Here is a 219,908-nt window from a genome sequence, read left to right as displayed (position 1 = left end):
CTGCCAGATGGCGTGCCGCAGGCAAAACGAAAAGCCCCCCGGCGTTGATCCCTGTCGGGCGCCGGGGGGTTGTTTTGGGCAGTCTCGGCCAAGCGGGGCAGGCCCGGCCTTGGTTGCGGCTTCTTGCGGGCGGACCTTTGAGCGGGGGGCAACGCGAGGTCCGCCGAAGCCACGGTGAAATCCTAACGCCACGGTTTCGATCGATGATAGTTACATGGCGTTCAGCGCGTTGACAGTTGCGTGAGAGCAACGCCCATTCAGCGGCGGTCGCGGACGAAGGCGCCGCCGGCCTCGGGAATGCGGAAGAGGTTTCGCGAGAGCTTGCCGCCGGTCTCGACGCCCTCGAGCGAGACGACGGTGACGCCGCCGCGAGGATCGAAGACGGCCCAGCGCGACAGGGTCAGGTCGTCGCCGTCCACGGCGAAGACGAGGGCGACCTCGCCCGTCAGCTCGTCGTCCGCCGCCTCCAAGGTCAGGCTGACCTCGTCCGGCGTCCGGCGCACGGCGAGGAGCTGCGCGCCTTCGGTGTCGATCCGCTTGGACAGAAGAAAGCGCAGCGGGGTCTTCGAGACGGGGTAGCTGTCCGTCGTCTCTAGGTCCGCGTCGTGGACGTAGACGAGCCCGCCGGTCGCCACGACCTCCTGCGCGCTCGGCTCGTCGTAGTCGAAGCGCAAGCGGCCCGGCCGATCGAGGTAGACCTCGCCCGAGGAGACGCTGCCCGATGGCGCGGTCTGGACGAAGCGGGCCTGAAGCGTATCGACCGCCTCGAGCGCGGCCGCGGCACGGGCGTAGACCTCCTCGTCGGACAGGCCGCCCAGCGCGAGGGGCGCCTCGGGCAGATCCAAGGGCGCGGCCTCTGCCGATGCGAGTTCGGGCTCGGACGGGGCGGGCGAGGCGGCCTGGCTCGCGAGCAGGACGAGAAGCGGAATGATCATGCGCGTTCCTCCATCCTCGAACCTAAGGGGCGGGAGGCACGCCCGGTAGTCACGCGAGGTTACCGTTTGGAGGGCGCTTGCCCCGGGGCGCGAGCGCTGCCAAAGGCGCGGCGCCTACGGTGCCGCAGCGATGCGGCGAAGAGGGAAGTCCGGTGAGCCGCCTGCTGGCGGCGAGTCCGGGGCCGTGCCCGCGACCGTGAGCGGCGAGGACGCCTCATTGCCACTGGCGAGAGCTGGGAAGGCGGGGCGGCCATCTGAGCCGTGAGCCGGGAGACCTGCCGTGAGCGAGGCGTGCGAAGCGTCCGTCCGGGGTCAGGCGGAGGCGCGGGTTCTCCGTTCGAGCAGCCGATGCGGCCCCGGCCCCGGGGGCGATCGCTCATGCTCGCGCGCGGGGCCCGCGCGGGGACGGAACACGCCCATGCTTACGAGCCTTCTGGCCTTCGCCCTTCAATCCGCCGCCCTCCCCCCGGAGGACGTCATCACCGTGACCGGCCGCGTGCCCGTCGCGGAGGCGCCCGCCTCGGTCGACCGTCTCGACGCGGCCGCCCTCGCCAAGGAGCAGGCGATCCTCAGCCTCGGCGAGGCGCTGAGCCTCGTCCCCGGCGTTCAGATCGTCCGCACCGGCCCCTTGGGCGCGCAGGCGAGCGTCTTCGTCCGCGGCACCGATTCCGACCACGTGCTCTCCGCCTATGACGGCATCCGCCTGAACAGCCCCGCGACGCCGAACGGGGCCTACGCCTTCGGAAGCGACCTCCTGTCGGGCGGAACGAGCGTCGAGGTCCTGCGCGGGCCCGCCTCCGCCACCTACGGCTCGGACGCGATCGGCGGCGTCGTGAACGTCGTTCCCCTCGCGCGGGAAGGCGGCGAGGTCGCGGGCGCGATCGGCGAGCTCGGCACCTATGAGGGAACAGGCTGGACGGCGGGCCAGGTGGGCGCGCTCACCTACAATTTCGGCGGTGCCTACGCCGAGACGGCGGGCTGGGACGCCCTGCCCGGCCGGATCGTGGCCGAGGAGAGGAACGGCGAGCGCGACGGTTCGGACGCCTACGCGCTGAACGCGGATCTGTCCTACGCGCTCGCGGCGGACTGGTCCGTGGGCCTCACCGCCCTCGCCCGCGAAGCGAGGGCCGAGTTCGACACGTTCTCGGGCGGACCCAGCGGCTTTCAGCGGGCCGAGGACGGCGACCTGCGTTCGACCGACGAGCTTCGCGTCCTGAGGATCGGCGTCACGCACCGCCCGGCGGACGCGCTGTCCCTGACACTTCAGGGGGGCGGCGTCGATGCGGACTTCGAGGAGCGCGACGGCGACGCCGTCACCGGGGCGGTGCATGGCGAGCGGCGCTTCGTAGAAGGGCTCGCGCGCTACGAGACCGACCCTCTCACGCTCAGCGGGGGCGTCACCTTCGAGCGCGAGCGCGCCGAGGTACCCGTCAGCTTCTCCGATCCTTTGAGCCGGAAGGAAGACCATCTCGGCGCCTTCCTGTTCGCCCAAGGCAGACCGACGGATCGGCTCGTCCTGTCGGGCGCCATCCGCGCCGACGACTACGAAGGCTTCGGCGTGCCCGTGACGTGGAACGCGGGCGCGCTCTTCACGCTCGCCGAAGGGTGGCGGGTGCGCGGCAGCGTCGGAACCGCCTACAACATTCCCTCGCTGTCCGAGCGCTACGCGACGAGCGCCTTCGCCGCGCCGAACCCGGCCCTTCAGGAGGAGACGGCGTTCAGCGCGGAAGCCGGGATCGTCCGCGAGCAAACCTTGGGAACCGGTCGGCTGAGCTTGGAGGCGGTCCTCTTCCGCACGGACACGGACGACCTGATCGAGTACGACTTCCTGACGCTGCAGAACGTCAACGTCGGCGATGCGCGGGCGCAGGGCGCGGAGCTTTCCGCCCGTTGGGCGGGACCACGTCTGAGCGCGCGCGTGGCCTATACCTACACTGACGCGGAGAACCGGGACACGGCCGAAGCGCTCCTCAGGCGGCCCGAGCACGCGCTGAGCGCGATCGCCGACTTCGCCGTCACGAGCCGCCTCTCGATCGCGGCGCGCTACGTGCGGACAGGGGAACGGCCGGACGTCACCTATGACGATTTCGGCTTCTACCTCGGCAATGACGAGGTCGCAGGCTTCGACGAGGTCGCGCTGACGGGGCGCTACGCGTTGACGGAGACGCTGACCGGGTTCGTCTCGGTCACGAACCTCCTCTCCGAAACCTACGAGCAACCTTCGGGCTTCGGCAGCGCGCCGAGGCTGGTGAAGGCGGGCCTGCGGGCGGGTTGGTAGCGGTCTGCCGCGACGCTTCCTATCTCATCTGTAAGCTGGGAGAGGAATGGACGGTGACGATCAAGGAGAAATCTCTGATCGATGCCGTCTCGAACCTAGGGCCCCTGCCCGACTTCTTCGTCGAAGGCGCGTTTCGAGCCGGGGCGACCTGCATCTTCATGTGTGGTGTTTTTGGAGGCGTCGTAGCGGTCTTCAACGTGATGGGTCGCGGCCTGACCGAAGCGCTCGTGGTACTCGCTGCCGTCCGTTTCGCAGCCTTCGCCGGCATGGGCGCCGGCATGGTCATCGCCACCGGCGCCTTGATCGGCATGGACGATGAGGAGGACGATGTCGGCCGCCCCTTCTTCTTCGGCGGCCTGACCTGCCTGGCAGCCTTGGCCTTCCTCGCCCTCATCACGGCAGCCCCGCTTCGAGCTTGGCTAGAGGACGCTGGATCGCTTCAGTGATGCAGGCACAGCCGCGATTTCTCCTACCCCGGACGCCCGGCCCGTAAGATCGTCGCTTAGCGGACGCTTCGACGTGCCTAAGGGTTGTCGGCCACGCCCGCGCTGACGCAGAGGCCGAAGGCCCGTGCCGTCAGCCCGCGCTCAAGTAGGCCCGCAGGCCGGTAGCGCCACTAAGAGAGACTGTTCAGCCGCAGCTCGCGGGCCCGCGTCAGGATCGCGTTCTCGAGCTCGGCGGCGGTCGCCGGGTTCACCGGGGCGTCGGTCCAGCTGAGGCGGCCCTGATCGTCGCGAAGGGGCTGGCCGGTCTCGTCGAGGAGGAGCTGTTGGCGGAAGACCGAGACCCGCAGCGCGTCGGCACGCAACGCCGTGTCGAGAATGAAGACGTTGGCCTTGAACCGTTCGGTCGGCACCTGCGGGTTCGCGTACCAGTCGGTGAGGATCACGCCGGCGACGGGATCGACGCTGAAGAGCGGCATGAAGTCCATCGTCTCGAGGCTGGCGGTCCACAAGTAGCGGTTGACCCCGCCCGTCGTGCCGCCGTCCGCGCGGGAGGCCGTGCCCGAGCCGCCGGAGGCACAGGCCGCCAGGACCGCGGCGCTGAGCGCGACCGCAAGAAGCTTGAAGCGGCGAAGGGTCTGAGGCGACATGCAGGCATCCTGAGTTGCGGGCGTCCCGCGCGACGACGGGCGAGGGCGGGCGCACACTAAGGCGCGCGCCGAAGCGGTCAATGGGAGCGGGAAACGGGTTCCAGGAGGTTAACGAACGAGCCCGTTAACCTAGCCCCGTGTCTTTCCCGTCACGATCACGCTTTTCAGGGCCGTTCTCGTCACGGAACCTTTGAACGATGCGGCTATGCGCGCAATATCGCACTGAGAGAGCCGTAAAGGCCGCTTCGGGAAGGACATTCGTCGTGCGCCACGCCGCGCCAGTCACATCGCGCTCCGCTTTGCTTCGCCTCGCCGCGGGCACCCTCGCTTTGTTCGCAGGACTCGGCGTGCAGGCGCAGGACAGCCGCATCGAGGTGACCGGTGAAGTAAGCGCGGCGCCCGGCGTCGTGGACGGTGACGTCAAGGCGGACGCCGACGCGCTGATCCGGGCGGAGGGGACGACCGTGACGGGCTCCGGGCTCGAACTGGGCGCGGGCGCGGCGCTGCGGGCCGACAGCGACATGCCCGAGCATCGCTACGCGGGCGGCCGCTACTCCTCTTTGACGGCGGGCGGTCCGCGCGGGCTCGGCCTCTCCTCCGGCGACGTCTTCGTCGAAGGGGCCTACCTCTTCGCGCGCGGGGGCTTCGGCTCTCTCTATGTCGGCCGTGACGACGGCGTCGCCTCGCGCTTGGCCGTGACCTCGCCCAGCATCTTCCGCGCCGTGCGCGTCGGCGACTGGCGCTCGGACCTGACCGGCCTCAACGACGTGCACGTCCTCAACGACTTTTCGGGGTCCGCGACCAAGCTCACCTACATGCCGCCGCCGGGCCTCCTCGGCGGCATCATCGGTCAGGTGCAGATGGGCGTCTCCTACGCGCCGCGCCTCGGCGATTGCGGCAGCGACGCCTGCGCCCCAGTGAACGGATACGTCCCGCTGGAGACCGGCGAGGGCAGCGTCCTCGTCTCGCCGGAGCAGTCCTGGCGCGACGTGGTCGAGGCGGCGATCTACTACCAGAAGGGGATCGAGGTCTCGGGTGAGCCGCTGCAGCTCGGCCTCGGGGCGTCCTACGTCAGCGCGCAGGAGGACGAGGCGCTCGTCTTCCCCGGGCTCGACCTCCTCGGCGACTACCGCGCCTACGCCTTCGGCATGAACGTCGCCTATGGCGGGCTGACCGTGGGCGGCTCGGTCAAGTCGACCAATGCGGGCCTTCGCGACACGGACGACGAGGACTACCTCGCCTTCGACGCGGGCGTGACCTACGAGGCCGGCGACTGGAACTTCATGCTGGGCTACGGCGCGGCCGATGCCGGCCGCGACGCCGGCCTCCTCGTCGGCCCCGTCCAGAACCCCATCCCCTACGCGCTCGACCGCCGGACCCAGACCGCCCAAGCCGGGGTCTCCAAGGTGCTCGGCCAGGGCGTCTCGCTCGGCGTCGCGGCGCAGTATGTGGACGCCGACAAGCCCGACGCGCTGGGCGGCCCGGAGAACGCCGCCGCGATCGTGCTGGAATCCTCGATCAAGTTCTAAAGGCGCCGAGCGCGGCGATGCCTTGGAACGGCGTGCCGATCAGACGCCGGGCCGAGGCCGCGTCGACTCCGCCGAGCGCGAAGCCCGGATAGGACAGCGTCCTCGCGATCGCTGCGGCGCGGGCGGGTTCGAGCGACGAGGCGTCCGGATGGCTGCGCGTCGCGAAGACCGGCGAGACCAAGCCGAGATGCGGACGGAGCGACCGCTTGACGACGCCCTCCCGGACACTGTGCACCGACACGCTTCGCAGGCCGGGCGCGAACGCGTTGTGCCCGCCATGACCCCCGCCTCCGGCTGCGACCAGAAGGTGTCCCTGCTGCCTAGCGGCATCGTAGGCTCGGGCGAGCAGGCAAGCACGCCGCTCCGCCCCGAGCCCGTAGTGGCGGAACACGATCAGGATCGGCGGCGCCTTCGGCAGACGTTCGAGGAGCGAAACGAGATCCGGGTGCGCGCGCTCATCCGTCATCATGACGAGCGCGAACGGCAAGGCGCAAGGCACCCCGCTCGCGCGGCGCACCGCCCAGGCGGCCCGCTGCAGCCGCATGACACGGGCGGAAAGATCGTCCATGCGGGCGGCATGACACAGACCGACGTGACCGAGAACTACGAGGACGTGCTTCGCCGCATCGCGCGCGCGGCGACCGAAGCCGGACGCCGGCCCGAGGACGTGACGCTGACGGCGGTGACGAAGACGCACGAGGGGGCGGCGATCCTGCCGCTGCTCGAAGCGGGCCATCGCGACTTCGGCGAGAACCGCGTGCAGGAGGCGCAGGCAAAGTGGCCCGCCCTGCGCGAGCGGTTCGCGGGCGTGACGCTGCGCCTCATCGGTCCGCTTCAATCGAACAAGGCGTCCGACGCCGTTGCGCTGTTCGACGTGATCGAGAGCGTCGACCGCGAGAAGATCGCCCGCGTCCTGGGCGCGGAGATGGAGAAGCAGGCCCGTCGCCTGCCCGTCTACGTCCAGGTCAACACCGGTGAGGAGCCGCAGAAGGCGGGCGTCGCGCCCGAGGACGCCGTCGCCTTCGCCGCCCGCGCGCGGGACGAGCACGGTTTGGACGTCGTCGGCCTGATGTGCATCCCGCCGCAGGACCAGCCGCCCGCCCCGCACTTCGCGCTTCTGTGGGAGCTCGCGCAGGAAGCGCGCCTACGCGAGGTCTCGATGGGCATGTCCGGCGACTACGAAGCGGCGGTCAGCCTCGGCGCGACCTCGGTCCGTGTCGGCTCCGGCCTCTTCGGCGCGCGCCCGACAGGCGAGGGCTAGCCTCGGCTGGTCCGAACGAGGCTAGACTGACGGTCCGCGGGACGGAGGGACGGAGATGGCCGGTATCTACGAGGGGCGGACCGCCCTCGTCACAGGAGCGTCCTCCGGGCTCGGCGCGGCTTATGCCCGGGGGCTCGCGGCGCGAGGCGCCGACCTCGTCCTCGTCGCGCGGCGTCAGGAACGGCTCGACGCCCTCGCCGAGGCGCTTCGCGCGCGCGGCGGCAAGGCCGAAGTCGTGACTGCCGACCTCGCGCAGCCGGACGCGGCAAAGGGCGTGATGGCGACGCTCGACGCGCCGCCGGACATCCTCGTCAACAATGCGGGCTTCGGCCTGCCGGGCGCCTACGCCGCCACGCCCTGGGAGGCGCAGCGGGACTTCATCCAGCTGATGGTCACCGCCTACGCGCAGCTCGCCCACATCGCGAATGCGAGCATGCACGAGCGGGGGTGGGGGCGGATCGTCAACGTGGCGAGCGTCGCCGGCCTCGTTCCCGGCAGCGCCGGCCACACGCTCTACGGCGCGTCCAAGGCCTTCCTCGTCGGCTTCAGCCAGTCGCTGGCGGCGGAGGGAGCGGCCGCGGGCGTCCGCGCGCAGGCCTGCTGCCCCGGCTTCACCCATACGGAGTTTCACGATGCGAACGGGACGCGCGAGCGGATGAACGCCCTGCCCGGATGGATGTGGATGGAGGCGGCCGACGTGGTCGAAGGCTCGCTGGACGCCCTTGAGGACGGGCCGGTCGTCTACGTCCCCGGCGGCGTCAACAAGGCGCTCGCCCGCTTCTCCCGGCTCATTCCGAGGGCGGCGGCGGAGCGCCTGATGAACCGTCAGTCCGCGACGTTCCGACGGACGGACGCGGGCGCGCCGTCCTCTTCGGGGTCGGGATCGGGCGCTTCTTCGGGCAGCACGACGACGAGGTAGCCTTCTGCGACGTGCAGTTCGGGCACGTCTTCCTTGGTGAACGGCAGAAGCACGGACCCGCGCCGTCCAGGCACGCCGGTCAGCTCGACGACGTCGCCGGCCCCGAAGTCCGTCACGGCACGGACACGGCCGGCGGGCGCGCCCTCGGGCGTGCGCGCCTCGAGCCCCTCGAGGTCTTCGAGGTAGAACTCGTCCTCGTCCTCCGGCGCGGGCAGCGCCGAGCGGAGGACCGTCAGCTCGGCGCCCGAGAACGCCTCGCAGTCCTCACGGGCGGCGATCTCCTTCGCCTTGGCGACGAAGAGGCCGGGCTTCACCTCGCGCAGGAGGCGAACGGTCAGGGTCCGTCCATCGCCGGTGCGCAAGGAGCCGTAGGCCGCGACGTCCGCGGGATCGGACGTGAAGCTGCGCAACTTGAACTCGCCGCGCACGCCGTGGGCGCCTGCGAACTGTCCGAGGACGATGCGTTTGCCGTCCGCCTTACCGTTCGCAGGCAAGCCCGTTTACTCCGCCGTCTCTTCGGCGGCTTCTTCGGCCGGGGCGTTCGCGGCTTCTTCCGCGGCACGGGCGCGCTCGGCCCGTTCCTCGGCGCGTTCCTGCGCCTTCTTGCCCGGCTTGCCCTTGTTCGGGTTCTCGCCGTGCTTCCAGTTCATGAGACCGGCGGTGCCGAGGAAGCGGGCGACCCGCTCGGTCGGCTGCGCGCCGCGCTCGAGCCAGTGCTTGGCGCGGTCGGTGTCGATCTTGATCCGGTTCTCGTCGTCCTTGGCGAGGAGCGGGTTGTAGGTGCCGAGCTTCTCGATGAAGCGGCCGTCACGCGGCATGCGGGCGTCAGCGACGACTACGGAGTAGAAGGGGCGCTTCTTGGAGCCGCCGCGGGAGAGCCTGATCTTGAGGGACATGGTTTGGTTCCTTCGTTCTAAAGGTTCGGTTTTCGGTTCGGGGTTCACTCGGCTTCGATGACGACGCCTGCGTCGTCACCGTAGGTTCGTCCGTCCTCGGTGCAGGCCCGGTAGATGGCCTCGTCCGCGGTCTCGACCGCGAACTGGGCCTCTCGCCGCTCCAAGGGGGATGGGTCTTCAGACAGGCGGGTGAAGGCGCTGACCTCCCCCGTGCCGTCCCGGTTCGTTCGGATGATCACGTCAACCGGCAGGTCGTCGTTGAAGAGCGCGGTGAAGCGCTCGGCGTCGCCGTCGCGCCGCAAGCCGCCGCGAACCGCGAAGCCCTCCGCAGCCAGCACCGCGTCGCGGGCGCAGGACGCCTCGATCGGCGCCAGGAGGTAGTTCATGGCGCTGACGGTGTCGTCGTCGGAACCCGAACAGCCGATCAGCGCGGCGAGGAGGGGCACGCAGCGGATCACTTCTTCTTCGGCCCGCCAAGGCCGGGCAGACCGAGCGAGGAGAGGTCGGGCGCCTGTCCCCCGCCGGGGCCGCCGAGGCCCGGAAGCCCCCCGCCTCCGCCAAGACCCCCCATGCCGCCGCCGGGCATCCCACCGGGGCCGCCCATCGCGCCCAGGGCCTGCGCCATCTGCTGGGCCATGCCGCGCTTTCCGCCCTTGCCCATCTTCTTCATCAGGGTGGACATGCCCTGATGCGCCTTGAGAAGCTTGTTCACGTCCTGGACGGAGGTGCCGGAGCCCGCCGCGACGCGCTTCTTGCGGCTCGCGTTCATGACCTTGGGGTTCTTGCGCTCCTTGCTCGTCATGGAGCTGATGATCGCTTCCTGCCGCCGGATCTCGCCGTCGCCGAAGCCGCCCGCCTGGTCGACCGCGCCCTTGAGCTTGCCCATGCCCGGCATCATGCCGAGGATCGAGTTCATGCCGCCGAGCTTTCGCATCTGCGCGAACTGCTCGGCGAGGTCGTCGAGGTCGAACTCGCCCTTGGCCATCTTCTTGGCCTGCTGGCGCGCCTTCTTCTCGTCGATCTCCTGGCTCGCCCGCTCGACGAGGCCGACGATGTCGCCCATGCCGAGGATGCGGCCCGCCATGCGTTCGGGGTCGAAGGCGTCGAGGGCGTCGAGCTTCTCGCCCATGCCCGCGAACTTGATCGGCGCGCCCGTGACTTCGCGCATGGAGAGCGCGGCGCCGCCGCGCGCATCGCCGTCGAGGCGGGTGAGGACGACGCCGCTGACCGGCACGCGCGCCTTGAAGCGCGAAGCGGTCTCGACCGCGTCCTGACCGGTCAGCGCGTCGAGGACCAAGAGGGTCTCGGCCGGGTTCGACGCGCCGTGCACGTCCGCGACCTCGGCCATCAGCTGCTCGTCGATCGACAGGCGGCCCGCCGTGTCGAGGATCACGACGTCGAAGCCGCCGAGCCGGGCCGCCTCCATCGCGCGCTTGGCGATCTGGACCGGCGTCTGGCCCTGCATGATCGGCAGGGTCTTCACCTTCGCCTGCTCGCCGAGCACGGCGAGCTGCTCCATCGCGGCCGGGCGCCGCGTGTCGAGCGAGGCCATGAGGACGCGCTTCTTGTCGCGCTCCTGCAGACGCTTGGCGATCTTCGCCGTCGTCGTCGTCTTGCCCGACCCTTGAAGGCCGACCATCAGGATGGGGACGGGCGGCGCCTTTGCGAGGTTGAGCGCATGGTCGCCCTCGGCGCCGCCCAGCGTCTCGACGAGGACGTCGTGGACGATCTTGACGACCTGCTGGCCCGGCTTGATCGAGCGGAGGACCTCCTGGCCGACCGCCCGCTCCCTCACCTTCGCGACGAAGCCGCGGGCGACGGGCAGCGCGACGTCGGCCCCGAGGAGGGCGACGCGCACCTCGCGCATGGCGGCGTCCACATCCTTCTCGCTGAGGGCGCCTCTGCCCGTCAGCTGTTCGAAGGTGGCGCTCAGTCGTTCGGACAGGCTGTCGAACATTTAGGTCTCCTTCTCGCCAAACGCGAAGCACCGCCGCGAGGGCGTTACCCCGGCGGCGGGACATCCCCGGCCCCGTCTTCCCACTTGGGGTGCGAAGGGTCGTGCCGGTAGACGCGCGTGTTCACGCTTGGTCCGATGTGGCCGCGGGCGTTAGCCGAGGGGCCGCCCCCCGTCAACGTGCCCTCAGACGAGGAGCCAGCGCGGCACCTTCGCCGCGTAGTCGTCATAGTCGGGCCCGAAGAGCGAACGGAGCGCCTTCTCTTCGGGCCGGATCTGCCAGGCGGTCAGCGCGGCGATGAAGCCGAGCGTCAGGAAGAGGCCGAGCACCGTGCCGAGCGCCAGCGCCAAGCCGAAGAGGCAGAGCGCCATGCCGACGTAGATCGGGTTGCGCGTCAGGCGGAAGACGCCGCGCGTCAGGAGCGCCGTCGCCCGCCCCGGCGCCCTCGGATCGACCGTGGTCTTGCGGCGCTGGAAGTCCGCGACCGCGCCGCCAGCGAGGCCGAGCCCGAGGATCGCGAAGGTGAGCCCGAACCAGGGCAGCGGGGCGAGTTGCAGGCCCGGCACGAGGGCGGAGACGGCGATCAGGCCGCCGAAGAGAACGAACCAGACGAGCGGGGGGACGCGGAGCCTCATGCGTCGAACCTTCCGAGCTTCTCGTCCTTCTGGACGTCCTTCGCGGCGAAGACGCGGCCGTTCATCACGGCGAAGACGCCCGGCGGCAGGGTCTGGGCCGCGATCACCGCGCCGCCGAGGTTGAAGGCCGCGTCCGAGACGAAGAGGGAGTAGGGCCGCATGGCGCCCGTCAGGACGACGGTCTTCTCCGGCGCCTTCCCGTCCAGGAAGCGCGCGGTCACGTCCATGGTGCTCGTTCCGTGCGTCACGACGATCGCGTCCTCGGGCGCGGACGCGACGTGCTGCGCGAGGAGGGCGCGGTGCGTGTCCGTCATCTCCAGGCTGTCGATCTGGAAGAGCTGCTCGGTGACGGGGTGCGTGCAGCGGCCGTGCTCGAGCACTTCGGGCACCTGGCTTCGCCCGGCGCCCGCGAAGGCCAGCCCCTCGGTGCGCCAGTCATGGACCTTGTCGAAGGTCCCGCCCGTGGTGAGGATCCTTACCGCCTTCACTGCGCGTGGCCCGAGCGGAACACGTCCTCGTCGAGCTCGCCCTCCCACTTGCCGACGGTGCAGGCGACGGCGGCGTCTCCGGTGACGTTGGTCATGGTCCGCATCATGTCGAGAAGGCGGTCGAAGGGAAAGACGAGCGCGATCACGGCGACGGCCTGCTCGGTCGTCACGCCGAAGGTCTGAAGGACGGCGACCGCGAGGAAGAGGCTGGCCGAGGGGATGCCCGCCGCGCCGACCGAGGTCGCGGTCGCGGTCACCGCGATCGCGACGTACTGACCCAAGGAGAGGTCGATCCCCAGCATCTGCGCCGCGAAGACCGCGACGAGGCCCAGATAGATCGAGGTGCCGTCCATGTTGATGGTCGCCCCGAGCGGCAGGACCGAGCCCGCCACCGATCTGTGCACGCCGAGGTTCTTGCTGACATTGGCGATCGTCACCGGCAGCGTCGCGGAGCTCGACGCCGTCGAGTAGGCCGTGCTCATCGCATCGAGGATGCCGCGCAGGAAGTGCACGAAGGGCAGACGCAGCACGCCCTTGATCAAGAAGCCGTAGACGAGCGCGATCTGCAGCGCGCAGGCGAGGTAGAGCGCGATCGTCAGCTTGCCGAGGCTGAGGAGCACCGACAGTCCCTGCGTTCCCATCACCCAGGCCATGAGCGCGAAGACGCCGTAGGGGGCGAGCGCCATGACGAAGCCCGTGAGCTTCAAGATCGCCTCCGCCGCGCTCTCCATGCCGCGGCCGATGGGCCGGCCCGCCTCCCCCGCCGTCAGGATCGCGACGCCGAAGAGGATCGAGAAGAAGATGATGGCGAGGATGTCGCCCTCGACCATCGCCGCCACGGGGTTCGCGGGGATGATGTCGAGGAGTTGCTGGACGACGGTGCGCTCGGCGGCGGCCGCATCCCGCAGCCGGTCCGTCACGTCGGAGGCCGCGCCCGCCTGGACCGAGGCGAGGTCGAGGCCGACGCCCGGGCGGAAGATCGCCGCCATGAGGAGGCCGAGCACGACCGCGACGATCGTCGTCAGCATGTAGAGGCCGAGGGTCTTCGCGCCGAGCGAACCGAGCTTCTTGGGGTCGCCCATCGCGATGACGCCCGTCGTCAGCGTCGTGAAGACGAGCGGCACGATGAGCATCCGGATCAGCTGGACGAAGGCGTCGCCGATCGGCTTCGCGCTCGCCGCCGCCTCTCCGAAGAGAAGGCCGAGAACGCCGCCGCCGACGAGGCCGATCAGCACGCGCGCCCAGAGCGGCAGGCCTCGGCGGCCGAGGACGAAGAGCCCCGCGAAGGCGGCCAGCGTCAGAACCCAGAAGGCGAGCGTTCCCGCCAAGCTTCCCGTCATGCCCCTGCCCTCGCGATGCCAACCGGCACTGTAGCGGGACCCGTCCGCCCTGTCAGGAGACGAGGGTGCGGCGGACCGCGTCCTGCCAACGGGCCCGGCGCGCCTTGCGGGCGTGGGCCGCGATCTTCGGCTCGAAGCGCTTCTCGGCCCGCCAGAGCGAGGCGGCTTCGTCCAGGCTGGCGAAGAGGCCCGCTTGCACCCCGGCCAGCATCGCCGCGCCCATCGCGGTGGTCTCCGTCATCACCGGGCGTTCGGTCGGCAGGCCGGTGACGTCCGAGAGGTCCTGGCAGAACCAGTCATTCGCGACCATGCCGCCGTCGATCCGAAGGCTCTCGATCACGCCGCCATCCGCCCGCATGGCCGCGACGAGGTCGTCGGTCTGGTGCGCGACCGCGTCCAGGGCGGCCCGCGCCAGCTCGGCGGGGCCCGTGTCGCGTGTGAGGCCGAAGATCGCGCCGCGCGCCTCGGCATCCCAGTGCGGCGCGCCCAGGCCCGTGAAGGCCGGCACCATGACGACGCGGCTGTCGGCCTTGGCCTGCGCCGCCAGCGCCTCGGTCTCGGCCGCATGGTCGAGGACGCCGAGCCCGTCGCGGAGCCATTGGACCGCCGCGCCCGCGACGAAGATCGAGCCCTCGACCGCGAAGGTCGGCTTCCCGCCCAGGCGGTAAGCGACGGTCGTCAGGAGGCGGTGGCCCGACCGTACCGGACTGCCGCCCGTGTTCAGGACGACGAAGCATCCCGTGCCGTAGGTCGACTTGATCATGCCCGGGGCGAGGCAGGCCTGACCGATCAGCGCGGCCTGCTGATCGCCGGCGATGCCGCCGACGGGCAGGCCTACGCCAAGGGCTTCCCTCGTCGTGGTGCCGAAGTCCGAGGCGCAGTCGCGCACGTCGGGCAGCAGGGCGCGCGGCACGCGGAAGAGGTCGAGAAGCTCGTCGTCCCAGTCCTGTGCGTCGAGCCCGAAGAGGCTCGTCCGGCAGGCATTGGTCGCGTCGGTCGCGTGGACCGCGCCGCCGGTGAGGCGCCAGAGGAGGAAGCTGTCGATCGTTCCGGCTGCGAGTTCGCCGGCTTCCGCCCTGGCCCTCGCGCCCTCCGTGTGGTCGAGGAGCCAGGCCAGCTTGGTCGCGGAGAAGTAAGGGTCGATGAGGAGGCCCGTGCGCTCGGCGATCAGCGCGTCGTGCCCGGCCTCGCGCAGGCGGCGGCACTCGAGGGCGGTCCGGCGGTCCTGCCAGACGATGGCGGGCGCGATGGGGGCGCCGGTCTTCCGGTCCCAGACCACCACCGTCTCGCGCTGATTGGTGATGCCGAGCGCGGCGGGCGTCTCCTCCGCCCTTTCGAGGACCGCCCGCGCGGTGCGGACCTGGCTGTCCCAGATCGCCTCGGGGTCGTGCTCGACCCAGCCGTCGCGTGGGTAGCGTTGCGGAAACTCCTCCTGCGCGCTGTCGAGCACGCGCCCATCGGCGCCGATCAGGAGCGCGCGGCTGGAGGTCGTGCCCTGGTCGAGGGCGAGGATCGTCGGCATGGGGCCTCCCGTTTTGGCAGGAGGCTAGGCCGAAGCCGGGCCCGGTACGATGCCGGGCCGCAGCCTCAGGCCTCGAAGTTCAGCCGGTAGCCGCCCGAATCCGTCATCAGAAGCGTGGTCTTGCCGGCCTCCGGCTCGATCTTCTGACGCAGGCGGTAGACGTGGGTTTCCAGCGTGTGGGTCGTGACACCCGAGTTGTAGCCCCAGACCTCGTCGAGCAGCGTATCGCGGCTGACCGGCTGGCCGCCCGCGCGGTAGAGGTACTTCAGGATCGAAGCCTCCTTCTCGGTCAGCTTGATCCGCCGGTCGCCGGCCGCGACGAGCATCTTCACCGCGGGCTTGAACTCGTAAGGGCCGATCTTGAAGACCGCGTCCTCGGACTGCTCGTGGCTGCGCAGGTGGGCGCGGAGCCGCGCGAGGAGGACGGCGAACTTGAAGGGCTTGGTGACGTAGTCGTTGGCGCCCGCGTCGAGGCCGGTGACCACGTCCTTCTCGTCGTCGGCGCCGGTCAGCATGATGATCGGCGACTTGAAGCCGCTCTCGCGCAGGCGTTTGCAGGCGTCGCGGCCGTCCATGTCGGGCAGGCCGACATCGAGGAGAACGAGGTCGATATGCCCCTCGGCGCGGAGCTTCTTGAGCGCCTCGCCGCCGGTCGAGACGGTCTCGACGTCGAACTCCCGGTGCTCGGCGAACTGGTCGGTCAGCGTCGCTGCCAACAGTTCGTCGTCTTCCACCAGGAGAACCCGCGCAGCGCGTGCCATAACTTTACTTTCCCTGTGCCACCCGACCCGGCCGTATCCCTGGACCGGGTTTATCAAACCTTGCGAGGAGGCAACACCACGAAATGGGCTTCGTTCTGACGACAACTCACGAAGATGGGACATTCGGCTTCCTACGTGGCGGGAATGCCACGTTTCCGTGTGCTTTCGGTCGTGCCGGCGTCACCGATCGAAAGCGCGAAGGCGACGGCGCGACGCCGCTCGGCCGCTTCCGCCTCCGAAGCTGCTACTGGCGGCCCGATCGGGGGGCCCGGCCGTCCACCGGGCTGCCGACGATCCCCATCCGCAAGGATCTCGGCTGGTGCGACGACCCGGACTCCGCTCTCTACAACCGCCCGGTCCGCCTGCCCTTCGCCGGCCGGCACGAACGGATGTGGCGTGAAGATCGGGCCTACGACCTCGTCGTCGTCCTCGACCAGAACATCGAACCCGCCCGCCCGGGCGGCGGCTCGGCCGTGTTCTGGCACCTGACGAAGTCCGACGCGGCGATGACCCAGACCGAGGGCTGCGTGGCCGTCGCGCCGGACGCGATGCGGACGCTCCTCGCGCGGTGCGACCCGGCGACGGTGATGGAGATCAGGTCCGCATGAAGGGACGCGTGACGCGAATGCCGCCGCGGCTAGCCGCCTGACGCCGGGCCGGTTATGCCCTCTTATGGCCGAGGACACGACGACCCGCTTCACCGATCAGGAAGCCTTGAGCTTTCACAGCCGGGGCAAGCCCGGCAAGCTCGAGGTCACGCCGACCAAGCCGATGGCGACGCAGCGCGACCTGTCGCTCGCCTACTCGCCCGGGGTCGCCGTTCCCGTCCTGAAGATCGCCGAGGACCCGAACGCCGCCTACGATCTTACGACCAAGGGCAACATGGTCGCGGTGATCTCGAACGGCACCGCGATCTTGGGGCTCGGCAATCTGGGCGCCCTCGCCTCGAAGCCCGTGATGGAAGGCAAGTCCGTCCTCTTCAAGCGCTTCGCGGACATCGACTCGATCGACCTCGAGGTGGACACGTCCGACCCCGACGCCTTCATCGACGCCGTGCGCTACCTCGGCCCCTCCTTCGGCGGCATCAACCTCGAGGACATCCAGGCGCCCGACAGCTTCTACATCGAGGAACGCCTCAAGGAGCTGATGGACATCCCGGTCTTCCACGACGACCAGCACGGGACCGCCATCATCGCCGCCGCGGGGCTCCTCAACGCCCTCGACATCGCGGGCAAGCCGATAAGGGACGTGCGGGTCGCGGTCTCCGGCGCCGGCTCGTCCGCGCTCTCCGTCGTCAGCCTGATCAAATCGCTCGGCGTGCGTCCCGAGAACGTCCTCGTCTCGGACAGGACGGGCGTCCTCCACCGGGGACGCCAGGACCTCAACCAGTGGCAGTCCGCCCACGCCGTGGACACGGACAAGCGCACGCTCGCGGAGGCGATGGACGGCGCGGACGTCGCGATCGGCCTGTCGGCGGGCGGCGCGTTCACCCAGGAGATGGTCCGGTCGATGGCGAAGAGCCCGATCATCTTCGCCATGGCGAACCCGATGCCGGAGATCACGCCCGAAGCCGTCGCCGCCGTGCGGTCCGACGCGATCATGGCGACGGGGCGCTCGGACTATCCAAACCAGGTCAACAACGTCCTCGGCTTCCCCTACATCTTCCGCGGCGCGCTCGACGTCAGGGCCCGGACGATCAACGAGGAGATGAAGGCCGCCTGCGCGCGCGCCCTCGCAGGCCTCGCCCGCGAAGACGTCCCCGACGAGGTCGCCGTCGCCTACGGCAAGCGGCTTCAATACGGCCCCGGCTACATCATTCCGACCCCGTTCGATCCCCGCCTGATCAGCGCCATCCCTCCGGCCGTCGCCCGGGCGGCCTGCGAGACCGGCGTCGCGCGCAAGCCGATCGTCGAGGCCGAGATGCCGGCCTACGCCGAGAAGCTCGCCACCCGGCTCGATCCCTCCGCGGGCTTCCTTCAGACGATCTACGCGTCCGTGCGTTCGAACGATCCGAAGAAGCGCATCGTCTTCGCCGAGGGGGAGGAGGAGGTCGTGGTCCGGGCCGCCTACCAGTTCCAGAACCAGGGCCTCGGTCAGGCGATCCTCATCGGGCGCGAGGATACGGTGCGCGGCACGGTCGAGCGCCTCGGCCTCGAGCGGGAGCACGGCATCGAGATCTGGAACGCGCGCGAGAGCACCAAGAACGAAGCGTACACAGACTACCTCTACGGACGCCTCCAGCGGCGCGGCTACCTCGAGCGGGACTGCCGGCGCCTCGTCAACCGGGACAGGAACGTCTTCGCCGCCTGCATGCTGGCGCATGACGACGCCGACGGCATGGTGACGGGGGTGACCCGGCACTACAACGCCGCGCTCTCGATGATCCAGCTGGCCCTCGACCCCCGGCCGGGCGAGCGGACGATCGGCATGTCGGCCATCTTGGCGCGTGGGCGGACGGTCTTCATGGCCGACACGACCATCGCGGAGCTGCCCTCCTCCGAAGAGCTCGCCGACATCGCGGTCCAGACCGCCCACGCGGTCAAGGCGCTCGGCTTCACGCCTCGCGTCGCCTTCGTCAGCCATTCGAACTTCGGCAACCCCGACAGCCCGCACATGCACCGCGTCTCGGGCGCGGTGAAGGCGCTCGACGCACGGGCCGACGTCGACTTCGAGTACGAAGGCGAGATGACGCCGCGCATGGCGCTCAACGAGAAGGTCCGCGCGATCTACCCCTTCGCGCGGCTGACCGGCCCGGCGAACGTGCTGATCACGCCCGGTCTCCATTCGGGCGGCATCTCGACGAAGCTCCTCGCCGAGATCGGCGGCGCGACGGTGATCGGCCCCGTTCTCCTCGGGCCCTCGAAGCCCGTGCAGATCGTGCAGACCGGCCCGAGCGCAGGCGACGTCCTGACGCTCGCGGCGATGGCCGCCTACGACCTCGACCGCGAGCACCGCGACTGGGCCGACGGCCGCCGCTGAGCGGGAAGGGTGGAGCGGGCGGGCGGCATCGCCTAGCTTGCGTCCCGCAAAAGCAGGAACGCGCCCATGTCCGGCCCTTCGCGACCGACCGTCCTGACCCCGCCCGGCCCCGGCCGCCTCGCCGCGCCCGAGCGGTCGGAGAAGCCCGCCCCCGCCGGCACGGCGGCGATGGCCGCGCGGCACGTACGGGCGCTACGCGAAGACATGCTCGCCTTGACCGGTACGGTGGAGAGCCTGGTGAGAGAGGTCGCCGCGCTCCGTCAGGACGTGGCCCGCCTCGGCGCGCAGGCGCCAACCCGGGCCGAACCCCAGGCGCCCGCCCCGTCCGAACTCGCGGTCCGGGTCGGCAAGGTCGAGCGGCGCCTCGCCAAGCTCCGCCGGCGGGTCGACTGGCTCTCCTAAGGCCGTGTGGCCCCCGCCTTGCAGCGGGGCGGCGGCCGTTCCAAGGACGGGCTCCGGCCGAGGGCCCCCGCGAAGGAAAGAGTACGCATGGCTGACACGAGAGGCGCCCTCGACGACCGCGACGCGGCGGCGGGCGCGCAGACAGACCCGCTGGCCTCCCCCGTCTTCGTCCTCGGCATGGGCCGCTCGGGCACGACGTTGCTCGCGAGGCTTCTGTCGGGCACGGCCGCGCTGGACCTCATGCCGGAGGAGCGGCACTTCTTCGCCATGGCCGAGCGCCATCCGTCGAACGCGAACGGCACGCTCGACGTCGGGGCGTTCTGGCGCGACTACACCCGCTCCGTGCGCTTCGCCGACGCGGGCGTCGATGCGAGCGCCTGCTACGCCCGTGCGGTCGCGGCGGACGACGTCACCCTGACCGGCCTCTTCCGCGCCATGCTGGCCGAGCACGCGGACCGGACCGGCGCGGCGCGGGTCGGCGAGAAGACGACCGACGACGCCGCTCACGTCGACACGCTCCTCGGCGCCTTCCCCGACGCGCGGTTCATCCTGGTCGAGCGCGACCCCCGCGCCGCCATCGCCTCCCAGCTCAAGGCGCCTTGGAACGACGTCTTCGTGCGCCATGCCGACGGGACGCCCTCGCCCGGGGGCCGTCTCGGCAAGGTCGCCCGCTACGCCATGATCTGGCGGCAGTTCAGCAAGCTCGCCGAGGCGAAGGCGGGCGCGCCCTACCTCACCGTTCTGCGCTACGAAGACCTCGTCGCGCGCGAGGCGGAGACGATGGAGCGGGTCTGGCGGTTCTTGGGCGAGGACGGCATTCCGCCCGCCCGGGACGACGCCGCCTACAACGAGGACGTCGTCGAGCTCGGCAACCCGAAGTGGAACCGCTGGCGCACCCAGCACTTCGAGAAGAGCCAGGGGGCGGTGAACGAGGCGTCGCTCGCCAAGTGGCGCAAGCAGCTCACCAAGCTCGAGGTCGCGGTGATCGAAGGGGTGTGCGGAGCGTCCCTCGCCGCGTCGGGCTACGAACGCACGACCTCCGCCGCGCAGCGGGCCGCGGGGCGGCTGGTCGCGCAGGCTATCGACCGGTTCGGCCTCTTCTTGAACCCGGTCCGCGAGGACGACATGAAGTTCGAGCGCTGACGGACGACGGACGATGACGGCAGGACCGAAAGACCGCCCGACGCTGAGCGTCCTTCTGCCTTGCTACAATGCGGGCGCCTACCTCGCCGAAGCCCTCGACAGCCTCTTCGCGCAGACCCGCCCCGCCGACGAGATCGTCGCCCTCGACGACGGCTCGACGGACGGCACGGCCGAGGTCCTCGACGCCTACGCCGCGCGGCACCCGGCGCTCCGGATCGTCAGGGACGGGAAGAACCTCGGCATCGTCGCCCGCCTCAACCAGGGCCTCGATCTTGCGACCGGCGGCTTCATCGCGCGGATGGATGCGGACGACGTCTGCGAGCCCGAGCGCTTCGAGCGCCAGCTCGCGGCGATGGCGTCCGATCCGGACCTCGTCCTTCTCGGCACGCGCGTCCTCATCGTCGATCCCGAGGGCGCGCCGCTCTACGCGCCGGACCTTCCGCTCGGCCACGAAGAGCTCGACGCCGCGCTCCTCGCGGGCGGAAAGCAGCTCGTCTTCCATCCGAGCGTGATGATGCGCGCCGACGCGCTACGCGCGGTCGGCGGCTACTCGGACGAGTACCCTTACGTCGAGGATCTCGACCTGTTCCTCCGCCTCGGCGAGGCCGGACGGATCGGTCAGCTCGGCGACGTCCTCTTGCGCTACCGGCACCACTTCGCCTCGACCGGCTACACCAAGGCCGAGACCCAGGCGGCGGCGGTCGCCGCGTGCCTCGGCGATGCCCGCGCCAGGCGTGGCGCGGCGCCCGGCGAAGGGGGCGCCCCGCCGCCTTTGAACCTGGCCGTCCGCAGCCGGGGGCAGACCCATCGCAAGTGGGCCTGGTGGGCGCTCGGCGACGGCCACGTCGCGTCGGCCCGCAAGCATGCGTTCAGGGCGTTGCGCGCCGAACCCTTCGCCCCGGACAACGTCAAGCTGCTCGCCTGCGCCCTGCGCGGGCACTGACCTCACATCGGCGCGCGCTTGGCGAGGATGCGCTGCAACGTCCGGCGGTGCATGCCCAGGCGGCGGGCCGTCTCCGAGACGTTGTGTCCACACAGCTCGTAGACCCGCTGGATGTGCTCCCACCGGACGCGGTCGGCCGACATCGGGTTGTCCGGCGGCTCGGGTAGCTGGCCGCCCTTGGCGAGCAGCGCCTTCTGCACGTCGTCCGCGTCGGCCGGCTTGGCGAGGTAGTCGATCGCGCCCGCCTTCACGGCGGCGACGGCCGTCGTGATGTTGCCGTAGCCCGTCAGGATCACCGCCTTGGCGTCGGGCCTACGCGCGTGCAGGGCGTCGACGACCTCGATCCCGTCGCCGTCGTCCAACCGCAGATCGACCACCGCGAAGGCGGGGGGGTCTTGCGAGATCAGTCGCTTCGCTTCCAAAACGGTCTCGGCCAGGACGGGCGTGAAGCCCCGCTTCTCCATCGCGCGGCCAAGCCGCGTGCGGAAGGGCATGTCGTCGTCGAGGATCAAGCAGCTCGCGTCCTCTGGCAGGTCGGTCTCGGTCTCGCTCATCCCGTCTCTCCTCAGCGTCGCCCCGTCGCCGGGGTCCTAGAACTGGGCGGCCTCGATCGGCCGCGTCTCGCCCCGGGACGTAGGACGCATGACGAGGTTCGCCAGCGGCCAGACCACACGCACCCGCGCGCCGCCGCCCTCGCCCGCTGGCCTGTTGTCGTGCGTGAGGCTCGCCCCGGTCCGCTCGAGCAGGGTCTTGGCGATGAAGAAGCCGAGGCCGAGGCCGGCCTTGTCCGCGCCCGCCCGCTCCGTGCGCAGGCGGGGCGCGTCGGCGCGGGGGTAGGGTTCGCCGAGGCGCGAGAGCATGCCGTCCGGAAAGCCCGGCCCGTCATCGGTCACCGTGACGGTCAGGAAGCGGTCCGACCAGGACGCCTCGACCGTCACCGTCCCGCGCGCGAACTTGACCGCGTTCTCCAGGATGTTGCGCAGCCCGTAGATCACCTCGGGCCGCCGCCGCAGGCGCTCCGGCAAGGGCGCGCCCGAGTCCGGATCGAGGCGGAAGTCGATGCGCGGGCCCGGCGCGTCGAGGAAGGGCGCCGCCGCCTCCCGCAGCAGCGCGTCGAGCGACAGGACGCTGTGGACGGCGTCCCCCGTCGTCCCGGCGCTCGACAGGCGGCGCAGGATCGTCTGGCACCGCTGGGTCTGGGAGATGAGGAGCGCCGCGTCCTCCTTGAGGTCGCCTTCGAGTTCGCGCTCCATCTCGCGCGCGGTGACCTGGATCGTGCCGAGCGGCGTGCCGAGCTCGTGCGCCGCGGCCGCGGCGAGCCCGTCGAGGGCGGCGAGGCGCTCTTCGCGGGCAAGGGAGGTCTGCATGGTGGCGAGGGCCGCCGCGAGCTTGGCCTGCTCGCGCGCGACGCCGTGGGCATAGGAGGCGGTGAAGCCAACCGCCATCGTCAGCGCGAACCATAGCCCGAGCCGGTAGACGGGCGGCAGGGCGAAGCCCTCCGCCGTCCGCCAGGGCAACGGGTAGTGCAACAGCGCGAGGACGGTGAGGCAGGCGATCACGAGCCCGACCGTCACCGCCGCGCGCGCGCGGGGCAGCGAGCTCGCCGCCAGCATGGCCGGCATGATCAGCCAGACCGCGAAGGGGTTCTGGATGCCGCCCGTGAGGAACAGGACGGACGAGATCTGCAAGGTGTCGATGCCAAGGTGGAGGAGGATGCCCCCCTCGGTCAGCGGCGTGCCGGGCTTGCGCGTGAACTGCGTGTAGAGGTTCACCCACACCCCGACCGCGATCACCGCGAGCAGAGGACCGAGCGGCAGCGGATAGCCGAAGCCGAAGGCGACGAGCGCGACGACGAGTACCTGCCCGATCGACGCGAACCAGCGCATGCCGATCAGGGTGCGCAGCCGGAAGGCCGGCAATGGGCGCATCGTCGCGGCTTCGGGGAAGAGGGTGAAGAACATCGGCTCTTCCTATAGCAAGGAACCCAGCAAGAAGGCGCGACGGATGGCAGCGAGCAGACCCACAATCCTCTCGATCCTACTCCTGACGGCGCTTAGCGCATGCGGCGGCAGCGATCGGCCGGAACCCGGCGAGATCGCGCTGACCGACCTCTTCACCGCCGACTTCGCATTGACGGACATGACGGGCGAGCCTGCGACGGACGAACGTTTCGAGGGCGAACCTATGTTCATCTACTATGGGTTCACCACCTGTCCCGAGGTCTGCCCCACGGCGCTCGCCACCATGTCCGCGAGCCTCGACGCGCTCGGCCGGGACGCCGGCCGCATCCAGCCGCTCTTCATCACCGTCGATCCCGAGCGGGACACGGCCGAGAAGCTCTCCGCCTACTTGGCCTTCGACGACCGTATCCTCGGGCTGACGGGGACCCCCGAGGCGGTCGACGCCGCGCGGGAGAGCCTCAAGGTCTTCGCCGCCAAGGTGCCGCTCGAGGACAGCGCGATGGTCTATACGATGGACCACCAGTCCATGTTCTACGTCACCGACGCGGCCGGGAAGCCGCTCTACGCCCTCGACGACGGCATGCCGCCCGAGTCGATCGCGCGGGTGATCGAACGGGCGCTGCGGGCGAGCGGACGCGGCTAATCGCCCGTTAACGCTCGCCGCGGAAGGATTTCCGCCTTATCTTGGCCTCGTTGCTGCATCGCAGCAGCCTCAGCATCGTCCGAAAGGCCTTCCATGCTCTACGCCGCCTACGAACTCGCCCATCAGGCTCTGGTGCCGCTGCGCGCCTTCGGCCGGGCGGCGAGCGAGGTGATCGAAAGCCCCGCCAACCCCTATCGCGACAGCGTCGGCGCCCGGGCCGCTCAGGCGAGCTACAGCGTCTTCGAGCAGGCGACGCGCCGCTACCGCAAGCCCACCTGGAACCTGCCCGAGACCGAAGTGAACGGGAACCGCGTGCCGGTCAGCGTCGAGAGGGTGGTGGAGCGGCCCTTCGGCAGCCTGATCCGCTTCCGCCGCAGCGAGGTCGCGCTGCGCGCGGCGGGCCGCACGGCGCCGGACCCCCGCGTCCTGATCGTCGCGCCGATGTCCGGCCACTACGCCACCCTCCTGCGCGGTACGGTCCAGGCCATGCTGCCGGACCACGAGGTCTTCATCACCGACTGGGCGGACGCGCGGAAGGTGCCGGTCCTTCAAGGCGGCTTCGACTTCAACGACTACGTCGACTACCTGATCTCGTTCCTTCAGGCGATCGGTCCCGGCGCGCACACGGTCGCGGTCTGCCAGCCCGGCCCCGCTCTCGTCGCGGCCGCGGCCGTCATGGCGCGGAAGAGCGACCCGTGCGGCCCCCGCTCGATGACCATCATGGGCAGCCCGATCGACGCGCGGCAGAGCCCGACGGTGACGAACCTGCTCGCCGAGCAGCGCAGCTTCGAATGGTTCGAGCGCAACATGATCCAGACCGTCCCCCTGCCCCATGCGGGCGCGGGCCGGCGCGTCTATCCGGGCTTCCTGCAGCTCGCGAGCTTCATGTCGATGAACGCCGAGCGTCACGCCGAGGCGCAGTGGGACTACTTCGAGAACCTGATCCACGGCGACGAGGACGCGGCCGAGAAGCACGTGCGCTTCTACGACGAGTACCTGTCGGTCTGCGACATGACGGCGGAGTTCTACCTGCAGACGATCCGCGACGTGTTCCAGGAGTACCTCCTGCCGCGCGGCCTCCTCACCCATAGGGGCGAGGTCGTGGACCCGGGCCTGATCACCGATTGCGGCCTGATGACGGTCGAGGGCGAGCTCGACGACATCTCCGGCATCGGCCAGACCGTCGCCGCGCACGACCTCTGCTCGGGCCTCAAGGCGGCCGACAAGATCGACTACGTCCAGAAGGGCGCCGGGCACTACGGCGTCTTCAACGGCTCGAAGTGGCGCACCGAGATCCAGCCGAAGATCGCGGCCTTCATCCGCGAGCGTTTCGACGTCGACGAGGAGCGCGGCTTCCTGTCGGGAATGAGCCTGGCGGCGGAATGACCTAGGCGCGCGGCGGCGGGGGCGCTACCTGCCCACCATGCCTCAGACCTCTCCCCTCGGTCCCGAAAGCCGCCTCTACCTCGTCGACGGCTCGGCCTACATCTTCCGCGCCTATCACGGCATGAGCGCCGCGCAGACCTTGACCCGCAAGTCCGACGGCCTGCCCGTCGGCGCGATCTCGGTCTTCTGCAACATGCTGTGGAAGCTGCTCGCCGACGCGCAGAACGAGGCGGTCGAGCATATGGGGACGCCGACCCACTTCGCGGTCGTCTTCGACAAGTCGTCCTACACGTTCCGCAACGACCTCTACCCCGACTACAAGGCGAACAGGTCCGAGACCCCGTCCGACCTCCTTCTTCAGGTCCCCTACATCAAGGAGGCGACCCGCGCCTTCGGGCTGCCCTGCCTGGAGCAAGAGGGCTACGAGGCGGACGACATCATGGCGACGCATTCGCGGCTGGCGGAGGAGCGCGGGGCGGAGACGATCATCGTCTCCTCCGACAAGGACCTGACCCAGCTCGTCACGCCCCTGACGGTCATGTACGACCCGATGAAGGACAAGCTGATCGGCGAGGCCGAGGTCCGTGAGCGCTACGGCGTCGAGCCCTCGCAGATGATCGAGCTTCAGGCGCTGATGGGCGACACGTCGGACAACGTGCCCGGCGTGCCCGGCATCGGACCCAAGACCGCGGCGCAGCTCTTGGCCGAGTTCGGCACGCTCGACGCGCTCTTGGAGCGCACCTCGGAGATCAAGCAGAACAAGCGTCGCGAGACGCTCGAGACCCATGCGAGCGACGCGCGCCTCAGCCGCGACCTCGTCACTCTCAAGCGCGACGTCCCCGTCCCCGAGCATCCCGACGAGTTCGGCCTCGAACCCTTCGACCATTCGAAGCTCGTCGCCTTCCTCGAAGAGATGGAGTTCAACACCCTGACCCGCCGCGTGCGGGACAAGGGCGGGCTCGCCGCGCCTGCGCCCAAGGCGGCCACTGCCGAAGACACCGAGATCAAGACCGACGCCTACGAGACCATCACGACGATGGCGGCGCTCGAAGCGATCATCGCGGAGGCCGTCGAGTCCGGCGTCCTCGCCGTCGACACCGAGACCGACAGCCTCAACGCCATGCGCGCCCGCCTCGTCGGCGTCTGCCTCTCCCCGCGCCCCGGGCGCGCCGCCTACGTGCCGCTCCTTCACGGCGGGGGCGGCCTCGACCTCGCGGGCGAGGCGGAGGTGACGCAGCTGAAGACGGACGACGTGCTGGACGCGCTGCGCCCGGTCCTGACCGACCCTTCGGTCCTGAAGATCGGGCAGAACCTCAAATACGACCTCGTCGTCCTCTCCGCCCACGACGTCGAGGTCACCCCCTACGACGACACCATGTTGATGTCCTACGTGGCCGAGTGCGGCCTCGGCGGGCACGGCATGGACGAGCTGTCCGAGCGTCACCTCGGTCACAAGACGATCCCCTTCTCCGAAGTCGCGGGCACCGGCCGGAACAAGCGCACCTTCGACGAGGTACCGATCAAGGAGGCGACGGCCTACGCGGCCGAAGACGCCGACGTGACGCTGCGCCTCCATCAGAACCTCAAGAGGCGCCTCGTCCAGGACGGCCTCGTCACCGTCTACGAGACGATCGAGCGGCCGCTCGTCCCCGTCATCCGCGACATGGAGACGGCGGGCGTGAAGGTGGACAGAGCCGCCCTCTCCCGCCTGTCGGGCGACTTCGCCCAGCGCATGGCCCAACACGAGGAGGCCGCCTACGAGGCGGCGGGGGAGCGCTTCAACATCGGCTCGCCGAAGCAGATCGGCGACATCCTCTTCGGCAAGATGGGCCTGCCCGGCGGCAAGAAGACCAAGACCGGCGCGTGGCAGACGGGCGCGGACCTATTGGATGAACTCGCCGCGCAAGGGGTCACCGTCGCGGCCGAGATCCTGACCTGGCGGCAGCTCTCCAAGCTCAAATCGACCTACACCGACGCCCTCGTCGCCGCGATCCATCCTGACACGGGACGCGTCCATACGAGCTTCTCGCTCGCCCAGACGCTGACCGGCCGGCTCTCTTCCTCCGACCCCAACCTTCAGAACATCCCGATCAGGACCGAGGAGGGCCGCAAGATCAGGAACGCCTTCGTCGCGGAGGAAGGCAACGTCATCCTCGCGGCCGACTACTCCCAGATCGAGCTGCGGCTGCTGGCGCACATCGCGGACATTCCGGAGCTGAAACGAGCGTTCAAGGAGGGAACGGACGTCCATGCCCTGACCGCGTCCGAGATGTTCGAGACGCCGATCGACCAGGTCTCGGGCGATCAGCGGCGCTCGGCCAAGATGATCAACTTCGGCATCATCTACGGCATCTCGGCCTTCGGCCTGTCGAACCGCCTCGGCATCGAACGGGAGCGCGCGGCCGAGTACATCAAGGGCTACTTCGCGAAGTTCCCCGGCATCCGCGCCTACATGGACGAGACGCTGCGGGGCGCGCGCGAGAAGGGCTACGTTACGACCCTGTTCGGCCGGCGCAGCCACATGCCCAACATCAACTCCAAGCAGCAGAACTTCCGCGCCTTCGCCGAACGCCAGGCGATCAACGCGCCGATCCAGGGCACCGCGGCCGACGTCGTTAAGCGCGCCATGATCCGGATGCCGGAAGCGCTGCGCAAGGAGGGCCTTCGCGCCAAGATGCTGCTTCAGGTCCATGACGAGCTCGTCTTCGAGTGCCCGGCCGAGGAGGCCGACAGGACCGCCGAGATCGTGCGCCAGGTGATGGAGGGCGCCCCCCTGCCCGTCATGCAGCTCGCCGTCCCGCTCCTCGTCGAGGCGAACGCGGCGGACAATTGGGAGGCGGCGCACTGAGCCGATTGGACTTCCCCGCCCCGGGCTCAAAGTGGACTGACTGACACCATTCCTTCCGGGACGGGGCGCGGGCGCGCTAGTCTCGGCGAAAGAACCACGGAGATTCGTGCATGTCCGACATCATCGGCCGCTTTCTGACCTTCGAGGAGACGCTCGGGCGCGGGCTCGTCAAGTTCGCCTACTTCGTCCTCCTCATCGTCGGCGCGATCGGCACGATCGTCACCATGATCGGCGGCGTCGTCCTGATGTTCGAGGACTTCGGCGCGGGCTTCTGGCAGTTCATCGCCGCGCCCTTCTGGTTCCTCATCGCCGTGATCCTGCTTCGGATCGGGGCGGAAGTCGTCAACGCCGTCCTGTCGATCGACGACAACCTGACACACGGCGCCCGCATCGACGGCCGGATGCCTGCCCGCCTGCCGGGCGTCAGCGAGAGCGGCACCCGCGCAGGCGTGACGCCCCCGCCGCCCGCGAGCGCTGCGACGGCGTCCTCCTCCAGCGCGGCCCACGCGGCGACCGGCGCGCCGAACGAGGTCGTCTCTCCGGCGAAGAAGGCGACGAAGAAGCGGACCAAGAAGAAGGCCGCCAAGAAGACGGCGCCGAGCGGGCCGGCATCCTCTTCGAGCGATGCGACCCGAGAGACCGTCGACGCCGCCAACGCCAGCGCCGGTTCCGCCCGCGCCGACGCGAGCGGCGCGACCGAGGCGTCGTCCCGAAACGGGACGCCTGCCGGGGAGAGCACGGCGCGCCCCGCAACGGACGAACCCAAGACGGACTGACGGGACGACCGAAGCGCAGAGGCGAAAGCGTCGCGGCGGGGTGCGCCAGGCGCTGCTTCGGCCTAGCTCTTACCGATGGAACAGGACACGCCAGACGACGCCGCGCTCACGACCGAGGACGGCATCCCCCTCTTCGCCAACGGTCAGCGCCTGAGCGACGCGCAGATCCAAGCGCTGCGCGAGGCGCGCGAGCGCCGGGCCGCGATCGACGCGGCTTCGGACCTGCCGCCCGAGCGCGGCGGGCCGAACCGGAAGGAAGAACCCACGCGCTACGGCGACTGGGAGAAGTCCGGCCGGGCCTACGACTTCAGCTGACGCGAGGTCGCTGCCCGTTCCCAAGACGCGTTGCCGAGCTTGGCCTTTCGCACGCCCTGGACCTTTCCGACGGCGTAGACGCCCGCGAAGACCGCGAAGCCGACAGGATCGCGCAGCGCGACCGCGCCGAACCCTTCATAGCGGTTGCCGCCGTCCTCATTGGCCAGGAGGTGTGGAAACTTCGCCGCTAGCTCCTCGTTCCCGCGAGCCCAGCGCGTCCTGACGGCCAGAAGTTCCGAAAGACCTTCGGGCATGGCGAACTCGTAGGACGCCTCGTGGCTGCGCACGCGCTCGTGCGGCGCGAAGTTCAGCCGCGCGAAGTGATCGTCGGCCACGATCTGGGGATAGGCCCCCCAGCGGGCGCGCCCGGCCTCGTTCACTGCGTAGAGCGCGATGCCGTGCGCGCGGTCCTTCAGCAGCGGCAGCTGCGCCCACATGCGGGCATAGGCGCGGGTCACCGCGCTCCTCGGAGGCCTGACCTTCAGGTCGAAGGAGACGAAACGCGGCGTCGGCGTGTCGAGGGCCCGAAGCGACGCGTCGATCAGGCCGTCCGAGACGAGCAGGTCCGAGTCGCAGTAGAGCCGCCTTCCGAAACGCGCCCGGGCGTCGCCCGCGTTGAGCGCGCCGATCTTGCCGGGCTCCGCCCGCTCCTCGACGTGCAGGCGCACGCCCCGGGCGGTGAAGGCCTCCGATCGGCTGCGCGCGATCGCCGCGGTGTCGTCCGAGCAGCCGTTCGGCACGACGACGACCTCGAAGGTTCGGCGCGTCGTCTGCGCGGCGAAACGGTCGAGCGCCGCGCCGATCACGGCGGCCTCGTTGTGGGCGGGCATGATCACGGAGATCATTCGAAGCCTCTCAGGGCAGCGTCGCGGAAAGCGCGGGACGGAGGCGAACGCTTTGCAAGGAGGCTGCCGCTAGGGCAAGCGTCGCCCAGAGGCCTCACCAGAATGACACGCACAGCCCCCCCCGCCCGTCACGACCCCTTCGACCGCGACGTGATCGCGCTCTTCGGCTTGCCCTTCGACCTCGGCGGCATCGAGGCGGCGGCGGCCCGCGTTACCGCGGCGGTCGCCGCGCAGGAACGTCTCTTCTTGTCGACGGTGAACCTCGACTGGTTGGTTCAGGCGCGGCGCGATGCGGACTTCCGCGCGAGCGCGCTCGCCAGCGACTGGGTGACGATGGACGGCGTCCCCGTCGTCGAGCTCGCACGGCTCGCAGGCGTCGAAGGACCCGAGAAGGTCGCGGGCTCGGACCTCTTCGACCGGCTCAAGTCGGAACGGCTCGGAGTCTTCTTCTTCGGCGGACGGACGGGGGCCGCAGAGGCCGCCGCCGCCGCGCTGAACGCCGCGGGCGGACCCATGCATGCGGTAGGCTGGCAAGACCCGGGTCATGGCGACGTCGCGTCGATGAGCACCGAGGCGCATTTGAGCCCGATCAGGGCGGCCGCCCCCGACCTCCTCGTCGTCTCGCTCGGCGCGCGGAAGGGTCAGGCCTGGCTGATGACGAACGCAGGCGAGCTTGCCGTGCCCGTCGTCTCTCACCTCGGCGCGGTGGTCGACTTCACCGCCGGCACGGTCTCTCGTGCGCCCCGCTTCATGCAGGTCGGCGGGTTCGAGTGGGCGTGGCGGATCGGCCAGGATCCCGCGCTTTGGCGCCGCTACAAGGACGACTTCGGCGCCTTGCCCGCCCTCGTCAGGGGCGCCGTCACTCTGCGCCGCCTCGTCGGCAAGCTCGCAGCCGATGCTGCCGAGGGGACGGTCGATGTCGAGCGGAACGGGACGCGAACGACTCTTCGCCTTCGCGGGCGGCTGACGGCCGAGGCGCTCCGGCCGATCCTTCGGCGGGCCGTCGCCGAGGCGGATCAGTGCCGGATCGTTCTAGAAAGGGGCGCGGCACCCGACCTGCGCGCCCTAGGACAACTCATGATTGCAGAATCGATCCGCGAGAGACGAGGAACCCCCTTCTCGATCGAGCCCGAAGCCCCTGATATCGTTAACCTTGTTTCCCTGACGCTTCGCACTTAGGCGCATCCGTTTCGAAGCAGGAACAAAGAATCTGCAATTTCCGGTCGTATTGTGGCCGAATTGTGTAGATTTCCAATCGTCCATCATGCCAGCCTCGACTCGTTCACAATGCGAGGAGAGGGGACATGGATAAGGAACTTAAGATCGAGAGCGGATCGCGGGCGATGACCCTCGGTCCTGTTCGTGTCGAGAACGTCCGCCGGGGGGACGCGATCGACAACCTGCTCGCTTCGGTCGTCGGGGGGATGACCTGCCGGGTCGCGTTCGCCAACGCGAACACGGTCACGACCGCGATGCGGGACGATTCCTACGCGGCGCTATTGCGGTCCTTCCTCGTCTTGCCCGACGGGCTGGGCGTCGACCTCGCCGCGAAGGCCGTTTACGGACGCCCGTTCCAGGAGAACCTGAACGGTACCGACTTCACGCCTGCCCTTCTCGAGGCGTTGCCGGCGGGAACGCGCGTCTTCCTCCTGGGGGCGCAACCGGGCGTCGCGAGCGAGGCATGCGAGGTGTGGCGCTCGCGCTTTCCCCAACTCAGCTTCGTCGGCGAACGCGACGGCTACTTCGCGCAGACACGCGAGGGCTACGCGAAGGTCGCGTCCCTCATCCGAGGAACGCGGGCGGACGTCGTCCTGGTCGGCATGGGCAACCCGCGACAAGAACAGGTCATCGCGGCGATCGCCGAGGCGTCTGGCGCCCGGCTTCTCCTCGGTGTCGGCGCGCTCTTTGACTTTGCCAGCGGATCGGTGCCGCGAGCACCCGGCTTCGTGCGGCGCGTGAGGGCAGAGTTCCTCTGGCGGCTCGCTCGCGAACCCCGCCGCCTCGGCAAACGCTACACTCTGGACGTCGGGCGGTTCGCCTTGGGCATTTGGCGGCAGCGCCAGGGGGCGGCTCGGCCCTTGCATCCGCTGCAGACCGCCTGAGCATCGGAAGGGGGCGGCGCCGTCCGCTCCCTTCAGCCGATGTTATGGGATGGGTTTGTAAGGCAGCGCCGAAGAGCTACACGAAGTTGCTCAAAACGGCACGCAACGGGTGAAGACAATGATGAACCGAACAACTCTCGGGCGAAGCCTTCTCTCGGGCGTCGCTGCCCTCGTCCTCCTCACCGCGTGCGAGAGCAAGGAAGAGCAGGCGATCAAGTTCGCGCAGAGCGGCCAGGAGTACCTCGCCGACGGCGACCTCGATCGCGCCGAGCTTCAGTTCAACAACGCGCTCTACAAGGACCCGATCAACCTCGACGCGCTTCGCGGCGCGGCCGAGGTCGCCAAGCAGAAGGACGAGCCGACGCGGCAGTCGCGCTTCCTCGCCCGTCTGCTGAACGAGGTGCCGGACGACGTCACCGCCAACCTCGCCTATGCCCGCCTCTCGATCCTCGGCGGGGCGCAGGACCAGGCGCTCGAACACGCCGAGCGCGTCCTCGAGCAGGACCCCAGCAATTCCGAGGCTTTGACCATCAAGGGCGCCGCGCTGGTCGTCTCGAACCGGCTCGACGAGGCGACCGAGGTGCTGAACCAGGCGCTCGAGCAGGATCCCGACAACGCGGAGATCTTCAACCTCCTCGCCGCCGGCGAGATCCGCTCCGACAACTACGAAGAAGCCCTCGCGACCGTGAACGAAGGCATCGCGCAGGCCGAGAACCCCGAGACGCTGCTGATCGTGAAGCTGGTCCTCGCCGAACAGGTGCTCGGCGAGGACGAGGTCATCCAGACCTTCGAGGACCTCATCGAGGCGGCGCCGGAGAACGGCCTCTACCGCCAGCGCTACGCCGACTACGTGCTCCTCAAGCAGCGCGACTACGCCAAGGCCCGCCAGCTTTACGCCGATGCCCTTCCCCACCTGACCGAGAAGACGCAGGCCTACACCCGCATCGTCTCGATAGACCGCCAGACCCAAGGCGACGCCGCGGCGGAGCAGACGCTTCTCGGTTTCGTCGAGCAGAACCCCGAAGACCTCGACCTGCGCTTCTCCGTCCCCGTCTTCTACTGCCAGACCGGTCAGCGCGCGAAGTGCGACGCCGCGTACAAATCGCTCGCCGAGGACGAGGCGCTCACCGACGAGGACCGCCTGCGCGCCCGGACCGGCATGGCGGACACGGCGATCGCGCAAGGAGAGCTCGATCGCGCCGAGCAGATCACGGATCAGATCCTGGCCGAGGACGACGCCAACGTCGCCGCCTTGACCAACAAGGCGCAGATCATGATGGCCCGCGGCGAGTCCGAGGCTGCGATCCCCCTCCTGCGGACTGCGCTCAACGGCGACCCGGACAATGCCGAAGCCCTGGTCTTCCTGGCCCTCGCCTACGAGCAGACCGACCAGATCCAGTTCGCGGACAGCCAGTTCGCGCGTGCCGTCGACGAGGTCGGCTACACCAAGCCCATCGTCGAGCAGTACCGCGCCTTCCTCCTTCGCCGCGGCGAGAACGGCCGAGCGCAGGACGTGCTCGAGCGCTACCTCGCCGCCAACCCGAGCGACCTCGACGCGGTGATCGCCAAGGCGCAGGGCGACGTTCAGGCGCAGGACTTCCGCACCGCGCTCGAAACGGCCGATCGCATCCTCGCCCGTGACCCCCAGAACGAACGTGCGAAGCGCCTCAAGCTCGCCGCCCTTGTCGGCGCGGAGCAGTGGCAGGATGCGCTCCCCCTCTCGGAGGAACTGGTGACGGCGAACCCGGCCGACCGCCGCCTCCTCTCGGCGCGCGCCCGCGTCCTCTCCAACACCGGTAGCGAAGACGAGGCGATGGAACTCCTCGACGCGCGCACGCGGGGCGAGGACACCGAGACCGCGGACTTCGTTCTCTTCGGCGAGGCGCTGTTGCGGAACGAGGATTACGACCGGGCCCGCGAGGTCGCCGAGCGCGGCCTGGCGCAGGACGCCGCGAGCGAAGACCTCTACATCATCGCCTACCTCGCGACGAAGCGCGGCGGCGACGAGGCGGGCTCCGCCGACATCCTCTACGAGGCCGCCGAGAAGGCGAGCCAGTCGCGCCGCGCTCGCACCCTCCTGTCCAACGACCTGATCGTGCAGGGGCGGATGGACGAAGCCGTGGCGGTTCTGCGCACGCTCGAGGCCGACAACATGCTCGAGCCCCTCACGGCGAACAACCTCGCCTCGCTCCTCCTGGAGCGGCCGGGCAACGAAGCCGAGGCGCTGCGCATCGCCGAGCGGTTCCGCGGGACGGACAATCCCTACTTCGCGGACACGCTCGCCTGGGCCTACTACAAGAACGACCGGATCCCGGACGCCTCGCGACTCAGCCGTCAGGCGGCCGACGGCGCACCGAACAGCGCGGACATCCTCTACCACCGCGGCGTGATCGCGGCGGCGGAAGGCGACCGGCCGAGCGCCGAGTCCGCGCTTCTCGCGGCCAAGCGCGCCCACGCGCAGGGCGCCCAGGTCTCGATGGCCGACATCGACGCCGCCCTGGAAGAGCTATAGGAAGATCGGCAGATCAATGATGGCGCGCGTCTTGCTGATGCGCGCCGGACTCAACTCAGTGCGCGCCAGCTTCCCGGCGCGGGCGCGACCCAAGGGACCTTATGTACGAAGCCCACTTCAATCTGGGCCGTAAGCCGTTCGCCACCTACCCCGAGCCCGACATGATGTACTGGGCCGAGGGGCACAAGATGGCGCGGACGATGCTCGTCTACGGCCTGACCGCGACCAACGGGATCGTCGTCATCACGGGCGAGATCGGGTCCGGCAAGACGACCCTCCTCTCCGACATCATCGAGCGCAACGAGAGCGGCCACATCCTCGGTCGCCTGAACGGGGCCATCGGCCTCGGCAACGACGTCGCCGCCTGGGTCCTCTACGGCTTCGGCATGGACACGGGCACGGTGTCCGCGACGACCTCGATGGGACGGCTTCAAGACTTCCTGCGGCAGGTCCAAGCCCGCGGACGGAAGGCCGTCCTCTTCATCGACGAGGCGCAGCTCCTGCCGGAGCACGTGATCGAGGAGCTGCGGCTCCTCTCCGACATGCAGATCGGGATGCAGCCCGTCCTCCAGCTCGTCCTGCTCGGCCAGCCCGAGCTCGCCAACAAGCTGAACTCGCCGAACCTTCTCCAGTTCCGCCAACGGATCGTCAGCCACTACCACCTCAAGGCCTTCGCGCCGAGCGAGACGCGGGAGTACGTGATCAGCCGCCTCCACAAGGCCGGTGGTACGGAGTCGCTCTTCACGCCCGAGGCGATGGAAGGCATTCACGCGCGCACCGACGGCATCCCGCGGCGCATCAACAAGCTCTGCGACACCGCCTTCGTCTACGCCTACGCGCAGGGGATGGACCGGATCTCCAAGGAGGTTCTGGACAAGGTCGTCTCGGACCGCAGCGACCACGGCCTTCTCGACATCAACTGAGGGCTCGTTCCGTCGGCGGTCACTCCGCCCAGACGGGAGCCTTCATCTCGGCGACGAAGGCGGCGTGCGCCGCTTTCTCCTCTTCGGTCAGAAGGACGGGACGCGGGCCGGGACGCTGCGGCGTCTCGACGCTGCGACGGGCGCCGCCCGCGCTTCTTCGCGAGGACTGCGCGGCGAGGTCGAGCCCGCCCTGGCGGCCGCCGGTCAGCTCGATCCAGACCTCGGCGAGGAGGCGGGAGTCGAGCAGCGCGCCGTGCCCGTCCCGCTCGCGCTGCGCCGTATCGATCCCGAATCGCGCGCAGAGCGCATCGAGCGACGCCGGCGAGCCCGGAAAGCGGCGGCGGGCCATCTGGACGGTGTCGATCACCTCGCCCGAAAGGCGCGGCAGGCCCGCAAGTTCGAACTCGTGGTTCAAGAAGCCCATGTCGAAGGGCGCGTTGTGGGCGACCAGAACCGCGTCGCCGACGAACTCGGCGAAGGCCCGGCCGACCGAAGGGTGCGCGAACTTCGGCTTTCCGCGCAGCATCGCTTCGGTGATGTTGTGGACCCGCGTCGCTTCGGCCGGAACGTCGCGTTCGGGATCGATGTAGACGTGAAAGGTCCGGCCGGTGAGGCCGCCATGCGCCATCTCGACGGCGCCGATCTCGATCACCCGGTGCCCGTCCTTCGGACTGAGGCCGGTGGTCTCGGTGTCGAAGATCACATGGCGCATTCGCGTCTCCCCGGGCGTCGAGGCCTCATTCTGCCTCAGCCTGTCCGTCCGGGACGGGCGAGTTTTCCGCAAGGGTCCGCAGGATCCGAGCCACCAGGTCGCGGGCCGCCTCTATCCCCTCATCCGTCTCGATGACGAAGTCGGCCCTTCTCGTCCTCTCCCTCTCGGGCAGCTGGCGGGCGAGGATCGCGTCGAGCTTCTCGTCCGACATGCCGGGACGCGCGAGGACACGGGCGCGGCGCGTGGCTGCGTCAGCGGTCACGACGACGACCGCGTCGAAGGCGGTCTCGCCGCCGATCTCGAACAGGAGCGGCACGTCCAGAACCGCGACCGCTTCGCCGCTCGCCACCGCCGCCGCGAGGAACGCCGCTCTGTCCGCCGCGACGAGCGGATGGATCGCCGCCTCGAGCCGCCGCAACTCATCCGGTTCGCTGAGTACGAGCCGAGAGAGGACGGCCCGGTCGACCGATCCGCCCTCCCCGATCGCTTCGGGAAAGAGCGCCGCCACCGCCTTGGTGCCGGACCCGCCGGGCGCGTAGAGCCGGTGGACGGCGGCGTCCGCGTCCCAGGTCGCACAGCCCGCCTCCGCGAACAGGCGGAGCGTCGTCGACTTGCCCATGCCGATGGATCCGGTCAGCCCGATCGTGATCATGCCGCGCTCCTCAACTGCGCTTCGGCCGCATCCGGATCGTCCGGCTCGACGCCGAACCAGCGGGCGAAGCCCGGTATGGCCTGATGGACGAGCATGGTCAGACCGTCCACGCCGGTCAGCCCCCTGCCCCGCGCCCGATCGATCAGCGCCGTGCCCTGCGGCGTGTAGACGGCGTCCATGACCACCGCATGCGCGGGTAGTCGGCCGAGGGAGACATCCAGCGGCGGCTTGCCGGGCAGTCCGAGCGCGGTCGCGTTGACGAGGATGTCTGTGTCCGCCGCCGCGTCTCGCGCCGCCCAGAGCACGGGTTCGAGCCCGAAGCGCTCCGCCAGCGCCGCTGCGGTCTCAGGGGTCCGGTTCGCGATCCGCAGTTTCTCGATGCCGAGCGCCTGAAGCGCGGCGACGGCAGCCGGTGCCACGCCCCCTGCCCCGAGGACGAGCGCCGTGCGGTGGCGGGCGTCCATATGGGGGCGAAGCGCTCGTTCCATACCGTACACGTCGGTGTTATCGGCGAGGATGCGCCCCCCCGCGAACACCAGCGTGTTCCCCGTGCCGAGGCGCGCTGCGAGCGGCGTCACCTCGTCGGCGAGGCGCACGGCCTCCGCCTTGAACGGCAGCGTGACGTTGCAGCCCGCGAAGCCGGCCTCCCGGAGCCGTTCGATCACGGCGCCGAAGTCGGTCCCACCGTCGATCGCCTCGTAGGAACCGTCGATGCCGTAGTTTTCGAGCCATCGGCCGTGAAGCCGCGGCGACAGGCTGTGGGCGATGGGATGACCGACGACGCCGGCGCGGATCACCATGGCAGCGCCTCCCGCCGGCGAAGTTCGGCGAGCAGCGGCAGGAGGTCGAGGCCCAGGATCGCGAAGTAGTCGCCCTCGACCCGCGCGAAGAGGCGCGCCCCGAGCGCCTCGAGTTCGTAGGCGCCGACGGTGCGCAGAACCCCCTCGCCCGCCTCGGTCAGGTAGTCCTCGACCTCGCGGCGGGTCATCGGCCGCATCGTCAGCATGGATGACGACGCGTGGCGCCATACGACCGCGCCGTCCAGCGCCAGGCAGAGGCCGGACCTCAGATAGTGCGTCCGCCCCGCCATGGCGCAAAGCCTGTCGGCCGCCTCTTCGCGCGAAGCGGGCTTGTCGTAGGCGCGGCCCTCGAACTCGAGCACCTGATCGCCGCCGACGACGAGCGCGCCCGGCGCCGGTAGGGCCAACGCCTTCATCTCGGCGAGCCGCAGAGCCAGGCTCGCGGGGTCGCCCTCGTGCCTCGCCTTCACCGCGGCTTCGTCCACGTGCGCGGCGCGGGCTTCGAAGGGAATGCCGGCACTCGTCAGGATGGCGCGGCGCGAGGCGCTTTGGGACGCGAGCAGGATCTTCATGCGGTCCCGCCCCGCCGCGCCGAGAGTAGCGTGAGGATCCGCGCCGCGGTCTCCTCGACCGACCGCCGCGTGACGTCGATCACTGGCCAGCCGTTCTGCGTGAAGAGCCGCTTCGCCCGGGTGACCTCGTCCCGCACGCTCGCTTCGTCCGTATAGCTCTCCGCGTCTTGGTGCGCGGCGAGCCCCATGAGACGCTTCGCCCGGATCGAGGCGAGCCGGTCGGGACTGGCGCTCAGGCCGATGACGAGCGGGTGGCGTACCGTGAAGAGTTCGCCCGGCGGTTCGCTTGTCGGCACGAGCGGAACGTTCGCCGCCTTGATGCCCCTGTTCGCGAGGTACATGCAGGTCGGCGTCTTCGAGGTCCGGCTGACCCCGACCAGCACGACGTCCGCGCTCTCGAGGTCCCAGGTCATCTGGCCGTCGTCATGAGCGAGCGTGTAGTCGATCGCCGCGATCCTGCGGAAGTAGTCCTCGTCGAGTTCGTACTGCCCCCCCGCCCGCATGGTCTGCTCCAGGCCGAGATAGTCCGCGAAGGCGTTGAGCAGCGGATCGAGTACCGAGATCGCCGGCACCTGCAGCTCCGCGCACTTCACCTCGAGCCGCCGCCGCATGCCGGCGTCGACGATCGTGTACATGACGAGGCCCGGCGCCTGCTCGATCCTGGAAAGCACCTTGTCGAGCTGGACGTGGCTGCGGACGAGGGAAGCAACGTGTTCGAGCGGCTTCGCCGTCTCGAACCGCGCCGTCGTCGCCTTGAGCAGCGTGTTCAGCGTCTCGCCGGTGGAGTCGGAGACGAGGTGGACGTGAAACCAGGTCGCGTGGCTGGTCGGGGGCAAGAGCGGCTCGTCCTCCTCGGGATCGGTGCGTTAAGAGGTTATTCACCCTTGGGGGACTAATGAGAACCCTGAAGGCGCCTATGCGTCCGAGCCCCCATTATGCGGACGCGCTCCCCAACGCCGTTCTGTAAAACCTTACCAAGACGTTAATCCTAACCGCTCTCCACATCCTGTGGAGAGGTAGGAGTACCGTCGGTCGGACCATAGGTCCTACCGGCTTCGTCTCGCCTTTCGAGTCCGCCCCCGATATGGGGAAGAGTCCCTGGACCGGCGGGGAGGGCGACGATGCCGTCGGTTTCCCCCACACCCCCCCGGCTTAGGACTCGGACTCAGATTTTGATTCTAAAGGATTAAGAGATGGCAGACGGCCAAGGGCGGTTCCTGGAGACGCTGTCCGGGCGGGCGGTGAAGACGCCACCCATCTGGTTCATGCGGCAGGCAGGGCGCTACCTGCCGGAGTACCGGGCCGTCCGGGCGAAGGCAGGCAGCTTCCTGGACCTCTGCTACGCGCCCGAACTCGCGGCCGAGGTCACGCTTCAGCCGATCAGGCGCTACGATCTGGATGCCGCCATCCTCTTCGCGGACATCCTTCTCATCCCGCAGGCCCTGGGTCAGGACGTCCGCTTCGAGAAGGGCGAGGGGCCCCGCCTGTCTCCTGCCTTCGCCACCGCGCCGGAAGCGCTACCGCGCTTCCTCGACGCGGCCGCGAAGGCGGACCTCTCACGGACCCTGTCCCCGGTCTACGAGACCGTGCGCCTCGTCCGGGCGGGCCTGGCGCGAGACAAGGCGCTGATCGGCTTCGCGGGCGCCCCTTGGACCGTCGCGACCTACATGCTGGCGGGCAGGGGGGTGAAGGATCCGTCGGCGCTGCGCCTCTTCGCCTACGAGAACGAGGATGACTTCGCGCGGCTGATGGAGCGCCTCACCAGCGCGACCGCGGACTACCTGATCGAGCAGGGCAGGGCGGGGGTCGACGCCGTTCAGCTCTTCGACTCCTGGGCGTCGGGCTTACCGGAGGACTTCTTCCGCCGCTGGTGCCTGGCGCCATGCGAGGCGATCGCCGAGCGGGTGAAGGCGGCACTGCCGGGCCTGCCGGTCATCGCCTTCCCCCGCGGGGCCGGCCCGCTTTACGAGGCGGCGGCGCGAAGCCCGCTCTTCGACGCCGTCGGCATCGACACGGGCGTCCCGCCGCTCTGGGCGGCCGAGCGCCTCAGTCCCCAGGCCGTCGTCCAGGGCAACCTCGACCCGCTTCTCGTCGTGCGGGGCGGCGCGCCGATGCTGCGGGCGGCGGACGCGATCCTGGACGCCTTCGAGGGCAAGCCGCACGTCTTCAACCTCGGCCACGGCTTCGTGCCCCAGACGCCGCCGGAACATGTCGCCGAACTCGTGGCGCATATCCGCGAACGGGGGTAGGGCGGGGGCATGCTCTACCTGACCGTCAAGGCGCTGCACGTCCTCTCGCTGATCGCGTGGATGGCCGCCATGCTCTACCTGCCCCGCCTCTTTATCTACCACATGCAGGCGGCGCCCGGCGGCGAGGCCGAAGGGACGTTCGCCGTGATGGAGCGCCGCCTCCTCAAGGGCATCATGACCCCGGCGATGATCGCGACCTGGGTCTTCGCCCTCGTTCTGCTTGCGCTGCCCGAAGGGCGGGGCTGGCTGAACGATGGATGGCTGCACGCCAAGATCCTGCTCGTCATCCTGATGTCGGGCCTGCACGGCTTCTACGCGGCCAGCCGGAAGAAGTTCGAGCGGGGCGAGCGGCCGAGAACGGAGCGCTTCTGGCGCCTGATCAACGAAGCGCCCTTCGTCCTGCTGATCGGAATCGTCTTCCTGGTCATCCTGAAGCCGTGGATGAACTAGGACGAACGGCTCGTTCCATACGCGCTGATGGCCGCGAGGAGCGCGCTCACCTGCCTGCGTTCGGTCTCCGACAAGGCGGGCTGCCAGACGTCGAAGAGAAGGACCAGCCGGTCAGAAGCGCTCCGGTTCCAGGCTTCGTGCTCGATCGTGTCGTCGAAGATCATCAGCTCGCCTTCGCGCCACTCCCTGACCTCGTTGCCGACGCGGAACGCGCATCCGGCCGGGACGACGAGCGGTAGGTGGCAGATCAGCCGCGTGTTCACGAAGCCTGTGTGAGGCGGGATGTGCGCGCCGGGCCGAAGGAGCGAGAACAGGACGCTGGGCAGGCGACCAGGGACCCGCGTCAGCGGGACGTCCCCAAGCGCCGCCATCGTCTCGGGACAGCGGGCCGCGTTCTCCTCGACGAGCTCGCCGTCACGCCAAAGGTAGAACGCGCCCCAATCCTCGTTCCCCGCCATCGCGTGGTGCTCGTTCTGCGCCCGCTCCGCCGTCGCGTTGAGGTAGGGCTCGAAGCTTCCTCTTCGCGACAGCGCCGCCAAGGCTTCGCGCCGGATCGCGTCCGTCCGCGCTTCGAGGGCTTGGGCCCAGGGGAACGCCGCGGCGTCGTAGAACTGCCGGGCGGGCATCTCGGGGTAGTAGAAGACGCGGGGTTCCTGGGGGTAGAGGCGCCTGCGCCCCGTAAGCACGTCCAACGCTTGAGCGAAACGGGAGCCCGGCGCCGGCGTCGCGCTTTCGGCGTCGAGGTACTCGGTCAGGAAGCGCTCATACCGCTCGGCATACTCGGCGCAACGCGCCCGGGCGGCGCGCAAGGGCGCGTGGAGGGAAGGCGGCACGACCCCCAACGTGCCTGCGAGGCGCAGAGCGGCCGTATAGAAGGAACTCGCCGCCTTGTCGTCGCCGCGCGCCGCGAAGTCGTCACCGCGGATGAGGAACTGCTTGAGTTGCGTCTCGGGATCGGGCGCCACGCCCTCACCATCGCAGATGGCGCGTCGCGAAGAAAGTGGCCCGATGATTGACGCCGCATCCGCCTGCGACTACGTAGCTACGGCATCGCAGGGCGTCCGCCCATGCGTCTCCCCAACTCCTATTCGCTGCAGCGACCCTCACCGCGCGCGTTTTCCTAGGACATCCCCCTATGCTGCCTGACCGCATCACGCTCGACGAGCTGAAGGAGAAGACCCCGCAGGAGCTCGTCAGCTTCGCCGAGGAGTGCGGCGTCGACAACGCCTCTGCCCTGCGCAAGCAGGACCTCCTCTTCGCGACCCTCCGCGAGCTCGCCGACGAGGACGTCGACATCAAGGGTTCGGGCGTGCTCGAGATCCTGCCCGACGGGTTCGGCTTCTTGCGTTCGGCCGATGCGAACTACCTCGCTGGGCCCGACGACATCTACGTCAGCCCGAAGATGATCCGGAAGTACACGCTCAAGACCGGCGACACGGTCTCCGGCGAGATCCGGTCGCCTCAGGCCGATGAGCGCTACTTCGCCCTGACCTCGCTCGACACGATCAACTTCGAGGACCCGGCCAAGGCCCGCCTCAAGGTCCACTTCGACAACCTCACGCCGCTCTACCCCGACCAGCGCCTCCAGATGGAGGTCATCACGCCGGAAGAGGCGCTCGAGCGCGGACCGAACGGCAAGGTCAAGAACACCAACAAGGACCTCTCCACCCGCGTCATCGACATCGTCGCGCCGATCGGGAAGGGTCAGCGCTCCTTGATCGTCGCGCCGCCGCGGACCGGTAAGACCGTCCTCCTTCAGAACATCGCGCATGCGATCACGAGCAACCACCCTGAGTGCTACCTCATCGTGCTCCTCATCGACGAGCGGCCCGAAGAGGTCACCGACATGCAGCGCTCGGTGAAGGGCGAGGTCGTCTCCTCGACCTTCGACGAGCCGGCGACGCGTCACGTGCAGGTCTCCGAGATGGTGATCGAAAAGGCGAAGCGCCTGGTCGAGCACGGCCGCGACGTGGTCATCCTCCTCGATTCCATCACCCGCCTTGGCCGGGCCTACAACGCGACCGTGCCGTCCTCCGGCAAGGTGCTGACGGGCGGCGTCGACGCGAACGCGCTCCAACGGCCCAAACGCTTCTTCGGCGCGGCACGGAACATCGAAGAAGGCGGCTCGCTGACGATCATCGCGACCGCTCTCATCGATACGGGTTCGCGTATGGACGAGGTCGTCTTCGAAGAGTTCAAGGGTACCGGCAACTCCGAGATCGTCCTCGATCGGAAGGTCGCCGACAAGCGCATCTTCCCCGCGATCGACGTCGCCAAGTCCGGCACGCGCAAAGAAGACCTGCTGGTCGAGAAGGGCGAGCTTTCGAAGATCTTCGTCCTGCGCCGAATCCTCTCGCCGATGAACGCGCAGGATGCGGTCGAGTTCCTGATCGACAAGCTGCGTCAGGTCCGAACGAACAAAGACTTCTTCGACTCGATGAACACCTAGGGAAGGGGGCAGGCGCCGTCCCCGGACCGCCCGCCCGCCCGCAGCGCTTCGGACGCTTCGACCGGCCGGTCGGTCGCGAGGATGTCGACCCCGTCCCGGCCGAGCGCTGCGTAGGTCTCGTCCTCGCCGCTCCGCGCGATCCTTTCGTCGAAGGAGTCCCGCCCGCCAAGCGTACCGAAGATCACCTCGACCCCCGCCTCGTCCAACGCTCGATAGAGATCGGGGTCGGGCGCATCGTTCCCGGTCCACGCGAGAAGGCGGGACTTCGGCACGCCCGCCGCGACGAGCGCTTCGAGGTCGTCCGTGCTGCGGATCGTCGCCGATATCATGCTGTCCGGAAACTTCGACGCCATCAGGCGGGCCTGCGCCAGGGTATAGGCGATGACGACCACTCGTCCGCCTGCTGACTTTTCTGCCAGGATCGCCGCGACGTCGTCGTAGCGGGTCCCCTGCTTGATATCGAGTTCCAGGATGGCGCGCCCTTCGGCCCAATCCAGAACCTCGTCCAGCCTCGCGATGCGTTGCGCCGTCACGCGCCCGGCAGCGTCTCTCAGCGAGAGTTCACGAAGTTCAGACCACGGAATGTCGGCCGGCCCGGTGCCCGTCGTCGTCCGGTCGAGCGTGTCGTCGTGGTGAAGGAACAAGACTCCGTCGCTGCTGGTCGCGACGTCGAGCTCGACGAGACCGTTCGTCGTTGCCGTGACCTGCCGTATCGACTCCAGTCCGTTCTCCGGCATTCGGCCATCCGTTCCCCGATGGGCGGCCACGAGCGTTCGCTCCTCACGATCCATGCAATCGAAGTAGGCCGATAGCGATCCCGTTGACGATACCGGCGCAGGGGAGGCGGCGCGGTCACTACACCCGAAACAAAGAAGGAAGAGGACGGTAACGGCAGCGGTAGTCGGACGGTTCATAATCTTGCGCCTTTGAGCCGCGATCATTAGTTCCTGCCCCTGCCTGACTTCGTCCCGGATCGGAAGCTGTTATGAAGATCACCTTGAACGTGGACTGCACGCCGGAAGAGGCGAGGGCGTTTCTTGGTCTTCCGGATTTGAGCGGTGTCAACGCCGTCCTCGTCTCCGAGCTGGAGCGGCGTACGCGGGAGAACGTCGATACGTTGGCAGACCCGAAGGCGTTTTGGGACAAGGCGTTGAGTGCAGGGGTGGGAAGCATGGATGCCTTCGCGACTCTCTTCGCACGGGCTTCCAAGACGTCTGGGCAGGACTGATCGGTTCACGTGAGCCACAGGACGACGATATTCGCGCGCTCCTCCGGGGGCGGCCGGGCAGGCGTTGCCCTGTTCCGGATCAGCGGGCCGTCGGCCGGAGAGGTGCTGGACCGGTTTTGCGGCGGCCGTGGTGAGCCGCGTCAGGCAAGGCTCGTCTCGGTACGGCTGGACGACGGCAGTTTGCTGGATCAGGGCCTCGCGATTTGGTTTCCGTCGCCGGCGAGTTTCACGGGCGAAGACGTCGTCGAGCTTCACCTTCATGGATCGCCTGCCGTCGAAAGGCGGCTGTTCGAAGCCCTGACCGAGGCGGGACTCGTGGCTGCGGCGGCAGGGGAGTTCACCTTGCGCGCGTTCGAAGCCGGTAAGCTCGACCTCGCCCAAGCGGAGGGTCTGGCCGACCTCCTCGAGGCGGAGACGGAGGCGCAACGGCGTCAAGCTTTGGGTCAGTTGGGAGGACGCCTGTCAAAGCAGGCGAACGACTGGCGGGCGGAACTCATCAAGGCGCTAGCCTTCTTGGAGGCCGCAATCGACTTTCCGGACGAAGAGGACATCCCCCAGGAAATCGCTGAGAGGGCGATGCCGACTCTCGAGAATGTCCTCGATGCTATGCAGAGAGCCGTGGCTGCCTCGAGCGCCGGTCGGGCGATCAGGGAGGGGACGACGGTTGCTATAACTGGCCCCCCCAATGTTGGGAAGTCGAGCATACTCAATCGGCTAGCGGGTGAAGACCGCGCGATCGTATCCGAGCGCGCAGGAACGACGCGTGACGTCGTGGCCGTCCGATTGTCGATCGCCGATCGTTTGGTGACGCTGCTCGACACGGCCGGTATCCACGAGACGGAAGACGAGATCGAGCAGATCGGGATAGCACGGGCCAAGACGGCCGCCAACCAAGCGGATCTGCGTATCGTCGTAGCCGACGCGACGAACCCTAGCCTGGCTCGTATCACACAAGCTCCGATGACCCTCTTCGTTGCGAACAAGATCGACGGAAGGAAAGAACGTCTTCCTGAAGGTTGGGTCGGCGTCTCCGCGACGACGGGCGCGGGCTGGGCACAGTTCGAGCACTGTCTGGAAGCGTTGCTGCAAGGCGAAGGCGGAGCGTCCGTTTTGACCCGTGATCGCCACGTCGAACTCGTTCGCGGGGCGGTGGCCGTTCTTGAGCGTTGCGTTGCGCATGCTCATGTCGAGCCAGAGATCTTGGCGAACGAAGTTTCCCGAACGCTTAGACGACTCGATGAACTCGTTGGGTTGGTCACGCCCGACGAGGTGTTGGGGGAGATATTCTCTTCCTTTTGCATCGGGAAGTAGTGTTTCACGTGAAACAGGGCGTCGCTGTCGCTGCTTGTTCCACGTGAAACACCTGTAGCTTGCACCCCGACGACGTTTTCGCGAGAAGCCTGTATGTCGAACGTAGACGTTATCGTAATCGGCGGCGGCCATGCCGGAACCGAAGCCGCCGCGGCCTCTGCCCGCGTCGGTGCAAACACCCTGCTCATCACCCATCGCATATCTGCTTTGGGCGAGATGTCGTGCAACCCCGCAATTGGTGGGATTGGCAAGGGGCACCTCGTTCGCGAAATCGATGCACTGGACGGTTTGATGGCGAGGGTCATCGACCAGGCCGGCATTCAATTCCGTATGCTCAACCAGTCAAAAGGGCCTGCGGTGCGGGGTCCCAGGGCACAGGCGGACCGCAAACTCTACAGGGCGGCGATGCAGCGCGAGATCGCCTCGATCGAAGGTCTCACCACCATTGAAGCGGAAGTAGTCGATCTTCAGATGCTGAACGGCCGTTGCCAGGGCGTAGTTCTTGCCGACGGCACGACAGTCCAGGCAGAGTGCGTCGTTCTGACTGCTGGTACGTTCCTGCGCGGAATGATTCATCGCGGCGATGAACGGGTACCTGCGGGCCGGGTCGGCGATAAGCCAGCGAACGCCTTAGGGGATGCCTTGGATAGGCTCTCGCTTCCTCTCGGTCGCCTGAAGACAGGCACCCCGGCCCGTCTAGATGGCAACACGATCGCTTGGGACCGAATAGAGAAGCAAGCTGCCGACGATCAGCTCGTTCCTTTCTCCTTCCTGACCCGCGAAATAGCGGTCCCGCAGGTTTCATGTGGAATAACGTACACCAGCGGTACGACCCACAAGATCATTTCGGAAAATCTCGCTCGTTCGGCCGTTTATGGCGGTGCGATCACGGGCCGCGGGCCCCGCTATTGCCCGTCGATCGAAGACAAGGTCGTACGCTTCGCGGACAAGACCGCGCACCAAGTCTTCCTGGAACCCGAGGGCCTCGATAGTCCGGTCGTGTACCCGAACGGCATCTCGACCTCTCTACCGGCTGACGTGCAGGACAGCTTCATCCGAACGATATCGGGCCTCGAGTGGGTCAAGATCGTTCAGTACGGATACGCGATCGAGTACGATTATATCGATCCGAGAGCCTTGGCGCGTACGCTTGAGGTCCGGTCCGCGCCGGGTCTCTATCTCGCAGGGCAGATCAACGGAACGACGGGCTATGAGGAAGCGGCCGGGCAGGGGCTTCTTGCCGGTACAAATGCTGCCCTCTCGGCCCTCGGTCGAGAAGCGTTCACCCTGGGTCGACACGAAGCCTACCTAGGGGTGATGATCGATGATCTCGTGACGCAGGGCGTAACGGAACCCTATCGGATGTTCACATCGAGGGCCGAGTACCGTCTGTCCCTCCGCGCTGATAATGCCGACCAACGGCTGTCACCCTTGGGGGCGGAGATTGGCTTGCTTTCGAAGGAACGCCTTCAAGCGTTTCACGTGAAACAAGATAAGATCGCCGACGCCCGTGCCTGGGCAACGCGAACCAATCTCACCCCGCAGGAAGCGGTCGAAGCCGGTATTCAGGTCAATCAGGACGGCCGCCGCCGCAACATTCTGGATCTGCTGGGACTTCCCGGTCAATCGGTCTCTCAACTCTCCCGTATGTGGCCCGAATTAAACGACCTCGACCCGAACATCCGTACGCTCCTTGAAGCGGACGCTCTTTATGCTGGCTACTTAGACCGCCAGGAGGAAGAGATAGCAGACGTCGCCCGAAACGAAGGGTTGGCCATCCCTGCCGAGTTCGACTTCAATGCCGTCTCCGGCCTCTCGAACGAGGTGAGAAATCGTCTCGTCGCTACGCGCCCTGAAACGCTTGGTCAAGCACGCCGGATGGAGGGCATGACACCTTCGGCCCTCGCCATCCTCCTGATTGCTCTAAGAAAGAAGGATGCCCACCGCCGCAGTGCGAGCAGTGCGGCATGATCGCGGATCATGTCAGCGGGCAACCTTTCCCCGACCTTTCGGACCAAGAGCGCAGCCTACTAAGCCGCTTCGATGAATTACTTGTCGAGACGACGGCGCATACGAACCTCATCGCGAACTCCACGATCGCGGATCGCTTTTCACGGCACTATTCGGATTCCTTGCAGCTGCTCCCCCTCATTCCGGACGATGCCCGGACTCTTCTCGACATTGGTTCGGGCGGCGGTCTTCCTGGCATTCCGCTAGCGATCGTCGCTTCTGCCCGACGGCCCGACCTCCAGCTCACGCTTTGCGAAAGCATAGGAAAGAAGGCCAACTTCCTCCGCACAGCCATCGGTGAGCTCGGTCTCACCAATGTCAGCGTCGAGAACCGGCGAGCGGAGAGCATCGAACGGCGTTTCGACGTCGTCAGCGCTCGCGCAGTTGCCTCGCTGACGAAGCTACTCCCTATCGTCCGCAGGCGACTGACGAAGGGGGGATTGGCTATCTTGCCGAAAGGCCAACGCGCGGAACTAGAGCTCGAGGAAGCCAAGAAGGAGTGGCGGATGAACGTCGAACGTGTCACAAGCCATACCGATCCGAACGCCACGATCTTCCTCATCCGAAACCTCGAGTTGTGCCGTTGAGAAACACAGATTCCTCCGTTTCGGGGCCTGGCCGTGACCCACGGATCCTCGCCATCGCCAACCAGAAGGGCGGCGTCGGGAAGACGACGACGGCGATAAACCTCGGCACGGCACTGGCCGCTGTCGGCGAACAGGTTCTCATCATCGACCTCGATCCCCAGGGCAATGCGTCGACCGGACTCGGCGTACCGCCTAGCCAGCGGACGGGGACGACCTACGACGTGCTTCAAGAAGAAGTCGCGCTGACGGACATCGAACATCCGACGGCGGTGCCCCGCCTGATGGTGGCCCCGGCAGGCGTCGAACTCGCAGGTGCCGAGATCGAACTGCTCGAAGAGCCGAACCGGCACTACAAGCTCCGAGACGCGATCGACGCCTACAAGCGAGCTCGGCCTGACCTGACTTATGTGATGATCGACTGTCCGCCATCGCTCGGTCTCCTGACGGTCAACGCCATGGCCGCCGCCGATGCGATGATCGTTCCCTTGCAGTGCGAATTCTTCGCGCTCGAAGGCTTGGGTCAGATCATGCGGACGATCACGACGGTCAAGGAGAGGATCAACGAGAAGCTCGAGCTGCAGGGCGTCATTCTCACCATGTACGACAAGCGGAACAATCTCAGCCGAGAGGTCGAGGCAAACGTGCGGGAACACCTCGGCGAGAAGGTCTACAAGACGGCCATACCGCGCAATGTCCGTATCTCGGAGGCGCCGTCGCACGGCAAGCCGGCGCTTCTCTACGATCTCAAATGCGTCGGAAGCCAAGCCTATGTCCGCTTGGCGTCGGAAGTAATTCAACGCGAAAGGGCGCGGTGATGGCGAAGAAGGGACTGGGCAGGGGCCTCGAGGCCATACTCGGCGATACGCAGGCACTGCGCAGCGGGGACGAAGGGCAGGGGCCGAGCGTCGCGATGATCCCGATCGCCGAACTGTCCGCCGACCCCGATCAGCCGCGCAAACGTTTCGACGACACCGAACTCTCGTCGCTCTCGGACTCGATCAAACGACAGGGCATCCTCCAGCCCATCCTCGTCCAACCCAAACGCAACGGGGCCTACATCATCATCGCTGGTGAACGTCGCTGGCGGGCCGCCCAGCGAGCGGGGATCCACGAGGTTCCCGTTCTCATCCGCGAAGGCACGGCGGACAGCGCGGCGGAACTCGCGCTCATCGAGAACATCCAGCGGGTCGACCTCAACCCGATCGAAGAAGCCGACGCCTACGCACGAATGCGCGACGCCTTCGGCCGAAAGCCGCAAGAGATCGCCGATGCGGTCGGTAAGAGCCGAAGTCACGTCGCCAACATGATGCGCCTGACTTCCCTTCCGGACTCCGTCCGCAGCATGGTCACCGACGGCAGGTTGAGCATGGGCCATGCCCGAGCGCTCCTGTCCGCGAAGGAGCCCGAGAAGCTGGCGGCCCGTGTCGTCAAGAAGGACCTCTCGGTTCGCGAGACGGAGCGACTGGCCGCAGGGCGCGACGCGAGTGCGACCGCCGAGAAGGAATCGGCCCCGACGGCGGGCAAGAAGCCGCGGGCCTCTTCGGGTTCCAAAGACGCCGATACCAAGGCGCTCGAGCGCGACCTCGAAGCCGCCCTCGGCCTGACCGTCGCTATCGATCACCAGGGCAAGGCGGGCGGCGAGATCAGGATCGACTACGAAACGCTCGATCAGTTGGACGACATCTGCTCGCGCCTGATGCGGACCTACATCTAATCGATCCTTACCCTGAGTTTCTGTACGCGTAGCCGAGGCCCCGGAATGCTCTTCACCTCCGACAACTGGGCGCCGGTTCACCCGGCGGTCATGGCGGCCTTGTCGTCCGCCAACCAGGGCAGCGTACCGGCTTATGGCAACGACGACGCGACGGAGGCCGCGACCCGCGCGCTTTCCGAGGTCTTCGAACGCGAGGTGACCGTCGCTTACGTGACCACCGGTTCGGCGGCGAACGGGCTCGCGCTCGCCTGCCTGACACCGCCCTGGGGCGCGGTCCTCGCGCACGAGCACGCCCACGTCCACATCGACGAGTGCGGAGCGCCCGAGTTCTATACAGGCGGCGCGAAGGTCCTGACGGTTCCGGGCCCCACGGGGAAGATGACGCCGGACGCCCTCGAGGCGGCCTTGTCCGTCTACGACCCGCCGCAATACCACCGGGTCAGGCCCGCCGTCCTCAACCTCACCCAGGCGACCGAGTGGGGAAGCGTCTACTCGCCGGACGAGGTCTCGGCGTTATCCGGCGTCGCGCGACGGTACGGCCTCAAGGTGCACATGGACGGTGCGCGTTTCGCGGGCGCGGTGGCGAGCGGCGCGGGAAGCCCCGCCGACCTCACCTGGCGCGCCGGTGTGGACGTCCTCTGCCTAGGGGGCACAAAGAACGGCTGCATGGCGGCCGAGGCCGTCATCTTCTTCGGCGATGAGGGGGCGGATCAGTTGCCGTGGCGGCAGAAGCGCGCGGGCCTCTCCTGGTCGAAGCACCGCTTCTTATCCGTTCAGTGGTCCGCCTATCTGAAAGACGGCCTCTGGCTCGACCTCGCCGGGCAGGCCAACCGAATGGCCAAGCGGGCGGCGGTCAGCTTGAAGGATCATCCCGAAGTCCGCCTGATCGAGGAGCCGACGATCAACGAGGTCTTCGTCACCATGCCCGATGCGCTCGCCGATCGGTTGCGAGCCGCGGGCGTCCGCTTCTACGACTGGGTGCAGCCCGGCGACCGGTACGACCGCAAGGCCCGCCGCTTCGTGACGAGCTACGTCACGGAGGACGCGGATATCGACGCGCTCGGAAGCGTCCTCGATCAGAACCGGTAGACTTCGGACGCGACGCGGTAGGTGTTGGCGTAAGCGCGGACGCTGTCCTCGATCGGCACCGCGTAGCCCCCGCCGATCGCCATGGAGCAGGGAATGCCCCGCCGCCAGCACCCCTCGAGGACCAGGCGGTCCCGCCGTGCGAGGCCATCGAAGCTGACGTTCAGCCTGCCAAGCTTGTCGGAGGCGAGCGGATCCACGCCGGCCTGATAGAGCACCATGTCCGGCCTGAACGACCAGACCTCGTCCAAGCGCGCCTCGACGGCGCGAAGGTACGCTTCGTCCTCGAGGCCGTCAGCGAGCGGAACGTTCACCGTCGCGGGAACCTTGCGGAAGGGGAAGTTCTTCTCGCCATAGACGTCGAGGATGAAGACCGCCGCTTCCTCGCCGAGGATAGAGGCGTTGCCGTCGCCTTGATGCACGTCGAGGTCGACGATCGCGATCCGGTCCACGGCCTCTTCGGCGAGAAGGGCAAGAGCGGTCGCGGCCTGATCGTTGTAGATGCAGAACCCTGCGCCGAAGCCGCGATGGGCGTGATGCGTGCCGCCGGCCATCTGCCCGGACAGACCGTGGGCCAGCGCCGCCCGCGCCGCGGCGAGCTGCCCGCCTACCGTGCGGCGTCCCCGCCGCGCGATCTGCTCGGACCACGGAAACCCGATCCGGCGCATCGCGCGAGCGTCGATGCTGCCGTCTTCCAAGGCGTCGACGTAAGCCGCGTCGTGCGCGCGCAGTACGTCCTCGCGCTCGGCGAGGGGAGAGAAGGCGACCTGCTCCTCGCGCAGAACGCCCTCACGGAGGAGCGCCCGCCGCAACATGCCGTACTTCTGCCCGGGAAAGCGGTGCCCGTCGGGCAGCTTCAGGTCGAAGTCGTCCGAGGCGAAGAAGATCACGGCGCGGCGGGAATCCAACCGGAAAGCTCCCGCCGGACGAGGTCCGTCAGCGCTTCGAGGAAGGCCTCGTCCGTGTTCAGGCAGGGAACGACCGAGAGGTGCTCGCCCCCGGCCTCATGATAGGTCTCCGCGAGGCCGATCCCGATCTCCTCAAGCGTCTCGACGCAGTCCGAGACGAAGGCGGGCGCCATCACCGCGATGCGCTTCTTGCCCTCCTCGGCGGCCTTGACGACCAGGCTTTCCGTGCTCGGCTCGAGCCACTTCTCGGGGCCGAACTTGGATTGGAAGGCGACGGGCGCGAAGTCCGGGTCCCACCCCATCGCCTCTCGCAGCAAGCGCGAAGTCTTCTGGCAGTGGCAGTGATAGGGGTCACCCGCCGCGAAGTAGCGCTGCGGCAGGCCGTGATAGGACAGGATGACCCTCTCGACCTCCGGGCCGACATGACGTCTCGCGCTCTCGGCCAGCGCGTCGATGTAGGCGGCCTCGTCGTGAAAGGGCGGCAGGGTACGGATCGATGGCTGCCAGGGAAGGGTGGCCAAGTGCGCGAAGGCCGCGTCCACCACGGTCGCGGTCGTCGTCGCGGAGTACTGGGGGTAGAGCGGGACCAGGAGGATGCGATCGCATCCCTGCGACTGAAGCTCGGACAGCTTCGCGGCGATGCCGGGCACGCCGTATCGCATGGCCCAGTCGACGATGACGCCCTCCGCCTCCAGCCGCCCGCGGACGCCGTTCGCCTGCTCGCGCGTGTAGGTGCGAAGCGGGCTCTCGTCCGCCTCGTGGTTCCAGATCTTGGCGTAGGCCTCGCCCGACTTCTTCGGCCTCGTACGAAGGATGATCCCCTCGAGGACCGGCAGCCACAAAGCGCGCGGATAGTCGACGACCCGGCGGTCCGACAGGAACTCGCGCAGGTAACGGCGGACCGATGCCGCGTCGGTGCCTTCGGGCGTACCGAGGTTGACGAGCAGCACGCCGACCTTGCCTTGCGCGATCCGGGGGTGGTTCTCGGGAAGGCGGGCGGGGGGCAGGGGGGCCGAACGGCCTTGCGTCATACTTCGTAACATTATGATTTCGCTAACTGACTAGGGAATGCGGCGAACACGGGGCGCTCCTGCTATATATAGCTAGACAGAACGGAGAGGACCGAGATGATCAAGACCACAGGACAGAAAGCCGCGCTGATCGCGGCCGGACTGCTGACGCTCGCGGGCTGCGCGACCTCCACCCCCTACACCTCCGCCGAGGGCAGCCGCTCGGGCTACGGCTTCACCGACCAGAAGATCGAAGACGACCGCTACCGCATCACCTTCCGCGGCAACTCGCTGACGGGGCGCGACACGGTCGAGAACTACCTTCTCTACCGTGCGGCGGAGCTGACGCTCCAGAACGGCTACGACTACTTCGTCGTGGTCAAGGACGACACCGAGAAGCAGACCAACTACACCTCGGTCGGCACGGGTGCTTACGGGCCGGGCGCGTACAGCTATTACGGCTTCGGGCGGCCCTTCCCCTATTACGGTTTCGGCTACCCCTGGGGTCCGTCGAACGACTTCGACCTGCGCGAGCGCAACCGCTACACGGCCATCGCCTATGTGAAGTTCGGCCGCGGCGAGAAGCCCGCTGACACCATCGCGGCTTACGACGCGGCTCAGGTCGAGGCGAACCTCGCGCCTGTCGTCCAGGTCGCCGAGCGCTGAGCTTGGCAGGCCGCGCATTGCGCCTTTAGGCTCTTCGCGAACCATGCGAGGGGCCTTCGAATGAAACGAAACACGCTGAGGGCGGCGCTCCTGACCGGAGGTGCCGCCCTTTCCTTGTCCGCCATCGGCGCGGGCGAGGCTCAGACGAGCGAGGACTCCGTGACGAACGAGACGACGCAAGAGACGACTTCCGACGACCCCTACCTCTGGCTCGAAGAGGTCGAAGGCGAACGCGCCCTCGACTGGGTGCGCGGACAGAACGACCGCAGCCTCGAAGAGCTGCAGTCGAGCCCCTTCTACCAGCCCATGCTGGACGAGGCCGCGGCGATCCTGACCTCCGAGGAACGCATCCCCGCCGCCGCGCTGCGCGGGAACTACGCCTATAACTTCTGGCAGGACCAGGCGCATGTTCGCGGCCTGTGGCGCCGCATGCCGACCGAGGCTTACGTCGCGGGGGCCGGGGACTGGGACGTTATCCTGGACGTCGACAAGCTGTCCGAGGACGAGGGCGAGAACTGGGTCTACAAGGGTACGGACTGCCTCGCGCCCGATTACGACCGTTGCCTCCTCACCCTCTCCCGCGGCGGCTCGGACGCGGCAGTGCGGCGCGAGTTCGACGTGAAGAGCCGCAGCTTCGTGCAGGACGGCTTCACGCTCGAAGAGGCGAAGGCGTCCACGGCTTGGCTCGACGCCGACACGCTCCTCGTCGGCACCAGCACGGACGGCGCGACCGAGTCCGGCTACCCGGTGAAGACCCGCCTTTGGAAGCGCGGCACGCCCATCGCCGACGCGCCGGTCGTCTTCGAGGGCGAGAGCACTGATGTCGGCGTCTGGCCCTTCTCGATCTACGACCACGAGCGCGGCGAGCACCTGGGCGGCATCGTCCGGGCGGTGACGTTCTACGATTCCGAGCACCACCTGCGAGGGCCGGACGGCCGCTTCGTGAAGCTTCCCTTCCCCTCCAAGGTCGACCTCGCGGGGTACCTCGACGGCCAGATCATCGTCAGCCTGAACGAGCCCTGGTCCCATGACGGCCAGGACTTCCCCCTCGGCGCGGTCGTCGCCTACGACCCGGCCGCAGAGACGGCAGAGCTCGTCTTCTCGCCGTCGAAGACGCAGGCTGTCCAGGGCGTCTCCTCCGGCCCGGGCCGGATCTACGTCTCGCTCCTCGACGACATCAACGGCCGTGTGCTGAGCTTCACGCCGGGCGAGGACGGCTGGACCCAAGGCGCCGTCGACCTGCCGCCCAAGGGCGTCGCGGACGTCGTCTCGGTCGACGAGGCGACGGGCGAGATGCTCCTCATGCACGAGGACCCGGTCACGCCGGAGACGCTCTACTACAAGCCCGCGAAGGGCGACCCCGACGCGATCAAGACGAGTCCCGCCTTCTACGATGCCGGCGGCGTCTCGATCCGTCAGTACAAGGCGACGAGCAAGGACGGCACGCAGGTTCCCTACACCGTCATCGCGAAGGACGACGTCCTGGAGGGCGGCCCCGCGCCGACGATCCAGTACGGCTATGGCGGCTTCCAGGTGCCGATCCTGCCGGGCTACTCCGGCACGCAAGGCAAGCTCTGGATCGAGCGCGGCGGCGTCTACGTCATCGCCAACATCAGGGGCGGGGGCGAGTACGGTCCCGCCTGGCACCAGGCCGGCCTCAAGGGCGAGCGCCAGCGGATCTACGACGACTTCTACGCCGTCTCCGAGGACCTGATCGAAAGAGGCATCACCACGCCGAAGCAGCTCGGCATCCTCGGCGGCTCGAACGGGGGCCTCCTCATGGGCGTCTCGATGACCCAGCGGCCGGACCTCTACGGCGCGATCGGCATCGGCGTGCCGCTCCTCGACATGCTGCGCTACGACAAGCTCCTGGCGGGGGCTTCCTGGGTCGGCGAGTACGGCGATCCGGACGACCCCGAGGAGCGCGCCTTCCTCGAGACGATCTCGCCCTATCAGAACCTCGAGGAAGACAAGGACTATCCGCGTCCGTTCTTCTTCACCTCGACCAAGGACGACCGGGTCCACCCCGGCCACGCCCGCAAGATGGCGAGGAAGATGCAGGCCAACGGCCAGCCCTTCTTGTACTACGAGAACATCGAGGGCGGTCACGGCGCGGCGGCGAACCTCGACCAGACGGCGAAGCGCCTCGCGCTGCAATACGCCTACTTCGCCGAGGCCCTGGGGTTGGAACGGTAAGAACCGCCACGCTCACCTCCCCGTAGGGCGGTCGCGCTTCGCGCGGCCGCGTGCCGCGACCGCCCTACGACTTATCCCCGCCCTTGCCGCCCGGGGCATGCTGCCTTCGTCGCGGCAGGGCCGGGGCGGGGCGGACAGCTGACGTCTCCCTTGCCTGCCGCTGCGGGACCACGTGCTGAGGCGTCTGGTAGATGGAGTGCTACCCACGTCCTCAGGCCAGACACGCGCCGGGCGAGCTGAAGAACGGCCCCGGCGGATCGCCTCGAGGGAGGTGGAGGGTTCCGTACCGCGCGTCAGGCTACGGTGTGGGACCCTTCACGCCGCAGCAAACCTTACTCAACCCTTCGCTGCGGCGAGCCGCGCGCGGGACACCCCGGACCTTCTCATACCGCACTCGGGGCGGACGCTTGCCCCTGCGCGCCTCCTGGCTTGCCTCGCCCTCACGCTTTCGCAACAAGGCCGGGACCGTTCCTGAAGGCCCGAAATGGCGAAGTACGACCCCAAACCCATCGAAGAGAAGTGGCAGGCGCGCTGGCGCGAGGCGGAGAGCTTCGCGACGCCGAAGGACCCGAAGAACCCCTACTACGTGCTCGAGATGTTTCCCTACCCCTCGGGGCGCATCCACATCGGCCACGTCCGCAACTACGCCATGGGCGACGTGGTCGCGCGGACCAAGAGGGCGCAAGGCTACGACGTCCTCCACCCCATGGGCTGGGACGCCTTCGGCCTGCCGGCCGAGAACGCGGCGATGCAGACGGGCGGGCACCCGCGCGACTGGACCTATGGCAACATCGAGGTGATGCGCGGCCAGCTCCAGCGCATGGGCCTGGCGCTCGACTGGTCCCGCGAGTTCGCGACCTGCGACGAGGCCTATTACGGCCAGCAGCAGCGGCTCTTCCTCGACTTTCTCTCGCGCGGCTTCGTCGAGCGCAAAGAGTCGATGGTGAACTGGGACCCGGTCGACCACACGGTGCTCGCGAACGAGCAGGTGATCGACGGCAAGGGCTGGCGCTCGGGCGCCCCGGTCGAGCGGCGCGTGCTCTCCCAATGGTTCTTCAAGATCACCGACCGGGCGGAGGACCTCCTCGCCGCGCTCGACGACGGGCGGCTCGCAGGCTGGCCCGAGCACGTGCGCCAGATGCAGCGCAACTGGATCGGCAAGTCCAAGGGCCTGAAGATGGCCTTCCCCCTGACCGCGCAGGCGGGCGCCCTGCCGGAGGGAACGCGCGACCTGCCGATCTACACGACCAGGCCGGACACGCTCTACGGCGCGAGCTTCCTGGGCGTCGCGCCGGACCATCCGCTCGCGAAGCACTTCGCGCATGACGACCCCGGCCTCGCCCAGTTCCTGACCGAGTGCCAGGCGGCGGGCACGTCGGAGGAGGCGATCGAGAAGGCGGAGAAGCGCGGCTACCGCCTGCCGGTCACCGGGCGGCATCCGTTCACGGACGAAGAGCTGCCGGTCTACGTCGCGAACTTCATCCTGATGACCTACGGCACGGGCGCGATCTTCGCCTGCCCGGCACACGACCAGCGCGACCTCGACTTCGCGCGCAAGTACGATCTTCCCGTGAAGCCCGTCGTCTGCCCGCCGGACGCGGACCCCGCGACGTTCGAGGTCGGGGACGAGGCGTTCACGGACCCCGGCACGATCATCAACTCAGACTTCCTGGACGGCCTGCCGGTCGAGGAGGCGCTGCCCGCAGCCATCGCCAAGATCGAGGAGATGGGCTGGGGCGAGGGGACCACGAACTATCGTCTGCGCGACTGGGGCGTTTCTCGTCAGCGCTACTGGGGCTGCCCGATCCCGGTCATCCACTGCGACGCCTGCGGCGCGGTGCCGGTGCCGCAGGACCAGCTGCCTGTCACCCTGCCGGACGTGCCGGCGGAGGAGTTCAAGAAGACGGGCAATCCGCTGGACCGCGACGTCTGCAAGGACTGGCGCGAGGTGCCGTGCCTGTCCTGTTCCGGCCCCGCCCGGCGCGAGACCGACACGATGGACACCTTCGTCGATTCGTCCTGGTACTACGCTCGCTTCGCGTCTCAGCCCGAAGGCGCGCCGGTCGCGAAGGCCGAGGCCGACGCCTGGCTGCCCGTGAACCAGTACATCGGCGGCATCGAGCACGCGATCCTGCACCTCCTCTACGCCCGCTACTTCATGCGGAACATGAAGGATTGCGGGTATACGGATCGGGATGAACCGTTCGAGAACCTGTTCACGCAGGGGATGGTGACGCATGAGACTTATCGAGACCACCTATTCCAATATGTCAGTCCTGATGATGTCGAATTTATCAAGTGGGACGGATCTGAGCCATCGGACGGCGAGCTTCGCCGTATGTGGGACAACGCCAAGCGCGTGAGTAACCCTGTGATATTGAATAGAGAAGAGCACCAACTTTCGGACGACCCTGATTTCTTCCGCGGCGTTATTGACGTCGCTAAGCGTGAAGGTCGGGCAGGGATTAGACTGTTCACGCCAGGAAGCGGAAAGCGCGAACCCATTCGCGAGTTTGTTCGTATCTTGCCCATCGAAAAGATGTCCAAGTCCAAGAAGAACGTCGTCTCGCCCGACGCCATCGCGGACCGGTACGGTGCGGACGCCGCGCGGTTCTTCATGCTGTCGGACTCCCCGCCCGAGCGGGACGTCGAGTGGACCGAGAGCGGGGTCGAGGGCGCTTCGCGCTTCGTGAACCGAGTCTACGATCTGTGCGCGGCGCATGAAGGCGTGCTCGCCGGGGCGGGGACGCCTGAGGGCACGTCGGACCTTCGCCGCGCGACCCACGGTACGGTCCAGGGCGTCACCGACGACATCGCTGCCTTCCGCTTCAACAAGGCCATCGCGCGGCTCTACGAGTTCCTAGGTTCCCTGAAGGGTCTGAAGGACGCCCCCGCGCCGGAGACCGCAGAGGCGCTCTCCGCGCTCGCGCGCCTCGTCGCGCCCTTCTGCCCGCACCTCGCCGAGGAGTGCTGGTCGGCCTTGGGCGGCCAGGGCCTCGTCTGCGATGCGCCCTGGCCCATCGCCGAGCCTTCGCTCCTCCAAGCCGACACCGTCACCGTGCCCGTCCAGGTCGGCGGCAAGAAGCGCGGCGAGGTCACGGTCGCGGCCGACGCCGACCGCGAGACGGTCGAGGCCGCGGCGCTCGCAGAGCCAGCGGTCGTGCGCTTCCTCGAGGGCAAGGAGGTCCGAAAGGTGATCGCCGTGCCGAACAAGCCTTCGGGCTGGCGCATCGTGAACGTGGTGGCGGGATGAGGCGCGCAGCGATCGCCGCGCTCGCAGGCCTCGCGCTCCTCGTCGAGGGCTGCGGCTTCACGCCCCTCTACGCGACGGGCGGGCGCTCCGGCATCGCGTCGGACATGCGCGAGGTGACGGTGACGGGCGTGCAGGGGCCGCCCGACGCCGCCTACTACGTCCAGGGCGCGCTGCGCGACGTGCTGCCGGGCGACGCGCCGAGCCAGCGCTACCGCCTCGCCATCGCGCTGCGCGACCAGCGCCGGGCGGTCGCGGTGACAGAGGCGGCGGACACCACGCGCTACGACTACGTCCTCAACGCCAGCTACACGCTGCAGGACACGCAGACCGGCGACCGGCGTAGAAGCTCGCTTCAGACCATCGTCTCCTACGGCGTCGTCGATTCTCAGTACGCCTCGCTCGTAGGGCGCGAGGACGCCGTGCGGCGCGCGGCGCTCGACCTCGCGCGAAGGCTCGAGACCGACGTCGCGCTCTACCTCAAGGACCGCGCACCCGAAGGCTCCAGCGTTCCCCTCCCGCCCGTCATCGACGACGAACCGCTCGATACGCTTCACGAGGAGGACGACGTCCTGGACGATGACGGCGGCCCCGTGGACGCCCCGGCGGGCGAAGGGGCGATCGGCAGGCCGTGACCGCGATCGCGCCCCGCGACGTCAAGGCGTTCCTCCAGAAGCGCCACGAGGAGAAGCCGGTCGTCCTCGTCTACGGTCCCGACCAGGGCCTGGTGCGCGAACGCGCGGCGATGATCGGGCGCCAAGTCGTCGCCGACCCGAACGATCCCTGGGCCGCGACCGAGTTCGCCGAGAGCGACCTGTCCGAACCCGGACGGCTCGCCGACGAGGCGCAGGCGCTCAGCTTCGGCGGCGGCGACCGCCTCGTCCGGGTCAGGGGCGGCGGCGAGCCGGTGACGAAGGCCGTGACCCTCCTCCTGAACGGGATCGAGGCAGACAGCGTCAAACCCGCCTCCGTCGTCGTGATCGAGGCGGGCGACCTCAAGAAGACCTCTGGCCTGAGGAAGGCCTGCGAGAAGAGCAAACGGGCGGCGGTCATCGCCTGCTACGCGGACGACGCCCGCGACGTCGTCCAGACGGTCAAGGACGCCCTCGCCCAAGAAGACCTGACGATCACGGATGAAGCCTTGATGGCCTTCGTGGGGCGCCTGGGCGACGACCGCGGCGTCACCCGCTCCGAGATCGAGAAGCTGATCCTCTACGCAGGACCGAAGAGCGTGCGGGCCGGCCCGGCGCAGATCGGCATGGAGGAGGTCGCGGCCTGCCGCGCCGACGACACGCAGGATGCGACCTTCGAAGTGTGGGAACGCGCGGCGGTCGGCGACGCCAAGGGCCTGTCCGAGGCGCTCCATCGCGCGGAGGGGGCAGGGGCGAGCCTCCTGGGCATCCTGCGCATCGCGCAGGGAAAGCTTCTCCGCCTCCTCGCTGCCGCGCGGCTGGTGGAGAACGGACAGCCCCCGGCCGCGGCGATGAAGGCCCTCCGCCCGCCCGTCTTCTACGGCGAGCAGCGCGCCTTCGGAGAGCAGCTCAAGCGCTGGGACGTGCGCAGGCTCGAGGCGGCGGCCGAGGCGCTTCTCGAGGCCGACCTCGCCGCGAAGCGCACCGGCGCGCCGCAAAAGGAGGTCGTCGAACGGGCGCTTTTGAGGATCGCGGCGCAGGCGCGGCGGTAGTGCGCGGCGCGCTTGCGCGGCGGAACGCCCTAGCCTTACCCTTCCGCCCGGGGGCCTTTCGGGAGAGGAGGCCGGAGAGATGAAGCGTAATCTGAAGATCTTGGCCCTAACGGGTCTGCTCGGCATGCTGCCACCGGCCGCCGGGGCTGCCGTCATCGTCGACGCGGCCGGCGAAGTCACCGGCACGTCGGGCAGCGGTGATGCCGCGAGCGGTTTCAAGGACGACTTCCTGCCCGGCGACGCCGTCTCGTTCGCGTTCGGCCTTGCGGACGTGCCGGACCTTCCAGACCTGCCCTTCGCCGCGGCGAACGACCTGTTCGAGGCGAACATCGGCATCGCCGGGACGGGCGGCAACGGCAGCATCCTGCTCCAGGCCTGCTGCGGATCGTTCACCGATGCGGACCCGACCGACGGCGCGATCACCCTGTCGGGCGGCGTCGGCGGGTTCACCGTATCGCCGAGCATCGCGGGCGGTTTGGGTACGGATTCGGGCGACGGATTCTCGCTGACCTTCTCGGTCAGCGGCGACGACGTGCCCGCTGCGTCCTTCACGACGATCGGCGACTTCATCGCCTTCCTGAACGCGGACAGCCTCGTGTTCGAAGGCTTCGCCGGGCTCGGCTTCACCGACTTCGAGACGGACGAAGCCTTCACGCAGTTCGTGGAGTTTCAAGGCGCGGCGAACCCCGTACCGCTGCCCAGCGCGTTCGCGCTGTTCGGTACGGGGTTCTTGATCCTTCGGCCGCGTGGGCGGTGAGGGGGCTTTCGCCCCCTCTCGTCAGTCGGCGGCTTCGCCCGTGACGCTTCTGACTTCGACGGGGCCGAGGTCCAGCCCTTCGAGCTGGTCCTTCATCGCGTCGTAATCGCCGACGATGACCCAGGTCAGGCTGTCAGGGTCGATCACGGACTGCGCCGCGGCTTCGAGGTCGGCCGTCTTGAGCGTGTTGTAGCGCTCGGCCTCGCCCGCGTCGTAGTCGAGCGGCCGTCCGAGGACGGCGTTGCCCATCATTGAGAAGAGGACGGACTGCGCCGTTTCGAAACGGCCCGGCAAGGCGCCGACCACGCCCGCGACGGTCTGGTCGAGCTCGGCCTGCGTCGGCGGCTGGTCCCCGACGACGTTCTTCATCTCGGTGACGAGCTCCTTCACGCTGTCGCCGGTCCTGTCGATCTGCACCGGCGCGTAGAGGTAGAAGAGGCGGCTGCCGACCGCGTCGGACGCGCCCGACCGCACGCCGTAGGACCAGCCCTTGTCCTCGCGCAGGTTCATGTTGATCCGGCTGAGGAAGTTCCCGCCGAAGGCGTCGTTCATCGCTTCGAGCGCGGTGTCGGTCTCGCCGCCCGACGGGTCGATGGGACGGCCCGCCAGGATCAGGGCTTGTTGCGTCTCGGGCTTGTCGACGACGATGAGGCGCGGCGTCTGCCCCTCGGGCAACGTGCCGAGGTCCTTCTCCGCCGCCTCGCCCTGGCCGCGGAAGTCGCCGAAGGCCCGTTCGAGCTCCGGCATGATCTCGTCGAGGGTCGTATCCCCCGTAACGTAGATCGTCGCGTCCTCAGGGCGCAGCCACGCGTTCTTCCATGCGATCAGGTCGTCACGGGTGATGGACTGGACCGCCTGGACCTCTTCTTCAGCCGTCGGCACGTCGCCATAGGCGTGGTCCGCGCCGAACACGGCGTTCGAGAGGGCGCGGAAGCCGAGCGCCTGCACGTCGGCGCGTTCCTGGCGCAAATCGTCGATCGTCTGCTTGCGCAGCTTCTCGATCTCCTCGGGCGGGAAGCTCGGGTTCTTCACGAGGTCCGCCAGCAGGGCGAGCGAGGGGCGCAGGTTCACCTTGAGGGCCGAGAGGTAAGCCTTGCTGTCGTCCTTCGAGTTGTAGACCGCGATGTCGGCGCCGAGCGCCTCGGCCTCCGACGCGATCTCCTGCGCGGTGCGGTCTTCGGTCCCCTCGTCCATCAGGTTCACGGCCATGGAGGCGAGGCCGGGGATCGGGTCCTTGCCGCCGAGGCCGACGTTCGAGGTCGCGGAGCCCGCGTCGAACTGTACGGCGAGCTCGACCACCGGCACGGTCGGCCGCGGGGCGACGATGACCTTGATGCCGTTTTGAAGCTGCGCTTCCTGGACATCGGGGAAGCTGACCTCCGCCCCGTCGTCGAGCGCGGGCAGCTCGCTGCGGTCCACGCCCTCGGCGCTGGCCGTGTAGTCGGGGAAGGGCAGGACCTGCAGCTCGTAGTAGCCGTTCGTCAGGTAGCGCGAGGCGGCCTGCTGCACCGATTTCGGCGTCGCGGCCTGTAGGAGGTCTAGGTTCTCCTTCGTGTAGTAGTCGGGGTCGTTCAGGAACAACGTGCCCCGGGCCAGGTTCGACGCCTTGCCCGCGACCGCTTCGAGGCCCCGCAGCTCCGAGGCCAGGTAGATCGTCTTGGTGCGGTCGAGCTCATCCCGCGTCGGACCCTTGCGAAGGAAGTTCGCGATCTCCTCGTCGAGGACCTGGTTGATCTTCGGGATGTCCTCTTCGGTCTTGGCGTCGATGATGAAGAAGATCTCGCCCGACAGGATGTCCTCGGAGTAGAAGGCCGAGGCGGAGTTCGCGATCTGGAGGTCGTCGACGAGGCGTCGGTAGAGCCGGGAGGTCTTGCCGCCCCCCATGGCCCGCGCCATCGCGTCGAGGAGCGGGCTGTCCGCCGAGCCCGTGGGGGGCGCAACGTAGGTCCGGTAGATGCGCGGCTGGGCCACACGGTCCTGCATCACGCCGTACTTGTTCGTATCGAGGGGCACGGAGTTCACGGACGGCTTCAGGAGCGGCGGGCCGGAGGGAATGTCGCCGAAGTACTTCTCGACGAGGGGCCGGGCCTCGTCCGGCGAGATGTCGCCCGCGAGCACGAGGACCGCGTTCGCCGCGCCGTAGTACTGCTTGAACCACTCCTTCACGTCGTCGAGCGAGGCGGCGTCGAGGTCCGCCATCGAGCCGATGGTCGAGTGGTGGTAGGGGTGCCCGACGGGGTAGAGGTTCTCGTAGATGTCGGTCCAGATGCGCCGGCCGAAGGGTCGGTCCTCGCCGAGGCGCTTCTCGTTCTGGACGACGCCGATCTGGTTATCGAGCTTCTCCTGCGTCACCGCGCCGAGGAGGTGGCCCATCCGGTCCGATTCGAGGAACAGGATCCTGTCGAGCGCGCCCCTGGGCACGGTCTCGTAGTAGTTCGTCCGGTCCGTGTTGGTCGTGCCGTTGTACTGGGTCGCACCCATGTCCTTGAGCGCGACGAAGAAGTCCTGATCGAAGTTCTCCGAGCCGTTGAACATCAGGTGTTCGAAGAGGTGGGCGAAGCCGGTCTTGCCTTCGGGCTCGTCTTTGGAGCCGACGCCGTACATGACCTGAACGGCTACCACCGGCGCCTTGCGGTCCTCGTGCACGACCACCCGCAGCCCGTTGTCGAGCGTGAACTGCTCGAAGGGCAGCTCGACCTCGATCTCGCCGGACTGCGCGAGGGCAGGGACGGCGGAGAAGGTGAGCGCCGAGGTCCCGAGGAGGGCGGCGGCGAGGAGGGCCTTGGTCATACGGTGGAAATCCCTGCTTTATCGATCCTCGGTAAGGTGCAGGGCAGAAGGGTCCCCGGTCAACGGGACGTGAGGTCCATGACCGCGTTTTCAGCCGATCGCTAGGAGATCCAGCTCAAGGCCCCGACCCCAGCGCCGTTCGAAAGGCAGAGAAGTGCCCAGCTCTTGGTCGGGAGCGAACGTCCGTCGCTATGCCGAAACGCGACCTTGTGGGGACAGGTGGATAGCGCGTCCCAGCCGTAGCCTGGGGACGGTAGTCGGTTCTCGTCGATCTCTTCCCAGCCCGCAACGAGGTCGAGGATGGTAGCTGGAGAACCCGAAAACCGAACGACGATCTGCTCGAAGTCGTTCGATCTCTTGTGCTGCGTAGCGTCAAGCGTGATCGCGTTTGAAGGTGATTGACCGAAAACACGCTCAAACCGATGCCCGTCCGATGTCAAAGCGGCGAGCAATGGAGGCAACCAGAGGACACCGGTCATGCCAACCGGGCCAGTCAGAAACACGACCAGTACAAGGATACGCCGCGCTCCCGCCCGCGAGTTCGGCAGGTAGCGACGACTGATCACGCTAGCGAGCCACATCGCAACCACGGCGAGGCCGAGCACGAACGGTCCCACGATGATTATAACGACGGCAGGACCCATCGGAGCTCGCAACACGACCTGACGAGAGTTCAACCATCACGGGTTTGTGCTTCGTTAACGCCGTTTCTATGTGATGGCCGAACGGGCAGCGCCAGTGGCAGGGCGCTCGGGGCCCGGGTCTTGTTCCGGACGATACTCATGATCACGGCTTCTCTCTCCGGCACCCGGAAGGATCGCGAGCCCGCGCAAGCGGCTGGCCTGAGACGATCCTTGCGTGTCCTTTCCGGAATGATCCTGGCGCGGCGCGGTACGGCGGCGACGCTGATCGCGGCGGGCGTCCTCCTCGCCGGCGTTCAACTGACCGAGGCGACGCTGTTCGGCGCCATCATCGACAGCCTGACGCGCGAAGAGCCGACGCTGCCCGCCGCTCTTAGCTGGGGCGCGCTCGGGCTCCTCGGCATCGTCCTATCGGCCGTCGTGGCGCTCTTCGCCGACCGGCTCGCCCACCGGATCAAGGTGATGGGCCTGAACACCGCCTATGAGCGGGTCATTACCCTGCCGCCGCGCGCGTCGGAGCGGGGCGGGTCGGGCCGTATCCTGCGTACCTTGGTCGCGGGCTCGGACGCGCTCTTCGCCGTCTCCATCACCCTCTTCCGAGAGCACGTGACCGCCGTCGCGGCGGTCCTTCTGGTTCTGCCGCTCGCCATGTCGATCAACATCAAGCTGAGCGTCGTTCTGATCGCGCTCGCGCTTCTCTTCGCGCTCGCCTTCTCGGTCGTCACCCGCCACGCCCAGTCGGGCCAGCGCGCGGTCGAGGCGCGGGTGCAAGAGGTCTACAGCCGGGTCGGCGACGTCGTGCCCAACGTCGCGATCGTCCAGGCCTTCGGCCGGCTCGCGATCGAGGCGGAGGCGATGCGGAGCATGACGGGGAACGTCCTCAAGGCGCAGTACCCAGTGCTGGGCTGGTGGGCGATGCTCGCCATCCTGACGCGCTCGGCGGGGACGCTCGCGCTCATCGTCACGGTGACGATCGGCGCGGTCCTCGTCTCGCGCGGCGAGGCGAGCGTCGGCGAGGTCGTCACCTTCGTCGGCTTCGCGACGCTCATCATCGGCAAGCTCGACCAGATCGGCTCCGGGCTCACCCGGATCTTCGTGCAGGCGCCGACCTTGGGCGCGCTCGCGGATCTCCTCGATGCGCGCACCGGGGACGAGTCGGGCGGCAATCCCGAACTCACCCCCGAGGGCGGCGCGGTGCGCTTCGAAGACGTCAGCTTCCGCTTCCCCGACGGCGGGGGCGGGCTCGCGAATGTCAGCTTCGAGGCGAAGCCCGGCCAGACGATCGCGCTCGTGGGCCCGACGGGCTCGGGCAAGACGACGACGCTCGCGCTTCTCCAACGCTTCCGCGACCCGCAATCGGGCCGCATCCTCATCGACGGGCAGGACGTGAAGGCGCACAGCCTCGCAAGCGTGCGGTCCGCGCTCGGCGTCGTCTTCCAGGACGCAGGCCTTCTCAACCGCTCGGTCGCGGAGAACCTGCTCGTCGCCAAGCCGGGTGCCAGCACGGACGAGATGGAGGACGCGCTCGCGCGGGCCGAACTCCTCGACGCCGTCCGCCGCAAGCCGGGCGGGCTCGGCTTCGTCGTCGGCGAGCGGGGCGAGAACCTGTCGGGCGGCGAGCGCCAACGCCTCGCCATCGCCCGTGCCCTCCTGAAGGACGCGCCGATCCTCCTCCTCGACGAGGCGACGAGTGCGCTCGACCCAGCGACCGAGGGCAAGGTCAAACGAGCGCTCGACGAGGCGCGGCGCGGCCGGACCACGCTCGCCATCGCACACCGGCTCTCGACCATCGCCGACGCCGATTTGATCTTGGTGCTCGAGGCGGGCCGGATCGCCGAGCGCGGCACCTATCGCGAACTCCTCGCCAAGGGCGGCCTCTTCGCGCGCCTCGTCGCGGAGGCGGAGGACGGCGAGACGCTGCCGGCGCCCGTGTCCGTGGCGGCGTGACTGGTTGACCGGCGCGAGGCGGCGGGGCACCTGCCGCCCATGGCTTGGCACGCGACCTTCGTCACCCTCTACCCCGACGCCTTTCCGGGCGTGCTCGGCATCGGCGTGCTCGGGCGGGGCCTGCGCGAGGGCGACTGGTCCTACGACGTCGCGAACCCGCGCGACTTCGGCGTCGGCAATCAGAAAGCGGTGGACGACACGCCGGCGGGCGGGGGGCCGGGCATGGTCCTGCGCGCGGACGTTCTGGCCGCGACGCTCGACAGCGTCGAGGCGGACCGGCGCCCGCGCCTCCTTCTCAGCCCGCGCGGACGCCCGTTCACGCAAAGCTTCGCGCACGACCTCGCGCGCGGGCCCGGCGCGGTCTTCGTCTGCGGGCGGTTCGAGGGGATCGATCAGCGCGTGATCGAGGCGCGGGGCCTCGAAGAGGTCTCGATCGGCGACTTCGTGCTCGCGGGCGGCGAGGTTGCGGCCCAAGCGCTCACGGAGGCTTGCGTGCGGCTCATCCCCGGCGTATTGGGCGCGCCGGCCAGCCGTGAGGACGAGAGCTTCGAGCAAGGTCTGCTCGAGTATCCGCACTACACGCGGCCGAGAGAGTTCGAAGGCAGGGCCATTCCCGACGTCCTTCTGTCCGGTGATCACGCGAAGATCGCGGCCTGGCGGCGGGAAGAGGCTCTGAAATTGACGCGCGCGCGACGACCGGACCTTCTAAGGGCGGTCCAATCCGGCGACTAAGAGACGGAAAAGACGTCCGATGAACATCATCCAGCAACTCGAGGCGGAGCACGCCGCCGAGCTGAAGCCCGAAGTCCCCGCCTTCGCCCCCGGCGACACGGTCCGCGTCCAGGTCAAGGTGCGCGAGGGTACGCGCGAACGCCTTCAGGCCTATGAGGGCGTCTGCATCGCCCGGCAGGGCGGCGGGCTGAACCAGTCCTTCACCGTGCGCAAGATCAGCTTCGGCGAGGGCGTCGAGCGGGTCTTCCCCATCTACTCGCCGCTGGTCGACTCGATCGAGGTCGTCCGCCGAGGCAAGGTGCGTAGAGCCAAGCTCTACTACCTGCGCGCCCGCCGCGGTAAGTCCGCCAGGATCGCCGAGAAGGTCGACACCAAGCGGCTCGCGAAGAACAAGAAGAAGTCGGCGAAGTAAGCCCGGCCGGGGCGGGGCCGTTCGGCGCCGCCTCGATCGTTCCTCTCAGGCTGGGTCTTTAGACCGTTCGGGGTAGCTGGTCCGTGAAGGCGCGGAACAGCGTCGTGTCGCCGGTCATCTGCCCGAGAACCAACGTCCCCTGCAGCTCCGCGAAGGTGCGGTGCGCCCTCGCGCGCGCCGCCGATTCCTCGCGTCCGGCCCGGGCGTAGACGGTCGCGAGCGCATCGAGGAAACGCTGGGCCGCGTCCTTGATGACCGGCGCGTGCGGCGTGCCGTCGGGGACGGAGAAGAGCCGGAAGAGGCAGGTCCGCGCGCCGCCCTCATAGTAGGCAGACAGGCCGTCCGCCGCTTCTTGCAACGCCTCGCGAGGGCTGGCGGAGGAGAGCATGGGGTTGGTGACGGTCTCGTCGAACTCTTCGCAGGTGTCGCCGATCACCGCGTCGATGATGTCCTGCCGGCCCTTCGGAAAGTTGACCCGGATCACCGTCTCGTCGAGGCCGGTCTCGCTCGCGAGGTCGGCGACGTCGACGTGAGGCCCCTGTCTGCGAAGGGCCCTGCCGAGTTCGCGTAGGACGACGACGTTGTCGGCTTTGTCGTCGCGTGCCTTGTCTTCGTTCGCCATCACCCTCTCCAAGGCCGTGCGTATCATCGGTCGCAGCCTCGCCCTGGTTCTACAACCTAGGGCGTCGCTCCGGCGGGACGAGGCTACTCCGCCGCTTCGCGGTAGCCCGTTCCGAAGGCGACGGCCGAGGACCGGATATGCAGGTCGCGCTGCGGGAACGGAATCTCGATGCCGTTCTCGGCGAAGGCTTCCCAGACCCGGAACAGGATGTCCGAGCGGACGTTCGAGACGCCGTTCATCGGGTCGTTGATCCAGAAGCGAAGCTCGAAGTTGACCGAGCTGTCCCCGAACTCGGTCATGTTGCACTTGGGCGCCGGGCGCGCGAGCACGCGCGGGGTGTCGAGCGCCGCCGCCTCGACCAGCTTTCGGACCTTGTGCATGTCCTTGGTGCCGTAGCCGACGCCCATCGAGGCGTAGCAGCAGACCACCTTGTCGTTGTGCGACCAGTTGATCACCCCCTCGTCCATGAAGGTCGCGTTGGGCACGAGGTGCTCCTTGCCGTCGCGCGTGCGGATCGAGACGTAGCGCGACTTCATGTCGGTGATGGCGCCGAAGGTGTCGCCGATCTCGATCACGTCGCCGGGCTTGATCGAGCGGTCCGCAAGGAGGGTGAAGCCCGCGAGGAAGTTGCCGATGATCTTCTGAAGCCCAAGGCCGATGCCGATGCCGATCGCGCCGCCGAAGAAGGCGAGGCTGGCGAGGTCGAAGCCGATGACCGCGAGCGCCATGACGAGCGCGATGATCGGCAGGATGAACCCCATCACCTTGGCGATCAGCGCCTTGAGCGAGGCGTTGATCTCCTCGGTCTGGTTCATCCGCGTGACGAGGAGGCCGGTGAGGAAGTTCGCGAGCACGAGGAAGATCGCGAAGATCAGGCCCGCGCGCAGGACCCCGTAGAGCGAGAGGGACTGGGCGGCGTGGTCGGGCGTCTCCGGCGTGATCTCGAAGGAGACCGTGTCCATCCAGGCGAAGACGTCGCCGAGCACGCCGAAGGCGTCGAGCGCCGCGATCGGCCAGGCGACGACGAAGGCGACCTTGGACCAGAAGGGCGACCGGATCGCGAGGGTGACGAGGCGGACGACTATCCAGGCGGTGAGAAGGCTCTGCGCCGCCGACAGGAAGCCGTCCGGCTGCCCGAAGGCGCCGCGGAGGATCGCCATGGACAGGCTGAGCGTGATCCAGGCGGCGATCGGCGTCGCCAGCGTCGCGGCGGCGTCGGCGATGCGGCGAAGGATGCCCGCCGGCATCCACTTGCGAAGGTGCGAGGCGATGAAGGCTTTCAGGCGCGGCCCGAAGATGATCGCGGGTCCGATCGCGCCCAAGATCAAGGCGAGCTGGATCGCCGAGTTGATGTTGAGCACGTCGGTGCGGACCCAGGTCAGGAACTGGGCGAGCCAGGTCTGCACCCGGTCGACGTCGAGAAGGTCGGCGATCGCGGAGCCGTCGCCCGTCAGGTCCTCCGCCCCGTCGACGAGGTCGTTCTGAATGTCGGCCGCGTCCGCTTGGGCGTCGGGCGTGATGGCGGGCGCGGCGTCCGCCTGCGCCTCGGCCGCCCGCTGCGCCAACAACGCCTCGTACTCTTCGGGCGTAAGTTGAATGGTGACGCCGTCGGCGGGGACGGTGATCGTCTCGGTCCCGGGACTGTCTTGCACGGTCTGCCCTGTTCGTCTCGGACCGCAAGCTAGGCGAGCGCGGCCCCCCTCGTAAATGATCTAGGTTTACCGCTAAGGGCGGCGGCATGACGACGACATCCTCTACCTTGGCAGACGCGACCGCTCCCGCGCCGAAGCGCGTGCACTTCAAGACGTGGGGCTGCCAGATGAACGCCTACGACACGGAGCGCATGGCGGGCCTCTTGCGCCCTCTGGGCTACGCCGTGACGGAAGAGGCGTCGCAGGCGGACCTTCTGATCCTGAACACCTGCCACATCAGGGAGAAGGCGGCGGAGAAGGTCTACTCCGAGCTCGGCCGACTGAAGGCGCAGCGTAAGCCCGGCTCGAAGCTCGCGGTGGCAGGCTGCGTGGCGCAGGCGGAAGGGGCCGAGATCACGGCGCGCGCTCCCCAGGTCGACCTCGTCATCGGGCCGCAATCCTATCACCGCCTGCCCGAGCTGATCGCGCGGTCCGCCCGCGAGGCGGGCGAGGTCCTGCACACCGAGTTCGAGGCCGAGGCGAAGTTCGACGCGCTCGAGGGCGAGCGGCCCGCGCCTGGCGTCTCCGCCTTCGTCACCGTGCAGGAGGGCTGCGACAAGTTCTGCACCTTCTGCGTCGTGCCCTACACGAGGGGCGCCGAGGTGGGCCGCGCGACCGACCGCATCGTGAGCGAGGTCCGCGCGCTCGCCGCCCAAGGCGTGCGCGAGGTCACGCTGCTCGGTCAGAACGTCAACGCCTGGCGCGGGGCGCCGCCCGCCGGCATCGGCGGAGAGGCGTGGGGCCTCGGGCAGCTCTGCCGTCACCTCGCGCTCATCGATGGGATCGAGCGCATCCGCTTCACGACCAGCCATCCGAACGACATGGACGATGCGCTGATCCGCGCCTTCGCAGAGGAGCCGAAGCTGATGCCCTACCTGCACCTGCCGGTGCAGTCGGGCTCGACGAAGATCCTCAAGGCGATGAACCGCCGACATACGGCCGAAGACTACCTTCGCCTGATCGAGCGCATTCGCGCCGCCCGCCCCGACATCGCGATCTCGGGCGACTTCATCGTCGGCTTCCCGGGCGAGGACGAGGCGGCGTTCGAGGAGACGATGCGCCTCACGCGCGAGGTCGGCTACGCGGCCTGCTTCTCCTTCAAGTACTCCCGCCGCCCCGGTACGCCGGGCGCGACGATGCCCAAGCAGGTGGCCGAGGACGCGAAGGCCGAGCGCCTGGCCCGCCTCCAGGCGCTGCTCGACCAACAAAGGCTCGACTTCAACCGCGCCCAGATCGGGCGGACCCTGCCGGTCCTGTTCGAGGCGGAAGGCCGCCACGAGGGGCAGCTCAAGGGCCGCAGCCCGTACCTGCAAGCCGTGCACGCCGACGCCCCGGCGACGCTCATCGGGCAGATCGCGGCGGTCGAGATCGACGCGGCGGCGCAGATGAGCCTGTCCGGACGGCTTTCGGTGGTGGCGGCGGCGTGAGCGCTTCCTATCTGAGGGCTGAATGAGCAGCACCGAGACCCTCGTCTTCGACGACAACGCCCTGATGTCGGCCCTCGCGGGCCCGCACGATGCGAACCTCCTTTTGATCGAGAACGCGCTCGGCGTACGTCTCGACGCGCGCGGAAACGAGGTGACGCTGCGCGGCGCCGAAGGCGCGCGCTACCAGGCGCGCGAGGCGCTGCGGTCGCTCTACGCCCGCCTCGAGAAGGGCGAGCCGATCGCCGCGGCCGACGTCGAGGGCGCCCTGCGCCTCAGTGCCGGCGGCGAGGCGACGAACGGGGCCGCCTCCGCGCCGAGCCTCGTCCTGCCGCGCCGGACCATCGCGCCCCGGTCCGCGGCGCAGGCCGACTACATGCGCAAGCTGTCGCAGAACGAACTCGTCTTCGGCGTCGGCCCCGCGGGCACCGGCAAGACCTACCTCGCGGTCGCCAACGCCGCCGCGGCCTTCCTGCGCGGCGAGGTCGAACGCCTGATCCTGTCGCGGCCCGCCGTCGAGGCGGGCGAGCGCATCGGCTTCCTGCCGGGCGACATGAAGGAGAAGGTCGATCCCTACCTCCGGCCGCTCTACGACGCGCTCTACGACGTCATGCACACCGATCATGTCGACCGGCGGATCGCGGCCGGTGAGATCGAGATCGCGCCCCTCGCCTTCATGCGGGGTCGGACGCTCTCCCGCGCGGTCGTCATCCTCGACGAGGCGCAGAACGCCACGATCGGCCAGATGAAGATGTTCCTGACCCGCCTCGGCGAGGGCAGCCGCATGGTGATCACGGGCGATCCCTCCCAGACCGACCTTCCCGACGCCCGCCAGTCGGGCCTGCAGGACGCGCTGTCGCTCGTGCCCGGCATTCAGGGCGTGGCCGTCACCCGCTTCTCTGGCGAGGACGTCGTTCGTCACCGTCTCGTCGGCGAGATCGTCCGCGCCTATGATGCGCGCGAGCGCGCGCGGATGGAGAAGGCGCAGGAGCAAGCCAAGAAGTGATCCGTTTCGAGACCGAGATCGAAGGCGATTGGCCGGACGGCGCGGATGCGCTGCCCGAACGGTGCGCCGCAGCCCTTCGCGGGCTCGACCTCGAAGAGGCGCTGGACGGCGAGGTCTCCGTCCTCTTCACGGACGACGAGGCCGTCCGCAAGCTCAACCGCGACTGGCGCGGCAAGGACCGGCCGACCAACGTTCTGAGCTTTCCCGCCGAGCCTGTCCCGGGCCTGCCCGACGACGCGCAGCCCCTCGGCGACCTCGCCCTGGCTTGGGAGACGTGCGCCCGCGAGGCCGCCGAACGCGGCGTCGCGCCGCTCGATCACACGGCCCACCTTCTCGTTCATGGCCTTCTTCACCTTCTGGGGTATGATCACCGGGACGGGGAGGAGGCCCTCGCCATGGAAGCGCTCGAAGCGCGGGCCATGGCGGCCCTGGGCCTTCACGCCCCTTACGACCAGCCGCCCGCCGACTGACGGGCAGGAGAGAGACGAATGCCCGACGGCGCCGCGCCGTCCCTTCAGGCCGACCAAGCGTCGGCCCAAGACGGCCCCCCCCGACAGACGAACGCCGCGCCGGCCGGCCAAGAGGCCGAGCGCGGCCCTCTAGGCAAGCTCCTCTTCTGGCGCAGGCCGGCCCGCGAGGCCGGCCTCGGCGGCATGTTGCAAGAAGGCTCCGGCACCTCGCTGACCGACGCAGAGCGTCAGATGATCGAGCGGATCGTCGCCTTCGACACCAAGCGCGTCGACGACGTCGCGATTCCCCGCGCCGACATCGTCGGCGTGGCGGCGGATGCCGACCTGCCGAGCCTCCTGACGACCTTCGCCGAGGCGGGCCACTCGCGCCTGCCCGTCTACCGGGGCGACCTCGACGACCCGGTCGGCATGGTCCACATCAAGGACCTCGTCGGTCTGCTCGCCGATCCCGAGCGCGGCGAGGCCGAAGGCCGCCCGGCGCCGGACCGGCCGATCCTCGCGGGCCTGACCCGCCGGGTTCTGTACGTGCCCCCCTCCATGCCGATCACGGACCTCCTCCTGCGCATGCAGGCGCAGCGCGTGCACATGGCGCTGGTGATCGACGAGTTCGGCGGCACGGACGGCCTCGTGACGATCGAGGACCTGATCGAGGAGATCGTCGGCGACATCCGCGACGAGCACGACGAGCCGGAAGAGCTCTCTTTGAGCCAGGTGACGGGCGGCCGCTGGGACGCCGATGCGCGCCTGGAACTCGGCGACATCGCGGAGAAGACCGGGCTCGACCTGACGCTCGAGGACCACGAGGCCGACACGCTTGGCGGCCTCGTCTTCTCGCTCGCGGGGCGCATTCCTCTTCGGGGCGAGGTGCTCTCACACCCCGAAGGCGTGGAGCTCGAGGTCGCCGACGCCGATCCGCGCCGGATCCGGCGGATCATCATCCGCACCCGGAAGCCTCGTCCGAAGGAGGCGGCGCGTCCCGATCCTGCCCAGGCGACCGACATCTGAGCCGTCAGTCGGCCTCTGACGGTTCGGGTTCTAATCGTTCGGGTTCTGGCAGTTCGGGGTCGAAGACCGCCTCGACCGGCAGGCGGAAGGCGCGGGCGAGTTTGAAGGCGAGGAGGATCGAAGGGTCGTGCTTGCCGCGCTCGATCGCGTTGATCGCCTGGCGGGACACCCCGACCCTCTCGCCGAGCGCGCCTTGACTCCAGCCGCGCTCGGCCCGCAGCTCGGGCAGGGCGTTCCGCATCAGCGGTAGCGAAGCTTGATGACGCACTGGGCGGCGCCCGTCACGCCGATCAAGGCCGGCCAAACCCAGTACAAGGACGGTTGCGGCCAGCCGAAGGCGTCCACCAAGAAGGCGTAGGCGAAGCTGCCGAGGCCGACGATCATCAAGGATACGAGGCAGGCCTCGGTGAAGATGCGCTGCTGCACCTCGTCGCGCGACCTGACGAGGTCCAGGACCACCGGCACGATCAGGACGGCGGCGAGGGCGGGGGTCAGCACGAAGAGGCCCCGGAAGAGCACGGGCCAGTCCTCGGAGGGGATCAGGTTTATCGCGAAGAGGGCCGCGAAGTAGAGCGCCATCACGCCGCTCAGGCGGGCGAGGTAGCGCCGGGCGGGCGCCTTGAGGAAAGTCGCGTCGGGCGACGAGAAGCTACGGATCATAGGGACCTCCAATAGGGCTGTCACGTAGACCTGACACCCGCCCCTGTCAAGAGAACCTGACAAGATGGCGAGGTGACCTCTCGCGGGCGACGTGGCATCAGCGCTGCGTAGACAGGGCGATGGGCAAGAGGCGATGGCGGGCATGGCGGAAGGAATGCGGGCGCTGTCGGGCTGGCGCCGGTGGCTCTGCGCCCTCGGACTGGGCCTGGTCGCAGCACTCGCCCAAGCGCCTTTCGGCATCCTGCCCGCCCTCTTCGCGTTCGCGGGCCTCTTCCTCCTCGTCGAGGGCAGCGTCCGGCACGGCAGACCCTTGCGGTCGGCCTTCGTCGCCACCTTCTTGTTCGGCTTCGGCGCCAACCTGCTCGGCCTCTACTGGATCGGCTTCGCCTTCCTCGTTCAGGCCGATCAGTTCGCCTGGATGATCCCGGTCCTGGTGCCGGGCCTGATGGCGTTCCTCGCGCTTTATGCCGGGCTCGCCGGCGTCCTCGCCGTCTTCGCCTGGCGCGGTCCGTGGGGCCGTTCGGGGATCGGCCGCGTCCTCGCCTTCGCCGGCGTTTGGGCGCTTTGCGAGTTCCTGCGCGGGCACCTCTTCACGGGCTTCCCCTGGAACCTCGTCAGCCAGTCCGCGACGGCTTGGCTGCCATTGGCGCAGAACGCGGCCTGGGCAGGGCCTTATGGGTTGAGCCTCGTCCTCGTCGTCCTCGCGACGCTTCCCGCCCTCGGATTGACGCGGCGCTGGCCCTGGATCGCCCTTGCCGGCGGGCTCGGCGCGCTGTGGCTCTACGGCGCCGTCGGGCTCTTGGCGGCTGGAACGCCGCCGACGCCGGAAGCGACGCTCCTCGTCGTGCAGCCCAACGTGCCCCAGCGCGACAAGCTCGACCCCGACAAGCAAGCGATCAACCTGCGCCGCACGCTCGAGATGACGGCGGCGGCAGCCGCGGACGTCGAAGGGCCCGCCTACGTCGTCTGGCCCGAGAACACCTTCCCCTTCCTCTCCGAGCAGCCGGAGGTCGAGGCAGGCCTCGCGCGGCGCCTTCCGGACGAGGCGGTGCTGATCACCGGCACGATCCGCGCCGAGGAGACCGAAGCGGGCTTCGACTTCTTCAACGCGGTCGAGGTCTACGGCCCGACCGGCGATGAAGGAAAACGCCTCGCCGCGACCTACGCCAAGCACCACCTCGTGCCCTTCGGCGAGTACCTGCCCCTCGAAGGGCTCTTCGAGGCGACGGGCCTCGCGGCCATGTCGCCGGTCGGCGGCGGCGGCTTCACCGCTGGGCCGGGCCCCGCCGTGGTCGAGGCCGGCCCAGCACCCTTCGCGCCGCTGATCTGTTACGAGGACGTCTTCCCGCGCCAGCTCTACCCCGAGGGGGACCGCCCCCACTGGCTCGTCGTCGTCACCAACGACGCCTGGTTCGGCGACGGGGCGGGGCCGAAGCAGCACCTCGCCATTGCGCGTATGCGGGCGATCGAGAGCGGGCTGCCCGTCGTCAGGGCTGCGAACACGGGCATCTCGGCGGTCATCGACGCGCAAGGACGCCTGCTCGAAGCCCTTCCTTTGTACGAGGCCGGCGTCATCGAGGCCGCTCTGCCGCCTGCGAAACCTCGTACCATATACGATCGGCTCGGGGGTGCCGTTCTGTCGATCCTGCTCGCATTGGTTGCGGTCGCGCCTTGGGCTTCGGGACTTGCGCGGCGCGGTTGAACGCTGCATCCCCTTATCCCACGGAACGGGAGGGAGCCTCATGGCCGCCAAGCCTGAGAAGAACACGGAGAACAAACGGGCCCCGCACCCCATGGACATCCATGTCGGCAGCCGCGTGCGCCTCAGGCGGATGATGCAAGGCCTCAGCCAGGATCGCTTGGGCGAAGAACTCGGCCTGACCTTTCAGCAGGTCCAGAAGTACGAGAAGGGCATCAACCGCATCGGGGCCGCCCGCCTGTGGGAGATCGGGCGCATCCTCGATGTCCCCGTGCAGTTCTTCTATGACGACTATGGCGACGGGCCCGAGACGATGATCGGCTTCGCCGAGACGCATCCGGACCATGGCGATGACAAGTCGGACTTCCTCGCGGTCCTTTCGACCCCGGAAGGGATGCAGCTCTGCCGGGCTTTCGCGAAGATCAAGGACTACCAGGTGCGCCGGCGCGTCCTCGACCTCGTCAAGACGCTCGGCGAGGATGACGGCGGAGACGACTGAGCCGCCTACTCCTCGCCGCTCTCGCAGCGCGCAGGCTCCGGACGGCTGAACCTATTCATCCCGGTCCGCCAGCACCGCTCGTAGACGGAACAGTAACAGGCCTCGACCTTCAAGGACTGCCACATGGCGTCCGCCGTGGCGGTGGCCGCGTCGTCGCCCGGGGGCCAGCGCGCTTCGAACAGCGTGTACCGCTCCCCGCTCCCCAGGAGGTTGCCCTGCAAGGGCGCTGTCCAAAGGCTGCCTTCCTCACCGCGCAGCGCGGCCGTCGCGGCGCCGAGCTCGTCGAAGTTCGTAAGAGGCTCGCCCTCCCACGCGATCGCCGCTCCCTCGATGAAGGCCGGTCCCGTGCCGATGTTGGCGATGTCGATCCTGAAGCTCCGCCCGTCCGCTTCGGTGAGGAAACGGGTCTGGATCTTGAGAAGCGGCAACACGGCCGCCTCCTGTTGGCGCCGCGTCGTTCGCGCCTGATCCCAGCTGACCGCGACGGCGGCAAGGCCGACGACGATCGCGCTGATCGATCCGATGGTCTCGAACTTCAAACGCTTCATTCGCCCGGCCGCGCCCCTTCGATAGTGGCGTTTAGCAGCAGCTTGGCGCGAAGCGGAGTCGCCGCACGCTTGCCCTCTCGAATCGGAACGATATAACGCGCCGTTTATATCCCTCGACGAGGCTCCGCCATGCCCGCAACCATCTACGACTTCACCTCGGAATCCGTCTCCGAAGGCCACCCCGACAAGGTCGCCGACCGGATCTCCGACGCGATCGTGGACCTGCACCTCGCCCGCGACCCCGAGGCCCGGGTCGCCGTCGAGACGCTGGTGACGACGAACAAGGTCGTGCTCGCCGGCGAGACGCGCTGCGCCGCCGCGGTGAACCCCGACGAGATGGTCGAAGCCGCCCGGCGCGTGATCCGCGACATCGGCTACGACCAGGAGGGCTTCTCCTGGCGCACGGCTGACGTCGACGTGCTCGTCCACGGACAGTCGGTCGAGATCGCGCAGGGCGTCGACGAGGGCGAGGGCAAGCCCGAAGGCGCGGGCGACCAGGGCATCATGTTCGGCTTCGCGACCGACGAGACCGAGAGCCTGATGCCGGCGCCGATCGCCTTCTCTCACGCCATCGTCGGGGCGCTCGCCAAGGCGCGGCACGAAGGCCAGCAGCACGAACTCGAGCCCGACGCGAAGAGCCAGGTCACTCTGCGCTACGAGGACGGACGGCCCGTGCGCGCGGACTCGGTCGTCGTCTCGACCCAGCACAAGGACGGCTTCTCCCAGGCGCAGATGCGCGAGATCGTGCGTCCTTACGTCCTCGAGGTCCTGCCCGAAGGCTGGATGTGCGAGGAGGACGACTTCTACGTGAACCCCACGGGCAAGTTCGTGATCGGCGGGCCCGACGGCGACACGGGGCTGACGGGCCGCAAGATCATCGTCGACACCTATGGCGGCGCGGCGCCTCATGGCGGGGGCGCCTTCTCCGGCAAGGACCCGACCAAGGTCGACCGCTCGGCCGCCTACGCCGCGCGCTACCTCGCCAAGAACGTCGTCGCGGCGGGCCTCGCGAAGCGCTGCCTGATCCAGCTCTCCTACGCGATCGGCATCGCCCATCCGCTGTCCGTCTACGTCGACTTCGCCGGGACGGGCGAGGCGGACGAGGACGCGGTCGCGAAGACCCTGCGCGAGGTGATGGACCTGACCCCGCGCGGCATCCGCATGCATCTCGGCCTCAACCGTCCGATCTACGAACGCACCGCCACCTACGGGCACTTCGGCCGCAAACCCGAGGCGGATGGCGGCTTCTCCTGGGAGAAGACCGACCTCGCGGACGAGCTCAAGAGGGCGTTCTGACCGAGGACCGCCTTCGCCTCTTCGGACGGCGTCAGGACAAGCCGCTGAAGCCGCGCCAACAGCGGCTGATGTCAGACTTGCTGCCGCGCGTCTCGGTCGGCCCCGAGACGGTGGCGCAGATCGTCCGTAGCCATGAGGGCCCCGTGCTTCTGGAGGTCGGCTTCGGCGGCGGCGAGCACTTGGCCTACCAGGCAGCGCGGCGACCGGACGCGCTGGCGATCGGCGCCGAGCCCTTCGTCAACGGCGTGGCGAAGCTCCTTACGAAGATCGAGGAGGAGAGCCTTCGCAACGTCCGCATCTGCCACGGCGACGCCCGCCCCCTGCTGGCCGCGATGCCGGACGGCTGCGTCGACACGCTCTACGTCCTTCACCCCGACCCCTGGCCCAAGCGTAAGCACCACAAGCGGCGCATCGTGAACCAGGACCTTCTGGCCGAGGCGGCGCGGCTTCTTCGTCCGGGCGGCGAGCTTCGCGTCGCCTCCGACATCCCGGACTACGTCCGTTGGGCTCTGATGCAGGCGCAGCGCGCCCGGACCGAAGGCGGACCTTTGCGGTGGACCGCCCGGCGTCAGGACGACTGGCTCGTCCGGCCCGAAGACTGGCCGCAGACCCGTTACGAGGCCAAGGCGCTGAGGGAGGGCCGCGCGCCCGCCTACTTGCGCTTCGTACGCGGCGCGGACGCGGTCACCACCACCGGCGCCGCCTGAACGATGGAGTAAGGCGGCACGTCCGCCGTGACGACCGCGTTCGGTCCGATGACGCAGTGGCGCCCGACCACGACGCCGCCCGCGATCACGGCGCCGGTCGCGATGTTCACGCCGTCCTCGATGATCGGCTTCTCGTCGAGCGCCGAGAGCCGACCGACGCCGAAGGTCGTGTTCTGACGGATGGTGACGTCGTTCCCGATCGACTGCGCGCCGAGGATCATGCCGCCGAAGTGCTCGAGCTTGACGCGGCGGCCCACCCGAACCGTGTAGTCGAGCTTGATCCCGCTCCAGCCGCGCACGAGGTGGACGGAGAAGCGGTAGATCAGGGTCAGGACCATACGGGCGGGCTTGAAGCGCACCCCCATGCGCCAGTTGGCGAAGCGGTGCCAGAACAGCGCCCAGAAGCCGTGCGAGAGGAGGTCGCTCTCATGCGTACGGAAGTCCTCGCGGATGAGGGCGAGGAGGCCGATGTCCTTCGGGTTGCCGTTCGTGCGCCCCTCGTTCTTCTCGAAGACGGGACGCTGTTCGGCTCCCCCATCGTCTGTCCGTGCTAGGAGCGTGGAGAGCGGCAGGTCGAGCCAACCCGCGGGCAGCCGCCCGCCCTCCCCCTCGAGCAGCATGGCGGCTTCGAGGCTGGTGATCGAGTCCGCCTCGTAGGCGCGCAGGGAGCGCGAAGGGTCGAGGCGCGCCTCGCCCAAGAGCGAAGCGAGGCGATCTTCGAGCGGCAGGTCCGCGGCGACCGGCGCCGAAGCCGCCGCCTCGTCTTCGAGGTAGGCTTGCGCAACGAGCCGGCGCTGCACCTTGCCGGTCGCCGTGCGGGGCAGGGCGGCCAGCCGCGTGACCGTCAGTACCGAACGGGCGTCGACGCCCTCCGCGGACAGGCTCTCCGCCATGCCGGCGCGCAGCGTCTCCTCGTCGAGGTCTGCGCCGTCCTCGATGGCGAGCAGCGCCCGCTCGCCGTAGCGCGCGTCGGGCAGCCGGGCGAGGGCGAAGCCGCCCGCAACGCCGAGACGCCGGGCGACCTCCCGCTCGATGCGGTCCGGCGACAGCTTCTTGCCGCCGCAGTTGATGAGGTCGTCCGCGCGGCCTTCGTAGTAGACGTAACCGTCCTCGATCCGCCCGAGATCGCTGGTGCGAAGCCAGCCGTCCCCTTGCGTGATCGGAACGATGCCCGCCGGGGTCAGGCGACCGCTCGCGAGGTGGGGGCCTTTGATCTCGATCCTGCCGCCCTCGCCGATCCGCGCCTCGACGCCGCCGACGGCGCGCCCGACGCTCTCGAGGCGGTCGTCCGGTGCCTGATCGATCCTAAGGAAGGTGCTGCGCGAGGCCTCGGTCAGTCCGTAGTGCTGCAAGATCGCGGCGCTGGGGAAGAGCGCCTTCAAGGCGCGCTTCTCGTCGGCGGCCATGTACTGGCTGCCGATCTCGATCCAGCGGACGTTCCGGCTTCCCGTACGGAAGAGGTCCGGGCGCGCGAGGACGAGGCGCCAGAGGCTCGGCACGGCGGAGACGGCGTTGACCTCGCCCGCCTCGATCATCGCCGCGAGTTCGTAAGGGTCGAAGCCGCCCTCGGGGACGAAGGCCTTGCCGCCGACGGCCGCGGCGAGGCGGCAGCGGCCGAAGCCGAAGGAGTGCGTGACGGGAACGCCGACATACTCGCGAAGGGCCTCGGTCGCGCCCATCGCCTCGGTCAGGCGCGCGACGACGTCCTCGAGCGCGGCGTGGGAGAGGACGATCGCCTTGGGCTCGCCCTCGGTTCCGGAGGTGAAGCTGACGAGGGCGGGGCCGTCCTCGCCGGTCCCGGCGTAGCGTTCCTCGATCCAGCCGCCGCCCGGCGCGGGTGCGGCGACGTCTTCCGCCCCCGTGGCGCTCAGCCGCTCGGCGTCGTCCGCGGCGCGCAGCGGCACCGCGACCTTCCCGTCGCGGAAGAGGCCGAGCAGCGTACGGACGTATTCGGGGCCGTTCGCCGCGACGACGCCCACCACCGGACGGCCGAGCGCTTCGTTCGGGGTGAGGGCGGCCTGGGCCTCGTTCCGGCTCATGCGCGGCCCCGAAGGGCGCCGAGCAGGCAGATGCGCGCGAAGGTCCCGAGGCGGGCGCCGCCGCGCCGCGGCTGTCCGGCGATCGTGTCCTTGACCGTGACGAGTACGGTCCCCGCGAGGTAGCAAAGCGCCGCGCCGGCCGCGTAGGCGGGGCCGTGGTTCTTGACGAAGTAGCGCCGCCAGCTCTCATACCAGTAGGTCGGCAGCGGCTTTCCGACGGCCTTGCCGCCTTGAAGACCGGTCGCGGCGCCCGCGTAGTGCACGACCCGCGCGCGCGGCTCGGTCAGCACGCTGAACCCGGCGCGGCGCACGGCGAGGTTCCAGTCGACCTCCTCGAAGTACAAGAAGAAGCCCTCGTCCATCTCTCCCGCCGCCTCGATCGCCTCGCGCCTGATGAGGAAGGCCGCGCCCGTGACCCAGTCGCAGGGCGCGGGCCCGTCCACCGCCTGCGGCTTCGCGACCTTGCCGGTCAGGCGCTGGACGGCGCCCAGGGCCGAGGTCGAGGCGAGCTCGCCGAGGGCGGAGGGAAACTCGAAGGCGTAGGAGCGCGGGCTGCCGTCCTCGTTCTCGACCCGCGCGCCGACGATCCCGGCGTCGGGGTGCGCCTCCATCGTCTCGACGAGGCGCCCGAGCGCGCCTTCGCGCGGATAGGCGTCCGGATTCAGCATGAAGTAGGCGTCGTGGCCACGTCCCTCGGCGGCTTCGAGCGCCCGGTTGTTCCCATAGGCGAAGCCGCCATTCCTGGGCGCCGCGACGACGGTGACGTCCGCCATCCCGGCGGTCGCGGCCTCGAGCTTGTCGGCGTCGCCGCCGGGCGAGGCATTGTCGACGATGTAGACGTGCGAGCCGTTATGGGCGGCCGCCTCGCGGCGCGTCGCGCCCAGGCCGGCGAGGACGAGGTCCGCCGTTCCGTAGTTCACGATGATGACGCCGACGCTGCTCATCGATGCCTGCCTTCCGCTCGCGCTGCGGCATCGCAGCATGCAAGGGGGGTGACAAGTGGCGCTGCGCTGCCTAGATCATCGGCAGCATTTCGAGCATCATCGAAGGCGGCCCCCCGGGGCCGCCTTCTTCGTTAAGGGCCCGACCTTCGCCGTGAGCACACCGCAGACAGAGCGCTTGGAAGAGATCGTCGAGCCAACTTGCGAGGCGGCGGGCTTCGAACTCGTGCGCCTGCGCGTGACAGGGTCCAAGGACAAGACGCTGGAGATCATGGCCGAGCGGCCCGACGGCACGATGACGGCCGAGGACTGCGCGCAGCTCTCCCGCGCGCTCTCGCCCGTGCTCGACGAGACCGACCCGATCGAGGGGAACTACACGCTGGTCGTCTCCTCGCCCGGCATCGACCGGCCGCTCACCCGGCTCAAGGACTACGAGCGCTGGGAAGGCTTCGCCGCCAAGATCGAGCTGACCCAGGCGGTCGAGAACCAGAAGCGCTTCAAGGGCACGCTCGCCGGCGTCGAGGACGGCGACGTCCTCTTCGACATCGAGGGCGAGGAAGAGACGGCGGTCATTCCTTACGGCCTGATCGCGAGCGGGAAGCTCGTTCTGACAGACGAACTCGTCACCGAGAGCCTGCGCCGGGCGAAGGCGGCGGGCCGGGCGCCCGAAGGCGCGCCCGCGAACGACGATGCGTGACGCGGCGTCCGCTCCCCGCCGGCACCGGCTGACGCGCGGCGTCGCCGCCGTGCTGTCGATCCTTGGCATCGTGACCTTCACGATGGTCAGCATGATCCTCCTCGCCGCGACGAATCTGCGCGACCGCTGCACCGACGATGGCGGCGTCTTCGACGAGGAGGCACGGCGGTGTCTCTGCTCGAACGATCAGCGGGGGACAGACGCCGTTCAGACGACCCCCCGACAGGCCGAGTGGCGCCGCTGGTGCGCCGAGAAGACGACGCTCGCCGAGATGAAGGGCAGCGCCGCGGCGCCGCCCGCCCAGACCAAGTGGAAGGACTGACCCCATGGCCGTGACAGCCAACAAGATCGAGCTGATGCAGATCGCCGACGCGGTCGCGCGCGAGAAGTCGATCGACCGGATGATCGTGATCGAGGCGATGGAGGACGCGCTCTCTCGCGCGGCCCGCTCGCGCTACGGCGCCGAGACGAACGTCCGCGCCGAGATCGATCCGCAGACCGGCGAGACGCGGCTTTGGCGCCTGATGGAGGTCGTCGAGACGGTCGAGAACGACTCGGCCGAGATCGCCCTCGTCGACGCACAGCGGCAGAACCCCGAAGCCGAGCTCGGCGACTTCCTCTCCGACCCCCTGCCGCCCGTCGACTTCGGCCGGGTGGCGGCGCTCGCGGCCAAGCAGACCATCACCCAGAAGGTCCGCGACGCCGAACGCGAGAACCAGTACGAGGAGTTCAAGGACCGCCAGGGCGAGATCATCTCCGGCCTCATCAAGCGGATCGAGTACGGCCACGTCATCGTCGACCTGGGCCGGGCCGAGGCGGTCATCCGCCGCGACCAGCAGATCCCGCGTGAGCCGCTGCGCCAGGGCGACCGCGTTCGGGCCTACGTCGCGGATGTCCGCCGCGAGCCGCGCGGGCCGCAGATCTTCCTCTCGCGCACGCATCCGCAGTTCGTGGCGCGCCTGTTCGAGCAGGAGGTGCCCGAGGTCTATGACGGCGTGATCGAGATCAAGGCGGTCGCGCGCGATCCGGGCTCCCGCGCCAAGATCGGCGTCTACTCGAACGACAGCTCGATCGACCCGGTCGGCGCCTGCGTCGGTATGAGGGGGTCCCGCGTTCAGGCGGTGGTCTCGGAGATCGCCGGCGAGCGGATCGACATCGTGCCGTGGTCGGAGGACACCGCGACCTTCATCGTCAACGCCCTCGCCCCCGCCGAGGTCGCCAAGGTCGTCCTCGACGAGGAGATGGAGCGGGTCGAGGTCGTGGTCGCCGAGGATCAGCTGTCGCTCGCCATCGGGCGCAGAGGCCAGAACGTGCGCCTCGCCTCGCAGCTCTCCGGCTACGAGATCGACCTCATGACCGAAGAGGAAGAAGCGAAGAAGCGCCAGAAGGAGTACGCCGAGCGCTCCGCCCTCTTCATGGAGGTGCTCGACGTCGACGAGATGATCGCGAACCTGCTCGTCGCGGAGGGCTTCGCGCGGGTCGAGGAGATCGCCTATGTCGACCTCGACGAGATCGCGATGATCGAGGGCTTCGACGACGAGACCGCGCAGGAGCTGCAGGCGCGCGCGCAGGAGTGGCTCGAGAACGAGCGTCAGGCGCTCGACGCGAAGCGGCGCGAGATGGGCGTCGAGGACGACCTCCTCACGATCGAGGGGCTCGATCTCAAGATGGTGGTCGCGCTCGCCGAGGAAGGCGTGAAGACCGTCGAGGACCTCGCGGGCTGCGTCACCGACGACCTGACCGGCTGGACCGAGCGGGTCGAGGGCGAGAAGAAGCACTACGAAGGCATGCTCGAGAAGTACCGCGTGCGTCCCGAGACGGCCGAGGCGATGATCGCCGAAGCGCGCGCGCGCGTCGGCTGGGATGTCGAAGAAGAGCCGGCCGAAGCCTGAAGACCCGGGGGCGAAAAGAAGAGGCCGCGCTCGGCTCGTGCCGGGCGCGGCCTCTTCTCGTTTGTGGGTCGGCGGCGTAGGGCGGGTCGTCAGTCCGCGAGGGCCAGCCTCGGCCGTTCCGCGCCGGCGTGCCATGCGGTCAGGACCGGATGGTCGAAGCCCGACACGATCTCCTCGACGAGCTCCTCGCGGCAGCGCTCCGCGGCGGCGTGTTGCCGCAAGGACGTGCGGCGCTTCGTGCCGCAGGCGGCTTCGGCGGTCCGTTCGATCTTGGCGTAAGTCTCCGCCACGCCTCGTTCCGAGGCGAGGTCGCCCGAGTGAACCGAGACGGTCACGTCGCCCGCATAAGCGGTCGCAGAGAGCGTGGCGATCGCGGCAAGAGCCGGCAGGTAAATCTTCTTCATGGTGTGTCCTGTCCCCGAAGGTCTGTAGTTTACGGGGGGCGTTATAAGAGAGAGGCGTTTCCCTGTGCTTAAGTATCCTGGTTAATTCCTCTGTATTTCAAAGTATAGAATTCGAACGATCGACCGCTGCCAGGACCTGGCGGCGCGCCGAAGAACAGTAGGCGGACGTTGCGGGGCGGAAGAGACGCGTGCGCGGCGTCGCTCAGAACGCACTTGGCGAGAACCGCCTCTGGGGCGTAGCTGCCCCTCCAACCGCTTGGAGGCTTCGATCGACAAGACCCGCCATAACGACCGGCGCTGCATCGCGACCGGCGAGGCGCTGCCGCCCGGCGCCCTCGCTCTGCGCTTCGTGCGGGGGCCCGGCGGGGCGGTCGTTCCCGACCTCAGGGGCAGCTTGCCGGGCCGGGGCGCGTGGATCGGCGCCTCGCGCGCCCGTCTCGTCGGCGCGGCGAGAAAGAAGGCCTTCTCCCGGGCCTTCAAAGCGCCCACGGAGGTTCCGGCCGAACCGGACGCCTTCGCCGACCAGGTCGAGAGCCTCCTGCGGGACCAGGCGTTGCGCGCGCTCGGCCTCGCCCGCCGGGCGGGGGTCCTCCATGTCGGCTTCGAAGCGGTCAGAGAGCGCGCCTCCAAGCTCTCCGCCTACCTGACGCCGCTCGACGCGTCGCCCGACGGCGTCTCGAAGGTGAAGGGGCGTCTTGCGGCGGCGGGGCAGGTCCCCCACATCGTCCTTCCGGTCGAGAGCGACGTGCTGAGCGGCGCGATCGGCGAACTGGGCGCGGTCCATCTCGGGCTCGCGCGCGGTGGTCCGGCGTCGTCGGCTTTGAAGGCCGTGCGGCTTTGGACCGCGTTCCACGTGGAAAGTTGAGCATCACGCAAGCTTCACGCGCGGGACGGTGGACGAGCGCGGCTTTCCCGTCTATCGGGGCGCTTCCCCGACTTCGGGGCCCAACGCCAGAGGGTAAGGCGCGCACGGCGACCCGGCTTGACGGGGCGCCATGAGAGACGGCCAGGCGGCCCACCGGCCTTGTTGGGTTGAGACATCCGGATCGCTCGGCGGTCCTGACGGAGACGTATGAGCGACGAGACGCAAGAAAGACCGCAAGATCAACGACAAGAGGGCCGCTCCGGAGGCCGGAAGCCGTTGAGCCTGCGCGGATCGACCGAGACGGGGTCGGTCAAGCAGAGCTTCAGCCACGGCCGGACCAAGACCGTCGAGGTGGTCAAGAAGCGCCGTGTGGTGAACCCGGGCGGCGGGAGCGGCGGCAACGGCGCGCCCACGCAGACCAAAGTCAGCAAGCCGGTCGAGAAGCGCGAGACGCCCAAGCCGTCTCCGGCCGCCTCGGCGGGCCGTGCCGGCACCGTGCCGCCCAAGCCGCAGGGCAAGGTCGTGCGCCGCCTCTCCGACGAGGAGGCGAAGCGCCGTCAGATGGCGCTCGCGCAGGCGAAGAAGATTCAGGCCGAGAAGGCTGCCCGCGAGGCGAAAGAGCGCGAGGAGCGCGAGAAGCGCGAAGCCGAGGAGCGCGCGCGTCTCGAGGAGGCCCGCAAGGCCGCCGAAGCCGAAGAGAAGAAGCGCGCCGTCGAGGCCGAGGCCCGTAAGAAGGCCGAGGAAGAGGCCCGCAAGGCGCTCGACGCCGAGGAGGCTGAGCGCAAGCGCCGCCAGGAAGCCAAGCAGACCGCGCCTGCCGGCACGGCGCCGAAGGGCCGCGGCAAGGACTCGCCCTCCGTCGAGGCGGACTCGGACGATCCGCTCTCCGCGCTCGGCGGCCGGATCAAGCAGAAGCGCGGCTTCGGCGGACAGGACACCTCCAAGAAGGAGGCGCCCAAGCGCCGGACCGGCAAGCTGACCATCGCCAACGCCCTGCAGGACGACGACCGCCAGCGCAGCCTGGCCTCGGTCCGCCGGGCGCGCGAACGCGAGAAGGCGGCACGGGCCAAGCGCGGCGGCTCCAACCAGCCCCAGGTCCGCGAGGTCGTCATCCCCGACATCATCACCGTCGCGGACCTCGCGAGCCGGATGGCGATGCGCCAGACGGACCTCATCAAGGAGCTGATGAAGCAAGGTCACATGGTGACCGCCAACAACACGCTCGACGCGGACACCGCGCAGCTCATCGTCGAGGACATGGGCCACTCGGTGAAGCGCGTCTCCGAAGCCGACGTCGAAGAGGGCCTGATCGCGCCCGACCGGGCCGACGCGGCGCTCAAGCCGCGCCCGCCCGTCGTGACCATCATGGGCCACGTCGACCACGGCAAGACCTCGCTGCTCGACGCGATCCGCAAGGCGAACGTCGTCTCGGGCGAGGCTGGCGGCATCACGCAGCACATCGGCGCCTATCAGATCGAGGCGCCGTCGGGCGACAAGATCACTTTCCTCGACACGCCGGGCCACGCGGCCTTCACGGCCATGCGGGCGCGCGGCGCGAACGTGACGGACATCGTCGTCGTGGTCGTCGCGGCCGACGACAGCGTCATGCCGCAGACGGAAGAAGCGATCAGTCACGCGCGCGCCGCCGGCGTGCCCATGATCGTCGCCGTCAACAAGATCGACGTGCCGGGCGCCGACCCGAACAAGGTCAAGACCGACCTCCTGCGCTACGAAGTGCAGGTCGAATCGATGGGCGGGGACATCCAGGACGTCGAGGTCTCCGCGCTCAAGAAGACCAACCTCGACGGCCTCCTCGACGCGATCGCGCTGCAAGCCGAGTTCCTCGAGCTGACGGCGAACGCCGACCGCGAAGCCTACGGTTCGGTGGTCGAAGCCAAGCTCGACAAGGGCCGCGGTACGGTCGCCACCTTCCTCGTCCAGGCCGGCACCTTGAAGCGCGGCGACATCGTCGTCGCCGGCTCCGAATGGGGCAAGGTCCGCGCTCTCTCCGACGAGAACGGCAAGCCGATGAAGGAAGCGCTGCCGAGCCAGCCGGTCGAGATCCTCGGCCTCGGCGGCGTGCCGGAGCCGGGCGACCAGTTCGTCGTCGTCGAGAGCGAGGCGCGCGCCCGCGAGGTCGCCGAGTACCGGGCCCGCGTGAAGCGCGAGAAGCAGAACGCGCAGAGCGCCGGGACCAGCCTCGAGCAGATGATGGCGCAGCTCGCCGACGCAGAGATCAAGGACCTGCCCGTCGTCATCAAGGGCGACGTCCAGGGATCGGTCGAAGCGATCGTCGGCTCGCTGCAGAAGCTCTCGACCGACGAGGTCCGGGTCCGCGTCCTCCATACGGGCGTCGGTGCGATCTCGGAATCGGACGTGGTACTCGCCCATGCGTCGGGCGCCCCCGTCATCGGCTTCAACGTCCGGGCGAACGCCCAGGCGCGGCAGGAAGGCGAACGCTCGGGCACGGAGATCCGCTACTACTCGGTGATCTACGACCTGATCGACGACATCAAAGGCACGCTCTCGGGCATGCTCGACCCCGAGCTGCGCGAGACCTTCCTCGGCAACGCCGAGATCCTCGAGGTCTTCAACGTGTCGAAGGTCGGCAAGGTCGCCGGTTGCCGCGTGACCGAGGGTCAGGTGAAGCGCGGCGCTTCCGTCCGCCTGCTCCGCGACAACGTCGTCATCCACGAGGGCACGCTGTCGCAGCTCAAGCGCTTCAAGGACGACGTGAACGAGGTTCCGGCCGGCCAGGAGTGCGGCATGAGCTTCGCGAACTACGACGACCTCAAGGTCGGCGACGTCATCGAGTGCTTCCAGGTGGAACGCATCGAGCGGACGCTCGACTGATAAGCATCAGGGCCGGGCGGGAACTTCCCGCCCGGCCCGCTTGCTCCGGGGCGTTCCTGCCCTCACAAGCCGCCCCATGATCCGCGGCCTCCTCGACATCTTCCGCCTCGTCCGCGCCGCCAGCGTGCTCGCGCGTCACGACGCGCTCATCCCGGCGGAGTTCGCCGAGTATGTCCCCCCCGGCGTGCGCGTCTTCGGCGCCGTCAGCCGCATCGGGGCGAAGGACAGGCACCTGCGCCCCGGCCAGCGCCTCGCGCGCGCGCTGGCGGGGCAGGGGCCTGCCTACGTCAAGTTCGGCCAGCTCCTCGCGACGCGCCCCGACATCGTCGGGATGCAGATGGCAGAGGACCTGACCGAGCTTCAGGACCGCATGCCGCCCTTTCCGACCGAAGAAGCGAAGGCGGAGATCGAGCGCGCCTTCCGCCGGCCGCTGGAGACGATGTTCTCCGAGTTCTCGGACTCGATCGCCGCCGCCTCGATCGCGCAGGTCCACAGGGCGCGGTTGACGACGGGCGAGCTGGTCGCGGTCAAGGTCCTGAGGCCCGACATCGAGAAGAAGGCGCGCAAGGAGTTCCGCGTCTTCCGCCTCGGCGCGAAGATCGTCGAGACCCTCATCAAACCCGCTCGCCGGATGCGGCCCGTCGCCTTCATCGACACGCTGGCCGCCGCCGCCGAGGTCGAGCTCGACCTTCGTATCGAGGCGGGCAGCGCGTCCGAGATCAAGGACAACCTGAAGGACGAGCCGCGCATCCGCATCCCCGAGACCTACTGGTCTCACTCCACGCGAAGGGTGCTGACGACGGAATGGATCGACGGCACGCCGGTCACCGACGGCCGCGCGCTCGACGCCCGCGGCGCCGACCGGCAGGGCCTCGCCGTCCTCGCCATGCAGACCTTCCTCAGGTCAGCGCTCGAGGACGGCTTCTTCCACGCCGACATGCATCAGGGGAACCTGTTCGTGGACAAGGAGGGGCGACTCGTCCTCCTCGACTTCGGCATCATGGGCCGAATGGACGAGGAGAGCCGGCGCACCTTCGCGACCATCATCTACGGCTTCATCAGGCGCGACTACCAGGCCGCCGCCCGCGCGCACTTCGACGCCGGATGGATCCCCGCCCGCTACGACGTCGGCGCCTTCGCGACCGCGCTTCGGTCCGTCGGCGAGCCCATCTTCGGCAAGTCGGCCGAGGACATGGACATGTCCCGCGTCCTCCAGCAGCTCTTCGACGTGACCGAGGTGTTCGACATGCACCTGCGGACCGAGCTCGTCCTCCTCCAGCGCACCATGGTCGTGGTCGAGGGCGTCTCGCGCGTCCTCGACCCCAACATCGACCTTTGGGCCGCGGCGGAGCCCATCGTGCGGTCCTACGTGACGCGGAGAGTGGGGCCGCGCGCGACCCTGCGCATCCTCCGCGAGAACGCGAAGGCGGCCGGCGAGCTGTTCGAGGCCTTCCCCGAGTTCGCCGCCGCGGCCGAGAACGCTGCGGCGCAGCTCGCCAATGGCGGGCTCAGGCTCTCCGATGATACGGTGGAACGCCTCGCCGCCGCGATCAGGGGCGAGCCCATCCGCAAGACCGAGGAGACTGCGCCGTGACGACCCGTTCCGTCCTCCTCGTCATCGGCGGCGGCGTCGCCGCCTACAAGGCACTCGAGCTCGCCCGCGAGCTTCGGCGGCGGGGCATCGGCGTCACCGGCGTCCTCACGCGCGGCGGGGCGGAGTTCATCACGCCCCTCTCGGTCGGCAGCCTGACGGGCGCCAAGTGCTACACCGAGCTCTTCGACCTGACGGACGAAGCGGCGATGGGGCACATCGAGCTTAGCCGTTCGGCGGGTCTCGTCCTCATCGCGCCCGCCACGGCCAACATCCTCGCCAAGGCCGCGACCGGCCTCGCCGACGACCTCGCCTCCACCCTCCTCCTCGCGACGGACAAGCGCGTTCTCTACGCGCCCGCCATGAACGTGCGGATGTGGGAGCATCCGGCCGTGAAACGCAACGTCGAGACCTTGCAGGCCGACGGCGCCCTCTTCGTGGGGCCCGAAAAGGGCGAGATGGCTTGCGGCGAGTTCGGCTATGGCCGCCTCGCGGAGCCGGCCGCGATCGCCGACGCGGCTGAAGACGCGCTCAGGGGCGAGGGCGGGGCGCTCTCTGGGCGCCACGTCGTCGTCACCGCGGGGCCGACGCACGAGCCGCTCGACCCCGTCCGCTACGTCGCCAACCGCTCCTCGGGCAAGCAGGGCTACGCCATCGCCCGCGCCTGCCGTCAGCTCGGGGCGCGCGTGACGCTCGTCGCCGGGCCGACCGCGCTGCCCGACCCGCGCGGGATTGAGACCGTGCACGTCGAGACCGCACGCCAGATGCTCGCCGCGTCCGAGGCCGCCCTCCCGGCGGACGCCTTCGTCGCCTGCGCGGCCGTGGCGGACTACCGCCCCGCCTACGAGACCGAGCACAAGGTCAAGAAGGAGCGCGGCGGCCTCACCGCCATCGACCTGACCGAGAACCCCGACGTCCTGGCCTCGATCGCGAGGCACGCTTCGCGGCGCCCGGCGCTGGTCATCGGCTTCGCCGCCGAGACGGACGACGTCCTGGGGCACGCGGAGGCCAAGCGGGCGCGCAAGGGGTGCGACTGGATCGTCGCGAACGACGTCTCGCCCGGCACGGGCACGATGGGCGGCGACCGGAACGCGGTGACCCTCATCACCGGCGAAGGCGACGAGGCCTGGGAAGACCTGCCCAAGAGCGAGGTCTCCCGCAGGCTGGCCGAGCGCATCGCGGGCGCGCTCGGCCCCGCGCCGGGCTAGAGGCGTTCGGCCTCGTAGCCCTTCTCTTCGAGGTAGTCCTGCAACGAGTTGTCGCCGGCAAGGTGCCCGGCGCCGACCGCGACGAGGAAGGTGCCCTCTTCGGTCTCAATGAGGGTCTCGAGTTCGTCGGCCCAGTTGCGGTTGCGCGCGTAGAGCAGGGTCTCGGCGACGCCCGGCACTTCCTTGAAGGCCTCGTTCATCGTGTCCCCGACGACGTCCGGCCGGCCGTCATACCAGGCGCCGATCAGACGGGCGTAGAAGCCTTCCATGTCCGACAGGTCCTCGGCGCTCTCCAAGAGGTAGTCGGCCTGCTCTTCGTCCTCCCCCTCGGCGAGCATGCGGATCTGCTGCTCCGGGGTCTCGAAGAACCGCATCGTCTTGCCGGCTTCCGCCGCGTCCGCCGCGATTAGCATCTCGACGCCGGCGGCGGGATCGCCGCCGATCTTCTGAAGGCTGAGAACGCCGATCGTCAGCCCGGCGAGCCACGGCCTGAAGGGATCGAACTGGGCGACCGTCACGCCGAGCGGTTCGAGCGCCGTGTTGAGCTGTGCGAGCTCCTCCTCGTCATAATAGCTCGACAGCGTCACCCCTTGCGGGTTCATGCCGAGTTGCGGGACGAGTTGTTGCATCTCGGCCTGCGCCGCCGGCGAGGTCACGTCCGCCTCGAGGTAGATCGTATCGGCCGCCGCGAAGGCGGTGTCGAAGGCGTCGTTCTGCCAAGCCGTCCCCTGGCGCAGGAGGTGCACGGTGCCGAGGAGGTAGACGGTCGTGTCCTCGTCGCCGACGCGCCACATGGCGACGTCCGACTCGCCTTGCGTCGCGGCGGCGAGGCTCTCCGGCGTCTCGTAGGGCGGCAGGCTCTCTTCGGCCTCCGCTTGTTGGGCAGGGCTCTGCGCGCAGGCCGCGAGCATCAGGACGCTCGCCGAAGCGAGCCAGTGGCGGATCTTGGTCATGGGATCGGTTCCTCCTCTACCCGTAGAAAAGGTAGTCAAGGACACACGACATGTAAAGCCTCTTTTACAAGCCGTCCTTCTGCTCGTCCCGCTCGTCCGGCGTGAGCCTTCCGAGCCGAAGCGGTTCCTTGAAGGTCAGCGTACGGTAGGGGAACGGGATCTCGATGCCCGCCTCGTCGAGCGCCCGCTTGATCGCGGCGACGACCAGGTCTCGGCTCTTGTGGAAGCCGACCGGCTCGGGATCGGCCCACCAGCGCACCGTGAAGTCGATCGAGGACGCGCCGAACTCCTTGGCGAAGACCTGAGGCTGCTTCGGCGACTTGCCGAGGTCGAGCCCGCCGATCGCCTGCTCGATGACGCTGCGGGCCTGGTCCACGTCCTCGTCGTACGCCACGCCGACCACGATCTCGTAGCGGCGGAAGTCCGGGTCGGTCCAAACCGTCACCGGGTTCTCGAACAGGTGCTTGTTGGGCACGATGACGAGCTCGCCATCGGTCTTGCGCAGGTAGGTGTCGCGCAGGTTGATCTCTTCGATCCTGCCCTCGACTCCTTCGCTGTCGAGGTAGTCGCCGACCCGCATAGAGCGGCGCAGCATGATCAGGACGCCCGCCATGAAGTTCTGGAAGGTGTCCTGGAACGCGATGCCGATGATGATCCCGCCGATGCCGAGGCCGGACAGGATCGCGGCGGGGTCGAGCGAGGGAAAGACGATCGTCGCCGTCGTCAGAAGGCCGAGGACCCAGATCATGACCCGGGTCAGCGTGGCGGCGAGGTCGCTCAGCGAGCGCCGCGTACCGGCCCGCCGGGTCGCTTTTCGCGCCAGGCGCGAAAGCCCGGCGGCAAGCGCCCAGGTGAGGATGAGGACGATGAGGCCGACGACGAGCAGCGGCAGGAGCCGGACGAAGCTCTCATACATGCTGACGAGCCGGTCGAGCAGCAAAGGCACGAAGCCCTCCGCCTCGACCGGCGTATTACCGGGAAGGATGCCGTTCGGGTCGGCGCCGTCGGCCGGCGGGGCGGGCGGGGTCTGGGCGGGCGACGGCGCCTGGCTCTGGTCCTGCTGCATCGGCGGGAGCTAGAGCGCGGCGCTCTTCGCGCCACCCGTCGCGGCGGAAGCCCCTACTGGCCTCGGCCCGTCTTCTCCTGAAGCTCGTCGATCCGCTTCGAGGCGTCGGCCTTGTTCAGCTTCGGATCGAACTCCTCGCCCGCCTCCTCGCTCAGCGTCTTAAGGTAGCTCGCCTGGGCGCCGGTCATCTCCTCGTCGCCGGTGGTCCAGTTGTCTGGATCCTTCTGGGCGTTGGAGGGGGCTTCGGTCTTGGGGTGCTCGGTCGTCGTCATGGGAAGCTCCATCTAGAATGTTCTCTCAACGTTCCAGATGGGCCTTGGTGCCGCCGAGCAAACCCCGCGCTCGGGCTCGTGAAGGCGTCAGTCGTCTTGACGGACGCGAATGGTCCGCCCGAGCGGCTCCAGGCGCATGCGGCGGCTGCCCAACGCCCCTTCGCGGATGGTCGCGGTCTTGATGTCGTCGACTTTGCGGGAAAGGTCCGTGCTATCCGAGTTCAGTTGACGCCAGACCTCGCCGTTGGCGAGCGTGATGTAGGCTTTGTCCCGCGCGCTGAAGTCGATCCGGGCGACCGGCATGTCTTGGGGCAACGCGCCGTCGGGGCCTTCGCTTCGCTGCGGCGGGGTAGGCGACGGGCTCGCGGCGTAGGGGGAGCCGGCGCTCGGCGCGGCGCGGGGCGCGGGGTAGGGCGTCGCCGACGCGGAAGGGGCAGGCGCTGGCTGCGGCGGCAGCAGCATGTCCTGCCGCATCTGCCGCAGGGGCTGGGCGGTCCGGTCGTAGCAGGCGAGCCGCGCGGCGCCGTCGGACACGTCCATGCAGGCCATAACGCCTTGCTCGACGGGCGAGAGGAGCGAGTCCTGAAGCGCGATCAGGGCGAGGGTCGTAAGAAGCGGCATGGCGGACCGTATGTTGCGTGGCGCCCAGCCTAGACCGTTTCGGAAACGAAGGTCAGCCCGTGACGCGCCTTACCGGTCGAGGGTCAGCTCGATTCCGACGAGGCGCCCCTTCTTGAGTGGCGAGGACGTGCCTGCGGCGGGCGAGCCGAACGGCACGGGCACGCCGGTCGAGTAGGGTCCAAGGCCGAAGTCCGCCGGAAGCTGCGTGTCGTTGCCGACCTGCACCTCGTCGAGCAGGTTCTTGCCGTAGATCGACACGGTCAGCCCCTCATAGGGGGTCCGCCAAGCGATGTTGGCGTCGAGCCTGTACGCCGACTGAACCCAGCCGAGGTTGCTGTCGGTGTAGGCGAGCCTGTCGCGATGCGCGAAGCTTATCCGCGTGACGACTTCCCCGCGATCGCCGAGGCTCAAGTCGTGGACCACGCCGAGGCCCCAGCTCGCCGCCGGCACGCGCGGCAGGTCGAGGCCGAGGTCGACGCCGTCCACCACGCCGTCGCCCGACAGGTCGTATCGGACCTCGTCGTACTCGGCGTCGATGAGGCCGAGATTCGCGTTCAGTAGCAGGCTGTCCGTCAGGACGACCTGCCCGTCGACCTCGAGGCCCAATATGCCCGCATCGGCGGTGTTGGCGATGTTCTGCACGACCGCAGCGCCGGGGGCGGCCACGTTGACCTCGCGCTGCATGTCCGAGACGTCCGTGTAGAAGACGGCGCCGTTGAGGGTCAGGCGGCGATCCTCGGTCTGGAACTTCGCGCCTGCCTCGTAGGCGTCCACGGTCTCTTCGCGGGTCGCGAAGTCGCCGCCATTCCCCTCGGCGACGATCCGGTCCAGGAACAGCGCGACGTCGGTGATGCGGAAGTTGTAGCCGCCGGAGCGGAAGCTCTTCGTGTAGGTGGCGTAGAGAAGCGCTTCGGGCGTCGCTTGGTAGCGCAGGCCGAGCTTCGGCGTCAGGTTCGACCAGTCGTCCTCGTCCCGAAACCCGTTCGGTTCGCCCGTATAGGGGTTGGTGCCTTCGGTCGGACAGTCCCCGCCGACGACGGAGCATTCGGGCCGCGGCCGGACGTAGGTGACGGCCGCGTCCTTCTCTTCGCGCGACCACCGCAGCCCGCCTGTCAGCGTCAGGCGTTCCGTGAGCGCGTAGTCCGCCTGTCCGAAGAGGCCGTAGACGGTGTGATCCTGCTGACCCCCGCCGAAGAAGGGCGGCGGCGCGTTCGGGTTCGGTGCTTCGGGCAGGTCCACGCGTCCCGCGCCCGGAACGATCGTGTTGAACGGCAGGTCCCGCACGAGGAAGCGCGCCTCGTCATAGGCCACGTCCTGTGAGAAGGCGTAGAGGCCGGTCGTCACGTCCCATCGGTCGAACGTGCCGGCGTAGCGCAGCTCGTTCGAGATCTGGCGCTGATCGAGCGCGGTCGCGGTGTGGAACAAGAAGCGCTCGCTCGCGTCGAGGTCGCCGCGCGTGGTCTCTTCGGCGTCGCGCCAGCCGAAGATGTTCGTGATCCGGCCCTCGCCGAAGTCCACCTCGAGGTCCGCCTTCAGCGTCCCGAACCAATGCTCGTTCTTCGCGTCGCCTTCCTCGTCGAGCCGGAAGGAGAAGCCGTCGCGGTCGTGAAAGCCGCGGTTCTGGAAGGCGGGGCCCTGACCGTCCCCGTCGAGACGTTCGATCTTGCCGAGCAGCGTCAGACGCTCGGTCGGCATGAACTCGAGCGCGCCTCGAAGGACGGTGGTCGTCGCCTTGCCGAAGTCCTGACCGTTGAAGCCGTTCTCGAAGTAACCGCCGTCCTTGTTGAGGTAGGCGCCGACCTTGCCGTGCAGCACGCCAGGAACGATCGGACCCGAGACGACCCCGGAGGCGTAGGAGTTCCACGTGCCCCGGCCACTATCGATGGGCGCCTCGGTCGCAAGGCGGCCCTTCACCCGCAGCGCCGCTGTCGGGTCGCCCGTATTCACGAGCACGGCGCCGCCGGTCGTGTTGCGCCCGAAGAGAAGACCTTGGGGGCCGCGCAGGACCTCGACCGACGAAAGGTCGAAGAGGTCGAGCACCACGCCCGAGTTCACGCCCATGTAGACCCCGTCGACGAAGACGCCGACCGCAGGGTCGATGGACGGGATGGAGGAGTTCACCCCGAGCCCGCGGATCGCGAAGTTCGCCGTGCCGCGCGTCGTGCCGATGTCGTCGAGCGCGACGTTGGGCGCGGTGAAGCTGAGGTCCTCGAGGTCGCGAACGTGGAGGGCGTCGAGCGTCGTCTCACCATAGGCGGTCATCGCCACGGGCACGTCCTGCACGTTCTCGGCGTTCGCGCTCTTGGTCGCGGTGACGACGATCACGTCCGTCAGCGCGTCGATCGCGGTTTGCTCCTCGTCCTGCGCGGCGGCGGGAACCGTCACGAGCAGGCCGAGGGCGGCAGGGAAGAGGGGGCGCAGCATTCTGGGGCTCCTTCGCGCCTTGGCGACGTCTTGAAGAAGCGAATTACCACACCCCGATTAAACGAATGTTATGGCTACCGGGCGGCAACCTTGTCATCCGCCCCGTAGGTCAACTCCAAGAACACGTCCTCGAGGTCGGCTTCGACCGTCGAGAGGTCCTTCACGCTGATCCCGGCCTCGTTGACGGCCGAGAGGATGTCCGCGACCCGCGTCTCGCTCGGCCGGTAGGAGACGTAGAGCGTGTCGCCGCGCAGCTCCGCCCCGCATAGCGGGCCGAGCTCGGGCACCGCGCTCAGCGGGGTCTCCGGCACGATGGTCAGCGCCTTCCTGTCGAGGCTGGCGATCAGCTCGTCCTTGGGCTTCACGGTCTTCACCTCGCCCTGGTGGATGATGCCGATCGTATCGCAGAGCTCCTGCGCCTCTTCGAGGTAGTGCGTCGTCAGGATCACGGTCACGCCGCGGTCGTGAAGCCGCATGACCTGCTCCCAGAGCTGCTTGCGAAGCTCGATGTCGACGCCCGCCGTCGGCTCGTCGAGGATCAGGACGGGCGGGTCGTGCACCATGGCCTTGGCGACGAGGAGCCGCCGCTTCATCCCGCCGGAGAGGAAGCGGACATAGGAGTCCGCCTTCTCTTCGAGGCCGAGCGAGCGGAGGATCTCCATCGTCCGGCGCTCGGCCTTGGGCACGCCGTAGAGCCCCGCCTGGATCTCGAGGCCTTCCTTCGGGGTGAAGAAGACGTCCGTCGACAGCTCCTGCGGCACGACGCCGATCGAGGCGCGCGACTGGCGCGGGTTCTTGTCGATGTCGAAGCCCCAGATCTGCACCTCGCCCTCGGTCTTGTTCACGAGGCCGGCGAGGATGTTGATGAAGGTCGACTTGCCGGCGCCGTTCGGGCCCAAGAGCCCGAAGACGGAGCCGCGAGGGATCGTGAGATCGATGCCCTTGAGCGCCTCCTTCGGCCCGGACTTCTTGTTGCCCTTGTAGACCTTGCGCAGGCCGCGCGCGACGATCGCCGCGTCGAGGGCCTTGGCGGTCTCGGCGGCGGGCCGGTCGGGGAGGGTTTGGGTGTCTGACATGGGCGGCATGTCGGTCCGGCGGTGCGGCGCGTCAACGATGCGGATGCCCGCCTTCGCAGTGCGGCGCCGAAACCGGAACGGGGACCGGCGCGTTCTCTCCTCGAAGCAGCCTTGCGGAGGCCTCGTGCCCGTCTTCGATTCCCGCGACGATTTGGACGCGTTCGGTGTGCCGACGCCGATCGTCCACGGCACCGCCGAAGAGACCGTTCGGGTCGGGGCGTCGGGCGACCGGACGGCGAAGCTCGTGCGCGGCGCGGCGTACGAGCGCGCCCCGCACGGTCTCCTCGCAACGCGGGCTCAGCGCCTGACGGACGACCTCAAGGCCTTCTTGAGAAGCTGAGGGATAGGTGCGAACAGGCGGCGCGCCCATGCGTGCGCCGCCGCCAGGTTAGAGGAAACCCATGTCCGACAAGCAGCCCTTCCACAACCAGCCGCGCAGCTTCGACGAGATCTTGGACGAGATCGTCTACGATCGAAACGCGATGGAGGTGACCTTCACCGATCAGCGCCGCGTCGCCTGCATGGGCTCGGGCGGCGCGCTCGGCCATCCCCGCGTCTTCTACACGATCGGCGACAAGGGCTACGCCGAGTGCATGTATTGCGACCGGGTCTTCGTCCTCGATCCCGCCCGGGCCGGCCAGGTCTACGACCCCGGCACGGACGAGCGGACCGAGGAAGGCGAGCGCAACCGCCAGCAGACGATCGAGGAGCGCCCCGGCGACGGCCTCACCGAGAGCGCAACACCTCCTCCCGGAGAAACCCTGGAGTCCGGGCATGATACCGTCTCATCGCCACGGCGACGATGAGGATCCAGAAGAACAGTAGGCCGAAGAAGTAGTAGAAGCCGGCCCAGCCCTGCAGGATGTAGGAGAGCGCCTCGGGGCTCACCCGGCGCGCGATCGACGCCGTGCCGCTGTCGGAGAAGTAGATGCGGTTCGCCGCTTCGCCGGGCTGCGCGATCAGGCCCGCCCGCTGCGCGTAGTAGGCGGCGCCGCTCATCAGCGCCAAGAGAACCGGCGTGCCGAGGGCGAAGGCGGTGATCGCGCCGAGCAGGTAGGTCGGATAGCGCGGCCGCTCGACGCGGGCGTAGATCGCGCGGAACCGCTCGAGCGTCATGCCTTCCATCAGTTCGGGGTCGCGCGCGCGGTGGCGTTCGTACTCTCCCGCCGCGCCCTCGGTCAGCTCCGCTTCGATGCGCCGGCGCCAAAGCCAATGAAGCGCCCATAAAAGGCCCAGCAGAACGGCGCAGGCGGTGACGAAAACGATCATGAGGTCCCTAAGAGAAGTCGCCGCCTCAGATAAGAGCCGGGACGACCAAGGTAAACGCGCCTGACCGAAGCGTCACGCGCGGGCTTCGAGAAGCGCCCGGTCCAGCGCCTCGGCGAGCTCGCCGCGCTCCTTCGGGCTCAGGAAGCTTCCGACGATCAGCGTCCGGCCGTGCTGGCACAGATGGAGCTGCGTCTCGTGCCGGACCGGCCGGTCGATCCGAACGCGGGCCCGCCAGGGGTCGAGCCGCCAGCGCGTCTCGTGGCCGGACGGCAGGACGCGGCTGACCCACAACGCGTCCTCGGTCAGCATGATCCGCTCGTGCCGCCGTCCCGAGACGTAGGACGCTTGGAAGGCGAGCCAGACGATGACGATGTCCGCGCCGCAGAAGAAGGCGACCGGCCAGGCGCCGAGGGTGACGTAGACGACCGCGTTGATCAGATTGGCAAGGATCACGACGCCCAAGACGCGCTTGAACCCGTCCGGCGACAAGGACCGGTTCGGATACAGAAGAGCGTGGAAGCGAAAGTCGTCCTCGGCCGCCACGGGGTCCAGCGGCTTCGCTGCCGCCTTGCCGACGGCGGCGGGGGGCATGTCCTCTATGATCGCGCTGCGGGCCATGCCGCCGCCTTACGCCTCCGCGCCGTCGCCGCAACGCGCGAAGCGCCGCGGCCTGTCCTCACCGATTTGCGATCGCGTCCGAAACGGCTTAACTTTCGTTGAGAGGACAGAGGAGGAACGTCATGGCCATCGACCACGAAGCGCATCTCGAACGCGTGCGGAAGTACGACCCCGGCGCCGATGCCGACGTGGTGAAGGCGCTGGTGCGCCGTCTCAACATCGTGCTGCAGAACCGCGACGCCGTGACGGTGGCCTGTTCGGACGAAGACGAGCTCAAGAGGATCCGCGACGGCTTCGCGAAGAAGACGCTGGATCTCGGCGCGAGCCACGACGACGCCGCCATCATGAGCGCGATCCAGGAGGTCTGCGTGCAGATGGCCGACGCCCGCGGATCGAAGCACCGCGTGCCGTTCTACTACCTGCTCGCGAAGAACACGGGCACGTTGGACAAGCTCTAGGAGCGGCGCGCCGCCGCTTCCGCTTCCCCGCGCAGCGGGCTAGGCGGGGGCATGCCACGTCCCCTGCCGAAAGCCGCGGTCGCCGAGTTCTACCGGCGGCTGCGAGACGCTCTGCCGGAGCCCAAGACCGAGCTCGACTTCCGCAGCCCCTACACGCTGGTGGTCGCGGTCGCGCTGTCGGCACAGGCGACGGACGTATCGGTCAACAAGGCGACGCGGCCGCTCTTCGAGGTCGCGGACACACCAGAGAAGATGCTGGCGCTCGGCGAGGAGGGCCTGGCCTCCTACATCCGTACGATCGGGCTGTGGCGGAACAAGGCGAAGAACGTGATCGCCCTCTCCCGCATGATCGTGGAAGAGTTCGGCGGCGAGGTGCCGACGAGCCGCGAGGACCTGATGCGCCTGCCGGGGGTGGGGCGGAAGACGGCGGACGTCGTGCGCAACGTCGCCTTCGGCCATCCGACGATCGCGGTCGACACCCACATCTTCCGGGTCGCGAACCGCACGGGACTCGCGGCCGCGAAGACCGCCGACGCCGTCTCGGACCGGCTCGTGAGGCGAACGCCGCCCGAATACGCATACTCGGCGCATCACTGGCTGATCTTGCACGGCCGCTACACCTGCAAGGCGCGGCGGCCCGAATGCTGGTCTTGCGTCGTCGAGGACCTCTGCGGTTACAAGGACAAGACGCCCGCTCCCCAAACCGCCTCCAAGACCGCTGAAGAGACCGCGCCGTGACCGACCCCCGCCTCATCGTCGCCCTGGACCTGCCCTCCGTCGAGGAGGCCGAGACCCTGATCGCGCTGCTCGCCGACGCCGTCTCGGTCTACAAGGTCGGCTATCAACTCCTGCCCTTGGGCGGCTACGAGCTCGCCCGGCGCCTGCACGCCCGCGGCAAGGGCGTCTTCGTCGACGCGAAGCTCCTCGACATCGGCGCGACGGTCGAGCGGGGCGTGCGCTCCATCGCCCGCAACGGCGCGGACATGGTGACCGTCCATGCCGACCCCGACACGATCGAAGGCGCGGCCCAAGGGCGGGGCGACGCGGCGCTCGACATCCTCGCCGTCACGGTGCTGACGAGCTGGGACGGTGAGGCGCTGCGCGCGCACGGCATCGAGGGCTCGGTCCTCGACCTCGTCCTGCGTCGGGCCGAGATGGCGGCCGTTCACGGCGCCGACGGCGTCATCGCCAGCGCGGGCGAGGCGCGCGCCATCCGCGAACGCTTCGGCGACACGCTCAAGATCGTCACCCCCGGCATCAGGCCGAAGGGGGCGGCGGCAGACGACCAGAAGCGGATCACGACGCCGGCCGAGGCCATCGCGGCGGGGGCCGACCGTCTGGTGGTCGGCCGCCCGATCGTCCAGGCGGCCGATCCCGTCGGCGCCGCCCGGGACATCGTCGCGGAGATCAGGACCTAGGCCGCGACCAGCGACAGGTTCCTCGGTCCTTGGTGGATGGGTTCCTCGAACAGGAACTCGCGATAGTCGCAGGTCAGCTCCTCGCCGACCGCGATGTCGCGCAGGGCGTAGCCGACCTCGGGACCGCTGAAGTTCGTGTTCGGGGTCTCCGTGTGGTTCATGTAGCGCCCGTCGTCGACGTCGAGCACCAGAAAGCCCGGCCGCGTCATGTGCGGATAGGCGTAGCGGTCCAGGAAGACGCGGATCTCTTCTGGGGCGTCCTCGAGGTCCGAGACCGGGATCACCCGGTCGAAACGCTCGTCCATACGCCAGATGGCGTCGCCCTTCTTGATCGGGACCCGGGTGAAGACGCCGAGGCCCTCGATCGACGAGGGGGCGAGGTAGGTGGGGATCAGCATCATGCTGAAGGGTTCCTCACGCGAAGAAGCCGCGCCGTCCCGCGGCCGGAATGTGAGGACGAGGCACCTTGAGGGTGCCAGGGCGCGGGGCGGCGCGCGATCAGAGATAGGAAGGCAAGACGGCGAGCCGCGCAACGAAAAACATGGCCCCCCGTCATCGCCGCGTCTTAACCCTAGCAGCTCGCCCCCCTTTCTTTCGCAGGCGCGAGAGGCCAGTCTGCGCCCAAGATCAGTTCTCAAGGGGCAGAATGACGCTTCCCACCCGTAAGGCCGCGTTGCTGGCCAGCCTTCTCCTCTCCGTGCCGATGGGCGCGCTCGCACAGAAGACGCCGACCTTCACGGGGCCGGGTTCGGGGGCCCGGGCCTTCGAGCAGCTCGACACGGAGCTGCCCACCCCGAACGTCTACCGCGCCGCGACCGGAGAGCCTGGGCCGCAATACTTCCAGCAACAGGCTGACTACGTGATCGACGTCGCCCTCGACGAGGACGAGAAGAAGATCACGGGGTCCGAGACGATCCTCTACACCAACAACGCGCCGCTTCCCTTGCGCTACGTCTGGGTGCAGCTCGACCAGAACCGCTTCGCCGACGGCTCCCTCGCGCGGGAGACCGAGACGGCGGCGACCTCGGGCTCGCGCCGTCAGGCCGAGGCGCAAGGCGACCAGCTCTCCTACCCGACCCTCGCCCGGCAGATGGCGCTCGACGAAGGCGACCACGGCTACAAGGTCGAGGCGGTGCTGAACGCCCGGGGCGAAGAGCTGCCCTACACCATCGTCGACACGCTGATGCGGGTGGACCTGCCCCAGCCCTTGCGCGCGGGCGAGCAGACCCAGATCGACATCGACTGGTCCTTCAACATCATCAACGAGCCCGTCATCGGCGGGCGCGGCGGCTATGAGGGCTTCCCCACCGACGCGACCGAGGAGAACGTCGAGGACTACATCTTCTTCCTCGCCCAGTGGTACCCGCGGGTCGCGGCGTATTCGGACTATGAAGGCTGGCACACCAAGCCCTTCTTGGGCCGGGGCGAGTTCACGCTCGAGTTCGGCGACTTCGACGTCTCGATCACCGTGCCCGACGACCACATCGTCTCCTCGACCGGCGTCCTTCAGAACCCGAACGAGGTCCTGACGCCGCAGATGCGCGAGCGCCTCGAGCAGGCGAAGACGGCCGAGAACCCGGTCTTCATCGTCAGCCCCGAAGAGGCCGCCGAGAACGAGGCGACGCCGGCGGAGGGGCGCAAGACCTGGCGCTTCCGGGCACAGAACGTCCGCGACTTCTCGTGGGCGTCCTCGCGCAAGTTCATCTGGGACGCGCAGGGCTACGAGCAGGAGGGCTCCGAGACCGGCCCGATCATGGCCATGAGCTTCTACCCGAACGAGGCCGAGCCGATCTGGTCGCGCTACTCGACCGAAGCGGTCATCCACACCATGGACGTCTACTCGCGCTTCTCCTTCGACTATCCCTATCCGGTCGCTCAGTCCGTCAACACCTGGGAACGCGGCGGGATGGAGTACCCGATGATCACCTTCAACGGCTATCGCCCCGACGGCGAGGCGGCCGAGGAGGGGGGCGAGCCGACCTACAGCCGGGACGTCAAGTACTCCCTGATCGGCGTCATCATCCACGAGATCGGGCACATCTACTTCCCGATGACGGTGAACTCGGACGAACGCCAGTGGACCTGGATGGACGAGGGGATCAACACCTTCCTTGAATACGTCGCCGAGGTGGAGTGGGAGGAGGACTATCCCGCCTTCCGCGGCGAGACGAACGTCCTCGACTACATCACCGGCTACATGACGAGCACGGATCAGGTGCCGATCATGACGAACTCGGACTCGATCCTTCAGTTCGGCCCCAACGCCTACTCGAAGCCCGCCTCGGCGCTCACCGTGCTGCGCGAGACCGTGCTCGGACGCGAGCTCTTCGACCCCGCCTTCCGCGAGTACGCCCGGCGGTGGAAGTTCAAGCGGCCGACGCCTGCGGACTTCTTCAGGAGCATGGAGGAGACCTCGGGCAAGGACCTCGACTGGTTCTGGCGCGGCTGGTTCTTCACCACGGACTACGTCGACGTCGGCATCGACGGCGTGCGGGCCTACCGCATCTCGACGCAGGACCCCGACCGGGAGAACCAGCAGGCGCGCGACGCGCGGGCCGACGGCACGCCCGAACCGCTGATCCAGCGGCGCAACCGCGAAGAGGGCCGCAAGACCCGCCTTCAGCGCCGCCCGCAGCTTTCGGACTTCTACAACGAGAACGACCGGTTCGAGACCAACAACGCCGACCGGAACGAGTACCAGGCCTTCCTGAACGGGCTGTCAGCCCAGGAACGCGAGGTCTACGACCGGGCGCTAGAGCGCGACTCGTGGGTCTACTTCGTCGACTTCCGCAACCATGGCGGCCTCGTCACGCCGATCCCGCTGCACATCACCTATACGGACGGTTCCGCCGAGAAGCGGATGATCCCGGCGGAGATCTGGCGGCGCGACGCGGAGGGCGTCACCAAGCTGATGATCCTCGATAAGGAGGTCGCGTCCTTCTCGATCGACGACGACCACGAGATCGCGGACGCGGACCGCGCCAACAACGCCTTCCCGCAACAGCTGACGCCATCGCGCTTCGAGCTCTACAAGTCTTCCTACTCGGGGCCGGACAACCAGATGGCCCGCGCGCTCGAAGAGCTCGAGGGCGATGCGAAGACGGACGAGGAAGCCGGCGAAGAAGAGGCCGTGCCCCTCGACAGCGAAGGCATGGGCGGGCAGGCGGCGCCGTCCGGCGACGCGGCGGAGGGCGCGAGTGAGCCTTCTGACGCAGCGCAGGCGGAAGATCAGCCTGCCGCCGCCGGCGAGGCGCCGCAGCAAGGCCAGCGAGGACAGGCGGACGCGCAGGAGGGGACGCCGAACGCTCAGTGACCCCTCGGCGTCAGTCCCCTCGAGCCTTCTCGTCGTGCTTCGTGCTCCCCGTCTCGATCCGCCTCAGGCCGATCAGGACGGCGAGGGTCAGGACGCAGGTCATCGCGGCTGCGGGGTAGTGGCCGAGGCCCGCCGCGACCCCGATGGCGCCGGACATCCACATGCCGGCGCCGGTCGTGAGGCCCACGACCTGCCGCCCCCGGCTGATGATCGTACCCGCCGCGAGGAAGGCGACGCCGGCGGTGACCGCGTTGACGATCCGCACGGGGTCGGCGACCACCATGTCGTCGCGGGTGAAGCCGAGGCTGATCTCGAGCGTCATCAGGGTGAACAGGCAGGCGGCGAGCGCCGTCAGCATGTAGGTCCTGAGCCCGGCCGGCCGCTCCCGCCGCTCTCGCTCCAGTCCCAACGCGCCGCTAAGCGCGGCGGCGAGCAGAAGCCGGACCGCCGTCGGGATCAGGCCGAGTTCGCTTTGCGTGTAGCCGAACGCTTCTATCGAGAGGCCTCGCCTTGTGACTTCGTAACCCTGACACCACGCCTCCCGGTCTAGTTCGGTCCGGCTCGTCTTCCCGAAAAGGCTTCTCATGCGCACTCTTCTTCTGACCGTGGTCCTCCTCCTCGTCGGCATCGCGCCCGCAGCGGCGCACAGGCAGCCCGAGGTCGAGACGACCGTGCAGGTGCTGGAAGCCGGGGACGGAACCGAAACGATGGCGATCACCCATCGGCTTCATGCGCATGACGCCCAACAGGTGCTGCGCCTGCTCGGCGTTCACGACCCCGTCCTCTCGGACCCCGAGAACCAGGCCCGCCTCGCGCTCTACGCGCGCGACCGGTTCGAGATCGCGGGCGATGCGCCGTCCGAAATGGTCGGTGTCGAACTCGAAGGGAACTACGTCTTCATCTATCAGCAGCACCCCGAGGTCGCGGCGATCGTCGCGAGCGGCATCCTCGCCGACATGTCGGACGCTTGGGTGAACTTCGTCTACCTGAAGGACCACGGCGGACACACCGTGCGCAGCCTCGTCCTGAACGCGGACCATCGGACCGTGCCGGGCGAACCCGCCGTGCCGAGCCCCTGACGAGCAACGCGGCAGGAACGTCGAGCGAGGCGCTCACGACCCGTCCCCACGTCCCGAGGTCGGCGATCGGACCGCTCTCCGAAACGAAGGACTACGCCGACGCGGCTTCGGCGGCCCGCCAGTCCCCAAAGGTGAGCCCCTTGGGCACGCCTTCGCAGACATAGGCCCGGAGCTCCGCCGCCGCCGCCTCGTTGTCCTCGAGCAGGACGTCCGGGTCGATCGGGCGTTCGATCGTGATGCGGGACGTCTTGCCCTTCTTGTTCAGAAGCTCGTGGAACAGGGTCATGTCCCGAAGTTCCGTGTCCACATTGTTGAACCAGTAGTAGAGCCAGGAGTTCCGGCTGACGAGGTTCGCAGGGACGATGGGGCAGTCGTACTTCTTTGCGAGCGCGGCGATCGTCGGCTGCCAGGGACGCTCCACGAGGTGCTTGTCCTCGTTCATGTAGGCGAGGCGGCCCGAGGGGAAGAGGACGACCGCGCGCGCCGCCGCGAAGGCCGCGTTCGTCGCCTTCAGCGTCTCGCGCGACTTGGCGCGGGACTTCTTGTCCGCCCGCCACTCGACCGGGATCAGCTTGTCCGTCAGGCGGGGGTTGAGGCGGATCGCGTCGGCGTTGACGAAGACGATGACGTCCGGCCGCACGGGGGCGAGCGCGTCGTGCACGGCGAGCCCGTCGGCGATGCCGGTCGGGTGGTTCAGCGCGATGATGAAGGCGCCTTCGCGGGGGATGTGCTCCATCCCCGTGACGTCGAGCTTCATGTCGAGAAGGGAGGAGGCGTGGGCGAAGGCGTCCGTCGCGTTCCACCGCCCCGCCGTGTCGACCATCCGCTTCGCCCCTTGATAGCCAAGGAGCCGGTTGAGCCCGACGCGGTAGAAGCGCCAGAACCGCGACGAAGACAGGCGCTTCGCGCGCTCGCGGATCAGGACGTCGACGATGTGCTTGTGCCGCTCGTTATGCGGCGGGACGTAGTAGGGTGACGTGGTCTGCCACCTTATGATCTCGGCGTCGGCCGGGTCGTCCGGATTCAATGGCTTCCCATCGGCGCCGAGTTGCGCGCCGATGGGCCGCTCCTCGTAAGTCTCAAGCAAGCGCGGTCCTTTGGCGCCCGGTCAGCTCCGCGCAGGCGTCGGCGGCGAGGCTCATCAGCGCGTCGAACTGCTCGCGCGTGAACGGGGCGCCCTCGGCCGTGCCCTGCACCTCGACGAGGCCGCCCGACCCCGTGATCACGAAGTTCGCGTCCGCCTGCGCCGTCGAGTCCTCGTCATAGTCGAGGTCGGCGACCGGCATGCCCTGGTAGAGGCCGCACGAGATCGCGGCGACCGAGTCCGTGATCGGGTCGTTCTTGAGAAGGCCCTGCGCCATCGCCCAATCGACGCACTGCCGAAGGGCGACCCAGGCGCCGGTGATCGATGCGGTCCGCGTGCCGCCATCGGCCTGGATGACGTCGCAATCGATCAGGATCTGCCGCTCGCCGAGCGCCTTCATGTCGACGACGGCGCGCAGCGAGCGTCCGATCAGCCGCTGGATCTCCTGCGTCCGGCCCGACGGGCCGGTCTTCGCCTCGCGCCGACCGCGCGTATGGGTCGCGCGCGGCAGCATCGAGTACTCCGCCGTCACCCAGCCCTTGCCCTTGCCGCGAAGCCAGGGCGGCGTGCTCTCGTCCCACGAGGCCGTGCAGAGGACGTGGGTCCGGCCGAACTTGACGAGGCACGACCCCTCGGCATGAGCCGAGTAGCCGGTCTCGAAGCTGACCTCTCGAAGCTCGTTGAAGGCTCGGCCGGTAGGACGCATGGGGACTCCGAAGCAATGCTTGGCCCGGCCTTAGCGATGGATGCCGGACCGCGCTACCGGCCCGACAGCCCATCCTCACCTGTGCGCCGCCGCCTCGCGCGGGCCCGCTCGCGCTTCATTTTGCACTGCAGCAGAAAAGCTGCAGCCAAACGGTAGGATTCTTGTATCATCTAGGCGGGCAACGAAATGGGGGACGCCCGCATGATGAAGCGACTCGACCTGATCGACGCCGAGGCGTCGGCTGAAAGCATCGTCCCGCGCGCGACTGCGCCGTCCGGCCCGGCCGACAGGGCACTCATCGTCGACCTCGACGGCACGCTCATTCACGGCGACACCCTGGCGGAAAGCGCCGTGGGGCTGATGCGGACGGCACCCGAAGGCCTTCTTCCCGCCGCCGGTGCCGCGCTCAAGGGCCGCGCCGCCCTCAAGCGGGCGTTGGCGGAGCGGTACGTGCCTCAGATCGGGACGATCCTGAACCACGAGGTCTTGGACTTCGTCCGCGCCGAGGCGGAGCATCGGCACGTCGTGCTCGCCACGGCGGCCGACGCCGCGGTGGCGCGCGCCGTCGCCGACGAACTCGGCGTCTTCGACGCCGTGATCGCGTCTACGGGCAGTCTGAACCTGAAGGGCCGGAACAAGCTCGAAGCGGTCAGGGCCCACCTCGCGGCGCAGGGCCTGAGCCCAGAGTTCGACTACATCGGCGACAGCCCGGCGGACCGTCCGATGTGGCAGGCGGCGGGCCGCGCGCTGGTCGTCGCGCCCTCGCCCGCCGCCGCGCGGCGGCTCGCCGGCGACGTGCCGGTCGCCCATCACTTCGAGGCCCGCGCCCGGACCGGCGCCGAGGGCGCGCGCGCCTACCTGCGCGCCATGCGGCCGCATCAATGGGTCAAGAACAGCCTCGTCTTCCTGCCGCTCGTCCTGTCGCACCAGCTCGGCGACCCCGCGCTTATCGCCGCGGCCGTGCTCGCCTTCTGCGCCTTCTCGCTGGTCGCCTCGGCGACCTACATCTGGAACGACACGCTCGACCTCGCACAGGACCGGCGTCACCCGACGAAGCGGGCGCGTCCGCTGGCGTCGGGCTCGATCCCCGTCTTCCGCGCGGTCGCGCTCTCCTTCGGCCTTCTGGGACTCGGCCTCGGCGGCAGCCTCCTCCTCTTGCCGCTTTGGTCGACGGCGATGCTCTGCGGCTACGTCGCGGTGACCCTGACCTACTCCTTCGTCCTCAAGCGCAAGCTCCTGGTCGACGTCATCACGCTCGCTTCGCTCTACGGCTATCGGATCGTGGTCGGGGCGGTCGCGACCGGCATCATGGTGTCCGACTGGCTGATCGCCTTCTGCGTCTTCTTCTTCTTCGGGCTCGCCCTCGTGAAGCGCTACGCCGAGATCGACACCAAGACGCCGAGCGCGGACGGCCGGATCTCCGGGCGTGGCTACTACGCGGAGGACGGAGAGATGGTGGGCGCGATCGGCGTCGGCTCCAGCCTCGTCTCCGTCCTGGTGCTCGCGCTCTACGCGACCTCGCCGGACGTCAGCACGCTCTACGCCTCGCCGATCGCGCTGTGGGGCGTCTGCCTCGTCGTCCTTTACTGGGTGGCCCGCGTGTGGATGCTCGCCCGGCGCCGCCAGATGGCGGACGACCCGGTCGTCTTCGCGCTCAGGGACCGGATCAGCTGGGGCTGCGCGGCGGCGACGGCGGCCTGCGTGCTCCTGGCGGGCCCGCTGTGAGGGCGGCGCTGGTGGCGGCCCGCCGCCCGCTCTCCCTCGCGCCCGCAAGCTTCGGCGCCCGGGTCGCGCTCATCTGCCTCGTCGCGCTCGCCCTCCGGCTCGCCTGGGCGCTCCTCGTGCCGATCGTTCCGGTCTCGGACAGCAACATCTACCTTCAGGGCGCGCTGAACCTTCACCGCCACGGCGTCTACGGGGTCGTGGCCGACCGGCCCTTCGCCTACTGGCCGGTCGGCCCCTCGGCGGCCTACGCCTTCGGCTTCGCCCTCTTCGGCGAGGGGATGCGCGCCGTCCTCGTCATGAACCTCGCCGCGGGGATCGGCGTCGTCGCGACGACCGCGCTCCTCGCGCGGCGCTGGTTCGGTGAGGCCGCGGGGCTGACCGCAGGCGTCCTCACGGCCGTCTGGCCGGGCCTCATCCTCTTCACCACCGTGATGCAGAGCGAGCTCTTCTTCTGCCTCGCGGTCAACGCCGCGCTCCTCTCCTGGCGCCCCGGCACCCGAACCTGGCCGGCCCTCGCGCTCCTCACCGGCCTCTTCGTCGCGGCGGCGAGCTACATGCGGCCGACCGGGCTCCTCCTTCCGGTCCTCCTCGTCGGCCTCGAGTTCTGCGCGCAGCGCCGCCTGAGTGCGCGGCCCGTCCTCTTCGCCGTGCTCGCGCTCGTCGTCGCCGGCGCGTCGATCGCGCCCTGGACCCTCCGCAATCAACGCCTCTTCGGCGAGCCGGTCCTGATCTCGACCAATGCCGGCCCGAACCTGTGGATGGGCAACAATCCGGACACGACCTACGGCTACATGCCGCTGCCCGACCGGGTGGAGGGTCTGTCCGAGACGGCGCGAGCGCACGTCCTGAAGGAAGAAGCGATCGCCTACATGAAGGCGAACCCGCTGCGGACGGTTCAGGGCTTCTTCGTCAAGCTCTTAGAGACCCATGAGCGCGAGACCATCGGCGTCTCCTGGAACGAGCCCGGCATCACCCAGAGCCTCGGCGGCTGGGCGGTCCTGCCGATCAAGCTCGTCAGCCAAGGCTACTGGCTCGCGATCCTCGCCCTCGGACTTGCCGGCATGGGCCTCGTCGCGTGGGGGAGCGCGGCTCGCCTCAAGGCGGGGGCGCCGCTCGAGGCGCTGTCCGTGCTCGCCGCGCCGCCCCTGGTCCTTTGGGGCTACTATGCGGGCGTCCACGCCATCGTGGTGGCGGGCGACCGCTATCACTACCCCTCCAACCCCTTCATCGCGGCGCTCGCCGCCTTCGCGATCTGCGCCGCCGCGCCGCGGATCCTGGCACGACTTGAGAGGTCTGCATGAACCCCGCTTGGTTCCTGGTCGGGCTCGCCGTCTGCGCGAACGTCGCGACCAACGCTTCGCTCAAACGCCTGATGCAGACGGTGACGCCCCGCCCCGCGATCGGCTTCGCCTTCGAGCTGATGGCCTCGCCTTGGGCCTGGATCGCCGGCGTGTCCGGCATGACGCTGCTCGGGGCCTACGTGCTGGCGCTGCGCAGCCTCGACCTGTCGACCTCCTACGCGGTCACGACCTCCGCCGCGCTGATCGGGATCACGCTCGTCTCGATCACGCTTCTCGGCGAGCAGGCGACGCTGACCAAGCTCGGCGGCGTCGGCCTCGTCATCCTGGGCATCGTCCTTCTGTCCCGCAGCTGACGCTGTCAGTCGACCCAGAGGCCGCGCGCCTTGTGCCAGTCGGCGATGCTCTCCTCGGGATAGAGGTCGAAGCAGGCATCCTCCGGTCCCGTCTGCGGGACGACCCAACTCGCCTTGAAGCGCAGCATCAGGTGCACGCTGGAGGGCGGGGTGGGCAGGTCCGTGTCGATCGCGGACGCGAACGGGTGGACGAGGTCCGGCCAGTTGGGGTCCCACAACCACAAGGCGCTCGCGCACTCGGTACAGAACCGCCGCTCGCCGGAACTCCTCTCGCAAGATCCGTCGCGGTCGATCTCGGCGCGGTAGACGGCGGTGTGCTCCTCACCCTCGACGCTCAGGGTATCGTTCAGCGCGCCTAGGTTGATCGCATAGCCCCCGCCGCCCGCCGTCTTGCGGCAGATGCGGCAGTAGCACCGTTGATAGGGGACGGGGGTATGGCTTCGAACGGAGAACCGGACCGCGTGGCACCGGCACTTCCCCTCCAGCAGCATGGGCATGAATGCCTCCTCGCGTTCGGTTCTCCGTTTGCGTCGGGACGCCTTAGTTCTTCACGTCGCCGGAGGATTTGACGCCGGCGCCGATCCCTTGCTCGGAATCCGCGTCGTCGGCCGCTTCCTTCATGTTCTTGGCGTCGCCGCGCTCGATGTCGACCTGATCGCGCTGTTCGTCGTCGGTCGCTTCCTCGCGCAGGTGGTCGAGCGAGGCGTTCATGGCGTCTTGCGGATCGCTCATGTCTAAGTCTCCTAGTATCGTCTTCAATGTTTCCAGAACACGAGGGGCGGGTGCCTGTTCCGTCGACGGCCCTGTTCTGCGCCCGACGCCTTGGCAGGGGCACGTCGCTGCGCCAGTGTCGCGCCGAGCACGAGACGGAAGGGCGACGCATGGGACGATCGGCGTGGACGGCGGGGCTGATGCTCGCCGCGATGGTTGGGCTCGCTGCCTGCGGAGATGGCGGCCCAAAGGCGGATCTTCCGAACCCGGACCCCTTCCCCTCGACCTATGAGCCCTACCCCTCGGACGCGTTCAGCCTGGTAGGCGCCACCATCCTGACCGGCACCGGCGAGCGGATCGAGAACGGCGTCGTCACCGTCTCGGGCGGACGCATCGTGCGGGTCGGTGCCGCGGACGACGTGCGCCAGGTGCAGGGGATCACCGAGGTCGACGCGGCCGGCAAGGTGATCACGCCAGGCGTCATCGACATTCACAGCCACCTCGGCGTCTACCCCTCGCCGAGCTTCGATTCGACCTCGGACGGGAACGAGGCGACCGCGCCCAACACGGCGGGCGTTTGGGCCGAGAACTCGGTCTGGCCGCAGGACCCGGGCTTCACCCGGGCGCTCGCGGGCGGGGTCACGTCGCTTCAGATCCTGCCGGGCTCGGCGAACCTGTTCGGCGGCCGCTCGGTCGTGCTCAAGAACGTGCCCGCGCGGACGGTGCAGGCGATGAAGTTCCCCGGCGCGCCCTACGGCATGAAGATGGCCTGCGGCGAGAACCCCAAGCGGGTCTACGGCGATCAGGGCGGCCCCTCGACCCGCATGGGCAACATGCGCGGCTACAGGGAGGGCTTCCAAGCCGCCAAGGAGTATGCGCGCGGCTGGACCAAGTACGAGAACAACCCCGAAGGCGACCCGCCCGCGCGCGACCTCGCGAACGAGACGATCGCGGGCGTGCTGTCGGGCGACGTCCTTCTGCACATGCACTGCTACCGCGCCGACGAGATAGCGCAGATCCTCGACCTCTCGAAAGAGTACGGCTTCAAGGTCTCGGCCTTCCACCACGCGGTCGAGGCCTACAAGGTCGCCGACCTCCTGGCGGAGAACGACGTCTGCGCCGCGATCTGGGCGGACTGGTGGGGCTTCAAGCTCGAAGCCTACGACGCGACGCCCGCCAACGCCGCCCTCGTCGTGGCACAGCCCGGCGGCTGCGCGGTCATCCACTCGGACTCCGAGCTCGGCATTCAGCGCCTCAATCAGGAGGCGGCGAAGGCGATGGCGGACGGGGCGCGTTTCGGCATCGACATCGAGCCCGAGCAGGCGATCGCCTGGATCACCGCGAACCCTGCCAAGGCGATGGGCATCCTCGACGAGACCGGCACGATCGAGCCCGGCAAGATGGCCGACCTCGTCGTCTGGGACGGCGACCCCTTCTCCGTCTACACCAAGGCCGAACGGGTCTTCATCGACGGCGCGCTGATGTACGACGCGAACGATCCGGCGGTCAGCCCGCGGACCGACTTCGAGCTCGGGCAGCGCGGCAATGGCGGCACCGGCGGGGCCGGGCAATGAGACCGGCAGGAAGGAACAGCGCCATGATCAGAACGCTCCTCGCAACCGCCGCGTCGGCGAGCCTCCTCGCCGCCGCCGCGCAGGCGCAGACCTACGCCATCACCAACGCCCGCGCGCTGATGACGGGCACGGCGTCGTCTCCGGCCGATGCCGAAGGGGTCACCATCGTCGTGCGCCGCGGCCGGATCGAGGCGATGGGGCCGAACGTCCGAATCCCGTCCAACGCCGAGGTCATCGACGCGGCCGGCGGCTACGTCACGCCGGGGCTCTTCGCCGCCGTCTCGGCGCTCGGGCTCGAGGAGATCGGCCTCAACCGGGAAGGGAACGACCGCTCGGCCGAAGAGGACGTCGGGCTGTCGGTCTCCTTCGACGCGGCCGACGGCTTCTACGAGGCGACGACCGCGATCCCGGTCGCCCGGGCCGCCGGGGTCACCCGGGCCTACGTCGCGCCCGATCCCGGGGACGACCTCTTCGGCGGCTGCGGGATGGTCGTGACGCTGTCCGGCGGCGACGAGCCGATCGTCGAGCGCTGCGTCGCCCAGACCGTGTCGCTCGGCTATGCCGGCGCCGCGCGGGAAGGGGACAGCCGGCTCGCCGCGATGGCGCGCCTGCGCCGCGCGCTCGCCGACGCCCGCGCCTACCAGGACGATCCCGACCGCTACGCCGAGACCTACGAGGCGGGCCGGCTCGCGGCCGCCGACGCCGCCGCGCTCGTGCCCTTGCTGACCGGCGAGCAGAAGATGCTCGCCTTCGTCAACGGCGCGTCGGACATCAAACGGGTGCTGGCGATGGCCGAAGAGTACGGCATCGACCTCGTGATCTACGGCGCCGCCGAGGCGCACCTCGTCGCCGAGGAGATCGCCGCGGCGGGCGTGCCGGTCGTCGTCGACCCGGTGAAGAACCTGCCCTACCAGTTCGAGCAGCTCGGCGCGACGCTCGAGGCGCCGGCGATCCTGGAGGCGGCGGGCGTGACCGTGGCCTTCTACGACGACGACATCGCCTACACGCACAATCTCGGCCTCTTGACCCAGCTCGCGGGCAACGCGGTCGCGAACGGGATGTCCTATAACGGGGCGCTCTCGGCGATCACGATGGGTCCCGCCCGCATCTGGGGCCAGGACGACCGCTTCGGTCTGATCGGGCCGGGACGGACGGCCGACCTCGTCGTCTGGGACGGCGATCCGCTCGAGGTCACGAGCAACCCCGTCGCGGTCTTCATCGACGGCGAAGAGATGAGCCTCGAGAACCGTCAGAAGGCCCTCACCGAGCGCTACCGGGACCTGACGCGCGGGGACCGGCCCTTCGCCTATCGGGACTGACGGACCCCGCCGCGAACGCGCCTCGGCGGGGTCAGTCCTCCTCGCCGAAGCGCGCCTCGACCAGATCGGTCAGGGCGGCGACGGCCTCGTCGGCCTCGGGCCCTTCCGCACGGATCGTGAGTTCCGAGCCCTTGGCGGCGCCCAGCATCAGGAGCGCCATCAACGAGGCGCCGCCGACCGTGGTCTGATCTTTGGTCACCGTGGTCGCGGCGTCGAACCCTGCCGCCAAGGTACAGAACTTGGCGGCGGCGCGCGCGTGAAGGCCCTTGCGGTTGCAGACCGTGACCCGGCCCTCGGCGGTCACGCGCTTTCCTGCCGCCCCGACAGCACCCAGGACGCGACGTTGACGTACTTCCGGCCCGCCTCGTGCGCGGCGGCGGCGGCGGCCTGAACGTCCGCCGTCCGACGGAAGCTCTCGGGCGCGACGCGGATCAGCATGGGTAGGTTGACGCCCGCGATCACCTCGGAGCGGGCCTTCTCCATCACCGCGATGGCGAGGTTGGAGGGCGTGCCGCCGAACATGTCGGTCAGGATCACCGCCCCGTCCTCGCCGCCGACGCGGCGCGCGGCCTCCGAGATGTCGGCGCGCCGCTGCTCCATGTCGTCGTCCGGTCCGATGCAGACCGCCTCCATGCCGGGCTGCGGACCGACCACGTGCTCCGCCGCGGCGATCAGCTCCCGCGCGAGGTTGCCGTGACTGACGACGACGATTCCGATCATGGGGTTCCTGTTCCTGGCGAGACGGCATCGTGCCCAGCCGTCGCCGAATGTCCAGACGCGACCGAACGGAGGAAGGTCAGAAGGCCCGCCGCCCGCCCCTGCCAGGCGAAGAGCGGCAGGGCGGGGCCGTCCGGGCCGAGGGGATGGACCCGGCGCTCGGGCGGCAGGCGCCCTCGATCCTCGAGCGCGATCACCGCGAAGAGCGGCGTCGGTCCCGATGGCTCGATCCGGGCGAGGCCCGTCCCGCGCAGCTCGACGAGGCCGCAAAGGCGCTCGGGCGCGTCGGCGACGATCCGCCCGTCCTCGGCCCACGCCGTGACGACGTCGTCCGAGATCAGGCGGCTCCGCCCCCAGCGGCAGCCTTCGATCAGCTCGAGGGCGAGACGCGTCTTCCCCGAACCGGGCGCGCCGGTGACGAGGACGCCGCGTAGGGAGCTTCTGTCTTTCAGGGCGAGCGCGACGGCCGTGCCGGGCAGGGCGCGCGCCTCGTTCCTCACGCGGCTTCCTGCTCGGCGCCGGCCCTGCGGCCCTGGCCGGATCGCCGCAGCGGCAGCAGCACGGTGAACATCGCGCCGATCCGCGCCGAGCGCTCCGCGTTCATCCGGTTCTCGGCCCAGATCCGCCCGCCATGGCTCTCGACGATCTGCCGGCAGATGGCGAGGCCCAGGCCCGAGTTGTTGCCGAAGTCGGCGCCTGCGGGGCGCTCGGTGTAGAAGCGCTTGAAGATCGTCTCGAGGTTGCCGTCGGGAATGCCGGGGCCGTCGTCGGCGACCTGGACCTTGAGGACGGGTCCCTCCGCCGCGCGCTCGACGCCCAAGGTCACGCGGACGACCCCGCCTTGGGGGCTGAAGCTCAGGGCGTTGTCGATCAGGTTGCGGAACACCTGTCCGAGCGCCGAGGGGCTGCCGAAGACGTAGAGGGGCTGGGCGCCCGTGCGGCCCAGAAGGCGGACCGTCGGCGCGCCGGGCTTCGCGGTCGTCCCGTAGAGCTCGACGATGTCGCGCAGGAGCTTGAGGAGGTCGACGACCTCGCGCGTCTCCCGCGCGAGCTCCGCGTCGAGGCGCGACGCGTTCGAGATGTCCGTGATCAAACGGTCCATCCGGGCGACGTCCTGCTTGACCACCTTCAAGAGCCTGTCGCGCTGCTGGTCTGTCTTGGCGATGTCGAGCGTCTCGACCGCCGAGCGGATCGAGGTGAGAGGGTTCTTGAGCTCGTGCGAGACGTCGGCCGCGAAGTGGTCGATCGCCTCGATCCGCTCGTAGATCGCCTGGGTCATCGAGCGTAGCGAGGTCGACAGCTCGCCGATCTCGTCCTTGCGCCGGCCGAAGTCCGGAATGCGCACGCGGCCGGCGACGGCGATGCCGTCGCGGACCTTGTCGGCGGCGGTGGCGAGCCTTCGGATGGGCCGTGCGATCGCGGCGGTCAGGAACAGCGCCGAGGCGAGCGAGGCGGTCAGCGCGAGGAGGAAGAAGGGCAGGACGTCGGCGCGGGCCTGCTGAATGACCTCCTCGATGCCGCCGATCTCGGCCGTGACGACGCCGTAGGTCGCCTGCACACGGCGGATCGGCACGGTCACCGAGGCGACGATCTCGCCCTCCTCGTCGTAGCGGACCGAGGCGGCGCCGGTCTCGCCCGTCCGCCCCGACGCCGCGAAGGCTTCGGACAGCTCGGCCTCCAGCGTCCGGGCCCGCGCCGCCTGGCGGAAGCCGGGCTCCAGGATGCCCTCGACCAGCAGGCGGCCGAGCCCTTCTTCGATCCGGCCGAGCGGCCCCTTGGGCTGGGCCTCCTCGATGTCGGGCAGGGCGGCCGCGTCCACCGTGTCCGCCCGCAGCACCTTGTCCTCGAGGAGGAAGTCGGTCGCGTCGGCGATCGGCGCGCCCTCATACCCTTCGGGCAGCTCGAAGATCCGCACCCGTCCCTCGAACCCGTCGAAGAGGCGCGTGAAGACCGTGTCGACAGCCGCGTCGTCGAGGTTCAGCTCGCAAAGGCTCGCCTCGGCGTCGATCGCGATGTCGCACTGCGCTTCCTCTCCGGCGATGGTCGCCAGAACGCCCGCCAGCATCTGCGCCTGGCCGCGCACGCCCTCGAGCTTCGCGGCGATGAGGCCGTCGCGGTACTGATTGAACCCGACCGAGCCGAGCATGAGGATGAGCAGGCCGACGAGGTTCGCGGCGAGGATCGTGACCGCCAACCGGCTGACGGGCAACCGGCCGTCGCGGTCCCGGAACGGCCCCGTCAGCGCGGAGTAGCGGTCCTTCTTGCTCTGCGCGGCCTCCGCCGCCGCGACGCGCCGAAGCCGCCGCAGGCGCGGCGTGCGTACGCCGCGCGCGGGCTTGCCCAAGAAGGCGTCACTGCTCCTTGTACTTGTACCCGACACCGTAGAGGGTCTCGATCTGGTCGAACTCCTTGTCGACCACGCGGAACTTCTTCCGGATACGTTTGATGTGGCTGTCGATCGTCCGGTCGTCGACGTAGACCTGATCGTCGTAAGCCGCGTCCATCAGGGCGTCGCGCGACTTCACGAAGCCGGGGCGCGACGCGAGCGACTGAAGGATCAGGAACTCGGTCACGGTCAGGGTGACGTTCTGCCCCTTCCAGTTGCAGGCGTGGCGAAGCGGATCGAGCGTCAGGTCGCCCCGGCGCATGACCTGGTTCGCGTCCTCGGTCGCGCCCTCCGGCGTGGCCGCCGCACGGCGCAGCACCGCCTTCACCCGTTCGAGGAGGAGGCGCTGGCTGAAGGGCTTCTTGACGTAGTCGTCCGCACCGAGGGTGAGGCCGAGCACCTCGTCGATCTCCTCGTCCTTCGAGGTCAGGAAGATCAGGGGCACGGCGGAATCCTGCCGGAGGCGCCGCAGCATCTCCATGCCGTCCATGCGCGGCATCTTCACGTCGGACAGGACGAGGTCCGGCGTGCGCGCCATGATCCCGTCGAGCGCCGCTGCGCCGTCCTCATAGGTCGTGACCTCGTGGCCCTCCGATTCGAGGGCGATAGACACCGAGGTCAGAATGTTCTGGTCGTCGTCGACCAGCACGATCTGCGCCATGACGCGGTACTCCTTGCCCCCCGGCCTCGAGATTAAGAGTGAATTCCTGAAGGAAGGGATTAGCGCGGCCGCCCGCCTTTAGGCAAACCGCGCGATCGGGCACCCTTACCAATAGCCGCACCCCCTCTCCCGGTCCTGTGATGGCACAGGTGTTTCCAAACCGTCACGAAGCGCACACCTTGCGTGCGGTCCCCCGGGGTCCAGACAGAAGTGCGAGGGGGCACAGGAACTTGCGAAGAGAGATCCGAAGACGCGCCAGCATCGGTGAAGGACGAAGCACGGCGCCGGGTGCGCCGCGATGCTGAGCGCCGTCACCACGTTCGAGCAGTCCCTCTACGCCGCCATCGTCGGCTTTCGTGCGGCGCACCCCGCGCTTACTCCCTTGGTGGAGGTCATCGCGAACGCCTACCTCGTGAAGGGGACCTTCCTCTGCGCGCTCGTGCTGCTGGTCGGCCTCGACCGTCACCGGCGCTACCTGCACGGGCGGCAGCAATACCTCGCCAAGGTGATCCTCGGCGCCATCGCCGTGATGGCGGTCGCCCGTATCCTCCAGCACGCCCTGCCTCATCGGGACCGGCCGATCGCCGCCTTCGCGCCCGACGGGGCTTGGCTATGGACGGACTCTTCCTTCCCGAGCGACCACGGCGCGCTGATGGTCTACCTCGCCACCGCCGTCTTCTTGCGGAACCGGATCGTCGGGGCCTTCGCCATCGGCTGGGCCGCCGTCGTCATCCTGCTGCCGCGGATCTATCTCGGCTTCCACTACCCGACGGACATCCTCGTCGGCGGCTTGCTCGGGGCGGCGGGGGCTGTCGCCTTCTTGAACTTCCGCCTGTCGGGCCGTTCGGCCGCTCGGCTGAGGCTCATCGAGGCGCGGGCGCCCGCCGCGATCTACGCGCTCGGTCTGCTCTTCTTCTACCAGCTCGGGACGAACTTCGACGACGCGCGGCAGGTCGCGGCGACGAGCGTCGCCATCGTCCTCGACAGCGGCGAATCCGAGGCCCAGTTCGCAGGCCAGGCCGCCCCGCCCGAGGCGGCTGCCGAACGCGGGACGGGTTCGGCAGGCCTCCTGCTCGAGCGTTAGGCGGCGGCCGCGTCGATCACGCTCGCCATGGCGACGTCGCGCTGGCTCAGGCCGCCCGCATCGTGCGTGGCGAGCGTCACCTCGACCCGGTCGTAGACGTTGAACCATTCGGGGTGATGGTCCGCCTTCTCCGCATACAAGGCGATCCGCGTCATGAACGAGAAGGCCTCGGCAAAGCTGCCGAAGCGAAACGTCGCCTCGGCCGCGTCGCGGCCTTCGACCGGCTTCCAGTTCGGATGGTCGCGAAAGAACGCCGCGCGTTCGGCGTCGGACAGCCGCTCTACCATGTCATCTCCTTTGCGAAGGCGGGCACGATCTCGGCCGCTCGGCCGTAGCGGGCCTCGGTGAAGAGCCGCGCGTTCGCGGACGGCTCCAGGTTCAACTCGGTGCAGTCCACCCCTCGCGCCCGCGCCGCCGCGACGAGCCCGGCCGCCGGGTAGACTGAGCCCGACGTGCCGATCGAGACGAAGAGGTCCGCCTCGCCTAGCGCCGCCTCCGCCTCGTCCAGGTGGCGCGGCATCTCCCCGAACCATACGACGTGCGGGCGCATGGCGCCGGCGACGCCGCAGGACGGGCAGGGAATTTCGGTTCCAAGGTCGGCGGTCCAGACCGAGACGGTTCCGCACGCCACGCACGCCGCCTTGGCGAGCTCGCCGTGGACGTGAAGGACGCGGCGGCTTCCGGCGCGCTCGTGAAGGTCGTCGACGTTCTGCGTGACGAGGGTCAGCCTGCCGCCATTGGCCTCGAGCCGCGCCTCGAGCTCGGCGAGCGCGGCGTGGGCGGCGTTGGGCCGGACGCCCGGCAGCGCCCGCCGCCTCTCATTGTAGAACGCGTGGACCTTGCCCGGGTCGGCAGCGAAGCCCTCGGGCGTCGCGACCTCCCGCCAATCATATCGGTCCCAGAGCCCCCCTGCCGTGCGGAAGGTATCGACGCCGCTGTCGGCGCTGACGCCGGCACCGGTGAGGACGACGAGGGAGGGGGCGGACATGGCCCGGGTCGTGGGGAAGGCGCGCCGCCCGGTCAACGCCTCAGGGCCGCGCTTCGAGCACCATGTTGAACGGCCCCTCGGCCGCGCGCCCTACACGGCCGAAGCCGCCGGCGCGGATCACGTCGGACAGCTTCGCCTCGCCGGCCTGGGCGCCGAGCCCTTCGCCGACCTCCTGGTCGAGAGAGGTCGGCACGCAGATCATGGTCGAGGCGTTGTAGTAGAGGCGGCCGACCGGGTTCATGTTCTGCGATGGGCGGTCCCCGGCGATCGGCTCGACGACCATCCAGGTGCCGTCCGGCCGCAGCATGCGGCGGACCGCGGCGGCGCAGCCGCGCGGATCGCCCATGTCGTGCAGGCAATCGAAGGCGGTGACGAGGTCGAAGCCGCCCTCCTCGATCTCCTTCGCCGGGGCCGCTTCGAAACGGACGCGGCCTTCGAGGCCATGCGCTTGCGCGTGCCGACGGGCCTCCTCGATCGAGGGCGCATGAAAGTCGAAGCCGACGAAGCGGCTCTGCGGAAAGGCTTCCGCCATCAACACGGTCGAGAATCCCATGCCGCAGCCGATGTCGGCGACCGTCGCCCCCGCCTCGAGCTTCGCAAGGACGCCTTCCAGGGCGGGCAGCCATCCATGGACGATGTTGTTGACGTAGCCGGGGCGGAAGAAGGCGCCGGTCGCGCAGAACAAGCATCCCGCCGTGTCGCCCCAGCGCACGCCGCCGCCCTTGCGGAACAGCGTCTCGACCTTCGCCTCGCCCTCGATCATCGCAGCGACGAGGTCGAAGGCGCCGGGCAGGTAGACCGGGCTGTCCGGCACGGCGAAGACCATGGCCTGCTCGGGCGACAGGAAGAACGCCTCGGCCGCCTCGTCATAGGTGACGTAGCCGTTCGCCGCCTGGGCGAGCGCCCACTCGCGTACGTAGCGCGGCGTCAGCCCGCCCGCGGCGTCCGCCAAGCCCTCTGCCGTGAGCGGCCCTCGCTCCGCCAGCGTCTGGAACAGGCCGAGCCGATGGCCGAGCCGCACCGTCGGCACGCTGAAGGCGCCGCCGAGGTCGCCCAGCATCTTGCCGACGAAGGCGTGAAGCCTGTCTTCTTGGACCTCCATCACACTCTCCAACGCGATGGCAGGTTGATACTAGCATGAAACGCCGTCGCGCTCACCATCGATCGGCAGCGGCCGACGACCTGGGCGGGTCCGGTCTTGAACCGGCACCCGCCTTGGGAGAACATGCCGCCGGCGGGGGCAGGCCCGCGGGCTCATTCTGGCGAACGATGAACGCACGGCTCCTCCTCCGGCTCGCGGTGATCGCGGGCGCGCTCGCCTTGGGCGGCCTCGGCTCTGCGCGGGCGGAGTACAGCTTCTGCAACAAGTCGAGCTACGCGCTCTCGGCCGCCCTCGGCTATGTCAGCGACGACCGGCTCGTCACGCGGGGTTGGTGGCGCCTGCGCGCCGGCGAATGCAAGCGGGTGCTGACAGAGCCCGTGAAGGCGGGCCGCTACTACGTCTACGCCGAGGCGATCCCCGGTCACCGCGGCCCCTTGCGCAGCTGGTCGGGCACGACGCCCCTTTGCGTTCAGAACGACAGCCTCTTCACCCTGCGCGACCAGGACGTCTGCGCGGAGGATCCCAGGCGCCAGCGCGACTTCTTCACCGTGGACGTGACCGAAGAGGCGGGCGGGGCGTGGACGACCGAGTTCTCGGACGAGAACAACTTCACCGTCTTCGCGGCGCAGATCGCGGGCGTGCAGCGCCTCCTGCGCGACGTGGGCGCGTCCGAAGGCGACATCGACGGCTACCTCGGCAACGCGACGCGCAACGCGCTGCGCGGATACCGCCGCCAAAAGGGCCTGGGCGATTCCGGCATCATCAACGACACGGTCATGGACGCCCTCATCGCCGATGCGAACGCCCAGGACGCGCAGGTCGGCTTCTTCTTCTGCAACGCGACCCTGCTGCCGGTCTGGGCGGCCTTCGCAGGACCGCGCGGGGGCGGGGCCGAAGGCTACCGCTCGACGGGCTGGTGGCGCCTTGGCAGTCAGGAATGCGCGAAGGTGAGGCGGGGGGCCCTCGCTTCGGAGGCGTACTACGTCTACGGCGTGATGGAGGCGGAGGACCGCTCCGTGCCGCTCGCGGGCGGGGACACCGAGTTCTGCGTCGCCGCCGTCCAGTTCGACGCGAGCTCCGACGAGCCCTGCGACGAGGCTGGCTACCAGACCGCGAGCTTCCGCCGGGTCGACACCGAAGGAGAGGCCGCTTGGACCTTCCAGTTCACGCCGGAGCAGTTCAACCCCGAACGGGTCAACCGTTGAGCGGCCGAACCGGCTTTCAGGATCGCGACGTCTGGGTCTTCGACCTCGACAACACGCTCTATCCCGCCAGCTGCAACCTCTTCGCGCAGATCGACGCGAACATGACCCGCTTCATCGAGGACGAGCTCTCGATGCCGAGCGGCGAGGCGAGGAAGCTGCAAAAGGACCTCTACGTCAGCCACGGCACGACCCTGGCGGGCCTGATGGCCGAGCATAGCGTCTCTCCGCACGCCTTCATGGCCCACGTCCACGACATCGACCTGACGCCCGTCGAGCCGAACTCCCGCCTGCGTGCGGCGATGGCGGCGCTGCCGGGGCGCCGCTTCGTCTTCACCAACGGCTCGCTTCGCCACGCCGAGAACGTCGCGCGGAAGATCGGCGTCTGGGACCTCTTCGAGGGCGCCTTCGACGTCGAGGGCTGCGGCTGGACCCCGAAGCCGCACGAGGCCGCCTACGACGCCTTCCTCGGCGCCTTCGGGATCGAGCCGGAACGCGCCGTGATGTTCGAGGACATGGCCGACAACCTCCGCGTCCCCCACGCGCTCGGCATGACGACGGTCCTGATCCAGACCGATGCCGCCTGGTGCGAGGACGAGCCTGCGGCCAAGCGCCCCTCCCGCCCCGGCGAGGCCCCGATGCACGTCGATCACGCCACCTCGGACTTGACGGGCTTCCTCGAAGGGCTGACACGCGCCGCCCGAACGGCAGGGACGGAGGCGGCCTCGTGAAGCTCGAACAGGCACGGACGATCATTGAGGCCGGCTGGGAGAACCGCACGCGGCTCGACGACTGGCAGGCGCGCGAGGGCGACCTCGGCACCGCGGTCGAGACGGCGCTGGCCGCGCTCGACGACGGGCGGGCCCGCGTCGCCGAGCCCGACGGGCAGGGCGGCTGGACCACCCATCAATGGCTCAAGAAGGCGGTGCTCCTCTCCTTCCGCCTCGAATCCAACGCGCTCATCAAGGGCGGGCCGGGCGGCGCGACCTGGTGGGACAAGGTCCCGATGAAGACCGCCGGCTGGAGCGAAAGAGAGCACGCGGAGGCGCGCTTCCGCGCCGTGCCGCCCTGCGCCGTGCGCCACGGCGCCTACATCGCGCCCGGCGCCGTCCTGATGCCGTCCTACGTCAACATCGGCGCCCATGTCGGCGCCGGGACCATGATCGACACCTGGGCGACGGTGGGCTCCTGCGCGCAGGTGGGCGAGCGCTGCCACGTCTCGGGCGGCACCGGCATCGGCGGCGTGCTCGAGCCGCTGCAGGCGAACCCGACCATCATCGAGGACGATGTCTTCCTGGGCGCCCGCTCGGAAGTCGCCGAGGGCGTCATCGTGCGCCGCGGCGCGGTCATCGCCATGGGCGTCTTCCTCGGCGCCTCGACCAAGATCGTGGATCGCGAGACGGGCGAGGTCTTCCGCGGCGAGGTTCCGGAATACGCGGTCGTCGTGCCGGGCGCGCTGCCGAGCGAGAAGGGCGGGCCGAGCCTCGCCTGCGCCGTCATCGTCAAGCGCGTGGACGAGCGGACCCGCGCCAAGACCAGCGTCAACGAGCTGCTGCGCGACTGAGGCGTTTGGGCGCGCGATCCTGTCAAGTCCTTGTCAGGACTATTTTGTTTTTCTATCGAAATAGAATATGAGCCCGATCGACATCCTCCTTCCCTGGCGCGACGTGATGGCGGATACCGTCAGGCTCGATCAGCCCGACCTCTCGATGCGTCAGTGGGCGATCCTCCTGACCGTGTACCTCACGCCGGGACCCCACACCGTCCGGCGCCTCTCCGAGGACCTCGAAGTGCCGAAGCCTGCGATCAGCCGCGCCCTCGACGCGCTGTCGATCCACGGCTTCGTCCGCCGGGCGCGCGATCCCGGCGACCGCCGGATCGTCCTCGTGCAGAAGACGCCGGAGGGCTCGCTCTTCATCGACGCCTTCGCCCGCATCGTCGAAGAGCGCGACCGGCAGTCCGACCTGGGCGCCTACTACGGATGACCGACCGTCCTCAGCGCGATCCGGCCCCCGGCGCGCCGGGAACCCGGCCCGACCCCTTCTCCGCGAGGCTGACGCCCGCGCGGCCGGACGTCGCCGCGGACTACTTGCGCGGCAAGGTCGAGGCCGACCGGTTCGTTCGCGGCGAAGGGCGTCAGGTGACCGCCGCCGCCGCGGCCATCCGCCGGGAGCCGCGCGCCGACGCGATGCAGGAGACGCAGATCCTCTTCGGCGAGGTCTTCACCGTCTACGACGAGGCGGACGGCTGGGCGTGGGGCCAGGCCGCGCTCGACGGCTATGTCGGCTACGTCGAGGCGGCGGACCTGTCGGCACGGATCGACACGCCGACGCACCGCGTCGCCGCGCTGCGCACGCTCCGCTTTCCGCGGGCCGACCTGAAGGCGCCGCCGCTCTGCCTCTTGTCGATGAATGCCAAGCTCACGGTCACGGACCGGTCCGAGGACGGCAAGTACCTTCGGGACTCCCGCGGGGGTTGGGTCTTCGCCGATCACCTCCTGGAGCTGGGCCGCGCGCTGACCGACCCCGTCGCGGCGGCGGAACGGTTCATGGGCGCGCCTTACTTCTGGGGCGGCCGGGAGAGTCTCGGCCTCGACTGCTCGGGTCTGATCCAGAACGCGTATGAGGTCGCCGGGGTCGTCGTCCCGCGCGACGCGGACATGCAGGAAGTCTTCCTGTCGGCGCCCGAGCGGGGCGAGGAGCTATGGCAGCGCCGCTCGGGCGGGGACTGGCAGGGCGTCGCCTTGCGGCGGGGCGACCTCGTCTACTGGGTCGGGCACACCGGCATCATGGTGGACGAAGCGCGGCTCCTGCACGCCAACGCGACTCACATGGCGGTGACGATCGACCCCCTGCTCGCCATGGCCGAGCATCTGAACAGGGCCAAGGACAATCCCGTCACGCGAATCGTCCGGCCGAAAGCCCCTGCCGACATGCTGATCGAACGCACGGGCCTCTAGGCGCTAGGCCTCGTCGGGCCGGCCGATCGCGTGACCGTCGAGCAGGCGGTCCGCCGTCTCCCGTTCGCGCTTCGAGGCAGCCTTCTCGGCCTTGGTCCGCCCGTGCGACGCGCGGTTCACCGCGGCGTCGGCCTCCTTCGCGGCGCGGGCCTTGCGCTTGCGGGCGAGGCGCAGGTTGACGACCTCGCCCGCCATGCGGGTTACTGCTGCCCGCCCGGATTTCCGGCTTGCTCTTCGGCCGTCTGCGCCGCCTCGGCGTTGGGCAGGCCCTCGCCGCCGTCCTCGGCCGTGCCGCTCGTATCCTCACCGTCCGGATCGGAGCTACGATAGTCGGACTGCGCGTGGCTCTCGTCGCCGGGATAGCCCTCGTCGCCGGGATCGTTGCGCTGGTCTTCGGGCAGGACCGCCTCGCCCGGCAGGGCGGGACGCGACTCGACCGTGTCGGCCGCGCTCTCGGCGGCTTCGCTCTCCGCGGTGTCCTCTTCGGGCACGACCTCTTCGCCGGCGGGGGGCTCGACCGGGGCCGGCTCGGGGAAGGGCACGGGGTCGTCCGACAGCGAGCCTAGATAGGCGAGGATGTCCGCGCGCTTGTCCGCCTTGCGAATCTTCTGCGCCATCTGCGTGCCGGGAATGTAGCCCTGGCTGTTCTCGAGCAGCGCATCGAGCTTCTCGTAGGTCCAATCGCCGCCCAGGCCCGACATCGCGCTCGAGTAGGAGAAGCCCGGCACGCTCGCGACCTCGCGGCCGACGACGTCCCAGAGGTGCGGGCCCGTGCCGTTCGGTCCGCCCTTGTCGAAGCTGTGGCAGGACGAGCAGATCGCCGCGCCGCGTGCGCCGCGCTCCGCGTCGGCGCTCGCCATCAGCGTGCCGAGGTCGACGACGGGCTCTGCCTCGGTCTCGGCGGAGACCTCCAGCGTGCCGGGGAAGTAGACGACGCCGCCGGGGTAGGGGGCTTCTTCGTCGTGATGCGTGCCGAGGTGCGCGGCAAGCTCAGCGAAGGTCGTCACGATCACCGGCAGGCCGACGGCGAGGAGCAGCACGACCAGGATCGCAGCGGCCACCTTGTTCCCGAAGAGGGGGTCTCTCATAAGTCCAACTCGAATCTGGAGCGCGCCGAGCGCTTTGAAGGGTCCGGGTGCACCTAGCGGGGTGGCTCGGGCCGGGCAACGGGGCAGGAGCGCGCGGGGGCCTTATGGCAAAGATCGCCTATCAAGGAGAGCCGGGCGCCTTCTCGGACGAGGCCTGCCGGACCTACGCGCCGGACTTCGCGCCGATGCCGTGCCCGACCTTCGACGCGGTCTTCAGGGCCGTCGCCGAGGGACGCGCCGCGCGCGCCATGGTCCCGGTCGAGAACGCGATCGCCGGGCGGGTGGACGACGTCTACCGCCTCCTGCCCGATGCCGGCATGGCGATCCTCGACGAGCACTTCCTGCCCATCCACATGCAGCTCATGGCGCTGCCGGACGCGGACGAGGACGCGCTGACCACCGTGCGCAGCCACCCCATGGCGCTCAGCCAGTGCAGGGGCGTGATCGCGCGGCGAGGCCTGATCGCGGAGGTCGCGCCCGACACCGCCGGCGCGGCCCATGCGCTTTCGAGCCGCCCCGAGCCGAACGTCGCCGTGATCGCGCCGCGCGCGGCGGCCGAGGCCTACGGTCTGCGGATCGTGGAACGCGACGTGCAGGACATCGAGCGGAACGTGACCCGCTTCCTCACCCTGGCGCCGGAGGCGCAAGCGGTCTGGCCCGACCTCCTGTCGGGCCCCGTCCTGACGAGCCTCGTCTTCCGTGTGCGCAACATCCCCGCCGCGCTCTACAAGGCGCTCGGCGGCTGCGCGACCAACGCGGTCAACATGATCAAGCTCGAGAGCTATCAAGAGGACTCGAGCTTCCTCGCGACCCGCTTCCAAGCCGAGATCGAAGGACACCCCGACGACCCGCCCGTCCGGCGCGCCCTCGACGAGCTCGGCTACTTCTCAAGCGAGGTGAAGCTCCTCGGCGTCTTCCCGGCGGACCCCTACCGCGCCAAGCTGACGCGGTCCTAGCAAGCGCATCGCCGCCATCCGCAAGGCGCTGGCAGCGGTCGCAGGGGGGGCGGCGTAGGGCGGCTCGCGAAGCGTGCCGCCGCCTCTCCCTCTGGGAGAGGTCCAAATCTCCGATTTGGGGTGAGGGGAAGCGAGGGCGGTGCCAGGCGTCACCGCCGCTGGCCCTCACCCGTAGGGCGGTCGCCAATGGCGGCCGCGTGCCGCGACCGCCCGACGACTTATCCCCGCCCCCTTGGGCCCGTGCCATTCTCCCCGCGTCGCGGCAGGGCCGGGGCGGGGCGGACAGCTGACGTTCCTCCTGCCTGCCGCTGCGGGACCACGTGCTGAGGCGTCTGGTAGATGGAATGCTACCCACGTCCTCAGGCCAGACACGCGCCGGGCGAGCTGAAGAACGGCCCCGGCGGATCGCGCTGAGGAGCGTGGAGGGTCCCGTACCGCGCGTCAGGCTACGGTGTGGGACCCTTCACGCCGCAGCAACACCAAATCAAACCCTTCGCTGCGGCGAGCCGCGCGCGGGACACCCCGGACCATCGTACCACCGCGCAAGCGGAGGCGAACGGCTGCCTCGCTTCCGGTCTCGCTGGCCCCGCGCCGCTGGCGCCCGGGGCCGAAGGCCCGTGCCGCCAGCCCGCGCTCAAGCAGGCGGGCGGTCAGCCCGCCGGTAGCGCCACTAAGAATGCAGCGAGCGACAGCGCCACTAAAAACATGACAGCCCCGCTGGGACCTCCTATCCGCAGGCCATGACCGACGCCCCCACCCATCCCCCCCGCGTCTTCTCCGGCGTTCAGCCCACGGGGAACCTGCACCTCGGCAACTACCTCGGCGCGATCCGCAAGTTCGTCGGCCTCCAGCACGAGATGGAGTCGCTCTTCTGCATCGTGGACCTGCACGCGGTGACGGTGTGGCAGGACCCGAAGGCCTTGAAGGCGCAGACGCGGGAGATCGCGGCCGCCTACCTCGCCGCCGGCATCGACCCGGACGTCGCGACGGTCTTCCACCAGTCCGCCGTCCCCGAACATGCCGAGCTCGCCTGGCTCTTCCAGTGCGTCGCGCGGATGGGCTGGCTGAACCGGATGACGCAGTTCAAGGACAAGGCGGGCAAGGACAAGGAGCGCGCCTCGGTCGGGCTCTTCACCTACCCGACGCTGATGGCCGCCGACATCCTCGCCTACAAGGCGACGCACGTCCCCGTCGGCGAGGACCAGAAGCAGCACTTGGAGCTCGCCCGCGACGTCGCGGGCAAGTTCAACCTCGACTTCGGCGCGGAAGGCTTCTTCCCGCTGCCGGAACCCCTGATCCGCGGGGCGGGCGCGCGCGTGATGTCCTTGCGCGACGGCACGAAGAAGATGTCGAAGTCGGACCCCTCGGACCTTTCGCGCATCACGCTGACGGACGATGCCGACGCGATCGCGAAGAAGATCAAGAAGGCGAAGTCGGACCCCGATCCTCTGCCTTCGGCGGAAGACGGCCTCGAGGGACGGGCTGAGGCGCGCAACCTCGTCGGGATCTACGCGGCCTTGTCGGGAATGAGCGAGGCGGAGGTCCTGACGCGCTTCGGCGGCCAGGGCTTCGCGGCGCTCAAACCCGCGCTCGCCGACCTCGCGGTCGAGAAGCTGGCGCCGATCTCGAGCGAGATGCGCCGCCTGATGGACGATCCCGGCCACATCGACGCCGTGCTCAAGGCCGGCGCCGAGAAGGCGTCCTCGATCGCGGGGCCGATCCTTCGCGAGACGAAGGAGATCGTCGGCTTCCTGACCTAGAAGGCCGTGCTCTCGCGGGCGAGACGGGTCACCTCGGCCCAGTCGCCGCCCTTCGGCACGAGCCAGGAGCCGCCGACGCAGAAGACGTTCGGAAGCTTGAGGTAGGACGCGGCGTTGTCGGGCGACACGCCGCCCGTCGGGCAGAAGCGCACCTGGGGCAGGGGGCCGCCCAGCGCCTTGACGGCGGGCGCCCCGCCCGAGGTCTCGGCCGGGAAGAACTTGAGGCGCGTGAAGCCGCGTTCCATCGCGAACATGACTTCCGACGCGGTCGCGGTGCCGGGCAGGAGCGGGCAGCTTTCGAAGCGCTTCGCCGCTTCGTCCGCCAACGTCTCGGTCAGGCCGGGGCTGACGGCGAAGCGGGCGCCCGCCTCTTCCGAGCGGCGAAGGTCGCCCGGGGTGAGGACCGTTCCCGTGCCGACGACCATGTCGGGCCGCGCCTTGGCGATGGCTTCGGCGGCGGGCAGCGCCGCCTCGGTCCGCAGCGTCATCTCGATCGCGGTCACCCCGCCCTCGAGCAGGGCATCGGCGAGCGGCAGGGCGTCCTCCGCCCGTTCGATGACCACGACCGGCATGACCCGGGTGCCGGAGAGGAGTTCGTCGATGCGGCTCGCCTGGCTCATGCGCCGTCTCCGATGCGGATCAGCTTCAACGTGTTCGTCCCGCCGGTCCGCCGCGTCGGCATGCCGGCCAGCAGCACGATGCGGTCGTCCTCGTCGAGCGACAGCGTCCCCTTGGCGGCCTCGACGGCGGCGTGGGACAGCCCTTCGAAGTCGGGCTGCTCGTCCGTCAGGACCGGGATCACGCCCCAGGCGAGGGCGGTCTGACGCGCGGTCTTCGGCTCGGGCGTCAGCGCCAGGATGGGGGCCGCGGGCCGCAGCCGCGCGATGGTGTAGGCCGTGCCGCCCGTATTGGTGCTCGCCACGATGGCCTTGCAGTGCGTCGCCTCCGCCGCGAAGGCCGCGGACAGGGCCACCGCAGAGCCCGGGCTGTCCGCTGTCGGCTTGCCCGCCGCGCGAGACATGTCGGCCTGATAGTCTTCGGCCAGCGACGCCGCGCGGATGATCCGGGACATGATCGCGACGGCGGCCTCGGGGTGACGGCCGACGGCGCTCTCGGCGGAGAGCATGACGGCGTCCGCGCCGAGCATGACGGCCGCGGCGGTGTCCGACGCCTCGGCCCGCGTCGGGGTCGGCGCGTCGACCATGGACTGCAGCATCTGGGTCGCGACGATCACCGGCTTGCCGCGGGTCCGGGCGGCGCGGATGATGCGCCGCTGGGCCATCGGCACCTCTTCGAGCGGCAACTCGACGCCGAGGTCGCCGCGCGCCACCATGAGGGCGTCCGAGGCGTCGGCGATCGCTTCGATCTCCTCCATCGCCTGCGGCTTCTCGATCTTGGAGATGACCTTGGCGCGTCCGTCGATGATGCGCTTGGCGGCGAGGACGTCCTCGGCGGTCTGAACGAAGCTGAGCGCGACGTAGTCCGTGTCCTCCCTGAGCGCGAACTCGAGGTCGCGCTCGTCCTTCGCCGTCATCGCCGGGATCGGCAGGCGGCGGCCGGGGACGTTGACGCCCTTCTTGTCGGTCAGAAGGCCGGGTACTTCGACCTTGAAGACGATCCGGTCCTTGCCTTCCTCCGCGACGGAGAGGCGCAGATTGCCGTCGTCGAGCATGATGACGTCGCCGGTCTTGAGCGCGTCGAACATCTCCTGGTGCGGGATCGGGATGATCCCTGCGCCTGCCCGCTCGCCGAGCTTCGCCTCGACGAGGTCGCCATAGCGAAGCGTCAGCTGGCCGCCGTCGAGGCAGCCGACGCGGAGCTTCGGCCCCTGAAGGTCGGAGACGATCGGCACGTGCCGGCCCATCTCCTTCGCCACTGCGCGCAGGGCGTCGAAGCGGACCTTGTGCTCTTCGTGGCTGCCATGGCTGAAGTTCATCCGGAAGGCGGTCGCTCCGGCCTGAAGCAGCGCGCGGATGCGGTGGGGGCTGTCGCTCGCCGGGCCCATGGTGGCAAGGATCTTGGTGGTCGGTCTTTGGAGGGTCATCGGGACCTCGTTCTCGTCGGGGCGCGCTTAACGGCGGGACTGCTCGCGCCGCAAGCGCGTGACGCAAATTCGTTGACGCTTTAGGCTAAGGCATGTCCGATACAAGCAGCTCCGCCGCGCCGACCGAGCGCCCCGATTCCTACCGCAGCCGCGCGGGCGACTTCTTCTTCGTCGGCGCCGCCGGGATGATCATGCTGCTCGGCGCGGTGATGCTGTCCAACCTGCGGGTCGCGGCGGCCGTCGCGCTCGGGCTCACCTACTTCGCCGGCCTCTTCCTGCGCTACTACTCGCTGCGGGAGGCCGTGCCCGTCGCGCCGGGCGTCACCTTCAACGAGGAGCAGCTGCAGAAGTTCGAGCGCCTGCGCGCGGTCCTCAACGCGTTGCCGCAGCCCGTCATGCTGCTCGACGCCCGCGATCACGTCCAGCTGTCGAACCCGGCCTGCGCCCGCATGTTCGGCAAGGACGTCGCGCACAGCCACATCTCGACCGTGATCCGCGCGCCCGCGGCCCTCGATGCGCTTCCCGCCGCGCGTAGCGGCGGTACGGCCCGGGAGGTGGAGTTCGTACTGCCCGGCCCGCGCGAGCGCAGCTGCCTCTTCTACGCCGCGCCGCTGCCGGGCGGGGAGCCCGCCAACCGGGGTCGGCTCCTCGTCATGGTGCGCGACCGCACGGCGCAGAAGAAGCTCGAGAAGATGCGCACGGACTTCATCGCCAATGCGAGCCACGAGCTTCGCACGCCGCTCGCCTCGCTGCTCGGCTTCATCGAGACGATCGAGAACCACGCCAAGGACGATCCGGCCGCGCAGAAGCGGTTCTTGGGCATCATGCGCGCGCAGACCGAAAGGATGCTGCGCCTCGTGCGCGACCTGATCAGCCTCTCCGCGATCGAGCTGTCGGAGGCCGAGATGCCCGCCGAACGGGTCGATCTGACGGAGACGGCCCGCGCGGTCTGCGACATGCTGCTGCCGATCGCCGGGGAGGGCGTGCTGCACGTCGAGGCGGACGGCCCGGTCACGATCCTCGCCGACAGGGACGAGGTCATTCAGGTGATCCAGAACCTCGCCGACAACGCGGTCAAGTATGGGGGCGAGTTTCCTTCCGTCACGATCGGCGTCGGGACGGGGGCGCCGCCCACCATGCCGGGCGCTCTTCGAAGCGGCGATACGCTTCACGCCGTCGCCGTTCGTCTGGGCGTGCCCGAAGCGCAAGTCGCCTGGGTTCGCGTCGCGGACCAGGGCGAGGGCATTCCACGCACGGACCTGCCGCGGCTGACCGAGCGCTTCTACCGCATCGATGCGGAGAAGAGCCGGAAGAAGGGCGGCACGGGGCTCGGCCTCGCCATCGTCAAGCACATCGTCCAGCGGCACCGCGGCGGCATTCAGATCGAAAGCGTCGAGGGTCAGGGTTCGGCCTTCATCTGCTTCTTCCCGCCGGCGGCACTCGCCCAGAAGTAGCAAGAGGCAAGCACTTCTTTACTTGGTTGTAAGGCCCTCGCGCTACACGTGGCCCGTGTAACGAGGAGCGGGGTGCCGACATGATCCGAAGATTTCTGCCAGCGGTTGCGTTGGTGCTTACGACGCCGGCGGCGGCGCAGACGGGCCTGACCTTCACGGGGACGGTCCTCGACAGCTGCACGGTCATCGCCGGAACGCCCGGCGTGCTCGGCACCGCGAACGGCAACACGCTCCTCTCGAGCGAAGTCGTCGGGGGCATCCCGAGCCTCGCGACCGTCGCTGCGACCGGGCTCGGCTACGAGCTGTCGGTCGAGGCGCCGACGGCCTTCGACCTCGCCCCGGCGGGCGCGGCGACGGGCACGACCTTCTCCGCCAGCTTCGAGACGTCGGGCGCGACGCTGGTAGGACGCATCGTCGCCGGCCTGACCGCCTCGGTCGCGCTCGGAACGACGTTCCTGACCGTCGATGCGGAGGCCGCCCGCCCGGGCGACGTCTTCCCTGCCGGCGCCTACGCGATGACCGCGACCGTGCGGTGCGCGCGCCCGTGACGAACCTTCCTCTCCTCGCGGCGATGCTGATGCAGGCGCTCTCTCCCATGGAGGGCCAGGTGCACGCCTTCGGCGAGGCGGCGGCGCTCCGCGTCACGGTCGTCAATCCTTACGAGGCCCCCCATCGCTTCTCGATGGAGGCGTTCGGCGAGGACTGGGCGCCGCTGACGGACGTCGCGCCGCGCAGCATCCTGATCGGACCGGGGGACAGCGCCGTCGTCACTCTCTTCGTCCCGGCACGTGAGACGCAGAGGCGGACCGTCCGCCTCTGCGCGACGTCCGGCGCGCTCGCCCGGCAGGGCTATGCCATCAGGGGGCAGGTATGCGGCAAGTACGTCGTCTCGCGTTTGCATTCGTAAGCCTGGTTCCCGCCGTGGCGGGCGCGCAGGAGACGAACCTCCAGCCCGTGCTGGTGCCGTCTCAGAGTTCGGTTCTGAACCAGAACAGCGTCTTCCTGCCGACCCCGCCGACCGCGACCGGTCAGGACATGGTGCGCTCCGCAGGGGGCACGAGCTGTCAGACCGCGGTCGCCTCGGGCGGGCCGTTCCTCGACGTAGGGGTCATCGGCTCGCAGGACCTCCACGCCCGCGACACGGGCGCGGTCTATGGCCGCCTGGTCGTACCGATCGGACGCCGCGCGAAGCGCGTCGACTGCACCCGGCTCTATGACCTCGAGATACAGCGCCTGCGGATGGAGCTCGAGGTCCTGCGCGCCGGGGTGATGGTACCGCAAGTGCAGCAGGCCGACCTGCCGACGGAACCCGCGCCGATACGGCCCGAGCAGGCGAAGACGGTGGTGTCGCTGACCGACCGCTCCCGCCGCCCCGCGCCGAGCCGGGCAGCGGCGAAGTCCGCACCTGTGCCGTCTCCCTCGCTGAAGCCCGCGCCCCCGGCTCCGCAAAGCGCGTCGGGTCTCGCGCAAACGCCGGCTTCTCCGCCTCGCTGCGACAGACGCTTCGCCTTGCGGCGCTGAGACGGGCTGGCAGCGCGGGCGGCGCCGGGCCATAGGGCCCGGATGACGCCGCCGCTCTCCGACCTCCTTCGATGCACCCACGCCCACTGGTCGCCGGGAATCGGAGACCCGACGGCGGGGGGGTGGATCACCGTCCTCGCCTACATCGCTGCCGCCGCGCTCTGCGCGCTCGTCGCGCGGCGCCGGGAGGCGGGCGAGCGGGTGTTCTGGGCGGTTCTCCTCGTCCTCCTCCTCGCCCTCGGCGTGAACAAGGAACTCGATCTGCAGTCCGCGTTGACCGCCGCTGGCAAGTGCCTGGCGCAGGCACAGGGCTGGTACGGCACGCGCCGCGTCGTGCAGCGCGCCTTCATCCTCGGGGTCGGCGCGCTGTGCCTCGGGGTCGGGGCCTTCGTCCTCTTCGCGATGCGGCGCTCGCTGCGGGCGGTCTGGCCTGCCGTTGCGGGGCTCGCCTTCCTTCTCGCCTTCGTCGCCACCCGGGCGGCGAGCTTTCACCACATGGACCAGCTGATCGGCATGCGCGTGCTCGGCCTCAAGCTGAACTGGGTGATGGAGCTGTCCGGGATCGGCCTGATCGCGGCCGGCGCGGCACGGCGCCTCGGCCGCGAGCGGGCGGCCTAGGCAGGCGTGCGCAGGCGGGTCGCGAAGAAGCCGTCCATGCCGGGCGCCTTGCCGGGGTGACAGCGAAGGTCGCCGGCCTTCGTGACGAGGCCATCGAGCCCGCCCAGCTCTTCGGGCGAGACCGTCAGGCGTTCGAGCCCCGCATGGCGCGCGAGGGCCGCCTCCGCGCGCTCTTCGCCCTCTTCGGGAAGGAGCGAGCAGGTCGCGAAGACGAGGACCCCGCCGGGCTTCAGAAAGCTCAAGGCCCGATCGATCATGCGGTCCTGGAGCTTGGCGAGGCCCACGGCGAGCTTCTCGTCCTTCGATCGCAGCACGTCCGGATTGCGCCGGGCCGTGCCGGTCGCGGAGCAAGGCGCGTCAAGAAGGACGAGGTCGGCGCCGTGGTCGGGCTCCCAGGCCAGGACGTCGGCGACGACGGTGCGCGCCTCGAGGCCGGTGCGCTCGAGGTTCGCGCGTAGAAGGCCCATCCGTCCCTCGCCCGAGTCGACGGCGGTGACGTCCGCCCCGCCCGCGCAGATCTGCATCGTCTTGCCGCCGGGCGCGGCGCAAAGGTCGAAGACGACGCGGTCCCTCAGGTCGCCGAGCAGGGTGACGGGCAAGGTGGCCGCGAGGTCCTGCACCCACCACGCACCCTCTTCGTAGCCGGGCAACGCCTCGATCCGCCCGCCGCCGGGGCGGCGCAGCGTCGCGGGACCGACGGCCTGCGCCTCGAGCCGCTCGGCCCAGCCCTCGCGGTCCGCCGGCACGGTGAGGTCGAGCGGCGGCTCGGCCTGGTGCGCCTCGGCGATGGCGCGCGTCGCGGCGGGGCCGTAGGCCCGTTCGAGCTTCCGCCAGAGCCAGCCCGGCGTGTCCGCTCGCAACGGCACCTTGGTAAGGCGCTCGGCACCGGTCTCGGACAGTCGCCGTCCGATCGCGTTGACGAGCTTCGCGTAGCCGCGCGTCTCGGCGCGTCCCTTGGCGAGCTCCGTCGCGGTCATGGCGGCGGCGTGGGGCGGCGTGCCGAGCAGAAGGAGCTGCCCCGCGAGGAGCCGCAGGATCAGCCGCAGCTCGAGCTGCTTGGGACCGATGGGGTCGCGCAGATAGGTCTCGATGACCTCGTCGAGGCTGCCCTGGCGCCGAAGCACCGTCGTCGCGAGCTGCCGCGCGAAGGCGCGGTCCGACCCCTCGAGTTCGGCGAAGCTGCGGCAGGTGCCGAGCGCCTTGTCGAGGCTGTCCCCGCGCGAGACGAGCCGCAGGACGTCGAGCGCCGCCTGGCGGGCCGTCAGGCCCTCGACGACGCGCGGCGGGCGCTTCTCGCCGCCGCGTCCGGCGCCCCGGCCCTCGCCCCGTCTGTCGCCGTCGCCGCCTCGGCGGCCGCGCGGATCCGGCCGGCGCGGATATCGTTCATCGTTCTGCATCGCTGGCCTAGAGCACGCCGCGCCCCTCAAGTCACGGCCCCACGCTCTCGCCAGAGCCCTTGCGCCTCCGCCGATCCTGCCGCACAAGAGCCCCGCTCGCACCCATAGCTCAGCTGGATAGAGCGCTGCCCTCCGAAGGCAGAGGTCAGAGGTTCGAATCCTCTTGGGTGCGCCATAAAAATCAATCACTTAGCTGAATTGCCTAATTCGACTGAAACGCAGCCGGAAGCATACCGGAAGCGTTTCGACGAGATCGGTGCCGATGCCGTGAATTGGGGCGAACCTGATGATTGAACCTCTTTCGTCGACCACCCGAGCAACGCGAGAGAATGCGGCTAGATTGCTGGACCTGCCGTTTGTCGCACCAAGCGCTATACGCCGCGACACTCAGACCCTGTTTGGTGACGAATTTCTAGACGGAGTCGCTCAGCGTCATTCCATTCCCGACGAGAACCGTAAGCGCCTCAGCATGGTGCTTGATTTCGCCGCTACAGATTATCTTCAACTCGTGCAGTCTATCTGGGATCGTGACGATCCAGTCGCCGCTCGCGACCAGCTGACCGCAGTGATGAATGCCGCAGACCGGCTCAGCGAGACGCTTCGAGAATGTGAACACACAGCGAGTTGGCAATTCGAGATCGCCCAGCAGGATATCCTTCTCAGCAAAATGACTGGTCGCCTTGCTCACAGGAGTTGGCCGCACTTCGGGCCAGAGGGTTCAGACGAGCACCAAGCCACTCCCAAAGAATATGCAGAGTTAGCAGCTTGGATCAGCTTGGTCGCACGGGGGACAATGAACCGCCTGCCGGATAAACGGCCGCGTGGTCCTAAAGTGAATACGCCTCTTGAGCATTGGCTGGGCCGCATTGTCGATTTCTGGCAACACGATCTCCAGCGGAAAGCGACCTTTGACAAGGTTGGAAATACCGTCGCGACGCCGTTCGGCGGCTTCAGCGAAACGCTTCTCGGACGTTTTGCACCCTGGGAGATCAAAGACCTTCCCCTCGTCACGCGGAAAATCATTCGCGGTTAGCTACTGGCAGTTTTTGCCGCGAAAATTAGCGGAAAATCTGCCAGCGCTTTCGCTGGAATGCTCGCCCCTGTGTCCGCAATGATTGGCCCACGCAGTTCAGCGTTAGCCAAGCGGACACAGACGACAGATGCGCAGTACAGCAGAAGCTGATCACCTCGACCGCCTCATAGACGAAAAGCAGGCTGCTGAGTTCATCGGCTACTCTGTAAGAGCCCTCCAGAACTGGCGCCACAGAGGCGGCGGACCTTGCTTCATCAAGACCTCGAAACGCTCGGTGCGCTACCGCCGCCGCGACCTCGTTGCGTGGGCGGAGAGCCGCCTCGTCACCAGCACGGCCGATGCCGCCACCCGCCTCGCACAATGACCAGTTTTGCCCGTGCGGGGTTGACCGCACCGCACGGGATTTTGGGGCCGCACGGCTTCGAAAGGGGCGGGCTCCGGCCCGCCCCGCTCCTAGCCGGCCAGCGGCCCCAAAACAAAAGCGGTCTCAGCGCGAAGCGCTCCGAATCCCGCTGGCTTCCGCACCGAGGAGTTCCCCATGCCTCTCGACACTCTGAGCCGAGCTCCCACGGCCGACGGTCAGCTGCTGTGTGGTAATCTGCGACTGAGCGGCAAAGCGATTGCCGTCGCTCTCGTGCCAAGTGGCGTAGTTCACTCGCGAGCGCCGCTCTACCACGTGTTCACTCCCGGCCGCGTAAGCGGCGAGGCCGACCGCATCGGCGCAGCATGGTGGAAAAAGGGACGGAAGGGCGGCTCGTTCCTTCTCCTGATCCTCGACAGAGGCAGCATTCCCCAGCCCGCTACCCTCATCGCAACGCCGAACGGTGACGGCACATATGCCGTTTCGTCCCGCCGCCCCCGGAAACCTAGAGCCGCCTGAGGCTGAGGAGGGGGTCGTTGTATCACCCCCTCCTAGAAATACAGACTACGGATGGAACAATGATTCGCCTTCACTCCGGTTTCGACAGCCTCGACTTCGCCATCGAAGCGAACATCACGAAGAAGGCGGCAGAACACCTTGCATGGGCGCAAGGCGCGGCCAGAGAGAAGCGGGAGCCGCAGCTCGCCACCTATGGCGGACAGAACTTTCATGTCGCAGAGAGCGGCGCCACTGGCGGCTACCGCTACCGCCTCGATACTGGCCCGTTCGGCGAGACGTGGTTTGTGAAGGAGCCGAACCGGGCGGACCCTTGGGGGGTGCGGGTGTCGATTAAGTCGCTGCCGCTCGCGGTCTACGGGTTGGAACGATGCATCGTGGCCGTCTTCGAGCGGCTCGAAGCTTTGGGTGCTACCGCCACCCTACAGATGACCTCGCTTGGCCGCCTCGACTACGCGCAGGACTTCCTTCTGGACGGCTTCGCCCTGGATGCCTCCTGCATCGTCGCGCACTCGCGCACCGGCACTAGCGCGGACATGGAACTCGCCACCGACAGCACGGGGGGCATCACCCGCGCCCTCAGGATCGGCAAGATGCCGGGCAAGCAAGTCGGCATCTACGACAAGCGCCGCGACGTGCTCGACAAGCAGAAAGAGGAGTGGTGGGACATCTGGAACGCCGGACTCGACAAGCAGGGCCTGCCAAGGATCGCCAAGGACACGACTAAGGGCCGCCTCTGGCGCTTTGAAGTCCGGGCGGGAAAGAAGTTCCTCAAAGCGAAGAGAGCCGGCACGCTAGCGGACCTCTTGAACGGGAAAGGTATCGCCGCGCTCGAAGAGGTTGCGGCGAAGATCCGCTACACCGAACCGAGCGAAGGAGACGGCAACCGCGCCCGCTGGCTGGACACGCCCGAGTGGCGGGCCGTGCGAGAAGGGCTGGCGACGGCCGCAGCCTGCGCAGGAGCACAGAGCGACCCCTTAAATGACCCCCTAAACACTCCCCTTAGCGCCCCCTCAAATCGCCTCCCATCGGTACCCCCGACCGCCCCCTTCGCGGCCGCCCTAACAACCGCCGAAACACCCGCTGGCAGCACTGCCACCGAAACCCCTTACGAAACCCATTTTGATAGCCCTTCGCTCGCGTTCGCCGACTGTGCCGAGGCTAACGAAGCCGCCGCAGCGGACGAACTCGCTGCGAAGGTTCGAGAGACGATGCGGTGCCAAGCCAAACGGCAGCTCATGCAGCAGATGGTCGGATGCAGCGCGTCGTTCGCTCAACTCGAAGGCTATAACCCGGACGAACCTACTGAGGCTGCTGAGCAGGTCGCTTGGCTACTTGGCGCAACTAGTACCGAGGGATCGGTCCGATTTGCAGAAAAAATGATCCAAGCTAGAGAAAGGTACGGATTCATTACCAAGCGTTAATTCTTCGGAAGCGGTATCGTTTCTTAGTATGCCTGAGCAAATCATCCGTTCGATTTAGATCCTATACGTCGCTTGCAATCTCTCGCGGGCCGCTGCGACGGTAAAGTAGCGAGAAACCAAGGTCCTAGATGCCAAGTTCCGCGAAGCAAGATCACCTCAAACTCGTAAACGATAGTACAGGAAAGCCAAAGCCTAAGACTCGCGCGAACGACGCGATGCATCCGGTCATAATGGATGAGAACGCGTTTGAGCATCCAGAAGTAGTGAAGGCGGCTTTCTACCGCGACGAGAATACATTGATTTTGAACATGGAGGTTGCGGACGGTCTAGAGGTTTTGAAGAAGGCCGGAATACAAGCGAACTGCGCTGTTACCTCGCCGCCCTTTTACGGACAACGTGACTATGGTGTAGAGGAACAAATTGGGCTGGAGGATCATCCTTCACAGTTCATTGGACGCTTAGTCCAGACGTTCAATCAATTGGCGGGTGTACTGACTACGAACGGTAGCTTGTGGGTCAACCTCGGAGATACCTACTGGAGCGGCAAGGGGCAGCACCGTAGTAGTGAGGCGAAGCAATCAGCGCGACGGTTTGGCATCAGGCCGCAGGACAAGAAAGGAGATGGGAAGTGGTGCGTTCCCAAACAGCTCCTTCTCTTGCCTCATAGGCTAGCGATAGCAATGCAAGACGATGGTTGGTTAGTTCGCAATGATAATGTTTGGATAAAGCCGAACCCTATTCCGGATCAGGTAAGAGATCGGTGCTCGATATCGCACGAATATGTTTTTCACTTCGTTAAGGAGCGCTGGTACTATTTCGACAAAAATGCTGTTGGAAGAGAATCAGGTACTGGATCTGTTTTGCCCCCATTAGATACTTGGGAGGTTCCTGCAGTGAGAGGCCAAAGCGGAAACCATAGGGCGAGATTCTCAGAAGAGTTAGTTCGGGTTCCAATACTTGCAACGACGCCGTCGAGAGGTATAGTGTTAGATCCGTTTGCTGGAAGTGGCACGACGCTAGCTTTTGCTCGGCGTCATAATTTCCGTGCAATTGGTATCGATGTTAAGAAGGAATATTGCCAGACGATGGTGCAGGACATCTCCGGGATTGAGTCAGAAGAACTCGATGAGCAAGAGTGACATTGGAAGTACATGTACATTTCGAAAGACGTTGTTGTTGACGCCATACATATTCTAAGAAGGTCAGTACCACCCTTCATTGGAATAACATTTCTTGCTTGCAAAAGATTCGAATTATCAGTCGGTAAAACTGTAGGTATCAGTCTCGATAAGATCACCCAAGACCATATGGAAGAATTCCATCGCCTCGACAAAAGGAGCAGTTACTACTTCCAGCCTTTCAAGAGTGCGAAATGGTGGGTGAAAGACCGTTATCCCTCGACCGGTTTACAGACGCAAAATACGCAGACGTATGAGTCTGTTTTCCTTCGGGGGCCTGGAAATAAGGGCTGGGGTTTTTCTAGGGAATATCTATCAGCTATCGAGGATGAACTATCCCGCCCACCCAGAAATCAAGATACTTCTTTTCCTATTGATGCTATCGCAGTTTGGCTGCTGCGCGATCGTCGTTTTGCTGACGGCACTACTATTAATGATGTCATCGCTGAATTCGCACGTGAGTACAGGCTTACAGACAACGAACTGAAAGGGTTGTTCTCTCGGCGCGAGCTATCACTATCGCCCATCTTAACCGTAGATCCCCCGGAAGCAAGTGCGCTTGTCGATGAGTTTCCTCCTTCGCCTGATGCGGAAGAGGAGTTAGGCAAAGCAATTGAGACACTCAGTGTAATGAACGCCGGCCCAACTAGTTCAATGCAATTAGATTACGGATCCAGGCTCACAATGATAACAGGCGATAACGGGCTTGGAAAGTCTTTCCTTCTGGATCTTACTTGGTGGGCAGCTACTGGAGGTTGGCCGGGGGAGAGTGGCATGATCACGCCATATAATAATGATCAACCCACTTCCGTTCTTTACTCCTTTGCGCGTACAGGAGGTCGAAGTAAGGAGTATCGATCTTCTTACGACTATAAAACGCGCTCGTGGGATCGCGAGGAGGCGGGTTATGTAGAGGCGTTGAGTGTTTATTCCCGAGCAGATGGCTCCTTCGCGATATCGGACCCATTTCGAAATACTCTTAGGCAAAATCCACTTGATACCAGAAATCTAAGCCCTGATGAAGTCTGGAATGGGCGTACTGGACTAATCGAAGGGCTAGTGCGAGATTGGATCAAATGGCAATCGTCGACTGACCTAAGGACGTTCGATCTCTTCGCAGCAGTGCTTCGACGTCTGTCACCTGAAGATCTTGGCACCCTGAAGCCGGCTGCACCAGTAAGGATCCCAGGCGATCCCCGCGAAATTCCGACTATCGAGCATTCCTATGCCACGATACCAATCACGCAAGCGTCGTCTGGAGTTCAGCGCGTTCTCTTGCTTGCGTATTTAATCATCTGGTCGTGGGAAGAGCATGAGGTTGCAGCTCGCCAGCTTAATCAGCCACCATTACGACGCATAATGGTAATTGTCGACGAGCTAGAAGCGCACCTGCATCCGAAGTGGCAAAGAATAGTTCTGCCAGCGCTAATGGGAGTGGGGGGTCTCCTTAGTAGCGATGCAATTATGCAGGTCATCGCGGCTTCGCATTCGCCTATGATCCTTGCTTCTCTTGAGCCAACCTTCAATAGTAGTACTGATACCCTTTACCACCTATACCCGGACGGTGATGCTGTAACATTGGAGGAACTACCATTTGTAAAGTACGGCGACGTTTCTGGATGGCTTACGTCGCCACTCTTCGGCTTGAGACATGCTCGTTCACGGGAAGCAGAGAAGGCGATCATTCGGGCTAAAAGCGTACAAATGAAAGATCGCCCGGAGGATGGCGAGGTCCAGTCTGTAACAGACGACCTCATCCGCTATTTGGACTCGCACGATAAGTTTTGGCCGCGCTGGATCTTCTTCGCCGAACAGCACGGTGTCGATATATGATCCGGGTAGGACTGCAGCCGGAATACCCTAGATTTGACAGCGAGGTTCGTCAGCCAGGGAATGCGTTCTTGAGTGAGTGTCCCGCACCAACGTCAAGTCAGTTCAAGAGGAAAAATTACTGGTCACGATGCGCCGCAGAGCTTCGTGAGGCTTATTCTGGAATATGTGCTTACACATCGATATATCTCATAGATAAAGGATCAGTAGATCACTATCGGCCGAAGGTTGCTTACCCGGAACTTGCTTACGAATGGTCGAATTACCGGTTGGCGAGTAGTCGCGTTAATTCGTCTAAAGGCGATAATACGAACGTTTTAGATCCTTTTGAGGTCGAAGACGATTGGTTCGTTTTAGATATACCTTCATGCTTAGTAAAGCACGGTGAAAATATTTGTACTGATACAAAAGCATCCGTCAATAATACGATCAATACGCTTGGTCTAAACAGAGATGACTACTACGTGCAGGAAAGATGTGACATAATTATGTGCTATGCTCGTGAGGAGGTAGCGCTGAATTTTCTACAGCGGCGTTACCCATTTATTGCTAAGGAACTCAGTAGGCAACAACTTGATCCGGGACAGCTCAGGTCTATCTTTCGTATACAGAACGCCGATTAGAAGTATGCTATTCATCGCTTGTGGGCGTAAGTGTGGATAGATTCATCGACCGATAGATCTCTTCCGACACCCGTCCTGCTGCCGAAATCAGGAAGCTGTCGAGATTGATGATGTAGCGGCTGGTCACCGAGCCCTTCGCGTGACCGAGCAACGAGCCAATGGTGTTGTCGGAGTAGCCGAGATCGCCCGCTACGCTTGCGAATGAGCGACGTAGCGTATGAGGCGTTACGTCCTCGAAGGCGAGGCCAGCACGCTTGGCGATTCGTCGCCAGCCGCCGCGCATGCCACCGAACGGGCCGTCGCTCGAGGGCGAAGGCAGCACGTAAGGACAGCCGGGCGTACCCTCTATCGTGCCGAGGCAGTCGAGGAAGGCTCTGCCGAGCGGGCGGACGGAGTGACCTTCCTTCGTATCCTCGAAGCGCACGCAGGAGCCCTGCCGGTCGATCTCGGACCACTTCAGTTGCTCAAGCTCGCCGAGGCGGAAGCCTGAGAGGGCGAGCAGTTCTATCCCCTTCGTCACCTGCCAGCGCTCGCCGTCCCGCTCCGCCTGAGGCAGCGTCTCGCCGAGCGTGCCGTACTCTTGGGGCGTCAGCCGCCGCTCGCGCTTCTTATAAGCGGGCTTGTCCGCGCCGAAGGCCGGGTTGAAGGGAATGATGCCCTTGGCGACCGCGCGGGAGAGGATGCCGCCGAGGAGCCCCGCCGTCCGCGCCGCTGTGCCCGCGCCGCCGGTGACGCGGGTGAGGCCGCGCTTCTTGCCGCTCTTCGCCTGGAAGGCCGTCTTGCCGAGCGTAACGTCCTCGATGAACTGGTTCACATCCGCCGTGGTGAGCTCCTTCACCAGCCGCTTCCCGAGGAGCGGCTTGATGTGCCGCTCGATGCGGCCCTTGTCGGTGTCGAGGGTCGATGCCTTCTTCGGCCTGCCGCCCTTGCCCTTGATCAGACCCTTCTCGGCAGCGGCGAGGTAGTCGTCGCAGAGTTGGGCGACGGTGACGCCGGTGCGCTCCGCCCGCTCCGCCTCCTTCGGGTGCTGCCCCGTCTCCATCACCCGCAGGAAGTCCCGCGCCCGTGCCCGCGCCTCGTCGGGCGTGAAGACCCCGTGCTTGCCGATGCTCGCGCGCTTGGTCTTCCCGTCGATCCGCCGCTGCACGAGGTACTTCACTGTGCCGGACGGATAGATCCGAACCCCAAAACCCTCGAGGTCGCTGTCCCAGACGAAGTAGTCCTTCTCCCGTGGCTTGAGCCCGTTCACTAGTCGCGCGCCGATCCTCGCCATAACCCTCTTCACCCCTCTCTACCGGAAGCATACCGGAAGCAGCGGAAGCGAAACCGAGCGTGGTTCAGCGTAGCTGCTTCGAGAAGTTCGTTCCCGAATTAGCAGGCAACGTCAAGAGTTAGCGCGTTTCCTCGTAGATAGGAGAATTAGTGAGAAACCCATTCACCTGCCCTCCGAAGGCAGAGGTCAGAGGTTCGAATCCTCTTGGGTGCGCCACTTTCGATCTCACGGGCCGTAGGCCCTCCGATGGGGCGGGCTGACCGCCCGGGTCGCCGTCGCGACCTTCGCGCCGGGTCGAACCTCGTTCGAGCGAGCGTGCTACATCTTGGGCCGCCGGGTTCTGTGCGTTGCCTTCGGGGGTCATCCTCTAGATAACCGCCCGATGCTTCTCTCTTTTCTCCTGCTGCAAGGTGCGGTCGCGCCCGACGTGATCGTCGTGACCGGCGAGCGTCGACCTGCTTCGCTGGCGGAGACGCCCGCCGCGATCTCGGTCCTGACGCGCGAGGAGGCTGACCTCGTTCTGCCGCAGACCTCGGCGGAGCTTCTGAACCGCGTGCCGGGCGTCCTGGTCCAGGCGGGGTCGGGGCGGGAGAGCCTGGTCTCGGTCCGCTCGCCCGTGTTGACCGGCGGGGCGGGGGCGGGGTCCTTCCTCTACCTCGCCGACGGCGTGCCGCTGCGGGCGGCGGGCTTCGCCAACGTCAACGGCCTGTTCGACGCGCCCGTGCCCTTCGCCGAGCGCGTCGAGGTCGTGCGGGGGCCGGGCGACGTCGCCTACGGATCGAACGCGCTGCACGGTGCGGTGAACGTCATCACATCGGCCCCAGGGAAGGAAGACGGGCGGGCGCGCGTCTCCTATGGCAGCTTCGATCGCCTGTCGGGCCTTCTCGAAGGCGGGGGCGAGCGCTGGCGCGGAGGCTTCTCCGTGCTCGACGACGGCGGCTACCGCGCTGATCAGAGTGCGCTTCAGATGAGGGCCTACGGCGCGGTGCGGATCGGCGAGGCGACGCTTCGACTGACGGCCCATCACCTCGAGCAGGAAACGGCCGGCTACGTCACGGGCGAGGGCGCCTACCGCGACGACGCGGTGCGCCGCTCCAACCCGAACCCCGAGGCCTATCGCGACGCGCGGCTCGTCCTTGCGAGCCTTGAGGTGCCCTTCGAGGCGGGCGCCTGGTCGGGCACCGTGACGCCCTATGCCCGCTGGACCCAGATGGACTTCCTGCAGCACTTCCTGCCCGGCGACCCGCTCGAAGAGAACGAGCATGGAAGCGTCGGCGTCCAAAGTACGGCCGGCCGGCCGCTCACGGACGACCTTCGCCTGCTCGCGGGCTTCGACCTCGACCTGACGAAGGGGACGCTGACCGAGACGCAAGCCGCGCCGAGCTTCGCGGTCTTTCCGCAAGGCGTGCACTACGACTACGCGGTGAAGGCGGTCGAGGCGGCGCCCTTCGCCCGGCTGAGCTGGGACGTCCTGCCTCAGATGACGGTGCAGGCGGGCGTACGTGCGACCTTCACCGGCTACGACTATGACGACCGGACGGGCGGCGGCGCGGTGGGGCGGTTCTTGCGCCCCGACGACAGGAAGGACGACTTCTCCGTCGTCACCGCGAAGCTCGCCTCGACCTACGATTTCGGCGCGAACGGCACGATCTACGCGAGCCTCGCCCGCGGTGCCCGGCCGCCGCAGACGACCGACATCTACCGCCTGCAGACGGGTCAGACGCCCAGCGGCATGGAGCCCGAGACCTTGGACGCCGCCGAGCTCGGCTGGCGCAAGACGAGCGAGCGCGGCTCGGTCTCCCTCGCCGGCTTCGTCATGCACAAGAGGCACTACTTCTTCCGCGACGCGGACGGCTTGAACGTCACGGACGGCCAGACGGACCACATCGGCGTCGAGGCGGAAGGCACGCTGAAGCTGACGGACACGCTGGCGCTGTCGGGCGCGGGCACCTGGGCGAAGCACAGCTACGCCTTCGACAGGCCTGTGGGGGACGCCTCCGAGTCGATCGCGGACGGCGACGACGTCGATACGGCCCCGCGGACCCAAGGCGTGATGCGCCTGACCTGGACGCCCGTGCCGCCCCTGCTCTTCGAGGCGGCGTGGACGCATGTCGGCGCGTACTACACCGACGCGGCGAACACGGAAGACTATCCCGGGCACGACCTCCTCGACCTGCGCGCTCAGTGGAGACCGGCCGAGAACCTGCGCCTTCTCGGCATCGTTCGGAACGTGACGGACGAACGCTATGCCGACAGGGCCGACTACGCCTTCGGCAACGCCCGCTACTTCCCCGGCGAGGAGCGATCGGCGGAGGTCGCGGTGGAGGTCGGGTTCTGACCTAGCGCTTTGGATGCACCGTACGCGCCGCGCTGCACAAGGTCCGATCCCCTGCTTCGGTGCTATCAGCCGCCGGAAGAGGGGTCAGCAGCGCGGGGCGGACGCGGGGGCGCGTCCGCCGATCCGTCCAAGGACATGGGTCAGGGCTTGCATGGTGACCGGTTTCGAGAGGTAGTCGTCGAGGCCGGCGGCGAGGTAGGCGTCGGCGTCGCCGACCATGGCGTTCGCGGTCACCGCGACGATGGGAAGGCGGCTCTTCGCGTCCGATCGGCTTCGGATCAGCCGGGTCGCTTCGAGGCCGTCCATCACCGGCATCTGCATGTCCATCAGCACCACGTCGAAGTCCTCCTCGCCGACCGCCTCGACGACCTCTGCGCCGTTCTCCGCCATCACCACCTCGTGCTGCGCGGCTTCGAGCAAGGCCTGGATCACCATGCGGTTGACCGGATTGTCCTCCGCGACGAGAATTCTGAGGGGTCCGAACTCTCCGTACTCGTGGTCACTTTGGGCGGGCGCGGGGTCGGACGGCGCGGCGTCGCAAGGCGAAAGCGGGATCGTGAGGCGGAACGTGCTGCCTCTTCCTTCGGTACTTTCCACGGAAATCTCGCCCTGCATCAACTCGGCGAGCTGCTTGGAGATTGCAAGCCCGAGCCCGGTGCCGCCGAACCGCCTCGTCATCGTCGCGTCAGCCTGGCTGAAAGGCTGGAACAGGCGCCCGAGGGCAGCGGCGGGAATGCCGATACCGGTGTCCGACACCGAGACCGTCAGGCTGCTCGCCTCGACGTCGTAGCTGGCCCGGACGTCGATCGACCCTTGCGCCGTGAACTTGACCGCGTTGCCGACGAGGTTCGACACGATCTGGCGTATCCGGACAGGATCGCCGACGACGCGATCGGGGACGGAAATCGTCTCCGACCCGGACAGGACGACGCCCTTCTTCGTCGCCGTCGGACCGAAGAGCCGGACGACGTCGTCGAGGAGTTCGCTGGGGCTCATCACCACCGCCTCGATCGCGACGCGGTCGGCTTCGAGCTTCGAAAGGTCCAGGATGTCGCCGATCAGCTCGAGGAGTTGCTCCGCAGAGCGACGCGCGACCTCGAGGCGCTCCTGCTGCTTCGGCGCCATGCCCTCCATCGCCATCAACTCCAGCATGCCGATGACGCCGTTCATCGGTGTGCGGATCTCGTGGCTCATGGTCGCGAGGAATTGGCCCTTCGCGATGCTCGCTGCTTCGGCCTCCGCTAGGGCGGCTGCGAGCGCGCGCCGCTCGTCGCGGATCTTCGTGACGTCCTGAAAGGTGCCGACGAGCTTGACGACGTTGCCGTCCTGCCAGATCGGCCGCCCGACGGCGCGGACCCAGAGGCGGCGACCCCGGGCCGTTATGATCTCGAGTTCGAGGTCGTAGGGTGTCCCTTCGCCGATGGCGGTTTCAACGGCCTGAAGGAGGGGTTCGCGGCTGTCCTCGGGGTAGAAGTCGAGCGCGTTCTCGAGCGTCGGCACGAAGCCGTCCGGGACCTCGTGAATCTTGTAGGTCTGATCCGTCCAGCTCAGTTGGGAGGTCGCCGGTTCGAACTCCCAGCCGCCGACCCCGGCGACGTCGGCGATGGTCGCGAGCAGTTGCTCCATCGACGTCGTCTCGCCGAGACGCTGCCCCCTCAACCGGTTCATCGACATTCAAAGCGCCCTTACCCGTCACGCGCAGCCTCGCCTGCCCTCACGGCGCGGCCTCTCCCCCGAGCCCGGCGATCTACCCTTCTTGCCCTCGAATCCTCTGTTCGGGAGTCCTGTTCCGCATACCCAGCGAAAAGGTTCAAGTTTGAGTTAACGCTCGCTTCAGTACCGCGTTGTTAGCGCTACAATCCCGCGACTTCGGAGCGATCCCGGCATCGCCGACGCGCTCGTGCCCACCGATCGGCACGTTCTTGGAGCGGCTGAGCTTAGATCGGCTCGTCTTGGCGCGAAGCGTCGTCTGCGACGCCCCTCGCTTCGAAGAGTGCGTCGATCAGGAACTCGGCGCCGACGCCATTCCCTTCTTGCCCTCACGATCACTTGCGCTTCTCTCTCGGCAGCGCCGCCCAATCGTCCACTACCTAACCGTTCCACGTGTGCCGAAAACCGAGCACGGCATGAGGCGGCTTCAGAACGAGATATTCAGAGGTATGGATCAGGTGGTTTTTGTAGAACTCGAAATGTATCATTCCGACCACAACAAGGAAATATCAGGATCGTTGCCGATGCTGCGCTCGATCTTTGCGGCCCAATCCCAGCGCCGGGGGTGCGCCTTTTGTCCATATTCTAATCGGTGTAAAGAATGGAGGAGGTCAATTTGCACCAAACTAGGAAGAGTTATATCCTAAGATTGATATCGATTTTACGCTAAGGCCAGTGAGGTCACGAGTTCTTCAGGCGGATACGTTCCTGAAGTGCCTGTCAACGTTTCCAAGATATCGTTTAAGGATCCTGGATATGATGAAAACGGAATTCGGTGCGAATCCTAGCAATTTGATGCTTCAGGAACTTGGTTTTACCATCACACGATACGGTGTTTGTCTACGAGACACTGAGAAGAAAGAACTTGCTGAATGGGCAGTTGTAACAGAGGACGCCGGGCAATTTCTTATTAGCTTGGGGGTAGTAGCTGCGGAGGTAAACAGATTTGCGTTCCGTCTTTTGAAGCAATGTTCCGAAGGACGAATCAAGCCCCAGTTTCCTTCATATATCGGACCTCCTGTATTCATCGCCGTAGCGGAGGAGGGGCCTCTAATACATATCGAAGACTTTCTACCTGGGATCGTTCGTGAATTCAGAGGGCATGTAGCTGTGCTGAATATACAAGATTGGTTCCGTAAAGCGGAAAACTCTACTCCATATGCTCCGGCGCAGTCTATCATATTGCCCGCATATTATTACCTTTATAATGAGAAAGAGAGACTTCAGTCTTATCTCGCTAACTCTCATCTTGCTAATCCTATAGCGGATGTTGCAAAGTATTTCGAAAAGTTGAATTCAATGTCGAATTACATGTAGGTGTGGTATTGGTCTATTTCGATTTCAAGAATTGCTGATTGCAAGAGTTATGTTAATTTGTATCACTGTGTTGTTCCTTCATCATTGAAAAAATTGTGTCGGCAATATCTCATCATTCTTGATGCGAACCAGATCGTCTTCGGTTGGCGCCTTCCAACCGTTCGTGGGGTCGTGCCAGTTCATCCATGTAAGGCAGTAGAGGCTCGGCCGGTCCGTTCCGATGCTCGCCTTGCTGACACCGGATCAAACCCAACGCTTCAGCTTCGAGAATCGTCTCCGAAATTCTCGTTCGCAAGGGTCGAGAACGGGGCGCGGAAGCCGTGAGCGGTCATCTGCTCGCGTCTATAGCCCATGCAGCGCAGGGCGGCGTTCAAACTGTTCTCGCTGACCGGCCGACACGGGGAGCGCAGACTTTGGAACAGGAGCTCGCCGAGGCCGGTAAGCTCGCGCAGCTGCGCTAGAAGGTAAGGCGTTGGCGTGCGCAGCGGCACGCGATGAGGGCAGCGCATCTTCGCTCGCTCTGCCGGTATGGTCCAAACGGCTGCACCGGGTATCGCCTCCGCTCCCCGCCAAGCGATAGCCGGTCCAATACCCGGTTTCCCGTCGGCTCTAGAAGGACAAAGGCGGACCAATTCGGACAAATGCCAAGCCGAAAGGCGCAGAAACACTAGGGTTTCGGCCTTCTTGCGATCTATTCGGACGGTGGGGTGGTGCCCAGGGATGGAATCGAACCACCGACACGCGGAGCTTCAATCCGCTGCTCTACCAACTGAGCTACCTGGGCGTCGCCTCGCGGCGAGGCGGCCTGTTAGCGCTCCGGCGGGGGGCTGTAAACGGGGGCGGCGGGGTTTATGAGCCGGGCATGACCGACGAAACTTTCTACGAAGGGCGGAGCGCGCTGGGGCAGGCTTCGGCGCTGCCCGCCTCGCCCGAGGAGGCGCGGCTCGACCCCGTGCCGAACCCGCATCCGGACACGCTCTACCTCGCGCGCTTCGTCGCGCCGGAGTTCACCTCGCTCTGCCCGGTGACGGGGCAGCCCGACTTCGCTCACCTCGTGATCGACTACGCGCCGGGGGAGCACTTGGTGGAATCGAAGTCGCTCAAGCTGCTGCTCGGCAGCTACCGCAACCACGGCGCCTTCCACGAGCACTGCACGATTGACGTCGGCAAGCGGATCGTGAGCGCCGTGAAGCCGCGCTGGCTGCGGATCTGCGGCTACTGGTATCCGCGAGGCGGCATTCCGATCGACGTCTTCTGGCAGACGGGGCCGGTGCCCGACGGGCTCTACGTGCCGGATCCTGGCGTCGCGCCCTATCGGGGGCGGGGGTGATCGCCGCGGCGCTCGCGCTCCTTGCCGCGGACGCGTTGCCCGGCACGCCGACGGCGGCCGAGATCATGGCCGACGCGCCCGAAGGGGCCTGGGTCGCGCCCGATCCCGAGGATACGCTCTACGTCGACGTGCCGTCGGGGCGGATCGTCGTCGTGCTGGTGCCGGAGATGGCGCCGCGGCACGTAGAGCAGCTCCGGACCCTCGCGCGCGAAGGCTACTACGAAGGGCTGCACTTCTACCGCGTGATCGACGGCTTCGTCGCGCAAGGGGGCGACGAGAGCGGCGAGAAGGACAAAGGATCAGCCGCGCAGACGTTGGCGGCTGAGTTCGAGGTGCCGATGCCGGCGGGGCTGGCCTTCACCCCGCTCGGCCACGCCGACCCTTACGCCGACGAGAGCGGCTTCGTCGCGGGCCAGCCCGCCGGGCGCGACCCGGAAGGCGGCACGGCCTGGCTCGCGCACTGCACGGGCGCCTTCGCCTTCGGGCGGGACGAGGGCCGGGACACCGCCGCCACCGAGTTCTACGTCACCCTCCAGCCGCAGCGCTACCTCGACCGGAACCTGACCGTGCTCGGCCGCGTCGTCCTCGGCATGGAGCACCTGCAGGCGATGCCGCGCGGCGCGCTCGGCACCGCCGGCACGATCGAGGACGAGCGCCGCTGGACGCCGATCGAGAGCGTCACCGTCGCGAGTGACCTGCCCCGGAAAGATCGCGTGCCGGTCGAGGTCATGGACACCGGCTCGGACACCTTCCGCCGTCTGATCGAGGCGCGGGCGGCGCGTGCCGACGCCTTCTTCTACTATCGCCCGGACCATGTGGACCTCTGCCAGATGCCGATCCCGGTTCGCTTGACGCCCGCACAGGACGGCGAATGACGAAGAACGGGCCCTGGACGATCCTGTCCACTGAGGTGGGCTACGAGAACCCCTGGATCAGGGTCGAGCACAACGACGTCCTCCGCCCCGACGGGGCGGGCGGCACCTACGGCGTCGTGCGCTTCGCGAACCTGGCGATCGGCGTCCTGCCGCTCTTCGCGGACGGTACGGTGCCCCTCGTCGGGCAGCATCGTTTTCCCTTCGGCGCCTACTCCTGGGAGCTGCCGGAGGGCGGCGGGCCCAAGAACGAGGCGCCAGAGGCCGCGGCGCGGCGCGAGCTCCTGGAGGAGACGGGCGTGACCGCCGCCAACCTTCTCGAGATCGGGCGCGCGGACCTGTCGAACTCGGTGACGGACGAGCAGGCGGTGATGTACCTCGCTTGGGACCTCGAGGAGGGCGAGGCGCAGCCCGAACCCGACGAGGTGCTAGCCTATCGCCGCGTTCCCTTCGCCGGCCTGCTCGGCGAAGTCCTGTCCGGCGAGGTCACCGACGCCTTCACCCAGCTCATGGTCCTGACGGCCCTGGCGCGGGCGCGAGCCGGAGAGTTGCCGGAAGCGCCCGCTAACCTCATCTTAGGTGCGACAGGGGCAGGCCGTCCCGACCAGGAAGGCACGCTATGACCGCTTTGCCAGAAGTCCGTCACCTCTACGCCGTCGAAGGCACCTGGTCCGGGATGCGGGCCCAAGCCGAGCGCGATGCCCACGAAGAGCCGATCCTGGCGAGCTTCCTCCAGGCGACCGTCCTGAAGCACGACGACTTCGCCGGGGCGCTTGCCTATCGCCTCGCCTCGAAGCTCGCGGACTCGGACGTCGGCGCCATGCTCTGGCACGAGGTCGCGCGCGACGCTCTGGCTGCGGACCGGGGGATCGCCGAGGCGGCGCTGTCGGACGCCGAGGCGACGCTCGACCGCGACCCCGCCTGCCGCAACGCGCTCCAACCCTTCTTGTACTTCAAGGGCTACCTGGCCGTGCAGTCGTACCGGATCGCCGCCTGGCTGTGGATGGACGGACGAGAGGCGCTCGCGCTCTACCTGCAGTCGCGCATGTCCGAGCTGTTCCAGGTCGACATCCACCCGGCCGCGAGGCTCGGCAAGGGCCTGTTCCTCGACCACGCGACCGGCATCGTCATCGGCGAGACGGCCGTCGTCGGCGACAACTGCTCGCTTCTGCACTCGGTCACGCTCGGCGGGACTGGCAAGGCGGATCAGGACCGCCATCCGAAGCTCGGCGCGGGCGTCCTGGTGGGGGCCGGGGCCAAGATCCTCGGCAACATCCAGATTGGCGACGGCGCCAAGGTCGCGTCCGGCTCCGTCGTCCTGGCGCCGGTTCAACCCTTCTGCACCGTCGCGGGCGTTCCGGCGCGGCCCGTCGGCCGCTGCGCCCAAGCGGCCGGCGAGGCCATGGACCAGGGCTTCGATCAGTAGAACGGGCTGCGGCTCGTCGGTCGCTTCCCGTCTGCCAAAGTCTTCCCGCGCGATCCGAGCCTTACCCATTGGACCGCCTTAATTTGCTCTGTCCTAAAAAGCGGGCGGAAACCATTGTGTCGTATGACGGCCGAAATGGTTGGGAGGCCTGTCCATGCGATTCGACGCGGTCGTTGCGGACTTCGAGCATGACGTCATCAGCTTCGCCCTCTTGGAGGCGGGCGGCGCCCGACCACGCTACGCCTATTGCGAAGAGTATCCGAGGGAGGCGTTCGATACGGTCACCGAGGTCGTCGCGCGCTACAAGGCGTCCGTTCCCGACGAGTCGTGGCCAGCCCATCTGACCATCGCGCTCCGCGGCCCTACGGGCGAGGATACGCTGCGCATCATGGGCACCGACTGGGCCTTCCGGCGTGCGGAGCTTCGCGACGCCTTCGGCTTCACGGACGTCTTCGTGACCAACGATGTCGCCGCGCTCGCGACCGCGCTCCCCCTGCTCGAGACGAGCGACGTCCTGCCCCTTTGCATGTCCGAAGAGGCGCGCGCGGTCGCCACCTCGCGGATGAACGATCAGGACGCTTTCTCGCCGTTGCAGCCTGACCGGGCCGCATCGGGCCGGGCGAGCCGCATGGCCGTCATCAACGTCGACGACGGCGGTCTCGGCGTGGCGGTCGTCGATCGGCAGGGCGGCGGGGAGCGGGTTCTGGACAGCGAGGCGGGACACGCCTCGTTCGGCCCCGTCACCGAAGATGAACTCGCGCTGCGGGTCTGGCTCGGCGAGGAGCACAGCCACGTCTCCTGGGAACTTGCCGCCGCCAAGGGTCTGCCGGGCTTCTACGCCGTCTTCTGCGACCGCGAGGGCCGGGAGGCGCAGCGCCTGAGCAGCCTGGAAGTCATCCTCTACGGCCAGACCGGCGCCGACCCCGCTTGCGGGCGCGCGATCGAGGCCTACTGCGCCATGATCGGGCGTTTCATGGGCGACGTCGTCCTTCAGACGGGCGCCTTCGACGGCGTCTACATCGCGGGCGGCATGGCCAAGAGCTGCCGCGCCCTGTTCGAGGGCTCCGACTTCCGCCGGGCGTTCGAGGACAAGGGCGTCCACGAGAACCTCCTCGCCCGAACGCCGACCGGGTTGATCGTTCACCCCAACCCCAAGCTGACCGGCGCAGCGCGCCACCGAGCGCAGGTCCTCGCCGAGCGGGCGCGCCGCATCCAAGGCGCCGTCGACGCGCAGTCCCAGGTCAACGACCTCTACGAGTGTCACGGCACCAGCACGGCCATCCTCTCGCGCAAGGGTCGGCTCGTCATGCGCGCCGAGAAGCTCTTCGCGGATGCGCCGATGCCGGACGGCATGCTCGATACGGGCATGCCCTTCGAGCAGGTCATCGGCGCGCTGGTCGCCGCCGGTCAGATAGAGGAGGCCGAGGGCGAAGCGGCGCGTCTGCGCCTCGCTGCCGGGGTCCGCTTCGAGCTCACCAGGCGTTCCTTCGGCGGGCGGCGTTTCAAGCTCGTCGGCGCGCCGCGGCCGGGCGGCGGCATGCTGATCGTCGACTCCGACCGGACCGAGGAGACGCAGCAATCGAAGTCCATGCAGGACCTCGCTCAGACCCTGCGGGCGGCGAAGGCCAAGGCCGACGCGGCCAGCAGGGCCAAGTCCGAGTTCCTGGCGAACATGTCCCATGAGATCCGCACGCCCATGAACGGCGTCTTGGGCATGGCGGACCTCCTGGGGCGCACTTCGCTCGCGCCCGAACAGGCGCAGATGGTCGAGATCATCACCGGCTCGGCGCAAGGCCTGTTGCGCGTCATCAACGACATCCTCGACTTCTCCAAGGTGGAGGCGGGCAAGATGCGGCTCGACCCGCACCCCTTCTCGCTTCGCGCGCTCTGCGAGGACGTGGCGTCGGCCTTCGCCGCGCAGGTCGAGCAGCGCGGGATCGAGCTCATGGTCCGCTACGCGCCGGGCACGCCCGAGGCGGTGGTCGGCGATGCGGGCCGCTTGCGCCAAGCGCTGACGAACCTCGTCGGCAACGCGGTGAAGTTCACCGACGAAGGCCACGTCCTGCTCGACGTCTTCGGCGAGACGAAGGACGGCCAAGCGTTGCTCAAGATCGCTGTCACCGACACCGGCTGCGGCATCCCGAAAGATCAGCAGGCAATCATCTTCGAGGTCTTCGGCCAGGCCGACGGCAGCGCCACGCGCCAGCACGAAGGCACGGGGCTGGGCCTCAACATCACCCGCTCGATCATCACGCTGATGGGCGGCTCGATCGGTCTTTACAGCGAGGCCGAGAAGGGCTCGACCTTCACCGTCGAAGTCGCGTTGCCGCTCTCCGAGGTCGTCCCCGAGCCTGTCCGCGGAGCCGGCAGCGTCGATCTTCAGGGTACCCGCGTCCTCGTGGTCGACGACAAGGCGATCAACCGCCGGATCATCGCCGAGCAGGTCCGCGTCTGGGGGTGTGTGCCGATCTGCGTGGAAAGCGCGTCCGCAGCGCTCACGGCGGTGTTCGACGAGGCGCAGCGCTTCGACGTCGCGATCCTAGACTTCCAGATGCCCGGCCTCGACGGGGTCGAGCTGGCGAGGCGCCTGCGGGACGATCCGCGTACGGGATCGATGCCGCTCATCCTGCTCACCTCGGTCGGTCACGTCGCCGAAGCGGAAGGCTACGCCGACGCGCGCTTCGACGTGACCCTCGTGAAACCAGCACGCGCGGCGCAGATCGAGGAGGCGATCGCCGGGGTCGTCCGCCACGCGAAGGGCGTTCCAATGTCGGCTGACCCTGTGGCCGAGGGGCCGGCGGCTGAGGACATGCGCGCGGCCGAGGAGACGGTTCAGCTCGGCGACGAAGCTTGCCATCGGCGCGACGGCGCGCGGCCTGCGCAAGGGGAGGCGGCGCCGGAAGCGTCCGCCGAGGCGGGCAAGGATGTCCCCCCCGCCCCCGCCGCGGCCGTTCCGATCGCCTCGCCTGCGCCCGCCGTTCAAGCGGCACCCGCCGTCCTGCCGGCAGCCGGAAAGCTCCGCGTGCTCGTCGCCGAGGACAACCCGGTCAACCGCATGGTGATCGGCGCCATGCTGGTCGGCGACGCCTACGAGGTCGTGATGGCGGAAGACGGCAAGGCCGCCGTCGAGGCTTACGGGGCCGCCGTGCCCGACGTCGTGCTGATGGACATCTCGATGCCGAAGCTCGACGGCCTTGAAGCCACGCGCGCGATCCGCCGCATGGAGGCGGAGCGGAACGCGCGCCGTGTGCCGATCATCGGGGTCACCGCGCATGCGGTCGGCGACGTCCGGGCGACCTGCCTCGAGGCGGGCATGGACGAGTACGTTTCCAAGCCGCTCCAGCAGCAGGACGTCCTCGGCGCGATCAAGACCGTGCTGAGCACGGAGGGTCAGTCCTCCGCCCAGGCACGAAGCAGCTGATGGGCGATCGCGATCCCCGGCGGAACCGATAGGCCCGCCGGGCCGCCGCCGCCCAGAAGCGCCCGCGCCTCGGCGCGGCTGACCCACCGCGCCTCGGCGATCTCCTCGGGGTCGAGGCGTAGCGTCTCCGTCTCGACCTCGGCCAGGAACCCGATCATCAGCGAAGAAGGGAACGGCCAGGGCTGGCTCGCGACGTAGGTGAGCTTCCGGACGATGAGACCCGTCTCCTCGTAAAGTTCGCGCACGGCGCACTCTTCGACGGCTTCGCAGGCCTCCACGAAGCCCGCGAAGGCCGAGTGCATGCCGGGCGGGAAGTGCGGCCCCCGGCCGAGGCAGGCCCGCTCGCCCAGTGTCGGAAGCACGATGGCGACCGGGTCGCTCCTCGGAAAGTGCTCCGTGCCGCTCTCGGGCTCGACGCGCTTGGCGCCGCCCTGCGCCACTACGGTCGGCCGGCCCGTCCTGGCGCAGAAGCGATGCCGGTCATGCCAGCCAAGGAGCCAAGCGGCCTGACCCGCGACCGAGAGCTCGCTCGGCGGCAACCGGCCGCCGAGGGCGCGCAACCCTTCATAGGCGCCGAGCGCGGCGAAGGGCGGCTCGGCGACGTCGCCGGCGTCCGCCGCCCAGACCGGCGTACCCTCTCTGAGACCGAGAAGGACCGGCTCGCTGCCGGGCATCGCCTCCAGCGCCGCGAGCGTGAGCGGCAGGAGCGCTGCGGCATCCCCTTCGGCCTCGTGCAGCACCTGTCCACGCCACAGCACGAGGAGTTCCGCGCGGGGGTGGCGCCGCTGTGCCTCGACCCAGGCGGGGTCGCGGCGCTCGGTGTTGGCACGGTCGAGGGGGTTGCCCGCGAAGGCGATCGGAAGCGTCGGGTGCATGGGGCCTCGTCCGGCGAGCGGCGCTCAGGCTCGCACGTCCGCGCCGCTCAGAACAGGGCGCGGAGCGTGTCGAGGTATCGCGACCACGCCGCGGCGCCCGCCTCGGTCAGCGTGACCTCGGTCAGCGGCTTCTTGCCTTCGAAGCGTTTGCTGACCGCGACGTAGCCTGCGCCCTCGAGCTTGGTCAGGTGCACGGAGAGGTTGCCGTTCGTGGTCTCCAGCACCTGGGCGAGCTCGGTGAAGGCCGCGGGGCTGGACTGCGCGAGGTAGGCCATGATCCCGAGGCGCACCCGCCCGTGGATCGTCTCGTCGATCGCGTTCGCGTCGAAGCCGGACTCGCTCACACCCCAGCCTCGTCGGGCAGGTTCGCGGGCTCCCGCCGGATCAGGATCAGCCCGGGCGTCACGGCCACGGCGAGGATGAAGAACGCGCTGACGAGGTAGAGGAGGGGACGGCCTGCGAGCCAGGGCACGACCGCCGCGCCGGCGAAGGAGAGGACTGCGAAGGCTCGCATCCAGCGCTGCCGCGCGGCGGCGGCGGTGACGAGGAACGCCGTGCCGTAGAGCGCGAAGGCGACGCCTGCGATCGTGTCGAAGAGGAGCGGCGAGGCGTTCCCCGTCGCGAAGGCGACGATCAGGCTGCCGGCATAGGCGAAGATGGCGAAGCCCGCCCCGCTCCACGCCGTGCTCTCGACCGTGGCCGCCGCGGAGCCGCGTCCCGGCTTGCGCCGGATCCCTCTCGTCAGAACCGCCATGCCGGTGCCCGTGCCGACGCCGAAGGCTAGCCAGACGGCGGCGATCCAACCCGAGCCGACGCCGGCGACACCGCTCAGGATCGCCCACTGCGCGGTGTAGGCGGTGGCCAGGAACCCGCCCCACATGACGAGGAACCGGCCCCCGAGGAGGACGGGCGATCGCGCGGCGTCGGTCACGGCCCGCAGGTAGGCGAGGTCGTCCTGAGTCGTCTGCGTCATCGGGCACCATCCAGTTTGCATTTCAAACCTAATGGGGGTGGGCCGGTTCGGCAAGGGTAGAGCCAGAGGGGGCGCAGCCCCGTGCCCGTTCCGGCAGGCATGTCAGCCCTCCTCGCGCGCCGGGCCTCCCCAATCCGGGGCAACGCCGCTACACGCACATCATGCGCTTCGTCTCTCTCCTCCCTCTCGCCCTCCTTTGGGCGTCCGCCGCCGCGCAGAGCTGCGATCAGCGGCTCGTCACCGGCACTTTCCAGACCGGGGAGGGCGGCGAGGCCGAGGCCGTCCTGATCGAGGATGGCGTCTTCTCCTATGTCGGCGCGGTGGACCGCGTGCCGGTCTCGGTGCCGGAGCGGTGCGTGGTGGCTCTCCCCGAGGACGCGGTCGCCCTGCCGGGGCTGACGGATGGGCATGTGCACCTCCTCGGCGTCGGCCTGCGCGAGATGACGCTGAACCTCGAGGGCACGACGTCGATCGAGGACCTTCAGGACCGGGTGCGCGAAGCGGCATCCGAGACGCGCGGCGTGCTGGTCGGACGGGGCTGGATCGAGACCGGCTGGCCCGAGGGGCGGATGCCGCTCGCCTCCGACCTCGACGCGGTCGTGGGCGACCGGCCGGTCATCCTGACCCGAGCGGACGGCCACGCCGCGGTCGTCAACACCGCCGCCCTGCGCGGCGCCGGGATCGATGCGGGCACGATCGACCCCGAGGGCGGACGGATCGTGCGCGACGCCGAGGGGCGTGCCACCGGCCTTCTGATCGACAGGGCGCAGGACTTGGTTGAGGGCCTGGTTCCGCCGCTGACCGAACGGCGCCGCCGAGAGGCGCTCGAGACGGGGGCGGCCCTCTACGCGTCGCGCGGCTGGACCGGCGTCCACGACATGTCGGTCGACCCCGCCGACCTGGCCGTGCTGCGCGACCTCGCGCGGCGGGGCCGGCTGCCCCTGCGCGTCGCGTCCTACGTCGTGCCCGAAGGGCTCGCAGCCCTGGACGGCCCCTCCTGCGACGAGACGGGCCGGGCCTGCGTCGCAGGGGTGAAGGCCTACGTCGACGGCGCGCTCGGCAGCCGCGGGGCGCTCCTCTTCGAGCCCTATGCCGACGAGCCAGGCACGAGCGGGCTTCAGCTCATCAACAAGGAAGAGGCCGAAGCCCTCTACGCAGAGGCGGCGCGGAAGGGCCTCCAGGTCGCGACACACGCCATCGGCGATCAGGGCAACGCGCTGGTCCTCGACTGGTACGAGGACGTCATGCCGGACGGCGCGCGCTGGCGGATCGAACACGCCCAGATCGTACGGCCCCAGGACATCCCCCGCTTCTCTCGGCTCGGCGTCATCGCCTCCATGCAGCCGAGCCACGCCATCGGCGACCTCGACTTCGCGCCGGACCGCTTGGGCGATGCCCGCCTCGACGGCGCCTACGCCTGGGCCAGCATGCAGGGCACGGGCGCGGTCGTCGTCGGCGGGTCCGACGCGCCGGTCGAGCAGGGCGACCCCCGGATCGAGCTCTACGCCGCGACCGAGCGAAAGGCGCTCGATGGTCACGCAGGGCCGGACTGGCGTCCCCGCGAAGCGGTCTCGCCGCGCGCGGCGCTGCGCATGTTCACCTACGCGCCCGCCTACGCCCTCGGGCAGGAGGAGACGCGGGGCCGCATCGCGCCCGGCTTCGCCGCCGACCTCTCGGTCTTTACGGGCGACCCCTTCGGCGGGCCCGAAGAGGCCGAGGCGCTCTTCACGATGGTAGGCGGCGAGCTCGCGGCGGGAAGCCTGCCGGGCGGGACGTCTCGGTGACGGCGCCCGTGCCGGAAGAGGTTCGGCCGCTCGTCATCGCGGTCGACGGGCCGGCGGCGGCGGGCAAGGGCACGCTGTCGCGTCGGCTCGCGGGCTATTACGGGCTCGCCTACCTCGATACCGGCACGCTCTATAGGGGCGTCGGCTGGCTGATGATGCACCGGAACCTCGACCCCAGGAACGCCGAGGAGGCGGCGGCGACCGCGCAGGGCTTCTCCCTCGACCTCGTCGCCGATGCCGACATCCGGACCGGCGACGTCGGCAAGGCGGCGAGCGTCGTTGCGGTGCAGCCCGCCGTTCGCGCGGCGCTATTGCAGTACCAACGGGACTTCGCGGCCCGCCCGCCCAAGGGGACCCAGGGCGCGATCCTCGACGGCCGGGACATCGGCACCGTCGTCTGCCCCGACGCAACGGTGAAGCTCTACGTCACGGCCTCGGACGAGGCCCGGGCCGAGCGGCGCTGGCGCGACCTGACCCTCGGCGAGCCCGGCCTCTCGCTTTCTCAGGTGCTCGAGGACATCCGCCGCAGGGACGCCCGCGACAGCTCTCGCGCCGAGGCGCCGCTCCGCCCCGCCCCGGGCGCCCACTTGCTAGACACGACCTCTCTCAGTATAGACGCAGCCTTCGCGGCGGCGCGCCGCGTGATCGACCGGGCCTTGGGAGACAGACGAGCGGAGTAGCAGCTTGGATGCCTGGGGCCCGCGCCCCGATGCGCCAGCGCCGCCCGTGTCCCGCCCGCCGAACCCTCCTGGTCCGGCCACAACCCGCGGCTCCGGTCGCACGAACAGGATTCATGTCCGAAACCCTAACCCCCTCCCGCGACGAGTTCGCGGAGATGTTCGAAGCCTCGATCGTCGATCGTGACACCTTCGAGCAGACGGTCGTCAAGGGCACCGTCACCGCCATCGAAAAAGACGTCGCGATCATCGACGTCGGCCTCAAGACCGAAGGCCGCGTGCCGCTGAAAGAGTTCTATCAGCCGGGCGCAGAAGAGCCGATCAAGATCGGCTCGACCGTCGACGTCTTCATCGACCGCGTCGAGAACGCGCAGGGCGAAGCGGTCATCAGCCGCGAGAAGGCCCGCCGCGAGGAAGCCTGGGACCGCCTCGAGCGCAGCTTCGAGGACGAAGACCGCGTCGAGGGCCACATCTTCAACCGCGTGAAGGGCGGCTTCACCGTCGACCTCGGCGGCGCCGTGGCCTTCCTGCCGGGCTCTCAGGTCGACATCCGCCCGGTCCGCGACGCGACCCCGCTGATGAACCTGCCCCAGCCCTTCAAGATCCTGAAGATGGACAAGCGCCGCGGCAACATCGTCGTCTCGCGCCGGGCCGTCCTCGAGGAGGATCGCGCCGAGCATCGCCAGGAGGTCGTCCGCGACCTCAACGAGGGCGACGAGAAGGAAGGCGTGGTCAAGAACATCACCGATTACGGTGCGTTCGTCGAACTCGCCCCGGGCGTCGACGGCCTTCTGCACGTGACCGACATGTCCTGGTCGCGCGTGAACCATCCGTCCGAAGTCCTGAACGTCAACGACACGGTCCGGGTCAAGATCATCAAGATCAACCCCGAGACGAGCCGCATCAGCCTCGGCATGAAGCAGCTCCAGCCCGATCCGTGGGAAGGCGTCTCCGCCAAGTACCCGGTCTCCGGCGTCTTCCACGGCAAGGTCACGAACATCACCGACTACGGTGCGTTCGTCGAGCTCGAGGACGGCATCGAGGGCCTCGTGCACGTCTCGGAGATGTCCTGGGTCAAGAAGAACGTGCCCCCGTCCTCCATCGTCTCGCCCGGCCAAGAGGTCGACGTGATGGTGCTCGAGGTCGACGAGTACAAGCGGCGGATCAGCCTGGGTCTGAAACAGACCCTGTCGAACCCGTGGGAGACCTTCGCCGAGCGTCATCCGATCGGCTCCACGATCGAGGGCGAGGTGAAGAACATCACCGAGTTCGGCCTCTTCGTCGGCATCGAGGACGACATGGACGGCATGGTCCACCTCTCGGACCTCGACTGGGACCGCTCCGGCGACGACGCCATCAAGGACTACCGCAAGGGCGACGTCGTCCAGGCGAAGATCCTCGACGTCGATCCCGACAAGGAGCGCATCTCGCTCGGCATCAAGCAGGTCGCGAACGACCCGATGGAGTCGATGGGCGAGCTGCAGCGCGGCGCCGACGTGACCTGCGAGGTCACGGCGATCGAGAACGGCGGCATCGAGGTGCGCGTCGGTGGCGACGGGGGCCCCAAGGCCTTCATCCGCAAGTCCGACCTCAGCCGCGACCGCAACGAGCAGCGCCCCGAGCGCTTCGCGGTAGGCGACAAGATCGACGCCCGCATCACGGCCGTGGACCGCGCCTCGCGTCGGCTCTCCCTCTCCATCAAGGCCCGCGAGCTGGCCGAGGAGAAGAAGGCCGTCGAAGAGTTCGGCTCCGCGGACAGCGGCGCCTCGCTCGGCGACATCCTAGGCGCGGCCCTCAAGGACACGCCCGACGCGTAAGGCGTCCCTCTACGCAAGAATGCAGAAGCCCCGGCGAGCGATCGCCGGGGCTTCTTCTTTTAGCTGTTCAGCTTGGCGAGGTCGAAGAGCAGGAACTCCGCGTCCTCCGCCTCCGAGAAGGTGAGGCGCCCGGACGCCGTGACCGCGAGGCCGTCGCCTTCTTCGAGCCGCTGGCCGTTCACGCTCAGGCTGCCGCGCGCCACCTGGACCCAGCCCGCCCGGCCTTCGCGGAGGTCGAACGTGACCTCCTGGCCGTCCCTCAGCGTCGCGGCGTAGACGTCGGCGGGCGCGTGGGTGGCGACGCCGCCCGCCCGTCCGTCCTCGGACACGATGGGGACCAGGCGTCCGTCCTTGTCTTCGCTCGCCACGTCCAGCGTCTCGTAGCGCGGGTTGGCGCCCGAAGCCTTCGGCAATAGCCAGACCTGCAAGAAGTGAACGGGCGTATCGCGGCTCGCGTTGAACTCGGAATGCGCGACGCCGGAGCCTGCGGTCATGAACTGAACGCCGCCCGCGCGAACGGTGCTCGCCGTGCCCATCGTGTCGCGGTGGCTGAGCGCGCCGTCCAGGACGTAGGAGAAGATCTCGGCGTCCCGGTGCGGGTGGGTCGGAAAGCCGCCGCCGCCCGCCACGCGGTCGTCGTTGATCACGCGCAGGGCGTGAAAGCCCATGTGGCGCGGGTCGTGATAGCTCGCGAAGCTGAAGCTGTGGGCCGATTTGAGCCAGCCATGGTCGGCATGGCCGCGCTCGGCTGCGGGACGAAGGCGCAGAGCGTCCTGCGGGACGGGGGCGGCGCTGGTCGGGTTGTACGTGTTGGACATGAGGCACCATCCTTTCGAAGGAAAGATGGGGCCGGGAACGGCAGGTTCACGAGCGAAGAGCCGCAAACCTGCCTTGCCGAGAATCAATCGTTGTCGGCGGCGTCCTCGATGGCGTCGCCCGTGCTTTCGACGTCGCGGCCGAAGCCCTCGGTCGTGTTGCAGGCCGACAGGAGGACCACCGCCAGGGCCGCACCCGCCAGGAGGCGCTTGCTCAGCTTGGTCTCGGTTTTGTTCTCTTCTTTGATCACGTCTCGCTCCTCACCCCGGACGCTGATGCCGGGTCTCGCGGCGAAAGGAACAGACGAAGGCCGCGCCCGGTTCCCCGATGCGCGGCCTTCGTCTAACGTAACGGAAATGTAGGGGCGTACGCCGCGCTTACATCGCGCCTTCGCGCTGCGCCTTCTTGCGCGCGAGCTTGCGGGCGCGGCGGACGGCCTCGGCCTTCTGGCGGGCACGCTTCTCGGACGGCTTCTCGTAGAACTTCCGGCGCTTCATCTCACGGAAGGTGCCTTCGCGCTGCATCTTCTTCTTGAGGGCGCGCAGGGCCTGCTCGACGTTGTTGTCGCGGACGCTGATGTTTACGATGGGACTTCTCCAACGGTTCTGTTCGTCGCCTTGGGCTTGGCCAAAGAGCGTATGTGGTTACGGCGCGGTCGGAGAAAAACCCGGCCGCTGGCTTTAGAGGCGCGCCCGCTAGCAGAAACGGGTGATTTTGTCGAGCCTGCGCCTTATGTCTCCGGCATGACAGAACAAGCCGCCGACGCTCCGCTTCGCGACCCTTTGGATGATGTCCGCGACCGCGTTCTCGACGAAGCGCTCGCGGAAGCCGCCTTCGACGGCTGGACCCGCCGGACGCTGGATCGGGCGCTCGGGCAAGCCGATGTCCGCCCGCAGGACCGGCCGTTCCTCTTCCCCGAGGGGGTGCGCGACCTCCTCGACTACTGGGCGCAGCGCGAGGACGCGAGGATGCTGACGGGCTTCGGCGCGCTGGCCGAGGCGCCGCGAGGGGTCACCGCGAAGATCCGCTGGCTGGTTCGAACGCGCATCGAGGGGCTGGCCCCCGACAAGGAGGCGGCCCGCCGGGCGGCGGCGACCCTCGCCCTGCCGCCCTACATCGAGACCGGAGCGAAGCTCACCTGGCGTACGGCGGACGAGATGTGGCGGGCCGCGGGCGACACGGCGACCGACTTCAACCACTACACCAAGCGCGCGACGCTCAGCGCGGTCTACGCCGCGACCGCCGCGCGCTTCTTCTCGGACGAAGGCGGGGCGGCCGACGATCCCTACGCCGCCACCTGGGCGTTCCTGGACGCGCGGCTGGTCGACGTGATGCGGTTCGAGAAGGCGAAGGCCAGGGCGGCCGGCCTCGCGCCCGATCCGGCAGCGATCGCCGCGATGCTCGGCCGCCTGCGGTACGGGCGGCGCTAGCGGGGCGAGGGCGAGACGGGCACAGTGGCGCGATGCGCCACCTCACCGCCGCCCTTGCGGGCTTCGTCTTCGCCGCTCTCCTCCTCTTCGGTCTCTGGGCCTTCAGGCCCTGGTCCGAGACCTCGCCGGCCGAGGTCATCTGGCTCTCCCGCGCGCCGGACCGCACCGCCCCTTACCGGGCGATGGAAGAGACCTACCCCTACCTTCCCATCGCGGCCTCGCCGACCCCTTACACCTTCCCGCGCGACGTCCGCGCGTTGGGCGCGTCCTGGGACAGGGACGGCGAGCGGCGGACGGTCGAGGACTACGTCGCAGAGCGTGCCGTCACCGGGCTGATGGTGGTCCATGACGGCACGGTCGTCTTCGAGCGCTACTATCGCGGCGAGACGCCAGGCGACCGGCACACCTCCTGGTCCGTCGCGAAGTCGATGATCGCGACCCTGATCGGCCGGGCCCTCATGGAAGGGCGGATCGAGAGCCTCGACGACACGGCCGAGACCTACGCCGCCGACTATGAAGGCACCGACTACGGCGCGACGAAGATCCGCGACCTCCTCGCTATGTCCTCCGGCATCGGCTTCAACGAGAACTACGAGGAGACGGGCTCCGACATCCGCAAGCTCTTCCTCAACACGTTCATCTTCCAGCGGGACATCGACGGCGAGGTGCGCCGGTACCGGCGAGTGAAGCCTGCGGGCGGCGCGTTCGAGTACCTCTCGCCCAACACGGCCGTCCTCGCCGCGGTCCTGCGCGGCGCCTATGGGGGGCGCAGCGTCGCGAGCCTCGCCGAGGAGAAGGTGGTCGCGCCCCTCGGCATGGGGGCGGGCAGCTGGCTGACCGACCGGCACGGCCGAGGGGCCAAGGTGCTCGGCTATTGCTGCTTGCAGCTGCGGCTCGAGGACTTCGCCAAGCTCGGGCAGCTCTACCTTCAGGGCGGCGTCGTCGGGACGGAACGGGTCATCCCTGCGGACTGGCCGGCCTACGTCTCGACGCCGCCGCGACCCTCCCACGCACCCGGGGGCGCCCTGCCGCCGAGCGAGCTCGGCTACGGCGCGCACTTCTGGATCGCGGGCGAGGGGAGCGCCTACTTCATGATGGGCTATAACGGGCAGATGGTCTGGATCGACCCGGAACGCCGGGTGGTCATCGCGATGACGGGCGCGGATCGGACCTTCGATACGTCCGAGTTCGAGGCCGCCTCACTGATGCGCGCGCTGGCGAGCGCCGCGGCGGGCCGGTAGGCCGGGGGCGAGCCGCCCCCCGGGAGACCTGCCGATGATCACCGCCGCCATCCTCGCCGCCGCCGCGCTGGGCGCGCAACCTGCGCCGGACGCCGTCGGCCAGTCCGTCACCTACGAAGCCGACGGGACCGAATTCGAAGGCTACCTCGCCGAGGCGGAAGGGGAGGCGAAGGGCCTCGTCCTCATCATCCACGACTGGGACGGTCTCGACGCCTATGAGGAGCGCCGGGCGGAGATGCTGGCGAAGATGGGCTACGACGCCTTCGCCGCCGACCTCTACGGCGCGGGCAACAGGCCCGAGACCGTCGAGGGCCGCAAGGCCGAGGTCGGCAAGCTCTACGACGACCGCGCGCTGATGCGGTCGCGCATGCTCGCCGCGCTCGCAGAGGCGCGGGAGCGGACGGGGACGCAAGGCGCCGTCGTGATGGGCTACTGCTTCGGCGGCGGCGCGATCCTGGAGATGGCGCGCTCCGGCGAGGCGGAGGACGTGAAGGGCTACGCCACCTTCCACGGCAGCCTCGAGACGCCGGAGGGGCAAAGCTACCCGCCTGGCACCCCTGAGATCCTGATCGCGCACGGCGGCGCGGACGGCCCGGTCTCGGTCGCCGCCGACCTCGCCCAGACGCTGGAGGATGCGGGCGTGCCCTACCTCTTGGAGGTCTATGCGGGCGCGCCGCACGCCTTCACCGTCTTCGGCGGGGACCGCTACGACGAGCGGGCGGACGAGGCGTCCTGGGCCGCCTTCACCTCGCTCCTCGAACGGCGGCTAGCCGCCGACTGAGGGGACGAACAGACGAGGTCCGGGCGCCCCAAGGCCGCGACGGCGGCCCGGGCGGCCACCTCGCCCCGTCGGAGGCGCTGCGCGCCGTGAGACGGATCAGTCCTCCTTGAACCGCTCGCCGCTCTCGTCGAGCTCGAAGCGGTAGCTCTCGCGGCAGAAGTCGCAGGTCACGTCGATCGCGCCGTCCTCGACCATGTCGTCGATGTCGTCCCGCGTGTACTGCGAGAGGACGCCCGCGACCTTCCCGCGCGAGCAGGTGCAGCCGAAGTGGGCGTCCTTCGCGCCGAACACCCGCACGCCATCCTCATGGTAGAGGCGATAGAGGAGCTGCTCGGGCGTGATGGTAGGGTCGAGAAGCTCGTCGGCCTTGACCGTTTCGAGGAGGATCGCGGCCCTGTTCCACGCCTCCCGGTCGTCCTCCGCCATGAGGACCTCCTCGCCGCGTTCGCGCGTGCCGCCCTCGCCGGGGACGAACTGCACCATGATGCCGCCCGCGCGCCAGTGCTCCTCGCCGTCCTCGCCGGTGACCCGGCCCACGGCGAGCTCGATCGCGGTGGGGATCTGCTCGGACTGCGCGAAGTAGGACACGGTCGCCTGCGACAGGGTCGCGCCGTCGAGCGGCGTGACCCCCTGATAGCGCTCCATGTCGGCGCCCTGGTCGATGGTCATGACCATGTGGCCCTTGCGCAGGAGATAGTGCAGCTCCGCGCCTTGCGCCTTCTCGACCGTCTCGCGCGCGTCGTCCTGCATGGTCGCGGTCGCGCGCAGCGCGCCGTCCGCCGTGTAGTCCGCGACGATCATCGAGACGGGGCCGTCGCCTTGTGCCTGGAAGATCAGCTTGCCGTCGAACTTGAGCGCGGTGCCGAGCATGGTCACGAGCGCCGCCGCCTGCCCTAGGAGCTGCGACAGCGGGTCGGGGAAGTCGTGGCGCGAGAGGATCTCGTCCACCGCCGGACCCAGGCGCACGATGCGGCCGCGAACGGCGGCGTCGCCGACCTGGAAGGGAAGGACGATGTCCTCGGTGGGTCCGCCCTCGGGACGGCCCGGAATGGGGGTGTCGTCGAACATGAGCGTTCAGTCTTTCAGCTTGTAGCCGCGCCGGAAGAGGAGAAGCGTCACCCAGACGCTGAGCGCGGTGAGGAGGAAGCAGACGACCGCGCCGCGGGCGACGGGGGCGTCGGAAACGCCGATGAAGCCCCAGCGGAAGCCGTCGATCAGGTAGAAGAGCGGGTTGAAGGCGGATATGTCCGCCACCCAGCCCGGCAGTCCCTCCTTGTGGACCGAGAAGAAGGTCCCCGACAGGAAGGTAAGCGGCGTGATGACGAAGTTGGTGATCACCGCCAGCTGGTCGAACTTCTCCGCCCACATGCCGCCCACCGCGCCGAAGGCACCGAGCAGGACCGAGGCGCAGACCGAGAAGAAGAGGACGGCCCAGAGCGCGTGCAGCGTCAGCATCGTTCCCGTGAAGGCGAGGAAGACCGCGATGGTGACCGCCGTGATGAAGCCGACCATCAGGCCGCGCGTCGCGGCGCCCGCCACGAACGCCACGGTCAGCTCGGCGGCGCTCAAGGGCGGCATCAGGACGTCCACCAGGCTGCCCTGCACCTTGCCGATGATGATCGAGGACGACGCGTTCTGGAACGCGTTCGACAGGACCGCCATCATGATGAGCCCGGGCGGCAGGAAGGCGGCGTAGGGCACGACCTGCCCCTCCATCGTCACGTCCCGGCCGGCGCCCGAGAAGGCGACGAGGAAGACGGTGAGGTAGAGGAGGGTGGTGACGATCGGCGCCAACACGGTCTGGCCCGCTACCTTCAGGTAGCGCTGGACCTCCTTCTTGTAGAGGGTCCAAAGCCCGAGCCAGTTCACGGCGCCGAAGCGGCGCGCGCCGAAGGTGTCGGCGCCCGTCTCGGGGGCGGCAGCGGTCACGGGCGGAGTCAGGGACGCGCCGTCGGGCATAGAGTAGTCCTGGCTTTGCGGGCAGGGACTGAATGTGGGGAGGCGGGCGTGCCGGTCAACCATGCACCGCTTCGGGCGGTTCTGCACAGTCCTTCCACAGATATCCACAGCCTGTGTGGATAAATACGCGCGAATAGGCCGCGCCGGTTAACAACTTGCGAAGTGCCGATGTTGTGCGGCCCGTTCTGTTCTCTACCATATCTAGCATACCCGGTGACGGGACGAAGAAGATCGCGCGCTGCGCTGACGGAGGCGAGAGATGGCTTGGACCGAAGAACGCGTCGAGGTGCTCAAGACGCTTTGGAGCGAGGGGCTGTCCGCCAGCCAGATCGCCGGGCGCTTGGGCGGGGTGACCCGCAACGCGGTGATCGGCAAGGTGCACAGGCTCGGCCTGTCGGGCCGCGCCGCGCCGGCGGCGCCCAAGCCGATGGCGCCGAAGGAGCCGGCGCCGGAGCCCAAGGTGCGGACGGTCTCGATGGACCCCGCGACTTTCGGCGAGGGACGGATGACGGTCTCCACCATCGGCACGAACCAGTGCAAGTGGCCGATCGGCGACCCCGCCTCCGAGGAGTTCCACTTCTGCGGCCAGGGCGCGGCGAGCGGAAAGCCCTACTGCGCGTATCACAGCTCCCTCGCCTTCCAGCCCAACTCGGCCCGCCGGGAGCGCGTCCGCACGAAGGCGCCAGCGGCGATCGCGGCCCCGAAGCGAGCCTACAACTAGGCGAGGGCCGGCCGCGAGCCGGCCTGACAGGCCGAAGGCCCGTCCAGGCCGCCGCCAAGCGCGTCGGACAACAAAAGAGGCCGCCCCTCGGGGCGGCCTCTTCGTGAAACCCGCCGTCAGGTCGGGTCTCGAGACTTGCAGTCTCAGTAGGAGGCGATCCTCAGCGGACCGAAGGCTGCTTCAGCCCCTTCGCACTGCTTCCGATCCCAAACTGACGGCGAATGATCTCACTAGACACTCGACCACCTCCTTTCATGTTGCTGAACTCACGAAGGAAGGTGCGCTCGGTGCGGCCCCTGTGCAAGTCGTCGCGCGGGCGTGAAGCGTGACATCTCGGCAAGGGGGAGGGGCTCTGTTAGGTCGCGCTGAGAGAACCAGCGCGGGAGGCGCGGCCGGTGAGAGCGAGCTTGGCGAGCGTGGGACTTCTGCTTGTCGCCGCGGCCTGCGCGACGTCGCCGAAGCCTCCCTCCGATACCCTGACCATCAGTGGCGAGCTGACGACGCGCCTGCGCATGGCGCTGCCACCCGATGCGACCGCCCAGGCGAGCCTCACCGCGCAGGACGGCCGTATCCTCGCCAAGGACGTCGTTCCGCTCGAAGGGCGCCAGGTGCCGATCCCCTTCCGCCTCGAGGTGCCTAGGGACGCGATCGAGCCGGGCGGGCGCTACGTGGTCACCGGCGCGGTGACCGGTGGAGACGGCGCCACGCTACTCGCCACGCGCGGCGTCCACCTGATCGACGATCGGCATCCGCCCAGCTGGACCGGCAGCCTCGACATGCTGCCGCCGGAGGCCGAGTGACCCTCTTCTTGCATTCCCCTGCCCGCATCCGAAACGAGGCCCTATGAAACCCGTCCGTCACGCCGTCATCCCCGTCGCAGGCTTCGGCACCCGCGTCCTGCCCGCGACCAAGGCGATCCCGAAGGAGATGCTGCCCGTCGTCGACCGGCCGCTGATCCACTACGTCGTCGACGAGGCGCGCGAGGCGGGGATCGAGCACATCGTCTTCGTCACGGGCCGGGCGAAGCACGAGATCGAAGACTACTTCGACCACAACCCCGAGCTGGAGCAGGCGCTTCAGAAGAAGAACAAGACCGCGATCTACGAGGACACGATGACCTCGGTCCTGCCTGCGGGCGGCTGCTCCTTCACGCGGCAGCAGGAGGCCAAGGGCCTCGGCCACGCGGTCTGGTGCGCGCGCGACATCGTCGGCGACAACCCCTTCGCGGTGCTGCTGCCCGACGTCATCGTCCGGGCGAAGCGCGGCTGCCTCGCGCAGATGATGGACGCCTATGAGGATGGCGCGAACCTCGTCGCGGTCGAAGAGGTGCCTGACGATCAGGTCGACAAGTACGGCATCATCGCGCCCAAGGGCGACGCGCAGGGCTCCAAGATCGAGATGTCCGGCATGGTCGAGAAGCCCACCATCGGCGAGGCGCCGTCGAACCTCTCGATCATGGGCCGCTACGTCCTGCAACCGGAAGTCTTCGCGGCGCTCGGCAAGACCGAACGCGGCGCCGGGAACGAGATCCAGCTCACCGACGCCATGGCCGAGATGATGAAGGCGCAGCCCTACTTCGCCGTGACCTACGAAGGCGAAAGCCACGACTGCGGCTCCAAGGCGGGCTTCGTCCTCGCCAACCTCGCCTTCGCCATGGACCGCGAAGACGTCGGCCCCGCCGTGCGCGAGGCCATGGCCAAGCTCGGCTGAGGTTTTCCTCAGCCGATCAGGGCCGCGACGACGAAGTAGATCATCGCCCAGAAGGCGGCGCACATGCCGAAGACGGTGGCGATGGTCGTGCGCACGGCCCACCGGCCGGCTTCGGCCTGCACCAGGTACTCCGCGTGCAGCGCCGCCTGCATCCGGCGCGCCGGGGACTGCGCGCCCGCCGCGCTGATCTGGGGCCAGTCCCAGGCTTCCATCTCGGCCGCGGCCGCGGTCGTGGAAGTGTCCGGACCGAACGGTTCGGGGGCAGAGGGACGGATCTTCGGTTGCGGCATGCGATCTCCTTCCCTCCGGACACAGGCATGACGCGAACCCGTTTAAGGTCGCGTGAACGGCGGCAATTTTGAGGCGAGGTGCCTGCGTGCCGCGGCGGCCGGGGCCAGGGTCGGACCCGCTTCGGCGGAGGCGGCCGCACCGCCTGGTCTTCGCCGCCCGAAACGCGGCCTGGCCTCGGCGTTCTGCCGAGAACGCTCGACACCGCCCCCGTCTCGCTTAGGATTCGGTCATCCGTTCGGGGAGAGAACGATGATCGGACGCAGCGTCGCGGCGCTCGTGGCGGCAGCCATCGGCATCGGCGCTTCCGCAGAAGCCGCGACCTTCACCTATGCCGCGGTCACCGACGGCGGCGCGCCCGCGGCGGTGCGGCTCTTCGTCGAGGAAAGCCTGTTCCTCGGGCAGATCCTCGACACGGATTACGCCGGCTTCTCCTTCACCGTCACGACGCCGAGCACCGAAGCGACCGTCGACCCGGGCAGCTCGCCCGAAGGCTTCGGCGGCGGCACCGTCACGGCGGAGGGCGTCGGGTTCTCCGGCCCCGTCTTCGACTTCACCGGTCCGCCCCCGGGCTTCTCCTTCGACGGCGTCGGCACGGGAAGCGTCTTCCTGACCGCCCCGGGCGGCGCGGGCACGATCACCGACACCGCCGCTCTACTCGACTTCCTCGCGCGGCCGGACGTCCTCTTGAGCGGGAGCGTCAGCGTCGAACTCGTCTCGCTCCTCGATCCCGAGATCAGGGAGATCGCGTTCTTCGACCTTGCGCCCGCGCCGGTCCCGCTGCCGGGGGCGGCCGCCTTGATGATCGCCGGGCTCGGCCTGGCCGGGGGGCTGCGGCGGTTCGCGCCGTCGTCCTCGCGGTCGGCGGTCTGAGACCGGAAACGCCTCACACCAGCTTGCGGGTGATCCGGGGGAGGGGTACCCGCCGCCGTCATGGCAGGTTCCCTCTTCCGGCAGGCAGCGACCGTCTCCGGGCTGACGCTCGTCAGCCGGGTCTTGGGCTTCGTGCGTCAGATGCTGCTCGCGGGCGTCATCGGCGCGTCGGGCAACCCGGTCGCCGACGCCTTCTGGGCGGCCTTCCGCCTGCCGAACATGTTCCGGCGCCTGCTTGCGGAGGGCGCCTTCCAGGCCGCCTTCGTGCCGCTCTTCCAAGGCGAGGAAGCAAGGGGCGGTCTCGCGGAAGCGCGCACCTTCGCCGAGGACATCCTCGCTTGGCTCCTCGTCATCCTGACGGGGCTGACCGCCCTCGTCATGATCTTCACGCCAGCCTTCGTCGGGCTGATCGCGACGGGCTTCGCGGACGACCCCGTCCGCTTCGACCTGACGGTGCTCTACACGCGGATCATGTTCCCCTACCTCGCCTGCATGAGCCTCGTCGGGCTCTATGGCGGGATGCTCAACGCGCTGCACCGCTTCACCGCGGCGGCGGCGGCGCCCGTGCTCCTCAACATCTGCCTCGTCGGCGGGGTCTGGATCGTCAAAGGACAGTCCGCGCCGATCATCGGCCTCGCCGCGGCCTGGTCGGTCATGATCGGCGGCGTGGCGCAGCTCGCAGGGCTTCTCTTCGCGGCGAAGCGGGCGAAGCTGCTTCTTCGCATGCGCCGCCCGCGCCTGACCTCGGGGGCGCGCCGCATGATCATGCTCGGCACGCCGGGTTTCATCGGGGCGGCGGCCCTGCAGATCAACTCGATCGTCGGCACCAACGTCGCGAGCCGCGAGGAGGGCGCCGTCTCCTGGCTGATCTACGCCGACCAGCTCTACCAGCTGCCCCTCGCCCTCATCGGCATCGCGCTCGGCGTCGTCCTGATGCCCGCCATCGGCCGCGCGGTGAAGTCGGGCAACGAGGCGGGCGCGAGGGCCGTCCTCAACCGGGGCGTCGAGACCGCGCTCCTCTTCGCGCTTCCCGCCTCGGCGGCGCTGATCGCCATGCCGAACTTCCTGTGCGTCGTCCTGTTCCAGGACCTGCCGGCGCTGCTCCTCGGCGGCTCGCGCTTCAACAGCTCGGACGCCTTCAACACGGGCCAGGCCATCTTCATCTACGGCTTCGGCGTGCCCGCCTTCGTCATGCAGAAGGTCCTCGCCAGCGCCTACTTCGCGCGGGAGGACACGAAGAGCCCGATGACCTTCGCGTTGACCGCCATCGCGATCAACGCGGCCTTGTCGATCTCCCTCTTCCCGGTCATCGGCTTCCTCAGCGTCCCGGTCAGCACGATCTGCGCCGCCTGGACCGAGGTGTCGCTGCTCGCCTCGCGCCTTCACCGCCGGGCCGTCCTCAAACCGGGGGCGGAGCTCGCCGGGCGGCTCGTGCGCATGGTGTTGCTGGCGATCCTGATGGGGGGCGGCATCGCGCTCGCGCTGCGCTATCAGGACGCGATCGAGCCCTACCTCTTCGGCCAGTCCTGGCTCTTCCTCGCCCTCCTCACCACGGTCGCCGCGAGCTTCTATCTAGGGCTCGCCCTCCTGACCGGCGCGGTGCCGCTCCGGCACCTGCGTCCCGTCAAGACGGCGAACTCGTGAAGCCGCGATCGTCGAAACGGGGTCGTCCGCCGCACCGCGCCCGCTAACTTCCCGTCGTTGCATTCTGCTTCGGGGGGCTTGCTCGGCATGATCGTCCAGCATCGCGTCGTCCTGTGTCGGCGGTCCGTGGTCGGCGGACGCTGACCGGCATGGACGGACGGATCACGGTCGGCATCTGCACTTGGGGGCGCGCGAGCCTGACGCGGACCCTGACGAGCCTTTCCCAGCAGAGCCGCAAGCCGGACGCGATCCTCGTCGCCGACATGGACGAGCGGCCGAGCACGGCGGGGCTCTGCGCCTGGGGGCGGGAGGCCTACGGCCTGCCGATCACCTACCGTCACGTTCCGGGCCGCAACCTCGCCTTCGCACGCAATGCCTGCCTCGACGCGGCGGGAACGGGCCGGCTCGCCTTCATCGCGGACGATCAGACCGCCCCGCCGGTCTGGCTCGCGGCGCTCGGCCGCGCGCTCACCCCCGGCCACGCGGCGGTGTTCGGCCCGATCCGGGGCGTCTATCCGGCCGGAGCGCCGGACATCGTGCGGATGCTAGACGCGCACAGCCGCAAGCCGCCCCGGCGCGGGGCCCGCCTGCGCAGCGGCGAGGCCGACAACGCGCTTCTCGACCTCTCCTCTTCCGCCTTCGACGGTCTGCGCTTCGACCCGAAGCTAGGAGAGACGGACGGCGGGGACAGGGACTTCTTCCGCCGCGCCTGGCGCCGCGGCGCGCGCTACGTGTTTGGCCGGGACGCCTTCGTTCAGGCGCACGTTCCGCTCGAGGCCGCGAGCCTCGAATGGCTCGCCGACCGGGAGTTCAGACGCGGCAAGGCGCAGTTCGAGAGCTTCTCGACGCCTCGGCGCCGGGCGGCGCTCCGCGTCGCGCTCGAGGGCTCGGGCTTCTCGAGCGCCGCCCGCTTCGCCCCGGGCGAGCTCGCCAGGGCGCGGGCCCGGCTCGGCGCTTCTCGCGCCGAAGGTTTCCTGTCGGCCGCCCGCGAGGCCAAACGCGCCCGTTGAGCCCGCCTTCCCATCGCACGCGGCATCGGCCACACTGCGCTTCGGGTCAGGGAACAGGCAGAGGTTCCATGTCGGCAACGCAAGAGCGCGCCGCACGCTTCGCAGGAAGCGGCGCGGCGCTTACCAACATGGCGGTCTTCCTCGGCGTCGTCGCGCTGATCGTCTTCTATCTGAGCCCGCTCAGCCCGGCGCCGAACGACCTGCTCGTCACCGCCTTCATGGCGAACCCGGCGCTCAACGGCCTGATCCTCGTCGTCCTGGTCCTGGGCGTCGTCTACAACCTTCGCCAGGCGATGATGGTCGGCCCCGCCGTGCGCTGGGTCGCCGCCTTCCGCGCCTCCGTCGACCCCTCGCGCAGCGCCCTGCCCAAGCCCCCGCCGCTGATCGGCGCCATGTCGCGCATGCTGCTCGACGCGGACGAGCGGGGGGGGCGCCTCTCCCAGGCCTCGACCCGGGCGATCCTCGACTCGATCGGCGTGCGGATCGACGAGGGGCGCGAGTTCGGCCGCTACGCCGCGAACCTCCTCGTCTTCCTAGGCCTCCTCGGCACGTTCTGGGGCCTCCTTCAGACCGTGAACGCCGTCGCCGAGGTGATCGGCAGCCTCTCCTCGCAGTCGGGCACGGGTACGGACGCCGTCAGCCAGCTGATCGCCAACCTCAACGCGCCGCTGTCGGGCATGGGTACGGCGTTCAGCTCGTCGCTCTTCGGCCTCGGGGGGAGCCTCGTCGTCGGCTTCCTCGACATCCAGGCGGGCCGTGCGCAGAACCGTTTCTACTCGGACCTCGAGGACTGGCTCTCGGGCATCACCGACGTGACGACCGCGACCGCGGCGCGTTCCGGTCCCCGCTACGCCGGGGACACTGCCGACCGTCTGGAAGCCGCGCTCGCCAAGCTCGAGGCGTCGCAGGACAGGGGCGCCGCCGCCGTGCGCCAGGAGATCCGGCAGCTCGGCGTCCTCCTCACCCGCGAGCCGCGGAGCTAGCGGCCCGTGGCGCGCCGCCGCTCCTCCTCGCAGGAAGCGAACATCTGGCCGGGCTTCGTCGACGGCCTGTCGACGCTCCTGCTCGTCGTCATGTTCGTCCTGTCGATCTTCGTCGTCGCGCAGTTCTACTTGGGCGAGCAGATCACGCAGAAGGACAGCCAGCTCGCCGCGCTGACCGCGCGCCTCGACAACCTCGCAGAGCAGCTCGGGCTGGCGCAGGCCGAGCGCGACCGGCTCCAGGCCCGGGTCCTGAACCTGCAGAACACGATCTCGGCCAAGGACGAACAGCTCGCCGCGCTGACGACCGAGCTCCAGGCGGCGGGCGACGCGATCGCCGCCGGAACGGAGGACCTCGAGGCCGAGCGCGCCCTGACCGAGGAGCAGCGCTCGGAGATCGCGACCCTCAACGCCCAGCTCTCCGCGCTGCGCCAACAGCTCGCGAGCCTTCAGGAGGCGCTCGAGGCCGCCGAGGCCAAGGACGCCGAGCAGCAGGCGCAGATCGAGAACCTCTCGGCCCGCGTCAACTCCGCCCTCACGCGCAAGATCGAGGAGCTCGCCGCCGTCCGCTCGCGCTTCTTCGAAGGGCTTCGCGAAGCGCTCGGCGACCGGCAGGACATCCGCGTCGTCGGCGACCGCTTCGTCTTCGAGAGCGACGTCCTCTTCGGCTCGTGCTCCGCCACGCTCAGCCAGGCGGGACAGACGGAACTCGCCAAGCTCGCCGACACCCTTCTCGAAATCCAGGACCAGATCCCGGACGACATCGCCTGGGTGCTGCGCGTCGACGGCCACGCCGATCAGGAGGCGCTCGGCCCGGCCTGCCGCGCCCGTTTCGAGAGCAATTGGCACCTCTCTTCGGCCAGGGCGATCTCCGTCGTGCAGTATCTGGGCGCGAGAGGCGTCGCGCGGCGGCGCCTCGTGGCGGCCGGTTTCGGCGAGTACCAGCCGCTGGTCGACGGGCGGGACCCGGAAAGCCTCGCCCGCAACAGGCGCATCGAGTTCAAGCTCACCGAGCGCTAGGCGCCTGTACGGACAACAGAATCAATAGGTTGCGGGTTGAAACATTTCGACACCCTTCGATACTTTAACGTTATTGCGACACCTTGGCTCTTCATTCCGTCTCAATCTGAGATCATATCGGTTCCGAACCCGAAGGGCTCGACCTGGCGCTTGCTCCCTCAGCGCCGCGTGTCGCTCTTACGGGCAGGCGCGGCGCGGCGGTCTTCCCCCTCCTGGCCAGCGCGTCGCGACGAAGAGACCCCGGGGTCGTCCGCAACAGCGGCCCCGGGGTTCTTGTTTTCTGAACTGACATGCTTCGCATGACGGGCTGCACGACCGCTTCGCGGCTGTGAGCCCGGCTCGCGGCTGGCCGCCGCTCGCGATGCGGCGCGCCTCTCTTCGTGGTACGCAAGCCGGTAGGTGCGGAGGCTCCATCGCGAGCGACGGTCAGGCGCGAGCCGAGACCACAGGCCGAAGGCCCGTACGCCTCGTCGCGCGCAGCGCGTCAGTTCAAATCAAGCCGCTTCGCTGCCGATCACCCAATCCGGCCTGACATAGTGGCAGGTGTAGCCGTTGGGGTGCTTCTGCAGGTAGTCCTGATGGTAGTCCTCGGCCTCGGTGAAGACCCCGGCCGGCGAGAGCTCCGTCACGACCGGGCCCGGCCAGCGGCCGCTCTCCTCGACCTGGCGCATGACGGTCTCGGCCGTCTCGCGCTGCTCGTCGGTCGTGTACCAGATCGCGCTTCGGTACTGGCTGCCCCGGTCGTTGCCCTGGCGGTCCTTGGTCGACGGGTCGTGGATCTGGAAGAACCAGCGGAGCAGCTTCTCATAGGAGACGACGTCCGGGTCGTAGACGATCTCGACCGCCTCGGCGTGCCCGGTCGTCCCTGTGCGGACGTCGTTGTAGGTCGGGTTCTCGTAGGCCCCGCCCGTGTAGCCGACCCGGGTGCGCAGCACGCCGGGCTGCTTGCGGATCAGATCCTCCATTCCCCAGAAGCAGCCTCCCGCGAGGAGGGCGCGCTCGGTGCGTCGTGCGGCATCGGTCATAGGAAGTCTCCTTTCGGCGGGAATGTAAGAAGCGATGGGCCCGCTTCAAACGCGGTGCCCCGATGGCACGAGGCCGAAGGCTTCGAGAACGTCGTCGCCGACGCGCAAGGGCCGGCCCGTCGCGCTCTCGAGCATGAGCCACGTCGTCACGGCTCGGCAGGAGAAGCGCTTGGCGCCGGGCTTCCGGACGTCGACGTGCCGGTCGAAGCGCGGACCCGAGACGCGGCCGAGCCACGTGCGCACCTCGACCTCTTCGCCCTCGAGCACGGGCTCGCGATAGTCGACCTCGTGCCGCAGGCAGACCCAGTGGACGCGCGCCTTCACCGCGTCGGGCGCGACGGCGAACCAGTGCTCGACGCCCGCGTCCTGGACCCAGGTCACGTAGACGGCGTTGTTGACGTGGCCGAGGGCGTCGATGTCGCCCGGCTGCGCGACCCTGCGGGTCAGGCGGGCGGTCTCGAAGCTGACGGGGCCCGTCACCGCTTCGGGCCGCAGACGGGGCAGGCGGGGTCCCGGCGCAGGATTACGGTCCGCATGCTGCCCATCAGGCCGTCATAGAGGCGCAGCTGCCGGTCGAGCGCGCCGGACATGCCGCAAAGGTGCTTGACCGCCTCGGCGGCCGCGACCGTGCCGACGACGCCCGTGATCGCGCCGAGGACGCCCTCGCGTTCGCAAGCGGCCTCGTCGTCAGGCGCGCTCGGCACCAGGCAGGCGTAGCAGGGATGATCGCCCATGCCGGGGCGGAAGAGGGCGACCTGGCCGGTGAAGCGTCCGACCGCCGCCGACAGCAGGGGCTTGCCTGCCTCGAGGCAGGCCTTGTTGACGACGTAGCGCGGCGCGTAGCGGTCGAGCCCTTCGATGACGAGGTCGTAGCGCCTGACGAGCGCGGTCGCGTTCGCCTCAGTCAGGTAGCCGTCATGCACGGACCAGTTCACGTCCGGGTTGAGGCCCGACAGGCGCGAGGCCGCCGTCCCCGCCTTGCGCCGTCCGATGTCCTCGGTCCGGAAGATGACCTGCCGCTGCAGGTTCGACAGCTCGATCACGTCGCCGTCGCAGACGCCGATCCGCCCGATCCCGGCCGCGGCGAGGTAACCCAGCGCCGGGCAGCCGATCGCGCCCGCGCCGACGACGAGGACGGAGGCGGAGAGGAGCGCCTGCTGGCCCTGGCCGCCGATCTCCGGCAGCAGGATGTGACGCTTGTAGCGTTCGGTCTGCTGCGGCGTCATCGGCCGGTCGACCCGAAGCCGCCCGTTCCGCGAAGGGTCTCCGGCAGCGCCTCGGCGGTCTCGAAGCGGGCGAGGCTGACGGGGGCGACGACCGCCTGCGCGATGCGTTCGCCCCGCTGGACCAGGAAGTCCGCCGACCCGTGATTGATCAGGATCACACGCACCTCTCCGCGATAGTCCGCATCGACCGTCCCCGGGCTGTTCAGCACCGTCACCGCGTGCTTCGCCGCGAGGCCGGAGCGCGGACGCACCTGCATCTCGTAGCCTTGGGGCAGGGCGACGCACAGGCCGGTCGGGACCATGGCCGTCCCGCCAGGGGGGATCGTCAGAGGCGCGTCCTCCGGCACCGCGGCGCGCAGGTCGGCCCCGGCGGCCCCTTCGGTCTCGTAGGCCGGCAGCGGCAGGCCTTCGGCCGAGGGCAGGACGCGGATCAGCACTTCGGGACGGTCGGTCGTCATCCGTTCTCCTCCAGAACCTCGCCGGCGAGGTAGAGCGAGCCGCAGATCAGGATCCGGGGCATGCCCTCGCCGGACAGCGCCGCCTGGTCCATGGCGCGCACGAGCGCCTCTGCGACGCTGCCGCCCGCCTCCGCCGGCAGCCCCGCGCTCCGCGCGGTCGCCGCCAGCGCGTCGGGCTTGGCCGCCGAGTCCTTGTCCGCCGCCACGGTCAGGACGAGCGAGGCGAGGTCGGCGAAGGGCTCGAAGTAGCCGCGCGCGTCCTTGTTCGCCTGCATGCCGGCGACGAGGATCAGGGGCCGCGGGCTCCGTTCCTCGAGGTCGGCCATGGCGCGCGCGACGGCCCGGCCCGCATGGGGGTTGTGGCCGCCGTCGAGCCACAACTCCGCCGCCTCGCCGCCGCCCGACACGTGCCGCTCGGCGAGGCGCACCAGCGGACCGCGGCGCAGGCGTTGAAGGCGGGCGGGCCACTCCGCCGCTTCGAGGCCGAGCGACAGGAGGTCGTCGGGCGGCGCGAGCCCGGCCGCCTTGACCGCCGCGACGGCGAGCGCCGCGTTGTCGACCTGATGCGCGCCCGGCAGGCGGGGCAAAGAGAGGTCGGAGAGGCCTTCCTCGTCCTGATAGACGAGGCGTCCGCCCTCGGACACCGCCGTCCAGTCCTGGCCGAAGACGTGCGGGTTCGCGCCGACCGCGAGCGCGCGGCTCTCCAGCACGGCGAGCACTTCGGGCCGCTGCGGCCCCGTCACGAAGCGGGCGCCCGCCTTCAGGATGCCGGCCTTCTCGTAGGCGATCTCCTCCAGCGTCTCGCCGAGCCAGTCCTGGTGGTCGAACGCCACCGGCGTCACGACGCAGGCCCGGGGCGCGCTCACCACGTTGGTCGCGTCGAGCCTGCCGCCGAGACCCGTCTCGAGAAGGACGACGTCGGCGGGCTCCCGTTCGAACAGCAAGAAGGCGGCGGCCGTCACCGCCTCGAAGTAGGTCAGCGGCAGGTCGCCCGCCGCCGCCTCGCAGGCGCCGAGCGTCTCTGCGAACGCCTCGTCGCTGACCTCCTGGCCCGCGACGACGATCCGCTCGTTGAAACGCACGAGGTGGGGCGAGGTGTAGACGTGGCAGCGCAGGCCCCCGGCCGCGAGGATCGCGCGCATGTAGGCGATCACCGATCCCTTGCCGTTGGTCCCGGCGACGTGGATCACGGGCGGCAGGCGGTCCTGCGGGTCGCCGAGGCGGGACAGCGCCTTGCGGATGCGGCCGAGGCCCAGCTCCATCTCCGCGGGGGCCTGAGCCGAGAGCCGGGCGAGCCGCCGCTGAACCTCCGCAGCCGCCGCTGTGGCGGGCGTTCGGGTCACTACTCGGCCGCCCTCGGCATCTCGTCGGCGGCGAGGGCGTCGTCATTGGCGGGCGCGGAGGCGGCGCCCGCGGCGACGTGCTGCGTCTTGGTCAGGACGGAGACGAGGCGCGCCAGCGTCTCTCCCAGCTCGCGGCGGTCGACGACGAGGTCGACCATGCCGTGGTCGCGCAGATATTCCGAGCGCTGGAAGCCTTCCGGCAGCTGCTCGCGGATCGTCTGCTCGATCACGCGGGGGCCCGCGAAGCCGATCAGGGCGCCGGGCTCGGCGAGCTGGACGTCGCCCAGCATGGCGTAGGAGGCGGTGACGCCGCCCGTCGTCGGGTGGGTCAGGACGACGATGTAGGGAAGCCCTGCCTCGCGCATCATCTGCACGGCGATGGTGGTGCGCGGCATCTGCATCAAGGACAGGATGCCTTCCTGCATGCGCGCGCCGCCCGACGCGGTGAAGACGATGAGGGGACGCCGCTCGGCGACCGCCGTCTCCGCCGCGCGGATCAGGCCCTCGCCGAGGCCCATGCCCATCGAGCCGCCCATGAAGGCGAAGTTCTGGACCACGGCGACGACGGGCAGGCTCCCCGCCTGGTGCGACAGCGCGCCCTTGGCGATGATGAGGGCGTCCTTCTCGCCGGTCTTCTTGCGATAGTCGCGCAGGCGGTCGGCGTACTTCTTGGTGTCCCTGAACTTCAGCGGATCGTCCGGCACTTCGGGCAGGGCGACCTTGGACCACGCACCGTGACCGAAGAGGCTGTGTAGCCGTTCCTCGGCGCCCAGCGGCAGGTGGTGGGAGCAGGACGGGCAGACATGCGCGTTCGCCTCCAGGTCCTTCGAGAAGACCATCTCCTCGCAGGACGGGCACTTCGTCCACAGGCCGGACGTATCGTCGTCCCGGTGCCGGAACATCTTCTTGATGCCCGGCGGCGTGATGTCAGCGAACCAGTTCACAAAGCCTCGGAAGGTTGGCGAGCCGCCCTGATAGCGCGCGACAGCCGCGACGCCAAATCGAGGACCGCATCGCGCGCGGCGGCTTCGCCATCGGGCAGTCCTGCGGCCAGCGCCTCGATCAGGGCGGACCCCACGACGACCGCGTCCGCGTCGCGCGCGACCTCCGCCGCGCGCGCCTCGGTCTTGACGCCGAAGCCCACCGCGACGGGCAGCCCGGAGGCGCTTCTCAGGCGCGAGACGGCGGTCGCGACCGCGCCCGCCTCTCCCGTCGCGCCGCCGGTAATGCCCGCGACCGAGACGTAGTAGACGAAGCCGGAGCTGTTCCTGACCACGCTCGGCAGGCGCGCCTCGTCCGTCGTCGGCGTGGCGAGCCGGACGAAGTCGAGCTCCGCCTTCCGCGCTGGCAGGCAGAGCTCCTCGTCTTCCTCCGGGGGCAGGTCGACGACGATCAGGCCGTCGACGCCGGCGGCCTTCGCGTCCTTGAGGAAGCGCTCGACCCCGTAGGCGTAGATCGGGTTGTAGTAGCCCATGAGGACGATGGGGGTCTCCTGGTCCTCCTCCCGGAAGGCCGAGACGAGGTCCAGGGTGCGCCGCAGGGTCTGCCCCGCCGCGAGCGCCCGCTGCCCTGCGAGTTGGATCGCCGGGCCGTCCGCCATGGGATCCGTGAAGCAGACGCCGAGCTCGATCAGATCGGCCCCCGCCCCGGGCAGGGCCCGCACGATCTCGAGGCTCGCCTCGTAGGACGGATCGCCCGCCATGACGAAGGGAATGAAGGCGGCGCGGTTCTCGGCGCGCAAACGGTCGAAGCGTCGGGCGATGCGGGACATGACGCCGGGATGGCGCGCGAGGGGCGCTTTGGCAAGCGGCCGCATCGCGGGCACCGTCAGCTCGCCGCGCGAACCGTGATTTCGTCCTCGGTCTCGGCCGTCCACCGTTCGAGCGTGGCGGTCAGCGCGTCCTTCTTGATCGGCTTGGTCAGGTAGTCGTCCATGTCGTGACGAAGGCAGGTCTCGCGTTGCCCTTCGAGCGCATGGGCGGTGAGGCAGACGATCGGCGTACGTCGGCGCGCCTCTCGCCTCTCCAGGGCGCGAATCGCCGCGGTCGCCTGGTAGCCGTCCATCTTCGGCATGGAGAGGTCCATCAGGATGACGTCGAAGCAGCTCGCCTTGCACGCCTCGAAGGCGGCCTCTCCGTCCTCCGCGAAGGTGACGGCGTAGCGTTCGGCGTCGATCAGGCTGCCGAGCACCATGCGGTTGACCTGGTTGTCGTCCGCCGCGAGCACCCGCAGCGCGCCGAGCGCCGCCGACGTTCGAGGCGACGCCGGGGCGGGTGCCGCGAGGTCGGGCGCGTCGTCCTTGATCAGCGTCTCGGACAGGGTCCGGTAGAGCGCCGCGGCGCGCACCGGCTTGACGAGGTAGCCTTCGGTCCCGAGCGCGCGGAAGGCGGAGACGACCGCATCGTCGTCCGAAGAGGACAGGACCACGACCCGGACCGGGTTCAAAACGGTGCTGTCGCTGATGTGCTGAGCGACGGCGAGGCCGTCCATCTCGGGCATGTGGTAGTCGAGGAGGACCGCGTCGTAGGGCACGCCGTCCTGGGCGGCCCGCTCCAAGAGGTCGACCGCCTGACGCCCGCCGCCCGCACGGGTCGGGCTCAGGCCCCAGGCGCGGCACTGCTCCTCGAGGATGTCGAGGTTCACCGCGACGTCGTCGACGAGAAGCACGCGGACGGCGGGAAGCGGCGCCGCCGGGTAGCGGGGTTGGCCCGGTTCCGTCGAGACCGGCAGCGGGATCTCGACGACGAAGGTCGAGCCCTTGCCGACCTCGGAACGCACGTCGATCCCGCCGCCCATCATCCGGGCGAGGCGAAGCGAGATGGAAAGGCCGAGGCCCGTGCCGCCATAGAGGCGGGTGGTCGAGTTCTCGGCCTGCGCGAACTCCTCGAAGATGCTTTCGAGCTTGTCTTCGGGGATGCCGATGCCCGTGTCCCGCACCGCGATGCGCCAAAGGGGCCCGTCCGGCCCCTGTGCCGCGCCGACGTCGACCAGGACGTAGCCTTCGGAGGTGAACTTGACGGCGTTGCCCGCGAGGTTCGTGACGACCTGGCGAATGCGGCCCGCATCGCCGACCAGCGCTTCGGGCAGGTCGGGATCGCAGCGGACCATGATCTCGATGCCCTTGTCCTGCGCGACCGGCGCGAGGAGGGCGGCAACGTCCTCGACGGCCGCCCGAAGGTCGAAGGGGGCGGGCGCGAGCTCGAGCTTGCCCGCCTCGATCTTCGAGAAGTCGAGGACGTCGTTGATGACCGTGAGCAGCGCGTTTCCCGACCGGAAGATGGTGTCCGCGTAGTTGCGCTGACGGTCGGTGAGGTCGCTCTCGAGCAGAAGCTCGGACATGCCGAGGACGCCGTTCATCGGGGTCCGGATCTCGTGGGACATGTTGGCGAGGAAGGCGGACTTGGCTTGGCTCGCCGCCTCTGCACGCCCCTTGGCTTCTTCGAGCTCGACGTTGCGGGCCGCGAGCTCGTCCGCCAGGGCGCGGAGCCGGTCGGCCTCGGCCGCCTTGAGGCGGGTCGAGGTCTGGTCGACGACGGACGCGCCGAGGCTCACGCCGAGGACGAGGAGGACGGCGACGGCGGTGCTGGCCGCGAGGATGTTGCTGTCCCCGGTCCAGGCCTGCGCGCTCGTGTCGAGCGGCACCACCGTCAATGCGGCCATGCCGATGAAGTGGATGGCACAGATCGCCAGGGTGAAGAGGAGCGGGCTGATCACGAGCCGGGCCGAGGTGCGCTGCGTCGTGAAGAGCTGCACGCTGGCGAGGTTGAAGACGAAGCCGAGAACGAAGGAGACGACGATCATCCCCCGGTCCCAGACCAGGAGGGCGCTCGCATTGTAGGCCGACATACCGAAGTAGTGCATGGCGCCGATCGCGATCGTGAGCGCGGCGGCCGCGACCAAGCGGCAGCGCTGGCAGCCATAGCCGCGCATGACGGGCACGATGCTGAACGCGAAGAGGACGCAGGCGATCCCGAGCGAACCCAGCGTTCGCGGCAAGGAGATGCCGCGCTCGATCTCGTAGACGTAGCCTAGCATGGCGATGAAGTGGGTCGCCCAGACCCCGCATCCCGCCGCGAGGCCGCCGATCAGGATCCAGCGGACCTTATGGCTTCGCACCTGCGCGCGGGCGGCGCGATCCCAAAGGCTGACGACCGTGAAGCTGCAAAGCACGCAGACCGCCGCGGCGATCAGCACCAGCTGCCACTCGTGCTCCTGCGTCAGGCACGTCAGAAGTGCATTCATATCAGGATGACCTGTCCCCCAGCTTCTCGGGAGCATCGGATCGAAGGCTTAGAAAGGTCTGACCGCCGAGATCACAAACGCGTGATTAGCGTTGGCGCGCTGCGGCCTTGCATCGGGAGAGTAGGCTTGCGACATGCTCCTCGGAAGGTCGCGCGGACGGACGCCTCGCCAACCCGGTCAGGTCCGGAAGGAAGCAGCCGCAACGAGTTCTCGTTCGGGTCGTGTCGGCCTTCCACCTCTCTCTTTTTCCTGCCCCTACCGCTCGCGATCGCTCGCTACTTGAGGGGCGCGCGCCGATGGCGCGGTCGCAGCTGTGAAGGGCGGTTCGGTGGGCATCGCTTCGGTACTCGGCCTCCTGGCGGCCTTCCTCACGACGTCGTCCTTCCTGCCGCAGGCGTTGCTCGTCCTTCGGACCCGGAACACGGCCGGCATCTCCCTGACCATGTACGCCATGTTCACGAGCGGGGTCGCGTTCTGGCTCATCTATGGCTGGCTCATCGGATCGTGGCCCGTGGTGATCGCGAACGCGGCGACCCTGGCGCTCGCCTCGGTGGTCCTCGTTCTCAAGGCGCAGGCCGTTTGGCGGACCCATGCGGCGGTACGGAAGGAAAGAGCGTCGGACACGATGTTAAACTGAGTTGACATTGCGTGCAGAGTGATTACCTTCGTGTCGTAGTCATTCGACATGGGGAGAGAACGATGCCGTTTCGTGAGAAGACACTCTGGGTTCAGCTGATCGCCCTCGCGGCGGTCGCCGCCTACTTCGCCTACGACATGCATGTCGGGGGCGGGGTGAACGGCTCGCCGCCTGCCGGGATGATCGGCGCGGTGATCGCCTTCGTCGTCCTGATGGTCGTCCTGATGATCCCCGTCGCGGCGCTGACGGGCCCATCCGACAGAGAAGCGGCCAAGGACGAGCGCGATCGGGAGGCGGAGCGCCGGGGCGAGGCGGGGCGGGCCAACATCCTCGTCCTCTGCGTCCTCGCGACGCTTCTATACGCAGCCACCCATGGGGAGGGCCTGATCGCCAACGCGCTCTTCTTGTCGCTGCTTCTCGCCCAGGCGGCGGGCGCCCTGATGCAGATCCTGCACTACCGGCGCACCGCGTGAGCCGGCCGCCGATCACCAACCAGGTCCGGCGCCTGCGCTTCGAGGCGGACGAGATGACGCAAGGCGAGCTCGGCGAGCGGGCGGGCGTCACCCGCCAGACGGTCGCCGCGATCGAGAAGGGCCGCTACGCCCCCTCGCTCGAGGTCGCCTTCCGCATCGCGCACGCCTTCGGGCGGCCCCTCGAGGAGGTCTTCACCTTCCACCCCGATGGCCCGCCCGAAGGTTGAGGCGGAGCGGGGGAGGGCGCATATCGGAGGCTGCCCTCAGGAGAGCCGATGTCCGACGCCCCCGCCTACCAGGTCCTCGCGCGCAAGTACCGGCCGCAGAGCTTCGACGACTTGCTCGGGCACGACGCCATGGTGCGCACGCTCAGGAACGCGTTCCAGGCGGACAGGATCGCCCACGCCTTCATCCTGACCGGCGTGCGCGGTGTCGGGAAGACGACGACGGCGCGCATCATGGCCCGGGCGCTCAACTACGAGACGGACGAGACCGATCGCCCGACCGTCGACATGCCGGCAGAGGGCCGGCACTGCCGCGCCATCGCGGAGAGCCGGCACCCGGACGTCCTCGAGATGGACGCCGCCTCGCGCACGGGCGTCGACGACATCCGCGAGCTGATCGAGGGGGTGCGCTACGCCCCCGTCCAGGCGCGGACCAAGGTCTACATCATCGACGAAGTGCACATGCTCTCGAAGAACGCGTTCAACGCGCTCCTCAAGACGCTCGAAGAGCCCCCGCCGCACGTGAAGTTCATCTTCGCGACGACCGAGATCCGGAAGGTCCCGGTGACGGTGCTCTCGCGTTGCCAGCGCTTCGACCTTCGGCGCTTCGACGCCGAGACGCTGGCCGATCACCTCGCGGGCATCGCGGCGAAGGAAAGCGCGAGCGTCGCGCGCGAAGGCCTGCTCATGCTCGCCCGCGCGGCCGAGGGCTCGGTCCGCGACGCGCTCTCCCTCCTCGACCAGGCCCTGATCCAGCACCGGGGCGAAGGCGAGATCACGCCCGAACAGATCCGCGACATGCTCGGCCTCGCCGACCGGACGCAGAGCTGGTCGCTGCTCGAGGCCGCCCTGCGCGGCGACGGCGCGGAGGCGCTTCGGCTCTTCCGCGACCAGTACGATTCGGGCGCAGACCCCGCCGCGACCGTGCGCGACCTCCTCGAGGTCACCCACCTCCTCACCCGCGTGAAGGCGGCGGGGCCGGAAGCGGCCGCGCACGGCCGGGCGGGCAGCGCGGATGCGGACCAGGCGCGCGAGGTCGCAAAGGGCCTCTCCCTACCCGCGCTCACCCGTGCCTGGACGCTGCTGATGAAGGCGCTCGACGAGACCCACGCCGCGCCGGACCCGGCGGCGGCGGCCGAGATCGGCCTCGTCCGGCTCGCCTACGCGGCGCAGCTGCCGACGCCGGAAGAAGCGCTTCGCCAGATGAGCGGGGGCGGCACGGCCACCGCCCGCCCTAAGGAGGCGCCGGCGGTTCCCGCCCCGGCGCCAGCCCCTCAAGCCGAGCCGGAGCCCTCGGGGCCGCAGAGCCTCGAGGACATCGTCGCCCTCGCGCGAGAGCACCGCGAGGTGAAGCTCGCGACCCAGATTCAAGAGCACGTCCGGCCGGTTTCGATCGCGCCGGGCCGGCTCGAGATGGCGCTGTCCGGCCCCGTGCCGCCCGGCTTCCAAGGCGAGCTTTCGCGTGGTCTCCTGGCCTGGACGGGCACGCCCTGGCAGGTGCACGTCACCAAAGGGGCCGACGTCCTCGTCCCCACGCTGAAGGAAGCGCGCCGCGCGGCGGTCGAAGCGCACCCCTTCTACCAAGAGGCGATGGCGACCTTCCCCGGCGCCACCCTCACAGACATTCGTCCCCTGAACCCCGGAGAGTCCGAATGAAGAACTTCCAGGACATGATGAAGCAGGCCGGCGCCATGCAGGCGAAGATGGAGGAGCTTCAGGAGAAGATCGCCGGCATGGAGGTCGAGGGCACGGCAGGCGGCGGCCTCGTCCGCGTCACGATGAACGGCAAGGGCTACGCTTCGCGCGTCGCTCTCGATCCGAGCCTGATGAAGGAAGAGGAGCGCGAGGTGACCGAGGACCTCCTCACCGCCGCGATCAACGACGCGAAGTCGAAGATCGAGCGGCAGAGCCAGGACACGATGAAGGAGCTGACCGCCGGGCTTCCCCTGCCGCCCGGCATGAAGTTCCCGTTCTGACGGAGGGGTTCAGCCCGCGCGCCGGACCTGCTGCGCGATCCGCCCGAAGATCGACCGGCCGTCCGCGTCCGTCATCTCGATGCTGACGGCGTCCCCGAAGCGCAAGAAGGGCGTCTTGGGCGCGCCGCCCTCGATCGTCTCGATCATGCGGATCTCCGCGAGGCAGGAGTAGCCGACGCCGCCCTCGGCGATCGGCTTGCCGGGGCCACCCTCCATGCGGTTCGACACCGTGCCCGACCCGATGATGGTCCCGGCGCCCAGAGGCCTGCTCTTCGCGGCGTGCGCGATCAGCTGGCCGAAGTCGAAGGTCATGTCGGTGCCCGCATCGGCCCTGCCGAAGGGCTCGCCGTTGAGCCCGACCAGAAGCGGCAGGTGCAGCTTACCCTCGCGCCAGGCCCCGCCGAGTCCGTCCGGCGTCACCGCGCAGGGCGAGAAGGCCGACGACGGCTTCGACTGGAAGAATCCGAAGCCCTTGGCGAGCTCGCCGGGGATGAGGCCGCGCAGGCTCACATCGTTGCAGAGCATGACGAGGCGGACGAGGCCGCGCGCCTCTTCTGCCGTCACGCCCATCGGCACGTCGCCGGTGACGACGGCGACCTCGCCTTCCATGTCGATGCCCCAGCCCTCGTCGGTCGGCATCACGATCGGATCGCGCGGGCCGAGGAAGCTGTCCGAGCCGCCCTGATACATCAGGGGGTCGGTCCAGAAGCTCTCCGGCATCTTGGCGCCCCTCGCCCGGCGGACGAGCTCGACGTGGTTGACGTAGGCAGAGCCGTCCGCCCACTGATAGGCGCGGGGAAGGGGCGAGGCGCACTTCGTCTCGCCAAACGGCTCTCCTGCGCTCGCGTCCCGTTCGAGCGTCTCTGCGAGCGCCCGAAGCTCGGGCTCGACCGCCCTCCAGTCGTCGAGCGCGGCCTGAAGCGTCGGTGCGGCGCCGCCCGCGCCCAAGCAGCGAGACAGGTCGGCGCTGACGACGACCAGGCGGCCGTCCCGCGTGCCGTTCTTGAGCGTGGCGAGTTTCATGGGCGTGTCCTTCGTCGGCGGAGGATGTCAGGCAGGCGCGGCGTCTTGCGCCTCGGGCGCGGCGCGCGCGAAGGCGTCCAGCGCCGTGCAGGCCGCGTCGATCCGAACGATCTCGGGGTAGGGGGAGAGGTCCAGCGCGTAGCGCCGGGCGTTGTAGACCTGGGGGACGAGCGTCGCCTCGAAGGCGCCCGGGCCGCCGAAGGGCAGGCGGCCTTCGAGCGTCATCGCTCGAAGCCGGGCCTCGATCGGCGCGAAGCTCTCCTCGATGAAGTGCCGGTACCAGTCCTCGATCGCCGCCTCGTCCGCACCGAACGCCGAACGCAGGCGCTTCAGCACCCGGAGGTTGTTCACGGCGTGAACGTCGCAGGCGATCGCGTAGGTCAGCTCCTGCGCGCGCACGAGTGCGTCCGGGTCGCTCGGCCACAGGGGCGGCTCGGGATGATGCCGATCGAGCCAGGTGAAGATGGCGAGCGACTGGACGACCGTCTCGCCCCCGTCCGTCACGAGCGCGGGCACGCTTCCGAACGGGTTCACCTTGCGGAACTCGTCCGAGCGCTGCGCGCCCTCGCGCAGGTCCACCTCGACGCCCTCATACGGAACGCCCTTGAGGTTCAGGGCGATCCGCACCCGGTAGGAGGTCGAGGACCGGTCGTAGCCGTAAAGGCGCATCACGAGCGCTTCGGCGGCGGGTCCCCGGCGTGAAGCCAGGCGGCGTGCTTCGGCGCGCGCTTGGTCCGCGACCACTCTTCGAGCATGTCGGGCGCGACGCGGCGAAGCTCGTCCATCTGCTCCTTCGTGCCGCAGTCGCAGGCCAGCTCGACCCTATGACCGTTGGGATCGAAGAAGTAGATCGACTTGAAGATGCCGTGATCCGTAGGCCCCAGGACCTCGACCCCATGCGCCTCGGCGCGGGCCTTCGCCTTCAGGAGGTCGTCCATCGTCGGCACGCGGAAGGCGAGGTGCTGGACCCATTTCGGCGTCTTCTCGTCCCGGCCCATCTCGGGCTGGTTCGGCAGCTCGAAGAAGGCGAGGATGTTGCCGTTCCCCGCGTCGAGGAAGACGTGCATGTAGGGGTCGTACTCGCCCGTGGACGGCACGTGGTCCTCGGCGAAGGCGACGTCGAAGGGCATGCCCATGACGTCGCGGTAGAACTCCACCGTCTCCTTCGCGTCGCGGCAGCGATAGGCGACGTGGTGCACGCCGCTCAGAGTGAACTCTTCGGCCATCACGCAGGCTCCTTCGTCTTCAGGACGCCCCGGCGGACCTGGTCGCGCTCCATCGATTCGAAGAGCGCCTTGAAGTTGCCTTCGCCGAAGCCGTCATCGCCCTTGCGCTGGATGAACTCGAAGAAGACGGGCCCGACTTGGGTCTCGGAGAAGATCTGGAGGAGGAGGCGGGCGCTGCCGTCCTCGCTCGTCCCGTCGAGGAGGATGCCGCGGGCTTTCAGCTCGTCCACGGGCTCGCCGTGGCCCGGCAGGCGCTCTTCGAGCATCTCGTAATAGGTCTCGGGCGGCGCGGTCATGAAGGGCATGCCGCGGGCCTTCAGCTTGTCCCAGGCGCCGAGGAGGTCGTCGCAGGCGAAGGCGATGTGCTGGATGCCCTCGCCGTTGAAGGCGCGCAGGAACTCCTCGATCTGGCCCTTGCCGCCCTCGCCCTCCTCGTTGAGGGGGATGCGGATCTTTCCGTCCGGCGCCGTCAGCGCCTTGGAGGTGAGGCCCGTATACTCGCCCTTGATGTCGAAGTAGCGGATCTCACGGAAGTTGAAGAGCGTCTCGTAGTAGTCCGCCCAGTAGGCCATGCGGCCCGTGTAGACGTTGTGGGTGAGGTGATCGATCACCTCGAGGCCCGCCCCTTCGGGGAAGCGCTCGGCCCCTTCGACGTACTCGAAGTCGATGTCGTAGATCGACAGCTGATCGCCGTAGCGGTCGACGAGGTACAAGATCGCCCCGCCGATGCCGCGGATCGCGGGAATGCGCAGCTCCATCGGCCCGGTCTTCACCTCCACGGGCTCGGCGCCCTGCTCGATGAGGTGATCGTAGGCCTTGCGCGCGTCCTTCACGCGGAACGCCATGCCGCAGGCGGACGGTCCGTGCTCGCGCGCGAAGAACCAGGCCGCCGAGCGCGGCTCGTAGTTGGTGATCAGGTTGATGTCGCCCTGCCGCCAGAGCTGCACGTCCTTGGAGCGGTGGTTCGCGACCTTGGTGAAGCCGATGGCCTCGAACACGGGTTCCAGCACGCCCTTCTGCGGCGCCGAGAACTCGATGAACTCGAAGCCGTCGAGCCCTGCGGGGTTTGCGAAGAGATCCGCCATGGTGTTCCTCCCGACTGATTGGTATGATTAGTTACATCGGAAACTAGTTTCATTAGAAACGACAATCGCGGCGGAAAGGCAAGATCGGATGACGGAGACGGTGCAGCGCGCGCGGGAGAGTGAACTCGTCCTCTCCGAGTTCGTGCCCTTCCGCCTGTCCGTCCTGTCGAACACCGTCTCCGAGGGGATCGCGGCGCAATACCGCGAGCGCTTCGGCCTCACGATCCCGCAATGGCGGGTGATCGCGGTCCTCGGACAGTCGCCGGACCTCGCCGCGAAGGCGATCGCCGCGCGGACCGCGATGGACAAGGTCGCGGTCAGCCGTGCGGTCGCGGGCCTCCTCGAGGCCGGGCGCATCGAGCGGCGCGTATCGCCGGCGGACGGCCGCTCCTCGCGCCTGTCCCTGACCGAGGCGGGCAGGGCGATCTACGACGAGGTCGCCGTCATCGCCCGGTCTTACGAGGCGGAACTCCTCTCGGTGCTGTCCGGCAAGGAGCGCGAGGTCCTGAACCGCATGTTGGACCGCCTCGCCAAGCAGGCGAGTCCGTCCGGTCTTTGGTGACCTAGCTCGCGGGTGCCCCCGCCGCCGGTGCGGGCGCTTCGCCCGGCAGCTCGTCGAAGCGGTCCGCGCGGGTCAGCGCCGGGAACAGCTTGAACCAGGCGAGCGCCGTGACGATCGCGGCCGTCCCGCCCAGCACCACGGCGCCGACCGGGCCCAACAGGCGCGCGGCGACCCCCGACTCGAACTCGCCGAGCTCGTTCGAGGCCGAGACGAAGATGAACGACACGGACGAGACCCGACCGCGCATGCCGTCGGGCGTCGCGAGCTGGATCAGCGACTGGCGGACGTACATCGACACCATGTCCGCGGCGCCCGAGACGCCGAGCGCGGCGAGGGACAGGACGAAGCTGGTCGACAGGCCGAAGGCCAGCATGGAGAGGCCGTAGACGAAGATCGCAGCCATCATCCATCGGCCGACCGCCTGGGTGAGCGGCGCGAAGGCGAGGCCGAGCGCCACGAGGCCGGCGCCGAAGGCGGGCGCGGCGCGCAGCGCGCCGAGGCCTTCGGTGCCGACGTGCAGGACGTCGCGCGCGAAGATCGGCAGGAGCGCGGTCGCGCCAGCGAAGAAGACGACCACGAGGTCGAGCGAGATCGCGCCGAGCACGATCTTGTTGCCCCGGACGTAAAGGAGCCCTTCCTTCATCATGGCGAGGCCGCGCTGACGTCGCGGAGGAATGTGCTTCGGCGTCTTCGCCGTCGCGATGGCGAGGAGGGCGAGGCCGATCAGGACGAGGCTGACGCCGTACACGGTCTCGGGGCCGCCGATGTAGAGGACGCCGCCGAGCGCGGGCCCCGCGATCGCCGCCGACTGAAAGCCGAGCGAGTTCCAGGCGATGGCGGCGGGCAGCTCCGCCCGCGGCACGAGGCGGGGGTAGAGCGTGTTGGCGGCGGCCGGCACGAAGGCGTTCACCGTGCCGAGGATCACCGCGACGGCGAAGATCGAGGGCAGGGCGTGCCGCGGCGCGAGGAAGGCGGTCGCGAGCAGGATGACGGTCGCGAGGAAACGGGCGGTGTTGGTCGCGATCAGGATCTTCTTGGGATCCAGGCGGTCGGCGACCTGCCCGCCGATCAGCGAGAAGAGGAGGACGGGCACGAACTGCGTCAGGCCGATCAGACCCAGGAGCAGCGCCGACTCCTCGACCGTCCGGTCGAGCCGCGCGAGGTCGTAGACCTGCCAGCCGATCGCGACGGCCTCCATCTGGCGTGCGCCCGCCAGCAGCACGCGCATGGTGAGGAAGTGCGCGTAGGGCCTGTGGCGTAGGACTTGGACGGAGGGCGTGAGGGCCAAAACGTTCACTCTCGATCGGGGCGGCCGGGCGCCCATCCGCCCCCCATCGCTCGAGTGCAAGGACTTATCCTCGCTGCGCGCGGAACGTTGAGCGGAACGTTGAGCGGGGCGGGGCGGTTAGGGACAGGCGACACCGGAGCCGATCCCATGCAGACCGAGCCTCTTCAAAGGCGCGCTTTCCTTCAAGCTTCCGTCCTCGGCCTCGGCGCGAGCCTCGCGGGCGCGGCGCTCGGACAGGAGGCGCCGCCGAACCGGCTGACCGGCCGCCCAGCACCCGAAGAGGACAACCCCCTGCCGATCGCCAGCCAGGATCAGCTCGGCTGGGCCGTGGCGGGCGTCGGCCACTTCGCGCAGAACTGGGCGATCCCCGGCATCGCGAAGGCGCGCCGCGCCAAGCTGGCAGGTCTGATCACCGGCAGTCCGGACAAGGCGGCGCGGGTCGGCGCGGCCTACGGCCTCGGCGAGGACGCCGTCCACGGCTACGACATGAAGCGCCTCGCGGACGACGACAGCGTCGACGTCGTCTACGTCATCACCCCCAACGCGCTGCACGAGGACCTCGTCATCCGCGCCTTCGAGGCGGGCAAGCACGTGATGTGCGAGAAGCCGATGGCGCCGACGCCTGCGGCCTGCCAGCGCATGATCGACGCCGGAAAGGCCGCGGGGCGCAAGCTCATGGTCGCCTACCGCGCGCACTTCGAGCCCTACAACCAGCTCGCCAAGGACCGGATGGCGGCAGGCGACCTCGGCGAGGTCTGGTACGCGGCCTCCGACCATCACCGGCCGATGGACTTGGGCGATGCGCGCGATCAGTGGCGCGCGAAGAAGGCCCTCGCGGGCGGCGGCTCGCTCGTCGACATCGGCATATACGGCCTCAACGGCCTGATCTGGTTCCTGGGCGAAGCGCCCTCGCGGGTCCGCGGCACGCTGTCGAGCCCGCCAGGCGATCCGCGCTTCGCCGAGGTCGAAGCCTTCGCCCGGGTCGAGCTCGACTTTCCCTCCGGGCGCAGCGCCGTGATCAGCTCCGGCTATACCGGCAGCGTCAAACGGATCGACCTCGTCGGCGAGAAGGTCACCGCGACCTTGAACCCCGCGACCGAGTACAGGGGGAACGCGCTCCACCTCGTCTCCGCGGACGGCACGGACGCGCCGAAGCCCGAGCAGCCCTCGGAGAGCCAGTTCGGCGCCGAGATCGACCATCTGTGCCAAGCCGTTCAGGAAGGCACGGAGATCCTGACGCCCGGCGAGATGGGCCTTAGGGACGTCGAGCTTCTAACCGCGATCTACCGCTCAGCCGAGACCGGGGATTGGGTCGAGACCGGGCGTTGAGGCTCGAAAAGGACCGCGTTCGCGCCTATCTAGAGGCCATGCAGAAGACGCCCGCCGGCCCCGAGCTCGACCACCTCATCAAGCTGCTCTCGGGGCTTCCCGGCCTCGGGCCGCGCTCGGCCAAGCGGGCGGCGCTCTACCTCCTCAAGCGCCGCGAGCAGATGATGGAGCCGCTCGCCGCCGCCCTTCACGACGCGGCCGAGAAGGTCGTCCCGTGCGACGTCTGCGGGAACTGGGACAGCCGCAACCCCTGCGCCATCTGTTCGGACCCAGAGCGCGACGACGGCACGATCTGCGTCGTGCAGGACGTCGCCGACCTTTGGGCGTTGGAGCGCGCAGGTGCGCACAGGGGCAAGTACCACGTCCTCGGCGGCGTCATCTCGCCCCTCGACGGGATCGGCCCTGACGACCTCAACATCGCCTCCCTGGCACAACGGGCGAGCGCGGCGGGCATCAAGGAGATCATCCTCGCCACCGCCGCCACGGTCGACGGTCAGACCACGGCCCACTACGTCACCGACCGGCTGGACGGCACGGGCGTCGAGGTCACGCGTCTTTCCCACGGCGTGCCCGTGGGCGGCGAGCTCGACTACCTCGACGAAGGCACCCTCGCCGCGGCGCTGAAGGCGCGGCGGCCCTTCTAGGCTCCCCGCTCGCCGATCCGTTCGAGCTCGATCACGTCGAGCCGCCCCTCGACGCCGGGCTCCGGGAGGAGGAGGCGGAAGCGGTTCTCGCCGATCCGCTCGAAGAGGCCGACCTCGTTGCGCCCTTCGGGGTAGGGCACGGGCTTCTCGCCCTGATGGTACTCCGTGCCCGCATAGGCGAGGGCGGAGAGACCGTCCGCGCCGAGGCCCGGCGCCCGGAACAGCCGTCCGGCCATGCGCTGGCTGCCGTCGGGCTTCGACAGCGTGAGGCCGTCCTTGCCCTCCTTCACGGCGCAGTCGAACCAGCCATAGGTGATGAAGGGGACGGGGCCGCCATGCTTCAGCGTGCGGCAGCGGTATCGCCCGGCGATCGGTCCGTCCGTCAGCGGCAGCGGCGCCGCCGTCAGCACCGAGGCGGACGACGCGATCATGGTCCGGTCGGCGCCGCCCGCTGCGAAGGCGTCGAAGAGCGCGGCGGCCACCGTCTCCTTGAGCCGCGCCAGGCGCACCTCGTCGGCAGGTTCGAGGGGCAGCTCGGGCGCCTGCGTCGCGGCGACCGGCCTAGCGGCGGTCCCGCTTCCGAAGGCGGGAAGGCCGAAGCCGAACCCGCCGCGCGAGCCGCCGTCATCGCCCGGGGCGAGCGGCAAGCTCTGCGAGGCGCAGGCGGCGAGGAGTCCGAGGGGGAGGAGGCGTCTCATCATGAAAGCCTTCCTGCAACCTCGGCGCCAACGCCGCCTTGTCGCCTGATTCTCAGTAGCGGCCCAAGCCTCAGTACCGGTACGCTTCGCCTTTGAACGGGCCGTTCACGTCGACGCCGATGTACTTGGCCTGCGCGTCCGTCAGCTTGGAGAGCTGCGCCCCGACCTTTTCGAGGTGCAGCGCGGCGACCTTCTCGTCCAAGTGCTTGGGCAGGACGTAGACCTTGTTGTCGTACTCGTCGCCCTTGGTGAAGAGCTCGATCTGGGCCAGCGTCTGGTTGGTGAAGCTCGCCGACATCACGAAGCTCGGGTGCCCGGTCGCGTTGCCGAGGTTCACGAGGCGCCCTTGGGACAGGAGGATCATGCGGCGGCCGGAGGGCAGCTCGATCATGTCGACCTGGTCCTTGATGTTCGTCCACTTGTAGTTCTTCAGCGCCTCGACCTGAATCTCGTTGTCGAAGTGGCCGATGTTGCAGACGATCGCCATGTCCTTGAGGAGGCGGAAGTGGTCCGCCGTCAGGACGTCCTTGTTGCCGGTCGCGGTGACGACGATGTCGGCGCGCGGCGCACCGCTTTCCATGGTGACGACCTCGTAGCCGTCCATCGCCGCCTGCAGCGCGCAGATGGGGTCGACCTCGGTCACGATCACCCGCGCGCCCGAGCCGCGCAGGCTCGCCGCCGAGCCCTTGCCGACGTCGCCATAGCCTGCGACCAGCGCGACCTTGCCGGCCATCATCGTGTCCGTGCCGCGCCGGATCGCGTCGACGAGCGACTCCTTGCAGCCATACTTGTTGTCGAACTTCGACTTGGTGACGCTGTCGTTCACGTTGATCGCGGGGAAGGGCAGCGTGCCTTCCTTCTCGCGCTGATAGAGCCTGAGGACGCCGGTCGTCGTCTCTTCCGTGACGCCTTTGATCGAGTTCTTGACCTTGGTGTAGAAGCCCGGGTCGCGCTCGAGACGCTTGCGGATGGTCGAGAACAGCGCCGCCTCTTCCTCGTTCGACGGGTTCGCGATGACGCTCTCGTCCTTCTCGGCCTGGCTGCCGAGCAGGATCAGGAGCGTCGCGTCGCCGCCGTCGTCGAGGATCATGTTCGCGACCTTGCCATCGGGCCACTCCCACAGGCGGTCGGCGTAGGCCCAGTACTCCTCCAGCGTCTCGCCCTTGGTCGCGAAGACCGGCGTGCCGTTCGCCGCGATCGCGGCGGCGGCGTGGTCCTGGGTCGAGAAGATGTTGCACGAGGCCCAGCGAACCTCCGCGCCCAGCGCTTCGAGCGTACGGATCAGGACCGCCGTCTGGATCGTCATGTGCAGCGAGCCCGCGATCCGGGCGCCCTTCAGGGGTTGGCTCGCGCCGTACTCCTCGCGCGTCGCCATCAGGCCGGGCATCTCGTGCTCGGCGATCTCGATCTCCTTCTCGCCGTACTCGGCGAGTGCGATGTCCTTGACGATGTAGTCGGCCATTGGGGGGCTCCTTGAGGTTGCCGCGCGCTTAGCGAAGGGGCCCGGCGATATAAAGGGGCGTTTATATGCCCTCGTCCCGAGGCGGCCTCGACACGCTTTACATGCGCACCCAGCGCGCCTAGGTTGTCTGGCCGCGCAGGGGACGCCGGAGACAAGAAACCGTCACACAAATCAGGCACTCCCCAGCCTCGGCAGGAGAGCGAGATGGCCTTCCCAAGGTTACGGTCACCCATAGCGCAGTTCGAGCGCATCGACGTCGCCCTCGCGACGATGGGCGGCTTCGTCGAGCAGCAGCTTTCGGACGCGACGTCCGCCTTCTCGCGCCGCGACGTCGCCCTGGCGCGCAGCGTGGCGGCGCGCGACGCGGAGACCGATGCGCGCGAACGCCGGGTCGAGGGCGCGGTGGTCGACCTCCTCGAGGCGCGGCGCCTTCCCTCGGCGGACCTTCGCCGCGCCATGGTCGCGGTCAAGATCGCCGCCGAGATGGAACGCATCGGCGACCTCTCCAAGAACATCGGCAAGCGGGTCGGCCTGATCGTGCGGCACGACCCCCACGCGCTCGGACGCGAGGCCTCCATGCCCGTCGTCCGGATGGGAGAGATCGCCCTGCGCCAGTTCTCCGGTGCGCTCGACGCGCTGTTCCGCGGCGACGCGGCCTCGGCGCGGGCGGTGCGCGACGGGGACGACCGCATCGACGACCTCTACAACTCCGTCTTCTCGGAGATCCTCGAGGTCATGGCGAAGGAGCCGGCGCTCGTCTCCTCCTTCACCCAGCTCGTCTTCGTCGCGAAGAACTTCGAGCGGATCGGGGACCACGCGACCAACATCGCCGAGCGCGTGCACTTCGCGGTCACGGGGCAGGAGATCCGCGAGGAGCGGCCCAAGGCGGACGTCACCAGCCTGGCGCCGCTCGGCGCCGGCTAGGAGGAGGGGGGATGGCGGAAACGCGCGTGCTGATCGTCGAGGACGAGGAGTCGCTGTCGACCCTTCTCGACTACAATCTGACCAAGGAAGGCTTCCTCACCGTCCTCGCCTCGGACGGCGAAGAGGGCCTTCTCAAGATCGAGGAAGAGCGGCCCGACGTCGTCGTCCTCGACTGGATGCTGCCGAAGGTTTCGGGCGTCGAGGTCTGTCGCCGGGTCCGGCAGAACGTCGAGACGCAGAACATCCCCGTCATCATGCTGACGGCTCGCGGCGACGAGACGGACCGCATCCGCGGCCTCGACATGGGCGCCGACGACTACATGGTGAAGCCGGTCTCCATGGCCGAGCTCGCCGCCCGCATCCGGGCCGTCCTGCGTCGCATCCGGCCCGCCCTGGTCGCGGAGACCGTCACGGTCGGCGACATCGAGATGGACCGGGCCGCCCACAGGGTTCGGCGCGGCGGCGAGGAGATCCACCTCGGCCCCACGGAGTTCCGCCTCCTGGACCACTTCGTTCAGAACCCCGGCCGCGTCTTCAGCCGCGAACAGCTGCTGAACGCGGTCTGGGGATCGGACGTCTTCGTCGAGGCGCGCACCGTGGACGTGCATATCGGCCGCCTCAGGAAGGCGCTCGGCAAGCACGGGCACGACGATCCGATCAGGACGGTTCGCTCGGCGGGCTACGCGCTCGAGACGAGCTGAGGCCTCAGGCTCTCGCTCGCGGGTGCGCGGCGCCGTGTACGGACAGGAGCCGTCCCGCATCGACCTCCGTGTAGCGCTGCGTGCTCGACAGGCTCGCGTGACCGAGGAGGTCCTGGATCACGCGCAGGTCCGCGCCGCGCGCCAGGAGGTGCGTCGCGAAGGCGTGGCGCAGGGCGTGCGGGGTCGCGCTCTCGGGCAGGCCGAGCTTGGGGCGAAGCTCGCGCAGGCGGCGCTGGGCGATGGCGGGCGAGAGCCTCCCGCCCCGCGCGCCGAGGAAGAGGGGCGCGGGCGAGAGCCGGGCGCGGAAGTGCCGGGCGGTCTCGTCGTCCCGGAGCGCCCGCTCATAGGACCGAAGCGCCTCCCGGACGGGCTCGAGCAGCGGCACGTCGCGATGCTTGGCTCCCTTGCCGAGCACGCGGAGCGTCGGGCCGTCCGCGGCCCCCGCGTTCAGGTCCAGCGCCTCCGAGATGCGAAGGCCCGCCCCGTAGAGGAGGGTGAAGAGCGCCGCGTCCCGCGCGCCGATCCAAAGGGCGGCGCCCTGGCGGGCGACGGTCTCGATCCTCGTCAGGCTGAGGGCGTCCTCCGCGCCGACGGGCCGGGGCAGGCGCTTCGGTGCCTTGGGCGAGCGCAACGCCGCCAGCGGCTCCAGCGGCAGGCCGGCGTGCCGATGCAGGTAGCGGTGGAAGGTCTTGAGGGCGGAGAGGTCCAGCCTGACCGTCGGGACCGCCGCGCCCTCCCGCCTGCGCGCCGCCAGGAAAGCGCGGTAGTCGCGCGTCTCGAGTGTGCGCAGGACGCGAAGCGATGCGGGCTCGCCGAGATGGTCCTGAAGGAAGGCCTCGAAGCGCTCGATCGCGCCTTCGTAGTTGCGAACCGTATAGGCGCTCGCTCGGCGCTCCGCGGCGAGGCTGCGCAGAAAGCCCGAACGAAGCGCGGCGTAGGACGGCATGGCAGCAGGCTGGGCGGGCACGGTGAACGCGCCGTTAACGGCGATCCCGCTTCTCCTCTTCGTCTTTCCCGCCGCCCGGAACCACGGCGCCCACGGCCTTGCCGGTGGTCTTCGCGGTGAAGACCGTCGTCTTGACCGCCGCGCCCGCGACGGTGCCGGTGGCGCGCGCGGCCGTGCCGACGACGCAGGCCTGCATGCTCAGAAGGATGGCGAGACAGGCGAGTCCCGAAACGGCTCTCTTCACGTTAAGTCCTTTGCGCCCCGTACGATCCTGCGCCCCTCCGGGGCCGATCGTCACGTGACGAAGGCGTCAGCGCGCCTGGCGCTGAAGGAAGGCGCGGTCCTTGGCGTAGACGACCGAGGCGCGACCGATCCGCTCGATGGCCGTCTCTACGCGCCGCAGCGTCTCGGCGATCTCGGCATGCGTCTCGAAGCCGTCGTTCGGCGGCGGCAGGTCGAGCCCTTGCTCTTCCAGGGTGAGGGGGAAGGGCGAGATCGCGTAGGTCGCGCCCTGCAGCGGCACGGAGAGCCGCTCGGCCATCGGGGCGACCAGGATATGCGCGGCCTCGGGGGCGGCCTGGGCCAGGCGCTCGACCTGCGCGCGGGCGTCGTCGTAGCGCTCGGCGAGGAGAGCGCGGGCCGCCACGTCCGGCTGGCTCGCCGCGGCGATGACGTGGCGCGCCGCGTCCCGCACGGCGCCGCCGGCTTGGTTGAGGACGTCGAGCGTCGCTTCGAGGGCCTCAATGGCCTGTATGGCGGGGCCCGCCGCGCGGCCGGTCTCGCCGTCCTCTCGGTGGATGGTGGGCTTGCGCAGCGCCCGTGACAGCGAGGCGCTGAAGTCGACGGCGGTCTCGGGGGCGGCGGACTTCCTGCGGGACAGCATCATTCGAAACTCGGCGGTGAACGTTTCGCGACGTCCTAGCGCGGCGCGTTGAACGTCCGCTTAACGACGTCGGCCCTCGACCGCCCAGGCGCCGACGAGCGCGGCGAGGATAGCAACGAGCCAGGCCCAGAGCGGCAGGAGGGGGGCTGCCGATACCGACAAGACGGTCTCGGCGTTTCGCGCGACGAGGCCCGCCCAGTCCCGGCCCCCGGCGATCCGGCCCTCCCGGACGGTCCTCAAGGAGGGCAGCCGGGCGTCGGCCGCCGCCAGGACCCCGACATGGCCCGAACTCGCCTCGACGAGCGGCCGGACCGCGGCGTCCGTGGTCCGCACGGCGTCGGTCTCCGGCGGGGCGGACTCGCCTAGCGCCGCGACGGCGAAGAGCGGGCTGCCGTCCGGGGCCGTGGTCGTCACGCGGTAGAGGCCGGAGGCGTCGGCGGTCATGCCGCCGCCGAAAAGCCCCGGCGCGGTCCGGCGCAGCTCGAGCGTCGTCCGCCCGCCGTCCGGCGCCTCGACCTCGACCGGGGCGGGCTCGTCGCCGAGCGTGCGCCGCTCGACCGACAGGCGGCCGTCGCGGCCGAGGCTCGCGCGAAGCGCCTCCTCGTCGAGCGAGGGCTCCTTCATCAGCCAGTGCGCGAGGCGGCGCAGGAGCTCGCCATAGGGCCCGCCGCCGTCGAAGCCGCGGGCCCACAGCCAGACGTGGTCGGACATCAGCATGGCGATGCGCCCCTCGCCGACGCGCGAGAGCACGAGAAGCGGCTCGCCGTTCGGCCCCTCCATCAGCGTCTCGCCCTCGCTGACCGTCGCGGGCATGACGCGGAGCCAGCGGCCCCACTCCCCCGCCTCGCCGAGCCCGGCAGTGACGGGGTGGCGGCGCCCGATGTCGCTCAAGGCGGGAACGAAGGCGCGTTCGACGGCGCGGCCCGCAGGGCGCGCCGGCAGGACGTAGGCGAGGCTTCTCTGCTCGGCGATGCTGCCCGCACCCGCGAACTCGGGGCCCGAGGCGATCAGGATCGCGCCGCCCTCGCGCGCGTACTGGGCGATGCGCTCGAACTCGTAGGCCCTCAGCACCGCGCGGTAGGAGTACCGGTCGAAGATGACCATGTCGAAGCCGTCGAGCTTGTCGAGGAACAGCTCTTCGTGCGGGAAGGGAATGAGGTTGAGGTCGCCGGGAAAGGCGCGGGCGTCCTTGTCCATCGGCTTGAGGATGGTGAAGTGGACGAGGTCCACCGCCGGGTCCGACTTCAGCGTGTTGCGCCAGACCCGCTCCCCTGCGTGCGGCTCGCCTGAGACCAGGAGCACCCGCAAACGATCGCGGATCGCGGTCAGCGGCGCGCCCGCGCGGTTGTTGGCGGTCGTCAGCTCGCCCCGCGCCTCCGGCACGGCGATCTCCACCACGGTCTCGCCGGGGGCGTCGAGCGCGACCGACAAGGTCACGTCGCGGCCGATCTCGACGGGGCTTTCGGCCTGGACGACGCCGCCGACCGACAGGGTCACCGGCACGCTGCCCGTCCGCCCCTCGTCCTCGACGCGGAAGGTGAGGGGCACGCTCTCGCCGACGACGCCGTAGCGGGGGGCGGAGACGATCCGCACGCGCCGGTCGCGCTGGGCCGCGGGGTCGCCGGTAAGGAGCGCGTGGACGGGGACGCCGAGGCCCAGGCTCGCGGCGTCTGGCACCTCCGTCAGCTGCCCGTCGGTCAGGAGGAAGACGGCCGAAAGCCGCGCCCTCGGCACGCCGGCGAGCGCTGCGGAGAGGGCGGGGCCGAGCGCCGTCTCGGCGCGGCCGGGAATCGTCCCCCTGCGAAGCTCGACGCCCCGCGCCGCGAGGTCCGCCTCGAGCCTCCCCGCTGCCGCCTCGGCGATCCGGTCCCGCCCCCCCAAGCCCATGCTGTCGCTCTCGTCGACCAGCAGCACGGCGATGTCGGCCAGCCCTTGCGTCTCCTCGTCCCGCCGCTCGGGCCCCGCCAGGAAGGCGACGGCGAGGAGCCCTGCGAGGAGGCGCAGCGCCGCGCCGGGCAGGCTCGCCCGGACCCGCAGCGCCGCGCCGGCGGCCACGAGGCCTGCGAGGACCGCCAGCATCCACAGCGGCAGGAGGGGCGAGAAGGCGAGGCTCACGGCGTCTCCTCGATGCGGTCGAGAAGCTCCTGCACGTGGATCTGGTCGCCCTTGTAGTTTCCGGTCAGCGCGACCATCGCCATGTTGATGCCCGCCCTGTAGGCCGCCTCGCGCCGCCGCTCGCCGCCCGCGCCTGCGGGGCGCAGCGGCACGCCGCCCTCGTCGACGGCCCAGGCGCTGGCCCAGTCGCGCCCCCCGATGACGAGGCTCGGTACGCTGTCCGTCGTCTCGCGCAGCGCGCCCTCCGCCTCGACCCAGACGGGCCCGCCCGAGTTGCGCCCCGGCAGGTCGTCGAGCCTGTAGAAGCTGACGGTCAGGATGTGCCCCGGCGGCAGCGGCTCGAGCGGTGGCGTGTCCATCCGGCGCAGGACCTCGCGCAGCGCGCCTGCCTCAGGCGAGGCCGCTCCGGCCTGCGCCCGCTCGCCGTCGGCTGTGTCGATGATCAGGAGGCCGCCCCCCGCCATGAAGGCTTCGAGCTTCGAGAGCGCCGCGTCCGAGGGGGGCGCCTGCGCGCTCGTCAGCATCCAGTAGAGGAGCGGGTAGACGGACAGGTCGTCCCGCTCGATGTCGACGCCGATCGGCTGGCCTGGCTCGAGCGCCGAGCGCCTGATCGCCTCGCGCGTCAGGCCGAAGAGGCCCGCCCGCGAGATCCGGTCGAGCGAGGCGTCGCCGGTCTCGACGAAGGCGAAGCGGACCTGATCGGCCGCCTCCTTCGACTTTTCGGAGAGAGGCGGACGCGGCTGCGCGGCGGCGGGGTCGGCGCCGAGGGGCAGGAGGACGAGGCCGGCGAGCGCCGCGACCGCGCCCCGCCGCGCGCCGAGCGACAGCCCGGCGAGGAGGAGCGCGTCGACGAGCAGCAGCGCGACCGCGCCGGCGAGCAGCGGCGCGCCGAGCCTCCGGGCCGCCTCGCCTTCGATACTGGTGATCCTGAGCCCGGCGGGCAGGCCGCGGCCTGCGGGAAGAAGCGCCGGCTCGCCTTCCCAGGCGTTGACGGCCAGGGGCGCCGCGGCCGCACCGTAGAGCCCCGGCGCCGCTTCGCGCCGCGCGATCCGGGCGGGCGTCGCCGGCGGGGTGGGGCCCGCGGGCTCCTCGAGGTCGCCAAAGCCGCTCAGAAGCCGCAGCGCCGGCACCGGCGTGTTCGGCAGCGCCTCCTGCGCGCCCTGGCCCGCCAGGCTCACGATGCGGCGGATCATGGCCGGGAAGACGCCCGACAGGGGCAGGTCCGACCAGGTTGGGCTCGCGGTCACGTGGAAGAGGACGGTGAGGCCGTCACCGACCCTTCGCGCCGAGACGAGCGGCGTGCCGTCCGCGAGGCTCGCCCAGACCTCGACCTCCTGGCCCGGGGTGGTCCGCGTCAGGACCTGCCGCCGGACGATCACGTCGTCGGGCACCGCGAGGCCCCCGAGCGGGCTCTCCCGCTCGAACCCGGCCAAGGGCTGCGGCGTCTCCCAGGTGAGGGCGCCGCCGAAGCTGCGCCCGCCCGCGCGCAGGGGGGCGGGAAAGGTGTCGCCGTCCGTCCGCTCGGCGTTCGCGGTGTCGGGGCCCGCGAAGCGCAGGAGGAGCCCGCCCTCGCGCAGCCACGCGGTCAGGGCCCGTTCCGCCTCGGGGCGAAGCGTGCCGACGTCGTCGAGCACGATGAGGTCCGCCCCGCTCTGGGTCAGCTCTTCGGGCGTGCCGCGCGACAGGACGGCGAGCGGTTCGAGCGCCTGGGCGAGGTAGGTGCCGCTCGTCAGCAGGCTGTCGGTCGTCCCGTCCGTCACGAGGCCGGCCCGCGACCGTCTGGCCGAGGCGTCGACGAGCCAGGTCGCCCCGGCGCTTCGAACGCCTTCGATGCTGAGAATGCCCGCCTGGTTGCGCAGGGTCAGGGGCAGTTCGATCGGCACCCGCGCCTCCGCCTCGCCCTCCCCCCAGGCGAAAGGCAGGACCGCGAGCGTCCGGCCGTCCCGCGCCGTGACGCGAAGCGCGGCCTCGCGCGGGGGCAGCGTGCCCGCGACGCGGGTCAGCCGCGCTTCGAGCGCGCCGACCTGCGTCTCGAGCCCCGTCACGGCCAGCGCCTCTTCCTGCGGCACGCGCACCATGACGGCGTCGCCCGCGCGGGACAGCGCGCCGAGCAGGCGCTGGCGGCCCGGCCCGTCCTCCATCGCGCTTCCCGAGAGCCAGCGGACGGTCAGGCCTGTCAGGCCCGTTCTGCGTAGCGCATCGGCGGCCGCGTCCCAGTCGGGCAGGCGCGCGCTCGGCTCGTGGGCGCGAACGGCACGGGCCGCGTCGCTGGGCGTCATCGGACCTTCGACCGACGGCGCCTGCGCGGCGGCGAAGAGGAGGTAGGCCTCTCGCCCCTCCGCTCCCGGCCGCTCGGCCTCGCGCGCCACCTCTTCCTGCCGCGCGCGCCAACCGGGCGCCGCGGTCCAGCCGTCATCGATCAGGTAGAGGACCGGCCCCGTCCCCTCGGCGGGCCTCGGCGCGTTCAGCATCGGCCCCGCCAGCGCCACGATCACCGCCGCCGCCGCGAGGAGGCGCAAGGCGAGCAGCCACCAGGGCGTCCGTGCGGGGGTCTGCCGCTCGTCCTTGAGGCCGCGCAGGAAGAAGAGCCCGCCGAAGCGCCGCTCGGCCGGGGCGGGTGGTACGGCGCGCAGGAGCCAGTAGAGCGCCGGCAACGCGCAGAGCGCCAGGAGCAGCCAGGGCGCCGTGAAGCTGAGGCCGCTCACCGCGCGCGGTCCTGGGACATGGCCGCGTGGAGAGCCGCGAGCACGGGCGTCGCGGGCTTGTCCGTCGCATGGGCGGTGTAGGTCCAGCCGTAGCGGGCGCAGGCGTCCTTGAGCGCGCCGAGATGCGCTTCGCGCGCGGCGGCGTAGCCGGTCCGCACCGCGCCGGCATCGCCGAAGATCATCCGCTCGCGCCCCGAGGGCGAGCGGAACACGGTCCGTCCCTCGAAGGGGAAGGTCACCTCGGCGGGGTCCGAGACCTGAACGAGGTGGCAGGGCCGCCCTGCCGCGCGGATCGCGGCCAGGCGCGCCAGAAGCTGGTCCGTGTCCGCATGGAAGTCGGAGACGTAGACGAGCCGCGTCGCGCCCTCGGGCGGCAGCGGGGGCAGGGGATCGGTATCTGCGGCGAGGAGGCGTTCGGCCAGCGCCGCCGCCGCGATCCGGCCGGACCGCGCGGGCCCGTCCATCGAACCTGTCCGCTCGCCGCCGCGCCCGAGGAGGACGGCGAGGCCGACCGCGATCACCGCCGCGCGCCAGCCCTTGGTCACCTCGCCGCTCGCATAGTCGAGGCTCTCCGTGCCCGGCACCCACAGGCGGACCGTTGCCGCCGTCTCCCACTCGGTCTGCCGCACGAAGAGGCGGCCCGGCGAGCGCGCGGACTGACGCCAGTCGACGGCGCTGGCGGCGTCCCCTTGGGCGTAGTCGCGGTACTGCCAGAAGGTCTCGCCCGTGCCCGGGCGCCTGCGGCCGTGCAGACCGGCGGCCAGCGTGCCTGCGACCCGTTCGGCCTCGGTCAGGAGGGCGGGCAGGCTCGACGCGGCGCTCCCGGCGCTGCGTTCGAGGGTCGCGGGCGTCCGCACAGGCGTTGCCAAGCCCGCCTCCGTCAGAGCCGCGCCGTCATCTCGCCGATGACGCCGGAGACGGTGCGCCCCTCCGCGCGGGCCGCGAAGGTCAGGGCGATGCGGTGGCGAAGGGCGGGTCCTGCGAGCGCGATCACATCCGAGACCTCGGGCGCGGTCCGGCCCTGCAACAGGGCGCGGGCGCGCACGGCGAGGCTGAGCGCCTGGCTGGCCCTCGGGCCCGGACCCCAGGACAGGCCCTCGGCGGACGCGCCGCCGGGCCGCGCGTCGCGGACGAGGCCGAGGATGGCGTCGACCACCCGCTCCCCGATCGGCAGGTCGCGGACGAGGGCTTGCGCGTCCTCGAGGTCCTTGGCCCCCATGACGGCGGAGAGCGGCGTCTCCGCCCCGCCCGTGGTGGCGGCCAGCATGCGGCGCTCGGCCTCGAGGCTCGGATAGTCGACGTCGATCTGAAGCAGGAACCGGTCGAGCTGCGCCTCGGGCAGGGGGTAGGTTCCCTCCTGCTCGATCGGGTTCTGCGTCGCGAGGACGTGGAAGGGTTGGGGCAGCACGCGCCGCTCGCCCGCGACCGTGACCTGCCGCTCCTGCATCGCTTCGAGCAGGGCCGACTGGGTTCGCGGGCTCGCGCGGTTGATCTCGTCCGCCATCAGGAGCTGGCAGAAGACCGGCCCCTCGACGAAGCGGAAGGCCCTGTGGCCGCCCTCCGTCTCCTCCAGGATCTCGGTGCCGAGGATGTCGGAGGGCATGAGGTCGGGCGTGAACTGCACGCGCCGCTCGGACAGGCCGAGCACGGTCGCGGTGCCGGCGACGAGCCGCGTCTTGGCGAGGCCCGGCGTGCCGACGAGGAGGCCGTGCCCGCCCGCGAGCAGCGAGATCAGCACCTCCTCGATCACCCGCTCCTGGCCGAAGACGTAAGTCTCCAACGCCTCGCGCGCGCGCGTCGTCAAGGCCGCGAGCCGGTCGAACCTGTCCATGGGGTCTTCGCGCACCGTCGCCATGCTACCCTTCCCTGTCTGCCCGCTCTTCTCGCTATGGCCCCGGGCGGGGCGCGGCAAGTTGCCATCGGGCAACGAAGTTGCGGGCGTCGCGCTTACTTCCGCTTGATTGTTTCCCGATAAGGCCGCTCATAAGTGAAGAACGTGCTACGGCACGGGCACGGCGAGAAGGGTTGGGTGACACAAGTGGCAGAACGCGAACGCATGACCGTATGGTCGTTCCTCAAGAACGCCGCGAAGGTGGTGATCGGCCTCTCCCTCCTGGTCCAGTCCCTCCTCTTCATCCTCCTCCTCGTGGTCGTCTTCGGCCTGATCGGCGGCGTCTCTCAACAGATGTCGGGCGAGAAGCAGGCGGCCATGCGCATCGAGGACGGCGTCGCGCTGGTGCTCAATCCCGACGGCGTCCTCTCCGAACAGGCGCCGCCGTCCGACCCCTTCCAGGACGCCCTGTCGCAAGCCTTCGGCGGGGGCGGGCCGGGCGAAGTCTCCGTCCACGACCTCATCCGCGTCGTCCGCGCGGCGAAGGAGGACAGCCGGATCGACGCGCTCGTCCTCGACCTCGGCAAGCTCTACGTGCCGACGATCTACGCCTCCAAGGCCTATGATCTTGCGGACGCGATCGCGGAGTTCCGCGACTCGGGCAAGCGCGTGATCGCGGTCGCCGACAACTACACGCAGGAGCAGTACCTCCTCGCCTCCGAGGCCGACACCGTGCTGATGCACGACTACGGACAGGTCTTCGTGCTCGGCTACGGCTCGTACCGGACCTACTACAAGAGCGCGCTCGACAAGCTGAAGGTGAACAGCCACGTCTTCCGCGTCGGGACCTTCAAGTCCGCGCTCGAACCCTATCTGCGCGACGACATGTCCGAGCCCGCCAAGCTCGCGAACCAGGCGTTCCTCGACGTCCTCTGGCAACGCTACACGAGCACGGTCGAGGCGAACCGCGGGCTCTCCTCGGGCACGGTGAACGCCTTCGGTCAGGACATGCCGCGCTACCTCGAGGCCGCGAACGGCGACATGGCGCAGATGGCCAAGGATGTGGGCCTCGTCGACGAGGTCATGGGCCGCGCCGATCAGGTCGCCTACCTCGCGAACATCGTCGGCGAGGACGAAGAGCTCGGCTTCCGGCAAGTGGACTTCCAGAAGTACCGCGCCGCGATGAGCGACCCGGCCGACCGGCCGCGCGTCGGCAACGTGGCGGTGGTCACCGCGTCGGGCGCCATCGTCGACGGCGACGAGCGTCCGGGCGTCGCGGCCGGCGACGCCATCGCGCAGCAGCTGCGCGAGGCGCGCGAGGACGAGAACGTGAAGGCCGTGGTCCTGCGCGTCGACAGTCCCGGCGGCTCCGCCTTCGCCTCCGAGGTGATGCGCGACGAAGTGATCGCGCTCAAGGAGGCCGGAAAGCCCGTCGTGGTCTCCATGGGGTCGCTCGCGGCGTCGGGCGGCTACTGGATCAGCGCCGCTGCCGACGAGATCTGGGCGTCGCCGACCACGATCACCGGCTCGATCGGCATCTTCGGCTACATCCCGACGCTCGAGAACACGCTCGCGGACATCGGCGTGAACACGGACGGCGTCGGCACGACCCCGCTTTCGGGCTTCACCGCGGCCGGCCTCGGCCCCTTGCCCGATCAGGCGGGGCAGATCCTGCAGATGTCGATCGAAGAGGGCTACGACCGCTTCCTGACCGTCGTCTCCGAGGGCCGCGGGCTTTCGAAGAAGGCGGTGGACGACGTCGGCCAGGGCCGGGTCTGGATCGGCGAGACGGCGGAGGGCCTCGGCCTCGTCGACAAGCTCGGCGACCTCGACGACGCGATCTCGGCCGCGGCCGAACGCGCCGAGCTCGAGGATTGGGACGTCGTCGGCATGAGCCGGGAGAAGAGCGCCTTCGAGCTCTTCGTCGAAGGTCTGACGGGGGTCGGCATCAAGCTCGGCCTCGTCGAGGCGCCGAAGACCGAGCTGTTCGGCAGCCGCGCGTCGCACAGAGGAACGATGGCGCAGCTCACGGACGCGATACGCGCCGAGGCCGAGTTCCAGGCGAGCTTCAACGACCCGAACGCGATCTACGCGCGCTGCGTCGTCTGCGAGGCGCGCTGAGCGGCGCTTCGCGCGGTTGATCGGCGGCAAAGAGAGGACCACCTTGCGGGGGTGACGGACCTCCTCTCCCTCGCCGCAGACCTCAGCGCGGCGCGCGACGACGCGCCCCTGCCGGTCGAGCGGTGGAACCCCGAGCGCTGCGGCGCGATGGACCTCGTCATCCGCGCGGACGGCACCTGGGTGCACGAGGGGCGGCCGATCGCGCGCTCCGCCCTCGTGCGGCTCTTCTCTCGCGTGCTCCGCCGCGACGAGGGCGGCTTCGTCCTCGTCACGCCGGCCGAGAAGCTCGAGATCGAGGTCGAGGACGCGCCCTTCCTTGCCGTCGACGTCGACCGGACCGAAGCGGGCTACGCCTTCCGCACCAATGTCGGCGACGTCGTCACGGCGGGCCCGGACCATCCGCTCACGGTCCGCCCCAGCGAAGCGGCGGGCACGGAGGTGGCTTACGTCCTCGTCCGCGGCGGCCTCGAAGCGCGCCTCTCGCGCGCGGTCTGGTTCCGTCTTCTGGAAGAAGAGGCGCAGACGGAGGAGGACGGCACGGTCTTCGTCGAGAGCGGCGGGACGCGCTTCGTCCTGGGAAGGACGACGTGAGCGCCCCCGACTGGCGCGCCGCGCTGCGCGCCGCATCCGGGACGAAGGCCGGCCGGGCCGAACGGCGCCTCTTCGCGGAGCTGAACCCCGACCTGCCCCTCAGCCCGATCCTGGAGAAGAAGCCCGCGCGCCCGCGTCCCGCCTCCGTCCTCATCCCCGTCATCGACAGGCCGGCCCCCACCGTCCTCTTCACCGTCCGCACGCCAAGCATGCCGAGCCATGCGGGCCAGATCAGCTTCCCCGGCGGCGGCCCGAAGCCCGAGGACGACGGCCCCGTCGGCACGGCGCTGAGGGAGGCGGAGGAGGAAGTCGGCATCGCGCCAGGTCACGTCGAGGTCCTAGGAACGCTCGGCCTTCACCACGGTGGGCTCGGCTACGCGGTGACGCCCGTCATCGGCCTCGTCCATGTGGACGCGGAGCTGACCTTGTGTCCGCGCGAGGTCGCGGAGGTCTTCGAGGTCCCCCTCGCGCACTTGACCGAACGGCGGAACCACCTGATCGAGAGGCGGCGCTTCAACGGGACCGAGTACGACATGTTCGCCGTGCCCTATGACGACCCGGACGCCGCCCGCCGCCACATCTGGGGCCTGACGGCGGGCATCCTCGAGAGCTTCTGCCGCGCCTTCAACGACGACCCGCCGCGATGACGGGCGCGCTTCCCGAGGCGGACTTCGACTGGCTGGAGGCGCCGAGCCTGCGCGCCGTCATGGACGCGCTCGGCGCGGCCGGCGAGGCCCGCTTCGTCGGCGGCTGCGTGCGCGACAGCCTCCTCGGCCGTCCGCCCTCGCCCATGGGCGGGGCGGGCACGACCGACATCGACGTCGCGACGACCCTGACGCCGGAGGAGACGACGGCGGCGCTGACGTCGGCCGGCCTGGCCGCGCACCCCACCGGCATCGAGCACGGCACCGTCACGGCGGTCTCGGGCGGCCTGCCCGTCGAGGTGACGACGCTCCGCGCGGACGTCGCTACCGACGGCCGCCACGCCGAGGTCGCCTTCACGCGAGACTGGGACCAGGACTGGCGGCGAAGGGACTTTCGCCTCAACGCCCTCTACCTCGGCGCGGACGGGCAGCTGTTCGACCCGGCGGGCGGCCTCGAAGACCTGCGGGCGAGGCGCGTCCGCTTCATTGGGGACGCGGATACGCGGATCGCCGAGGACTATCTGAGGATCCTCCGCTTCTTCCGCTTCACCGCCCGCTACGCCGAGGCGCCGGACGAGGAGGGCCTCGCCGCCTGCGCCCGCGGCGCGGACGGCCTTCGGCGCCTCTCGAAGGAGCGCATCTGGCAGGAGACGGCGAAGCTCTTCGCCGCCCCCCGCGCGCCCGAGGCGTTCGAAGCGATGGCGAAGACGGGCATCCTCGCCCGCGTGCTCGAAGCGCCTGCCGAGACGGACGCCTTCGCCGCGCTCCATAGGCTCCTGCACGCCGACGTGCCCCCGGCGCTCGGCATCGAGGCCCTCTGGCCCACGGCCCCCCGCGAGGCGCTCCAGCGGGCCTTCAAACCGGCGACGGCGGTCCTTGATCGGATCGAGGTGGCGAGAGAGGCGGGCGCGGACCTGACCCTCGACCAGAACGCGGGCCTCGCCCGTCAACTCTACCGCTTCGGCGCGGAGGCCGTCACGGATGCGAGCCTCCTGGAAGCCGCCCGCACCGGAGAGACCGCCTGGCTCGACCACGCGAACCTCGCCGCAACCGTACCGGTCCCGATCCTGCCCATCCAAGGCCGCGACCTCATCGCGAGGGGCCTCGAGCCAGGCCTGGCCCTAGGCCGAACGCTCAAGGCGATCGAGGCCGCCTGGCTGTCCGCAGGCTGTCCGGAAGACGAAGAGACGATCGAAGAGATCGTGGAAGAAGTGCTTGGCTAGACCGAGAAGCCGCGATGAGCGCCACGTCTGGCTAGGAGCCGTGAGCCCACAGCGCGCAAAGCGCGCTGTGGGCTCACCAGCGCTCAAGTAGCTGGCCGGTCAGGCCAGCGGTAGCGCCAGAATCAAAGCCCGAAATTGCCGAACTTGGTCTTGAACTTCGACACGCGGCCGCGGTCGGAGATCTTGGCCGGACCGCCCGTCCAGGCCGGGTGGCTCGTCGGGTCGATGTCGAGGTTGATCGTGTCGCCTTCGGACCCGTAGGTCGAGCGGGTCTGGAAGCTCGTGCCATCCGTCATGGTGACGGTGATCATGTGGTAGTCGGGGTGAATGTCTTTCTTCACGGGGCGCCTCGGGCAAAGAAACTTGAGCGCGGGCGCGTAGCGGAGGGGGCCGCGAGAGGCAAGGCCGCGTCTGGCGCGCGCCTTCCTTCCGCCTTATGTCCGCTCCCATGACACCCAAGGGATACACCCCGCTCGCCCTCCTCGCCGCCGACGCCGAGGACCTGCAGGTCGTCTCGGCCGTGCTTCAGGACGCCGTCGCCAAGGTCGGCGACATGGCCTACCTGCCCGCGCGCCGCCGCTTCGCCTTCGTCGCGAACCGCTTCGTGTGGGAGGAGGGGGCCTCCAAGACGAAGGGGCCCTTCACGCGCGTTCGCGCCGGAATCCACTTCGACGACGTGACCGCCGTGCGGAAGCTGAACCTCGACACGTCCGACCCCGGCGCGGTCGTGGACGTGCTCTGCGTCGCCTATGAGGGCGGCGAGGACGGCGGCACGGTCACCATCACCCTCGCGGGCGGCGGCGCGGTCGCGCTCGATGTGGAGGCGATCAACGCGACGGCCGAGGACATCTCCGAGCCGTGGCGGACGCAGAGCAAGCCAGACCACGAGACCGCCTGATGCCGGCGCGGCTCGACATAGGCGATGACGGCTTCGAGGCGGCGTTCGCGCGCATCCTCGGCGCCAAGCGCGAAGTCACGGCGGAGGTCGGCGATGCGGTCGCCGAGATCATCGCGCAGGTGCGCGCGGACGGCGACGACGCGCTCTGCGCGCTCACGAGCCGCTTCGACCGCTTCGAGTTGACCAAGGAGGCGCTCGCCATCGGCCAGGACGAGGTCGAGGCGGCGGTCAGGGACTGCCCAGAGGATCAGCTCGAAGCGCTCCGCCTCGCGGCCTCGCGGATCGAAGCCTATCATGCCCGGCAGCTACCCGAAGACGCGCGCTGGACGGACGAGGCGGGCGTCACCCTGGGCTGGCGCTGGACGCCCATCGACGCCGCGGGGCTCTACGTCCCCGGCGGCACGGCGAGCTACCCGTCCTCCGTCCTGATGAACGCGATCCCGGCGCGGGTCGCGGGCGTGGAACGCCTCGTCATGGTCGTTCCGACCCCGGACAGGGCGCTCAACCCCCTGGTTCTCGCCGCGGCGAAGCTCGCGGGCGTGACCGAGATCTACCGTGTGGGCGGGGCGCAGGCCATCGCGGCGCTCGCCTTCGGAACGCAGACGATCGCCCCGGTCGACAAGATCGTCGGACCCGGCAACGCCTTCGTGGCGGCGGCGAAGCGTCAGGTCTTCGGCCATGTCGGCATCGACTCGATCGCCGGGCCCTCCGAGATCGCGGTGATCGCGGATGGCGGCAACGACCCCGCCTGGATCGCCGCCGACCTTCTCAGCCAGTCCGAGCACGACCCCTCCTCGCAGAGCGTCCTCTTCACGACCGACGCGGCCTTCGCCGATGCGGTCGAGCGCGAGGCCGAGGCGCAGATCGAGGCGAGCCCGCGCGGCCGGATCGCGCGCGCCGCCTGGGAAGCGAACGGCGCGGTCGTCACGGTGCGGACCTTAGGTGAGGCCGCGGCCCTCTCGAACCGCCTCGCCCCCGAGCACTTGGAGCTCGCCGTCGAAGACCCAGACGCGCTGCTGGCGCAGATCCGCCATGCGGGCGCGGTCTTCCTCGGTCGCCACGCGCCCGAAGCCATCGGCGACTACGTCGCGGGGCCGGACCACGTCCTGCCGACGGCGCGCGCCGCGCGCTACGCCTCGGGACTGTCCGTGCTCGACTTCGTCAAGCGGACGACGGTGACGGGCCTCACGGCGGACGCGATCCGCGCTATCGGCCCGGCGGCGGCGACCCTCGCCGATGCCGAAGGGTTGCCGAGCCACGCGCAGAGCGTGCGGCTACGCCTGGAACAGGGCTAACTCGTCCTCGGCCAGGCCTTCGGGCTCGGCCAGGGCGACCGTCCCGCCCTCCCGGCGCAGCGCGAAGCGGGCACGCACCGTCGTGCCCGGATCTTCCCGCTCCAGCGTGTCCACCATGACGTAGGCGGCTTCCCCGCCCTCGGGCGTCAGGATCAGGTCGATGTAGCCGTTCCCGTCCGTCGCGTGCCAGCGGACCTCGGGGTTCTGCTGCCGCAGGAGCAAGGAGTAGTCCCGCGCGCGGCCCTTCAAATATCCCGTCGGCCCGGGCGAGCTGACACCCGTCACCCCGAGCTCCGTGCCCATCGGCGTTCCGTCCTCGTCGTGCAGGCTGTTCGCCCAGCTCTCATGGGTGTCTCCGGTGAGGACGAGAAGGTCCGCCGCCCCCGCTTCTCGCGCCCGTTCGAAGAGCCGTGCCCGCGCCGCGGGGTAGCCGTCCCAGGCGTCGAGGTTGAGCGGCAGGCCGAGCGAGGTGAAGCGGACGAAGGCGCGGATCTGGTCCCACTCGGTCTCGATCGCGGTGATGTCGGCATCGGTCAGGTGCGGCGCGAGGTCGGGCGCGGTGACCCGCGCCATGATCACCTGGTTGGCGACCAGGCGCCAAGGCACGCCGCGCTCTTTCGACCGCGAGAAGGTGCGCGCCAGGAAGTCCTCCTGCGCCGTCCCCATCATTCGCCGGTCCTCGGCGCCCAAGGTCTCTTCCCGCCACGCCGCGATCGCCCGCGGAGACGTCAGCTCCGGCAGCACCTCGTCGTACTCGAACTGCTTCGAGCGCGCGGTCAGACGGGTCTCGATCGCCGCCAGGGTGACGAGCCCGCCCCACTCATAGGACCGGAAGAGGGCCTCGGGGTCGGCGTCCGGCTCGCGCACCGGCATGTACTCGTAATAGGCCTGAAGCGCAGCGCGCTCGCGCGCGCCCCAATCGCCTTCGTCCGGCTGATGGTTCTGCGCGCCCCCCTCCCAAGAGTTGTTCGCCGTCTCGTGGTCGTCCCAGACCGCGATCAGGGGCATGGCCGCGTGCATCGCCCAGCTACCCGCATCCGTCTTGTACTGACGATGGCGGACACGGTACTCGTCCAGCGTCACGCACTCCTTCGCGGGCGCGTGCGTGCGGCCCAGGCGCTCGCCCACCTTGCCGCCATAGCCGTCCGCGCCGTACTCGTAGATGTAGTCGCCGAGGTGGATGACGGCGTCGATCTCTTCGCGCGCGATGGCGGCGTAGGCGTTGAAGTGCCCGAAGGGATAGTTCGAGCACGACACGACCGCGAAGCGCGCCCGGTCGGCGCGCGCGGGCAGGGTGCGGGTCCGCCCGGCGATCTGCGTGCCGCCCGCGCGGAAGCGATAGTGGTAGCGCCCCCCGGGCTTCAGCCCCGTCGGCACGACCTTCACCGTATAGTCCGTCGCCGGCGTCGCCTCGAAGGGGGCGGACCAGACGACGGCCTCGAAGCCTTCGTCCTCCGCGACTTCGACCACGCCGCGCGCCGCGTCCCCTGCAAGCGGCTCCGCCCGGGTCCAGAGGACCACGCTGTCGGGCGCAGGATCGCCGCTCGCCACGCCCCAGGCGAAGCGCGCAGGGCTCTCCTCGCGCGCCCGTCCCCTGCCGGTCGTCTCGCAGGCGGCGAGCCCGATCAGCCCGCCTGTCAGCGCCATGCGCCTCGTGATGTCCATGCCCGCTCTTTCCTCGTCTGAATGTCCGCCTTTTGGACGGTGTGATCGCCCCGCCACCTCTGCCTGAGTTTTGCGTCGCTTCGGTAACAGCATACGGGGTTGCATTGCGCTCCGAGCGCTTCTATCTGCCCGCTCCGCCGCGACCCGTAACTGCCGATAGGCACCACCCTGGGGGACGGCGACTTTTTGTCGTGACGGTCAGGGTGCCTGCGGGCGCCGTAGTCGTCATCCGAAAGGGGACCCCATGCGGTGGCAAGGTACGATAGCGCGCGGCAGCTAGCCGCACATAAGCCGGACACGCCGGTCTTCTGCATCCGCCCGCACGCGGTGACGCGCGCGGCGCGTTGGTTCGCGGACGGCTTCCCGGGCAAGACTTACTACGCGGTCAAGGCCAACCCCGAAGGGTGGGCGCTCGACGCGGTGCGCGCGGGCGGCGTCAGCCGCTTCGACGTCGCCTCGATCGTCGAGATCCGCGACGTGGCAGCCCGCTTCGAAGGTGCCGAGCTCGCCTTCATGCACCCGATCAAGGCCGAAGCCGCGATCGCGGAGGCCTACGCCGATCACGGCGTGCGCATCTTCTCGCTCGACAGCGAGGCGGAGCTTCAGAAGATCGTCCGTGCCACGGGCGGGGCGAAGGACCTGACGCTCTGCGTCCGCCTCGCCGTGCCGTCCGACGGCGCGCACATCCCGCTCAACGCCAAGTTCGGCGCCCACGTGCTGGACGCGCCGAGCCTCCTTCAGGCGACGCGCCAGGTCGCGCAGCGCACCGGCCTCGCCTTCCACGTCGGCAGCCAGTCGATGAGCCCCGCGGCCACCGCGCGGGCGATGGAGCTGGCGCAGGACGCGGTCGTCCGCGCTGGCGTCATCCTCGACGTCGTCGACGTCGGCGGCGGCTTCCCCGCGGCCTATCCGGGCATGACGCCCCCGCCGCTGCGCGCCTATGTCGAGGAGGCGGCCGAGCGCTTCGAGCCCTTCTTGTCGGCGGTGAACTCCGAGCTCTGGTGCGAGCCCGGCCGCGCGCTCGTCGCGGAGGGCGCGAGCCTGGTCCTGAAGGTGGAGGCCCGGCGCGGGAACGCCCTCTACCTCAACGACGGCACCTATGGCGCGCTCTACGACGCGGGCGCGCTCGGCTGGCGCTACCCCGTGCGCAGCCTCTCCCGCGCGGGGGACTCGGCGGAGTTCACCTTCTACGGCCCCACCTGCGACGACGCCGACCGGATGGAGGGCCCCTTCGTCCTGCCGGCGGACACCGCCCCCGGCGACTACGTCGAGATCGGGCAGTTGGGCGCCTACGGCCGATGTATGGCCACCCGTTTCAACGGGTACGGAGACTACATGGAAGCAGTGTGCACGGACGATCCGTTCGGCACGATCTATCAAGAAGACACCAAAGTTCGAAGGGCAGTTCAATGAGCGTCATCGAGTTCAAGAAGCGCGAGATCGAAGACGTCGCCGCGCACCAGACGGGCGACGAGCTCGACCACTTCATCGTGCGCGACGGCAAGACCTATGCGGGCACCCACCTCATCATCGACCTCTACGATGCCGAGCGGCTGACCGATAAGGACCACATGGACGCGGTCTTCCGCGCCTGCGT

At 68.9% G+C, this 219,908-nt stretch carries 218 protein-coding genes, 2 tRNA genes, 1 other RNA gene, 2 pseudogenes and 1 riboswitch (1 of these 224 cut by a window edge); of the genes and pseudogenes, 126 read left to right on the top strand and 97 right to left on the bottom strand.

Annotated features, from left to right (window positions below):
- Positions 1-257: 257 nt before the first annotated feature.
- Positions 258-935 (bottom strand): LolA family protein, encoded by a 678-nt coding sequence (locus tag GGQ59_RS02870; protein WP_183815650.1) that lies wholly within the window; start codon positions 933-935, stop codon positions 258-260.
- 100 nt (positions 936-1,035) lie between these two features.
- A riboswitch (cobalamin riboswitch) is annotated at positions 1,036-1,232 on the top strand.
- A gap of 121 nt (positions 1,233-1,353) precedes the next feature.
- Between GGQ59_RS02870 and GGQ59_RS02865 the strand changes: the two genes are divergently transcribed.
- Positions 1,354-3,213, top strand: coding sequence for a TonB-dependent receptor plug domain-containing protein (locus tag GGQ59_RS02865; protein ID WP_183815648.1), 1,860 nt, complete (start codon positions 1,354-1,356; stop codon positions 3,211-3,213).
- Between the two features lie 53 nt (positions 3,214-3,266).
- Entirely contained in the window at positions 3,267-3,659 is a 393-nt protein-coding gene (locus tag GGQ59_RS02860) for a hypothetical protein (RefSeq protein ID WP_183815646.1), read from the top strand.
- Positions 3,660-3,829: 170 nt separating this feature from the next.
- Here GGQ59_RS02860 and GGQ59_RS02855 read toward each other — a convergent pair whose 3' ends face one another.
- The gene (locus GGQ59_RS02855; RefSeq protein WP_183815644.1) at positions 3,830-4,306 is read right to left on the bottom strand and encodes a DUF3576 domain-containing protein; all 477 of its coding nucleotides are present in this window, start codon (positions 4,304-4,306) and stop codon (positions 3,830-3,832) included.
- A gap of 263 nt (positions 4,307-4,569) precedes the next feature.
- On the opposite strand from GGQ59_RS02855, the gene GGQ59_RS02850 reads away from it, so the two are divergent.
- A complete protein-coding gene (locus tag GGQ59_RS02850; protein WP_183815642.1) occupies positions 4,570-5,835 on the top strand; it encodes a porin in 1,266 nt (421 codons plus the stop codon).
- Here the strand turns inward: GGQ59_RS02850 and GGQ59_RS02845 are convergent.
- Positions 5,825-6,403: a thiamine phosphate synthase gene (locus GGQ59_RS02845; RefSeq protein WP_183815640.1), complete on the bottom strand. Its 579-nt coding sequence runs from the start codon at positions 6,401-6,403 to the stop codon at positions 5,825-5,827. The genes GGQ59_RS02850 and GGQ59_RS02845 overlap by 11 nt on opposite strands.
- A gap of 9 nt (positions 6,404-6,412) precedes the next feature.
- On the opposite strand from GGQ59_RS02845, the gene GGQ59_RS02840 reads away from it, so the two are divergent.
- Both GGQ59_RS02840 and GGQ59_RS02835 read left to right on the top strand, forming a co-directional pair.
- Entirely contained in the window at positions 6,413-7,096 is a 684-nt protein-coding gene (locus GGQ59_RS02840; protein WP_183815638.1) for a YggS family pyridoxal phosphate-dependent enzyme, read from the top strand.
- Positions 7,097-7,151: 55 nt separating this feature from the next.
- Entirely contained in the window at positions 7,152-8,015 is an 864-nt protein-coding gene (locus GGQ59_RS02835; RefSeq protein WP_183815636.1) for an SDR family NAD(P)-dependent oxidoreductase, read from the top strand.
- Here the strand turns inward: GGQ59_RS02835 and rimM are convergent.
- The 9 genes from rimM to GGQ59_RS02790 all read right to left on the bottom strand — a co-directional run bounded on the left by rimM (position 7,922) and on the right by GGQ59_RS02790 (position 15,612).
- Entirely contained in the window at positions 7,922-8,509 is a 588-nt protein-coding gene (rimM, locus tag GGQ59_RS02830) for a ribosome maturation factor RimM (RefSeq protein ID WP_221400842.1), read from the bottom strand. The genes GGQ59_RS02835 and rimM overlap by 94 nt on opposite strands.
- A gap of 6 nt (positions 8,510-8,515) precedes the next feature.
- Positions 8,516-8,911 (bottom strand): 30S ribosomal protein S16, encoded by a 396-nt coding sequence (gene rpsP / locus GGQ59_RS15115; protein ID WP_183815634.1) that lies wholly within the window; start codon positions 8,909-8,911, stop codon positions 8,516-8,518.
- Between the two features lie 44 nt (positions 8,912-8,955).
- Positions 8,956-9,369, bottom strand: a complete 414-nt coding sequence (locus tag GGQ59_RS02820) for a hypothetical protein (protein WP_183815632.1) — start codon at positions 9,367-9,369, stop codon at positions 8,956-8,958.
- Positions 9,366-10,868 carry a signal recognition particle protein gene (gene ffh, locus GGQ59_RS02815; RefSeq protein ID WP_183815629.1) on the bottom strand — a complete coding sequence of 501 codons (1,503 nt, stop codon included), beginning with the start codon at positions 10,866-10,868 and terminating at the stop codon, positions 9,366-9,368. The genes GGQ59_RS02820 and ffh overlap by 4 nt, the downstream gene beginning before the upstream one ends.
- A gap of 183 nt (positions 10,869-11,051) precedes the next feature.
- Positions 11,052-11,501, bottom strand: coding sequence for a methyltransferase family protein (locus tag GGQ59_RS02810; protein WP_183815627.1), 450 nt, complete (start codon positions 11,499-11,501; stop codon positions 11,052-11,054).
- Positions 11,498-11,989 carry an asparaginase domain-containing protein gene (locus GGQ59_RS02805; RefSeq protein WP_183815625.1) on the bottom strand — a complete coding sequence of 164 codons (492 nt, stop codon included), beginning with the start codon at positions 11,987-11,989 and terminating at the stop codon, positions 11,498-11,500. The genes GGQ59_RS02810 and GGQ59_RS02805 overlap by 4 nt, the downstream gene beginning before the upstream one ends.
- Positions 11,986-13,329 (bottom strand): dicarboxylate/amino acid:cation symporter, encoded by a 1,344-nt coding sequence (locus tag GGQ59_RS02800; protein ID WP_183815623.1) that lies wholly within the window; start codon positions 13,327-13,329, stop codon positions 11,986-11,988. The genes GGQ59_RS02805 and GGQ59_RS02800 overlap by 4 nt, the downstream gene beginning before the upstream one ends.
- A 52-nt stretch (positions 13,330-13,381) precedes the next feature.
- A complete protein-coding gene (glpK, locus tag GGQ59_RS02795) occupies positions 13,382-14,851 on the bottom strand; it encodes a glycerol kinase GlpK (RefSeq protein WP_183815621.1) in 1,470 nt (489 codons plus the stop codon).
- Between the two features lie 65 nt (positions 14,852-14,916).
- A complete protein-coding gene (locus GGQ59_RS02790; protein WP_183815619.1) occupies positions 14,917-15,612 on the bottom strand; it encodes a response regulator transcription factor in 696 nt (231 codons plus the stop codon).
- A gap of 83 nt (positions 15,613-15,695) precedes the next feature.
- Between GGQ59_RS02790 and GGQ59_RS02785 the strand changes: the two genes are divergently transcribed.
- The 5 genes from GGQ59_RS02785 to GGQ59_RS02765 all read left to right on the top strand — a co-directional run bounded on the left by GGQ59_RS02785 (position 15,696) and on the right by GGQ59_RS02765 (position 21,079).
- Positions 15,696-16,220, top strand: coding sequence for a L,D-transpeptidase family protein (locus GGQ59_RS02785; RefSeq protein ID WP_183815617.1), 525 nt, complete (start codon positions 15,696-15,698; stop codon positions 16,218-16,220).
- A 64-nt stretch (positions 16,221-16,284) separates the two neighbouring features.
- Positions 16,285-18,591 (top strand): NADP-dependent malic enzyme, encoded by a 2,307-nt coding sequence (locus GGQ59_RS02780; RefSeq protein ID WP_183815615.1) that lies wholly within the window; start codon positions 16,285-16,287, stop codon positions 18,589-18,591.
- Positions 18,592-18,657: 66 nt separating this feature from the next.
- The gene (locus tag GGQ59_RS02775) at positions 18,658-18,993 is read left to right on the top strand and encodes a hypothetical protein (RefSeq protein WP_183815612.1); all 336 of its coding nucleotides are present in this window, start codon (positions 18,658-18,660) and stop codon (positions 18,991-18,993) included.
- Positions 18,994-19,080: 87 nt separating this feature from the next.
- A complete protein-coding gene (locus GGQ59_RS02770; RefSeq protein ID WP_183815610.1) occupies positions 19,081-20,136 on the top strand; it encodes a sulfotransferase family protein in 1,056 nt (351 codons plus the stop codon).
- A 13-nt stretch (positions 20,137-20,149) separates the two neighbouring features.
- Positions 20,150-21,079, top strand: coding sequence for a glycosyltransferase (locus tag GGQ59_RS02765; protein WP_183815608.1), 930 nt, complete (start codon positions 20,150-20,152; stop codon positions 21,077-21,079).
- 2 nt (positions 21,080-21,081) lie between these two features.
- On the opposite strand, the gene GGQ59_RS02760 is transcribed toward GGQ59_RS02765, so the two are convergent.
- Entirely contained in the window at positions 21,082-21,633 is a 552-nt protein-coding gene (locus GGQ59_RS02760) for an ActR/PrrA/RegA family redox response regulator transcription factor (RefSeq protein ID WP_183815606.1), read from the bottom strand.
- A 36-nt stretch (positions 21,634-21,669) separates the two neighbouring features.
- Positions 21,670-23,040: an ActS/PrrB/RegB family redox-sensitive histidine kinase gene (locus tag GGQ59_RS02755; RefSeq protein ID WP_183815604.1), complete on the bottom strand. Its 1,371-nt coding sequence runs from the start codon at positions 23,038-23,040 to the stop codon at positions 21,670-21,672.
- A 43-nt stretch (positions 23,041-23,083) separates the two neighbouring features.
- Between GGQ59_RS02755 and GGQ59_RS02750 the strand changes: the two genes are divergently transcribed.
- The 5 genes from GGQ59_RS02750 (at position 23,084) to GGQ59_RS02730 (ending at position 29,008) form a co-directional block, all read left to right on the top strand.
- Positions 23,084-23,683 (top strand): SCO family protein, encoded by a 600-nt coding sequence (locus GGQ59_RS02750; RefSeq protein WP_183815602.1) that lies wholly within the window; start codon positions 23,084-23,086, stop codon positions 23,681-23,683.
- A 93-nt stretch (positions 23,684-23,776) separates the two neighbouring features.
- Positions 23,777-25,069: a polyhydroxyalkanoate depolymerase gene (locus GGQ59_RS02745; RefSeq protein ID WP_183815600.1), complete on the top strand. Its 1,293-nt coding sequence runs from the start codon at positions 23,777-23,779 to the stop codon at positions 25,067-25,069.
- A gap of 37 nt (positions 25,070-25,106) precedes the next feature.
- On the top strand, positions 25,107-27,917 hold the full coding sequence (gene polA / locus GGQ59_RS02740; RefSeq protein ID WP_183815598.1) for a DNA polymerase I: 2,811 nt from the start codon (positions 25,107-25,109) through the stop codon (positions 27,915-27,917).
- A 110-nt stretch (positions 27,918-28,027) separates the two neighbouring features.
- Positions 28,028-28,693 carry a DUF4282 domain-containing protein gene (locus GGQ59_RS02735; RefSeq protein ID WP_183815596.1) on the top strand — a complete coding sequence of 222 codons (666 nt, stop codon included), beginning with the start codon at positions 28,028-28,030 and terminating at the stop codon, positions 28,691-28,693.
- A 75-nt stretch (positions 28,694-28,768) separates the two neighbouring features.
- Positions 28,769-29,008, top strand: coding sequence for a DUF1674 domain-containing protein (locus GGQ59_RS02730; RefSeq protein ID WP_183815594.1), 240 nt, complete (start codon positions 28,769-28,771; stop codon positions 29,006-29,008).
- Here the strand turns inward: GGQ59_RS02730 and GGQ59_RS02725 are convergent.
- Positions 28,993-29,853, bottom strand: coding sequence for a glycosyltransferase family 2 protein (locus GGQ59_RS02725; protein WP_183815592.1), 861 nt, complete (start codon positions 29,851-29,853; stop codon positions 28,993-28,995). The two genes, GGQ59_RS02730 and GGQ59_RS02725, sit on opposite strands and share 16 nt — an antisense overlap.
- A gap of 102 nt (positions 29,854-29,955) precedes the next feature.
- Between GGQ59_RS02725 and GGQ59_RS02720 the strand changes: the two genes are divergently transcribed.
- The 4 genes from GGQ59_RS02720 to GGQ59_RS02705 all read left to right on the top strand — a co-directional run bounded on the left by GGQ59_RS02720 (position 29,956) and on the right by GGQ59_RS02705 (position 35,390).
- The gene (locus GGQ59_RS02720; RefSeq protein WP_183815590.1) at positions 29,956-31,032 is read left to right on the top strand and encodes a WecB/TagA/CpsF family glycosyltransferase; all 1,077 of its coding nucleotides are present in this window, start codon (positions 29,956-29,958) and stop codon (positions 31,030-31,032) included.
- Positions 31,033-31,157: 125 nt separating this feature from the next.
- Complete coding sequence (locus GGQ59_RS02715; protein ID WP_183815588.1) at positions 31,158-31,955, top strand: WecB/TagA/CpsF family glycosyltransferase; 798 nt, start codon at positions 31,158-31,160, stop codon at positions 31,953-31,955.
- A gap of 121 nt (positions 31,956-32,076) precedes the next feature.
- Positions 32,077-34,467, top strand: a complete 2,391-nt coding sequence (locus GGQ59_RS02710; RefSeq protein ID WP_183815586.1) for a tetratricopeptide repeat protein — start codon at positions 32,077-32,079, stop codon at positions 34,465-34,467.
- A 101-nt stretch (positions 34,468-34,568) separates the two neighbouring features.
- A complete protein-coding gene (locus tag GGQ59_RS02705; protein WP_183815584.1) occupies positions 34,569-35,390 on the top strand; it encodes an ExeA family protein in 822 nt (273 codons plus the stop codon).
- Between the two features lie 19 nt (positions 35,391-35,409).
- Here the strand turns inward: GGQ59_RS02705 and dnaQ are convergent, their stop codons facing one another.
- From dnaQ to GGQ59_RS02680, 5 genes are read right to left on the bottom strand one after another with little or no spacing between them, the layout of a single operon-like run.
- The gene (gene dnaQ / locus GGQ59_RS02700; protein WP_183815582.1) at positions 35,410-36,102 is read right to left on the bottom strand and encodes a DNA polymerase III subunit epsilon; all 693 of its coding nucleotides are present in this window, start codon (positions 36,100-36,102) and stop codon (positions 35,410-35,412) included.
- A 25-nt stretch (positions 36,103-36,127) separates the two neighbouring features.
- Positions 36,128-36,754, bottom strand: coding sequence for a dephospho-CoA kinase (gene coaE, locus GGQ59_RS02695; RefSeq protein ID WP_183815580.1), 627 nt, complete (start codon positions 36,752-36,754; stop codon positions 36,128-36,130).
- Entirely contained in the window at positions 36,751-37,554 is an 804-nt protein-coding gene (locus GGQ59_RS02690; RefSeq protein WP_183815578.1) for a shikimate dehydrogenase family protein, read from the bottom strand. Before GGQ59_RS02690 ends, coaE begins: the two co-directional genes overlap by 4 nt.
- Positions 37,548-38,126, bottom strand: a complete 579-nt coding sequence (locus GGQ59_RS02685; protein WP_183815577.1) for a Maf family protein — start codon at positions 38,124-38,126, stop codon at positions 37,548-37,550. The genes GGQ59_RS02690 and GGQ59_RS02685 overlap by 7 nt, the downstream gene beginning before the upstream one ends.
- The gene (locus tag GGQ59_RS02680; protein WP_183815575.1) at positions 38,123-38,962 is read right to left on the bottom strand and encodes a pyruvate, water dikinase regulatory protein; all 840 of its coding nucleotides are present in this window, start codon (positions 38,960-38,962) and stop codon (positions 38,123-38,125) included. The genes GGQ59_RS02685 and GGQ59_RS02680 overlap by 4 nt, the downstream gene beginning before the upstream one ends.
- A 357-nt stretch (positions 38,963-39,319) precedes the next feature.
- On the opposite strand from GGQ59_RS02680, the gene hemE reads away from it, so the two are divergent.
- Entirely contained in the window at positions 39,320-40,375 is a 1,056-nt protein-coding gene (gene hemE / locus GGQ59_RS02675) for a uroporphyrinogen decarboxylase (protein ID WP_183815573.1), read from the top strand.
- Between the two features lie 9 nt (positions 40,376-40,384).
- Positions 40,385-40,825, top strand: coding sequence for a protoporphyrinogen oxidase HemJ (gene hemJ / locus GGQ59_RS02670; RefSeq protein WP_183815571.1), 441 nt, complete (start codon positions 40,385-40,387; stop codon positions 40,823-40,825).
- On the opposite strand, the gene GGQ59_RS02665 is transcribed toward hemJ, so the two are convergent.
- Positions 40,822-41,790, bottom strand: a complete 969-nt coding sequence (locus GGQ59_RS02665) for an aspartyl/asparaginyl beta-hydroxylase domain-containing protein (RefSeq protein ID WP_183815569.1) — start codon at positions 41,788-41,790, stop codon at positions 40,822-40,824. The genes hemJ and GGQ59_RS02665 overlap by 4 nt on opposite strands.
- Positions 41,791-41,960: 170 nt before the next feature.
- Here GGQ59_RS02665 and rho point away from each other — a divergent pair, with 170 nt between their 5' ends.
- Positions 41,961-43,274, top strand: a complete 1,314-nt coding sequence (gene rho / locus GGQ59_RS02660) for a transcription termination factor Rho (protein WP_183815567.1) — start codon at positions 41,961-41,963, stop codon at positions 43,272-43,274.
- Here the strand turns inward: rho and GGQ59_RS02655 are convergent.
- Positions 43,271-44,065 carry a glycerophosphodiester phosphodiesterase family protein gene (locus tag GGQ59_RS02655; protein ID WP_281373700.1) on the bottom strand — a complete coding sequence of 265 codons (795 nt, stop codon included), beginning with the start codon at positions 44,063-44,065 and terminating at the stop codon, positions 43,271-43,273. The genes rho and GGQ59_RS02655 overlap by 4 nt on opposite strands.
- 194 nt (positions 44,066-44,259) lie before the next feature.
- Here GGQ59_RS02655 and GGQ59_RS02650 point away from each other — a divergent pair, with 194 nt between their 5' ends.
- From GGQ59_RS02650 to GGQ59_RS02620, 7 genes are all read left to right on the top strand, one after another.
- Positions 44,260-44,502, top strand: coding sequence for a DUF6489 family protein (locus GGQ59_RS02650; protein ID WP_183815564.1), 243 nt, complete (start codon positions 44,260-44,262; stop codon positions 44,500-44,502).
- A gap of 9 nt (positions 44,503-44,511) precedes the next feature.
- Positions 44,512-45,813 carry a tRNA uridine-5-carboxymethylaminomethyl(34) synthesis GTPase MnmE gene (gene mnmE / locus GGQ59_RS02645; protein ID WP_183815563.1) on the top strand — a complete coding sequence of 434 codons (1,302 nt, stop codon included), beginning with the start codon at positions 44,512-44,514 and terminating at the stop codon, positions 45,811-45,813.
- A gap of 93 nt (positions 45,814-45,906) precedes the next feature.
- Entirely contained in the window at positions 45,907-47,784 is a 1,878-nt protein-coding gene (mnmG, locus tag GGQ59_RS02640; RefSeq protein WP_183815562.1) for a tRNA uridine-5-carboxymethylaminomethyl(34) synthesis enzyme MnmG, read from the top strand.
- On the top strand, positions 47,781-48,410 hold the full coding sequence (rsmG, locus tag GGQ59_RS02635) for a 16S rRNA (guanine(527)-N(7))-methyltransferase RsmG (protein WP_183815561.1): 630 nt from the start codon (positions 47,781-47,783) through the stop codon (positions 48,408-48,410). Before mnmG ends, rsmG begins: the two co-directional genes overlap by 4 nt.
- On the top strand, positions 48,401-49,225 hold the full coding sequence (locus GGQ59_RS02630) for a ParA family protein (protein WP_425511346.1): 825 nt from the start codon (positions 48,401-48,403) through the stop codon (positions 49,223-49,225). Before rsmG ends, GGQ59_RS02630 begins: the two co-directional genes overlap by 10 nt.
- A complete protein-coding gene (locus tag GGQ59_RS02625; protein WP_183815558.1) occupies positions 49,225-50,124 on the top strand; it encodes a ParB/RepB/Spo0J family partition protein in 900 nt (299 codons plus the stop codon). The genes GGQ59_RS02630 and GGQ59_RS02625 overlap by 1 nt, the downstream gene beginning before the upstream one ends.
- 45 nt (positions 50,125-50,169) lie before the next feature.
- Positions 50,170-51,213 carry a threonine aldolase family protein gene (locus GGQ59_RS02620; protein WP_183815556.1) on the top strand — a complete coding sequence of 348 codons (1,044 nt, stop codon included), beginning with the start codon at positions 50,170-50,172 and terminating at the stop codon, positions 51,211-51,213.
- Here the strand turns inward: GGQ59_RS02620 and GGQ59_RS02615 are convergent.
- Positions 51,201-52,118 carry a histone deacetylase family protein gene (locus GGQ59_RS02615; protein ID WP_183815554.1) on the bottom strand — a complete coding sequence of 306 codons (918 nt, stop codon included), beginning with the start codon at positions 52,116-52,118 and terminating at the stop codon, positions 51,201-51,203. The genes GGQ59_RS02620 and GGQ59_RS02615 overlap by 13 nt on opposite strands.
- Positions 52,097-53,161 carry a ferrochelatase gene (hemH, locus tag GGQ59_RS02610; protein WP_246408238.1) on the bottom strand — a complete coding sequence of 355 codons (1,065 nt, stop codon included), beginning with the start codon at positions 53,159-53,161 and terminating at the stop codon, positions 52,097-52,099. Before hemH ends, GGQ59_RS02615 begins: the two co-directional genes overlap by 22 nt.
- Before the next feature lie 84 nt (positions 53,162-53,245).
- Here hemH and GGQ59_RS02605 point away from each other — a divergent pair, with 84 nt between their 5' ends.
- The 7 genes and pseudogenes from GGQ59_RS02605 to GGQ59_RS02580 all read left to right on the top strand — a co-directional run bounded on the left by GGQ59_RS02605 (position 53,246) and on the right by GGQ59_RS02580 (position 61,681).
- Positions 53,246-53,794: a CC0125/CC1285 family lipoprotein gene (locus GGQ59_RS02605; RefSeq protein WP_183815552.1), complete on the top strand. Its 549-nt coding sequence runs from the start codon at positions 53,246-53,248 to the stop codon at positions 53,792-53,794.
- A gap of 60 nt (positions 53,795-53,854) precedes the next feature.
- The gene (locus GGQ59_RS02600; RefSeq protein ID WP_183815550.1) at positions 53,855-55,990 is read left to right on the top strand and encodes a prolyl oligopeptidase family serine peptidase; all 2,136 of its coding nucleotides are present in this window, start codon (positions 53,855-53,857) and stop codon (positions 55,988-55,990) included.
- Positions 55,991-56,474: 484 nt separating this feature from the next.
- Positions 56,475-58,373 (top strand): annotated as a pseudogene (gene leuS / locus GGQ59_RS02595) (leucine--tRNA ligase); the annotation flags it as partial.
- Between the two features lie 132 nt (positions 58,374-58,505).
- Positions 58,506-59,243 (top strand): annotated as a pseudogene (locus GGQ59_RS15330) (class I tRNA ligase family protein); the annotation flags it as partial.
- A complete protein-coding gene (gene lptE / locus GGQ59_RS02590) occupies positions 59,240-59,875 on the top strand; it encodes an LPS assembly lipoprotein LptE (RefSeq protein WP_183815546.1) in 636 nt (211 codons plus the stop codon). The pseudogene GGQ59_RS15330 and the gene lptE, both read left to right, overlap by 4 nt.
- Positions 59,872-60,924: a DNA polymerase III subunit delta gene (gene holA / locus GGQ59_RS02585; protein ID WP_183815544.1), complete on the top strand. Its 1,053-nt coding sequence runs from the start codon at positions 59,872-59,874 to the stop codon at positions 60,922-60,924. Before lptE ends, holA begins: the two co-directional genes overlap by 4 nt.
- Positions 60,925-61,003: 79 nt before the next feature.
- Entirely contained in the window at positions 61,004-61,681 is a 678-nt protein-coding gene (locus GGQ59_RS02580) for a hypothetical protein (protein WP_183815542.1), read from the top strand.
- A 21-nt stretch (positions 61,682-61,702) separates the two neighbouring features.
- On the opposite strand, the gene GGQ59_RS02575 is transcribed toward GGQ59_RS02580, so the two are convergent.
- On the bottom strand, positions 61,703-64,471 hold the full coding sequence (locus GGQ59_RS02575) for a M16 family metallopeptidase (RefSeq protein WP_183815540.1): 2,769 nt from the start codon (positions 64,469-64,471) through the stop codon (positions 61,703-61,705).
- Positions 64,472-64,572: 101 nt separating this feature from the next.
- Complete coding sequence (locus GGQ59_RS02570) at positions 64,573-65,115, bottom strand: hypothetical protein (protein WP_183815538.1); 543 nt, start codon at positions 65,113-65,115, stop codon at positions 64,573-64,575.
- Between the two features lie 138 nt (positions 65,116-65,253).
- On the opposite strand from GGQ59_RS02570, the gene GGQ59_RS02565 reads away from it, so the two are divergent.
- The 3 genes from GGQ59_RS02565 to rplS are packed head-to-tail and all read left to right on the top strand — an operon-like array spanning position 65,254 to position 68,203.
- Positions 65,254-67,059, top strand: a complete 1,806-nt coding sequence (locus tag GGQ59_RS02565) for an ATP-binding cassette domain-containing protein (RefSeq protein WP_183815536.1) — start codon at positions 65,254-65,256, stop codon at positions 67,057-67,059.
- Between the two features lie 39 nt (positions 67,060-67,098).
- Positions 67,099-67,791 carry a tRNA (guanosine(37)-N1)-methyltransferase TrmD gene (gene trmD, locus GGQ59_RS02560; protein ID WP_183815534.1) on the top strand — a complete coding sequence of 231 codons (693 nt, stop codon included), beginning with the start codon at positions 67,099-67,101 and terminating at the stop codon, positions 67,789-67,791.
- A gap of 19 nt (positions 67,792-67,810) precedes the next feature.
- Positions 67,811-68,203, top strand: a complete 393-nt coding sequence (gene rplS / locus GGQ59_RS02555) for a 50S ribosomal protein L19 (protein WP_221400841.1) — start codon at positions 67,811-67,813, stop codon at positions 68,201-68,203.
- A gap of 58 nt (positions 68,204-68,261) precedes the next feature.
- Here rplS and GGQ59_RS02550 read toward each other — a convergent pair whose 3' ends face one another.
- Both GGQ59_RS02550 and GGQ59_RS15325 read right to left on the bottom strand, forming a co-directional pair.
- A complete protein-coding gene (locus GGQ59_RS02550) occupies positions 68,262-68,825 on the bottom strand; it encodes a hypothetical protein (protein WP_183815532.1) in 564 nt (187 codons plus the stop codon).
- Between the two features lie 83 nt (positions 68,826-68,908).
- A complete protein-coding gene (locus tag GGQ59_RS15325; RefSeq protein WP_183815530.1) occupies positions 68,909-70,477 on the bottom strand; it encodes a mechanosensitive ion channel domain-containing protein in 1,569 nt (522 codons plus the stop codon).
- A gap of 86 nt (positions 70,478-70,563) precedes the next feature.
- Here GGQ59_RS15325 and miaB point away from each other — a divergent pair, with 86 nt between their 5' ends.
- Genes miaB through GGQ59_RS02525 form a run of 4 tightly spaced genes read left to right on the top strand, consistent with a single transcriptional unit; the run spans position 70,564 to position 74,421 of the window.
- Positions 70,564-71,943 carry a tRNA (N6-isopentenyl adenosine(37)-C2)-methylthiotransferase MiaB gene (gene miaB / locus GGQ59_RS02540; protein WP_183815528.1) on the top strand — a complete coding sequence of 460 codons (1,380 nt, stop codon included), beginning with the start codon at positions 70,564-70,566 and terminating at the stop codon, positions 71,941-71,943.
- A 22-nt stretch (positions 71,944-71,965) separates the two neighbouring features.
- The gene (locus tag GGQ59_RS02535; protein WP_183815526.1) at positions 71,966-72,946 is read left to right on the top strand and encodes a PhoH family protein; all 981 of its coding nucleotides are present in this window, start codon (positions 71,966-71,968) and stop codon (positions 72,944-72,946) included.
- Positions 72,946-73,416, top strand: coding sequence for an rRNA maturation RNase YbeY (ybeY, locus tag GGQ59_RS02530; protein WP_425511347.1), 471 nt, complete (start codon positions 72,946-72,948; stop codon positions 73,414-73,416). Before GGQ59_RS02535 ends, ybeY begins: the two co-directional genes overlap by 1 nt.
- Before the next feature lie 18 nt (positions 73,417-73,434).
- Positions 73,435-74,421, top strand: a complete 987-nt coding sequence (locus GGQ59_RS02525) for a hemolysin family protein (RefSeq protein WP_183815515.1) — start codon at positions 73,435-73,437, stop codon at positions 74,419-74,421.
- 4 nt (positions 74,422-74,425) lie between these two features.
- Here GGQ59_RS02525 and GGQ59_RS02520 read toward each other — a convergent pair whose 3' ends face one another.
- Both GGQ59_RS02520 and GGQ59_RS02515 read right to left on the bottom strand, forming a co-directional pair.
- A complete protein-coding gene (locus tag GGQ59_RS02520) occupies positions 74,426-74,662 on the bottom strand; it encodes a helix-turn-helix transcriptional regulator (protein WP_183815513.1) in 237 nt (78 codons plus the stop codon).
- The gene (locus tag GGQ59_RS02515; protein ID WP_183815511.1) at positions 74,662-75,081 is read right to left on the bottom strand and encodes a hypothetical protein; all 420 of its coding nucleotides are present in this window, start codon (positions 75,079-75,081) and stop codon (positions 74,662-74,664) included. The genes GGQ59_RS02520 and GGQ59_RS02515 overlap by 1 nt, the downstream gene beginning before the upstream one ends.
- A 142-nt stretch (positions 75,082-75,223) precedes the next feature.
- Here GGQ59_RS02515 and lnt point away from each other — a divergent pair, with 142 nt between their 5' ends.
- Both lnt and GGQ59_RS02505 read left to right on the top strand, forming a co-directional pair.
- Positions 75,224-76,783 carry an apolipoprotein N-acyltransferase gene (gene lnt / locus GGQ59_RS02510; protein WP_183815509.1) on the top strand — a complete coding sequence of 520 codons (1,560 nt, stop codon included), beginning with the start codon at positions 75,224-75,226 and terminating at the stop codon, positions 76,781-76,783.
- Positions 76,784-76,823: 40 nt separating this feature from the next.
- Entirely contained in the window at positions 76,824-77,279 is a 456-nt protein-coding gene (locus tag GGQ59_RS02505) for a helix-turn-helix domain-containing protein (RefSeq protein WP_183815507.1), read from the top strand.
- A 5-nt stretch (positions 77,280-77,284) separates the two neighbouring features.
- On the opposite strand, the gene GGQ59_RS02500 is transcribed toward GGQ59_RS02505, so the two are convergent.
- A complete protein-coding gene (locus GGQ59_RS02500) occupies positions 77,285-77,827 on the bottom strand; it encodes a hypothetical protein (protein WP_183815505.1) in 543 nt (180 codons plus the stop codon).
- Positions 77,828-77,956: 129 nt separating this feature from the next.
- Here GGQ59_RS02500 and metK point away from each other — a divergent pair, with 129 nt between their 5' ends.
- Positions 77,957-79,123 (top strand): methionine adenosyltransferase, encoded by a 1,167-nt coding sequence (metK, locus tag GGQ59_RS02495; RefSeq protein WP_183815503.1) that lies wholly within the window; start codon positions 77,957-77,959, stop codon positions 79,121-79,123.
- Positions 79,124-79,191: 68 nt separating this feature from the next.
- Positions 79,192-79,830 carry a tRNA (guanine(46)-N(7))-methyltransferase TrmB gene (trmB, locus tag GGQ59_RS02490; RefSeq protein ID WP_221400840.1) on the top strand — a complete coding sequence of 213 codons (639 nt, stop codon included), beginning with the start codon at positions 79,192-79,194 and terminating at the stop codon, positions 79,828-79,830.
- Here trmB and GGQ59_RS02485 read toward each other — a convergent pair.
- Both GGQ59_RS02485 and GGQ59_RS02480 read right to left on the bottom strand, forming a co-directional pair.
- Positions 79,776-81,869 (bottom strand): AMP-binding protein, encoded by a 2,094-nt coding sequence (locus GGQ59_RS02485; protein WP_183815502.1) that lies wholly within the window; start codon positions 81,867-81,869, stop codon positions 79,776-79,778. The two genes, trmB and GGQ59_RS02485, sit on opposite strands and share 55 nt — an antisense overlap.
- A complete protein-coding gene (locus tag GGQ59_RS02480; protein WP_183815501.1) occupies positions 81,866-82,813 on the bottom strand; it encodes a glycosyltransferase family 2 protein in 948 nt (315 codons plus the stop codon). The genes GGQ59_RS02485 and GGQ59_RS02480 overlap by 4 nt, the downstream gene beginning before the upstream one ends.
- A gap of 151 nt (positions 82,814-82,964) precedes the next feature.
- On the opposite strand from GGQ59_RS02480, the gene rimP reads away from it, so the two are divergent.
- The 3 genes from rimP to nusA are packed head-to-tail and all read left to right on the top strand — an operon-like array spanning position 82,965 to position 85,399.
- A complete protein-coding gene (rimP, locus tag GGQ59_RS02475; protein WP_183815500.1) occupies positions 82,965-83,507 on the top strand; it encodes a ribosome maturation factor RimP in 543 nt (180 codons plus the stop codon).
- Positions 83,500-83,829 carry a hypothetical protein gene (locus GGQ59_RS02470; RefSeq protein ID WP_183815499.1) on the top strand — a complete coding sequence of 110 codons (330 nt, stop codon included), beginning with the start codon at positions 83,500-83,502 and terminating at the stop codon, positions 83,827-83,829. The genes rimP and GGQ59_RS02470 overlap by 8 nt, the downstream gene beginning before the upstream one ends.
- 4 nt (positions 83,830-83,833) lie before the next feature.
- Positions 83,834-85,399: a transcription termination factor NusA gene (gene nusA / locus GGQ59_RS02465; protein WP_183815498.1), complete on the top strand. Its 1,566-nt coding sequence runs from the start codon at positions 83,834-83,836 to the stop codon at positions 85,397-85,399.
- Between the two features lie 89 nt (positions 85,400-85,488).
- On the opposite strand, the gene GGQ59_RS02460 is transcribed toward nusA, so the two are convergent.
- On the bottom strand, positions 85,489-85,803 hold the full coding sequence (locus GGQ59_RS02460) for a UrcA family protein (RefSeq protein ID WP_183815496.1): 315 nt from the start codon (positions 85,801-85,803) through the stop codon (positions 85,489-85,491).
- Between the two features lie 256 nt (positions 85,804-86,059).
- Between GGQ59_RS02460 and GGQ59_RS02455 the strand changes: the two genes are divergently transcribed.
- From GGQ59_RS02455 to coaBC, 4 genes are all read left to right on the top strand, one after another.
- Positions 86,060-86,668 carry a DUF448 domain-containing protein gene (locus tag GGQ59_RS02455; RefSeq protein WP_183815494.1) on the top strand — a complete coding sequence of 203 codons (609 nt, stop codon included), beginning with the start codon at positions 86,060-86,062 and terminating at the stop codon, positions 86,666-86,668.
- 207 nt (positions 86,669-86,875) lie between these two features.
- A complete protein-coding gene (gene infB / locus GGQ59_RS02450) occupies positions 86,876-89,521 on the top strand; it encodes a translation initiation factor IF-2 (protein WP_183815492.1) in 2,646 nt (881 codons plus the stop codon).
- A 76-nt stretch (positions 89,522-89,597) separates the two neighbouring features.
- The gene (gene ubiB, locus GGQ59_RS02445) at positions 89,598-91,115 is read left to right on the top strand and encodes a 2-polyprenylphenol 6-hydroxylase (RefSeq protein ID WP_183815490.1); all 1,518 of its coding nucleotides are present in this window, start codon (positions 89,598-89,600) and stop codon (positions 91,113-91,115) included.
- On the top strand, positions 91,112-92,320 hold the full coding sequence (gene coaBC / locus GGQ59_RS02440; RefSeq protein ID WP_183815488.1) for a bifunctional phosphopantothenoylcysteine decarboxylase/phosphopantothenate--cysteine ligase CoaBC: 1,209 nt from the start codon (positions 91,112-91,114) through the stop codon (positions 92,318-92,320). Before ubiB ends, coaBC begins: the two co-directional genes overlap by 4 nt.
- Here coaBC and GGQ59_RS02435 read toward each other — a convergent pair.
- The 6 genes from GGQ59_RS02435 to GGQ59_RS02410 all read right to left on the bottom strand — a co-directional run bounded on the left by GGQ59_RS02435 (position 92,317) and on the right by GGQ59_RS02410 (position 98,732).
- Positions 92,317-93,273 carry a TraB/GumN family protein gene (locus GGQ59_RS02435; RefSeq protein WP_183815486.1) on the bottom strand — a complete coding sequence of 319 codons (957 nt, stop codon included), beginning with the start codon at positions 93,271-93,273 and terminating at the stop codon, positions 92,317-92,319. The two genes, coaBC and GGQ59_RS02435, sit on opposite strands and share 4 nt — an antisense overlap.
- 64 nt (positions 93,274-93,337) lie before the next feature.
- The gene (locus GGQ59_RS02430; RefSeq protein WP_183815485.1) at positions 93,338-94,339 is read right to left on the bottom strand and encodes a mechanosensitive ion channel family protein; all 1,002 of its coding nucleotides are present in this window, start codon (positions 94,337-94,339) and stop codon (positions 93,338-93,340) included.
- A 53-nt stretch (positions 94,340-94,392) separates the two neighbouring features.
- Entirely contained in the window at positions 94,393-94,611 is a 219-nt protein-coding gene (locus GGQ59_RS02425; RefSeq protein ID WP_221400839.1) for a DUF3072 domain-containing protein, read from the bottom strand.
- An 87-nt stretch (positions 94,612-94,698) separates the two neighbouring features.
- The gene (locus GGQ59_RS02420) at positions 94,699-95,232 is read right to left on the bottom strand and encodes a hypothetical protein (protein ID WP_183815483.1); all 534 of its coding nucleotides are present in this window, start codon (positions 95,230-95,232) and stop codon (positions 94,699-94,701) included.
- Positions 95,233-95,301: 69 nt separating this feature from the next.
- Positions 95,302-97,656 carry a TonB-dependent receptor gene (locus tag GGQ59_RS02415; protein WP_183815482.1) on the bottom strand — a complete coding sequence of 785 codons (2,355 nt, stop codon included), beginning with the start codon at positions 97,654-97,656 and terminating at the stop codon, positions 95,302-95,304.
- 74 nt (positions 97,657-97,730) lie between these two features.
- Positions 97,731-98,732 carry an ABC transporter ATP-binding protein gene (locus GGQ59_RS02410; RefSeq protein ID WP_183815481.1) on the bottom strand — a complete coding sequence of 334 codons (1,002 nt, stop codon included), beginning with the start codon at positions 98,730-98,732 and terminating at the stop codon, positions 97,731-97,733.
- 124 nt (positions 98,733-98,856) lie between these two features.
- Here GGQ59_RS02410 and GGQ59_RS02405 point away from each other — a divergent pair, with 124 nt between their 5' ends.
- On the top strand, positions 98,857-99,072 hold the full coding sequence (locus GGQ59_RS02405) for an alpha/beta fold hydrolase family protein (RefSeq protein ID WP_183815480.1): 216 nt from the start codon (positions 98,857-98,859) through the stop codon (positions 99,070-99,072).
- A gap of 61 nt (positions 99,073-99,133) precedes the next feature.
- Positions 99,134-99,538 carry a zinc-finger domain-containing protein gene (locus GGQ59_RS15530; RefSeq protein WP_221400838.1) on the top strand — a complete coding sequence of 135 codons (405 nt, stop codon included), beginning with the start codon at positions 99,134-99,136 and terminating at the stop codon, positions 99,536-99,538.
- Here the strand turns inward: GGQ59_RS15530 and GGQ59_RS02395 are convergent.
- Positions 99,459-100,001: a hypothetical protein gene (locus GGQ59_RS02395; RefSeq protein ID WP_183815478.1), complete on the bottom strand. Its 543-nt coding sequence runs from the start codon at positions 99,999-100,001 to the stop codon at positions 99,459-99,461. The genes GGQ59_RS15530 and GGQ59_RS02395 overlap by 80 nt on opposite strands.
- A gap of 72 nt (positions 100,002-100,073) precedes the next feature.
- Positions 100,074-100,619: a DUF2244 domain-containing protein gene (locus tag GGQ59_RS02390; protein ID WP_183815476.1), complete on the bottom strand. Its 546-nt coding sequence runs from the start codon at positions 100,617-100,619 to the stop codon at positions 100,074-100,076.
- A 122-nt stretch (positions 100,620-100,741) separates the two neighbouring features.
- Here GGQ59_RS02390 and GGQ59_RS02385 point away from each other — a divergent pair, with 122 nt between their 5' ends.
- From GGQ59_RS02385 to pyrF, 3 genes are read left to right on the top strand one after another with little or no spacing between them, the layout of a single operon-like run.
- Complete coding sequence (locus tag GGQ59_RS02385; RefSeq protein ID WP_183815474.1) at positions 100,742-101,077, top strand: DUF2853 family protein; 336 nt, start codon at positions 100,742-100,744, stop codon at positions 101,075-101,077.
- Between the two features lie 51 nt (positions 101,078-101,128).
- Complete coding sequence (nth, locus tag GGQ59_RS02380) at positions 101,129-101,815, top strand: endonuclease III (protein ID WP_183815472.1); 687 nt, start codon at positions 101,129-101,131, stop codon at positions 101,813-101,815.
- Positions 101,812-102,495 carry an orotidine-5'-phosphate decarboxylase gene (pyrF, locus tag GGQ59_RS02375; RefSeq protein ID WP_183815470.1) on the top strand — a complete coding sequence of 228 codons (684 nt, stop codon included), beginning with the start codon at positions 101,812-101,814 and terminating at the stop codon, positions 102,493-102,495. Before nth ends, pyrF begins: the two co-directional genes overlap by 4 nt.
- Here pyrF and GGQ59_RS02370 read toward each other — a convergent pair.
- On the bottom strand, positions 102,492-102,896 hold the full coding sequence (locus tag GGQ59_RS02370; protein ID WP_183815468.1) for an SET domain-containing protein: 405 nt from the start codon (positions 102,894-102,896) through the stop codon (positions 102,492-102,494). The two genes, pyrF and GGQ59_RS02370, sit on opposite strands and share 4 nt — an antisense overlap.
- Before the next feature lie 245 nt (positions 102,897-103,141).
- Between GGQ59_RS02370 and GGQ59_RS02365 the strand changes: the two genes are divergently transcribed.
- A complete protein-coding gene (locus GGQ59_RS02365) occupies positions 103,142-105,808 on the top strand; it encodes a M1 family metallopeptidase (protein ID WP_183815466.1) in 2,667 nt (888 codons plus the stop codon).
- A 10-nt stretch (positions 105,809-105,818) separates the two neighbouring features.
- Here the strand turns inward: GGQ59_RS02365 and GGQ59_RS02360 are convergent, their stop codons facing one another.
- Positions 105,819-106,394 (bottom strand): MgtC/SapB family protein, encoded by a 576-nt coding sequence (locus GGQ59_RS02360; RefSeq protein WP_183815464.1) that lies wholly within the window; start codon positions 106,392-106,394, stop codon positions 105,819-105,821.
- Between GGQ59_RS02360 and GGQ59_RS02355 the strand changes: the two genes are divergently transcribed.
- The gene (locus tag GGQ59_RS02355; protein ID WP_183815462.1) at positions 106,393-106,887 is read left to right on the top strand and encodes a DUF6702 family protein; all 495 of its coding nucleotides are present in this window, start codon (positions 106,393-106,395) and stop codon (positions 106,885-106,887) included. The genes GGQ59_RS02360 and GGQ59_RS02355 overlap by 2 nt on opposite strands.
- 91 nt (positions 106,888-106,978) lie before the next feature.
- On the opposite strand, the gene GGQ59_RS02350 is transcribed toward GGQ59_RS02355, so the two are convergent.
- Positions 106,979-107,974, bottom strand: coding sequence for a 1-acyl-sn-glycerol-3-phosphate acyltransferase (locus GGQ59_RS02350; protein ID WP_183815460.1), 996 nt, complete (start codon positions 107,972-107,974; stop codon positions 106,979-106,981).
- A complete protein-coding gene (gene rph / locus GGQ59_RS02345; RefSeq protein WP_183815458.1) occupies positions 107,967-108,677 on the bottom strand; it encodes a ribonuclease PH in 711 nt (236 codons plus the stop codon). Before rph ends, GGQ59_RS02350 begins: the two co-directional genes overlap by 8 nt.
- 201 nt (positions 108,678-108,878) lie before the next feature.
- Here rph and GGQ59_RS02340 point away from each other — a divergent pair, with 201 nt between their 5' ends.
- Genes GGQ59_RS02340 through GGQ59_RS02330 form a run of 3 tightly spaced genes read left to right on the top strand, consistent with a single transcriptional unit; the run spans position 108,879 to position 112,056 of the window.
- A complete protein-coding gene (locus tag GGQ59_RS02340) occupies positions 108,879-110,402 on the top strand; it encodes a UbiA family prenyltransferase (protein WP_183815456.1) in 1,524 nt (507 codons plus the stop codon).
- An 11-nt stretch (positions 110,403-110,413) separates the two neighbouring features.
- A complete protein-coding gene (locus GGQ59_RS02335) occupies positions 110,414-111,703 on the top strand; it encodes a glycosyltransferase family 39 protein (RefSeq protein ID WP_183815454.1) in 1,290 nt (429 codons plus the stop codon).
- Positions 111,700-112,056, top strand: coding sequence for a DMT family transporter (locus tag GGQ59_RS02330; RefSeq protein WP_183815452.1), 357 nt, complete (start codon positions 111,700-111,702; stop codon positions 112,054-112,056). The genes GGQ59_RS02335 and GGQ59_RS02330 overlap by 4 nt, the downstream gene beginning before the upstream one ends.
- A 5-nt stretch (positions 112,057-112,061) precedes the next feature.
- On the opposite strand, the gene GGQ59_RS02325 is transcribed toward GGQ59_RS02330, so the two are convergent.
- Together GGQ59_RS02325 and GGQ59_RS02320 are read right to left on the bottom strand one after the other, a co-directional pair.
- Positions 112,062-112,553: a GFA family protein gene (locus tag GGQ59_RS02325; RefSeq protein ID WP_183815450.1), complete on the bottom strand. Its 492-nt coding sequence runs from the start codon at positions 112,551-112,553 to the stop codon at positions 112,062-112,064.
- A gap of 43 nt (positions 112,554-112,596) precedes the next feature.
- Complete coding sequence (locus GGQ59_RS02320) at positions 112,597-112,788, bottom strand: hypothetical protein (RefSeq protein ID WP_183815448.1); 192 nt, start codon at positions 112,786-112,788, stop codon at positions 112,597-112,599.
- A 149-nt stretch (positions 112,789-112,937) separates the two neighbouring features.
- Here GGQ59_RS02320 and GGQ59_RS02315 point away from each other — a divergent pair, with 149 nt between their 5' ends.
- Both GGQ59_RS02315 and GGQ59_RS02310 read left to right on the top strand, forming a co-directional pair.
- Positions 112,938-114,341 (top strand): amidohydrolase, encoded by a 1,404-nt coding sequence (locus GGQ59_RS02315; RefSeq protein WP_183815446.1) that lies wholly within the window; start codon positions 112,938-112,940, stop codon positions 114,339-114,341.
- 23 nt (positions 114,342-114,364) lie between these two features.
- Positions 114,365-115,660: an amidohydrolase family protein gene (locus GGQ59_RS02310; RefSeq protein ID WP_183815444.1), complete on the top strand. Its 1,296-nt coding sequence runs from the start codon at positions 114,365-114,367 to the stop codon at positions 115,658-115,660.
- A gap of 31 nt (positions 115,661-115,691) precedes the next feature.
- Here GGQ59_RS02310 and GGQ59_RS14735 read toward each other — a convergent pair whose 3' ends face one another.
- From GGQ59_RS14735 to GGQ59_RS02290, 5 genes are read right to left on the bottom strand one after another with little or no spacing between them, the layout of a single operon-like run.
- Positions 115,692-115,964 carry an HPr family phosphocarrier protein gene (locus tag GGQ59_RS14735; protein WP_221400837.1) on the bottom strand — a complete coding sequence of 91 codons (273 nt, stop codon included), beginning with the start codon at positions 115,962-115,964 and terminating at the stop codon, positions 115,692-115,694.
- Entirely contained in the window at positions 115,961-116,380 is a 420-nt protein-coding gene (locus GGQ59_RS14730) for a PTS sugar transporter subunit IIA (RefSeq protein WP_221400836.1), read from the bottom strand. Before GGQ59_RS14730 ends, GGQ59_RS14735 begins: the two co-directional genes overlap by 4 nt.
- Positions 116,377-116,877 carry a hypothetical protein gene (locus tag GGQ59_RS02300; RefSeq protein WP_183815442.1) on the bottom strand — a complete coding sequence of 167 codons (501 nt, stop codon included), beginning with the start codon at positions 116,875-116,877 and terminating at the stop codon, positions 116,377-116,379. The genes GGQ59_RS14730 and GGQ59_RS02300 overlap by 4 nt, the downstream gene beginning before the upstream one ends.
- Positions 116,874-118,721: an ATP-binding protein gene (locus GGQ59_RS02295; RefSeq protein ID WP_183815441.1), complete on the bottom strand. Its 1,848-nt coding sequence runs from the start codon at positions 118,719-118,721 to the stop codon at positions 116,874-116,876. The genes GGQ59_RS02300 and GGQ59_RS02295 overlap by 4 nt, the downstream gene beginning before the upstream one ends.
- 7 nt (positions 118,722-118,728) lie before the next feature.
- The gene (locus GGQ59_RS02290; RefSeq protein ID WP_183815440.1) at positions 118,729-119,424 is read right to left on the bottom strand and encodes a response regulator transcription factor; all 696 of its coding nucleotides are present in this window, start codon (positions 119,422-119,424) and stop codon (positions 118,729-118,731) included.
- Between the two features lie 298 nt (positions 119,425-119,722).
- Here GGQ59_RS02290 and GGQ59_RS02285 point away from each other — a divergent pair, with 298 nt between their 5' ends.
- Positions 119,723-120,508, top strand: a complete 786-nt coding sequence (locus tag GGQ59_RS02285) for a phosphatase PAP2 family protein (protein ID WP_183815439.1) — start codon at positions 119,723-119,725, stop codon at positions 120,506-120,508.
- Here the strand turns inward: GGQ59_RS02285 and GGQ59_RS02280 are convergent.
- Genes GGQ59_RS02280 through GGQ59_RS02270 form a run of 3 tightly spaced genes read right to left on the bottom strand, consistent with a single transcriptional unit; the run spans position 120,505 to position 122,598 of the window.
- On the bottom strand, positions 120,505-120,795 hold the full coding sequence (locus tag GGQ59_RS02280) for a 4a-hydroxytetrahydrobiopterin dehydratase (RefSeq protein WP_183815437.1): 291 nt from the start codon (positions 120,793-120,795) through the stop codon (positions 120,505-120,507). The genes GGQ59_RS02285 and GGQ59_RS02280 overlap by 4 nt on opposite strands.
- Positions 120,789-121,496, bottom strand: coding sequence for an NAD-dependent deacylase (locus tag GGQ59_RS02275; protein ID WP_183815435.1), 708 nt, complete (start codon positions 121,494-121,496; stop codon positions 120,789-120,791). Before GGQ59_RS02275 ends, GGQ59_RS02280 begins: the two co-directional genes overlap by 7 nt.
- A 40-nt stretch (positions 121,497-121,536) precedes the next feature.
- Entirely contained in the window at positions 121,537-122,598 is a 1,062-nt protein-coding gene (locus GGQ59_RS02270) for a class I SAM-dependent methyltransferase (RefSeq protein ID WP_221400835.1), read from the bottom strand.
- 167 nt (positions 122,599-122,765) lie between these two features.
- On the opposite strand from GGQ59_RS02270, the gene GGQ59_RS02265 reads away from it, so the two are divergent.
- The 5 genes from GGQ59_RS02265 (at position 122,766) to GGQ59_RS02245 (ending at position 126,759) form a co-directional block, all read left to right on the top strand.
- Complete coding sequence (locus tag GGQ59_RS02265; RefSeq protein WP_183815433.1) at positions 122,766-123,803, top strand: DUF1036 domain-containing protein; 1,038 nt, start codon at positions 122,766-122,768, stop codon at positions 123,801-123,803.
- Complete coding sequence (locus GGQ59_RS02260) at positions 123,800-124,531, top strand: pyrimidine 5'-nucleotidase (protein ID WP_183815431.1); 732 nt, start codon at positions 123,800-123,802, stop codon at positions 124,529-124,531. The genes GGQ59_RS02265 and GGQ59_RS02260 overlap by 4 nt, the downstream gene beginning before the upstream one ends.
- Before the next feature lie 20 nt (positions 124,532-124,551).
- Positions 124,552-125,364: a 2,3,4,5-tetrahydropyridine-2,6-dicarboxylate N-succinyltransferase gene (locus GGQ59_RS02255; RefSeq protein ID WP_343074270.1), complete on the top strand. Its 813-nt coding sequence runs from the start codon at positions 124,552-124,554 to the stop codon at positions 125,362-125,364.
- A gap of 67 nt (positions 125,365-125,431) precedes the next feature.
- The gene (locus GGQ59_RS02250) at positions 125,432-125,785 is read left to right on the top strand and encodes a MarR family transcriptional regulator (protein ID WP_183815427.1); all 354 of its coding nucleotides are present in this window, start codon (positions 125,432-125,434) and stop codon (positions 125,783-125,785) included.
- Positions 125,782-126,759, top strand: coding sequence for a C40 family peptidase (locus GGQ59_RS02245; protein ID WP_183815424.1), 978 nt, complete (start codon positions 125,782-125,784; stop codon positions 126,757-126,759). The genes GGQ59_RS02250 and GGQ59_RS02245 overlap by 4 nt, the downstream gene beginning before the upstream one ends.
- Before the next feature lie 3 nt (positions 126,760-126,762).
- On the opposite strand, the gene GGQ59_RS02240 is transcribed toward GGQ59_RS02245, so the two are convergent.
- Both GGQ59_RS02240 and GGQ59_RS02235 read right to left on the bottom strand, forming a co-directional pair.
- A complete protein-coding gene (locus GGQ59_RS02240; RefSeq protein WP_183815421.1) occupies positions 126,763-126,954 on the bottom strand; it encodes a DUF4169 family protein in 192 nt (63 codons plus the stop codon).
- Positions 126,955-126,959: 5 nt separating this feature from the next.
- A complete protein-coding gene (locus GGQ59_RS02235; RefSeq protein WP_183815419.1) occupies positions 126,960-127,847 on the bottom strand; it encodes a c-type cytochrome in 888 nt (295 codons plus the stop codon).
- A 104-nt stretch (positions 127,848-127,951) separates the two neighbouring features.
- Between GGQ59_RS02235 and GGQ59_RS02230 the strand changes: the two genes are divergently transcribed.
- Together GGQ59_RS02230 and trpS are read left to right on the top strand one after the other, a co-directional pair.
- Positions 127,952-128,803, top strand: a complete 852-nt coding sequence (locus GGQ59_RS02230; RefSeq protein WP_183815417.1) for a prephenate dehydratase — start codon at positions 127,952-127,954, stop codon at positions 128,801-128,803.
- A gap of 740 nt (positions 128,804-129,543) precedes the next feature.
- Positions 129,544-130,563 carry a tryptophan--tRNA ligase gene (gene trpS / locus GGQ59_RS02225; RefSeq protein WP_183815415.1) on the top strand — a complete coding sequence of 340 codons (1,020 nt, stop codon included), beginning with the start codon at positions 129,544-129,546 and terminating at the stop codon, positions 130,561-130,563.
- On the opposite strand, the gene eda is transcribed toward trpS, so the two are convergent.
- Together eda and pyk are read right to left on the bottom strand one after the other, a co-directional pair.
- On the bottom strand, positions 130,560-131,183 hold the full coding sequence (gene eda, locus GGQ59_RS02220; RefSeq protein WP_183815413.1) for a bifunctional 4-hydroxy-2-oxoglutarate aldolase/2-dehydro-3-deoxy-phosphogluconate aldolase: 624 nt from the start codon (positions 131,181-131,183) through the stop codon (positions 130,560-130,562). The genes trpS and eda overlap by 4 nt on opposite strands.
- The gene (pyk, locus tag GGQ59_RS02215) at positions 131,180-132,607 is read right to left on the bottom strand and encodes a pyruvate kinase (RefSeq protein ID WP_183815411.1); all 1,428 of its coding nucleotides are present in this window, start codon (positions 132,605-132,607) and stop codon (positions 131,180-131,182) included. Before pyk ends, eda begins: the two co-directional genes overlap by 4 nt.
- 92 nt (positions 132,608-132,699) lie before the next feature.
- Here pyk and GGQ59_RS02210 point away from each other — a divergent pair, with 92 nt between their 5' ends.
- The 5 genes from GGQ59_RS02210 to GGQ59_RS02190 all read left to right on the top strand — a co-directional run bounded on the left by GGQ59_RS02210 (position 132,700) and on the right by GGQ59_RS02190 (position 136,200).
- Positions 132,700-134,061, top strand: a complete 1,362-nt coding sequence (locus tag GGQ59_RS02210; protein ID WP_183815409.1) for an ATP-binding protein — start codon at positions 132,700-132,702, stop codon at positions 134,059-134,061.
- An 80-nt stretch (positions 134,062-134,141) separates the two neighbouring features.
- Positions 134,142-134,609, top strand: coding sequence for a hypothetical protein (locus GGQ59_RS02205; protein ID WP_183815407.1), 468 nt, complete (start codon positions 134,142-134,144; stop codon positions 134,607-134,609).
- Positions 134,606-134,968, top strand: coding sequence for a hypothetical protein (locus tag GGQ59_RS02200; protein WP_183815405.1), 363 nt, complete (start codon positions 134,606-134,608; stop codon positions 134,966-134,968). Before GGQ59_RS02205 ends, GGQ59_RS02200 begins: the two co-directional genes overlap by 4 nt.
- 14 nt (positions 134,969-134,982) lie before the next feature.
- Entirely contained in the window at positions 134,983-135,582 is a 600-nt protein-coding gene (locus tag GGQ59_RS02195; protein ID WP_183815403.1) for a superantigen-like protein SSL4, read from the top strand.
- 42 nt (positions 135,583-135,624) lie between these two features.
- Entirely contained in the window at positions 135,625-136,200 is a 576-nt protein-coding gene (locus GGQ59_RS02190; RefSeq protein ID WP_183815400.1) for an isopropylmalate isomerase, read from the top strand.
- On the opposite strand, the gene GGQ59_RS02185 is transcribed toward GGQ59_RS02190, so the two are convergent.
- The gene (locus GGQ59_RS02185; protein WP_183815398.1) at positions 136,197-137,597 is read right to left on the bottom strand and encodes an RsmB/NOP family class I SAM-dependent RNA methyltransferase; all 1,401 of its coding nucleotides are present in this window, start codon (positions 137,595-137,597) and stop codon (positions 136,197-136,199) included. The genes GGQ59_RS02190 and GGQ59_RS02185 overlap by 4 nt on opposite strands.
- 98 nt (positions 137,598-137,695) lie before the next feature.
- Between GGQ59_RS02185 and GGQ59_RS02180 the strand changes: the two genes are divergently transcribed.
- The 7 genes from GGQ59_RS02180 (at position 137,696) to GGQ59_RS02150 (ending at position 143,942) form a co-directional block, all read left to right on the top strand.
- Positions 137,696-137,772: transfer RNA gene (locus GGQ59_RS02180), tRNA-Arg, on the top strand.
- A gap of 165 nt (positions 137,773-137,937) precedes the next feature.
- On the top strand, positions 137,938-138,630 hold the full coding sequence (locus GGQ59_RS02175; protein WP_183815396.1) for a hypothetical protein: 693 nt from the start codon (positions 137,938-137,940) through the stop codon (positions 138,628-138,630).
- Between the two features lie 127 nt (positions 138,631-138,757).
- On the top strand, positions 138,758-138,994 hold the full coding sequence (locus GGQ59_RS02170) for a helix-turn-helix transcriptional regulator (protein ID WP_183815394.1): 237 nt from the start codon (positions 138,758-138,760) through the stop codon (positions 138,992-138,994).
- Positions 138,995-139,168: 174 nt separating this feature from the next.
- Positions 139,169-139,510 carry a DUF736 family protein gene (locus GGQ59_RS15525; protein ID WP_183815392.1) on the top strand — a complete coding sequence of 114 codons (342 nt, stop codon included), beginning with the start codon at positions 139,169-139,171 and terminating at the stop codon, positions 139,508-139,510.
- Between the two features lie 59 nt (positions 139,511-139,569).
- On the top strand, positions 139,570-140,931 hold the full coding sequence (locus GGQ59_RS02160) for a hypothetical protein (protein ID WP_183815390.1): 1,362 nt from the start codon (positions 139,570-139,572) through the stop codon (positions 140,929-140,931).
- 230 nt (positions 140,932-141,161) lie between these two features.
- Complete coding sequence (locus GGQ59_RS02155) at positions 141,162-142,070, top strand: DNA-methyltransferase (protein ID WP_221400834.1); 909 nt, start codon at positions 141,162-141,164, stop codon at positions 142,068-142,070.
- A 12-nt stretch (positions 142,071-142,082) separates the two neighbouring features.
- Positions 142,083-143,942 carry an AAA family ATPase gene (locus GGQ59_RS02150; RefSeq protein ID WP_183815388.1) on the top strand — a complete coding sequence of 620 codons (1,860 nt, stop codon included), beginning with the start codon at positions 142,083-142,085 and terminating at the stop codon, positions 143,940-143,942.
- 627 nt (positions 143,943-144,569) lie between these two features.
- Here GGQ59_RS02150 and GGQ59_RS02145 read toward each other — a convergent pair.
- Positions 144,570-145,835 (bottom strand): tyrosine-type recombinase/integrase, encoded by a 1,266-nt coding sequence (locus GGQ59_RS02145; RefSeq protein WP_183815386.1) that lies wholly within the window; start codon positions 145,833-145,835, stop codon positions 144,570-144,572.
- 382 nt (positions 145,836-146,217) lie between these two features.
- On the opposite strand from GGQ59_RS02145, the gene GGQ59_RS02140 reads away from it, so the two are divergent.
- Positions 146,218-148,173 carry a TonB-dependent receptor gene (locus GGQ59_RS02140; protein WP_183815384.1) on the top strand — a complete coding sequence of 652 codons (1,956 nt, stop codon included), beginning with the start codon at positions 146,218-146,220 and terminating at the stop codon, positions 148,171-148,173.
- Positions 148,174-148,257: 84 nt separating this feature from the next.
- On the opposite strand, the gene GGQ59_RS02135 is transcribed toward GGQ59_RS02140, so the two are convergent.
- On the bottom strand, positions 148,258-149,847 hold the full coding sequence (locus GGQ59_RS02135; protein WP_183815382.1) for an ATP-binding protein: 1,590 nt from the start codon (positions 149,845-149,847) through the stop codon (positions 148,258-148,260).
- A 792-nt stretch (positions 149,848-150,639) separates the two neighbouring features.
- Here GGQ59_RS02135 and GGQ59_RS02130 point away from each other — a divergent pair.
- Complete coding sequence (locus GGQ59_RS02130) at positions 150,640-151,200, top strand: hypothetical protein (protein ID WP_183815380.1); 561 nt, start codon at positions 150,640-150,642, stop codon at positions 151,198-151,200.
- A 708-nt stretch (positions 151,201-151,908) separates the two neighbouring features.
- Here GGQ59_RS02130 and GGQ59_RS02125 read toward each other — a convergent pair.
- Positions 151,909-151,984: transfer RNA gene (locus tag GGQ59_RS02125), tRNA-Phe, on the bottom strand.
- Between the two features lie 78 nt (positions 151,985-152,062).
- Between GGQ59_RS02125 and queF the strand changes: the two genes are divergently transcribed.
- The 5 genes from queF to GGQ59_RS02100 all read left to right on the top strand — a co-directional run bounded on the left by queF (position 152,063) and on the right by GGQ59_RS02100 (position 158,249).
- On the top strand, positions 152,063-152,530 hold the full coding sequence (gene queF, locus GGQ59_RS02120; protein ID WP_183815379.1) for a preQ(1) synthase: 468 nt from the start codon (positions 152,063-152,065) through the stop codon (positions 152,528-152,530).
- Entirely contained in the window at positions 152,527-153,405 is an 879-nt protein-coding gene (locus tag GGQ59_RS02115; RefSeq protein WP_183815378.1) for a peptidylprolyl isomerase, read from the top strand. Before queF ends, GGQ59_RS02115 begins: the two co-directional genes overlap by 4 nt.
- Positions 153,402-154,025, top strand: coding sequence for an NUDIX domain-containing protein (locus GGQ59_RS02110; protein ID WP_183815377.1), 624 nt, complete (start codon positions 153,402-153,404; stop codon positions 154,023-154,025). The genes GGQ59_RS02115 and GGQ59_RS02110 overlap by 4 nt, the downstream gene beginning before the upstream one ends.
- Entirely contained in the window at positions 154,022-154,828 is an 807-nt protein-coding gene (gene cysE / locus GGQ59_RS02105; protein WP_183815376.1) for a serine O-acetyltransferase, read from the top strand. The genes GGQ59_RS02110 and cysE overlap by 4 nt, the downstream gene beginning before the upstream one ends.
- Positions 154,829-154,982: 154 nt before the next feature.
- Positions 154,983-158,249 carry a glucokinase gene (locus GGQ59_RS02100; protein WP_183815375.1) on the top strand — a complete coding sequence of 1,089 codons (3,267 nt, stop codon included), beginning with the start codon at positions 154,983-154,985 and terminating at the stop codon, positions 158,247-158,249.
- Here GGQ59_RS02100 and nudC read toward each other — a convergent pair.
- From nudC to GGQ59_RS02090, 3 genes are read right to left on the bottom strand one after another with little or no spacing between them, the layout of a single operon-like run.
- The gene (gene nudC, locus GGQ59_RS02095; protein ID WP_183815373.1) at positions 158,219-159,124 is read right to left on the bottom strand and encodes an NAD(+) diphosphatase; all 906 of its coding nucleotides are present in this window, start codon (positions 159,122-159,124) and stop codon (positions 158,219-158,221) included. The two genes, GGQ59_RS02100 and nudC, sit on opposite strands and share 31 nt — an antisense overlap.
- Positions 159,125-159,171: 47 nt before the next feature.
- Positions 159,172-159,468 (bottom strand): transcriptional regulator, encoded by a 297-nt coding sequence (locus GGQ59_RS14725; protein WP_221400833.1) that lies wholly within the window; start codon positions 159,466-159,468, stop codon positions 159,172-159,174.
- Positions 159,465-160,097, bottom strand: a complete 633-nt coding sequence (locus GGQ59_RS02090; RefSeq protein WP_221400832.1) for a hypothetical protein — start codon at positions 160,095-160,097, stop codon at positions 159,465-159,467. Before GGQ59_RS02090 ends, GGQ59_RS14725 begins: the two co-directional genes overlap by 4 nt.
- Positions 160,098-160,258: 161 nt before the next feature.
- On the opposite strand from GGQ59_RS02090, the gene GGQ59_RS02085 reads away from it, so the two are divergent.
- The 3 genes from GGQ59_RS02085 to rpsA all read left to right on the top strand — a co-directional run bounded on the left by GGQ59_RS02085 (position 160,259) and on the right by rpsA (position 164,375).
- A complete protein-coding gene (locus GGQ59_RS02085) occupies positions 160,259-161,881 on the top strand; it encodes an amidohydrolase (protein WP_183815371.1) in 1,623 nt (540 codons plus the stop codon).
- Positions 161,878-162,561 (top strand): (d)CMP kinase, encoded by a 684-nt coding sequence (gene cmk, locus GGQ59_RS02080; protein ID WP_343074226.1) that lies wholly within the window; start codon positions 161,878-161,880, stop codon positions 162,559-162,561. The genes GGQ59_RS02085 and cmk overlap by 4 nt, the downstream gene beginning before the upstream one ends.
- A 113-nt stretch (positions 162,562-162,674) precedes the next feature.
- On the top strand, positions 162,675-164,375 hold the full coding sequence (rpsA, locus tag GGQ59_RS02075) for a 30S ribosomal protein S1 (protein ID WP_183815369.1): 1,701 nt from the start codon (positions 162,675-162,677) through the stop codon (positions 164,373-164,375).
- A gap of 59 nt (positions 164,376-164,434) precedes the next feature.
- On the opposite strand, the gene GGQ59_RS02070 is transcribed toward rpsA, so the two are convergent.
- From GGQ59_RS02070 to rpsU, 3 genes are all read right to left on the bottom strand, one after another.
- Complete coding sequence (locus tag GGQ59_RS02070) at positions 164,435-165,193, bottom strand: pirin family protein (protein WP_183815367.1); 759 nt, start codon at positions 165,191-165,193, stop codon at positions 164,435-164,437.
- An 83-nt stretch (positions 165,194-165,276) separates the two neighbouring features.
- A complete protein-coding gene (locus GGQ59_RS15315; protein ID WP_221400831.1) occupies positions 165,277-165,441 on the bottom strand; it encodes an entericidin A/B family lipoprotein in 165 nt (54 codons plus the stop codon).
- A gap of 127 nt (positions 165,442-165,568) precedes the next feature.
- Positions 165,569-165,778 carry a 30S ribosomal protein S21 gene (rpsU, locus tag GGQ59_RS02060; protein ID WP_183816669.1) on the bottom strand — a complete coding sequence of 70 codons (210 nt, stop codon included), beginning with the start codon at positions 165,776-165,778 and terminating at the stop codon, positions 165,569-165,571.
- Positions 165,779-165,934: 156 nt separating this feature from the next.
- On the opposite strand from rpsU, the gene GGQ59_RS02055 reads away from it, so the two are divergent.
- From GGQ59_RS02055 to GGQ59_RS02045, 3 genes are read left to right on the top strand one after another with little or no spacing between them, the layout of a single operon-like run.
- Positions 165,935-166,621, top strand: a complete 687-nt coding sequence (locus GGQ59_RS02055) for a COQ9 family protein (RefSeq protein ID WP_183815365.1) — start codon at positions 165,935-165,937, stop codon at positions 166,619-166,621.
- A 32-nt stretch (positions 166,622-166,653) separates the two neighbouring features.
- Positions 166,654-167,862: a serine hydrolase domain-containing protein gene (locus tag GGQ59_RS02050; RefSeq protein ID WP_183815363.1), complete on the top strand. Its 1,209-nt coding sequence runs from the start codon at positions 166,654-166,656 to the stop codon at positions 167,860-167,862.
- A gap of 34 nt (positions 167,863-167,896) precedes the next feature.
- Positions 167,897-168,643 carry a dienelactone hydrolase family protein gene (locus GGQ59_RS02045; protein ID WP_183815361.1) on the top strand — a complete coding sequence of 249 codons (747 nt, stop codon included), beginning with the start codon at positions 167,897-167,899 and terminating at the stop codon, positions 168,641-168,643.
- Between the two features lie 96 nt (positions 168,644-168,739).
- Here the strand turns inward: GGQ59_RS02045 and GGQ59_RS02040 are convergent, their stop codons facing one another.
- Positions 168,740-169,711 (bottom strand): Hsp33 family molecular chaperone, encoded by a 972-nt coding sequence (locus GGQ59_RS02040; protein ID WP_183815359.1) that lies wholly within the window; start codon positions 169,709-169,711, stop codon positions 168,740-168,742.
- A 6-nt stretch (positions 169,712-169,717) separates the two neighbouring features.
- A complete protein-coding gene (locus GGQ59_RS02035; RefSeq protein ID WP_343074225.1) occupies positions 169,718-170,572 on the bottom strand; it encodes an ABC transporter permease in 855 nt (284 codons plus the stop codon).
- Positions 170,573-170,861: 289 nt separating this feature from the next.
- Between GGQ59_RS02035 and GGQ59_RS02030 the strand changes: the two genes are divergently transcribed.
- The 3 genes from GGQ59_RS02030 to galU all read left to right on the top strand — a co-directional run bounded on the left by GGQ59_RS02030 (position 170,862) and on the right by galU (position 173,033).
- Positions 170,862-171,323, top strand: a complete 462-nt coding sequence (locus GGQ59_RS02030; protein WP_183815355.1) for a GcrA family cell cycle regulator — start codon at positions 170,862-170,864, stop codon at positions 171,321-171,323.
- 416 nt (positions 171,324-171,739) lie between these two features.
- Positions 171,740-172,123 carry a YbaY family lipoprotein gene (locus GGQ59_RS02025; protein ID WP_183815353.1) on the top strand — a complete coding sequence of 128 codons (384 nt, stop codon included), beginning with the start codon at positions 171,740-171,742 and terminating at the stop codon, positions 172,121-172,123.
- A 43-nt stretch (positions 172,124-172,166) separates the two neighbouring features.
- Positions 172,167-173,033, top strand: a complete 867-nt coding sequence (gene galU, locus GGQ59_RS02020) for a UTP--glucose-1-phosphate uridylyltransferase GalU (RefSeq protein WP_183815351.1) — start codon at positions 172,167-172,169, stop codon at positions 173,031-173,033.
- A gap of 8 nt (positions 173,034-173,041) precedes the next feature.
- Here the strand turns inward: galU and GGQ59_RS02015 are convergent, their stop codons facing one another.
- The gene (locus GGQ59_RS02015) at positions 173,042-173,323 is read right to left on the bottom strand and encodes a hypothetical protein (protein WP_183815349.1); all 282 of its coding nucleotides are present in this window, start codon (positions 173,321-173,323) and stop codon (positions 173,042-173,044) included.
- 250 nt (positions 173,324-173,573) lie between these two features.
- Here GGQ59_RS02015 and GGQ59_RS02010 point away from each other — a divergent pair, with 250 nt between their 5' ends.
- The 5 genes from GGQ59_RS02010 (at position 173,574) to GGQ59_RS01990 (ending at position 178,848) form a co-directional block, all read left to right on the top strand.
- Positions 173,574-174,194, top strand: a complete 621-nt coding sequence (locus GGQ59_RS02010; RefSeq protein WP_183815347.1) for a hypothetical protein — start codon at positions 173,574-173,576, stop codon at positions 174,192-174,194.
- A gap of 60 nt (positions 174,195-174,254) precedes the next feature.
- A complete protein-coding gene (murJ, locus tag GGQ59_RS02005) occupies positions 174,255-175,838 on the top strand; it encodes a murein biosynthesis integral membrane protein MurJ (protein WP_183815345.1) in 1,584 nt (527 codons plus the stop codon).
- A 149-nt stretch (positions 175,839-175,987) separates the two neighbouring features.
- Entirely contained in the window at positions 175,988-176,848 is an 861-nt protein-coding gene (locus tag GGQ59_RS02000) for a glycosyltransferase family 2 protein (RefSeq protein WP_183815343.1), read from the top strand.
- A gap of 68 nt (positions 176,849-176,916) precedes the next feature.
- Positions 176,917-177,831 (top strand): hypothetical protein, encoded by a 915-nt coding sequence (locus GGQ59_RS01995; RefSeq protein WP_183815340.1) that lies wholly within the window; start codon positions 176,917-176,919, stop codon positions 177,829-177,831.
- A gap of 6 nt (positions 177,832-177,837) precedes the next feature.
- Entirely contained in the window at positions 177,838-178,848 is a 1,011-nt protein-coding gene (locus GGQ59_RS01990) for a peptidoglycan -binding protein (protein ID WP_183815338.1), read from the top strand.
- A 494-nt stretch (positions 178,849-179,342) separates the two neighbouring features.
- Here GGQ59_RS01990 and msrA read toward each other — a convergent pair whose 3' ends face one another.
- From msrA to GGQ59_RS01950, 8 genes are read right to left on the bottom strand one after another with little or no spacing between them, the layout of a single operon-like run.
- The gene (gene msrA, locus GGQ59_RS01985; protein ID WP_183815336.1) at positions 179,343-179,873 is read right to left on the bottom strand and encodes a peptide-methionine (S)-S-oxide reductase MsrA; all 531 of its coding nucleotides are present in this window, start codon (positions 179,871-179,873) and stop codon (positions 179,343-179,345) included.
- 45 nt (positions 179,874-179,918) lie between these two features.
- A complete protein-coding gene (locus GGQ59_RS01980) occupies positions 179,919-180,353 on the bottom strand; it encodes a thioesterase family protein (protein WP_183815334.1) in 435 nt (144 codons plus the stop codon).
- Positions 180,350-181,099 (bottom strand): HesA/MoeB/ThiF family protein, encoded by a 750-nt coding sequence (locus tag GGQ59_RS01975; protein WP_183815332.1) that lies wholly within the window; start codon positions 181,097-181,099, stop codon positions 180,350-180,352. Before GGQ59_RS01975 ends, GGQ59_RS01980 begins: the two co-directional genes overlap by 4 nt.
- Positions 181,096-181,557 carry a dUTP diphosphatase gene (gene dut / locus GGQ59_RS01970; protein WP_183815330.1) on the bottom strand — a complete coding sequence of 154 codons (462 nt, stop codon included), beginning with the start codon at positions 181,555-181,557 and terminating at the stop codon, positions 181,096-181,098. Before dut ends, GGQ59_RS01975 begins: the two co-directional genes overlap by 4 nt.
- On the bottom strand, positions 181,554-182,900 hold the full coding sequence (locus GGQ59_RS01965; protein WP_221400830.1) for a glutamate ligase domain-containing protein: 1,347 nt from the start codon (positions 182,898-182,900) through the stop codon (positions 181,554-181,556). The genes dut and GGQ59_RS01965 overlap by 4 nt, the downstream gene beginning before the upstream one ends.
- The gene (gene accD, locus GGQ59_RS01960; RefSeq protein ID WP_183815328.1) at positions 182,900-183,844 is read right to left on the bottom strand and encodes an acetyl-CoA carboxylase, carboxyltransferase subunit beta; all 945 of its coding nucleotides are present in this window, start codon (positions 183,842-183,844) and stop codon (positions 182,900-182,902) included. The genes GGQ59_RS01965 and accD overlap by 1 nt, the downstream gene beginning before the upstream one ends.
- A complete protein-coding gene (gene trpA, locus GGQ59_RS01955; protein WP_183815326.1) occupies positions 183,841-184,671 on the bottom strand; it encodes a tryptophan synthase subunit alpha in 831 nt (276 codons plus the stop codon). The genes accD and trpA overlap by 4 nt, the downstream gene beginning before the upstream one ends.
- A gap of 56 nt (positions 184,672-184,727) precedes the next feature.
- Positions 184,728-187,142 (bottom strand): hybrid sensor histidine kinase/response regulator, encoded by a 2,415-nt coding sequence (locus GGQ59_RS01950; protein ID WP_183815324.1) that lies wholly within the window; start codon positions 187,140-187,142, stop codon positions 184,728-184,730.
- 139 nt (positions 187,143-187,281) lie between these two features.
- Here GGQ59_RS01950 and ffs point away from each other — a divergent pair.
- From ffs to GGQ59_RS01920, 6 genes are all read left to right on the top strand, one after another.
- Positions 187,282-187,382: signal recognition particle sRNA small type (gene ffs / locus GGQ59_RS01945), an RNA gene on the top strand.
- An 88-nt stretch (positions 187,383-187,470) separates the two neighbouring features.
- Positions 187,471-187,779 (top strand): SemiSWEET transporter, encoded by a 309-nt coding sequence (locus GGQ59_RS01940; protein WP_221400829.1) that lies wholly within the window; start codon positions 187,471-187,473, stop codon positions 187,777-187,779.
- Between the two features lie 62 nt (positions 187,780-187,841).
- On the top strand, positions 187,842-188,252 hold the full coding sequence (locus GGQ59_RS01935) for a hypothetical protein (RefSeq protein WP_183815322.1): 411 nt from the start codon (positions 187,842-187,844) through the stop codon (positions 188,250-188,252).
- On the top strand, positions 188,249-188,479 hold the full coding sequence (locus tag GGQ59_RS01930) for a helix-turn-helix domain-containing protein (protein ID WP_183815320.1): 231 nt from the start codon (positions 188,249-188,251) through the stop codon (positions 188,477-188,479). Before GGQ59_RS01935 ends, GGQ59_RS01930 begins: the two co-directional genes overlap by 4 nt.
- 48 nt (positions 188,480-188,527) lie before the next feature.
- Positions 188,528-190,132, top strand: a complete 1,605-nt coding sequence (locus GGQ59_RS01925; protein WP_183815318.1) for a DNA polymerase III subunit gamma/tau — start codon at positions 188,528-188,530, stop codon at positions 190,130-190,132.
- A complete protein-coding gene (locus GGQ59_RS01920; RefSeq protein WP_183815316.1) occupies positions 190,129-190,452 on the top strand; it encodes a YbaB/EbfC family nucleoid-associated protein in 324 nt (107 codons plus the stop codon). Before GGQ59_RS01925 ends, GGQ59_RS01920 begins: the two co-directional genes overlap by 4 nt.
- 9 nt (positions 190,453-190,461) lie before the next feature.
- On the opposite strand, the gene GGQ59_RS01915 is transcribed toward GGQ59_RS01920, so the two are convergent.
- From GGQ59_RS01915 to hppD, 4 genes are read right to left on the bottom strand one after another with little or no spacing between them, the layout of a single operon-like run.
- Positions 190,462-191,475 carry a fumarylacetoacetate hydrolase family protein gene (locus tag GGQ59_RS01915; protein WP_183815315.1) on the bottom strand — a complete coding sequence of 338 codons (1,014 nt, stop codon included), beginning with the start codon at positions 191,473-191,475 and terminating at the stop codon, positions 190,462-190,464.
- 27 nt (positions 191,476-191,502) lie between these two features.
- A complete protein-coding gene (gene maiA / locus GGQ59_RS01910; RefSeq protein WP_183816663.1) occupies positions 191,503-192,144 on the bottom strand; it encodes a maleylacetoacetate isomerase in 642 nt (213 codons plus the stop codon).
- The gene (locus GGQ59_RS01905) at positions 192,144-192,701 is read right to left on the bottom strand and encodes a VOC family protein (RefSeq protein WP_183815314.1); all 558 of its coding nucleotides are present in this window, start codon (positions 192,699-192,701) and stop codon (positions 192,144-192,146) included. Before GGQ59_RS01905 ends, maiA begins: the two co-directional genes overlap by 1 nt.
- Positions 192,701-193,786, bottom strand: a complete 1,086-nt coding sequence (gene hppD / locus GGQ59_RS01900) for a 4-hydroxyphenylpyruvate dioxygenase (RefSeq protein ID WP_183815313.1) — start codon at positions 193,784-193,786, stop codon at positions 192,701-192,703. Before hppD ends, GGQ59_RS01905 begins: the two co-directional genes overlap by 1 nt.
- A gap of 88 nt (positions 193,787-193,874) precedes the next feature.
- Here hppD and GGQ59_RS01895 point away from each other — a divergent pair, with 88 nt between their 5' ends.
- Positions 193,875-194,348 (top strand): MarR family winged helix-turn-helix transcriptional regulator, encoded by a 474-nt coding sequence (locus GGQ59_RS01895; RefSeq protein WP_183815312.1) that lies wholly within the window; start codon positions 193,875-193,877, stop codon positions 194,346-194,348.
- Between the two features lies 1 nt (position 194,349).
- On the opposite strand, the gene GGQ59_RS01890 is transcribed toward GGQ59_RS01895, so the two are convergent.
- Positions 194,350-195,645 carry an MFS transporter gene (locus GGQ59_RS01890; RefSeq protein ID WP_425511345.1) on the bottom strand — a complete coding sequence of 432 codons (1,296 nt, stop codon included), beginning with the start codon at positions 195,643-195,645 and terminating at the stop codon, positions 194,350-194,352.
- 138 nt (positions 195,646-195,783) lie between these two features.
- Here GGQ59_RS01890 and GGQ59_RS01885 point away from each other — a divergent pair, with 138 nt between their 5' ends.
- Positions 195,784-196,965 carry a Gfo/Idh/MocA family protein gene (locus tag GGQ59_RS01885; protein WP_183815311.1) on the top strand — a complete coding sequence of 394 codons (1,182 nt, stop codon included), beginning with the start codon at positions 195,784-195,786 and terminating at the stop codon, positions 196,963-196,965.
- 38 nt (positions 196,966-197,003) lie between these two features.
- Positions 197,004-197,609 (top strand): recombination mediator RecR, encoded by a 606-nt coding sequence (recR, locus tag GGQ59_RS01880; protein ID WP_183815310.1) that lies wholly within the window; start codon positions 197,004-197,006, stop codon positions 197,607-197,609.
- Here the strand turns inward: recR and GGQ59_RS01875 are convergent.
- Together GGQ59_RS01875 and ahcY are read right to left on the bottom strand one after the other, a co-directional pair.
- Positions 197,606-198,310 carry a DUF4893 domain-containing protein gene (locus tag GGQ59_RS01875; RefSeq protein ID WP_183815308.1) on the bottom strand — a complete coding sequence of 235 codons (705 nt, stop codon included), beginning with the start codon at positions 198,308-198,310 and terminating at the stop codon, positions 197,606-197,608. The genes recR and GGQ59_RS01875 overlap by 4 nt on opposite strands.
- 67 nt (positions 198,311-198,377) lie before the next feature.
- Positions 198,378-199,769 (bottom strand): adenosylhomocysteinase, encoded by a 1,392-nt coding sequence (gene ahcY, locus GGQ59_RS01870; RefSeq protein ID WP_183815306.1) that lies wholly within the window; start codon positions 199,767-199,769, stop codon positions 198,378-198,380.
- A gap of 204 nt (positions 199,770-199,973) precedes the next feature.
- On the opposite strand from ahcY, the gene phoU reads away from it, so the two are divergent.
- Positions 199,974-200,693 carry a phosphate signaling complex protein PhoU gene (gene phoU / locus GGQ59_RS01865; protein WP_183815304.1) on the top strand — a complete coding sequence of 240 codons (720 nt, stop codon included), beginning with the start codon at positions 199,974-199,976 and terminating at the stop codon, positions 200,691-200,693.
- An 11-nt stretch (positions 200,694-200,704) separates the two neighbouring features.
- Positions 200,705-201,394 (top strand): phosphate regulon transcriptional regulator PhoB, encoded by a 690-nt coding sequence (phoB, locus tag GGQ59_RS01860; RefSeq protein WP_183815302.1) that lies wholly within the window; start codon positions 200,705-200,707, stop codon positions 201,392-201,394.
- Positions 201,395-201,398: 4 nt separating this feature from the next.
- Here the strand turns inward: phoB and GGQ59_RS01855 are convergent, their stop codons facing one another.
- The 7 genes from GGQ59_RS01855 to GGQ59_RS01825 all read right to left on the bottom strand — a co-directional run bounded on the left by GGQ59_RS01855 (position 201,399) and on the right by GGQ59_RS01825 (position 209,898).
- Complete coding sequence (locus GGQ59_RS01855) at positions 201,399-202,340, bottom strand: tyrosine recombinase XerC (protein WP_183816658.1); 942 nt, start codon at positions 202,338-202,340, stop codon at positions 201,399-201,401.
- A 34-nt stretch (positions 202,341-202,374) separates the two neighbouring features.
- Complete coding sequence (locus GGQ59_RS01850; RefSeq protein ID WP_183815300.1) at positions 202,375-202,584, bottom strand: hypothetical protein; 210 nt, start codon at positions 202,582-202,584, stop codon at positions 202,375-202,377.
- A 66-nt stretch (positions 202,585-202,650) separates the two neighbouring features.
- The gene (locus tag GGQ59_RS01845; protein WP_183815298.1) at positions 202,651-203,226 is read right to left on the bottom strand and encodes a hypothetical protein; all 576 of its coding nucleotides are present in this window, start codon (positions 203,224-203,226) and stop codon (positions 202,651-202,653) included.
- Between the two features lie 57 nt (positions 203,227-203,283).
- Positions 203,284-205,338, bottom strand: coding sequence for a hypothetical protein (locus tag GGQ59_RS01840; RefSeq protein ID WP_183815296.1), 2,055 nt, complete (start codon positions 205,336-205,338; stop codon positions 203,284-203,286).
- Complete coding sequence (locus GGQ59_RS01835) at positions 205,335-208,043, bottom strand: DUF4159 domain-containing protein (RefSeq protein WP_183815294.1); 2,709 nt, start codon at positions 208,041-208,043, stop codon at positions 205,335-205,337. The genes GGQ59_RS01840 and GGQ59_RS01835 overlap by 4 nt, the downstream gene beginning before the upstream one ends.
- Positions 208,040-208,912, bottom strand: coding sequence for a DUF58 domain-containing protein (locus GGQ59_RS01830; RefSeq protein ID WP_183815292.1), 873 nt, complete (start codon positions 208,910-208,912; stop codon positions 208,040-208,042). Before GGQ59_RS01830 ends, GGQ59_RS01835 begins: the two co-directional genes overlap by 4 nt.
- Positions 208,913-208,923: 11 nt before the next feature.
- The gene (locus GGQ59_RS01825; protein WP_183815290.1) at positions 208,924-209,898 is read right to left on the bottom strand and encodes an AAA family ATPase; all 975 of its coding nucleotides are present in this window, start codon (positions 209,896-209,898) and stop codon (positions 208,924-208,926) included.
- 174 nt (positions 209,899-210,072) lie between these two features.
- Here GGQ59_RS01825 and sppA point away from each other — a divergent pair, with 174 nt between their 5' ends.
- Genes sppA through GGQ59_RS01805 form a run of 4 tightly spaced genes read left to right on the top strand, consistent with a single transcriptional unit; the run spans position 210,073 to position 214,453 of the window.
- A complete protein-coding gene (gene sppA / locus GGQ59_RS01820; RefSeq protein ID WP_183815288.1) occupies positions 210,073-211,995 on the top strand; it encodes a signal peptide peptidase SppA in 1,923 nt (640 codons plus the stop codon).
- 51 nt (positions 211,996-212,046) lie between these two features.
- Positions 212,047-212,586 (top strand): DUF1285 domain-containing protein, encoded by a 540-nt coding sequence (locus GGQ59_RS01815; RefSeq protein WP_221400825.1) that lies wholly within the window; start codon positions 212,047-212,049, stop codon positions 212,584-212,586.
- A complete protein-coding gene (locus tag GGQ59_RS01810; RefSeq protein ID WP_183815286.1) occupies positions 212,583-213,233 on the top strand; it encodes a CoA pyrophosphatase in 651 nt (216 codons plus the stop codon). The genes GGQ59_RS01815 and GGQ59_RS01810 overlap by 4 nt, the downstream gene beginning before the upstream one ends.
- Positions 213,230-214,453, top strand: a complete 1,224-nt coding sequence (locus GGQ59_RS01805; protein ID WP_183815284.1) for a CCA tRNA nucleotidyltransferase — start codon at positions 213,230-213,232, stop codon at positions 214,451-214,453. The genes GGQ59_RS01810 and GGQ59_RS01805 overlap by 4 nt, the downstream gene beginning before the upstream one ends.
- A gap of 122 nt (positions 214,454-214,575) precedes the next feature.
- Here the strand turns inward: GGQ59_RS01805 and rpmE are convergent, their stop codons facing one another.
- Entirely contained in the window at positions 214,576-214,794 is a 219-nt protein-coding gene (gene rpmE / locus GGQ59_RS01800; protein WP_183815282.1) for a 50S ribosomal protein L31, read from the bottom strand.
- Positions 214,795-214,901: 107 nt separating this feature from the next.
- Between rpmE and GGQ59_RS01795 the strand changes: the two genes are divergently transcribed.
- Both GGQ59_RS01795 and hisD read left to right on the top strand, forming a co-directional pair.
- Complete coding sequence (locus tag GGQ59_RS01795; protein WP_183815280.1) at positions 214,902-215,351, top strand: DUF2948 family protein; 450 nt, start codon at positions 214,902-214,904, stop codon at positions 215,349-215,351.
- On the top strand, positions 215,351-216,646 hold the full coding sequence (gene hisD / locus GGQ59_RS01790) for a histidinol dehydrogenase (protein ID WP_183815278.1): 1,296 nt from the start codon (positions 215,351-215,353) through the stop codon (positions 216,644-216,646). The genes GGQ59_RS01795 and hisD overlap by 1 nt, the downstream gene beginning before the upstream one ends.
- On the opposite strand, the gene GGQ59_RS01785 is transcribed toward hisD, so the two are convergent.
- Positions 216,626-218,311, bottom strand: a complete 1,686-nt coding sequence (locus tag GGQ59_RS01785) for an alkaline phosphatase D family protein (RefSeq protein WP_183815276.1) — start codon at positions 218,309-218,311, stop codon at positions 216,626-216,628. The genes hisD and GGQ59_RS01785 overlap by 21 nt on opposite strands.
- A gap of 249 nt (positions 218,312-218,560) precedes the next feature.
- On the opposite strand from GGQ59_RS01785, the gene GGQ59_RS15310 reads away from it, so the two are divergent.
- Both GGQ59_RS15310 and speD read left to right on the top strand, forming a co-directional pair.
- Positions 218,561-219,724 (top strand): type III PLP-dependent enzyme domain-containing protein, encoded by a 1,164-nt coding sequence (locus GGQ59_RS15310; RefSeq protein WP_183815274.1) that lies wholly within the window; start codon positions 218,561-218,563, stop codon positions 219,722-219,724.
- Positions 219,721-219,908, top strand: the 5' end (the start) of a protein-coding gene (speD, locus tag GGQ59_RS01775; protein ID WP_183815272.1) for an adenosylmethionine decarboxylase. Its footprint extends 253 nt past the window's final position; 188 of the gene's 441 nt are visible here — the first part of the coding sequence; its start codon is at positions 219,721-219,723; its stop codon lies off the right edge, out of view. Before GGQ59_RS15310 ends, speD begins: the two co-directional genes overlap by 4 nt.

It is taken from the genome of Parvularcula dongshanensis, assembly GCF_014199615.1.
Lineage (GTDB): Bacteria > Pseudomonadota > Alphaproteobacteria > Caulobacterales > Parvularculaceae > Parvularcula > Parvularcula dongshanensis.
This window is presented reverse-complemented; position numbering and strand designations above follow the sequence as displayed.

Coding starts and splice junctions, on each gene's coding strand:
- GGQ59_RS02870 (WP_183815650.1), bottom strand. CDS start 935: ATGATCATTCCGCTTCTCGTCCTGCTCGCGAGCCAGGCCGCCTCGCCC.
- GGQ59_RS02865 (WP_183815648.1), top strand. CDS start 1,354: ATGCTTACGAGCCTTCTGGCCTTCGCCCTTCAATCCGCCGCCCTCCCC.
- GGQ59_RS02855 (WP_183815644.1), bottom strand. CDS start 4,306: ATGTCGCCTCAGACCCTTCGCCGCTTCAAGCTTCTTGCGGTCGCGCTC.
- GGQ59_RS02845 (WP_183815640.1), bottom strand. CDS start 6,403: ATGGACGATCTTTCCGCCCGTGTCATGCGGCTGCAGCGGGCCGCCTGG.
- GGQ59_RS02840 (WP_183815638.1), top strand. CDS start 6,413: ATGACACAGACCGACGTGACCGAGAACTACGAGGACGTGCTTCGCCGC.
- GGQ59_RS02835 (WP_183815636.1), top strand. CDS start 7,152: ATGGCCGGTATCTACGAGGGGCGGACCGCCCTCGTCACAGGAGCGTCC.
- rpsP (WP_183815634.1), bottom strand. CDS start 8,911: ATGTCCCTCAAGATCAGGCTCTCCCGCGGCGGCTCCAAGAAGCGCCCC.
- ffh (WP_183815629.1), bottom strand. CDS start 10,868: ATGTTCGACAGCCTGTCCGAACGACTGAGCGCCACCTTCGAACAGCTG.
- GGQ59_RS02810 (WP_183815627.1), bottom strand. CDS start 11,501: ATGAGGCTCCGCGTCCCCCCGCTCGTCTGGTTCGTTCTCTTCGGCGGC.
- GGQ59_RS02800 (WP_183815623.1), bottom strand. CDS start 13,329: ATGACGGGAAGCTTGGCGGGAACGCTCGCCTTCTGGGTTCTGACGCTG.
- glpK (WP_183815621.1), bottom strand. CDS start 14,851: ATGCCGACGATCCTCGCCCTCGACCAGGGCACGACCTCCAGCCGCGCG.
- GGQ59_RS02790 (WP_183815619.1), bottom strand. CDS start 15,612: ATGGCACGCGCTGCGCGGGTTCTCCTGGTGGAAGACGACGAACTGTTG.
- GGQ59_RS02785 (WP_183815617.1), top strand. CDS start 15,696: ATGGGCTTCGTTCTGACGACAACTCACGAAGATGGGACATTCGGCTTC.
- GGQ59_RS02780 (WP_183815615.1), top strand. CDS start 16,285: ATGGCCGAGGACACGACGACCCGCTTCACCGATCAGGAAGCCTTGAGC.
- GGQ59_RS02775 (WP_183815612.1), top strand. CDS start 18,658: ATGTCCGGCCCTTCGCGACCGACCGTCCTGACCCCGCCCGGCCCCGGC.
- GGQ59_RS02770 (WP_183815610.1), top strand. CDS start 19,081: ATGGCTGACACGAGAGGCGCCCTCGACGACCGCGACGCGGCGGCGGGC.
- GGQ59_RS02765 (WP_183815608.1), top strand. CDS start 20,150: ATGACGGCAGGACCGAAAGACCGCCCGACGCTGAGCGTCCTTCTGCCT.
- GGQ59_RS02760 (WP_183815606.1), bottom strand. CDS start 21,633: ATGAGCGAGACCGAGACCGACCTGCCAGAGGACGCGAGCTGCTTGATC.
- GGQ59_RS02755 (WP_183815604.1), bottom strand. CDS start 23,040: ATGTTCTTCACCCTCTTCCCCGAAGCCGCGACGATGCGCCCATTGCCG.
- GGQ59_RS02750 (WP_183815602.1), top strand. CDS start 23,084: ATGGCAGCGAGCAGACCCACAATCCTCTCGATCCTACTCCTGACGGCG.
- GGQ59_RS02745 (WP_183815600.1), top strand. CDS start 23,777: ATGCTCTACGCCGCCTACGAACTCGCCCATCAGGCTCTGGTGCCGCTG.
- polA (WP_183815598.1), top strand. CDS start 25,107: ATGCCTCAGACCTCTCCCCTCGGTCCCGAAAGCCGCCTCTACCTCGTC.
- GGQ59_RS02735 (WP_183815596.1), top strand. CDS start 28,028: ATGTCCGACATCATCGGCCGCTTTCTGACCTTCGAGGAGACGCTCGGG.
- GGQ59_RS02730 (WP_183815594.1), top strand. CDS start 28,769: ATGGAACAGGACACGCCAGACGACGCCGCGCTCACGACCGAGGACGGC.
- GGQ59_RS02725 (WP_183815592.1), bottom strand. CDS start 29,853: ATGATCTCCGTGATCATGCCCGCCCACAACGAGGCCGCCGTGATCGGC.
- GGQ59_RS02720 (WP_183815590.1), top strand. CDS start 29,956: ATGACACGCACAGCCCCCCCCGCCCGTCACGACCCCTTCGACCGCGAC.
- GGQ59_RS02715 (WP_183815588.1), top strand. CDS start 31,158: ATGGATAAGGAACTTAAGATCGAGAGCGGATCGCGGGCGATGACCCTC.
- GGQ59_RS02710 (WP_183815586.1), top strand. CDS start 32,077: ATGAACCGAACAACTCTCGGGCGAAGCCTTCTCTCGGGCGTCGCTGCC.
- GGQ59_RS02705 (WP_183815584.1), top strand. CDS start 34,569: ATGTACGAAGCCCACTTCAATCTGGGCCGTAAGCCGTTCGCCACCTAC.
- dnaQ (WP_183815582.1), bottom strand. CDS start 36,102: ATGCGCCATGTGATCTTCGACACCGAGACCACCGGCCTCAGTCCGAAG.
- coaE (WP_183815580.1), bottom strand. CDS start 36,754: ATGATCACGATCGGGCTGACCGGATCCATCGGCATGGGCAAGTCGACG.
- GGQ59_RS02690 (WP_183815578.1), bottom strand. CDS start 37,554: ATGGTGATCCGCGCCGGCGTCGTCGGTCATCCCATCGCCCACAGCCTG.
- GGQ59_RS02685 (WP_183815577.1), bottom strand. CDS start 38,126: ATGAAGATCCTGCTCGCGTCCCAAAGCGCCTCGCGCCGCGCCATCCTG.
- hemE (WP_183815573.1), top strand. CDS start 39,320: ATGGCAGACGGCCAAGGGCGGTTCCTGGAGACGCTGTCCGGGCGGGCG.
- hemJ (WP_183815571.1), top strand. CDS start 40,385: ATGCTCTACCTGACCGTCAAGGCGCTGCACGTCCTCTCGCTGATCGCG.
- rho (WP_183815567.1), top strand. CDS start 41,961: ATGCTGCCTGACCGCATCACGCTCGACGAGCTGAAGGAGAAGACCCCG.
- GGQ59_RS02655 (WP_281373700.1), bottom strand. CDS start 44,065: ATGGATCGTGAGGAGCGAACGCTCGTGGCCGCCCATCGGGGAACGGAT.
- GGQ59_RS02650 (WP_183815564.1), top strand. CDS start 44,260: ATGAAGATCACCTTGAACGTGGACTGCACGCCGGAAGAGGCGAGGGCG.
- mnmG (WP_183815562.1), top strand. CDS start 45,907: ATGTCGAACGTAGACGTTATCGTAATCGGCGGCGGCCATGCCGGAACC.
- rsmG (WP_183815561.1), top strand. CDS start 47,781: ATGATCGCGGATCATGTCAGCGGGCAACCTTTCCCCGACCTTTCGGAC.
- GGQ59_RS02625 (WP_183815558.1), top strand. CDS start 49,225: ATGGCGAAGAAGGGACTGGGCAGGGGCCTCGAGGCCATACTCGGCGAT.
- GGQ59_RS02620 (WP_183815556.1), top strand. CDS start 50,170: ATGCTCTTCACCTCCGACAACTGGGCGCCGGTTCACCCGGCGGTCATG.
- hemH (WP_246408238.1), bottom strand. CDS start 53,161: ATGTTACGAAGTATGACGCAAGGCCGTTCGGCCCCCCTGCCCCCCGCC.
- GGQ59_RS02605 (WP_183815552.1), top strand. CDS start 53,246: ATGATCAAGACCACAGGACAGAAAGCCGCGCTGATCGCGGCCGGACTG.
- GGQ59_RS02600 (WP_183815550.1), top strand. CDS start 53,855: ATGAAACGAAACACGCTGAGGGCGGCGCTCCTGACCGGAGGTGCCGCC.
- lptE (WP_183815546.1), top strand. CDS start 59,240: ATGAGGCGCGCAGCGATCGCCGCGCTCGCAGGCCTCGCGCTCCTCGTC.
- GGQ59_RS02580 (WP_183815542.1), top strand. CDS start 61,004: ATGAAGCGTAATCTGAAGATCTTGGCCCTAACGGGTCTGCTCGGCATG.
- GGQ59_RS02575 (WP_183815540.1), bottom strand. CDS start 64,471: ATGACCAAGGCCCTCCTCGCCGCCGCCCTCCTCGGGACCTCGGCGCTC.
- GGQ59_RS02570 (WP_183815538.1), bottom strand. CDS start 65,115: ATGGGTCCTGCCGTCGTTATAATCATCGTGGGACCGTTCGTGCTCGGC.
- GGQ59_RS02565 (WP_183815536.1), top strand. CDS start 65,254: ATGATCACGGCTTCTCTCTCCGGCACCCGGAAGGATCGCGAGCCCGCG.
- trmD (WP_183815534.1), top strand. CDS start 67,099: ATGGCTTGGCACGCGACCTTCGTCACCCTCTACCCCGACGCCTTTCCG.
- rplS (WP_221400841.1), top strand. CDS start 67,811: ATGAACATCATCCAGCAACTCGAGGCGGAGCACGCCGCCGAGCTGAAG.
- GGQ59_RS02550 (WP_183815532.1), bottom strand. CDS start 68,825: ATGGCGAACGAAGACAAGGCACGCGACGACAAAGCCGACAACGTCGTC.
- miaB (WP_183815528.1), top strand. CDS start 70,564: ATGACGACGACATCCTCTACCTTGGCAGACGCGACCGCTCCCGCGCCG.
- GGQ59_RS02535 (WP_183815526.1), top strand. CDS start 71,966: ATGAGCAGCACCGAGACCCTCGTCTTCGACGACAACGCCCTGATGTCG.
- GGQ59_RS02525 (WP_183815515.1), top strand. CDS start 73,435: ATGCCCGACGGCGCCGCGCCGTCCCTTCAGGCCGACCAAGCGTCGGCC.
- GGQ59_RS02520 (WP_183815513.1), bottom strand. CDS start 74,662: ATGCGGAACGCCCTGCCCGAGCTGCGGGCCGAGCGCGGCTGGAGTCAA.
- GGQ59_RS02515 (WP_183815511.1), bottom strand. CDS start 75,081: ATGATCCGTAGCTTCTCGTCGCCCGACGCGACTTTCCTCAAGGCGCCC.
- lnt (WP_183815509.1), top strand. CDS start 75,224: ATGGCGGAAGGAATGCGGGCGCTGTCGGGCTGGCGCCGGTGGCTCTGC.
- GGQ59_RS02505 (WP_183815507.1), top strand. CDS start 76,824: ATGGCCGCCAAGCCTGAGAAGAACACGGAGAACAAACGGGCCCCGCAC.
- GGQ59_RS02500 (WP_183815505.1), bottom strand. CDS start 77,827: ATGAAGCGTTTGAAGTTCGAGACCATCGGATCGATCAGCGCGATCGTC.
- metK (WP_183815503.1), top strand. CDS start 77,957: ATGCCCGCAACCATCTACGACTTCACCTCGGAATCCGTCTCCGAAGGC.
- trmB (WP_221400840.1), top strand. CDS start 79,192: ATGTCAGACTTGCTGCCGCGCGTCTCGGTCGGCCCCGAGACGGTGGCG.
- GGQ59_RS02485 (WP_183815502.1), bottom strand. CDS start 81,869: ATGAGCCGGAACGAGGCCCAGGCCGCCCTCACCCCGAACGAAGCGCTC.
- GGQ59_RS02480 (WP_183815501.1), bottom strand. CDS start 82,813: ATGAGCAGCGTCGGCGTCATCATCGTGAACTACGGAACGGCGGACCTC.
- GGQ59_RS02470 (WP_183815499.1), top strand. CDS start 83,500: ATGCGTGACGCGGCGTCCGCTCCCCGCCGGCACCGGCTGACGCGCGGC.
- nusA (WP_183815498.1), top strand. CDS start 83,834: ATGGCCGTGACAGCCAACAAGATCGAGCTGATGCAGATCGCCGACGCG.
- GGQ59_RS02460 (WP_183815496.1), bottom strand. CDS start 85,803: ATGAAGAAGATTTACCTGCCGGCTCTTGCCGCGATCGCCACGCTCTCT.
- infB (WP_183815492.1), top strand. CDS start 86,876: ATGAGCGACGAGACGCAAGAAAGACCGCAAGATCAACGACAAGAGGGC.
- ubiB (WP_183815490.1), top strand. CDS start 89,598: ATGATCCGCGGCCTCCTCGACATCTTCCGCCTCGTCCGCGCCGCCAGC.
- GGQ59_RS02435 (WP_183815486.1), bottom strand. CDS start 93,273: ATGACCAAGATCCGCCACTGGCTCGCTTCGGCGAGCGTCCTGATGCTC.
- GGQ59_RS02430 (WP_183815485.1), bottom strand. CDS start 94,339: ATGCAGCAGGACCAGAGCCAGGCGCCGTCGCCCGCCCAGACCCCGCCC.
- GGQ59_RS02425 (WP_221400839.1), bottom strand. CDS start 94,611: ATGACGACGACCGAGCACCCCAAGACCGAAGCCCCCTCCAACGCCCAG.
- GGQ59_RS02420 (WP_183815483.1), bottom strand. CDS start 95,232: ATGCCGCTTCTTACGACCCTCGCCCTGATCGCGCTTCAGGACTCGCTC.
- GGQ59_RS02415 (WP_183815482.1), bottom strand. CDS start 97,656: ATGCTGCGCCCCCTCTTCCCTGCCGCCCTCGGCCTGCTCGTGACGGTT.
- GGQ59_RS02410 (WP_183815481.1), bottom strand. CDS start 98,732: ATGTCAGACACCCAAACCCTCCCCGACCGGCCCGCCGCCGAGACCGCC.
- GGQ59_RS15530 (WP_221400838.1), top strand. CDS start 99,134: ATGTCCGACAAGCAGCCCTTCCACAACCAGCCGCGCAGCTTCGACGAG.
- GGQ59_RS02395 (WP_183815478.1), bottom strand. CDS start 100,001: ATGATCGTTTTCGTCACCGCCTGCGCCGTTCTGCTGGGCCTTTTATGG.
- GGQ59_RS02390 (WP_183815476.1), bottom strand. CDS start 100,619: ATGGCCCGCAGCGCGATCATAGAGGACATGCCCCCCGCCGCCGTCGGC.
- GGQ59_RS02385 (WP_183815474.1), top strand. CDS start 100,742: ATGGCCATCGACCACGAAGCGCATCTCGAACGCGTGCGGAAGTACGAC.
- nth (WP_183815472.1), top strand. CDS start 101,129: ATGCCACGTCCCCTGCCGAAAGCCGCGGTCGCCGAGTTCTACCGGCGG.
- GGQ59_RS02370 (WP_183815468.1), bottom strand. CDS start 102,896: ATGATGCTGATCCCCACCTACCTCGCCCCCTCGTCGATCGAGGGCCTC.
- GGQ59_RS02365 (WP_183815466.1), top strand. CDS start 103,142: ATGACGCTTCCCACCCGTAAGGCCGCGTTGCTGGCCAGCCTTCTCCTC.
- GGQ59_RS02355 (WP_183815462.1), top strand. CDS start 106,393: ATGCGCACTCTTCTTCTGACCGTGGTCCTCCTCCTCGTCGGCATCGCG.
- GGQ59_RS02360 (WP_183815464.1), bottom strand. CDS start 106,394: ATGAGAAGCCTTTTCGGGAAGACGAGCCGGACCGAACTAGACCGGGAG.
- rph (WP_183815458.1), bottom strand. CDS start 108,677: ATGCGTCCTACCGGCCGAGCCTTCAACGAGCTTCGAGAGGTCAGCTTC.
- GGQ59_RS02340 (WP_183815456.1), top strand. CDS start 108,879: ATGATGAAGCGACTCGACCTGATCGACGCCGAGGCGTCGGCTGAAAGC.
- GGQ59_RS02330 (WP_183815452.1), top strand. CDS start 111,700: ATGAACCCCGCTTGGTTCCTGGTCGGGCTCGCCGTCTGCGCGAACGTC.
- GGQ59_RS02325 (WP_183815450.1), bottom strand. CDS start 112,553: ATGCCCATGCTGCTGGAGGGGAAGTGCCGGTGCCACGCGGTCCGGTTC.
- GGQ59_RS02320 (WP_183815448.1), bottom strand. CDS start 112,788: ATGAGCGATCCGCAAGACGCCATGAACGCCTCGCTCGACCACCTGCGC.
- GGQ59_RS02315 (WP_183815446.1), top strand. CDS start 112,938: ATGGGACGATCGGCGTGGACGGCGGGGCTGATGCTCGCCGCGATGGTT.
- GGQ59_RS02310 (WP_183815444.1), top strand. CDS start 114,365: ATGATCAGAACGCTCCTCGCAACCGCCGCGTCGGCGAGCCTCCTCGCC.
- GGQ59_RS14730 (WP_221400836.1), bottom strand. CDS start 116,380: ATGATCGGAATCGTCGTCGTCAGTCACGGCAACCTCGCGCGGGAGCTG.
- GGQ59_RS02290 (WP_183815440.1), bottom strand. CDS start 119,424: ATGGCGCAGATCGTGCTGGTCGACGACGACCAGAACATTCTGACCTCG.
- GGQ59_RS02285 (WP_183815439.1), top strand. CDS start 119,723: ATGCTGAGCGCCGTCACCACGTTCGAGCAGTCCCTCTACGCCGCCATC.
- GGQ59_RS02280 (WP_183815437.1), bottom strand. CDS start 120,795: ATGGTAGAGCGGCTGTCCGACGCCGAACGCGCGGCGTTCTTTCGCGAC.
- GGQ59_RS02275 (WP_183815435.1), bottom strand. CDS start 121,496: ATGTCCGCCCCCTCCCTCGTCGTCCTCACCGGTGCCGGCGTCAGCGCC.
- GGQ59_RS02270 (WP_221400835.1), bottom strand. CDS start 122,598: ATGGAGGTCCAAGAAGACAGGCTTCACGCCTTCGTCGGCAAGATGCTG.
- GGQ59_RS02265 (WP_183815433.1), top strand. CDS start 122,766: ATGAACGCACGGCTCCTCCTCCGGCTCGCGGTGATCGCGGGCGCGCTC.
- GGQ59_RS02250 (WP_183815427.1), top strand. CDS start 125,432: ATGAGCCCGATCGACATCCTCCTTCCCTGGCGCGACGTGATGGCGGAT.
- GGQ59_RS02245 (WP_183815424.1), top strand. CDS start 125,782: ATGACCGACCGTCCTCAGCGCGATCCGGCCCCCGGCGCGCCGGGAACC.
- GGQ59_RS02240 (WP_183815421.1), bottom strand. CDS start 126,954: ATGGCGGGCGAGGTCGTCAACCTGCGCCTCGCCCGCAAGCGCAAGGCC.
- GGQ59_RS02235 (WP_183815419.1), bottom strand. CDS start 127,847: ATGAGAGACCCCCTCTTCGGGAACAAGGTGGCCGCTGCGATCCTGGTC.
- GGQ59_RS02230 (WP_183815417.1), top strand. CDS start 127,952: ATGGCAAAGATCGCCTATCAAGGAGAGCCGGGCGCCTTCTCGGACGAG.
- trpS (WP_183815415.1), top strand. CDS start 129,544: ATGACCGACGCCCCCACCCATCCCCCCCGCGTCTTCTCCGGCGTTCAG.
- eda (WP_183815413.1), bottom strand. CDS start 131,183: ATGAGCCAGGCGAGCCGCATCGACGAACTCCTCTCCGGCACCCGGGTC.
- pyk (WP_183815411.1), bottom strand. CDS start 132,607: ATGACCCTCCAAAGACCGACCACCAAGATCCTTGCCACCATGGGCCCG.
- GGQ59_RS02210 (WP_183815409.1), top strand. CDS start 132,700: ATGTCCGATACAAGCAGCTCCGCCGCGCCGACCGAGCGCCCCGATTCC.
- GGQ59_RS02205 (WP_183815407.1), top strand. CDS start 134,142: ATGATCCGAAGATTTCTGCCAGCGGTTGCGTTGGTGCTTACGACGCCG.
- GGQ59_RS02190 (WP_183815400.1), top strand. CDS start 135,625: ATGACGCCGCCGCTCTCCGACCTCCTTCGATGCACCCACGCCCACTGG.
- GGQ59_RS02185 (WP_183815398.1), bottom strand. CDS start 137,597: ATGCAGAACGATGAACGATATCCGCGCCGGCCGGATCCGCGCGGCCGC.
- GGQ59_RS02170 (WP_183815394.1), top strand. CDS start 138,758: ATGCGCAGTACAGCAGAAGCTGATCACCTCGACCGCCTCATAGACGAA.
- GGQ59_RS15525 (WP_183815392.1), top strand. CDS start 139,169: ATGCCTCTCGACACTCTGAGCCGAGCTCCCACGGCCGACGGTCAGCTG.
- GGQ59_RS02160 (WP_183815390.1), top strand. CDS start 139,570: ATGATTCGCCTTCACTCCGGTTTCGACAGCCTCGACTTCGCCATCGAA.
- GGQ59_RS02155 (WP_221400834.1), top strand. CDS start 141,162: ATGGATGAGAACGCGTTTGAGCATCCAGAAGTAGTGAAGGCGGCTTTC.
- GGQ59_RS02150 (WP_183815388.1), top strand. CDS start 142,083: ATGTACATTTCGAAAGACGTTGTTGTTGACGCCATACATATTCTAAGA.
- GGQ59_RS02145 (WP_183815386.1), bottom strand. CDS start 145,835: ATGGCGAGGATCGGCGCGCGACTAGTGAACGGGCTCAAGCCACGGGAG.
- GGQ59_RS02140 (WP_183815384.1), top strand. CDS start 146,218: ATGCTTCTCTCTTTTCTCCTGCTGCAAGGTGCGGTCGCGCCCGACGTG.
- GGQ59_RS02135 (WP_183815382.1), bottom strand. CDS start 149,847: ATGTCGATGAACCGGTTGAGGGGGCAGCGTCTCGGCGAGACGACGTCG.
- GGQ59_RS02130 (WP_183815380.1), top strand. CDS start 150,640: ATGATGAAAACGGAATTCGGTGCGAATCCTAGCAATTTGATGCTTCAG.
- queF (WP_183815379.1), top strand. CDS start 152,063: ATGACCGACGAAACTTTCTACGAAGGGCGGAGCGCGCTGGGGCAGGCT.
- GGQ59_RS02110 (WP_183815377.1), top strand. CDS start 153,402: ATGACGAAGAACGGGCCCTGGACGATCCTGTCCACTGAGGTGGGCTAC.
- cysE (WP_183815376.1), top strand. CDS start 154,022: ATGACCGCTTTGCCAGAAGTCCGTCACCTCTACGCCGTCGAAGGCACC.
- GGQ59_RS02100 (WP_183815375.1), top strand. CDS start 154,983: ATGCGATTCGACGCGGTCGTTGCGGACTTCGAGCATGACGTCATCAGC.
- nudC (WP_183815373.1), bottom strand. CDS start 159,124: ATGCACCCGACGCTTCCGATCGCCTTCGCGGGCAACCCCCTCGACCGT.
- GGQ59_RS02090 (WP_221400832.1), bottom strand. CDS start 160,097: ATGACGCAGACGACTCAGGACGACCTCGCCTACCTGCGGGCCGTGACC.
- GGQ59_RS02085 (WP_183815371.1), top strand. CDS start 160,259: ATGCGCTTCGTCTCTCTCCTCCCTCTCGCCCTCCTTTGGGCGTCCGCC.
- rpsA (WP_183815369.1), top strand. CDS start 162,675: ATGTCCGAAACCCTAACCCCCTCCCGCGACGAGTTCGCGGAGATGTTC.
- GGQ59_RS02070 (WP_183815367.1), bottom strand. CDS start 165,193: ATGTCCAACACGTACAACCCGACCAGCGCCGCCCCCGTCCCGCAGGAC.
- GGQ59_RS02055 (WP_183815365.1), top strand. CDS start 165,935: ATGACAGAACAAGCCGCCGACGCTCCGCTTCGCGACCCTTTGGATGAT.
- GGQ59_RS02050 (WP_183815363.1), top strand. CDS start 166,654: ATGCGCCACCTCACCGCCGCCCTTGCGGGCTTCGTCTTCGCCGCTCTC.
- GGQ59_RS02045 (WP_183815361.1), top strand. CDS start 167,897: ATGATCACCGCCGCCATCCTCGCCGCCGCCGCGCTGGGCGCGCAACCT.
- GGQ59_RS02040 (WP_183815359.1), bottom strand. CDS start 169,711: ATGTTCGACGACACCCCCATTCCGGGCCGTCCCGAGGGCGGACCCACC.
- GGQ59_RS02030 (WP_183815355.1), top strand. CDS start 170,862: ATGGCTTGGACCGAAGAACGCGTCGAGGTGCTCAAGACGCTTTGGAGC.
- galU (WP_183815351.1), top strand. CDS start 172,167: ATGAAACCCGTCCGTCACGCCGTCATCCCCGTCGCAGGCTTCGGCACC.
- GGQ59_RS02015 (WP_183815349.1), bottom strand. CDS start 173,323: ATGCCGCAACCGAAGATCCGTCCCTCTGCCCCCGAACCGTTCGGTCCG.
- GGQ59_RS02010 (WP_183815347.1), top strand. CDS start 173,574: ATGATCGGACGCAGCGTCGCGGCGCTCGTGGCGGCAGCCATCGGCATC.
- murJ (WP_183815345.1), top strand. CDS start 174,255: ATGGCAGGTTCCCTCTTCCGGCAGGCAGCGACCGTCTCCGGGCTGACG.
- GGQ59_RS02000 (WP_183815343.1), top strand. CDS start 175,988: ATGGACGGACGGATCACGGTCGGCATCTGCACTTGGGGGCGCGCGAGC.
- GGQ59_RS01995 (WP_183815340.1), top strand. CDS start 176,917: ATGTCGGCAACGCAAGAGCGCGCCGCACGCTTCGCAGGAAGCGGCGCG.
- msrA (WP_183815336.1), bottom strand. CDS start 179,873: ATGACCGATGCCGCACGACGCACCGAGCGCGCCCTCCTCGCGGGAGGC.
- GGQ59_RS01975 (WP_183815332.1), bottom strand. CDS start 181,099: ATGACGCCGCAGCAGACCGAACGCTACAAGCGTCACATCCTGCTGCCG.
- dut (WP_183815330.1), bottom strand. CDS start 181,557: ATGACGACCGACCGTCCCGAAGTGCTGATCCGCGTCCTGCCCTCGGCC.
- trpA (WP_183815326.1), bottom strand. CDS start 184,671: ATGTCCCGCATCGCCCGACGCTTCGACCGTTTGCGCGCCGAGAACCGC.
- GGQ59_RS01950 (WP_183815324.1), bottom strand. CDS start 187,142: ATGAATGCACTTCTGACGTGCCTGACGCAGGAGCACGAGTGGCAGCTG.
- GGQ59_RS01935 (WP_183815322.1), top strand. CDS start 187,842: ATGCCGTTTCGTGAGAAGACACTCTGGGTTCAGCTGATCGCCCTCGCG.
- GGQ59_RS01925 (WP_183815318.1), top strand. CDS start 188,528: ATGTCCGACGCCCCCGCCTACCAGGTCCTCGCGCGCAAGTACCGGCCG.
- GGQ59_RS01920 (WP_183815316.1), top strand. CDS start 190,129: ATGAAGAACTTCCAGGACATGATGAAGCAGGCCGGCGCCATGCAGGCG.
- GGQ59_RS01915 (WP_183815315.1), bottom strand. CDS start 191,475: ATGAAACTCGCCACGCTCAAGAACGGCACGCGGGACGGCCGCCTGGTC.
- maiA (WP_183816663.1), bottom strand. CDS start 192,144: ATGCGCCTTTACGGCTACGACCGGTCCTCGACCTCCTACCGGGTGCGG.
- GGQ59_RS01905 (WP_183815314.1), bottom strand. CDS start 192,701: ATGGCCGAAGAGTTCACTCTGAGCGGCGTGCACCACGTCGCCTATCGC.
- hppD (WP_183815313.1), bottom strand. CDS start 193,786: ATGGCGGATCTCTTCGCAAACCCCGCAGGGCTCGACGGCTTCGAGTTC.
- GGQ59_RS01895 (WP_183815312.1), top strand. CDS start 193,875: ATGACGGAGACGGTGCAGCGCGCGCGGGAGAGTGAACTCGTCCTCTCC.
- GGQ59_RS01885 (WP_183815311.1), top strand. CDS start 195,784: ATGCAGACCGAGCCTCTTCAAAGGCGCGCTTTCCTTCAAGCTTCCGTC.
- recR (WP_183815310.1), top strand. CDS start 197,004: ATGCAGAAGACGCCCGCCGGCCCCGAGCTCGACCACCTCATCAAGCTG.
- GGQ59_RS01875 (WP_183815308.1), bottom strand. CDS start 198,310: ATGATGAGACGCCTCCTCCCCCTCGGACTCCTCGCCGCCTGCGCCTCG.
- ahcY (WP_183815306.1), bottom strand. CDS start 199,769: ATGGCCGACTACATCGTCAAGGACATCGCACTCGCCGAGTACGGCGAG.
- phoU (WP_183815304.1), top strand. CDS start 199,974: ATGGCCTTCCCAAGGTTACGGTCACCCATAGCGCAGTTCGAGCGCATC.
- phoB (WP_183815302.1), top strand. CDS start 200,705: ATGGCGGAAACGCGCGTGCTGATCGTCGAGGACGAGGAGTCGCTGTCG.
- GGQ59_RS01855 (WP_183816658.1), bottom strand. CDS start 202,340: ATGCCGTCCTACGCCGCGCTTCGTTCGGGCTTTCTGCGCAGCCTCGCC.
- GGQ59_RS01845 (WP_183815298.1), bottom strand. CDS start 203,226: ATGATGCTGTCCCGCAGGAAGTCCGCCGCCCCCGAGACCGCCGTCGAC.
- GGQ59_RS01825 (WP_183815290.1), bottom strand. CDS start 209,898: ATGGCGACGGTGCGCGAAGACCCCATGGACAGGTTCGACCGGCTCGCG.
- GGQ59_RS01805 (WP_183815284.1), top strand. CDS start 213,230: ATGACGGGCGCGCTTCCCGAGGCGGACTTCGACTGGCTGGAGGCGCCG.
- GGQ59_RS01795 (WP_183815280.1), top strand. CDS start 214,902: ATGACACCCAAGGGATACACCCCGCTCGCCCTCCTCGCCGCCGACGCC.
- hisD (WP_183815278.1), top strand. CDS start 215,351: ATGCCGGCGCGGCTCGACATAGGCGATGACGGCTTCGAGGCGGCGTTC.
- GGQ59_RS01785 (WP_183815276.1), bottom strand. CDS start 218,311: ATGGACATCACGAGGCGCATGGCGCTGACAGGCGGGCTGATCGGGCTC.